This is a genomic window from Neobacillus sp. MER 74, from assembly GCF_023714155.1.
Map to the genome: position 1 here is coordinate 1 of NZ_JAMAUV010000009.1, position 183,913 is coordinate 183,913.

Here is a 183,913-nt window from a genome sequence, read left to right on the forward strand (position 1 = left end):
ATTAGGTGTTCGGTGTGGTAACCTCACTTTTAACCTAATTTCACGGGGGTGGCAAGTTTTTTGCATTTAAATCCCTTTAAATCAAGGATTATTAACTTTTTTAATATAAAAGTTTTGACAATACGTTGAAAAGGAAGGTGAAGGAGGATATGGAAATATTAATTGAGGGAATTGCGAATGAATTAATTAATGCAGAAAGTCATCAATATTCTGTCTCACCACTATTGGAGCGCTATTCGGAACTAACAGTAGGTGATGCCTATCAAATCCAACTCGCAGTCATCGATAAAAAGGTAAAAGAAGGACATAAAGTAATTGGGAAAAAGGTTGGGCTAACCAGTATTGCAATGCAGCAAATGCTAGGCGTGGAGGAGCCTGATTATGGCCACCTGTTAGATACTATGAAAATAGCAGATGAAGAAACAGTAAAAATTGCTGATTTTATCAGTCCGAAGGTTGAAGCGGAAATTGGTTTTATTTTGGAACATGACTTGGTTGGGCCAAATGTGAATTATTTAGATGTGTTAATGGCTACCAAATATGTAGTACCTACCATCGAAATTATTGACAGCCGTATTTCTGACTGGAAAATCAAGTTGGTTGATACAGTAGCAGATAATGGCTCGTCTGCGAGAGTAGTAGTTGGAAAAAAAATGAGTCCTATAGATGGCATTGATTTGCGAACCCAAGGAATGGTACTTTATAAAAATGATGAGCTTGTGGCTACAGGATCAGGAGCGGCCGCTCTTGGACACCCTGCTCAAGCAGTCGCATGGTTAGCCAATAAATTACATGAATTTGGGATTACTCTTAAAGCGGGTGAGTTAATTCTTCCCGGTGCACTTTCTGGTGCCATTGCAGTAAATCAAGGTGACATAATTGGTGCAGATTTTGGTTCATTAGGAACTGTATCCGTAACATTTAAGTAAGTGAGTCTATCTCGCATAAATATATTAAAAGTGGAGGTTCTATTATGTCCCTGTTGCAAGGAACAGAACAAGAAATCGTAAACTACCTATTAGCTGCAGAAAAGAACAGGCTGGAAGTTGAAAAAATTACCACTAATTATCCAACACTATCCTTTAAGCAAGCCTATGAAATACAACAAAAATTAATCGAGCAAAAAGAACAAGTAGGGCTTCGCCGAATTGGTGTAAAACTAGGTTTAACAAGTAAAGCAAAGCAGGAGATGATGGGTGTCCATGAAGCTATCTACGGATATTTAATGGATGATATGCTTGTGCCTGAATGGGAACCCGTTCCATTTAGCAGTTTTATTCATCCTAAGGCAGAACCCGAAATTGCTTTCTTGATTAATGAAGATATCCAAGGAACTAGTGTTACAGCTGAGGATATTCTAAAGGTGACGAAATATGTAGCACCAGCAATCGAGATTATTGATAGCCGTTATTTAGATTTCAAGTTTACACTAGTAGACGTCATTGCGGATAACTGTTCTTCCGCGAAATTTATTGTAGGCAGCAAATGGGTATCTCCGGATGCTTTAAACCTGAAAGAAATTGGTGTGTATATGTCTAAGAATTCACAAGTTGAAACAACGGGAAGCAGTGCTGCTGTATTAGGAGATCCAGCTGCTGCCGTTGCTTGGGCTGTAAATAAGCTCGGCGAAACTGATCGGGGATTAAAGAAAGGCGATATCGTTCTTAGTGGCGCTATAACAGAAGCCATTAGCTTTCAACCAGGTGATACCATTTTGGCACAATTTGCGGAACTAGGCAGTGTTTCTTTTACTAGTAAATAATCGGACTGCTTCATAATTTATATAACATGGTGTGGAAGATTGGAGGAGATACATATGCATATAACTTTAGAATATGCAAAACAATTAGACAGAGAAGATAGCCTTAATAGATTTAGAGAAGAATTTTACATAAAACCGAATTCCATCTATATGGATGGGAATTCATTGGGCCTTCTATCGAAAAGAGCAGAGCAGACGCTGTTGGAGTCTTTAAATGATTGGAAAGAGCATGGGATTGACGGCTGGACAAATGGGAAACACCCTTGGTTTTTTTTATCGGAAAAACTAGGAGAGATGCTTGCTCCATTAGTAGGTGCTTCAGCTAATGAAGTAATTGTAACAGGTTCCACAACGGTCAATTTGCATCAGTTAGTTGCTACTTTTTATAAGCCAGAAGGTACAAGGACAAAAATTTTGGCTGATGAATTAACTTTTCCTTCAGATATCTATGCGCTGCAAAGCCAACTTCGCATTCATGGGTTGGATCCAGAGACACATCTTGTACGTGTAAAAAGCCGTGATGGACGCTTTTTAGAGGAAGAAGATATTATTAATGCAATGACAGATGAGATTGCACTGATCATTCTTCCGACAGTCCTATATCGAAGCGGCCAAATATTAGATATGAAACGTCTAACAGCAGAGGCCAATAAGAGAGGAATACTAATTGGTTTTGATGGGTGTCATTCGATTGGAGCGATTCCGCATTTGTTTAGTGATTGGGGCGTTGATTTTGCCTATTGGTGCAATTACAAACATTTAAATGGCGGTCCTGGAAGTGTAGGCGGTTTATATGTGAATTCTAAACATTTTGGTACAGCCCCAGGTTTGGCTGGCTGGTTCGGTTCGAAAAAAGAGAAACAATTTGATATGGAGCACACACTTACACCGGCTGATTCCGCAGGAGCCTATCAAATTGGGACACCACATGTATTGAGTCTTGCTCCGTTACTAGGCGCATTGGAGATTTTTGCAGAAGCAGGAATTGAAAATATTCGTGCTAAGTCATTAAAGATTAATCAATTTTTAATGGACCTACTGGATCAAGAGGCAGCAGGCATGGGATTTACAATTGGAAACCCAGTTGAGGATTTCCGCCGTGGGGGTCATGTAAGCTTAGAGCATATCGAGGCAGCGCGAATTTGTAAAGCGTTGAAAGAAAATGGGATCATTCCAGATTTCCGTGCTCCAAACATCATTCGTCTTGCTCCTGTCGCGCTTTATACCTCATATACGGATGTTTGGGAAGTTGTCCAGATTCTTAAGAAGATTATGAATGAAAAGCAATATGAAAAGTTTAAAAATGAACGTGAAGTCGTTGCTTAACTAAAGGGTCGAGGAGGAAATATATGGCGAATAATAATTTTAATAACGGAAATGGATCAGGATTAAAGCGTGAATTAAAAACCAGTCAACTGACTATGATTGCGATGGGTTGTGCGATTGGAACAGGTCTTTTCCTTGGAAGCGGTCTTGCGATCAGCACTGCTGGCCCGAGTGTATTAATTAGTTACGCGGTTGGAGCCTTCATTGTTTTACTTTTAATGGGATGTTTATCAGAAATGACGGTGGCCCATCCAACTTCTGGGTCATTTGGAACTATATCTGATAAGTATATTAGCCCGTTCGCAGGATATCTGGTCCGCTATTCGTATTGGATTGCAAATGTTCTTGCTGTTGGAGTAGAAGTAAGTGCCATTGCAGTATATATGAAATATTGGTTTCCAGGTGTCCCTGGGTTTGTCTGGATTTTATTGTTCGCCGCTGTCCTAATTTATGTAAATGCAACAAGTGTCAATACTTTTGCAACATTTGAATATTGGTTTTCTATGATCAAAATTAGTGCCATCGTTGGATTCATTCTCCTTGGAGCATATGTTTTCATAGGAGGGTCGGCTAAGCCGGAAATGGGACCTGAGAACTTCGTTAATGAAGGTGGTTTCTTACCGTTCGGCATGTGGGGAATGTGGGTCGCAATCTTTATTTCTCTATTTAGCTTTTTAGGTACGGAATTGATCGCCGTTACTGCTGGAGAAGCCAAGGATCCAGATGTTGCGGTACCAAAAGCTTTGAAAGCAACCGTCTTTCGTTTGTCGACATTTTATATTATTACTATTGGCATTATGTTAATGATTGTTCCGTGGAAATCAGCCGGAGTGGAGGAAAGTCCTTTCGTAAAAGTGATGGAACTCTTAAATATTCCAGGGGCAAGTGGAATTATGAATTTTATTATTTTAACAGCGGCTCTCTCGGCCATGAATAGTCAGCTATATGCTTCGACACGAATGATGTTTTCTCTATCACGAGGAAATTATGCACCTGCCTTTTTAGGTAAATTAAGCAAAAAAGGAGTACCGTTAAGTGCTCTTGCCATTTCTACATTGGGGATTTTTCTTGCGGCAGCGGTAAACGCATTATTACCTGACTCGTCGTACGCCTTTATGATGGGTATTTCCATGTTTGGTGCTATCTTCACATGGTTTATGGTGTTTGTTTCCCACTTGTTTTTCAGAAAAAAGTGGGAGAAGTCAGGTGGCCGGAAATTGCCAGTTAAAATGCCCGGATTTCCTTACTTGACGCTATTAGGAGCGGGCCTTCTGCTCAGTTTAATGATTACCACTTGGTTTACAGGTTTTAAAATCATGCTTCAATTCGGTGTTCCATGGTTGTTATTTTTAACTGCTGCCTATTTTATTTTTAATAAAAGAAAAAACAAACCTGAAAAGAACGAGGCTGATGCAATTCTTAATAAAAAGGTAAATTAACCTATAAATACTCACAAATAACTTAACTAAATTAGAATGCTGGAGGACTAATACCATGAACTCACAAGAAAAAAACACGAACAATGGTCTAGAGGAAACGATTCAAACTGATTTTCAAAAATCCATGTCGTATGGAGATTATCTTCAACTTGATAAAATCTTAACTAGTCAGCACCGGGTATCCGATCACCATGATGAAATGTTATTTATTGTTATCCATCAAGCTAGTGAATTATGGATGAAATTAATCATTCATGAATTGACAGCCGCAATTGAATATATACAAAACAATGATTTAGAACCTTCATTCAAGATCCTGTCACGAGTTTCGAGGATACAGCAGCAATTGATCCAGTCATGGAGTGTTCTTTCGACGCTGACACCTTCAGAATACTTGGAGTTTAGGGATAAATTGGGTCAATCATCAGGATTCCAATCTTATCAGAATCGTTTGATTGAATTTGCTTTAGGAAACAAAAATGCTCATACACTAGCAGTCTATCAACATCAAACAGAGCTATATGAAAAAATGCAAGCGGCCCTGCATCAGCCAAGTATTTATGATGCTGCGATAAATGCCCTAGTTGCACGTGGACTACCTATTGACCATGAGGTTCGACATCGGGATTTGTCAAAAAACTATGAACCAAATGCGAGTGTAGAAGAAGCATGGCTAACTGTCTATCGAAATGTGGATCAATACTGGGATTTATACGAATTGGCAGAGAAATTAGTCGATATCGGCAATCAACAGCAATTATGGCGATTTAATCATATGAGTACCGTGGAAAGAATCATTGGTCATAAGCAGGGGACTGGCGGGTCTTCGGGTGTGACCTATTTAAAAAGAGTCCTAGATCAACAATTTTTCCCCGAGCTGTGGAGTTTACGGACAAAGTTATAAAATAGATGGTAATGATGGAAAAGACCGCGAAACCTTACTTTATGAGGTATGCGGTTTTTTTTATGTATTTAAAATGCTGAGGTGCATATTACATAAATTAGTGTATTTTGGTAAATATATAACAATCCGAGATAAGAGGAGGAAGTGAGAATACCTATGTGGAAAAAAGCTAGTCTAAAACCGCAAAAAAGCTCAGGGAATACTACTTCCTCCGATGATCTTTTAAACAAAAATTTAATTGAGAATGTAGGACAAATTAAAGAGGATTTAGGCGATTGCTCCGATTTGATTGTTCGTATGATCAAGCATAAAGAAAATCCGTTTGCCTTTGCAGTCATTCATATTGATGGGATTTCAAATACACCTAAAATTGACGAGCATGTCATAGAACCTATATTATCAAACAAGTTTGATCCAGCTTCTAGAACAATAAAAGATGAATTACAACAGGTAATCGCAGTTACAAATATTAAGGAAAAAAACACATTTAAAGATATCCTCTTAGCGATTGTCTCTGGTGGCACCGTGATTTTAATAGATGGTGATACGAGTGCACTGATCCTTGATACTAAAGAAATTGAATCACGTGGAATTGTGGAACCAACCACACAAACTGTCATTCGCGGACCAAAAGACAGTTTTACAGAAAACCTTAGAACCAACACCTCACTCGTCAGATCCCGTATCCAAAGTCCCAATTTACGACTGGACTCGATGGTAATTGGTGATGTGACACAAACTGCAGTTGAAATCATGTACATCAAGGGGATTGCTGACGAGGCTATTGTGAAAGAAGTGAAGAATCGTCTTCAAAAAATAAAAGTAGATGGTATTTTAGAATCAGCGTATATTGAAGGCTTTATTGAAGATGACCCGCAATCTCCTTTTCCAACGGTTCAAAATACAGAACGCCCGGATGCAGTGGTTGGAAATTTACTTGAAGGACGCGTGGCCATTTTTATGACTGGCACTCCTTACGTTCTGATTGTCCCAGTAACCTTTACCCAACTTTTCCAATCTCCAGAGGATTATTATCAGAATCAATATATAGGCAGTGTTTTAAGGATTTTACGATTGGGGGCATTTTTCTTAGCCTTATATGCACCGGCTGTATACGTAGCGATGATTACACACCATCAGGCCCTTGTTCCTACTGTATTACTTGTCAGTATTGCTGCCCAACGAGAAGCTATTCCATTTCCTGCCATTGTAGAAGCTTTTATTATGGAGATTACCTTTGAAGTTCTAAGAGAAGCAGGCATTAGAATGCCTAGAGCAGTTGGATCAGCTCTTTCGATTGTAGGAGCTCTTATCCTTGGACAAGCTGCTGTAGATGCAGGCTTTGTATCTGCAGCAATGGTTATTATCGTTTCTGTAACAGCCATCGCTAGTTTTGCACTGCCAAACTACAATCTTGGAATCGCTGCTCGCTCTCTTCGTTTTTTATTATTGATCGTTGCCTCATACGCCGGGCTTTATGGTGTGTTAGCTGCCTCCCTTATTATAGGGATGCATTTGTGTTCGATACGCTCATTTGGAGTTCCATATCTATCTCCTATAGCTCCATTCAATCTAAAGGAACAAAAGGATGTCCTATTTCGTTTTGCATTACCAAACCTAATAAACAGACCAACACCTGCAAATAAAAAAAATAAAGTAAGGATAGGGAAAAGGAATGAGGGAGAATAGAATGAGAACTAAAATATCGTTCTTGATTATTTTCTTATTAGTCGGACTCACCGGGTGTTCAAATTATACGGAATTAAATGAAATAGCAATTGTGCTTGGATTAGGGATTGATTATATCCCTGAAAAAGATGTATATGAAATCACCTACCAAGTAGTTAATCCAAGTGAAAATGCTGCAAGAGGGACGGGTTCCGGCGGTACGCCAGTAGTTAACTACCAAAGCCGAGGTAAAACACTTTCTGAAGCGGCGGGTAATGCCTCAAATATTTTTCCCCGGAAAAATATTTATTCGCATATTCAGTTAGTTCTCATTAGTGAGCAACTGGCAAAAAAGGAGAGTTTGAACTTTATTTTTGATGTATTTGAGCGGGATGCAGGAGTACGTGTCAACGTTCCTGTTTTAATTACCCGTAATGCTGACATAAAAACGACAATGGATATACTTTCTTCTGTTGATAAAATTCCTGTTCGGACACTTGTAGGTAAGGTAAAAAATGCTTCAAAAGTCCTAGGGGAATATGGTGAGATTAAAATTTACGATATTATTGAAAATTTAACTAACGCAGGTTCAGAACCAACAATAAGTGGGATATCCATAACAGGTAATCCAAAAACTGGAGCCAGCAAGAAAAACATTGAAAGTATGCAAAAGACCTTCGTATTTCTCAATGGAATTGCTGTATTTAGAAAAGGAAAACTAGTTGGATGGATCGATGGAAAAAAGCAAAAGTCGCTTCAAATTATCAAAAATAATATACAAATTAGCAGTTTGAGAATTCATTGTGACGAAAAGCGCTATAACAATTTACTCGTGAATCACTTGAAAAGTAAGTCTAAAGTCGATATGCAAAACAGTCAAGCAGTCATTACAATTCAGGTGAATGGTTTCGGTACTCTATCTGAATTGCTATGTAACAAGGATATAAGTAAACGTGAAGTAATAAAAGAATACGAGCGTAGAAGTGAACGAGAACTGGAAAAAGAGATAAAGGATGGAATTATTGTGGCACAGAAATTGGAGAGTGATGTGTTCGGTTTTGGGGAAATATTACGCGACACTCATCCAAAAAAATGGAGAAAATCCAAGCAGCAGTGGAATAAGTTATTTTCACAGGCGAAAGTCCATATCCAGGTGAATTTGAATATTGAAGGGACAGGAATGCGAATTAAGCCATATCCTTATTGATCTAGGAGGGAAAAGAGATGGAACAAGTAAAGGTCAATGGGTTTCAGTTGTTCAGTGTCATCTTTTTATTTGAATTAGGAAGCGCAATTCTAGTAGGGATAGCTGGTGAAGCAAAGCAAGATTCTTGGATTACGATTCTATTTGGAATTGCTTCAGGCTGCGTTCTTTATCTTATTTTCACAAAATTATATACTATGTATCCGACTTTACCATTGACCAGTTATCTCCAAAAAATTCTGGGGCGTTATTTAGGCTGGCTATTTGGGCTAATGTATGTAACATATTTTATTTACATCGCTTCTAGGGTTTTGCGTGATTTCGAAGAATTATTAGTTATCGCAGCATATCGATCAGCAACACTTCTGACGCTTGGGATCATTATGATAGTATGTGTAATGTATGCAGTTTTCAAAGGGATTGAAGTATTTATTCGCATATCGGAGCTTTGCCTTTTCATCATCGTGTTCATGCTTCTCCTGATTATATTATTTGAAATGGCTAGTGGAATCATAAAATTACATAATCTCCGTCCATTATTAGAACATGGTTGGCATCCATTAATTAAATCCTTTCCGACTACTATAACTTTCCCTTTCGGGGAAATGATTACGTTCACCATGCTTCTTCCATACTTAAATAAACAAGAAAAGGCTAAAAAAGTGGGTATTTTAGCCATAGTATTGAGTGGTCTATGCCTTCTATCATTTAGCCTTTTGAATATCGCCATTACCGGAGCAGATATTGCTTCCCGGTCTGCCTTTCCTATCCTTACGGCTGTAAGTTACATTAACATTGCAGAATTTGTTCAAAGGCTCGATACAGTGGTGATCATTAGTATGGTCCTTTTAGGATTTGTCAAAATAACTGTTTTTTTCTTCTGTGCATATATTGGGACAATAGATTTGTTTAAGGTCAAACAGCAAAAAAAATTAATCTATCCCATGGGAATCATTATTTTGGTTAGCTCAGTCGTTATGGCACCAAATTATATAGCGCACATTGACGAAGGATTAAAAATTGTACCGTACTATTTTCATATTCCTATGCAAATAGTAATTCCAGTATTTTTATTGATAATTGCCTTAATTAAAAGAAAGATAAAGCCAGTTACTGCCTAATATTAAGCATTTTTATTATTACTAGATCTGTTGATCTTTGTAAAAACAAGTGGCAAGAAGGATAAAATAATCAGAATAACTTCTTCACCCGTCATCTTTTGTTTTATTTTTTTAAACGAATTTAACGTCTCATATATACTAAGACCTTGAAGCAGATCAATTATGATACTAACTCCCATAACAAGGGAAAATAAAAGTAAGATTATTAATAATAATTTTTTCAAGCATATCACCCCGAATTTTTTCCTTATTATTTGTAAATATAGTAAGTTTAGCCTAATTTGTAATATTTTTAACAAAGTTGTAATGTAGACAAGCCTTTCCGACATAGGATACACGGATTAGTATTTATGTCGTATAGGAGGGGTTAGGTTGCCCAGAAAGTGGTTAGTATTTTTTGTGTTTGCTTTTTTTATGTTTTCTAGTTTTTTTGTGGGGGTTCCGACAAGTTCAGCAGCTTCTAGTGGAAAATTGATTATTATTAACAAGAGTACCAATCGGCTCGCGTACTTTGAGAACGGTGTGTTTAAGAAGCAGTTTAAAGTTGGAACTGGGAGAAAGAAATCGTATACACCTGAAGGAAAGTTCAAGATTGTAGTTAAGATTAAGTATCGGCCATACTATAAGGGTCATATTCCAGGTGGCGACCCTCGTAATCCGCTAGGTAACCGATGGCTTGGTTTAAATGCCCGCGGAACATGGGGTACAACCTATGCGATTCATGGAAACAACAACCCCAGCTCTATTGGAGGGTATGTTAGCAGTGGGTGTATCCGTATGTACGATAACGAAGTCGAATGGCTGTATAGTCAAGTCCCAACTGGCACCCCAGTAATCATTACCTCTTCTGGAAAATCATTCAATGCGATTGCATCTGCCAATGGATATAAAGTGAAGGGTGGGTCTAGTGCACCATCTGTTCCTGTTAGTACCACTGGAGAAATCCTTAAGAAAGGTAGTCGGGGTCCAGCTGTTCAAGAACTTCAGCGTAAGTTGACGTCCCTTGGATATAGTACAAAGGGTGTAGATGGTGTCTTTGGAGCAAACACCGATACTGCCGTGCGCAAATTTCAAAAAGCGCGTAAATTAACAGCGGATGGGATTGTTGGTCCTGCAACCAAAAAAGCACTCGGAATGAAATAATAATAAAGAATTGTTCATGAAGTTGCTCAAAAAATTGAGCAACCTTTTTTTTGAATTGATACAGTTTTTTCCGGAAAGTTTACATAAATTCACACAAATTATATGAACATAGAGTATAACCGTAATTTGCTGGAGGTAATGGTATGAGTCGACTGGACAGGCTCAAGATGGAAAAAGTGGAACCAAAACATTGGCGTCAGTTCAATGAATTATTACGTTATGTTTTTCAAGTAACTAAAAAAGACCTACAGACTGTGGGCTGGGAGGAACGTGAAATTGCATTAGCAAAACTCCCTGTTTTGGAGCAGGCTGATGTGTTAGGCTGGTTTGATGGTGAAAAACTAATCTCCCAAGTTGCTATTTATCCCTTTCAAGTAAACATATATGGTCGAACCTTTGAGATGGGCGGATTAACTGGGGTTGGCACCTATCCAGAATATGCGAATTTAGGATTGATGAATAAGTTAATTTGGCAGGCACTGGCTGATATGAAAGAAAGAAAACAATCAATTTGTTATTTATATCCCTATTCATTGCCTTTTTATCGTAAAAAGGGTTGGGAGATTATTTCTGATAAAATGACCTTTGAAATCAAAGACTATCAATTACCGAAAGTTAAGAAAGTTTCAGGCTACGTCGATCGGCTAAATACTGAGCATTCAGATGTCAAAACTGTTTATCAGCTTTTTTCAAGAAGAAGGCATGTAGCCATGATTCGAAACAATTTAGCTTGGGAAGAATTCTGGAGATGGGAACTCGATGAATTAACTGCTGCCGTATATTATGATCGTTCTCATCAGCCACAAGGGTATTTACTTTACTGGATTTCTCAAGATGTACTGCATGTCAAAGAAATGATCTATATGAATGAAGAAGCGCGAAACGGTCTTTGGAACTTTATCAGTGCCCATTTCTCCATGGTGACGAAAGTTGTCGGGAATATTTTCACCAATGATCCATTGGCTTTCTGGTTGGAAGACGGGGATATTAAAGAAACCATCGCTCCCTATTTTATGGCACGTATTGTTGATGTCAAACAGTTTATCGAACAATTCCCATTTAGAGCGCCAGGCACTGACATTCACATCACGATGCAAGTGGATGATCCAATTCTAGAGTGGAATCAAGGGATATATACACTTCAAGTTTCTGCAGTTGGTCAAGGTCAACTGGTGCCAAGCGAAGAACAGCCAGATGTTATTGTTACGATTCAGACATTAACAACGATGCTGCTCGGATACAAACGTCCGTCCTATTTGGCAGCAATTGGCCGCCTTTCATGTAATGAACTAACGGTGGAGATATTAGAGAATTTAATCGAACGAGAGACACCATATTTCTCCGATTATTTTTGAAATTTAGTTATTTTCCTCTTTCTAAATCGGAAGAGGAATTTTTAAATTATTAGAAGTTTAAAATAAATATATCATTAAGGAGTAAATTTAGTTTATTATTATGGAATAATATTTTTTGCGAAGGAGTTTATAAATGAATTTTTCAGTGAAACAAATTGTCTTTATTAGTTTTATGCTATTTTCTATGTTTTTTGGGGCTGGAAACTTAATCTTCCCACCATTTTTAGGGCAGTCAGCGGGGGATCATCTTTGGACAGCTCTTGCAGGTTTTATTTTTTCAGCAGTTGGGTTGCCGATTTTAGGGGTCGTTGCAGTGGCTAAGTCAGGAAGCTTTGACGAACTTAATCAGCGAGTCCATCCAATTTTTGCTTTTATCTTTCCGTTTCTCATTTATATCGCAATAGGCCCTGGATTGGCGATACCCAGGGCAGGTAGTCTGGCATTCGAAATGGGATTATCTCCTTTTTTATCAGAAAATCTGGTCGAAAATCCAATGTCATTGTTGCTATATAGCATTGTTTTCTTTGGATTAGTCGCATGGTTATGTATGTATCCTTCTAAGCTGATTGACCTTTTCGGGAAGTTATTAACTCCAATCCTACTGGTTCTAATCACCATTATTTTTATAAAAAGCTTAATTGACCCAATCGGTTCATTTGCAACGCCAAAAGATAATTATATTTCCAATCCTGTCTTTCAAGGTTTTTTAGATGGTTATTTAACAATGGATGCATTAGCCGCTTTAGCATTTGGTATTGTCATTGCCAATACGTTAAAATCCCAAGGTGTCGTGGAACATAAAAAAAGATCGTTATATATGATGTACGCCGGATTAGGAGCAGGGTTACTTTTAACGGTAATCTATCTTATCTTAGGATATTTAGGTGCTGCTAGCTCATCCTTGGGAAAAACGGAAAATGGAGCACAAATATTGGCGAATGTAATGACACACTTGTTTGGTCAAAGTGGGACCTTAATTTTAGGGTTAGTTTTTACCATTGCCTGCTTTTGCGTATCGATTGGTTTAGTCACTTCCTGCAGTCAGTTTTTCGCAAATGCTATTCCAAGAATAAATTATAAAACATGGGTTATGATTTTAGCAGTTCTTAGTACTGCCATTGCTAACTTAGGATTAACTCAAATCTTAAAGATCTCGGTTCCGATACTAGGCATGATCTACCCGATTGCCATCGTGATTATTTTATTAGGTCTTTTTGATGATTTAATTAAGAAATCCCGTTGGATTTATATCACGGCTGTTAGCTTTGTTGCTCTTTTTAGTATTATTGATACAATTAATAAAACGTTTCTTTCCAATAAATGGAGTGGGGCATTTGATATCCTTCCTTTCTATTCCGAAGGGATGGGATGGATAATTCCAGCCCTAATCGGTTTAATACTTGGATATTTACTTGGATTATTTACTAAAGAACCAATGGAAGCTTAACTGCAAATAAAAAACACGGCTAAATTCAGTCGTGTTTTTTTAATATAATTAAATCTTAGATAACTAGGATTGTTTCTTGTCTGTTTTTTTCTCAGTAAGGGCACGATAAATTTGGGTATATAAACTGCCTTGAACAATATTTTGGAGAAAAAAGTCACCTATCAGTTTTAAGTATTCTTCATCCTCAAACATCTTTTTGTTTTGTAATTCCATCTCAGCCAGGCCTTCATATTTGCTAAGAAGGGCGTATGTATGATCTTCACCGGAAACAGGTGTTAAAATATCAACATTATGATCATAATTTTCATTTCGGAAAGTCTTAATTTCTTTTAAATTTTCAATACCTTCTTTAAATTTATCTTGTTTAATCTCAAATGTCTGATAAACAAAAATTGCCATTAACAGCATCCCCTAATTATGATTTACAAACGTAAATTTAAATTTCCCTTAACGGACTAAAGTTATACTTAATCACCTAGAGTGGTTGTTCCATGTTTTAAATGGAAATATTTCATGCCACTTAAAAATCTTCTCTGGAGAATAATATCAATAGTAAAAACTTAGCTTTGAAAGGATTAGGTGAATAAATGACTTCATATCAACCAGGACAGGTCGTCTATATTATCATTCGGAATCCACATGCTCAAGATGTGGCAAATGTTCAACAAGCAGCGGTTGTTCAGAATCCTGAGAACCCGGATGAACTTTCACTGTTTGTTTACGAAACGTATTATCCTCTAACAGAGGAAGTGGCGGTTTATTCATCTGCGGAGGAAGCTGAATATGCCTATCAAGATGCGTTTGGATTAACAGAGATGGAGGGGTATTATGGTTAAACCCTTTGTTCCGCAGCTCGTCTATGTTGAGCCAAGCGCACTTGAGTACCCGCTTGGCAAAGAATTAATAGCAAAATTTGAGAATATGGGGATTGAAATTAGGGAAACAACATCACATAATCAAATTCGAAATTTACCTGGTGATAATGATTTTCAAAAATATCGGACCGCAAAATCGACGCTCGTGGTAGGAGTTCGTAAAACGTTAAAGTTTGATACGTCTAAACCTTCTGCAGAATACGCAATTCCATTTGTAACCGGCTGTATGGGACATTGTCATTATTGTTACTTACAGACAACCATGGGAAGTAAACCCTATATTCGAACCTATGTGAATCTGGAAGATATCTTCGAAGCTGCTGATAATTATATGAAAGAACGTGCGCCAGAACCTACTAGGTTCGAAGCATCCTGTACATCAGATATTGTTGGTGTAGACCATCTTACTCATACATTAAAAAAAGCCATTGAGTTTTTTGGACAATCGGAATATGGTAAACTTCGTTTTGTAACTAAATTCGCCCATGTAGATCATTTACTTGATGCAAAGCATAATGGGAAAACCCGCTTTCGCTTTAGTGTAAACGATGATTATATCATTAAGAATTTTGAACCGGGTACATCGAGACTACCAGAACGAATCGAAGCTGCAGGAAAGATTGCCGGAGCCGGGTTTCCGTTAGGCTTCATTATAGCTCCGATTTATCTGCATGAAGGGTGGAAAGAAGGGTATAAAGAAATGTTAGAAAAGCTGGAAGCTGAATTGCCGGAGTCTGCTAAAAAAGATTTAACCTTTGAAATGATTCAGCATCGGTTTACAAAACCAGCGAAGCGTGTCATTCAAAAAAATTATCCGATGACAAAACTAGAACTTGATGAGACAAAGAGGAAATGGAAATGGGGGCGTTACGGTATCGGTAAATTTGTCTATACCAATGAAGAACAAGAAGATATAAAGGATACATTAGGTGGATATATTAACACCTATTTCCCGCAGGCAAAAATAGAATATTTCACATAGAAAAGAGGGATTCCGGGGAATCCCTCTTATTATTATGGATTTTTATGATTCCGTTGGGTCTGGTTTAAACGATGAGATTGATTGTTCACTACCATCTGTTAATTCGTTATCCCTTTTAATCCGACCTTTGCCAACTGCCAATGCTACAAAGACTCCAATTGCTATAAAGACTAGTCCTGTCAAGAAAACCGTAGAAAAAGAATCGGACCAAGCAATTTGAATTCCATGAATTACGCTATTTTGAATGTCTTTTGGCATTTTTAATAGGCTCGGATTGAGCAGCAAACTGAATAATGAATCTGTTTTTTCAGAAAGGGCTGTTAATGCTTTATGTGTAATTGGATTTTCAGCATCATTAGCAACACTTACCATTTCACCTTTCAGTGTATGGTTCATGATTGAATTTAAAATCGTAATTCCAATTGTACCACCTATTGATCGGAAGAAGGTGGAGGCGGATGTTACAGTTCCAAGTTGGGATTTTGGAAATTCATTTTGGATTGCAATCATTAATGTTGGCATAACTAAGCCCATTCCTAAGCCAAGAACTACCATGTAGGCATAGGCAGTGTATTCGTTTGAATCGATACCCATTGTACTCATTAAAAAGAATCCTAAAGCACCAAGAAGCATGCCTGCTGTTAGTACAGAACGGAAGCTAAATCTAAGTAATAATTGCCCGCCAACTATACTTGCCGCAATCATCGCAATCATCATAGGAGTCATGGTGGATCCAGCCTGTGTTGGTGATACACCAAGAATTCCTTGCATGTACATTGGAACGAACATAATCGCTCCAAACATGCCTAAACCCAGCAAAAATCCTAGCGCATTCATCGTTGCAAACGTTCGATTTTTAAAGAATGAAAGATCCAAAATCGGTTCTACTGCTTTTCTCTCAATTAAGCCGAAAACGATAAGAAGCAAAATCGAACCTCCGAAAATAAGGAAAGAAATAGGTGAGGTCCATTCAAATTTATCCCCGCCATATGTTAAGCCAAGTAATAATAAGACAATGGCAGGAATTAATGTGATAATTCCCCAATAATCAATATTCACTTTTCCTTTAACTGCGGTAGTTTCATGCTTTAATCCCATAAAGATTAAAATTGCAGAAAGTAGCCCGAAAGGTACGTTAATCAAGAAAATCCAGTGCCAGCTAATACTATCAACAATTATTCCACCTAAGAAAGGGCCAATGACTGAACTTAACCCAAAGAGTCCGCCAAAAATACCTTGCCATTTAGCTCGTTGCTCAGCTGTAAAGATGTCCCCAATAATGGTTTGAGACAGTGGCATAATCATCCCGCCGCCAATCCCTTGAAGCCCTCGATAGATTACTAACTGTTCCATAGATGTGGCAGTTGCACACAATCCAGAACCAACAATAAAGATGATTGTTCCAAGTAAATAAAGGAATCTTCTCCCATACAAGTCGGACAGTTTTCCAACAATGGGTACAATTGTTGTCGATGTAATCATATAGGCCGTCGTAACCCATGCAAAAATAGTAAAGCCATTTAATTCTGAAATAATCGTCGGCATGGCCGTTCCGACAATTGTTTGTTCTAATGCACTGAAAAACATCCCGATAATTAAACCGGTTATAACTAATCTGGTATTAATCCGTTTATCTTCTATTGCCATATTTTTCTCCTATCTAGATGTTATTAAAAAAGTTCCGTCATAAAATATACAATATTACTGTCCGGTCAGTCAATATTTACGTAGAAAAGGAAAGCTACTAAAGATTTCCTTTATAATTCAAATCCATAAAAATCAGCCATTTCCTTAGTGAATGGGTCTAGTGTTTCTATTCCTTTAAAATTGGAAAGCATTCCTTTGATGACTGGAATACGAGGACTTTTTTTGTGTACTTCCTCTTCAAGAACGTCTAATGAGATTTCTAATACTTCTCTATTTTCCATCAGATTAATTTTTTTTCTTAAGTTTTTGATAATATTATTTACATTGGCGGATTCGAAAAATTGTTTCGAATTTTTTATAATATTCCCCATCTTTTCTTCGGTCAAGAAGGGTTCATCACTTGAAATGTCTTTTACGATACTATCCATCCTTTTCATTAAATAATGGGATAGTTTCTCAATCTCAAACTCAGCAGGCTCAAGCATCATTAATCCCACATATGTTTGAAACAATCCTTCTAGAATCAGGGCTAAATCAATCGAATAAGGCTCAATCTTTTGACCATACATTGAAACTAATCCTTTGCGATGTAATAAATGAGAGTCAAAACGTTTTTTGAAAAAAAGTTTTTTGATTTCTTCATTCCTTGGGATTGCTTGTTCTTTGGAGAGCATTATCATAAATTCTTTATGACCAATAAATGTTCTGAAAAATGCAGTGATTTGTTTGATGAATTTTTCTCGCGGGGATATATCCTGGTTTTCAAAAACTAACCTGCTAGATTCTATTGTCTCAAAAATATATTCCAGTATCGAGAGTAATAAATCATCTTTTGACTTAAAATGTAAATAGAAAGCCCCTTTAGAAATATTACTTTCAGTAGCAATCTCTTGGATCGATGTCGATGAAAAACCTTTTTGAGCAAAAAGCTTCATCCCTGATTGAATAATTACTTTCTCCTTTTCTGTCAAAAAAAACCCTCCATTAATAGCTGTTCCTAAGTAGGAACGTATAATTCTTGACTTATGACTGGCCGGTCAGTATGATTAAATTTGTTATGACCGCATAGTCAATCCTATTCGAATCAAATTGAAATGTCAACATGGTATAAGAAGGAGAGAAAAATGAAGAAAATCATTCAGTTTTCATTGAAGAACAAGTTTGCTGTATGGCTATTAACCATTATTATTACAATTGCTGGATTGTATTCAGGAATGAACATGAAACTAGAAACCATTCCAAATATTAATACACCGCTTGTTTCAGTTTTGGCAGTGTATCCTGGGGCGACACCCGAGCAGGTAGCTGAGAAAGTTACGGAACCGATTGAAAAACGAGTCGAAAATTTAGATGGGGTTTCGGTTGTTAGTTCCTCTTCCTTTCAAAACGCTTCGTCTATCCAAATAGAATATAATTTTGATAAGGATATGGAAAAGGCTCAAAATGAAATAAAGGAAGCCTTAAGCAATCTTGAACTTCCTGAAGGGGTAGAGGAGCCAGAAGTCTCACGATTGAGTTTTTCTGCCTTCCCGGTTATGTCATTAAGTATTACAAATACTAAACAATCTTTGGCAGAATTAACTAAAACAGCCGAAGAGGATATTATTCCAGAACTTGAAGGCATTGAAGGAGTATCAACCGTTCAAATTTCAGGGCAGCAGGTTGACGAAGTTCAATTGAAATTTAATGAGTCTAAATTAAAGCAATATAACTTATCAGAAGATACGGTAAAGAATATAATCAAAGCATCGGATGTTACCATTCCACTAGGATTGTACACATTTAAAGATACGCAAAAGTCCGTTGTCATTGATGGGAATGTTTCTACAATAAAAGACTTAAAAGCGATCAAAATTCCCGTTATCTCATCAGCAGGCACAGCGCAGCAAGGTACAGCAGCCAGCCAACAAAACCAGGGCCAACAAACAGGTATTCCTGCTGGCCAAGCCACCCAATCGGCTCAAGCTTCTCCTGCGATTCCTAGTGTTGAACTAAAAGATATTGCCACCATTAAGATAGTAGGGAAGGCAGAATCAATTTCAAGAACAAATGGCAAAGAGTCCATCGGAGTACAGATTACAAGCACACAGGACGCAAATACAGTGGATGTGGTGAACGCTGTTAAAGATAAATTAGGTGATTTTGAAGATAAGATTGATGGGTTAAATGTTACTACGATTTTTGATCAGGGCAAGCCAATCGAAGAATCCGTTGCAACCATGCTGAATAAAGCCATTTTCGGTGCAATATTTGCCATGATTATCATCTTGCTTTTCTTAAGAAATTTCCGGACTACCATCATATCGGTTATTTCTATCCCATTATCCATATTAATTGCGATGTTACTTTTAAAACAAATGAATATTACTCTTAATATGATGACCCTTGGCGCAATGACTGTTGCAATAGGCCGTGTAATTGATGATTCGATTGTTGTCATCGAAAACATCTTTAGAAGGATGTCTCTTAATAATGAAACCTTAAGTGGGAAAGACTTAATTGTTGCTGCCACAAGAGAAATGTTCATGCCGATTTTTTCATCCACTGTGGTAACGATTGCTGTGTTTCTTCCATTAGGTTTAGTTAAAGGACCAGTAGGCGAGATGTTTCTACCATTCGCATTAACCATTGTTTTTGCTTTATTAGCATCTCTTTTAGTAGCGATTACTATTGTTCCAATGATGGCTCACTCTTTATTTAAAAAAGGCGTATCAGTTAAGCAAACACATGTTGAAAATAAACCAGGCAGATTAGCTTCAGGCTATAAAAAGCTTCTTAACTGGTCTTTGAACCATAAAATCATTACCTTTGGATTAGCGATTTTATTATTAGTTGGCAGTTTGTTCCTAGTACCGGTGATTGGGGTAAGTTTCCTTCCATCTGATGAACAAAAAATGGTTGTGGCCACTTATAAACCAGCACCAGGAGAAACCTTGGATGAAGTGGAACGGATTGCAACCGATGCGGAAGAATTTTTTGGGAACAGAGACGGAGTAAAAACTATTCAGTTTTCCGTGGGCGGAGAAAACCCAATGAATCCAGGACAAAGCAATTCGGCCATGTTTTTTGTTGAATATGATAAAGACACCAAAAACTTCTCAAAAGAAACTGAAAATGTAATTAACGATCTAAACCAACGAAATGACAAGGGAGAATGGGCAAGTCAGGACTTTTCAGGTATGGGATCATCAAATGCACTTTCATTTAATGTGTATGGTGACAATATGGATGAAATTGAACCTGTTATAAATAAGATAGAGAAAATTTTTAAAAGTAAAGACACTCTTAAAAATGTGAAAACTAGTATTGCTGATACCTATGAAGAGTATACCCTTGTCGCTGATCAGAAAAAGTTAAGCCAACTCGGACTTACCGCAGCGCAACTAGGGATGGAACTTGCAGGTAATGGCCAGCGTCAAGTATTGACAACCATTCAAAATGATGGCAGAGAATTGAATGTCTATTTAGATGTAGAAAAAGATGATTTTGAAAATATTAATGATTTAACCGATAAAACGATTCAATCTCAGATGGGTATGGCAGTCCCAATAAAGGATGTTATTGATATTAAGAAGGGGCATACATCGGATACGATCACCAGACGTGATGGCCGTATTTATGCAAGTGTAAGTGCTGAAATTACGACAAAAGATGTTTCAAAAGTTTCTGCCGCGGTTCAAAAGAAGGTAGATAAACTAAAACTTCCTTCAACGGTAGATGTTTCGATTGGCGGGGTATCAGAGGATATTGCAGAATCCTTTACACAGTTAGGATTAGCCATGCTTGCAGCGATTGCGATAGTTTATTTAGTACTTGTTATTACATTTGGAGGAGGATTAGCTCCATTAGCGATCCTATTCTCATTACCGTTTACCATCATCGGAGGATTATTAGGTTTGTTGATCTCTGGTGAAACATTAAGTGTATCTGCAATGATCGGTGCGTTGATGTTAATTGGTATTGTTGTAACGAACGCGATTGTATTAATTGACCGTGTCATTCATAAAGAGAATGATGGGTTATCTACAAGAGAAGCGATTCTTGAGGCGGCTGGGACACGCCTGCGTCCTATTCTAATGACAGCCATTGCGACCATTGGTGCACTTATTCCATTAGCTTTCGGAATGGAAGGAAGCGGGCTTATTTCAAAAGGATTAGGTGTGACAGTCATCGGTGGATTAACAAGTTCGACGCTGCTTACCTTAGTTATTGTACCGATTGTTTATGAAACGCTTATGAAAATGAAGCGAAAAGAGAGTAACCTAGAAGAGAAAGCAGTATAACGGAACGAAAATAAACAGCAGCTGATTCTATGTTAAAATAACATTCAGCTGCTGTTATTTTTTTTAGAACCTTGACATTTCAAAAAAAGAGAGTATAGTAATGTTCTTGTGCTGGTCATTTTTTTTTTTTTTATTAAATGTTCATGGATTGTTCATATTTAGCTGTTAACATAGATACTGGATCATTGAGGGCAGTAGTCCTTCATTAATATAAAAATAATAATTAAAAGTTTATAATCATAGATAACAAGGTAGGTGCTTTATGATTAACTTATTGCAAAGAGGTCAAAGTATTTTTAATAAATATGTTGGCTTTTTCTTTTTGACAGTATTTTTCTTATGGATAAAAACGTATATCGTTCAATTAACGCAATTTGACTTAGGAATTGAAAATTCTCTTCAGAAGTTTCTATTATTTATCAATCCGCTCGGATCTGCTTTACTATTCTTGGGCGTATCATTCTTTTTAAAGGGTAGAAAAAAGTATATAGGGCTAATGGTTATAGATTTTCTCTTATCATTCCTTTTATATGCAAATGTTTTATTTTACCGATTCTTTAGTGATTTTATTACCTTGCCAACCTTAACGCAGACTCAAAACTTTGGCGATGTAAGCGGCAGTGTCACTTCCTTATTGAAGCCATACGATTTATTATTCTTTCTTGATGTCATTGTGTTATTTGGTTTACTTGTTTTCCGATTTGTGAAAATAGAAGTCAAGGATATGAATCGCGGGAAAGTTGCAGCACTATTTTCAATGGCACTTGCGATTTCAAGTGTGAACTTAGCTTTAGCTGAAACAGACCGTCCTCAATTACTTACAAGAGGATTCGATAGAAACTATATCGTAAAATATTTAGGAATGTACAATTACACTATTTATGATGCTGTTCAAAGTACGAAAGCATCCGCTCAAAGAGTTATGGCCAGCAGCGATGATACTACTGAAGTTGTAAACTATACAAAGTCTAATTATGCAGAGCCAAATCCAGCTTACTTTGGGGCTGGAAAAGGAATGAATGTAATTTATTTACATCTTGAATCAACGCAAAATTTCTTAATTAATTATAAGTTGCACGGGGAAGAAGTCACTCCATTTTTAAATTCTTTAACGAAGGATCAAAATACCCTTTACTTTGATAACTTCTTCCATCAAACAGGACAAGGTAAAACATCGGATGCTGAATTTATGTTAGAAAATTCATTATATGGATTATCACAAGGTTCAGCTTATACAACAAAAGGGCTAAATACCTATGAGGCAGCTCCTGCCATTTTAGGTCAGCAAGGTTACACTTCTGCGGTGTTCCATGGGAATTCAGGAAGCTTCTGGAATCGTAATGAAATTTATAAATCATTTGGCTACAACAAGTTCTTTGATTCAAACTATTATCAAATCAATTCTAAAGATCTAGCTGAGTACGGGCTAATGGATAAACCATTTTATGAACAATCGATTCCACTTTTGGAATCATTACCAGAGCCATTCTATACAAAATTTATTACTGTATCGAATCATTATCCGTATCCAATTAATCAAGAGGATGCTACGATTGCACCAGGTACAACAGGTGATAAATCTGTCGATGGATATTTTCAAACCGCACGATATGCGGACGAAGCCTTGAAGCAATTCTTTGATTATCTCAAAAAATCAGGTTTATATGATCGTTCGATCATTGTTATGTATGGTGACCATTATGGAATTTCTGAAAATCATAATAAAGCTATGGAGCAGGTAATTGGAAAGGAAATCACCCCATTTGAAAGTACTGGTTTACAGCGTGTACCATTATTCATTCGTGTCCCTGGAATGGAAGGTGGAGTAAACCACGAATATGGCGGCCAAATCGATCTTCTTCCAACCCTACTTCACTTGCTAGGTACAGACACAAAAGAGTATGTCCAATTTGGAACCGACTTATTATCTAAACAGCATGATGATTTAGTGCCGTTCAGAAATGGTGATTTTGTAAGTTCAACCATCACTTCTATTGATGGAAAGTTCTATGATTCTAAAACGGGTCTGAAATTGGATGAAACAAAAACGGAAGAAGCCAAAAAAGATCAAAAGATCGTCGAATATAAATTAAAGCTTTCAGATAAAGTCGTAAATGGAGATTTATTACGTTTTTACAAACCTGCAAACTTTACTACAGTCGACCGATCACAATATAACTATAATAAAGATGAAAATGTCGTTTCTAAATAGTAAACTGCCTGAGGAAATCCTCAGGCGGTTTTTTTGTTCTTCTCGACAAACACATTCCGCTTGCATCATTATTTTCAAAAGGTGAAAAGATATAGGCAGCAGGAAGTCTATATAGGGGGGATTATGATCGGGAAGGTTTGGCGCATATATAAAACTGATTGGAAAAATATCTTTCGCGTGCCTACTGTAGTGTTGTTAATAGGTGCACTTATCGTTCTGCCGTCGGCTTATGCTTGGGTGAACATAAAGTCAATGTGGGACCCGTATAGTAATACATCTGGGATTCGTGTGGCTGTTAGTAACGAAGATGAAGGAACCGAAATACGCGGGAAAAAAATAAATGTCGGTAACGATACCGTCAAGAATCTTAAAAAGAATCATCAACTTGGCTGGGTCTTTGTTAATCGCACTGAAGCAGAAAGTGGAGTGGAGAGGGGACTTTATTATGCCTATCTCATCATTCCTAAGGATTTTTCGAGAAAGTTATCCAGTATTTTAGAGGTAAATCCCCAAAAACCAGAAATCGAGTTTACGGTAAATGAAAAAATAAATGCTGTAGCTCCGAAAATCGTAAGTTCAGGAGCCTCAAGTGTAACCGCTCAAATTAGCCAAGCTTTTATAAAAATAGTAAGTGAAGCTATTTTCAAGGGGTTTTATAGAGCCGGAATTGAATTGGAGCAAGAATTGCCATCCATACATAATGTGGAAAAGCAGATCTTTGCATTAGAAAAAGCGTTGCCTGAAATAGAAAAGGTGGGGAAAGCGGCGATTGAACTAGAAAAGAAGTTACCAGAAATCCAAGCAAAGGGACAGAAAGTAATTGAATTGGAGCAGAGGATCCCAGAGATAGAAAAGGCAGCAGACAGTATTTTAAAGATTGAGGACCGGTTACCGCTTATCAAAGAAACAGGAGCTAAAGTGATTACCCTTCAAGAGAAAATTTCTAGTTTACAGAGAGCAAAGGAACTCATTACTGATACTGCAACCAATCTATCAGAAATAGAAAACATGCTTCTACAATCACTTGAACAAATGAAGGGAGCTTCTGTATCGCAGACTGAGTCCAAAGGAGAACAAGAAGAGGTTAACAGAATTTACAAAGAACTTGTAAAAATTCATGGAAATATAGTGGAAACACAGGCAGAGCTGCTTGAGAAAGTTGATAAATTGACAAAAGCAACTAATACAGCTGCTAATTTTTTTAAAAGTGATTTTGCGAATAGTGAGCAAAAAATCCATCGCGCTGCTGATTTTGTGCGAACGGATTTACCATCTTTAGAGAATGACATTCGAAAAGCGGCTGATTTATTTAGAACGAGGTTTTATGCCTTTGTGAAGTATGTCCACAAAGCAGCGGACTTAGCACGCAACGATTTACCGGGATTTGAGTCAAGCATAAGGAATGCTGCCGATAAAATTAGAAGCTTTGAAAGCAGTGTAAATATGTATGACTTAATCGAATTTCTAAAGCATGATCCGCAAAAAGAAAGTAATTTCCTTTCGAATCCGATCTTATTAAAAACAAAGCGGCTTTTTCCAATTCCAAACTATGGATCGGCGATGACACCATTTTATACGATGCTAGCTCTTTGGGTTGGTGCGACATTATTAATTGCCTCACTAAAAGTAGATGTTGATAATCCTGGCCCTAGCTTTAAAGGGTACCAGCTTTTTTTAGGAAGGCTTATTACCTTTCTTACTATCGGAATCTTCCAGGCTGTGATTGTGTCCCTTGGCGACTTGTTTTTCATTCATACATATGCGGTTGACAAACTCTGGTTTGTGGTATTTTGTATGTTTATCAGCATGGTATTTGTTACAATCACTTATTCCTTATGTTCGGTGTTTGGCAATATTGGAAAAGGATTAGCGATTATTTTCTTGGTTCTGCAAATCTCAAGTTCTGGTGCAACATTTCCTGTGAGCTTGACCTCATCATTTTTTCAAACGATCAACCCTTATATGCCATTTACCTATGCCGTGAGTATGCTTCGTGAAACAGTAGGCGGCATGATTGTCGAGGTCGTGATAAAAGATTTGTTCGCGCTTGTTATCTTTATTGCGTTGAGCTTACTTTTAGCATTGATGTTAAAGAAACCTTTAAGTAAACAGATTCAAAAAACAGCTGAAAAGGCAAGGACAACGAGGATTATTCCATAGGGGGTTTCTAGGAAATAAGTAGGATTTCGCAGACATGTAATCATGTCTGCTTTGTTTATTTATCGAGTAAACAAATGTATCCCTTAGCCTTCGTTAATACTTTTTAAAATATTGTAATAAATCAACTTGACAATTCCTATGCGTATGGTAGGATTAAATTTAAATAATAAATACAAGGACATTTTAAGCTCATACTCGATCCATTAAAATATGGATCTATTACTCTAGTAATTCAACAAGGAGGTCCACAGGAATGACAAAAGCAGTGACATATGAAAACTGGAATCAAATTTCGGATACTTTTTCCGTAGAGGACCAGACAAAGGGTGCACGTGCTGTTTTAGAATGGGCATACAGCCAGTATCCTGAAGAAAAAATTGTCTATGCCTCCAGTTTTGGTGCCGAAGCCATTGTATTAATTGATTTAATTTATCAAGTTAAAAAAGATGCGCACATCGTTTTTTTAGATACAGGACTTCACTTTCCAGAGACGTATGAGGTAATCGATAAAATAGAAGCACGTTTTCCGGAGCTTCAAATTGAGCGGAAAACTCCTAAATTGAGTTTAGATGAACAAGCAGCGGAATACGGTTCTGCCTTATGGAAAAGGGAACCTAATCAATGCTGCCAAATCAGAAAGGTTATTCCTTTACGTGAGGCGCTAACCCCAAGAGAGGCATGGATTTCAGGTCTGCGCAGGGAGCAGTCTCCAACAAGAAAGGATACTCAATTCTTAAATAAGGATGAAAAATTCCAAAATATTAAAATTTGCCCGCTCATTCATTGGACCTGGGATGAGGTTTGGGAGTACATCAAGGAAAAGGACCTCCCTTATAACCAATTGCATGACCAAAACTATCCAAGTATTGGCTGCTTCCCTTGCACCCAAGCGGTAGGAACCAATGGTGATTCTCGTGCTGGACGTTGGTCAGGCAGCAGTAAAACCGAGTGTGGATTGCACTCGTAATAAAGAGAGCCACTTCCCATTACCTGAGATCATTGGGGAGGAATGGGAAATCATCTTCAAGTTAATCGATACTAACATGAATCTAAAACTTTAATGAAAGGTTGATTAAAAATGTCATACTTACCAAAACCTCATGGAGGAAAACTTATTCAAGCGTTTGACCCTAATTACGATCTAACTTCAGTAATAAAAGAATTAGAAATTGATGCGATTGCCTTAAGTGACCTCGAATTAATCGGAATTGGTTTATTTAGTCCTTTAAAAGGTTTTCTAGGAAAAGCGGATTATGAATCTGTTGTTAACAATATGCGTTTAGCAGACAATACCATATGGTCCATCCCTGTTACACTTCCAGTTTCTTACGAGGTAGCTGGATCACTCGTTGTAGGTGAGGAATTCAAACTTACTTATAATAACGAAGTTTATGGAGTGATTAAGGTTTCAGAATGGTATGAACCTGACCTAGATAAAGAAGCAGTTGAAGTATATAAAACGGGAGAAACTGCCCACCCAGGTGTGAAACGCCTTTATGAAAGAGGTCCAGTCTATGTGGCAGGTGAAATCGTCTTAGTTAAGAAATCAGAAAAAGGTGTATTTGGTGACGTATGGTTTGAACCAAAGGAAACACGTGCTATTTTCGAAGAAAAAGGCTGGAAGACAGTTGTAGGATTCCAAACTAGAAATCCGATTCATCGCGCCCATGAATACATTCAAAAAGCGGCTCTTGAGACTGTTGATGGATTGTTTGTAAACCCTCTAGTTGGTGAAACGAAGTCAGATGACGTCCCAGCAGATGTTCGTCTAAAAAGCTACCGCGTGTTACTAGATAATTATTATCCTAAGGAGCGCGCACAGTTAGGTGTGTACCCAGCAGCAATGAGATATGCAGGTCCAAGGGAAGCTATTTTCCATGCACTTGCTCGTAAGAATTTTGGCTGCACTCACTTTATTGTTGGCCGTGACCATGCTGGTGTTGGTAACTATTACGGAACATACGATGCCCAACACATTTTTAGTAATTTTACAGAAGAAGAGCTTGGTATTAAGCCATTGTTCTTTGAACATAGCTTCTATTGCAACAAATGTGAAGGAATGGCTTCTGATAAAACTTGCCCGCATAGCAAGGAAGACAGAGTAATCCTTTCCGGAACAAAAGTAAGAGAGATGCTTCGCGCAGGCGTATTGCCACCATCAACCTTTAGCCGTAAAGAGGTTGTTGAAGTACTGATTGAAGGAATGAAAGAAACAGCTACCGTGTAAGGAGGAATTAAATCTATGGCTAAACCAACAAATATTACATGGCATGAAACATCTATTTCAAAAGAAAATCGACGTGAAAGAAATGGGCATGGAAGTTGTGCTCTTTGGTTTACTGGACTCTCAGGGTCTGGGAAATCAACAATCGCTAATGCGGTATCTAACGAATTATTCCGCCAGGGAATCAGTGAATATGTTCTAGATGGAGATAATATTCGCCACGGATTAAATAAAGATCTTGGCTTTTCCGATTTTGATCGTACTGAAAATATAAGAAGAATTGGCGAAGTGGCCAAATTGTTTGTCGACAGTGGCAAAGTAGTGACAACTGCTTTTATTTCTCCATTCCGTTCTGATCGTGACCAAGTCCGTGCTTTGTTCGAAGACGGTGAATTTATTGAAGTCTTTGTGCAATGCCCGATTGAAGAATGTGAACGTAGAGATCCAAAGCAGCTGTATGCGAAAGCGCGCCGCGGGGAGATTAAGGATTTCACCGGAATTGACTCACCGTACGAAGCACCAGAACAACCAGAGATTACTCTTCATTCAGATCAAGTAACAGTTGAAGAAGCGGTGGAACAAGTATTTGCTTATCTAAAAGAGAAGAACATTCTCTAAAAGATTCGGTGGTTCCTTCTCTCGTTTAAGAGGTAAGTATGGTAATGTCTTAAATGGTAAAGGATAGTAAGGGAAGCAAGGAAGGAGCAGTGAGGGTGAAAGCAATTCTATACATTGGCCATGGTACACGTTCAAAAGAGGGAGCTGAAGAAGCTAAATCTTTTATTCATAGAGTGATGGAACGAATAAATGTTGAAATTCAGGAAGTCTGTTTTCTCGAGTTGACCAAGCCAGGTATTGAAGAGGGCTTTCTGCACTGTGTAGAAAGGGGAGCGACAGAGATAACTGTCGTTCCCTTATTTTTATTGGCTGCTGGTCATATTAAAGAAGATATTCCACAAGCTCTTTCTTCTCTTATCGAGCGCTATCCTACCATCAATGTAAAGATAAGAGATCCATTTGGGGTTCAAGGAAAAATTCTCGATGGGATTGCTGAGATGGTTAAGGAAACGGTCACCGATCTAACACCTAAAGATTCGATTCTAATTGTCGGTAGGGGAAGTAGTGACAAGAGTATTCACACAGCCTTTGCCGACATTGCTAGAGGGATTAGTAAACGACTTGGAATAGAGAATATTCAAGTTTGTTATTTAGCAGCAACTGAGCCGAGACTTCCAGAAGGTCTTGAGACCATTTCAAAAAATGCGACTGGAAAAATCATTGTGATTCCTTATTTATTATTTTCCGGCCTTCTTTTAAAGGAAGTGGACCAAATGGTATCGATGAAACGTAAATTAGGTCAGCAGATCATTCACACCGGTCAACTAAGTAAACATCGTGTCATTGAAGATATTATCACTGAACGTGCAACAGAAGGGGCATAAATTTATTTACTTTTGCTAAAATCTTAGGATTTTAGCTATTTTTTTGGAAAAAAAGGGTAGATTAACAAAGTAAATTATTAAAAGATGAACTTGAGTTCATCTTTTGGTGAAAAAGTGATATAATTAACCAATAAATATAGATTTTTCACATTTTATTGAAATAATTACTGGAAAATTTTTATGAAAAGATGTGATGATGTGACAGAACTTATACAAGAAAAAGTTCAACACCGAAAGTTACCTTTAAGGAAAATTGTACTCCGAGCAATCGCCATCACCATAGGAGCAATCTTAATGGCAACAGGGTTAGAAATATTTCTAGTTCCAAACCATGTTATTGATGGTGGAATTACAGGTATTTCTATTATGCTTGCGCATATCACAGGATGGAAACTAGGGATTTTCCTCCTCATCTTAAACCTGCCATTTGTTTATATGGGATATAAGCAGATGGGAAAAACCTTCGCTATATCAACCGTGTATGGAATTATTGTTTTATCAATTTTCACTTCATTTTTTCATCCCATTCCGGCATTTACAGATGACATTCTCCTCGCCACCGTTTTTGGCGGTATGATTCTTGGGACAGGGGTAGGGGTCGTCATCCGCAATGGTGGGGCCTTAGATGGAACGGAAATACTGGCACTTTTGATTACCAAAAAAGTTCCATTTTCTGTTGGGCAAATTATCATGTTTATTAATATTTTTATATTAGGTGCAGCAGGTTTTGTGTTTAGTTGGGACCGTGCCATGTATTCCTTGCTAGCTTATGTAATTGCGTCCAAAGCTATTGATACCGTTGTAGCCGGTCTGGAAGAATCCAAATCAGTGTGGATTATCAGTGACGATGCAGAAGAAATTGGAAATGCAATCAATGCAAGACTTGGAAGGGGAGTAACCTATATTAATGGGCAAGGTGCTTTCACTGGTGATAGTAAGAAGGTCATCTTCAGTATTATTACGAGGTTGGAAGAGTCAAAATTAAATACGATTGTTCAGGATATTGACCCGAACGCATTTTTAGCGATTGGTGACATTTCAGAAGTTCGTGGAGGCCGATTTAAGAAAAAAGATATTCACTAATGAAAATAAGGATCTGCGATTCTTTCACAGATCCTTTTATATATTAATGGCCAATTCCGATATTATCTACATGATTAATATGTTTTTTATTAGCCCAAATAAATAGGACCGAAACAACCACAAACCCGCCTCCAACTATAAATGGTACACTTGGGTTATAGATTTCGGAAAGTTTACCTGCCGTAAATGGGGCTATCGCACCTCCAATAAATCGAAGGAAGCTATAGGCAGCAGAAGCCGTTGATCGTTCAACTGGAGCGGCATTCATTACGGCTGTGGTAATTAGAGTATTGTTATTACCTAATAAGGCGCCGGCTAAAATAACAGCTGCAATGATGACCCATTGAGTGGATGTCCATATTCCCATAACCACCAAAAGCAGGGCGAATAATATTAACATCAAACACATTGATTTTATGGTTCCAAACCATTCAGTCATTTTTGGAGCCATAAAAACTGATGTAATAGCTAGTAAAACTCCCCAGCCAAGGAAGACAAATCCTAATCCGTGCTCATCCAAGCCCATAACAAATGGTGCATATGCAAGCAAAGTGAAGAAGCCGAAGTTATAAAGTGCCGCTGCAATACCGAAGACTAAAAGTGAACGATGTTTTAAGGCGCGGAATGGATCCATTAACGAAGAACGTGATTTTACGCCAGTTGGTGTGGTAGACTTTGGCATTAAAATAAAGAGACCAAAAAAGGCAATAATCATTAATGCGGCTACTCCAAGAAATGGGCCTCGCCAAGATATTCCACCAAGCCATCCGCCAAGTAAGGGGCCAACAGAAATACCAAGACCGATTGCTGCTTCATATAAGATAATCGCTTTTGCAGTTCCACTATTTGATAGTGAAACAATGGCTGATAAAGCTGTTGCTACAAAAAGTGCATTTCCGAGTCCCCATCCGCCTCGAAGTCCAACCAGGGTCCAAATCCCGTTTGAAAATCCTCCGAGTGCTGAAAAGACTGCAATGATCACAATTCCTGACAATAACGTCCATTTGATGCCCAGCCTTGTAGAAATCACCCCAGTAATAAGCATGGCAACCGCCATAACTGCATTATAACTAGTGAACAGCAAGGTAACTTCACTATGTGAGGCATGAAGTTGTTCGGCAATTGCCGGCAAAATAGGATCAACTAAACCCAACCCCATGAACGCTATAATGCTTGCAAAAAAAACGGCCCAAACTGCTTTTGGCTGGCTAAGTAAACCTGCCTTTTCATTGGGTTTAAACTGTCTTTGTTGAGGTGGTGCGGTATTAGTTTTTGGTGATGATGCCATTAAATTTCCCCCTATGTGATTCTTTCCATCTTCTTGAATTAGTTGTATGATGAAAGTATATGATTGTATTATACAATCAATTTCCACTACGTCAATAGTGCTTTTGCCATATCAGTTAAATAGTGTTTCCTTACAAATGAGAATGTGAGTATGTTATCATAATTTATATGAGGAAATAACAGTGAGGTAGAAAAGTAAATGCATGGACATTCTTTAGAATTAATCGAGCTTGAATTAGCCATTCTGATCCGCCGAACCACGTCAATTTCAAGTAATAAGAAATTGGGGAATCTTGATCGATCGGCCTATTTAATCCTACGAAGAATTAATGAAAAGGGTGCTGTCGGAGTAAAAGTATTAGCAGATGAATTTAATCTGGATATTTCTACAGTCAGTAGACAGGCAGCCGCTCTAGAACATAAAGAATATTTATATCGAATTCCCGATCCATTGGATGGTCGAGCTTATTCTCTTCAATTAACTGAACTGGGTGCAACGGAATTATTTGATTATCAACAGGCACGCTTGAAGAGAGTTGCTGAACTACTAGAAGATTGGTCGGATGAGGAACGTGAATTATTCGGGGTACTTTTGGAAAAATTCAATCGGTCTTTTAAATAATAGTTATTTCGAGTTAATTGAAAAAAGAGGTTGATCTCAAAAGTTATGATAGACTTTTTTTGATCAACCTCTTTTTTTTACGGATATTTTTATATTAACAGAGTAATTACAGTGAAAAGAGAGACAAAGGTTGTTTTAACTGTTATTATTTTGGTGTGAGTAACACTTACACATCAAGAGTTTTTTATAAAGGGTGGGAGAGGTAATCATGGAAACTACAAGAACCGAAAAAGACTTCTTAGGAGAAAAGGAAATACCAGTAAATGCTTACTACGGTATTCAGACACTAAGGGCAGTTGAAAATTTTCCAATCACAGGTTATCGAATTCATGAAGAATTAATTATTGCTCTTGCGATGATTAAAAAAGCTGCAGCGATTGCAAACACGAGAACGAAGCGTTTGTATAGTGGACTTGGGGATGTAATTTGCCAAGCAGCAGATGAAATTATTGCAGGGAAATGGAACAATCAGTTCATTGTAGACCCAATCCAAGGTGGGGCTGGGACCTCCATGAATATGAATGCAAACGAAGTGATTGCCAACCGTGGACTTGAGTTGCTTGGATATGAAAAAGGTGCTTATTTGCATTTAAGTCCCAATACGCATGTCAATATGTCGCAATCCACAAATGATGTTTTTCCAACTGCCATTCATATTGCCACACTAAGAGTATTAGAAAAGTTAATTATGACGATGAAAGATATGCATAAGGTATTTAAAGAAAAAGCAAAGCATTTTGAAACGGTAATTAAAATGGGTCGTACCCATCTCCAAGATGCTGTTCCTATTCGCCTTGGCCAAGAGTTTGAAGCATATTCCCGTGTGCTAGAACGGGATATAAAGCGAATTAACCAATCCCGTGAAAATTTGTATGAAGTGAACATGGGAGCTACTGCGGTTGGAACAGGTTTAAATGCAGACCCTCAATATATCGAAGATGTTGTTAAAGAACTGGCGGACATTAGTGGGCTTCCATTGGTCAATGCTGAACATTTAGTTGACGCCACGCAGAATACGGATGCATATACTGAAGTTTCAGCTGCCCTTAAAGTATGTATGATGAATATGTCAAAAATCGCCAATGACCTCCGGTTAATGGCTTCGGGTCCCCGTGCTGGCTTAGGTGAGATCTCACTGCCCGCACGTCAGCCAGGTTCATCGATTATGCCAGGAAAAGTGAATCCTGTCATGCCAGAGTTAATTAATCAGATTGCCTTCCAAGTGATTGGGAATGACCATACCATTTGTCTTGCGTCAGAAGCAGGGCAACTTGAATTGAACGTAATGGAACCGGTATTGGTATTTAATTTACTTCAATCAATTAGCATTATGAACAACGGCTTTCGTTCATTTACCGACCATTGTTTAGTAGGTATCGAGGCTAATGAGGCACGCTTAAGAGAGAATGTCGAAAAGAGTGTCGGCATAATAACGGCAGTAAACCCGCATCTCGGCTATGAAGTTGCAGCAAGAATCGCCAGAGAGGCAACTGTAACTGGGAAATCGGTTCGTGAACTATGCTTAAAATATGATGTCCTTACTGAAGAAGAATTAGATCTGATTTTAAACATATATGAAATGACCAAGCCTGGAATATCTGGGGCAGCCCTCCTAGATAGAGATTAATATTTAGATTTAAATCTATTTGGTGCCTGACACCCATTGGGGTGTCAGGCACCATTTTTTATTTTAATAGAACGCTTAAAGGGACGAGTTGGTAGCCTTGGGCCTTTAGCCATGGAATGACTTGGTCGACGGCTTCCGGTGTATTTATTCCTCCGATATGCATAAGGACGATATCACCGTTGCTTGCTCCACTTTTTATACGGGAAATGATGACTTCAGTGGCTGGCTGTTTCCAATCAATTGTATCAAGTGACCACTGGATGCTAAAGGGATATCCCGCTGCACCAACAGTTTTGAGAGCGGTAGAATTGTACGACCCGAAAGGAAAACGAAAATAGGGCTGTGGAGATTTTCCTGTTGCCTCCATAATAGCTTCCTCTGCTTTGATGATATCCTGTTTTAACGCATTGGCAGTTGTTTTTACGGCATCAGGATGAGAGTAGGAATGGTTACCAATTTCATGTCCTTCTTCGACAATTTTCTTGGCAAGGCTAGGATACTTCTCAACCCACTTACCTGTAAGGAAGAACGTAGCTTTGACCTTATACTTTTTAAGGACATCCAATATTCTTATCCCTGCGGCATCACTCCCAGCATCAAAGGTAAATGAGATCTGTTTTTGCTGAGGGCTTCCCTCTGAAATAATAACAGAGGAAGCTGTTGTCGGTGGAGGGTCCTGCTTAGGTGGAGCCGGCTCCACATTCTTTCCATAAAGCTTTAAGATTTGATCTACAAAGATGGCATCGGAGGATAGATTATTCCATTGCTTTATTTTTTCCACCGTCACTTCGGCCCTAGTGGCAATGGAAAATAAAGTATCTCCCTTAACCACTTTGTATTCAACTATTTCATTATCACCCAGAATAATTTGTTCAGGAGTAGTGGGTTGAGGGTCATTTGGTTCTTCTTCCTCAGGCTCCACGGATGGGGAGTGTTCCTCATCAGCAGGGTCCTTACCATCATTATTTTGTCCAGGCCATATAGGTGACTCCGTTTTAGGGGGATCGACAGGTTCACCACTCCAAAGGCCAGCAATGTTCCAGTTTTGAAAAAACAATAAGAAAAAAACGCATACTAGACAGATTGTGGCTAGAGAATAATAAATTCCTTTTCCGCTTTTTCGATGGACCTGAGATACTAAGCCTAAAACTAGAGATACAGCAAATAATAAAATGCTAATTAAAATTAAGATTTCTCTCATGGTATGTCCCCCTTAATTTCCATTATGGCTAGGGAGCAGAATCATTTTGTTTGCAAGGAATCATTTGATGGAGTAAATTGAGGACTAAAGGAGTATTGATATTAAATTAATTTCTGCTTTAATAATACCATATGAGAATTTGGGCTTAGTTGCTACGTACCTTTTAAAAAAAGCTTAACAAATCCCGAACATCAATTTAATCTCCTTTTTTATATAAGGATTTCCAATTTTTTAGCAGGACATTGGCATAAAAAATGGAATAGAATAGGAGAGTCATATGAAACATATCCCCTTGAATATCGTCTAACAATATAAAAGGGCATAAGGCTATACAAAAAGGAGTAAAGTGGGAGAAAATGGCGAAGCGTAATTGGGTAATATCACTATTGGCAGCGGTGTGTTTAATTGGCGCTGGGTGTTCTGGACAAACCGCAAAAGTAAAAGAGGCAAAGGCAGCGGAAAAGCAACAACAAATTGAAAAAGAGAAGAAGTTACAAGAAGAAAAGAAGCTGGCTGAAGCAAAGAAACGGGAAGAAGAACGAAAAAGGGAAGAAGCAAGACCTGTATATGTAAATATTGTGGATCCAAACACAAAAGACATCGTAAAAACTTTTAATACAAAGGATTTAGAATACATAACGAATCCTGACAATTATAAAGTCGAAATATCAAAATTGACAAGAGAACTAGCTCGAGGAACCCAATCAAAGCCTGGCTACGACAAACGAATGATTCTTGATAAACTTGATGAAGAAGGGAATATCATCAAAGGGACCCCTCAACAAATTCTTGATGAAGAAGAATTGGCGGATAAGATCATGTTGGTTTCAGAAAAAGGCGGCAATGTGGAATTGCCATTATATGTGAATGCAAGCGGGTATCAGGCTGATGAGGCTTCCCAATTAGATGACGTAGTAGTCGCCTCATATACGACCCATTTTAATAGTGGGACGGTGGGACGAACTAAAAATATTAAACTCTCAGCAGAGGCAATAAATAACGTCATCCTTGGGACTAATGATTCTTTTTCATATAATACAACAGTTGGCCCGAGTGATGCTGAACACGGTTACCAAAAAGCACCGGAAATAAATTACGGTAAGTTGGTTGAAGGGTATGGCGGGGGCATATGTCAAACTTCTTCTACTTTATATAATGCGATCGATCAATTAGCCGTCCAGTACATCGAAAAACACCACCATTCTTTAACGGTAGGTTACGTGCCAAAAGGAAGAGATGCGACAGTTTCATATGGGGGTAAAGATTTTAGATTTAAAAATACTACGGGTGTGCCTTTAATTTTAAAAGCGACCGTAAATGGAGGTTCACTAACTGTTGAAGTTAGGACGTCAAAAACGTATCAAAGTCAACTTAAGAAACGAATCTAAGTAGCCAAATGATAAAGGTATGAAATCAAAAAAATCCCTTCATTAATCCATACGGAATTAATGGAGGGATTTGTATTTATTCTCAATTTACTGCATTTCTTCCCAATCAGTATATTGACCTGTACCTTGGCAGCCTGGGCATTCAAATGAATTAAAGTAAGCAAATTCATTATAAGGATATACGGTATAGCCACGGCCGTGACAGTCAGGACATTTGCCTTGCTCTTTCATATTTGAGACATGATTTTGATATTTAGTCTCTTTCCATTGGTTAAACGAGTTGAGTAGTCCCATTTTATTCACCTCATCTTTTCTTCTTAGTATGGAGAATAAATGGAATATTTATGCTTGTATTAGTTTATTGCCTATAGGGAATTAAGTGGAATAAAGATTCCATTTATCAAACTAATTTACTTTTCTATAATAATTTTATGTGAAAAAAGGTAGTTTTGTGCTGGATCAGCATAAAAAAAGCGGAAAGCATCATAGCTTTCCGACGTATTTAATAGTTTGTGTTAAACTAGTCTGTTGATTTCCGCTCCAGGCACTTCGCTTTCCGCGGGCGGTCCGGGGAGTCTGCTCGTCGCTGCGCTCCTGCGGGGTCTCCCCTGCCCCGTACTCCCGCAGGAGTCTTCGTGCCTTCTGCTCCAATCAACAGAGTGCCAAAATCAGCATTAACCTTTAACACAGCAATTAATAAAATCTCATTTTCCTGTAATATTTAATTTCTTCATCCGATACTGCAGGCTTTGGCGGCTTAGTCCGAGAAGGTTAGCAGTCCGGGATATATTAAAATCATTTTTGGATAATACATGATCAATATAAGATTTTTCAAATAGCTCCATTTGATATTTTAGTGGTACTGCTGCATCTGAATGTTCCTTAATAAAGGTGTCCACCGTGGAAAGGGGAATCATTCTCTCTTTCATCTGCATTTTGCTTCGATATTGGTAGGGTAAATGAGAGTAGGAAATCCATTCCTCATCAATCATAATGTTCATCGCAGCTTCAATGATATGCTCAAGTTCGCGGACATTCCCCAGCCATTCATACTCGAAAAATGACTGTTTAACTTCCTCTGATAAACCTTTTACATTCATTTGAAACAGTTCATTGTATTTTTGAATAAAACTCTCCACTAATAATGGAATATCCTCTTTTCGCTCCTTTAACGCAGGGATAAAAATAGTGACAACTCCCAGACGATAATATAAGTCTTTGCGCATCCGATTATTAGCAATCGCATCAATCGGATCTTCATTCATATTGGCAATGACTCGAACATCCACAGGCGTATCCTTCGTATCCCCAATTCGCCTTATCGTTTTTTCCTGTAAAACACGTAGTAATTTTGCCTGCAAATTTAGATTCAATGAGTTAATCTCATCGAGTAACAGGGTACCTCCATTGGCTTGTTCGAATAACCCAGGGGTGTCGACCGCCCCCGTGAAGGCGCCGCGTTTTGTTCCAAACAGAAGACTTTCGATTAGATTATCAGGCAGGGCAGCGCAGTTTTGTGAAATGAACGGGCCAGATAGCCGAGTGCTCCCATTGTGGATGCTCTGAGCAAAAAGTTCCTTCCCTGTACCAGTATCTCCAACAATTAAAACATAGGAAGAGGTCCTAGTTGCACGTTTGGCAGATTCAATAACTTCTTTAATAGCTGGACTGTTTCCAATGATTTTATCAAAAGTGTATCTGGTCTGCCCTTTATTTAGGTTGCCTTTAATGAGACGTTCCAGCTTTGTTACATCCTTGGCGATTTCGACAGCACCCTGTAGTTTTTCGTTGTTAAAAATAGGAATGGTATTGTTAATGGTCGTAATTTCGCTGCCTTTATTATTAAAATAAGTTTGTTTGACGTTTCTTGTTTCTTTGCCCTCCTGGAGTGCTTTTACTAGTGTACTAGATTGGTCGTCTTTAAACATAAATACATCAAGCAGGTTTTTGTCTATAACATCTTGAAGGTCCATGGACTCCATTTGCATCATTTTTTTATTATAAATAATTGTTTTCCCCGTTTCATCTACTGCATGGACACCCACATCTACCTCGTCTAAGATCCGTTTATAAATCCGATTTAGGTAATGCAAATAATTGACGGTATGATTATTTTTCTCCATTTAGATTCATTCCCTTTGATTAATCCTTTATGCACTATTTAATCAAATAAAACTTAATAATGCAAAATAGTTTTGCAGTTTTATTGAAAAAGTGTTAAATTTGCAAAGAATATTGGCATTAGTTAGGTATTTCCTTTATTTTTCCCTATTTGTAGATAAATGGTTTTCCTTTTTAGTGGAAAAATTATTTTTGCAGCATAAGTGCAAAATTTTTATTGAGATGCAAAAATATTTTGCTTGTCTGTTCAAAGAATATACACATTTTAGATGATTTTAATTTTGGCACAAAATTTGCATTCTAAATTTATAAAAATATAGTGATAATTTAGAAATTATTATCTGTTGTTAATAGACTACTATTTCTCTATAATTTCTAATGGTAAAGGTTTAATTATTGCCTTTAGCAAAAAATTATCCTACTTTTTGGATATTGAGAGTTGGAAGCGTATTCTTTTGTTTGGGGAGAAGGGGGAAATTTAATGAATTTGCAGGAAAACAATTCGAATCATGAATTAAAACGGACGATGAAGACGAGACATTTATTTATGATCTCTTTGGGTGGGGTAATCGGTTCAGGTTTATTCTTGGGTTCTGGCTACACAATCAGTCAGGCTGGCCCAATAGGTGCCATCCTCGCCTATATAGTTGGCGGTTTTATCATGTTTCTAACCATGCTTTGTCTCGGAGAATTGTCTGTAGCCATGCCTGTTTCAGGCTCGTTTCAAACGTACACGACAAAATTTATTGGACCAGGAACAGGATTTGCGCTCGGCTGGCTATACTGGTTAGGCTGGTCCGTTACAGTTGCCTTAGAGTTTCTATCTGCTGGTCAACTTATGCAAAGATGGTTTCCTGATGTTCAAGTATGGATTTGGAGTGGTATTTTTGCGGTCATTTTATTCTTACTGAATGCTCTATCTGCAAGAGCATTTGGTGAAGCAGAATTTTGGTTTTCAAGTATAAAAATCTTAGCAATTATTCTGTTTATCGCATTAGGCGGCGCTGCCATGTTTGGATTAATTGACATGAATGGCGGTCAAGCTGCACCATATTTATCTAATTTTACTGCACACGGTCTTTTACCTAACGGATTTTCAGCACTAATTGTTACCATGATCGCGGTTAATTTTTCTTTCCAAGGAACAGAATTGATTGGGATAGCTGCAGGGGAAAGCGAAAATCCAGAAAAGACCATCCCAAAATCAATTAAACAAACTGTATGGCGTACCCTTGTGTTCTTTGTATTAGCTATATTTGTTGTATCTAGTTTAATTCCAATGGACAAAGCAGGGGTTGTTGAAAGTCCATTTGTTGTCGTATTTGATAGTATTGGTATTCCTTACGCTGCAGATATTATGAATTTTGTTATCCTTACAGCACTGCTTTCTGTTGGAAACTCTGGATTATATGCGGGAACCCGGATGTTGTATGCGATGTCAAAAGAAAAAATGGCGAGTCCTATTCTCACAAAAGTAAATAAACGAGGCGTACCGATTAACGCACTACTTTTCACAATTGGTATTGCTTTATTATCATTACTTTCAGGTTTCTTTGCAGAAGAAACGGTATTTATGTGGCTTCTTTCCGTCGCTGGTTTGGGTGCTCAAGTTGGCTGGATTTCCATTACTGCTTCACAAATTGCCTTCCGCAGAAGATTTATCCGCGAAGGTGGAAAAGTCGCAGACCTTAAGTTCAAAACACCACTTTACCCGGTTTTACCACTAATCGCCTTAGTATTAAACGTTTCGGTTTTAGTAAGTTTAGCATTTGACCCAGCACAACGCTTAGCTCTATATTTAGGAGTTCCATTTGTGGGTGCATGTTACTTGATTTACCATTTTAAAATTAAAAAGCTTCGAGAACAGGATATGATTGATGAACACGAAATTGAACTGATCGAAAATAAAAAAATGGTGATCTAATTCCATTGAAAAACGCTTGGAAAAATCCAAGCGTTTTGTTTTTTTGCATAGGATAATCCCAAACTTTAAATACTATGTATCGAGGTGATAGTAATGGGAGATTGGAATGAACAAGCGGCGCCAAATAATAATTTGCCACCAAGGACTATCAAGCATGGTGAAGTAGTTGGAGCCGAAGCGAAACACGAGTTTTCAGAGGAATTATCTGATGGAGGCGAGCGTGACCAAAACATTAAGGTGCTTAGAAATAACGGGAGAGCAAAATAAGCAAAGTGTAGTGACGATGAAAGCATCGTCACTTTTTTTTAAGCTATTTACATTTAGAAGGATTCAATATAGAATATCTATGTACCTAAAATATCTAGGTAGGTGAGAAGATGTTTAACCGCGAATTAGTAAAGGGCAGTACTTCCTTAATCCTGCTTCAGCTATTAAACGAACGAGATATGTATGGCTATGAACTCGTGAAAGAGCTGGAACAACGAAGTGATAATGATCTGAGTGTAAAAGAGGGAACCTTGTATCCTGCACTACATAAACTTGAGAAGCAAGAGTACATTGAATGTTACTGGCAGGAACAGGAAAAGGGGCCGGCACGGAAGTACTACAAGATCACAAAAGCAGGAAAAGAATTATTGGGTGAAAAAACACGTGAATGGCAGGACTTTGTTAAAGTGATGAACAAGGTGATAGGGAGATCGAAGCATGGAACGGCCGAAGAATAGGTTTTTGAATGAATTGGCAAAGGGATTAGGAGACCATTTAGATAAAGAAGAAATTCTCCGTGAATATGAGTCACATATCGATGAAATTCTGTTTGAATTAGGAGTTCAGGATGTGGATATAGTTTATGATTTAATTGTATCCCGCCTAGGCACTCCAGAGGAAATTATCCAAATTTGGAGAGATGAGTTTTCTGTTACTCCCAGCAATATGAAGTGGCTGTTTATCCTTTTAAATGTACTTTTTTTCGGAGGGGGGGGTTTACTTACCCTTGCTCACAATGTCTATCAATGGAAATGGATCACAGCTGCTTGGAACCACCTGACAGCGATTCCCGCCTTGATTGCTATTTTGTATCTATTTTTTTGGGCCTTATTAGGATACGAAATAGGAAAGGGGTTTGGCCATAATGGAAGGGTGCTTCTAAATAAAACGTTTTTACTTTCTCTTATTCCAAATTTAATTCTAATGATCCTTACTGTGTTTCAAATTATTCCGCATTCATGGTTTGCCCCATTGTTAACGAAAACGTTTATTTTTGCTTGTATCCTTTTTACCATCATCTTATATCCAATCAGTTGGATTGGATATCAGTGGGGAAGAAAAGCTTCGGTATAAGCATTTTTTTTGGATACATACCTAGTAAAACTATATATATAGAAAATCTATACAAAATGAGGGATGAAGATGGAAACGAAAATAGAAACAAAAATAGGTAAGCCTGCTTGGATCTTCTTATTATTATGTTTATTGCTTGGTATTTTAGCAGAAGAAGCATTTTTTCGCAGTGAGATAGGGATTTCCTACTTCGTGTTTATTTCCGCATTTTATTCAGTGTTTCTTTGGCGGTACCGACGCTATCAATTTTCCCATCAACGGTTAGGATACTTAATTCTTTGTTGTGTTTGGCTGATGTCGGCCAACTACTTCCTAACTAATAACTTTCTCTTTTATGGCTTAAATATCTTGGTGATCCCTGGGCTGGTAATCTTTCATTTGGTGTTAATAACTAGTCCGAAAAATTTTCAATGGAATAAACCTGCTTTTATTACGTTGATATTTATACGCTTAATCCAATCAGTAAAATTTAATATCGGTTTTGTATCATTGATTGGGAAGATCTTAAAACAAAGCGGTCATGATGACAAACTAATAGTATGGAAAAAGGTATTTCTCGGGATTGCGATCTCACTGCCAATCTTATTTGTTGTATTGAACTTACTAATATCGGCAGATTCACAATTCGAACAATTGATTGGCGACATCCCCCAATGGTTTCAAGTCATCAATGGGGAACGAATCTTTAGACTTATAGTGATTTTAATTTGCACGTTTGCCTTCTTTGGTTTCATGCAAATCCTTTATACCCGACGTATTAATGTAATGAGACAGCCAACAAATGAGAACCCCCTTAAACTAGATGGGATAATCACCATTACAGTTCTTGTGATCATTAATTTAGTGTATCTTTTGTTTATACTCGTTCAATTTCGGTATTTCTTCAGCGGGTCTTTATCGGAAGACTTTACCTATGCAGAATACGCTCGAAAGGGTTTTTTTGAGCTCCTGTTTGTTACACTGATCAATTTATCAATAACAGTCATCGTAGTAACGTACGTAAAGAGGGCAGCAGGTTTTTTGCAAAGAGCCACACAAATAATGTTAACCATCCTTGTCCTCGCGAGCTCTGTTATGCTTACTTCTGCCTATATGCGGTTAAGTATGTATGAAGATGCGTATGGATTTACGTTCACAAGGGTTCTTGTCCATTCGTTTATGATTTATCTTGTTATTATTTTTACGTATACACTTGTGAAAATATGGGTGGATAAGCTATCATTATTTCATTTTTACTTTATTTCATCATTAATCTATTACACGGCTATTACAATGATTGATTTAGATAAAATTGTCGTGAGTGAGAATCTGAATCGGTACGAGTTCAGCGGGAAAATTGATGTTCACTACCTCAATAACCTATCTTTTACAGGAGTTTTAGGATTAATCGAACTCTATGAAAAAGACCAGGATTTTCCGGAATTAAAAACAGTTCTCTTAGAACGAAAACAGGATGTCCTTGCTGAAGACCTCCCCTGGCAGTCGTATAATCTAAAACGAGAGCAGCTAGAATCTGAACTTAGGAAGTTAGATATCCAATGAATAAAAAGACGTTTCGGAGGGAGGGACGAAGCGTCTTTTTATTAAAATAAATTAGGAATATTGCAAAAATACTAATAAAATGGTAAAAAGGAAAGGGACTGTAATTTTTTAACAAAAATAGTAGGGTGGGATAAAATGAAGCGATTTTTCCGGGGACTTGTCAGAATTGTATTAATAATAGGAGGATTTCTTTTTATTTTTAATCTTCCCTCATTATTAGGGATTGGAAAGGATCATATAGAAGTTAACTTTGAAAGTTTTTGGGTTAATCTTAAATCCGATTTTCAATTGTTACTTCAAGCAAATCAAGATAAATACATAGAAATTCTTAAAAAATTACATATTGCTGAGAGCTATCAGTATACGATGACAATTCTATTATGCAGTCTTTTATTTATCATTTTCCTTGCAATGATTTCGGCTTTATTGATTTTCCTCTCACCAGAAAAAGTAAAAAATAAATTGAAAAATGGACTTAATTTCTTCGAAGGTATTCCGGATTTACTCATTATTTTATTATTCCAGTTTTTTGTTATCACCCTATATAAATCAACAGGATTAAAATTTTTACAACTGTATGGATTATTTGGTCATAAGCCTTATTTTGTTCCAATTATGACCGTTTCTTTTCTACCATTTTTCTTATTACTACAATTTCTTATTAAGATTATTGATGAGGAACAAGAACAACAATATGTTCTCTATGCGAAGGCAAAGGGAATGGACAGAGTTTGGACATTACTAGTCCATATGCTGAGAAACATTTTTCCACTTTTAATATTGCAGTTAAGAACAATCGTATGGATATTACTATCCAATATTTATTTGGTCGAAATTTTATTTAATATTAGCGGGTTTAATCAACAATTGTTTAAAATCATTTTTATGGATGGAGAATTTTTTATCCTTGTTATGTGTTTGCTTATGTTATCCATTCCATTGGTTATAATCGAAACTGCAGGCTGGTTTATTTCTAAGTTAATCAAAGGGAAGGGGGCGGTTAGTATATGAGAAAATACAAAAAGACGATTATTGGATCAACCTTACTGCTTCTTCTATTGATCATGAGTCTCTTATATCCTTATTATGGGCCAAAGGATTTTAATAATCAGGTGCTTGTTAAAAATGAACAGGGTGATATCATCGGAAGGGCGCCATTTCCACCTTCTGAACAACATTTATTAGGAACGAACCGAAATGGTGAAGACATGGATTGGTTATTACTATATGGTGCAAAATTCACCTTAATTTCAGCTTTTGTAGTTGCATTATTAAGAGTTTTTCTCGGGGGGATTTTCGGTATTTTTCTATCCATGTGGGCTCCATTCTTAAAAGGTTATGTGAAAGACTTTTTCCTAACTTTCCGTTACATCCCATCAATTCTCATTGCGATACTGTTGATGATTCCGATTGTGGGCGATTTTAATGATGTTGCTATTTCATCAATCGTAACCTATCAAATTATTATTCTTGTATTTATCGGATTTCCATCAGTCACTATTTTCGCCTCTGATGTAACGGATCAATTATTACAAACTTCATTTGTACAAAGCTCAAAGTTGATGGGGGCTGGGAAATTACATATTGTCAGAAAACAGTTGATGCCATATATCCGTTCTTACGGAATTCTGTTTTCAGTCCAGCAATTTATAAGTACCCTCCATATTACCATGCAACTTGGTCTGTTTGGAATGTTTCTTGGAGGAAGAAATAGGGCAGGTGTCATGGGGTATGAGGAACCAGAGAAGCCAGCAACCATAACAAATGAATGGGCAGGTTTGATCGGTCAAAATTTTAGTGAATTTGTACGTGCGCCATGGGCCATCTTAACTCCAGTATTCGGATTTTTTATAGTGATCGTTATCGTAAATATGATGAAGAATGAACTAGAAGGTAATTTAAATGGTGTAAAGTTGGTTAAGAGGAAAAAGAAAAAAGATCTAAGTTCAAAAGTTGCCGCTTATTCTGCTGAACAATTTGAGTTTGTTCAAAAATAGCCATTCGTAAAAATCAAGGATCATGGGATATGATCGGGATTTTGATTAATAGATTTTTCTATGGAAACCGGGCGGATGCTCGGTTTTTATAGTATAAAAAAAGCAGGACCCATTGGTCCCGCTCTCTTAAATCAGTCACCATTAAACATATCGAAAATGCCCCGTGCAATACTTCCTTCATCCTTTGCACCGCCGCGTGAAGGGGCTGCCGCAAATACCCGGCTTGCCAGACGGCTGAATGGCAAGGATTGAATCCATACCGAACCTGGGCCTCTTAGGGTAGCAAAAAACAACCCTTCACCACCAAACAACGCTGTTTTAACCCCTTTTACAAATTCAATATCATAATTAACGCTGCTGGTCATTGCCACTAAACAACCAGTATCTACTCTTAATGACTGGCCAGGCAAAAGGTCTTTTTTAATAATTGTTCCGCCCGCATGGACAAAAGCGAGCCCGTCGCCTTCTAACTTTTGCATGATAAACCCTTCACCGCCAAAGAAACCAGCCCCGATTTTACGTTGGAATTCAATCCCAACTTGAACTCCTTTAGCTGCAGCAAGGAAAGCATCTTTTTGGCAGATAATTTTCCCTCCCAGTTGGCTTAAGTCCATTGGAATGATCTTTCCAGGGTACGGAGAAGCAAACGAAACGTGCTTTTTGCCCATGCCATTATTGGTAAAGGTTGTCATAAATAAGCTTTCACCAGTAAGGACGCGTTTTCCGGCACTAAATAATTTTCCCATGAGGCCACTTCCACCCCCAGAGGCACTGCCATCACCAAAAATAGTCTCCATATGTATGTCATCATCCATCATCATAAAACTGCCTGCTTCAGCAACTACAGTCTCTTGCGGATCTAGCTCAACCTCAACAAATTGCATGTCATCTCCAAAGATTTTAAAATCAATTTCGTGGTTATTCATACTATTCCCTCCACTTTTTAAAATGGCAAATCTATTTATATTATAAGGAATTTAGGAATAAAGTGCTAATTTTAGCCAATAAAAAAGGACGCCTGTTTACACAGACGTCCTTCGCGTATTGAGGCGAAAAACCACACTCCACATAGTGCGTTCCATAAAGGAATGTTTCTCGACTTACACAACTCAGCTCATCGCTTAGCTATTATACCATGGCAATGTCAGTCAAACAAGTAATTTCTTAAAAAATAAATTTTTAACGGAAATACTTGAAACTGGAGATAAATTATCATATATTCAAATAATCAGATATACAAAAATAAGAGGATAAGAAGGGTTAATATGTTAATTGATAAAAGATTCCATAATTATTCCATAAGGAGTGTGCCAAAGGATCTCCTGTCTGGATTGATTGTCGGGGTAATCGCGATTCCACTGGGGATGGCGTTTGCTATTGCTTCGGGTGTGAAACCAGAGTATGGAATCTATACGACTATTGTTGCAGGGATTCTTATCTCCTTATGTGGCGGATCGAAATATCAAATAGGCGGCCCTACCGGTGCGTTTATTCCAATTTTATTTGGTATTGTAATGACCTACGGTTATGAAAATCTCCTCATCGCTGGGTTTCTAGCAGGGTTTATTCTCATGTTAATGGGCATTTTTAAACTTGGATCTTTAATAAAGTATATTCCTAGACCTGTAACGATTGGATTCACCACAGGAATCGCCGTGACAATATTTACTGGTCAAGTTGCTAGTTTCCTAGGTTTGGAGGGTATAAAGAAACACGAGGAATTTATTAGAAATGTCCAAGAAATTCTTGTTCATTTAGGCACTATTAATATGTTTAGTCTATTAACGGCTGCAATTTGTTTATCCACGGTCATTCTAACACCAAAAATAGCGCCAAGAGTTCCTGGTCCGCTGATTGGCTTAGTGGTTTCTTCGGTCATTGCAACATTGTTCTACCCAACACAAATTGCGACGATTGGAACTTCCTATGGACAAATTCCAAGTACTTTACCTGAACTCCATATTCCGGATCTGAACATTGAGACGATTGTTAAGATGCTAAAGCCAGCCTTCATCATTGCGATGCTCGGTGGGATAGAATCATTGTTATCAGCCGTGGTGGCAGATGGAATGACGAATAGCAGACACAACAGCAATAAAGAGTTAATCGGACAAGGAATTGCCAATATGATTACGCCTTTATTTGGCGGGATCCCAGCAACAGGGGCAATTGCACGGACTGCAACAAATATAAAGAATGGAGCAATTTCACCGTTTTCTGGAATGATTCATGGGGTAGTTGTCTTGTTGGTCTTATTGTTTTTTGCACCTTATGCATCGTATATCCCGTTAGCGAGTATGGCGCCAATTTTGATGGTCGTGGCGTGGAATATGAGTGAAAGAAAAGTTTTCTCCTATATATTAAAAACAAAATCGACAGATTCACTAGTTTTATTGGTTACTTTTTTATTAACGGTTTTTGTAAATTTAACCACGGCAGTAGAGGTGGGCTTAGTTATGTCTGCCATCCTTTTTGCCAAACGAATGAGCGACGTCATGGTTACGGCGAAAGCATTACCGAACCGGAAACACAAGCATGAAAAAGTTGAAACGGGTATTGTCTCTGATACAAATGATTGTCCGCAAATTAGTATTTTTAATGTGGAAGGGCCATTATTTTTCGGGGCGGCGGAAACTTTTGAGAAAACAATCATGAGCACCATCAATTATCGTCCGAAGATTCTTTTGTTGCGCATGAGTAGGGTTCCATTAATGGATACAACCGGTGAAGCGACTTTATCTAGTATTGTTCGCCATTTTTCAAAAAGTGGTATAATCATGATATCGGGCTTAAATCCGCAGCCGGAAAGTGTTTTGATAAAGACAGGATTATATCAAATCATCGGTGAGGAACATTTCTTTGAACATACTGGAGAAGCCATTCAATATGCCCTTGAGCATATTAACAAAAATAAATGCCTCGGCTGTAAGCATTTTGCGTTTAGGGAATGTAAAAAACTATCAGCAGCAGAGGCTGCAGAGGGAAGCAGAACAAAGCTTACTGCTACTTTCTAAAATTGCATGGGAGTGGACGAATTGAATCTTGAAATGCAGCAATTTAAAGCGGAGTTTTTCAAAGCACTAGCACATCCATTGAGAATCCGCATTTTAGAGCTTTTAGCTGAAGGGGATAAGAATGTCAATGAAATTCAAACCCTAGTAGGTAGTGAAGGGTCGGCAGTTTCACAGCAACTAACTGTCCTAAGAGCAAAAAATATTGTTTCTGGAACAAAGGAAGGGAACAAGGTCATTTACACACTAAAGGACCCGATGATTATCGAATTGTTAGCAGTTGCAAGACAAATCTTTAACAACCATCTTGTCGATACCATCACAATTCTAGATAAATTTAAAGATGATGAAGAGGAACCAGCGGTGCCGAAGAACTAAATTCTTCGGTTTTTTCTTTATTGAGAAAGATACACTAAAAGGGTAATCCAACTTTGGACTAGGAAGAGCCAGGAAAGTAAGAGCGTGTCCGAAGTAGATCCAACTTCGGACAAGTGAGGGCTAAATAATGTGAGCAAGTGTCCGAAGTCGAGGGGACTTCGGACAAGGGAGAGGAAAATAAGTAAGCGAGTGTCCGAAGTCGAGGGGACTTTGGACAGGGGAGAGGAAAATAAGTAAGCAAGTGTCCGAAGTCGAGGGGACTTCGGACAAGGAAGGGCCAAATAAGCAAGCGAGTGTCCGAAGTCGAGGGGACTTCGGACAAGGGAGAGGAAAATAAGCAAGCAAGTGTCCGAAGCCGAGGGGACTTCGGACAAGGAATGGCCAAATAAGCAAGCGAGTGTCCAAAGCCGAGCCAACTTCGGACAAGGAAGGGCCAAATAAGCAAGCGAGTGTCCAAAGCCGAGGGGACTTCGGACAAGGAATGGCCAAATAAGCAAGCGAGTGTCCAAAGCCGAGCCAACTTCGGACAAGGAATGGCCAAATAAGCAAGCAAGTGTCCGAAGCCGAGGGGACTTCGGACAAGGAAGGGCCAAATAAGCAAGCGAGTGTCCAAAGCCGAGGGGACTTCGGACAAGGAAGGGCCAAATAAGCAAGCGAGTGTCCAAAGCCGAGCCAACTTCGGACAAGAGAGAACCAAATAAGCAAGCGAGTGTCCGAAGAGCGAGCCGACTTCGGACGGATTCATCATGCTATATGTCATCCTTGAGGTTAAACATAGCTATATATCTTTATCCAAGAATTAAGAAAAAAGTCGAAAAAATTTATCGACATAATCACAAAATAACAATAGCTAACTAATCGTTCGTTTTTTTATGAAAACACTTTCATTTTCTGAAAGATGGTTTTTGTAAGCGATGTCGAAATGACTCGAATTCTACTAGAAAACAGTTGAGAAATGTAGAAAACTGTAGGTGTATATTGGTTTGTCCTATGTTGACATATAGACTACTAGAATGCTAAAATTTAGTCAGCCGTTGCACGAGATTAGATTTATGTTACACAGCTTGTTCAAAGTTTTAACCGATGTTTGGATGAGGAAATGAAGGTAAAGCTATCACGTTGTAATTTGGTGAATTTACACATGGCTTACGTGTATAAGCCAATAGGAGGATTTTTTTTCATGAAAAACGGTAAAGTAAAATGGTTTAACTCAGAAAAAGGTTTTGGATTCATCGAAGCTGAAGACGGTAACGACGTATTCGTTCATTACTCTGCTATCCAAACAGAAGGTTTCAAAACTTTAGAAGAAGGCCAAGAAGTTTCTTTCGAAGTTGTTGAAGGAGCTCGTGGACCACAAGCTGCTAACGTAACTAAAAAATAATTTGTTATCTACTATAACAGCCCGGACTAGATCCGGGCTGTTTTTTGTATTTCCAAGTTTATAATTGCTGCCTAGTATAAAATACCCAATATTCCAGTAATCAGCTTGCATTTCCAACCTCATTTCCATTTGTATTTTGCTATAATAGTAGTATTGGAAAGATGCAGAATAATAAATTGGGGTGAGTAGATGAAATTTATCCATACAGCTGATTGGCATTTAGGCAAACTCGTTCATGGGGTCTATATGACAGAGAATCAGCGTGAAGTACTTGAGCAATTTGTGGCCATTGTTGCGGAAGAAAAGCCGGATGCTGTTGTTATCGCAGGAGATTTATATGATCGCTCGGTCCCACCAACTGATGCTGTAGAATTACTTGATGAAATTCTCTTTAAAATTAATGTTGAATTAGAAACACCGGTTGTGGCGATTGCTGGGAACCATGATAGCGCAGAAAGACTTTCATTTGGAAGTTCCTGGTATAAACACAGCCAATTTTATTTATCAGGAAAATTAACAAACAGCTTTACTCCTGTCCGAGTTAACGGTGTTAATTTTTATTTAGTACCCTATGCTGAGCCTGGAGTAGTCCGTCAATTACTCGGGGATGATTCCATCCATTCCCATCAAGAGGCAATGAAAGCACTGGTAGGAAAAATGGAAGAAAATCTTAATCCGAATGAGCCTAATGTTTTGGTTGGACATGCCTTTGTATTAGGAGGTCAAACATCTGATTCAGAACGAATCTTGTCTGTAGGAGGTTCTGGTTGTGTTGGGGCTGAATTGTTCGAACCATTTTCCTATACAGCTCTTGGTCACTTGCACAGTCCTGATGCCATTAACCACAATAAAGTGAAATATTCAGGTTCCCTTTTAAAATATTCTTTCTCGGAAGCTAAACAGAAAAAGTCGATTTCGATTATTGAAATGGATGATAAAGGTAACTTTACGCACCGTTACCGCTCGCTGACACCAAAACATGATATGCGGGAAATAGAAGGGCATCTGGAAGAATTACTTGATCCATGTTTTTATGAAAAAGAAGCGATCCATGATTATTTAAAAATCACTCTCCTTGATGAAGGTGCCTTAATTGACCCGATTAATAAATTACGTCAAGTGTATCCCAACGTCCTCCATCTTGAACGAAAATTAGATTTAACTGACTTAAAGAAAAAACAATCATTCACCTCGATTCGAAGTGAAAAAAAATCAGAAATTGAGTTGTTTGAACAATTTTACACAGAAATGACAACCTCCGAATTTTCGCTTGATAAAAAAACGGCGATGATAGAAGTCATTGAAAAAGTGTTAAAGGAGGAGGGATTGAAATGAAGCCATTAAAACTGACGATGCAAGCTTTCGGCCCTTATGCTGGCTTTGAAGAAATTGACTTTACCGCACTAGGTAATCGGACAATGTTTGTTATTTCCGGAAAAACCGGCGCCGGAAAAACAACCATTTTTGATGCCATTAGTTATGCGATCTATGGAAAAGCAAGTGGGGAGGACCGCAATGGTCCTGAACTCCGCAGCCAGTTTGCCAATGACGAGTTATTAACCGAGGTTTCACTAGATTTTTCTCTTCGTAACAAAGCATATTCGATTACGAGGTCACCTCAGCAATTGAAGAAGAAAGATAAAGGCGACGGCTATACACAAGTAGGTGCTAAAGCAGAGTTATATATATGGACAGAACATGGTGAAAAGAAACTGCTCGCTTCGAAAATTAATGATGTTGAAGAAAAAATTAAGGAAATAATGTTGATTGATGCCAATCAGTTCCGGCAGATTTTAATGATTCCGCAAGGTGAATTCCGTAAACTTCTCACCTCAGACAGTAAGGATAAAGAAGTTATTTTACAGCGGTTGTTCCATACCCAATTATATAAAATGGTGGAAGAGAAACTAAAGGTTGAAGCAACTGAACTAAAAAAGTCGGTTGAGGACCAAGTCCTAGCAAGAAATGAGCAGATTCGACGAATACAAGCTGTAACCAATCAAGAACTCCGTGAATATTTGGATGCAGACAGTGTGAACGATACAATCATCATGCCGCTTTTACTAACAGAAATTGCTGGTATGGCTGAAGTGTTAGAACAATTGAATCTCCAATTAAAAGAAAAAGCCCAGAAACAGGACAATCTGAAGGGGCAGTTGATTGAAGCAGAGGGAGTATTAAAGAAGCTTCAATTAAAAGAGGAGTTAAAGGGGCAAAAGGCAAGACTTGATTCTCAGGAAGAAGTGTATAACGGGAAAGAAAAGCAGGTGCAGCTTGCCCATAAGGCCGCCGTTTTAGCGAAGCAAGAAGAACTATGCCACCGCTTAAAGCGCGAAGTGGATCAACTTGATGGGAATCTGAAATCCATTCAGATGGAAATCGAGAAATTGGAAGGACTTTTAAAACAGCATGAACAACATTTACAAAACGAACTGGAACGAGAAGGAGAACGCCAGGCCGCCCTTGATGAGGTAAATCGATTAGACAATATGAGGGAGGATGTCTATTCGTTTGCAACATTACTTAAAGAAACACAAAACAAGGATGCTGAATTAAAAGCTGCGCAACAAAAGCTTAATCAAACAGAACAATTTCTCGAACAACTAGAAGTGAAACAAGTGAATCTACAACGTCAAAAGGAAGAAATTGAAAAAGGGAAACTTATCTATCTAGAAAATACAGGCAGAATCGATAAACTGAATTTAGAAATTGATCGCTTAGACAAATACGAAATGTTGCTTGCCCGCCATCAAAAAGCTGAGCAAAATTTACGGTCGATCACTGCGAGATATGAAAATACTACTGCTAGATATACAGATTCAAAAGCATTGGTGGAACAACTAGAGAGTAAATGGATGCACGGCCAGGCCGCAATATTAGCAGTAAAACTTCAAACAGGTGAAGCCTGTCCAGTTTGCGGCTCGGAGCACCATCCATCACCAGCGATACAAAATAGTGGTAGTATTCCGACAGAAGAGGAAATGAAGGCAGCTAAGGCTCAAAGTGCCAACTGGGAAGAAGCAAAGTCTGCAGATGAAGCAGCCTTTTACCAGAGTCAGTCAGCTGAGGCAGCGCAAAGGGAAGCTGTAGCAGAAATAATGAACGAAATTCGTTCCATCCGAGCAGATTTTACTGCTGATCTTTTAGAGGATGCAAAAATGGAGGTATTGACGGCGAAGAACCAGCTGGTTCAGAAGCAAGGAAAGCTTGCGGAACAGATAAAAAATCTTGATAAAGTGAAGAGGGAATTAGAAACCATAGAAGTTGAAAAAGTAGATATGCAAAACAAACTACAGCAGGTTTCAGCTTTAATCAATGAGTTAACCGTTCAATTCACTGAAAAGAAGACTACCATTTCTCGGATGATGAAAGTCGTTCCAGAGAATCTACGCTCGGAAGTGGAATACGAAAAAGCACTTACGGTTTCTAAAAACCGGCAGCAAATGTTAGTAAAACAGTTGGAAGAGGCACAGCAGCGCCTGCAGCAAGTGAGAGAAAAACTTTCAAATGAAACAGCAAGATTATTAGATGCTAAAAAGCATCATGAGAGTAAAAAACAGGAGCTGGACTCCGAACGAGAAATCTTTATTAACAAACTCTCCGAGCAGGGCTTTGAAAAATACGGTACTTATGCTGAAGCAAAACGCACGGAAGCAGAAATTCGTAGTCTTGAAACTGAAATCCGTAGTTATCGAGAAGAATTACGTTCAGTTTCTGACCGGTTGAAAGAATTAACCGATGAGTTAATGAATGTAAAAACACCAGATGTCGATGGATTGAAGCACGGAATTGCGAACATCACAAGTGAAATCGAGGCTCTTACTCAGCAGCAAACCAATCTATTTGTTAAAAAGAGGGATAACGAAGAAATACACAACCGTGTGGAAAAATTGAATGAACAAATGAAAGTTCTTGAAGAACGTTATAAGTTAATTGGTCATCTTTTTGAGATTGCTAAAGGCCAGAATAACTTCCGGATTACCTTCGAAAGGTATGTACTGGCTTCATTCTTGGATGATATTTTACGTGAAGCAAATGGCCGCTTACGAAAAATGACTTCCGGGCGTTTTCAATTGCTGAGGAAAACCGACCGTTCCAAAGGGAATGCTCAAAGCGGATTGGAATTGCTTGTGTTTGACCAGTACACAGGTCAGGAACGACATGTCAAAACATTATCGGGCGGGGAAAGTTTTAAAGCTTCCTTATCACTTGCACTCGGTCTGGCAGACGTAGTGCAAAATTATGCCGGCGGGGTTTCTTTAGAAACGATGTTCATTGATGAAGGTTTTGGTACGCTTGATCCTGAATCCCTGGATCAGGCTATCGAAGCATTAATGGATATTCAAAGCAGCGGCCGTTTAGTTGGTATTATCTCGCATGTTCCGGAACTCAAAGAACGAATTGACGTCAGACTCGAAGTTAGGGCCGATCAGACAGGAAGTAGAACGGAGTTTGTGTTTACAAATTAATGTTAATCTAAACTAAAAGCAGTGGATTCAATTAAATCTCACTGCTTTTAGTGTTGGTTAGAATTTATTTAATTCATTAGTACATAACTTATAAAGGCTTAAAATTAGGAAACGGATGCTGAGCTTCAGCAAGCGTGGAAAGACTCGTTAATTCGGATAGTTCACCAATTTTATTCCAAACTGCCATGACTTTAGAAGATTGGTGTGCTTTTTCAATGGCCTCTGTTGATCGCCATTCTGCGATTTCAATGATCGTCCCATCCTCTGCTTGTAGGGTTAATAATTCTCGACTAGTAATCAACTCTTCCTCGCGGAGTGTTGGGATATGTACTTTAAGGAGTTCTTTTAATTCCTCCTCTTTTCCTGGGTTCGGACGATAGAGCGCCATGAACACTAATGAAGACATATTAAATTCTCACCTCCTTTAATAACGTCATCATACTTATGATAATTCTTTAGAAATGGCGCGTCCAGCTTGCCTCCCTGAAAACAAACAGCCACCGAGAAACGTTCCTTCCAACGAGCGATAACCATGAATGCCGCCTCCGCCAAAACCTGAAACTTCGCCCGCTGCGTATAGACCGGGCACAGGTTTTCCAGTTACATCAAGGACTCTGCCGGATAAATCGGTCTGGAGACCGCCTAGTGTTTTTCGGCTGACAATGTTTAAACGTACTGCAATTAATGGACCCATTTTGGGATCGAGAATTCGATGAAGGGGTGCCACTCTGATCAGTTTGTCCCCAAGATAAATTCTGGCTCCACGCATGGCCGTAATTTGAAGATCTTTGGTAAATTTATTTTCAATCTCCCGGTCTCTAGCAAGAATCTGTCGCTCAATCTCTTCGAGAGACAACAAGTTATCACCGGAAAGTTTATTCATCCCGGCTACAAGTTCAGACAGGGTATTCGCAATCACAAAGTCTTCTCCCTTATCCATAAATGCCTTTACGGGTGCAGTAGGTCCTGGGAGGACACGAGCTAACACTTTTTTGATACTTTTCCCAGTCAAATCAGGATTTTGCTCAGACCCAGATAGGGCAAATTCTTTTTCAATAATTTTCTGGGTTAAGATGAACCAGGAGTAGTCGTAGCCTGATTTCATAATGGCTTCGAGTGTTCCCAAGGTATCAAAACCAGGAAAGTTCGGCGCAGGGAAACGCTTCCCCTTGGCATCAAGCCAAAGCGAGGATGGACCCGGCAGGATCCGAATGCCATGGTTCGGCCAGACTGGGGCCCAGTTTTGAATTCCTTCGGTATAATGCCACATTCGGTCACGATTGACAATTCGTCCGCCGGCATTTTCCGTAATGCCAAGCATTCTTCCATCCACATGTTCCGGAACACCTGAGATCATTTTTTGTGGAGCTTTACCGAGCCTTTCGGGCCAATTTTTTCGAATGAGTTCATGGTTACCGCCAATCCCTCCGCTTGTAACCGCAACAAATGAAGAATGAAACTCAAAATCCCCAATTACCTCTCGGGAGCTAGCCTCCCCGCGAGCAGCATTACTTGGAACCAAAATGTCACCCCTAACACCGGTGATGACACCATTTTCTTTCATTAATTCATTCACACGATGGCGTGGGCGATAATCGACAATTCCGTTCCTCATTGCTTGTCTGACTCGATTCTCGAATGGCTTAACGAGACCCGGACCTGTTCCCCAGACAATGTGGAAGCGTGGGACTGAGTTGCCATGGCCTTCAGCCGTGTATCCACCTCGCTCTGCCCAACCGACAACCGGGAAAAAACGAACCCCCATTCCTGTCAGCCATTCTCTTTTTTCGCTGGCTGCAAAGTCAACATACGCTTCAGCCCACTTTTTCCCCCAATAATCCTCATCTACTTCTCTGTCAAAACCTGCAGCCCCTAACCAGTCCTGCCAAGCAAGTTCCTTGGAGTCCTTGATCCCCATTCTTCTTTGTTCGGGAGAATCGATAAGAAATAAACCTCCAAATGACCACCAAGCCTGGTCGCCAAGAGAGGCTTCGGGTTCTTGATCCAAAAGCAGTACTCTTTTTCCTGCATCTGCAAGTTCAGCCGTTGCCGCCAAACCTGCTAGGCCTGCACCCACCACAATCACATCAAATTTCAAATAAATCCCCCCGGATACTTTCAACTAGGGTAAACCCTCCGAATTTGTTAATTTCTCATAAAGAAAGTTTGACAAAGTGCTATCATTTTCCTTCATTTTAACTATTTTTTGAAATATTTAATGTGAAAAAATTTCTATTTTTAATTAAATATGGAAATGACTAGGGTGTTAGGTATAAAGCTGAAATTTGAAGAGGAGATTTCATGGTATTTACATTTTATTTTGTCTTAAGTTGGATGATGATGGGCTTATTTATCTTTAATCGTCAGGAGAACCGAGGGTCGAGAAAGGAGCTATTATTTCTTGTTCTGCTAACCTGTCTTATTAACACTCATACCTATTTAGGTTTATTTGAAACATTTAAATGGATGAAAACCACAACCACTCCGAAATTATATTTGGCATTTCTTCTATTTCGAAGTGTCTTCAGCCCATTATTTGTTTCTTATCTCATTATGTATATAAATAATAGTACTTTAATAAAACAGTTTTTACTCCTTTTACTATACTGTCTAATAATCCTTGGGATTGATAAAGTAAATTTAAGCAGTGAGTTATATACCTTTAAAAAGTGGAATCATATTTTTACCGTTATTTATTATCTGCTTTATTTGTTTTTTGCCATGTATGCATTTAATTGGTTTAAAGGACTGCAAGAGCAGGAGGTGAAATGCAAGGATGATGTTGGTAGAACATAAATTTGGTCAGAATGATTATTTTGTTATTTGTGCGGTTTTAGTATCCTGGGGCATTTTTTTCTTTTTGCCAAAAGTGTTTTCAAATCAATTAACCATTCTCATCTTCCTTTATAGCTTAACAGCTGCAGGTCTTTTCGATAATTCATTTGGATCTGAGCCGTTTGACTTTTATGATATCATGGATGGTCCTGCATACACAGTTATGGATATAGTAGTTTATTTCCTCTATCCACCATTTTCCTATCTTTTTCTATACATTTATAAAAAATTTCAAATAAAGGATCGCTACTTAGTGTTTTTTATTTTAAGTTTTACTGCGGCCGCTATTGGGGTAGAGTGGGTTTACCATAGCATGGGTGTTTTTCATTATAAAAATGGAAACAGTATTATTTACTCTGTTTGTGCTTATTTATTCATTCAATCGCTATTAATTGTCTTTTATCGTTTTCTCCGACCAAATGAACAGGTGAAATAAAAAAATCAGATGAATCTGGTTTTTCGTAGTTTAAAGTGTTTTTCTGAAGGATGGACTAGATGAATGTGGAGATTTCTTGAAAAGCGAAGACAAAGATGTCGTAAAATCTACCCTTGAACAATAGAGCCATAATCGATACATTAGAAGGGAAGAACGATAAAGTAGGTGGCATCCTTGGAAAAAAGATATTTTACAATTGGTATGGCAGGGCACATCGACCACGGGAAAACGTCTTTAACCAAAGCGTTAACCAATGTAGATACAGATAGATTAAAAGAAGAAAAGGAACGTCAAATTTCCATTGAGCTTGGCTTTGCACCATTATATGAAGATGATGAAATCCAAATTTCAGTGATTGATGTGCCAGGACACGAACGGTTTATCCGGCAAATGATCGCTGGAGTTGCAGGGATTGATTTGGTCGTGCTCGTTGTTGCAGCAGACGAAGGTGTGATGCCGCAAACGAGAGAGCACTTAGACATCTTGAAATTCTTAGGGGTAAAAAATGGTTTGGTGGCCATATCAAAAATTGATCGAGTGGATGAAGAATTTTTCGAACTTGTTAAAGATGATATTTTAGAGGAACTTTCTGGAACTGTATTTGAGGATGCACCGTTTGTTTTGGTAGACAGTCTTTCCAAAAAAGGCATCGATGAGATGAAAGCATTAATTATCCAAAAATTAAAAGAACAAGAAATGCGTGATGCGAAAGGGGCATTCCGTCTCCCGATTGATCAGGTATTTACAATAAAGGGCCAAGGTACTGTAGTTCGAGGAACGGTGTATGAAGGAACAGTAGTCGAAGGACAAATCCTGAAAATTATGCCCAAAGGGCTTGGGGTTAGAGCACGTCAGATTCAAGTCCACCATTCACCGGCTGAAAGGGCGTTCGCAGGACAACGCACGGCTATTAACCTATCAGGTGTCTCTAAGGAAGATGTTGAGAGGGGAGATGTGCTTGTCTCCTCTGAACATTTCCTTGTCACGAAGACACTGGATGTAGCGATTCGTGTCGTTGAAGACCTTGAGCACATGGTCAAACAGCGAATGCCGATTAAGCTTCATATCGGAACCGCGGAGGTAATGGGCCGGATAGTCTTTTTTGATCGGAATGAAATCAAGGAGGAAAATGGCGAAATCCTTTGTCAACTGAGACTTGAGGAGGAAATTTTAACAAAACGCGGGGATCGCTTTATCTTACGTCGTCCGAGTCCGCAAGAAACGATAGGCGGGGGCTGGGTGATTGATCCACGTGGTGACAAATATCGTTTTGGTAACCAGACGATTGAAGAACTGGAAAAGAAAAAGGTCGGTTCACCGAAAGAGCGGATTACTACTGCTTTAATGGAAGCAAAGTGCCTGCCCCTGGCTGAGTTAATCAAACGGACCTCTTTAGACGAATTCACAGTAACTGAAAAATTAAATGAGAAAGAATTTGTCTTTTTTGACGGGAAAGAATATACGCTCCAATTGTTGATTAATTCAATTGAGGAAGATATTTTTGATAGATTACAGGATTATCATCTTCTTTATTCGATGAAAATAGGGATAAATAAAGCTGTGCTGTTGCAAACCCTTGAAAAAAGAGTTCCAAAACATTTGCTGGATTTTGTTATCGAGAATGGAATTACCAATCATATCTTTAATAGAAGAGGGCAGTTTGTTTCGATAGCCAGTTTTGTGCCTCATGTGCCCAAAAATTGGGCAAAGCGGACTGAAAATCTGGTTGCCGAATTAAAAAAGGATGGATTAAAAGTTCGTTCTCTAAAAGAGTATTTTTCTGATGCCGGAATCCCTGGCACTCTGGAGGCAGATTTAAGACGCTTTTTAGAAGAGGAAGAAGTACTGGTCCTGTTGGATGCCCAGTTTGCATATCATGGAGATGTGTTTCAACAAGCAGTGGCTAAATTGCGCAGTCAAACAGGAGCAGAATTTGATGTCGGAGCGGCGAAAGATGTTCTAGAACTTTCACGGAAATATATGATTCCATTTTTAGAAAAATTAGATTCAATGGGTCTAACCAAGCGTTTGGAAAATAAGAGAATTTGGAACAAGTAACAAAAAAGCCTCTATTCCGAGTTGGAATGGAGGCTTTCGTCGGTTAAGATAAAAACTCTGCAGGGTTAAGTCCAAGTTCACGGCAGATATCGCTAACCATTTGCTTTTCATTGTTGTCAAAATTTCCATCAGCATAGCCAATGGCGATGCAATACCGGGCGACAAGACGAGCAATTTCGGGTTTGGTTCTAATTTTTCCAAGAGCACGGAAGGCTTCCGCACGACCCATCATCCGGTCATTTTCTATTCTAGAAACAAACAAGTTAAATTTTTGGATGACCTTCGTCGTATCAAAAACACGTAATTCTTCACTTTGATGGACGAACTCAATCATTTTTTGACGTTCAGAAGCATCCAAGTACCCATCTGCCATGGCCACTAAAGCACAGGCAGCAACCACTGCTTCAAGGACATCCTGACTTTTGTAGCGATTAAAAAGTTCCTGTGCCTTTCTCTTCGAATTGTTTGCCCATTCAGCGTAATCAGTTTGCGATGGGGACCAGGAATTTCCACAGCTATTACATGAAAATTTTAATTGATTTTTCCCGATGAATCCACCAAGGAGACCGACAGGACCAAGGATGAGTCCGCCAATGGCTGCTTTACCCAGACCGAATCCTTTCTTTCCTGTCCTCACATTTGACGAGTGACAGCGCGGACAAATGATCTCATCTCCACCATATGTTTGGTGAGAATTGACTGTCGCAGGATACGACTGTGCCGGAAATCCGTAGGCAGGCTGTTGATAGGATGATTCAGGCTGAAGATGGGTGCGCTGCTGATTTGGATTTGTATAATTTTGCTGGTATGGACTATTCTGCTGGAACAGATTAGGGCTTGATTGGCTTTGTTGGTACGAATTAGGATTTTGTTGGTAACTTGGCGGTGTTGGGACACTCGAAGGTGGATCATCAACAGCAATTCCAAAGTTCCGGCAAAGTGCTGCAAGGCCACCTTGGAAACCACTGGCTATCGCATTAAACTTCCATTCGCCATTATGCCGGTACAATTCAGCAGCGACAATGGCTGTTTCTACCGTGAAGTCTCTGCCCAAGTTAAATCTTAATAATTCCTCATGCGTTTGCTCATTAAAGATGCGCACATAAGAATCTGATATTTGTCCAAAATTTTGCCCTTTTATTTGAGCATCATGGATAGTAATGGTGAAGGCAACCCGATGAATGTGGGAAGGTACCCTAGCTAAATCAATCCTGATTTGCTCATCATCGTGTGCTCCTGCACCAGTACGATTGTCACCGCTGTAGATGATGGATCCGTTTGCACCGTTTGGATTATTATAAAACACAAAATCCTGATCACTGTTCACTTTTCCAGATTCACCTAATAAAAAGGCAGATGCATCTAAATCAAAGTTTGAACCCTGTTGATTAATATTCCATCCTAGCCCGACCACGACATTTTGCAGGCCAGGGTGAGATTTGGTTAAATCCACTTTTTGTCCCTTGCTAAGTGTAACACCCAATTTATTTCACTCCTCAACGATTTTGTTCCTATGTACATTATAATGTATTTTTAAAAAAAGGGAAAAATTTCTAGATATTCCAACTTCCTATCCTAGTTATATGTACGAAATAATGATGAAAAAGTTTCAAAATAAATGAAAGAAACAAATTTGCCTGTTTTCTTTAAAAAAGAACGCTGATCCATTGGACCAGCGTAGTTAAATTATTCAATAAGATTGGAATTATCTTTATTCTTTATAAAAGGCCACCAGTTGGCTTCTCCAAATGTTTTTACCATTACAGGGACAAACAATGGAAGTACAACAAGGGAGTACAAGGCCAATCCGATTAATAGTATCGTTGCAATTTCCAACAAGGATAAAACACCTGATGGCATCATTGCGGCAAATGTACCGCCTAAGATAACCGCTGCTGAAATAATAACAGTCCCCATCTTCTTCATAGACAGTAGAATGGCTTTTTCAACGGGCATGTTTCGATATTCGTTGAAGCGATCCATTAAGAAAATACTGTAATCGATTCCTAAGGCTACTAATATCACAAAGGCAAAGAATGGCACCGCCCAGCTTATTCCAGAGTAACCCAATAAATTAACAAAGATTTTTTCTGAAATGGCCATCGAAGTATAGTAGGTTAGGACGAGTGAGCCAATTAGATAAAGCGGCATAATGAGTGAACGAAGCAAAATCACTAAGATTATACTAATCCCAACAAGCATGAGAACAACGGTTCTTGAATAATCAGCTTTTGAAATAGAATCAAGGTCATTATGCATACTGGATACACCGCCAATTGCCACTTTAGCATTTTCGAGTTTGGTATCCTTAATCACGCGTTTGACTGCTTGCTTTATTTCTGGAACGCGGTCAATCGCTTCATTAGAATATGGATTTTTACTGAAGATCACATCAATCGTCATTACTTTTCGATCTTTTGACAAGTAAGCGTCGAGTGCTTGCTCAAAGTCTTTACTATCTAGCACGTCCTGAGGAATATAAAATCCATTTTGTTTCTGATTGGATACTTCAGATAAGTAATCTTGAGCCGAATTCAGTCCGTCCGACACTTTATTTAAACCATCAGCACTTTGAGTTAAGCCATCTGAAAGCTGTGTGATCTGATTTCCCATATCTTGAAATCCTGTTAGAAGCTGTTTTTGCCCATTATTGATTCCGGAGAGTCCACCGGTAAATTGGGGAAGTCCTGCAATGACTTTGCCTTGTCCTGCAGCCATTTTGTCAAGTCCAGTTTCAAGATCGGAAATCCCTTTTAACAGGCCTTCCATTCCAGTAATTAGGGCTTTCTGGCCAACAGTAATTTCTGTGAATTTACTGTTGGCAAATTCTATACCTTCTTGTGCACCTTTAAGCCCAGTATTTAATTGCTGTAACCCTCCAGCTAATTCTTTTGTTGCGGTTTGCGAGCCCTGAACAGTCATTTTAATAGCTTGATAGTTTTGATTTTGACCGATATCACTGTATTGTTGTTCCAGATTTGAAAAATATTGATTTGTAGCCGTTAGAGTTTTGTTCAAGGAACCTAATCCTGTTGCTACTTTCTCATATTGCCCATGGAGGGCAGCTAATCCTGTACTTGCCTTTTTATAGCCAGCGAGTAATTGTTTGCTTCCGGCTAGAACCTCTTTTGATTTTTCTTTAACCTGGGTTAAACCATCTTTTATCTGTGCAGAGCCGGCGGAACCAGATCTAATTCCTTTCTCAATAACGGTCAGCCCGCTTTGGATGTCGCCCATCCCTGTTTTTAGTTTATTCGTTCCATTTATTAACTCGCTGATTCCGTCGGTGGCTTCCTTCATTTTCGGCTGATTGGCTGCCATCTGGCTGCCAGCTTCCTCCAGGCCATCGCTGATTTTTTTAATTCCATCGTTACCTTGCTCGAGGCCTTCCCCGAGACTCGCCACCTGTTTGGATAGATATAAATCATCAATTGTTTCCCCGGTTGGACGGGTTGCGGAACGGACGGAATTCACATCGCTGACACGTGCGAGCTCTTGACTTATTTTTTCAGTGATAGCCATATATTCGGAAGTGTTCATTTGGTCATCGTTTTTAATGACGATTTGGGTAGGCATAGACTCGCCTGGTCCAAATGATTCAGAAATAATATTAAAACCATTTATTGATGGAAAATCATCACTGATTTCCTCAAGTGAATTAAACGATAATTGATCCTTATACGTGAATAAGAAGGGGATAGAGATGACCCCGACGATAATAAAGGCAATCAATGGACGTGCGAGTGCAAACCTGCCCACAAATCCCCAAAATTTACTTTCATTGTGCTCCAGTTTGCCCTTGGATGGCCAAAATAACTTTTTGCCAAGCACAGCCATGAAGAAGGGGACAATTGTAACAAGGGCGATTAATAGGATTGCTACACCTACGGCAACCGCCGCTGCTGATTGATAGAGCTTAAAGGTCGAAAAGCCAATCGAAGCAAACCCAATCATAACGGCAACCCCGCTAAATAAAACTGTTTTTCCTGCGGTACGATAGGTTTCCACAATCGATTCTGTTACACTATCATTCTTTGCCATTTCTTCTTTAAAACGGCTAAGCAGTAAAATACAATAGTCTGTTCCAATACCAAAAAGGACAGCAACTAAGAAAATCTGTGTAAAGGTTGAGAGTGGAAAGTTAACTTTATCCACTAATAAAGAAACAATCGATTGAGCCGTAAGATAACTGAACCCCACCGTAACCAATGGAATAATTGGTGCTATTGCCGATCGAAACACCAGTAGAAGCACAATTAGAATAAATCCTACAGTAATTCCTTCTGTTTTTTTCAATCCTTCTTGCGAGTTGGTGACAAGGTCATCGCTGATTACCCAGTTACCTGTGTAGTAATGCTCCAGTTTTACATCATCAATTTCTTTATATAGGTCATCTGCAATTTCTTTGGCTTCACGGCCATTTACATCCACCTTTACGGAAACAAGAATGGTTTTTCCATCCTCAGATACCAGTTGGTCTTTTAATTCGGCTTGCTTAAAGTGGGTTAAAATTTCGGAAATCCCTAGGTTTTCCTTGTTTTTTTCAAGCTGATTTACGGCTTTTTCCGCACTTTCGAAATCGGCCTTGGTTAACTTTTTATTACTATGAAAAACCAACGCCGTTTGTAGATTACTGCCACTGTTTTCACTTGATTGAACATCTTTGAGGATTTTTTCGGCAATAGTTGAGGAGTATCCTTCTGGAACAGTAATTTGCCCTTTCTCCCGAACTAACGTTTCCATATTTGGTGCCACCATAAATAGGGCGGTGATAACGAGGATCCACGCGAGTAATATAAACCATTTTCCTTTTATTATCGCTCTCACTATTTATTCCCCCAGTTCTTCGTTTTTCTTGTTGACTAAAATTTTTGCCAATTTTTCATACGTATTTATAAAGGTAGTAATTTCCGATTCTTCAAATTGGGTAATGATGGATTCAACAAGGAATTGAACTTTTTCTTGGCAATCCTCGTAGAGGGTGTAACCTTTCTTTGTTAGGGTTAAGTAAACCACTCTCCGGTCGCTTTCATCACGTGTTCTTTGGATTAGACCGCGATCGACCATTCGATTAATGATGGCGGTAATGGCGCTTTTATTTACTTCGAAAGCATCTGCTAGCTCCGTAGAAGTGCATTCCTTTGCTTGATGAATATATCTTAGTATGTAATGCTGATCGTTTGTGAGTTCGTCGCCAATTTGCCCCTTAATTAAATATTCTGCTTTTTTGTGGACTTGAAAGGATACGGACACATACCGATCGATTAACTCTTGAATGACATTTTTATCCATGATTGTTTTCACCTCTTTATAAGGCTGTGATAAGGTTAATGTTGATTTTGGCACTCTGTTGATTGGAGTGGAAGGTGCGAAGACTCCTGCGGGAGTACGGGGCAGGAGAGACCCCGCAGGCGCTAAAAGCGCCGAGGAGGCTCCCCGCAACGCCCGCGGAAAGCGAAGCACCTGGAACGGAAATCAACAGACAAGTTTAACACAGCCATTCGTTAAAATAGTTCAACTATTTAACTATTCACTTGTTAAACTATATAATAACCCACTAATTTCTGTCAATCGAAAATAAATCTTGTTCAAATCAATGATTCCCCGCAAATCTTTAGACCTTTTAAGGAAAAGTTAAGGAATAAACATAATACTGAGTGTAAGTTAGAAATTTTGGCATCCTGGGCGGAATTCAGGAACACAAAAAGGAGTAAGTTAAGATGAAAAAATGGATAGTAATTGCAGGTAGCGTCCTAGTTATTGGATTTGTCGGATATCAATGGAAACCATTATCGCTGAGTTCACAAACTGTGTCCGCACAAGTGAGAACGGCAGTGGTTCAAAAAGGTACATTAAACGTCAACATCAGTGGTTCGGGAACCGTTCAAGCGGTAACCAGCGAAGATATTAAATCTAAGTTTGATAATAGTCAAATAGACGAAGTGCTTGTAGAGGTTGGCGAGAAAGTAAACAAAGGTGATGAATTAATTACCTTTTCGGATGGAAGTGACCCTATAACATCATCAGCTACTGGAGTTATTACGAGCCTTGCAGTATCCGCAGGTGAGCGTGTTACAAATGGACAAGTTGTTGCACATGTAACCAATTACAACGAATTACAAACCGTGGTCCAAATCGATGAACTGGATATTTCCAAAATAAAAAAGAAACAGTCAGTTGACTTAACAGTTAATGCGTTTCCTGATCAAACATTTACTGGTAAAGTTTCAGCCATTTCTGAAGAGGGGACATCCTCAAGTGGAGTTTCCACTTTCGCTGTTACCATTCATATTGACAAACCAGATCAACTTAAAGTTGGGATGAGCACAGAAGCACGAATTTTAACAGTAAGTAAGAAAGATGCCCTTTATGTTCCGCTTGATGCTGTATATACATCAAACAAGGAGAAATATGTCATTATCAATTCAAAGAGCACTGATCATAATAACTCTGAAACTAAGAAAAAAACCATTCAAACCGGTTTAGCAAATGAAGATTATGTGGAAATAACAAAAGGGTTGTCAGAAGGTGAAACAATTAAGTTACCTCAATTAGCAAAAGCTAGCTCGTCTAAAACTTCAACGACGAATACACAAGGTAGTGTTTTTGGTGGTTTAGGCAATGCGGGAGGGATGAACCGTAGCTTTGGAGGCAGGGGTGGAAATTAAGTGGACGGTAATTTCCTCGTTATTAGTGAATGGTGAACAATAATCAGCTAGTATGTTGGGAGTGCTGTGTTTGCTATAATTATTTTTATACGATGCTTAGGAGAGAAAGAGAATGCGCTTATTAGTTGTAGAAGATAATCTACCTTTATTAGAATCCATCGTACAGCTTTTATCCGATGAGTTTGAAGTTGATCAAGCTTCGAATGGTGAGGATGCATTGTTTTTGGCAATGCAGAATATTCATGATGTGATTGTATTGGATGTAATGATCCCCGAGATTGATGGGTTTGAAGTGTTACGGACTATTAGGAAGGAAGGCTTAAATATACCAGTCCTTTTCCTAACTGCAAGAGATTCGCTTGAAGATCGTGTTCAGGGACTTGACAGCGGCGGGGATGACTATTTGGTTAAGCCTTTCCAAGCTGCTGAATTAAAGGCGAGAATCCGTGCCTTGTTAAGAAGAAGCGGCAGCTTAACAACCAATCAAACGATTCAGTATCACGGGATTGAATTGTTAGGAAAGGAAAGAGACATTGTTGTCGATGGGAAACAGATCAAACTGACAGCAAAGCAATACGAACTGTTAGAATATTTAATTCAAAACAAGGGAGCCATTCTCACAAAAGAACAAATCTATGACCGGGTGTGGGGGTTTGATTCAGATACAACCATCGCAATTGTGGAGGTATTTATGCATCATCTCCGTAAAAAATTAGAACCATCAGGCTATCATAGTGATATTAAAACGATTCGCGGCGTTGGCTATATGTTGAATGAAGAATAGGAGCTCACATGTTTCGGCAAACACTTATTAAATTAACCTTTCTAAATTCATTAGTATTTATCGTTCTTATAAGTATACTAGGGACCGTCATTTATTTTTATACAAGTAATAAATTATATAAAGATGTCAACCAATCCCTGCTTGAATCGATAGAACATTTACAACAGCAGCCGGATGGACCAGGTGGAATTCGAGAAGGTAATGTGGGGATTGGAGGGCAATTTCCAAAATTTATTAGGCGGGACCCACGGATATTAACCCTGATCTGGGATGAAGACAACCAGTTGTTGTTGGGACAAAATCGGGATGCGGACATTTTTGAAGGTAATGAGAAGTTAATCAAGCCTACAGAATTTAATACTTTAACAGATGTGGATGTTGAGGATTTTTCATTTAGGTATATTGCCTTAAAGGTGGAACATCCCCAATTAGGAAGAATAACCGTTCAATTCATTCGCAATGTGAATTCTGAACAAGAATTATTGAATAGACTTTTGTTAATAATGTTAATTGGGATGGGGGTTGGAATTATTTGTGCCGTTGCGTCAGGTTATTTTTTAGCGGGAAAGGCATTAGTCCCAATTAAAAAAGCTTGGCAGAAGCAGACAGAATTTGTATCTGATGCCTCGCACGAGCTAAGAACCCCATTAGCGGTTATCCAGGCAAAAACGGAAGTCCTATTTCGGGCTCCAAAAGCAACTATTCAGGATCGGATTCTTGATATATCAACGATTTCCAATGAATCAAGACGGCTTTCTAAATTAGTGACCAACTTATTAACTCTTGCTAGATCGGACTCTGATCAAATTGAGGTCAAAAAGGAACAATTCCAACTCGATGATTTGTTAAAAGAAATTCTTCAACAATATGAAGAAATTGCATTGTATCAAGAAAAGTCGCTTTATTTACAAGAAACGGAACCTGTGCGATTTTTTGCTGATAAAGCAAGAATTCATCAATTAATCGTCATATTATTAGACAATGCCATGAAATATACAAATGAAGGCGGGGAAATACAGCTTTCATGTTCACAGAATCATTCCTCCATTTTTCTTAAAATAAAGGATACCGGGATTGGTATTCCAGAAAAAGATATTCCGAAAATCTTTGACCGTTTCTATCAAAGTGACAAGGCGAGGACGGCTGCTGAAGGAACAGGACTCGGTTTATCGATTGCAAAATGGATTATTGAGAAACATCATGGTAAGACAAAGGTGCAAAGCACGCCAGGTAAAGGAACGACAATTGAAATCATTTTCCCAAAAACCCAAAAAAATTAAATTTTTGGGTTTTTTTATTCAAAAAAATCAAGGTAGATCTATTTCTTAAGAAAAACTTAAGGAACCCCCTTCATAATGTGTTTGATATTATTCAGGCAAAGATTTTTACATGGAAAACTGAAGGGAGGAGTCTTAACATGAAGAGTACGAGAAAGGCACATCTATGGATAGGCTTAATTGCTTCCATTTTCATCTTTATCGAGTCCTTAACAGGATTGTTAATGAATGAACCTTGGTTAATCGGTCAAACACAGTTTGAAGGTGGAAAGGGGAATTTCCAACCAGGTCAATTTAACCAAGGCGAACGTCCCCAAGGAATGAATGGCGGTTTTGAACAAGGAAATCAACAAAATTCAGGACCTCAGGGCGGCGGCCTATTTCAAGGACAAGCTAATGGTCAGAATGGAAACGGTCAGTTCCAAGGGCAACGCGACTTTAGGGGAAATGGAAACCTGCCGGAGGGAATTCGTGGACAAAGACCGGGGCAAGGGTCGATTATGTCAATCATCCGGGGCCTTCATGAAGGTAGAATTGGCAATACAAATGTGAAATGGTTAATAGATTTAACCGCCGTTGCCTTAATGATTCTAACAGGGACAGGAATCTATCTTTCTATGAAAGTTATCGCTGCAGAAAATAAGCGAAAGAAGCGGCAGGCAGAAAGCTTATTTGAATAGTTTAATAATGTAAAAGCACACGATAGAAATTCGTGTGCTTTTTGTCCAGTCTATTCTACAATAATTGTCCCTTTAAACATTTGCATTCCACAGCTAAAGGTGTATGTGCCTGAATGATCAGGAGTAAAGGTTAGTTTTGTAGTACCCGTTTTTAAGTTGACATTGTTAATATTAAATTCAGGAATCATAAAGGTGGAGATACAATTCGTACTATCAAGCGGGTTGTTTATTTCTAGTTCAACCGGAACACCTTTTTTGACACGAATGACATTTGGGGTATACCCCTGGGTGGTGACCTCCATCTTAACAAGCGGCTTGCTTTCCCTTGTTACATCCACTTCCGTTTTGGGAACTTCTTGACTTTCAGCGGCATGGGCAGTTTCTGTTTGGTTTGATTTACTTTGACCCGGAATTTCTACCAAATCACTGCTATACATAAACAGAAATAACGATACCAGCACAATTCCTCCAGCGATAATCGCAAATGGCGAAAGTTCCTGTGGATCAAGGGATAATTTATTATTGGATTCTACGAAAATATACATAATCACGAATCCAATAATCAGGATATAGAATCCTAACAAGATTCCTAATAGAATTGTTGGATTAATAAATTGAATAAATGCACCAAGGATGGCGCCGATAATTCCGCCTATTAGACCCGAAATAGAGCCCATTAAGATAGCTAAAATCCCGATTGGGTGGCCTGCTAAGAAGCCTATGACAAATCCGATAATCATACTGACTCCGACTACTAGAAAAATCTCACCTGAAATGATGCCAATGATACTGCCGGTCAGTAAACCGGTAATCACTGCAATAACCATACTAATCATTGTTCCAGAGGTAGTAGCTAGTTTATTTTTATGGCGGTAGACAGAATAGATGGAATATCCGGTTCCAGTGGCAACTATAATTGCCGTAATGATCGCAAATATATTCATTTTTGGTCCCCTCTTACGTGTGATTGATTAACAACATAAGAGTATTATAAATGCAAATAAACCGTTTAAATTTGTATATTCAGTGATTAATATGAACGTTTTATGAATATTGTTGAGGGAAGATAAGTCATGTGTAGTTTTTGGGAGATGTATTTATTCCTTTTTTTCTTTATCAAGGGTATTTTTATAAATCCGTTTCATTGCCTCATTTTGCATCCTGATATATTCTAGCAAAAATTCTTTCTCTTCTTCCTCTTGTCGGAGATCATCTTTTTCTTTATCCATGGAAACCACCACCCCAATTTTTATAATTACTAGCATTTTAACCGATTTATACACATGTTTAAAGTCAATGAGAAGGTAATTTGTTGACATCAGAAAAATATTCCATAAAAAAATTGACTTTTTTCATTTTGAAATATATAATTTTCAAAAATACTATTGAAACTATGACGGGGATTAGTAAAGTGAAAGGGTCTTACCAAGAGAGGAAACCATTGGTGTGAGGTTTCTTAAGACGGTCATTTGAACCTGCCACCCGAGTTCTGTATCGAATTTAAAGATACATGCGGATCATGTCCGTTATCAAGGAAAGTGTATAGAGCAATTTTGCTTTATGAATTTAGGGTGGTACCGCCAGGCCTTGGTCCCTTTTTAGGATCAAGGTCTTTTTGTGCAGAAAAGCGGATACGCCCATATCTTTATTTTAAAAAAATAATGAGGTGTCAAACATGGCAAAAGAATTTGTAAAAGATGTTACGGCAATGGACGATGATTTCGCCCAGTGGTATACAGATGTCGTCACTAAGGCTGATTTAATTGATTATTCAAGTGTGCGTGGTTCAATGATTATCCGCCCGTATGGCTATGCTTTATGGGATAATATAAAAAATGAGCTGGATCGACGAATAAAGGAAACAGGGCATGAGAATGTTTATATGCCATTGTTCATTCCTGAAAGCTTGCTTCAAAAAGAAAAAGATCATGTCGAAGGTTTTGCACCTGAAGTGGCATGGGTTACACATGGCGGGTCTGAACCATTAGCAGAACGATTGGTTGTGCGACCAACATCTGAAGTTCTTTTCTGTGAGCATTATAGCAACATTATTCATTCTTACCGGGATCTGCCTAAGCTCTATAACCAATGGGCAAACGTTGTACGTTGGGAAAAAACCACTCGTCCGTTCCTGCGGACATTAGAGTTTTTATGGCAGGAAGGTCATACTGCCCATGCGACAGACGAAGATGCAATGGAAGAAACCATTAAAATGCTAAATGTATATGCCGCTGTTTGTGAAGAAATCCTTGCAATTCCGGTTGTAAAAGGACAAAAAACAGAAAAAGAAAAGTTTGCCGGTGCAAAAGCGACTTTTACCATTGAAAGCTTAATGCACGATGGAAAAGCATTACAGTCAGGTACTTCTCACCACTTTGGTACAGGATTTGCAGAGGCTTTTAACATTCAGTACACTGACAAAGAAGGAAAGCTTCAGTACGTGCATCAAACGTCATGGGGCTTTACAACAAGAATTATCGGTGCTCTAATCATGGTTCACGGCGACGACCGTGGTCTCGTAATTCCACCAAAAGCAGCGCCAACTCAAGTGATGATTGTGCCGATTGCGCAGCATAAAGAAGGCGTCCTTGATTTTGCTTATGATTTGAAAACGTCCCTTGGTAAAGTTGCTCGTGTTGATATTGATGCCAGCGATAAAAAACCAGGTTGGAAGTTCAATGAATATGAGATGAAGGGTATTCCAGTCCGCCTAGAAGTTGGACCTAAAGATATCGAAAACAAGCAAGTGGTTTTAGTAAGACGCGATACTTTAGAAAAAGTGTTCGTGCCACTAGATCAATTAGAAGCAAAGCTTGTTGAGTTATTAGATGAAATCCAAACAAATCTTTATAATAAGGCTCTAAATCACCGTGAAGAAAGAACCTCAGTTGCTTTAACACTAGGTGAATTAAAAGAGTCACTTGAAGCTAAACCTGGTTTCATTAAGGCGATGTGGTGCGGCGAATTAGCCTGCGAGGAAAAAATCAAAGAAGATACTGGAGCAACATCAAGATGTATTCCATTTGAGCAAGAACAAGTATCGGAAAAATGTGTCTGCTGTGGAAAAGATGCTGACAAGATGGTTTATTGGGCAAAAGCATACTAAAAACAGCAATTTTGGGCTCTTCCTTGTATGGGAAGAGTCTTTTTTAGTGCCGTATTGAGGCGATATTTGGGTAATGAGTGAATTTTTAGAATCGATGAGCGAATTTTTCAATTCAATGAGCGAATATGATGGTCTTATGAGCGAATTTCACAGTTAAATGAGCGAATTTTTTTCTGCTGTTAATCAGCGGATTTTCCTATCAGCGAATTTAATGATTCTATCAGCGAATCTTCCTAATTAATCAGCGATTTTTCTCATCCAATCAGCGAATCCATTCCAAGGTCATTTTTTTTGAAAAAGGAATTACAAAATCACGCAACGAATATTTTAAATTCACAAGGAGGGCAAAATTATGAAACCAATACTATTAGATTTTTCAGAAGAGTTTTACACAGAGAGATTACTAATACGCAATCCTTTACCCGGAGATGGTAAAGCTGTTTACCAAGCCATGCAGGCATCCTTAACCGAACTAAAAGACTGGATGCCTTGGGCCCATCAAGAGCAAACAGAGGACGATGTTGAAATTAATATTCGTGATGCACATACCAAGTTTCTAACCCGTGAGGATTTGAGGTTACATATTTTTAATCGGGAAACAGGGGAATTCATAGGTTCATCAGGTTTGCACAGAATCAACTGGAGTATTCCAAAGTTTGAGATTGGCTACTGGATTGATTCTCGCTATAGCGGGAAAGGGTATATTACCGAAGCAACCGAAGCAATTACTAAATTTGCCTTTACCGAACTTAAAGCAAATCGGGTGGAAATCCGCTGCGACTCCCAAAATATCAAGAGCAGGGCCATTCCTGAACGCCTAGGATTTAACTTAGAGGGGATTTTACAAAATGATGGACTTTCTGCCGATGGTAAAGGATTACGAGATACATGTATTTATGCAAAAACAACCAAAGATTAATAACAAAAGAGTACTGAATCACAGTACTCTTTTGTTTATAAAATTAGTCAAGGATATATCTCTTTAAATAAAATTTTGTAATGGCTAAATATTCACGTGAATAGGATTTTGGCACGGCAATCCATGGAGTTTCTGCTGGAAGTCCCTGCACCTCTAGTCCGTAGTCTCGAGCAATGGAGACGGCACGGTAGATATGAAAATTATTTGTCACCACCAGACCAAGCCTTTCACCCTTAGGAATAAGCCTTTTAGAAAAGTTAATATTTTCATACGTATCAGTCGATTGATCCTCTAAAATAATCCGAGCATCGCTTATGCCCTGCTCGACCAGTTCTCTTCTAATCGATTCCGCTTCAGAGATATCTTCACTAGGTCCCTTTCCACCAGATGCGATGACAATTGTATTTTTATTTTTCTTTAAATAATCTGCTGCCGCATTAATTCTACTCGCAAATGCAAGGGAAGGGACGGTGCCCTTCACCCTTGCCCCGAGAACAATCAAATAGTCTGCATTTTTAGGAACGTCTTTATGACTATATTGACTAATTTTAAATTGTAAAAATCCAATATAAATCAAACCTAAAGTAACAAGAACACCTAACAATACAAACACTCTTTTCTTATTTTTCATCATTTCAAACCCATTTCATGTTATTTTTAAACTTCTTATATAAATAATAGATTAAAGTGGAGGAAAACTCTAACATATTTTTGAAATAGAGTATAATAATAGAAGAATTAATTGCATTTAGTGCCTACAACATTAAATAATGGGAGGTTTTTAAAATGTCATCAATTAGTCTATTGAAAAAAAAAGCCGGGATTGTATTAGAAAAGAAAAAGCTAACAAAAGTGGTCTCTAGAGTTGGTCTAGTATTGGATATCTCAGGTTCTATGAGAAACTTATACAAAAATGGTACGGTTCAAAAAGTTGTGGAGCGTATTCTTGCAGTAGCAAGCCAATTTGATGATGATGGATTATTGGATATTTGGGTATATGATAATGAATTTTCTCGTTTGAAATCAGTTTCTGAACAGGATTTTAGCAACTATGTAGAAGAGTATATTTTAGCTAACGATTTAATACATAAATTCGGAAGAAATGATGAACCGCCTGTTATGGAGGATGTCATTCAGAAATACACGGTAGAATCTCGGGCCAAGGAACCCGCTTTTATTGTTTTTATTAATGATGGGGGCTGTAAAAGAACAATTAAGAAACCAGTAGTTGAATCATCAACAAAACCGATTTTTTGGCAGTTTGTTGGTATTGGTGACTCAAGCTTTGAAGTTTTAGAAAAATTGGACACTATGGAAGGTAGATTCATTGATAATGCTAACTTTTTTCACATTAAAGACATCGAAAAAACTACGGATGAGGAATTGTATAATCAGTTGTTAAATGAATTTCCTTCTTGGTTAAATGAAGCCAGAGCTAAAGGGATCTTACCAGGCGGGAAAAATTAGATTGAAATTAATTGTTACCGTTTTCAATTAATGCTCGTGAAAAGGGGCACGAATCGAGTCCAATTGTTCCCGTAATCATCTCTTTTTCGATGTAACGGGCACAAATAACTTCTAACGTTACAACATGTAGAATCTCTTGCAACCGAATAATAGAAAAAAGGACTGAATTTCATCAGTCCTTTTTCGATTATTCGCAAACCCACGAAAGTCCTAGAGTTCCAACCCCCGTATGCACTCCGGCAACAGTAATTAGCATCATTATTTCCGTTTCAATTTCCGGAAATGTTTCGTTGACTAATTTCTCTAACGCAGTTGCCCGTTCGATATCGTTAGCATGGACAATAGCTGCTTTCCTAACAGTTTTTGTTTCCAAATCGGTTTTTAAATTATTAATTAACCATGCAATGGATTTTTTTTCCGTTCTAACTTTATCTTTTATCTTAGCGCCTCCATCTTCAATTGCTAAAATAGGCTTGATATTAAATAGGGAGGCTAGGATGGCTTGGCCTCCGGATACTCTGCCGCTTTTTTTGAGTTGGTCCAAATTTGATGGGACTAAATATAAACGAGTGTGCTCGCGTAATCCATTAAGTTTGGCCTCCACTTCACTGATTTCATAGCCTTGTTCTACTAGTTCAATCCCTTTTTTTATTAAAAATGAGAGTGGGTAGGAGCCGGTCATGGAATCGATAGGTACCAATTTAAAATCAGCCATTTCCGCTGCCATCACAGAGGTTTGAAATGTTCCGGATAGTAAGCTGGAGGCATGGATAGCGATTCCAAAATCATAGTTTTCCTTTAACTTTGTATAAAGTTCCACAAAATCACCAAGACCTGGCTGAGAGGTTTGAAATTTCGAGTCTTCCTTTTTCATTCGCTCGTAAAACTCTTTTTGAGTGATATCTATTGTTTCCTTGTAGGACTCTTGGTTAATGACAATATTTAGTGGAACCACATGAATATTATTTTGCTCAATAAATTCTTTGCTGAGAGAAGCCGTGGTGTCAGTGATCCACGCAATTTTTGCTTTGTTCATCTTAATCCTCTTCCTCGGGTAAATATCCCTAACTTAAGTATCTAAACCGCAAAAGTGCGGCCGAAAGTTTGTGTATTTTTGATATATTATGATAACTAGAATCAACATTACAAGAATACATATTTTACGACAAGTTATATTTGTCATATTCAAAAGTGAACATTTTGTGACTAATGTACCTAGTTCGAATTATTCAAAAATAGCGATGTGTGATTTGAATCACTTAATACGCGTATGAAATTTCATATAATCACTATGAGAATAGTAATTACAAAATTACATAGGGAGTGTTATTCATGTTAGATCAAAAAACAATTGGAATTATTAAATCTACTGTACCTGTATTAGAAAAACATGGTGAAGCCATTACCACTCGGTTTTACCAATTGATGTTTGCTAACCATCCTGAATTATTAAATATCTTTAATCATGCCAATCAAAAACAAGGTAGACAACAAAAGGCATTGGCTGGAACGGTCTATGCCGCTGCCATGTATATTGATAATCTGGAGGCAATTCTTCCGGTTGTTAAACAAATAGCGGAAAAGCATAGAAGTCTTGGAATTTTGCCAGAGCATTATCCGATTGTTGGCAAACATCTTTTACTAGCCATTAAGGATGTACTAGGTGATGCAGCAACAGATGAAATTATTGATGCATGGGCGGCAGCATATAATGTCATTGCCGATGTTTTTATCAGTGTTGAGGCAGAATTATATGATGAAACAGTAAATAAACAAGGAGGCTGGAGTGGATTCCGCAATTTCATTGTTGATCGAAAAGTAGTGGAAAGTGAAGTGATTACCTCGTTTTACTTAACACCTGAAGATCATAAGGCAATTGCAGATTTTACCCCTGGACAATATATTAGTATCAAATTAGAAATAGCTGGTGAAAAATTTACTCATATTCGTCAATACAGCCTATCAGATGCTCCGGGTAAGGGTTATTACAGAATCAGCGTGAAACGTGAGGCGGGAACTGAAAATCCAGATGGTATGGTGTCCAACTATTTACATGATGGTGTGAATCAAGGTGATATTTTAAAAGTTAGTGCTCCAGCAGGCGACTTTGTTTTAAATACTGAAAAAAATACTCCTGTCGTGTTACTTAGTGGGGGGGTTGGTTTAACACCAATGATGAGTATGTTAAAGACAGTTGTAGAGGTTCAGCCAGAACGGAAAGTCACTTTTGTTCATGCCGCTGCCAATGGAAATGTCCATGCTTTAAGAGCTGAAGTAGAGGAATTATCGAAATTAGACAATGTCAATTCATATTTCTTCTATGATTCACCAACTGAAGAAGACCGCAAAAATAATCGATTTGATGTGGAAGGATATGTAACTCGCGATTGGCTGCAAGAAAAAGTCAATTCAAAGGATGCGGATTTTTATTTCTGTGGACCGGTACCATTTATGAAAGCAATTAATCGATCATTAAAGGAAATTGGTGTAACTGAAGATCGAATTCACTTTGAATTTTTTGGACCAATGGGGAATCTAGAAGAATAGTAAAAAAGCCGATTTCTGCTGGAAATCGGCTTTTTTAATGCTTTTGCAAACACTATTTTTAAAATACCAATAAATTGATGGAAAGCGATACTATATTAGAGAAGAATGGATAAAATACCAATATTGATTAATGAAAATTAATTGATATAAATCCAAAAAGAGAAAGGAGCTTTCCATCATTGCAATATTTAACCACAATTATGAACGAGTATGGATATCTTGTTCTTTTTCTTTCGATTGCGCTAGGAATATTGGCGCTTCCAATCCCGATGGAAGCAGTGCTGGCATATGCAGGTTTTCTATCCTTTCTTGAACAACTCAATTGGTTCGGTAGTATTCTCTCATCAGCATTAGGATGTACCTTAGGTATGCTGCTCTCCTATTGGGTGGGATTTAAACTCGGTATGCAATTTTTTGAAAAGCATGGCAAACGGATTCATATAGAGTCAGAGCGTTTAGAGGCCATTTCAAATTGGATAAGAAAATATGGAAATAAACTGTTACTCATATCATTATTCATCCCCGTATTTAGACATTTCATTGGTTACTTTTCTGGGATTACTCGTGTTCCAATTAAGGTTTATACTTTATATACGGGAATTGGATCGACCCTTTGGGTTTCGAGTTTTATTTTTATTGGAAAAAGCCTTGGACCACAATGGGATATATTTTTTGAAGCCATTAAGAAATACGTGTTTCTAACAATTATCGTCCTTTTTATTCTAATTGGCGCCATATATTTGTTTAAGAAAATTAGGAATGTTGTTATGGAAACAGGAACCAAATAAATGAACAAAACAAAGGAATTCTCTTTGAGGTTCCTTTATTTTTATTGTGTAAGTAATGATTAATGATAATGATCATCGCCACCATGGAATTTTTCAGTAATTACAAGTATTGAAAGTTTGATTCATATCGCAACTATGATTAAATGAAAGAAAGAAATGGCCAGAAAGGATGTTATTTGCATTGAATAAGAATGTCATTCGTTCGATTACAGGCATAGCTGTGTTGTTTTGCCTCCTCTGGCTGGTCGGGCTTGGCTGGGCAGTAGGCGAGTATTATGCGGGAAAACCGGAGAAGGTTCCGGAAGTAAAGCGTGTTTCCAGGGTAGAAAATAAAAAAGAATTAAACATCGTGGCCCTAGGTGACTCCTTAACTCGAGGAACGGGAGATGAGACTGGAAAGGGGTATGTCGGTGTTTTGGCAGATGAAATCAAGGAAAAAACAAAACGTCCCGTTCAACTTACCAATCTCGGCATTAATGGACAAAGGTCTGATTCACTAAGGAAACAAGTCCAAGAAACCGAAGTAGGCCGCCAAATCGGGAAAGCTGATATGGTGCTGGTCACGATTGGCGGGAACGACTTGTTCCGAGGGGGCCAAGCATTAATGGACTTTGAAACAGAAGATATTGCTTCCATTGAAAAGAAGTACTTGGACAATTTAAAATTTGTTTTAAAACAAATACGCAATAACAATCCAAATGCCAATGTGTTTTTCATTGGATTGTATAATCCGTTTATTGATTTAGATCAAGGAAAAGAAATGTCAAAGGTGGTACGCCATTGGAATTATGACAGTGCTGAAGTTAGTGCTTCTTTTCCGAAAATTGTATTTGTTCCAACCTTCGACTTGTTTGAGTTAAAGGTAAATGATTATCTATATTCAGATAAGTTTCATCCAAACTCAAAAGGGTATCGTTTAATTGCCGAACGAGTTGCCTCACTGCTCACCTGGTAAGGAGGGGAAATCGATGGAGAAAAAAATTACATTATCCGTTAAAGATTTAAAAAAAGTGATTGGAAAAAAAGAAATTATTAAGGGACTTACTTTTGATCTTTGTGAAGGAGAGGTATTTGGATTTTTAGGGCCAAATGGAGCAGGTAAGACAACTACTATCCGCATGCTTGTCGGATTAATCAAACCAACATCAGGCAGTATTCTTATTTGTGGTTCTAATATTGAGGGAAATTTCCAAAAAGCAATGACAAACCTAGGCTGTATTGTGGAAAATCCAGAATTATATCCCTATTTGTCAGGCTATAATAACCTTCTTCATTTTGCCAGAATGATCGAAGGAATCGGTGAAGAACGGATTAAAGAAGTGACTGAACTTGTCGGTCTAACAGAAAGAATTCATGATAAGGTAAAAACTTATTCCCTAGGGATGAGACAGCGTCTTGGGATTGCTCAAGCATTATTGGGAAACCCAAAAGTGTTAATCCTTGATGAGCCAACAAACGGCTTGGATCCGGCAGGGATTCGGGAAATGCGCCAATTTATTCGTTATCTTGCAGAGGAAGAAGGTTTAAGTGTTCTAGTTTCAAGCCATCTTTTAAGTGAGATCCAGCTTTTATGTGATCGAGTCGCGATCATATCCAAAGGGACAATCATCCGAACCGATACGGTCCAACAATTGCTTTCCAATCGAGAACGAGTGGTTTGGCATATACAACCACTTGATCGAGGAAGGGAAGTATTACGTTCTCTAACAAACATTGAAGAAACAGATGAAGGTACTATTTTGACGGAATTTAATGAAAAAAAGATTCCTCTATGGAATAAGCAATTGGTTGAAGCCGGTGTTTCCGTGATGGAAATGAATCGAAAAATGCCAGTCCTGGAAGATTTATTCCTCGAGCTAACCGGGGGTGACATGATTGAATAAGTTAATTCAGAATGAAATGATGAAACTGATTGCTAAGAAACGGCTCATTGTTATTGCTATCATTATTGGCGTTCTTGTCATGCTATTTACATATGCACAATTTAAACAAGTACAAACACAACGTGAAAAACTAGGAACCAGTGATTGGCGAACAATATTACAACAGCAGATTGTTGATACGACGAATCGTTTAAGCAGCAGTCGAATAACAGATGAATGGAAAAAACAGCTGCAAATCTCTCTCCAGCAGCAACAATATTATCTCGATCATGATATCAATCCATCTGAGCCGGGTGCCCCAACGTTTATGAGAATTTTTCTAGAAAACTCGATTGATCTGTTTATTCCCTTAATGGTTATGGTGATAGCAAGTGATCTGGTCTCTTCTGAACATAGCTTAGGATCGATCAAGCTGCTGTTGACCAGGCCTGTCAAGAGGTGGAAGGTGCTCTTGAGTAAATATTTTACCCTGTGTTTAGCGATTTCCTTAATCATTGCGATTGCAGGGGTTCTTTCCTATTTAATTTCCGGTCTGGTCTTTGGTTACAAGGGGTGGGGTGCCCCAATATTGACAGGATTTAATGTGACTGAGACTGGATTAAATACGTCTGAAGTCAAGTTGATGGGTCAGTGGAAATTTTTGTTAATGGACTTTGGACTAGTCTGGTTTGTATCCATTGTTGTTGGTACCCTTTCCTTTATGCTGTCAGTATTGATTCGAAGTACAGCAGCTGGTATGGGTGTAATGCTTGCCTCATTAATCTCAGGAGCCATTTTAACAAACATGGTATCCTCATGGGAATCCGCCAAGTACCTTTTTATGGTCAATTTGCGGTTAACTGATTATATGAAAGGAACAGCACCACCGATCGAAGGAATGAACCTTTCATTCTCAATCCTAGTACTCTTCGTTTGGTGGGCAGTAGCCATCTTTGTTTCATTCTTTGTCTTTACTAAAAGAGATGTATATTAAACCAAAGAAATTTTGAACTTGAAAGAAAATTATAAAATTATTAAAATATAAGAGAGGAGAATTGACAAATGGAGGAGTGTTTATGTCATTTGCTATAAAAAAGATCGATCATATCCAACTTGCTGCCCCTAAGGGATGTGAAGAAGCCGCGAGGGAATTTTTTGGTGGAATCCTCGGATTAATCGAAGTAGAGAAACCTGCAGAATTAAAGAAACGAGGCGGTGTTTGGTTCGAATTTGGGACCTTTCAACTTCACATCGGTGTAGAAGAACCGTTTTCACCAGCAAAAAAAGCACATCCTGCCTTAGTTGTTGAGAAGATCGAAGAATTAAAAGTTCATCTACGTGAAAAGAGAGTGGCATTTACAGAAGATGAACTTCTTCCAGGAGCAAATAGAATTCACCTCCATGACCCCTTCGGCAATCGTCTTGAGATTTTAGAATGGGAATAGGAAAATGCCTTTAATAAATAAAAAACAGCCCCATTCCTATTGGAATGGGGATTTGCCTTTAATTGGGGGATTGAAGGCCATATTAGAATGAGAAATCTTTTGTATTGTGAAATACTTCACATATCTTCTATTCATAGAATACTCCACTTCAAATAATTCCACAAGAGTATTTTTACTAAAAATTTGTCAAATTGGTAAATTTTTTTTCAATTACTGGGAATGATAATTTCGTACCAGAGATGAAATTTACTAAATACGTTTGTGGAAGGAGATACTTATGAAGTTTAAATTGTTACTTTTATCATTAGGCATATTAATGTCAGTGCCTGGAATGGCCGCCGCCGCCCCAGCCACACCAGATACCTCCAATGGTGAACAGAGGGAAAAAGCCCCTTGTAATTGTGAAGAAAAAGGGCATCGCAACATGATGCATAAAGATTGGCAAGCAAAGATGGAAGAAAGACAGAAAATGCTTCTTTCCTGGGTAGATCAGTATACACCAGAGAAAAAAGCAGAATGGACGACAGTCCTGGCCGAGAAGAAAACCCTAATGGACAAATGGATGAGTCCTGAAAATGCTGCTAAACGTGAAAAATGGAAAAAGGAAAAAATGGCGAAAATTGTAGAATTAAAAAAACAATTGGATGCTGGAAAGATAACAAAAGAAGAGTTTTTCAAACAAGCACACGGTGGAAAAGAAATGTCCCATTGGAAAACATTCCATGAACTAAAGATGTCAGTTGAAAAGAAGGATAACAAACAAGCAACATTACTATTAAATCAATTGTTAGAACAAAGTAAACAACATAATCAAAAAATTAAGGAATTACTTAAAAAATAATAAGTTTTAGCCAAAAAAACTAATTCAAACAGGAGAATTAGTTTTTTTATTTTCTAATAGTAAATAATTACATGTTAAAAGGACGTGATTAAGGGAACATTTAAGAGTGACAAACATAGAGGAGGCTTCAAAATGAAGAGAAAAAATCTAATGATGACAACTGTTGCTCTAGGTGCGGCATATTTACTCCGTAATCCAAAATCCCGGAAAAAATTAATGAATCAAGTTCAATCGTTTACGAGAAAATAGTATCCAGAAAACATCCCCTTCAAGTGATTGAAGGGGATGTTTATTGGAGTTGAGAATTACTTCTTTAAATTAATTGTACCTTGTTGTGTTTCTTTGATATCTTCTTTTATTTCTTCCCTTATATCTTCCGCAATTCCATCAGTGGCTTTTTTAAATTCACGAATCGAACGGCCAAAGGCACGGCCAATTTCAGGGAGTTTGTTTGGACCAAAGATGACTAAAGCTACGATTAAAATCAAAATTAATCCTGGTACACCAATATTTGAAAACATATTTTCATCTCCTACTGGATTAAATCCGCCTGCACGTAATGATACAGTAGTTTTGCAGTATTTTCAATGGAAGTTTCATGTGTTCGCTCGAATGCATGGGATGAATCGATACCAGGACCGATTAAGCCATGGACGATATCATGACCTGAGCGGATTGCAGCTGACGCATCTGAACCGTAGAAAGGATATATATCTAATTTATAATCGATGTTATTCTCTTCCGCAAGTCGCACTAAGTTCTTTCTCAATTCAAAATGATACGGTCCACTTGCATCCTTCACACAGATGGAAACAGTATATTCATCAGTTGATTGTCCGTCGCCCATTGCCCCCATATCTACTGCTAAATATTCGACAGTTTCGGGAGTAATATTTGAGTTTCCACCGTATCCGATTTCTTCATTATTGGAAATTAAGAAATGCGTTGTATGGGGCAGGGGAATATTTTCCGACTTAATTTGTTTTATTAATTGTAGAAGAATTCCCACACTTGCTTTATCATCCAAATGACGCGATTTTATATAACCACTTGGTGTGATTTCTACGCGGGGGTCAAATGAAACAAAATCACCCACTTCAATTCCAAGTGCACGAACTTCTTCAGCATTATGTACCTTTTCATCAATTCTTATCTCAATATTGTCCTGATTGCGCTCCGCTTTTCCTGCATCTTTATAGACATGGACAGAAGTTTGGTGCATTAATATGGTGCCCGTAATTCTTTTTCCGCTGTTTGTTTCAATTTGACAATATTCGCCTTCAATGGAGTTGTACTTAAACCCGCCAATTAGATCGATCTTTAAGCGTCCATTAGATTTCACTTCTTTTACCATTGCCCCAAGTGTATCCACATGTGCTGTCAGCATCCGATGTTTACTTGAATCCTTTCCTGCAATTGTTGCGATTAGCCCTCCTTTACGGTTTCGATAGGTTTGAATTTGTAATTCAGCTAGGAATTTTTCAACATAGGTAATCACTTCATTCGTATTGCCGGATGGACTTGGAATGGTTACTAAATCAGCTATTAATTTCATTGTTTCTTTGGTATTTGTGTTTACCACAGCAACTGCTCCTTTCTAAATACTCTTACATACTATTATACATAATTATGACTTTCATGTGTTTATTCGCAATTGTGGTTAACTATTACAATGACAATGCATAACTTACCAAGTGTTAATTTTTTTCAAATGGATTAAAAAAATTTGGTTTGGGCATTAATGAAGTATTCGAACTATTTGGACAAAATTATATTGCGTCAGACACAATTGGAGGATAAAAAATTGACCAGAACTGAACTATACCATCCCAAACCGAAACATTCCTTCATAAAAAGTTTATTTATTTTAATAATCATGTGCTTTGTAGTAACTGTCGGATTCTTTGTATTTCGGCACTATTATCAAAACACAATTAAAATTGAAGCTCCGATTGAAAACCCAGGACCAAAGGTGGTAATTCATCTGCCAAATGGGCAAAAGGTATATACCTATGAAAATTTACTTTTCGAAAAAGATGGAAAAACCTATTATAAAGGCGAGCGGAATACGATTGATTTAACAGGTGGTATTGTTGACTATGAAGAGTGGAAATAAACAGCGACTTGGGAAAAGAAAGGACTAGCGGCAGGAGCTAGTCCTTATTTCATGCCTGTCGCACCTGATCAGATGCATTTGCTTTTATTATTTAAACCATCCTTTTTTCTTAAACCAAAGAGACATGCCCATCGCAACTAAAATCATTAGAATCAGCGTAGAAATAAAACCAAATTTCGACGATAGCCCAGGCATATAGCGAAAATTCATTCCGTACAATCCAGCGATGAAAGTGAGGGGCATGAAAATCGTGGTGATCACGGTTAAAACCTTCATGACATGATTGGTTTGATGTGAGTTAAGTGAAATATAGCTGTCACGGATATCTGTGGTAAGTTCACGGTTTGCCTCAATCATTTCTGTTAACTTCAGTAAATGGTCATGAATATCAGAATAGTATTCCCTTTTTCCATGGATGAATGTAAGTCGCTGTGAATTTAGGACTCTGTATATAAGATCGCGCATCGGTGAAATGGTGTGCCTCAATGATAGTAGATGGTGCCTTGTATCAAATAAATCCTCCAGCAATGCCTCCATGGATCTTCCTCTAGGATTCTCGTCAATCTCAGTTAATCGTTCTTCGATTTTAAAGACTTGTGGGAAATAACTATCAACCATTTTATCAAGTACAAGGTATAGTACATGTGTTGGCTCCCACTTTTCAATGTTAGTGGACTCAGTAAATCGTTTCCATACCGCCTCAATTTCAGTTGAAGGGCTAAGGTGAAAGGAAACGATAAAGTTTTCACCTAAGAAAAAATCAATCTCGTCTCTTTTAAGTGTTTGGTGATTTAGGGATTGTGTAATAAAAAAAGTGTGGTCCTCGTAATAATCCAACTTAGGTCTTTGTAAATGATTAATACAATCTTCGATCGCCAATGGATGGAAATGAAAAGGATCTCGTAGATATTCGATTTCCTCATCAGTTGGCAGATGAAAATCAACCCAATACCATTTATATTCCCCTTTAAGCAAATCATCGATTGCGATATCGTTAACCAATTCATAATTTTTATTTACAGCAATTGTCTTAATCATAATAACTCCTTATCTTGATTGACCATCCTCTTTTATAGGATGGTATAATTTAGGAGAAAAATACCTTCTAATGAGGAGTATATTAAGAAAGAAGTTGTTAAGAGGTAAAAAAATATACATTGTAGATAAGGGGCAAATGAATAAAAAAGAAGCATTCTAAAAGTAGAATACCTCTTAATTTTATCTTTAAATATTACACACTAGGTGAAGTTTCTTTATTCCTCATCGCTTGTGGTATGTAAACACAGAAGGGTTCACTCTCCATATAGTCCCCAGTAACTGCATAGGTACGCGAACGAGAGCCGCCGCACATTTTGTTATATTCACAGATGCCGCATTTTCCTTTGTAGTGATCTGGCTTGCGTAGTTCTTTAAATACTTTGGCCTCTCGGTAAATTTCAGCGAGCGGGGTATCACGGATGTTTCCACCAACGATTGGAAGTAATCCACTTGGCATGACATCACCAATATGAGAGACAAATGCAAAGCCGTTGCCATCATTTACACCTTTAGGTGCACGCTTTAAACCATCATGCATAGAAGCAAAATCAGTTGTAATGGAATCTTCGTAATGAATTTCGCCTTTTTCAATCAATTGTTCTCGTGTTTTTTGTTGCAATACAACTCTACGGCAATGCTGGGCTGCCGTTGTTTTGATATCATAGGGAGCCGTTTTGCTCAATTCATATAACCAACGGAACACTTTTTCATGTTCAGCAGGAGAGATACAAGCGTCCATTTGTCCTCTGCCTGTAGGAACTAGCAAAAAGATATACCACATGACTGCGCCAAGTTCGCCGACAAGCTTAGCCATCTGTTCAAGCGAATCATAATTATAACGAGAAATGACGGTATTGATTTGCAGCGGCATATCTAATTCGTTTAAGTACTTAATTTTTTCAACGGTTAGATCAAATGACCCTGGAGTCCCACGGAAGTGGTCATGTATTCCTGGGGTTGGACCATCTAAGCTAAAGCCCCAGCGAGAAAGTCCGACATCCTTGAACATTTTCATTTTTTCTTTGGTAACATTAGCAGTAGCACTTGGTGTCATCGAAACACGCATGCCTTTTTTGATCGCATAATCAGCAAGCGCATAAAGGTCTACTCTCATCATACAATCCCCGCCTGTAAATACGAGCATTGGATTGTCCATTTCATAGATTTGATCGATTAAATTAATTCCTTCATCATGTGTTAGTTCGCGTGGGTCTGGAGTAAGCTGCGCATCAGCACGGCAATGAACACACTTAAGTTGACAAGCTCTTGTGACTTCCCAAATAACAATAAATGGATTCTTGTCATAATCAATTACATTTCGCATTCCATGAGGATGCCCCATAGCATGAGGATGTCCTTTCCCTAATCCTTGCATCATCATCACCCAAATCATTATGATTTATAAAACTATATAGATTGTTTCTATAGGTTTATTATAGGTTTAACAGACTAGAGTGCATGGTAGGATTGTTACAATATTTCTACATTACTCGTATGAATAATCAGATTTCTATTAATCCCTTAATCATCTTTTTTATTACATTTATGTTACAAAAATATTATTAAAAATAAAATTCTTATGCAAATCGTTACATAAATAGGATTGAGGAACAGTCTGTTTGTAATATTAAAGGTCTTCCTTTCCAATACTATTATTTTTTACCAAGTAAGCCATATCTTTGGGGATTCAAACAACCCTTAAAATTCGTTTATGATGGTATTACAAAAACGAAATGAAGGGGTTCAACGATGAAAAAACATCTATTATCTATCGCAGCAACGGCGGGGATCCTGTTTTCTACATATGCTGGAACGGCAAGTGCACACGAAAACATTTATACCGTACAGTCAGGAGACACACTTTGGAAAATTTCACAAGCTAATAAGGTCACTGTAGCAGATTTGAAAATTTGGAATCACTTAACATCTGATTCTCTTAATGTAAATCAAAAGCTGACCTTATTAGCACCACACAGCCATGAAACGGCAACGATATCCTATACCGTTCAAAAAGGGGATACATTATACCTAATCGCTTCTCGTAATAAATTATCCGTTGCACAGCTTAAATCACTGAATAATCTTACAACTGATACGATTTATGTTGGACAAGTCTTGAAACTTACTACAAGTGGGATTTCAACACCAGTGCCTGCTCCAACGGTATCAAAGGCGCAAATGGTAATGGATGAAGCCAAAAAATACATTGGGACACCGTATTTATGGGGCGGAAATACACCTGCTGGTTTTGATTGCAGTGGATTAACGAGTTACGTGTTTAATAAGGTAGGAGTATCAATTCCTCGGACAGCGGCCACTCAATGGTCAGGAATGAAGTCTGTCAGCACCCCAAAACCCGGAGATTTAGTATTCTTTGAAACATATGCTCCAGGTCCTACCCATGTAGGGATTTATTTAGGCAACAACCAATTCATTCAAGCGGGTTCAAAAGGTGTATCCATCGCAGATATGACAAATTCCTATTGGAAACCAAAATACCTTGGTGCGAGAACAGCATTTTAATAGATAAGCAGGAGAGGGCCTTTTCAACACGAAGGGCTCTTTTATTTTTCCAAAATTAAAAATATAGTATGATAGGATTAATCAAAAAATGAAGTGAATGGAGTTGTCGGATGTTTAAAAGAGTATTAAGTATAGGGATTCTACTGTTAATCATAGCAATAGGTTTATTTCAAAAAGATGAATTACTTCAGCTTTTGAAACAAGGGGGAGCCCTATCTATTTTGATTAGTATGTTATTAGTAGCAATTTGTGTTTTTTTTTCTGTCATTCCATTTCCAGTTCTAGCAGGAACAATTGGTGCGGTATTTGGAACTTCTCAAGGGGTGATTGTATCCTTAACAGGAGCCATGGTAGGAACAATGGCATTCTTTTTCCTATCTAGGTATGGTTTTCGTGATTATGCTCAGCAAAAACTAATGAAATATCCGAAGGTTCAAGAATACGATGAGTTTTTAAACAAGAATTCCTTTGTGGCAATCTTAACCTGTCGATTAATTCCAATCATACCGGCACCGGTTGTAAATATCGTGTGTGGTTTAAGTCATGTCAAATGGCTAACTTTTTTTACGGCATCATTCATTGGGAAAATACCAAATATTCTTCTATTATCGTATGCTGGTGCATTATTTAGTAACAACAAGCTCTATTCTTTTGGAATATATGGAGTATATTTGATTATTATTTTTATCATTAACTTTATAATTATTTATCGAAAACAAGCAAATAAATCAATGGATTAAACGACTTCTCGAATGTTTAAATCATTTTGTTTTTCAACTGAGATGACTTTCTTGAAAAAGCTTTTTAAGATAAGCCATTTAGCTGGATAACTGTAAATGAAATCTTCCATCACCTGTGAGGAATAGTATAAAAAACAATCGATGCTTACTTTTTCCTTTTTTAAGTCGTAAAGAAGCGCATGTGGAATGGTGTAATAGTCATTCAATTGATAAGGATTGAATTTTACGACTTGAATTTTTTGCTCATTGATAAAATTTTTTAAAGATTGTTCTTGAATGGCTATACTTTCTTCCTTGTTAAGTCCATCCAAACAAATACGATCATTGATAAAATAAATACCCTGCATCACATAACACCCCGATTTTTTTTCTTAATTGGTATTGTTATTGACAGGGTTTAGAGGAAGTATACTTCCTTTTGAAAATACATATGGAGAGATAAAAAATGATAAGTGCTGCAATACATGGATTTATTCTAGCTTTTGGGCTCATTCTGCCACTTGGAGTCCAAAATGTGTTTATTTTTAATCAAGGGGCGATGCAGTCGCGTTGGATTTATGTCCTACCAGTCGTTTTGACGGCTTCCATTTGTGATACACTACTTATTTCATTAGCTGTTTTTGGTGTCTCGGCAGTTGTTTTAGGGATTACTTGGATTAAAATGACGTTAGTGCTTGGGGGAATTCTTTTCTTACTATACATGGGGTATTCTACGTGGAAAAGTAAACCTAAAGACGAGAAAATAACAGGTGATACATTTTCACCCCGAAAACAGATTATGTTTGCTGCTTCAGTTTCTTTATTAAACCCTCATGCAATCATGGATACCATTGGAGTAATTGGTACTAGTTCTTTATCCTATTCGGGCTCAGCCAAAATTACCTTCATGGTGGTATGTATTTTGGTTTCCTGGCTTTGGTTCATTGGCCTGTCGATCGTAGGGAGATTGGTAGGTAGGATAGATTCTTCAGGGAGATTTATTCTTATTTTAAATAAAATTTCCGCCCTAATTATGTGGGGAACGGCGATTTATCTTATGATTTCTTTTTAACGAAATAGGTATTCTTATTATTATTTGGAAGATATATTTGCGAATGCTATCGATGGTTTATGTAGAATCTATTCTTGGGTTGAAAATTCAATCCTAATTTTCCACGATAAATGGTTTTCACATCCAAAATATTGGAGGTAACGCACACATGCAAACCATTCAACATTCGATTACACACATTAATCAATGCCGTCAACTCGCTCAGCAATTAATCCAACAGACACAACAAGCAAATCATCAATACCAACAAATGCTTCAAAATGAACAACAAAATACACAGATGCTAGAGCAAATGATGCAAAAGGAAAGAATGGCAGTTCAAACCATTCAGCAAAGCCTTCAAGGGCATGAGTTAGCAATCCAAAGATGCCAAGAGGTAATTGCGCAGTGTAATCAAATGGAGAGAGAACTATCTGGACAAGCGGGATCAGTTGGATTTCAAACCCAAACGTATATGAACCCTGTTTTCCAAGCACAGCCGTTTCAAAACTATCAGAACCCTTCTTTCCGTCAATAACGAAAGTCTAAACAGCAACAAAAGCACGCATTTAAGAATGAATGCGTGCTTTTTCCATAAGAAAAAAATTACCCAGCTATTGGCTGGGTATGCAAAACTAATCTATATTTTAAGGGGGCGGAGGTTTAAGGTTCTTCCGTGAACCTATTTATAGGATAAGGGATAAATATTAATAAATTATGAACGAAAGATTAATAGTATAAGAAAAGGTGATAAAATGAGAGATTTTCATTGTTGCGCGACATGCAGGCATTTTAAAGCAGAGAAAAGGGCAGAGGGAATGCACTATTTTTGTAGTCGTTTAGGCTTTGAAACAAAAACGACCTACAAATTTAATTGCTGGAATCCGAAAGAAAACATTAAGAAAATAATTGATAATAATAGGAAGGATATTGATACTCAAGGATGAGTTACACTTTTTTCTATATTTAATGACAAATATACATTGTCCTCCTGTCATTATCATGTTACTTTCATCAATATTAATTAAGGGGTAGGGAGAGAATTCTAATGGCTGCAACACATGTTTTTTCAAAGAAAGAAGAACTAGCGAATTCAATCACACACGGAATAGGAGTAATGCTTAGTATTGCTGCCTTAATTATATTGATTATATATGCTTCCCTGTACGGGAACGTCTGGCATATCGTAAGTTTTACAATCTTTGGTGTAACAATGTTTATTCTTTATATGTCTTCAACATTGCTCCATAGCTTCCCGGAAGGAAAGGTAAAGGATCTTTTTGAGATTTTTGATCATTCCTCTATTTACTTCTTTATTGCCGGTACCTATACACCATTTCTATTAATTGTAATTAAAGGAGCCCTGGGCTGGACACTGTTTGGAGTTGTTTGGGGACTGGCGATTGCTGGCACCGTCTTTAAATGCTTTTTTGTGAAAAAGTACCTTTTTACCTCTACGCTTCTCTATGTAGTCATGGGGTGGTTAATTGTTTTTGCATGGAAACCTTTAGTAAATAATCTCTCTCCACAGGGTATGACCTATTTAATTATTGGCGGTGCCCTTTATACCCTAGGTGCCATATTCTATGTTTGGAGAGGGTTTAAGTATCACCACGCGGTTTGGCACGTGTTTGTGTTGGCCGCAAGTGCAGCCCACTTTTTTTGTGTGTTATTTTATGTTTTGCCAATAAATTAAAAGAAACAGCTCTGACACGAGGCTGTTTCTTTTTACATATATTTTTGCTATTATACATGCCGTATTTTTCTAAAATTCAACGTCTCTCGTGAAAACCATAAGCTCATTAAAAAGCTGATGATTCCAATAACCAGTAAAACCTCCCCGATGATTTTCATACTTTCCGCAGTTATGTGTTCTCCAAAAATTAACCCTAAAATGATTGATGCCAAAATTGAACCTAAGTATCGGCAAGTTTGAAATAGGCCGGAGGTTGTCCCAATGATCGCATTTGGACTTTCCTTAACCATCGCTACTTGAAGTACAACATTTCCAATACCATAACTTAAGCCCATGATTGATAATATAATCCCGATACCAAGATAAGAGGATTGAACAAAAAACAACCTAAAAGACAGCGCACCTAAGATTGATAGAGATGCCCCTACCATAATCGGCTGGTTTACACCTGAACGATCGATCCATTTTCCAGTGACAGATGAAATAATTATGCTAACACCGGACATAAATAACATTAACATACCGCTCAATTCAACACTTAAACCCAAACCTTCTTGAAAATAACTAGGCAAACCGAAAAATAAACAATAGAAAAAAATATTCAAAAAGATAAACTGGATATACACCATTGAAAGCTTAGGATGTTTTCTGAAAATGCGAATGTCGATAAATGGTTCTGTAACCCTTAATTCTCTCCGAACAAATAATCCGAAAAAGATGATTCCAACAATTCCGGAAAGATAATGTATATTCGCATCAAAAGATAACAAGAACCATAAAAAGAAGACCATACCTGCAGCAAAATAACCTATTCCAAGAAAATCAAGATGAGAAAGTAATCTCTTGATATGAGACTTATCCTGTTTCATATCTTTAGGAAACATAAACCAACCTAATATTAAACTGAGGAGAATAAATGGAAAATTGACCCAAAAGATAGCTGGCCAATTCCCTAACACAATTAAGAAACCACCGATCGTCGGCCCAAGTGCGACCATCGCAGAGGCAAATATTGATAAAACGGCAAGGGCTGAAGCTTGCCTTTCTTTAATATGGTCGCGAATTAACGCCATTCCGGACGGGTAAATGGCACTAGATCCAATTGATTGAAGCAGCCTCATTGCAAGTAACATCAGAAAGGAGGATGCAAGCGGGGCACCGAGCGCGGACATGGCAACTACAATAAGTCCTGTTAAGAAGGTTTTTTTTCGGCCAAAGATATCACCGAGCTTTCCCGTTACTGGCTGTGCTACTGCACTAGCTAAATAGAAACTGGATATTAGCCAGGAAACCGTTGAAAAGGAAAGGTGAAAATCTTTCTGAATGCTGTGTAATGCTAATGCAATCATAGATGAGTTAAGCGGATTTAACATCGTTCCTGTGGCAACCGCTGTTAGAAATAATGTTCGATTTTTCTTCATGACGTCTTCCTTTACTAAAAATAGAATTAATATACTTTTTGCAATATCTGTAACATCATACCAATTAATAGTATATTTCAATAGAATAAAAAAAGAAATTGTTTGAATTTGATGAAATGTACATTAAATATGATTGATGTTAGGTTTTACACAAACTGGATATTTACTCATTCTAGGAATAGCCCCCAATAAATATAAATAGGATAGATATCCACATATATGTGGGGGAGGGATGGAATTGGAGGTTATTGGGAAAAGCGTCATTCGCAAAGAGGCTCTTGATAAGGTGTCAGGGCGGGCAAAATATACACATGATTATCATTTCCATCCGATGTTATCTGGCAAAATGGTCATTAGTCCTTATGGCCACGCGAAGATAGTGGAGATTGATACATCCGAAGCTTGGAAGATTAATGGGGTTAGGGCCATCCTTGCTGGAAAGGAATACCCATTAACAGGGGAAGCCATCCGGGACCGGCCCCCTATTGCATATGATAAGGTTCGCTACCATGGTGAAACGGTTGCACTTGTTGTAGCTGATTCACCAACACAGGCTAAAATGGCTGCTGACCTGATTAAAGTCCAATACGAATTGTTGCCAGTCGTAAACTCGCCGTCCCAAGCATTTGAAAAAGGAGCCCCCTTAGTCCATGAAGACTTAAGTAAATATAAAAAAGAGGATGACTCGCATCCGGTGCCTGACACCAACATTGCTTCCCATATAAAAATTCGTAAAGGTAATATGGAAAAAGGGTGGGCGGAGACTAACACAGTGGTAGAAGCAAGTTATTCTTTTTCTCCTTCTGACCATGCGGCAATGGAAACAAGGTGTGCCACTGCCGAGATATTGCCTGATGGAAATATTATGATTACTACTTCTTCTCAAGCTCCATTTATGGTGAAAAGACTGATTGCTGATTATTTTGGTGAGGATATGGGGAAGATTATTGTCCACACACCGCTTGTAGGTGGTGCCTATGGGGGGAAAGCTGCCGTTCAGCTGGAAGTTCTGGCCTATCTAGCCTCAAAAGCTGTTGGCGGTAAACCTGTAGAGATCTTCAATTCGAGAGAAGAAGATATCTTAACTTCTCCTTGTCACATTGGTTTAGATGCAAGGATTAAGCTTGGAGCAGACAGCAGCGGTAAAATTAGAGCAGCAGAAATACGTTTTTTATGGGATGGAGGAGCCTATTCCGATAAAGCGGTAGATCTTACAAGGGCAGGTGCTGCCGATTGTACCGGACCATATAACATACCAAATGTCTGGTGTGATTCCTATTGCATGTATACAAACCACCCATATGCAGCACCCTTTAGAGGCTTTAGCCATTCCGAACTTTCCTTTGCCATTGAACGAACCTTGGATTTACTTGCACAAAAATTAAAAATGGATCCGCTTGAACTTCGGTATATAAATGCGATTAAACCTGGACACACCACCCCGACAAGGGTTCGATTAAATAAAAGTAATGTCGGTAACTTACAACAGTGTATTGAGAGAGTAAGAGATTTAATCAAATGGGATGAAGGTAAAGTTAAAGATGTAAACGAGCGATTTGTGAGAGTAAAGGGCGTCAGCTGCAGCTGGAAAACATCGACGATTGATCCCAATGCTCCTTCAGGAGTGATATTAACATTTAACCGAGATGGAAGTATCAATTTACTTTCTGGTGTAATTGAAATTGGAACCGGAACGAAGACTGTCCTTGCTCAGATGCTTGCAGAAAGGCTGAAGATGAGTGTGGATAAGATACATGTTCGGATGGAAGTGGATACGCAAACAACACCAGAGCATTGGAAAACTGTCGCTAGCAGAGGAACATTTATGGCGGGAAGGGCACTTCTCGAAGCTGCGGATGATGTGATCAAGCAATTAAAGGGAATTGCTTCGACCGTATTAAGAGCACCGACAGAAGATCTTGTGGTAGCTAACAGTCGAGTCTTTTTGAGGGATGATCCATCCATCGGAATTCCGATTAAAGACATCTGCTATGGTTATCAATATCCAAATGGAAATTCAATCGGCGGACAAATTATTGGCAGAGGGAATTATATCCTGCGTCATCTTACCCATTTGGATCCTGAGACAGGAGCTGGTAAGCCGGGACCTGAGTGGACAGTTGCGGCCTATGGTGTAGAAATTGAATTTGATAAAAGGGATAATACCTATCGGCTACTGAAAGCTTGTACCGTGGTCGACCTTGGGAAAGTTTTAAATGAAAAAGCGGCATTGGGCCAGGTAATGGGTGCGATGAGCATGGGATTGGCTTTTGCTGGCAGGGAAACATTTTATTTTGACGAACTCGGCAGGGTTCTTAATCCCCAGCTCCGAACGTATCGCCCACTTCGCTATGGTGAAAATCCAGAATATTTAGTGGGATTTGTAGAAACACCCCAATTAGATGGTCCGTATGGGGCTCGAGGTGTGGGAGAGCATGGATTAATGGGCATGCCTGCTGCACTCGGCAATGCTTTGTCTACAGCTGCAGGGGTTTCACTTCATCATCTGCCGCTTATTCCTGAATTAATTTGGAAGGCAAAGGAGGCGCAAAAAAATGCTTCCCTTTGAGTTTGATTATTTTAAACCTGCCACATTAAAAGAAGCAGTCGATTTATATCAGTATTTAGATAAAGGTGGAAAGAAACCAATGTTTTTTTCAGGGGGGACGGAATTAATCACTCTTGGAAGAATCGAACTAGCGTATACCGAGGCGGTTATTGACATAAAGGATATCCCTGAATCCAAGGTTATGCGGGTAAGCGCTGATCATTTGCTGCTAGGCAGTACTCTTTCACTAACCAAGATCGAAGAGGCAAATCTTTTTCCATTATTAACGAAAACAGCAAGTGAAGTTGCGGACCATACAGCACGGGGGAAAATTACTTTAGGTGGGAATATATGTGCACGAATTTTTTACCGAGAAGCTGTTTTACCATTTTTACTAGCGGACAGCAAAGTATTAATTGTCGGCCCCGAAGGAAAAAAAGTGGTGCCAATTAATGACATCTTTCAAGAGCAGCTTCAATTAAAAAAAGGAGAATTTCTTGTCCAATTAGCAACAGAATCCCAGTTTATTGCTGCGCCATTTATTAGTATTAAACGCCGTCAACAATGGGATACGGGCTATCCATTAATTACAGTAGCCGCATTAAAATTGGGGCAGGAGATACGTGTCGCAATCAGCGGCTTGTGCCCATTTCCGTTTCGGTCAAAGGAGTTGGAATCTTCTCTAAATAATAAAGAACTTCCGTTGACTCAAAGAATTACTGATGCCCTAGCTAAGTTACCGAAGCCAATTTTAGATGATGTTGAAGGGTCTGCTGAATACAGACTTTTTGTATTACGGAATGTTTTGTCAGATGTTTGTTCTGCATTGGTTCCTGTTGGTTCTTGAGAATGATAGATTAATTGCAGAAAGGAGGGGGATCGGTGAAATCGCACACGATTATATTAGACATAAACGGAGAAAAGCGCAGCATCATGGTACGTTCTGCCGACACACTTTTATTTGCAATTCGAGGTAAACTTGGACTTACAGGCGCAAAGCCTGGGTGTTTGAACGGGGATTGCGGTGCTTGTACAGTCAATATTGATGGATGGCCGATGAAATCATGTCTAATGTTAGCTGTTGAAGCGGAAGGTAAGAAGATAACAACGATTGAGGGGTTAGAAAATATACCCATTCAGCAGGCATTTGTCGATAATTTTGCCTTCCAATGCGGCTACTGCACTCCGGGATTTATTATGAACTGTCATTCGTTAATAAAGCAGCATCCAGATGCAGATGATAACATGATTAAGGAATGGCTGGAGTCAAATATCTGTCGCTGCACCGGTTATGCAGAAATTGAAAGGGCAGTGAAATCAGTTCTAAGGAAAAATATGTAAGTGGATAAATGGAACAAAAAAAGGATGCCATTCATTGGCACCCTAAGAATGATTATCTTTTTTCATCTGAAAATAAGTGTCTAAAACACGGCGTCCAATTTTCAGATTCGCCCGATTGTCTTTTTTGCCTTGGTAAGCCCATGGTACAATTACTGCCATTGCAATTTCTGGATTCGAACTAGGAGCATAACTTACCAAGCTAAGGTTCATCACTGGGGGTGGTTCTTTCCCAAATCGGTACCGTTCAGGACCGTCGTAAAACGCTTCTGCTGTTCCTGTTTTACCAGCAGGAGAGTAGGGGGCATTGCCGAAATACTTATAAGCTGTTCCGCCCCTTTCTTGCATAACCTTTTTAAAACCTAATTTGACGCGATACAGCCAATCTGATTTCATATCAATTGTATTTAGGACCGTGGGGGTGATTTCTTTTACAACATGACCAAGCTCTCGTGTTCCCTCCTTTGGTTCGAGCATTTGTTTGGCGACATGAGGCTGCATTCGGTAACCGCCATTTGCGATGGTGGAAACATATTGTGCTAACTGCATGGCTGAATAGGTATCATATTGTCCAATCACAAGGTCTAGCAAATATCCCGGGAGATAACTCTGACCCTTAAATCCAGATTGCTCATTCGGTAAATCAATCCCGGTTCTGGTTCCGAGACCGAACGAAGCAAATGAGTCTCGAATGGAATCGAAAGCCTCTGAACTTATATTTAAAGGTTGATCGTACTCATAATGTCCTTTTCCAATTCGTATTGCTGTATGGAACATGTAAACGTTGGAAGATAATTTTAGGGCATTAATTTCATTTAATCTTCCTAAGTAGGCATAGGATTTTTTTAAAGGAGTGGCCCGGATTTTTAAACCAGCATCATCAAACACTGTACCTGGAGCAATAGCCCCTGTTTTATAGCCAGTCAAAATAGTAGCTCCTTTGACAGTAGAACCAACGTTATAGGTGGTAGTAAATGTACCGAGAGCGTCATCTTCCATTTCCACTCTGCCTGTTTGATTATTTCTAACTATTTTTTTGCCAGACATGGCTAGAACTTCGCCAGTTTTTGGGTTCATTAAAACCACGTATGCTCGGTCAGTTAGATAGGTTCCCGGATATCTTTTCGCCGCCCAAAGTTCTTCTTCAATGATGCGGTCAATCTTCCTTTGCAAATCCATATCAATACTTAAGACAAGGTCTTTTCCTTTCTTACCATTTGATACGGGGTGGTTTTCAATCACATTTCCTGTTTTATCGGTTACATTTTTTATTTTTGATTTGTATCCATGTAAAACATTTTCATATTGCCACTCAAGTTGACTTTTTCCCACTCTGTCATTTCGACTGTAATCTCTTGCTAAAAAATACTCCAACTGCTCTGCAGGCAATCCTTCATCAGATTTAGTAACTTTTCCTAACACAGATTTTAAGGTTCCATTGAAAGCATAGCATCTTTCCCAGTCCGTGGTTGTATCCACACCAGGAAGTGATTGCAGATTCTCGCTAACAACGGCCAATTCTTGCGCAGTAACATCCTCATTTTTTATGATTTGGGTTGTAAACTTATAGCCGCTGTTAAACTCTTTAAATAGTGCAATAACCTCAAGTTTTTCTTTAGTCAATTCCTTTAATTCATCAGGTGTGATGCGCTCTAATTTATATTTATAAATATCATTATCTGTTAATTTCTTTGCATAATATAGGTCCATTTCTTTTTTCGAGATTTTAGCATTCGCGCGTTCTGGATTCGTCATAATCCAGAAATCACGTTTATCCCTTTCTGTCACCTTGTTTGTTTTTTTCGAAATCAGTTTTGCTAATTTTTCAGCTGTTTCGAGCATAACTTCTTGGCTAAATCCTTCATTGGTGTAGGAAATGGCACTTTTAGGGACATTATCAACGATTATTCTGTAATCTCGGTCAAGGATTCGTCCTCTTGGAACAGGACTACTAATTGTGATATCTTCTTTTCTGGCTAAATCTCTTTTGAAATTTTCGCCATAAACAATTTGCACAAAACCAAGCCGGAGGATTAGTACGGAAAATAAGAAAAAAACACTAAAAAATAGTATATTCAAACGAATAGGGAAGTGGGACTTATTTTTTTTCTGCTTTTCCAATTTCCTGCACATCCTTTTTACATAACCAATATAAATTACATATATATACTACCCATTTGTATATAGCAGTATGATAATTATTCCAATTCATTCTGAAGTGTAAATAAAATACGACATGTTTCTGGAATAGTGAATTTTTTGTCAATAAATAATATTCTAATTTTTGCCCAAATTTTTAATTTTACTTTATAATCAAAAAGGGATGTTGTTGATTCTTAAACAAACATCTTTAGAAACGAGAGATTGATAGGAGGTCTAGTTTATGGAACAGAAAGTCATTGATCCAGTTGTACTTAGGGCATTAGGGCAATTTAAGGCTTTGGATGAAAAAATTACTCATTTTTCAAGTATCATTGGTTTAGCAGACTGGGATCAAAAAGTCATGGCACCAAAAAAAGGGAGAAGTATGTTTGCCAAGGCGACGGGGACCCTTCGGACCGAAATTTTTAAGCTTTCTGTTTCTGAGGAAATGGGAGAACTGCTAGCGGAGCTAACACTTCCTGATAACTTGGCATTTTTAGATGAAGTGACAAGAGCGAAAGTTAGAGAATATAAAGAGTACTACCAAAAATCAAAGAGCATTCCTGCCGACCTATTTCAGGAATATAGCATCTTAACGGCTCAAGCAAATGATGCTTGGGAAGAGGCAAGGGAAAATAACGATTTTGCCCGCTTCCTTCCGTACTTAGAAAAAATAGTTGATTATAAGCGAAAATTCGCGGATATCTATGGGTATGAGGACCATCCATATGATGCTCTCTTGGATGAGTTTGAACCTGGTTTAACGGTGAAAAAACTCGATCCGCTGTTCGCAAAATTAAGAGATACTAGTGTTAAACTACTGGAACGCATTCAACAAAATGGAAAGCGGACACAGGCAGAAATTTTTGAACAGTCGTTTTCCATTGAAAAGCAAAAAGAATTTAACCGCTATATTTTGCCTATAATAGGCTTTGACCTTGAAGCGGGTAGATTGGATGAAACGGCACTTCTTATAGACAGTAATATAAAACGTTGATATAATAGGATTTGTCAAGGGGTGCAGATTTTTTTTATTATGAACGGAAAGATGGAATGACAAATGACATATTTGAATTTAAAACAGCAAAAAATTGAAGCGATTAAAAAAGTTGCTATTTATTTAAGGATTTCCGATGAAAAGAAGGTGAGGGGCAAGCGTGTTTCTGAAGAAGAAACGCTTCAAAATCACTATGAACGATGCACAAAGTTTTGTGCAGAAAAAGGATATGAATATGAAGTTTTTAAAGAAGTTGTGTCAGGTGGAAATTCTTTAGAGGAAAGACCGGAATTAAATAAAATGTTAAAACGGATAATTGAATTTGATGCAATTGTTGTCGCTGAAGATTCACGACTTTCAAGAAATGATTTAGTTTCAGCGCAAATTGCTGATAAGGTTGAAAAATTTGATAAGCTGATTATGACACCGGAACATGTTTATTATTTAAGGGATGAAAACGACCGATTTGTTTTTAATGTTAGTGCTTCAATGAATAGTAATGAAAGAATGAAGATTGCAAAGCGTGTTAGATTTGGAAAGCTTGAAATGGCAAGAAGGGGCTTAAATGCTTCAGGTTCCGTTCCACTTGGATATAAAAGAAATCCGGAAACTAAAAAGCTTGAAATCGATGAAGCAACGGCGCATATTCCGGCAACAGCATTTTATTTAAACAGTTTGGGATATGGTTCTTTGAAAATAAGAGATATTTTAAATGATATGGGATTCAAAACAGCAAACGGCGCTTTATGGACAAATACGACCGTTAAGGACTTATTGAAAAAAGAAACATACAAAGGATTTACTGTTTATAATGACTATGAAAATTATATGACGATTGATAAAAACGGCGAAGAAAAAATGAAAAAAAGAAAAAAAGATACAATCAGTACTCCTAACACGCATCCGGCAATTATTGCACCTGAAAAATTTGATATGCTTCAGCAGCAAAGGGCAAAAAGGGGCGCAGCATATGGGCAAAATAAAAGCCGTGAAAGAGCGCACACCAAAACAGAACCTTCAATTTTAAAGGATTTGATTTATTGCGCATCTTGTGGAAGAAAGAAAAGAATAAGCTATGAAGGTAAAAAAAATCAATGGCTTATAAGAAATTGCGGAACCGATGCAACTTTATCTGATGGAACAAGATGCTTTGACAATGGATTTAAAGCAAAGACACTTGAAGAAAAAGTTATTGCTGATGTTTTTGAATATAAAGCAAAGCTTGAAAAAGAAATTGAAATGCTGCTGAATGAAAATCATGAAGAAATTGATGCACAAAATGAACAACAAAAACAGCAGCTTGAAAAACAAATAAACGACTTAAATGTAGAAGCAAAGAAATTGGCAAGAGTTAAAATTCAGCTAATGAAAGAAGGGGATGATTTGGAAAAGGAAATCATCCAAGAAGAAATTGATGAAAACAAACATGCATTAATCAAACTTCAACAGCAGCTTGAAAAATTAAATCAAATAATGAAAGAACCAAAAGCAGAAGAAGAAATTAAAAAGCGTTTAAGCGTGATTGATGTAATAAACAATATGGAAAATGAAACCGATACTTTGAAAATCAATAATTTCTTAAAACGATTTATTTATAAAATCCATTATTCAAGAAAGATTCCTGAAGAAATTGCAAAGCTTGGAACAAAGCATCCAAAAAGGGATGAAGTAGAACCGGTAATTAAATTTGAATATATACGATAGGCAGCCTAATAAAAAGCTGCCTTTTTTTATTTAGAAAATACTTTGACTTTGACTATCTTTGACTAATTCGATATTTTAAAGTATTTTTACTTCTTTTTTATGGTATTTTTAAAAAAAATATAGGTATTTTTATGTATTTTTTAGGTTTTATTTGTGAATGATAAAAAGTTTGTGCTTTGTATAAAAGAACATATAAAGGTTATTAATATTCTAGAAGAGTTAAAGGAGGTGAAAACCATATGCGTATGCAAGCAATCGAAAGAATGACATTGACAGTTGCAGAAGCAGCGGAATTATTAGGTGTTTGCCAAATGACAATTTATCGTTTGTGTAAGAAAAAACAGATTCCATATCATATGATTGGTACTAAGATTGTTTTTAATCGAGAAAATTTAATGGTTTGGTTCCAAGAAAGGGAAGTAAAAATGAATTAAAGAAACGGAGAACTTCAACATGAAAGCAAGCGAAGCAGCAGCGTATGTCGAATATTTAGACGGTGAAAAATATGCGACAAAAAACGCAGATATAGCAGATACTCCTGATTTTTTTAAGGATGCCGGAAAAAAGTTGCGTGATGATGAAGTAGTAGTTGATATTGACAAATTACCAAAAGACGTTATTAAGAAAATGATTTCCTTTTTTAATATTAAAACTGAAATATGTTGGACAGATAGAGGGATTCACATGTGGTTTAAGAAACCTAAAGGATATAAGCATAAGGCAGAAGGCATATGTGCTTTAGGTTTTGAAGTGGAATGGAAAGTATCCAAAAAGACTGAAAGCGTAACAGTAAAGCGAAATGGCGTTCTTAGACCGGTTGAAAATAAAGATGAAAGAGAAGAATTACCGGATTTTCTTACTTATTTTAAAAAAGCAGAAAATTTATTGGGCTTACAAGAGCATGATGGGCGAGATAATAAGCTTTTTGCCCATACATCTAAAGTGCTGCATTTAAAGGATTCCAAGAAAATTTTACGCTTTATCAATGATTATGTTTTTGCTGAACCATTAGAAGAAAAAGACTTTGATAGGATTACCCGAGATAGGAAGGTTGAACCGGAAAAGGGTAATGAATTTGAAATAGCAAGATATTTAATCAAGAAATTAAAAGTAACCAAGTTTGGCGGAAATTTATATATTTTTGATGGTCAAAAATTCATATCAATCAATGATGATGATTTTATTCCAATCGTTACACAAGAGGTTTTAGGACAAACAACTCGATATATTGATGAAGTTATTAAACAAATGAAATACCAATTGTTTAATAAAAATACGCCTGAAAATGGTTGGCATATAAAATTTCAAAATGGCTTTTTAAAAAAAGGGCGATTTTGGGAATTAGATTCTCAAGAATTTACACCCTATTTTATTAATCTTAAATATGACAAAAATGCGGAACCTGTTCCTATTGTTGACGAATATCTTGATTTTTTAACAGAAGGCGATGAATCTTATAAAAATTTAATTATGGAAGCATTGGCTCATATTTTAATCACAGACCCAGATTTAAAACGGATGCTTGCCAAATTTTTTATCATCATTGGCAACGGTGGAAACGGCAAAGGAACATTATTGACCGTTATTCGAAAAATTATTGGTACAGAAAATTGTTCATCTCTTTCTATTGAAGATATGACAAAAGAACAATATTTTTTTTCTATGCAAGGCAAGCTTGTCAATCTTGGGGATGACATTCATGATGTACCAATTAATCATAAGCAAATGAAGGTTTTGAAGAATACCAGTACTTGTGACTTTCAAGCCACAAGGCAATTATTCAAACATTCGAAAGATACAGTTATAACAACATCCTTAATTTTTACATCTAATCATCAGTTAAAAAGCTTTGAAAAAACTGAAGCGTATAAGCGCCGTGTCAGTTGGTGTCCAATATTCGGTGTTCCTACAAAACCCGACCCTAAATTAATTGCTAAATTAACAACAAAAGAAGCGAAGGAATATTGGCTTAAGCTGATTATCGAAGCCTATATACGATTATATGAAAATTGTGATTTTACCGAATGTAAAAAAGTGCAGGAGTACAATGAAGAATACCATGAAATGAATAACAGTTGTCTGATATATGTTAGCAGTCTTACTAAAGATGATTTCATTATGATGCACCCTAAAGAAGCATATGACAAATATAAAATTTGGTCAGATATAAATTATGGCGAAGATTCGGCACAAAGTACTCGTGTTTTTCAAGAAACAGTTAAAAAAGAATTTGATTTAGAGATAATAGTTAAACGAAAACAAATTGGCACTAGCAAGGAACCTACAAGAGTATATGTGACTAAAAAAGAAGCAGAAGCCATAAAGAAGAAAAAAGAAGAGAAGAAAAAAGAAGAGGATTAATTTGTTACGTTACATTTTAAAATGTAACAAAACGTAACAAAAAACGTAACACCCTTAAACCCTTGGTACTACAAGGTTTTTATTAAAAATGTTACATGTTACATTTTATATTTAAAATTTTAAATATGTTTTTATAAATGTACTTTGCTTAAAAGAAAGATGAATACATACAAAAACAAAATAGAATTTGAAAAAAAAACGTAACATGTAACATTTTCGTTCAAACCCTTGGGAGAGTAAGGAAGAAGGGCGTTACACTTCTGTTACGAATCATGTAACAAAAAAATAAAACGTAACAAAAATATAGAAATAGCGATAATTTAATTATTTACCATGAACTTTTGTAAACGGGAAAATCATTTTTCATAGCGAATAGTTAAGGGGGAACGTAAAAATAAGGAGGAATGATGATAATGACAGCAGCAAAAGAAAAGAATGAGATAGCATTGGTTCAGACACCTGAAGAACCTGAAGGTAAGGGCTATTTATATAAGCCTGATAGACCCTTTACAGAACGTACATACAGCCCTTATGAATACATTGATATTAAGACTAATGGTTATGAGATAGATGAATCGATAACACACTTTACTTTATCAATAACAGAAGTGAAGGGATTGCCGAGGTATCGTTTGGTATATCAAGATATAAACCTTGAACCGATTGAAACATTTTATTTTGAATCATTTATTGATTTGAATCATTTCTTAACCGTAAATTCTTTTTATCAATTCATAAATCAAAAATAATTTATCCCCGCCCCTTTTTGTGGGCAATTTCCCTGTTTGGGAGAACCGGCGCCAAGGGAGGAATTTCCGACCAAGCGCCTTTTTTGAGATAATTTTTTGAGCCAAGAAAGAAGGACAGGAAATGAACATGATTGTAACACTTAAACGTATCAATAATGGCTTTTTTAAAGTGGAAATCAAGCCGGCAATAGGCGAAAAGTATTTTCGTGAATTTACGGCTGAAGCATTGCAGCAATATATTTTGGATGCTGAAGCTTTTTGTGAATGGAAGAACTATAATTTTTTGTTTGTGGTTCCTGATGCTTTCAAAAAGGCTGCTGCAAGATGGCTTGGAAGTTTAGCAGCTTCAATAATTGCAGATACTAATTAATGCAAAATTTGCTTGCAGCTAATGACCTAAATCAATCTTTCAACAGGTACACTCCAATTATTGAAAAGCTTTCTTGTGGGCAGCAAGAAGGCTTTTTAATTTGGGGATTTTAATATTTTGTGCTGCTGCCAATCCTAAAAGAATGAGATTCTAAAAATCAAAGGAGCGAATTTGATGCAAATTGAAAATGCTTTGTTAGATGAAACAGAATCATATTTAAAGAGCGCAAAAGACCAAATGCCAAGCAGCATTTTTAATTATCTGATTGAAGTTGTGAAGCAAGACCGGCAATATATCAAAATGGTGCAGCAATGGAGCCAAGAAAAGAAAAATTTGAAGGTGCCGTGAACCGTGCAGCCGTATTAAAAAGGCAAAAACAGCCAACAATAATAATGTCACGGCTTGCTTAATTCGCTTGTTTGAATGTTCATTATGTGTTATCACCAATTCTTCCAATTGGTAAACTTCTTTCTCTTGTTTGGTTAATTTGGTTAAAAGCCTTTTGAATCAAGGTTGCTTAAACATATTTAAAAATCATACTCCATTAAAACCTCTGCTTACTCCAATCAGCAGGGGTTTTTAATTTATTAAAACCGTATTACGGTTTAAGGGGCAACCGTGAGGTGCAGGGAGGTGTGAAAAATGGTTGTGGACAAATACGGTTCAAAATATCTTGATTTTCAATGGCAGCAAATTAATAAAAAGGCTGCTGAAGCCAAAGCCAAAAAAGCAGAAGCTGCAAAAGTGCAGCAGGAAGAAAAATAAAAAATGTGGGTGCAGCCAAGCAAACGGCAGCGCCTTTTTTGTTTTATCAGGAGCCTTGAAAAGCCTAGAAAATCAACGTTTTGGGGAAACTATTAACACTAATCCAAACCCAAAAAACAAACCTTAAAACCAAACCCAAAAAAATTGAAATAGTATCGAAATCCAAACAGAAGGGAGGAAGATATTTTGCAGATTGAAGTGAGGAACGGCAGCGTTTTTATCACCGGTTATATTAATGCAACCGGCAAAGAATCACATTTCCTACCTTCACCAAAGGGTAAGTTTAAAGAGATTATCCAAGAAGGTGCATTTAATCGAGCCTTGCAGCGTGCAAAAGATGTATTGCTGCTTTTTAATCACCAAGAATCCAGAAAGTTGGGAAGCTTGAAAGCTGGAAACATGGAATTACAGGAAGATTCCATAGGCTTAAAAATCCGTGCTGAATTGACTGATTCAGAAATTGTGCAGAATGCCAAGCAATCCGGCTTTTTAAAAGGTTGGTCCTTTGGATTCCAAGATTTGAAATCAAGATTCGATAGTTCGGCAGGCTATGAGCGCCGGTTCATTGAAGATTTGGACCTTTACGAAGTTTCATTGCTTGGTGGTATGTCAAAACCGGCATATCCGGCAACCTCAATTGTGGAAGTTCGGAACCAAGAGAGCATTTTTTTAGAACGGCGCTATTCAGATTTTGAACAATTAAAAAATCCTGAAATGGATTTTTCAAGATATGAAAAATTAATTCGATATTACAAACTGAAAGGATGAAAATTAATGTTAAAACAATTACAAGAAGCTAGACTGTTAAAACGTGCTGAAGAACGTGAAAAGCACCTAGAAGAAATGAACACGATTTTAGAAGGTGCAAAGAAAGAAAAAAGAAGCTTAACGGATGCTGAAAATTCTACTTTTGAAAAGCTTGAAAAACAGGTGCAGCAAATTGATTCAGAACTTGAAAAGCATTCCACAAGCTTAGAAGATTTAATGAACAAGATGGAAGAACGTGATTTAAAAATCGAGAAAACCAAGAAGGCGGATAAGAAGCAAAGCAAAGAAGAAGAAATTGAAATCCGTCAATTTGTGGAGTATGTACGGACAGGGCAAACACGGGATTTGGCAAGTGCCAACAATGGCAGCGTAATTCCAACAACGATTGCACAAAAGATTGTAAGCCGTGTTTATGAAATTTCACCTTTAATTCAAGAAGCAACAACATATGAGGTTGGCGAAAATCTTAATTTACCGGTGTATGATGATACGGCACATGTAACAAGCTTCATTACAGAATTTCAAGAAATCGTTACTTCAAACGGAACTTTCAGCAGCATTCCTTTAAAATCACAGATTATCGGAACAATGGCGAAAATCGGAAAAAGCCTTTTAAACCGTACAGATTTAGAGGTTTTACCTTTCATTGTGGATGCTTGTGCAAAGAGTGTTGCAAAATTCCTTGAAAATGAAATCATTAATAACACCAATGCAAGATTTGCTTCAACATTGGCGAATGGTGTTACTCAAACACAAACAGCAGCAACAGCAGGAACCATTGCACCGGCTGAAGTTGTGGAAATGAAAAATTCTATTCCTTCAATGATGCTGCCAAATGCAAAATGGTTAATGCACAAAGATACTTTAACCTATTTACAATCTTTAACGGATGCAAACGGAAACTTTGTTTTTGGTAACAGCCTTTCAGAGAATAACGGAAATGTGCTGCTTGGGTATCCGGTTATGTTATCGGATGCAATGCCAAGAATGGGAGCAGGAGCAAGAGAAATTTATTTTGGTGATTTCAGAGAAGGGCTTGCAATCAAAATTGGCGCTCAATCGGCTGAAGTTTACCGTGAATTATATGCTTCACAATATGCTGTTGGTGTAGGGCATTTCATGGAATGTGATGTTTCAGCTTCACATTCAACACAATCTATTTCAGTATTGGTGGGTGCATAATGATGAAAGTAAAAGCGCTAATCAGATTTAACGCATATAATTTTCAGGCTGAAGCCGGTGATGTGATTGAATTTGAAAGGGAACAAGATGCAGAACATCTTTTAAAAATGGGATGGGTTGAAACTACCGGCAGCAGCAAAGCAAAGGCATCAAAGAAAAACGCACCGGAAGTTTAAAACAAAAGGCAGGGGCAACCCTGCTTTTTTTTGTTGGAGTAAAAGAAGAAAGCAGCCCTGAAGCAGGGGGCTGCTTTTCCCTTTTGCAACAGAAACCAAAAACTTTATCGAATCAGGTTTGGTCAATGTTTCTTCTTAATCGAATATTCGACTAGTTGGGCTTTTGACCATTCTTAATATGCCCAAAATAAAAAGAACCTGTATGCCAACCAATACAGGCTCTTTATATGCCCTCCTACAGGCACTTACAATCCCCTGCTTAGAAAGGTGGACTTAAAGAACAGGGGTTTATTACAACATGTATTTAATATTATTCCTAAATATTACCAAATAATGCTATATTTTTTTGTTTTTTATAAAGAATTTTTAGTTCGTTATTGTTCGCTAATTGCTTTCTAAAAACGGTATTTGTAAGCCTAAGAATGATATTTTTATGTTTTTTAACGGTATTTTAGGTATTTTTAAGAATAAATAGGTGCATAATGTTAGGTTGCCATTGACGTTTAACATTTTTTATTTCAGCCCAAAATGATTTTAAACGCAAATTTATTAGTACAGGCGGGTTTAATCAATGGATAAGAAAAAAAAACGAACCTTTGCTGAAATGGCTGAAGCAGGGAAAAAGGTAAAAGGTATCAAAGTTGAATACATAAATGAACCAAATATAAAATTAATTGCTGAAGCTGCTATAAATCTTTACCATGATAACTTTTGATGCTGCTATAATGAAATAGCAGCATTTTTATATGCAATTATTTTACTGTTTATAAAAAGTCTGGATGAAACGGTCCATCCTTTTGCACAAACCGTTAATACAGGTGACGTACGATTAACAACTCGTTACCTAGAAGGAAATGTCCGTTCTGCATTATTTGGTACCATCCATGAGGCAGGACATGGGATCTATGAGCAGCACGTCAATCCACAGTTTGAGGAATCAGTTCTTCAAAGTGGAGCATCCTTCGGGATCCATGAATCTCAATCAAGATTTTTGGAAAATATGGTCGGCCGCAGTAAGCAGTTCTGGAAGTATTTCTACCCGAAACTTCAAGAGTATTTTCCAAAGCAGCTCGAAAATATTACTGTTGACGAATTTTATCGTGCTGTAAATTCGGTGCAGCCATCATTTATCCGTGTTGAGGCCGATGAATTAACCTATAATTTGCATATCATGCTTCGGTATGAAATTGAAAAAGCCTTAATTAGCGGAGAGGTTGAAGCTAAGGATCTACCTGTAGTCTGGAATCAAAAAATGCAAGATTATCTCGGTGTAACACCTAGTTCGGACACGGTTGGCGTATTACAGGATGTTCATTGGTCATTTGGGGGAATCGGTTATTTTCCGTCCTATTCATTAGGGAATCTCTATGCAGCTCAAATTCTCCGTACGATTCAAAAAGACCTTCCAGATTTTTATAAACATATTGAAAATGGACGTTTTGATCTTATCCAAGAATGGTTAAAAGGAAAAATCCATCAATACGGGAAGCTGTATAGACCGAACGAATTGATTGTAAAGGTTACTGGGGAAGAATTAAACGCGGAATATCTTGTTGAATATCTTGAAAAAAAATACACTGAAGTTTACGGATTGTAAACTGTAAAGCTGTGTGATATTTAGCTATTAAACTCTAAAACATTGACATTTTCCTTGCATTATAATAAACTATTAGTAATTAAATATTTCCTTTTTAAAGGGGAGTAGCTGCTACAATAGAGTCGTCATTCCGAGTATTTATTACTCCGGCTTTATTGGCAACATTTACGTTGTTAGCAAGACCTTTACTTTACTGTAAAGGTCTTTTTGTGTTCTTTTAGGCCTTTACTGTAATCGGTAAAGGCCTATTTTTATGGCGTAAGGGAGTATTTTTTGAAAAAAATCAACTTTAAGGAGGAAATATTCATGGATTTAGCTCTTTTACTGGAATACGGCTGGGTGTTAATAATCTTGGTGGCATTAGAAGGTCTCTTAGCCGCAGATAACGCGCTAGTGCTCGCGATTATGGTGAAACAATTACCTGAAGATAAACGTAAGAAGGCATTATTTTACGGTTTGGCAGGTGCCTTTGTGTTCCGCTTTGCTTCCTTATTTGTGATTTCGTTTCTTGTGGATGTGTGGCAAGTTCAAGCCATTGGAGCTCTATATTTGCTGTTCATGGCAGGTAATCATATTTTCCGCAAGGTGGTCATTAAAGGGAAGGAGGAAGATAAAGAGGAGAGGGCAGGGGCAAAAAAGAGCAACTTTTGGGTGACTGTATTAAAAGTTGAAGTGGCCGACATTGCGTTTGCCGTTGATTCGATCCTTGCTGCTGTCGCAATGGCCGTTGCCCTGCCAAACACACCGCTTCCAAATATCGGTGGTCTGGATGGTGGTAAATTTTTAGTAATCTTTGCTGGAGGGGTAATTGGTTTAATTATTATGCGCTTTGCAGCGAATCAGTTTGTGAATTTATTGGAAAAAAGACCAGGTTTAGAAATTGCTGCTTTTACAATTGTGGGCTGGGTTGGAGTGAAGCTTGCCGTCTACACGTTATCACATCCTATGTTAGCGATTTTAAGTGAAGATTTTGCGCATTCAACAGTTTGGAAAGTAACCTTTTATGTTGTATTAGTAGGTATCGCCGCAGCCGGCTGGTTTTTCTCAAAAGATAAAAGCGTAGAACCAGTGCGAGAAGAACCCAAGACACTATAATTACTTTTCACCCTCATAAGAAAGGCAGCCTCAACCAAATTTGCCTTTCTTATGTCTTTTTTACATACCATTGTAAGGTTAAAAGTTGTAGAAGTTGAAACAATGAGCAACCTATAAAGTATAATCAAAAATCCAATTTTCTAGAGAGGTTTGTATTGATGAAATTAAAAACATATCTTATAATCGCCTTTAGCCTGAGTGTTGTTTCCATTATTGGCTTTAGTTTGATATCCTTATTAATAAGTGACCAAAAAATCATTCATTTTGATCGAACTATAATCGATGCTGTTCAAGGAATGGAAACACCATTTCTTACATCTGTAATGAAATTCTTTACGTTTATTGGTTCGGCTCCCTTTGTCATTGTTCTTAGCCTTTTTCTTTTACTTTTTCTCTATAAAGTGCTCCATCATCGCTTAGAATTAATCTTATTTGTAGCGGCCATTGTGGGTTCAGCGATATTAAATGGAATTTTAAAGAATTTTTTTCAACGCGTACGCCCTGAGTTCCATCGCTTAATTGAAATTGAAGGTTATAGTTTCCCAAGCGGTCATGCAATGAATGCTTTTACGGTCTATGGAATTATTACCTTCTTATTATGGCGGCATATTACAAGTTCGTTAGGTAGATGGGCACTAATCTTTGTAAGCATGGTGATGATTATAGCCATTGGCATCAGTCGAATCTATTTAGGTGTCCATTATCCCAGTGATATCATAGGTGGATATTTTGCAAGCGCCTTTTGGATTACAACAGCTATTATATTTTTCCAGTATTATCAGGTTCAGCGTTATAATAAAAGACAACGACGTGAAAAGAATATTGCCTAAATTTCCTATCTAGTATGGAGTGATACATATTATCAGAAACAGTATTCCTAATTTATTTACCATTTCTAATTTGTTTTTCGGATATTTATCCATTATGTATTCCGCCCAGGGGGATTACAAAAATGCTGCCATTTTAATATTAATAGGGATGATGCTCGACAGTATGGATGGCAGGATTGCACGAATGTTACGAGTGGATAGTGAGTTGGGGAAAGAGTTAGATTCGTTAGCAGATGTGGTAACTTTTGGTGTTGCACCGGCAATGATGGCTTATTATTCCTATTTCTCAGAGTTTGGTGTGGCAGGGATGGCCATTTCAGGATTATTTCCTTTATTCGGAGCCTACCGATTAGCCCGGTTTAATATTAATGCTGTTAAATCTTCAAATCATTATTTTACCGGTGTTCCCATCACTGCTGGGGGAGGATTACTAACACTGCTTACCTTATTCCAAGGTAAAATGCCAGAGTTCATTTTGCCCATTGCCTTTTTTATCATCTGTTATTTAATGGTGAGCACGATAAAAATTCCAAGCTTGAAAGATGTCCCATTACCCAAATACGGAATTATCGTCACACTTTTCCTAGGGTATGCGATATACCTCGTCTTCAAAAAAGAGCAGCATCGCTTTCCGTATTTCATCTATGTGGCAATCCCGCTGTACATAGCTTTTATCATTTTCCAATTAGTAAGGAGAAAGAGAAAAAGTAATGGTGGAATAAACAAATAAGAACAAAAAAAGGGTGTCAGGTACCATGTGAAGAATTCACACGGTGCCTGACACCTTTTTATTTACATTCCGAAAGACATAACCCAGATTGAACCAGCAACGGTTACGAAGGCGATGAAGAATCCGTAAGCGACGTTGATGATTTGGGATTTGCCGTCTTCTCCTTCGTTCATATGCATGAACATATATAGCTGAAGGGCAGCCTGGATTACAGCTAAAGAGCCGATAATCCAGAGTATTGTTTTAAAAGGAAGATTAGTTTTCAGTGCTACACCAAGTGCGGCGAAGGTTAGTACTAATGACATAATAAAACCTAACACATGTGTAAGTGGAAATCCTTTTGTATTTTTAGCCATTTATGCCACCATCCTTGCTAAATACACAAATGTGAAAATGAAAATCCAGACAACATCTAAAAAGTGCCAATATAGACCGATGATAAAAGTTTTACGAGCAGTAACAGGTGTTAACCCTCGTTTTAGTATTTGGATAATAACCATAGTCGCCCAGCCAATACCCATACTCACGTGCAGTCCGTGTGTTCCAAGTAATACAAAGAAGCTGGAAAGGAAAGCACTTGTTTGCATGGTAGCTCCTTCATGAACATAATGGATAAATTCTGTGATCTCCATGAACACGAACCCAGCACCAAGGAGAAGGGTAATGATAAACCATAACAATAATCCATTCCGGTTATGACGGCGCATCTCATAAATGGCAAGACCGCAAGTAAAACTACTAGTTAATAAAAGGATCGTTTCGACCATAACATCTTTTATTTCAAAAAGGTCCTTTGGAGTTGGACCTCCAGCATATCTCGCACTAAGGACAGAAAATACGGCAAAGAGAGTCCCAAAGAGAATAATCTCCGCTCCTAGGAAAATCCAGAAACCGAGAATATTCATTCGGTTCTGTTCTGTTTGATATTCGAGTGGTAAGGCAGTGTTTACATTAGCTGACATGGCTGTTCCCCCCTTTATCGACGTTACGCCATGCTTTTTCCGTTTCCTTTATTTCGTCAACATGAACATGGAAACCATCGTTGTAATCGAATGAACGAATGATTAACCCAATAAGTATTCCAACAGTGGCTACAAGAGCCGCAATTTTCCATTCAAAGACTAGGAAGAAACCAGCAATGCCAAAGATTACGCCCATATAGATTGGTAAGCCGGAATTACTTGGCATATGGATTTCTTCAATTTCTTCGTCTTTCAACGTCAATCCTTCGTTATTCTTTTTCATATACCAGAAGCTATCAACAGATTTCACTTCAGGCAATTTCGCAAAATTATAGAATGGAGGCGGTGAAGCAGTTGCCCACTCTAGCGTTCTTGCATCCCATGGATCGTTTGAAATATTACGGTCTGCATAGCGTGCACTCCAATAAATGTTATAGCAAAGTGCGCCAAAGCCGATTGCTAAGATAACTGCACCAATAGTAGATAATAGGAATAATGGTGCATAGCCAGATTCAGCAGAATAAGTGTACGAACGACGCACCGCACCATCTAATCCTAGGAAGAACATTGGCATAAACGTTAAGTTAAATCCAATGGTAAAGAACCAAAAATGTATTTTACCAATTTTCTCATTGAGCATATGGCCGAACATTTTTGGCCACCAGTAATAAAGTCCAGCAAATACCGCAAACACAACACCAGGAATTAACACATAATGGAAGTGAGCGACAAGGAATAGGGTGTTGTGGTATTGGTAATCGGCCGCGCCCATTGCGAGCATAACGCCAGTTACACCACCGATGATAAAGCATGGAATGAATGCAAGTGCCCAAAGCATCGCAGTGGAAAACTCAATTCGACCTTTTCTCATCGTGAATAACCAGTTAAACATTTTGACACCCGTTGGAATAGCAATCATCATCGTCGTAATGGAGAAAACGGAGTTAACTCCTGGTCCAGCTCCCATTGTAAAGAAGTGGTGGACCCAAACGAGCATACTTAAAAACGCAATACCAACAATCGAGAAAACCATAGATTTATAACCAAAAAGCATTTTTCTTGAAAATGTTGAAATAACTTCAGAAAACATTCCAAATGCGGGTAGGACAACGATATATACCTCAGGGTGACCCCATAACCAGAAAAGGTTAGCCCACATCATATCCATACCGCCACCCGCTAAGGTGAAGAAATGGGTTCCAAAGATCCGGTCAAACGTCATTAATGCAAGTGCAACCGTGAAAATTGGGAATGAAGCAACAATAATCACCGAAGCAATGAATGAAGTCCAAGTAAACATTGGCATTCTCATCAGTGTCATGCCTTTTGTTCTCATTTTTAAGATAGTAACAATAAAATTTATACCCGTCATCAGGGTACCAATCCCAGCAATTTGCAGGGCAATCGCATAATAGTTATTCCCGATTCCAGGAGTAAATTCTTTACCTGCAAGAGGGAAGTATGCAGTCCAACCAGCATCTGGAGAACCACCGACAACAAACGAAATATTAAACAGCATCGCACCACTAAAGAACAGCCAGAAGCTTAACGCGTTAAGTTGTGGGAATGCGACGTCACGAGCACCGATTTGCAGTGGGATTACTACGTTCATTAAGCCAATTAATAATGGCATTGCTGCAAACAAAATCATAATGACACCGTGTGTAGTGAAAATTTCATTGTAATGTTGTGCATCTAAAAATTTCATTTCTGGACGTGAGGTTTGAGCCTTCATTAAGAGGCCGTCAACACCGCCACGGAAAAACATTAATACACCAGAGAGGATATACATAATCCCAATTCGTTTATGATCAACGGTTGTTAACCATTCTCTCCAGAGCCATTTCCATTTTTTTAAATAGGTAACTCCAGCCACAATTCCGATCATTGTTAAGAGAATAGCAATCTGGGAACCTAGTATTAATGGGTTGCCAACAATAAAAAAGTCATGCCAATTAATGTTCATTGTGCTCACCTCCATCTGATTTCTCACTCTTGTCCATGCTTTCCATACCTTCCATGTCCATAGAATGACTATTTGTTTCTTTTTCTTTGAAAATCTTTCCTTTTACGCCATGTACTTCGTACAATTCAGGATTTGTATAAGTTTTAGAATTCATATCCGCATGGTTTACCCAGGCAAGATGTGTTCCAATAAATGTTTCACGTCCTAAGTGTGTAGGCTTAAGAAGTTGATTGTATTTCTTTTCTGTTAACTTAGGAGCAGTTTCTTTAACTTCTTTTACCCATTTTTCAAAGGCTTGGGGGGATTTTGCTTCAACCGTAAATTCCATTTCAGCATAGCCCTTACCATTAAAGTTTGTATTTCTTCCTAAAAATTCACCAGGCTTGTCAGCTGTAAGGTACAGCTCTGTCTCCATCTTGTTCATGGTATACTTTTGACCGCCTAAAGCAGGAACCCAGAATGACTGCATTGTACCTGCAGAAGTTAACTTAAACTGCACAGGCGTGCCAGCAGGAATATTCACGTAGTTCACAGTTTCAATCCCTTGTTCAGGGTAGCTAAAAATCCACTTCCAATCGGCAGAAGTCACATTAATGGTAATTGGTTTTTTATTTTCATATCCAGCAGGTACTTTTTCTAACTTATAGATTGTATTAACAGTAGGAATCGTTAAAGCAATAACAATAAGAATAGGAATGACAGTCCAAATTATTTCTAATTTTGTGCTGCCATGTTCTTCAGGTGGTTCGTAATCTGCATTTTCAGGCTTAGCCCGATATTTCCAGATAATATATCCAAATAAACCAAAAACAACGACAACCACTAGCAACATAAAAATAAGTGACCAGTTAATTAAATCTAGAATGTCACGTGCGGCAGGTCCTTTTGGATCAAAGACGACCATATTCGTACATCCGCTTAAAAGCATAGTTGGTACTAAAGCTAACAGTGGAATTAAGTAGCTTTTTTTAAACATGAATTTTTCTCCCTTCCAAATGTTCACTTTTACGATTATAATCGTGAAACCTTTCACAAACAAGACTGAATTACTTCTTTTTTTGCTTCCATGCACTGATTAAGCCTAATTTAAATTAGTTATTATTTAATAGTAATTAGTCCGTTAGTCTTTTCTAAAACCTATATTAACAATAATGCTGTGATGTTTATACACGTTTTTCGATTAATTTGTGACAAATTTGTTAAGGTTTTAAAATTCCTATCGAGGAAAAGAATGTATGTAAATTTTTACCTGGTAAATTAAGTATTTTTAGTTCAAAACTAATCATTGTCTATTTTTGCAAAAAAGTGGGATAATACGTAGGAATACATAGATGAGGAGAGCCAAAAATGAAGGTAAAAGTGAATCGTAATGCAGCAAAAGCTTTGAAAAAAATGTTAGAACAAGAAGAAGCACAAGGAAAACTTTTTCGTGTGCATGTCACAAGTATTCATGGTGACCATGCCCATTATGATTTAAAGCTTGATACACCAACAGAAAATGATGTTGTCGTCACAAGCGATAAAGAAATTGATTTCATTATTGATAAAAATGACTCAAACCTAAATAGTATTTGGATTCAATATTTCCAATTCCCGAAAGATGAGTGGCTGATTACTAACCCAACCATGGGCGTCCATCACCATCATTAATAGCACCACATTAAAACGCTTGTTTTTGACAGGCGTTTTTTTATTATTGTTATTTTCTTAAAACTTGAAATAATTAGTAATTATTTCATATAATCCCATTACCATGAACAATCGTAAGTAATTTCATACTAATAAAAGGAGTGTGCATATGATTTAATCACAAAACAAGTTTACCCTTCTACAATCATAGAAGGGAAATCTTTTGCAATAAGTCTTTATGATATAGGAGATAAACACTTTAGTCAGTTCTTATTTCGAGGGTAAGATAAATGAAGTAGTCCATTATTAATTTGTGAATGTATTAAATGAGCCTGTGTTGGTTCAGGTAGGTCAATTACTCGTTCAAAATCACCATATTCGCGTTCTCTCTTCATTTCCATTTCTAATGGTAGAACAGGTTTTATTCTGCCATTAATTTTTAAATGATTATTTGAAATTAAGCTAAGCGAAACATCTTCTGGATTTACCCCAGGTATTTCAAAAATAATAAAGTTATAATAATCATTTTGGTATAAGTCAAATTTTGGATTTAGCGATACTTCTCTAAAAAATTCATCTGGTTGTTTTTGCTTTAGTACGCTAGACCAAAAATTGCTCTCTCTATACTCGTTAGTAATCTCTAGCCATTTTCTCATTTTTTCTATATCCATATTGCTGCTCCTTTAAATTTGATTAGCTATAGGCATAGATGGGTTAGCTATTTGATCCTGATCACTAATATCTGTATCTATATTGCCTGAGTACATTAAAGAAGTAGCTGGTGATAAATCACCTAAAGTGAAATTTGCTCCAACAAATTTACTATTTGCAGTATGGCTGTTATGCACAGTAGGACCGATATCAACATTCCCGTTTTGGGTGGCTCCATTTATCTTGAAATTTAAAATATTTATTTGATATGGCATATCAGATAACTCCTATAATTTTAGATTGGTGGTACAGGTTGAATTGGTGTATTGACATTAGTAGAATCAGTAGTTCCAATAGAGGTTTGATCATTAACGTCTGGATCATTTAACAGGTTTTCCATCATTGCCTCAGTTGGTGAAGTATCTCCATATGAAGCATTAATTCCTTGTAATTTACTATTGGCTGTGGGACTGTTATGAGATGCTTCCCCTATAGTTATGGAGCCATTGCCCGAAATACTGTTTATTTTTAGATAATATAAATTGATAACAACCGATGGCATCATTAAACACCTTTCTATTCTTGGCTTATGGGTACTATATGCAATAGAGCGCCTATAGGTTACTTATTAAAGGATTATAAGAAAATTGCAAGATACTTGTCAGAGTATTTATTATAACTATATTATGTAAACTTAATGTTTGATTAGTTTTTAGAAATGATGTTATCTTATTATAGGAAAAGTATGGAAGGGAGCTTGATATACATATGGATAATTTTAATAATGACATTGAAGTCAAACTAGTTGCACTCGATATGGATGGTACGCTTTTAAATAATAAAGGACAGGTATCGGAAGCAAATCGTGAAGCCATCAAAGCTGCTAAGGAAAAAGGAATCTATGTGGTTCTTAGTACAGGCCGTTCACTTTTGACGAGCAGAGAGCATGCTGATTCATTGGAGCTTGATTCTTATTTAGTCACCGTTAATGGTAGTGAAATATGGGATGATCAACGTCAATTAGTAGAGAGGAACTTGGTAAAGTCTGAACTTGTTGAGTGGATGTGGAGGTTATCGCTGCAACATAAGACTAAGTTTTGGGCGATTAGCACGGAACGCAATTGGCATAATGAAATGCCGGAGGACTTGCATACTTTAGAATGGATGAAATTTGGCTTTAATATCGATGATGATGAAACCAGAGAGATAATCATGAAAGAATTACAGGCAAAAGGTGAATTTGAACTTAGTAATTCTACGTTGAAAAATATTGAAGTGAATTCGGCCGGTATTAATAAAGCGAAGGGTCTGGAGATTGTTTGTAACAGGCTGGGATTGGATATGAAAAATGTAATGGCCGTAGGTGATAGTCTTAATGATTTGGCGATGATCAAGGCAGCTGGCATGGGAGTTGCAATGGGAAATGCACAAGATCTTGTGAAAGAAGCTGCGGATTGGGTAACTACCACAAATGAGGAAGACGGAGTTGCAAAAGCAATCCACAAATGGGTTTTATAAAGATTTTATATCCAATTAAAATTTTTAAAATTGTTATGGTATAGGTAAAAAGGAAATGGGTAAAAATAATTATGCAATCAATTTGCAATTTACATGTAATAGTTACATGCTAGGAGGCTACAAAGAATGGAATCAGGTAAAGTAAAATGGTTTAACAGTGAAAAAGGTTTTGGATTCATTGAGCGTGAAGGTGGAGAAGATGTATTTGTTCACTTTTCTGCTATTCAAGGCGAAGGATACAAAACATTAGACGAAGGTCAAGAGGTAACGTTTGAAATTGAAAGTGGCCAACGTGGACCACAAGCAGTAAACGTCCGTAAATCATAATGACCCGCCAATAAACAGACCCAAGCCTTTTGGGTCTGTTTTTTTATAATATTGCGATGTGCTCCATTTACCGTTAAGAAGAGAATATAATACGAAAGGTAAATGAAAGGGCACTCCATTTACCATGAAGAGGAAAAAACCGTTGACACGGTAAATGAAAGTGAGTTCCATTTACCATGAAAAGGAAAAAACCGTTGACACGGTAAATGAAAGTGAGCTCCATTTACCATGAAGAAGAAAAAAACGTTGACACGGTAAATGAAAGTGAGTTCCATTTACCATGAAGAGGAAAAAGCCGTTCACACGGTATATGAAAGGTCACTTCATTTACCATGACATGTTAAAAAGAATCTACACGGTTAAAGAAATCAACTAGTAAAACCCCCTCTGCAATAGTACGCAAAGGGGGGTTAACTTTCTAAACTAATTATTTATTTCCTTAACTCTGCCAACTTGTCCATCCGTAAGCCTGACTTTTATGCCATGAGGATGAAAACTGGACTTGGTTAATATATCCTTGACGGTCCCCTCTGTTAGTTTCCCACTTCGTTGATCCGCTTTTAGGACTATTTTGACGAATGCACCTGGGAAAATATCTACTCGATTTTGCCCACTAGACACCCATTTTTCTCCGTGAATTACTTACTTTTTTCGTCTGCTGGCTTTGCAGCTTTTTAGTTGCCATCGAGTTGTTTGAACTTGAAGTTCCTCCGGCAGATTTGTTCTTCTTATTTTGCAGTTGTTGTTTCATCGCTTCTTGTAGACTTATTTTCTTCTTGGGTTCTTCCTGTGGATTTGTTTGATTTTCATTACTCATAAAAAATCCTCCTATTAATGTGCTAAGTCCATTATATGCTATTTTCATCCAAATAATAAAATTTACGACATCATTTAAAAAAAGATAGTTAAAAAAATTTGGACGTTATTTCTCATTTTTGGAATAACGTCCGTTAATTTTAATACCTATACATGTGTGGACGATTTGGAATGAATTTAGTCGAATTATTTTTGCAGGAGTTTAAGAGTGACGGTGAGAATTATATTAATATGATAATTCAAAAGGGGGATTAGCATGAGTATCCAAGTAATAGAAAAAGAAGAAATGAAGGTTGTTGGAATTTCATGGAACGGAACTTATTCACAAATCAGTACACTCCCAGGTCTATTTAAAAAGATGATAGATCGGCTAGAAGAAGTATCATATCAAACCAAAGACCCTGTTTTGATCGCACCTTTTCACAGCAGAGAAACAGAATTTACTTATTATGTTACAACTCCAGTTGAAAAAATTGAGGAAATCCCAGATGGTATGGTTGGTTTTACGATTCCAAGTAAAAATTATGTATTTGCTACACATCAAGGAAGTCATGAAACAGTGGAAAGTACATATAAACAAATCTATGCCTGGATGGAAGAATATGGATATGAACATGATCACAATGCCCTAAGTTTGGAAGTGTATAAAGAAGAGCATAAACATCAAAATGAGACTGGTGAATTACATTTTGATATTTATTTACCTGTAAAGACTTATAAACAATAAATAAGTTGGTAAAATTATGACGGTAAGCTAAGTTCTGGTTATTAATTGTGTTTTTAGTGCAATATAGTTAAGCTAATAGCTTTACTATTAGAATGAAATGTCATAACATATAAGTATATATTTAAATAATTTCCTTCGGGGTCAGGTGAAATTCCTAACCGGCGGTGATGAAGCTATGCTTCTTAGTCCGTGACCCGGTTAACATTAATATGTTAAGCGGTGGATCTGGTGAAACTCCAGGGCCGACAGTTAAAGTCTGGATGGGAGAAGGAAAAGACAGGATTAACAATAGGGTGAAGTGTACCTATTTTTAAGCCTTTATTTTCTATTGTCTTTTTTTCAAGACCCTGATGACAAACTGTCTTTAGGGTCTTTTTTAATTTTTTGGGCAGAATCAAAGGGAAACATAGTAAGGAGTTTGGACAATATGTTTACTGGAATTATTGAAGAAATTGGCGTAGTCGCAAACATCCAGCGGACTGGCGAGTCGTTTGTATTGAACATAGAAGCGAATAAAATACTAAACGATGTCCATCTTGGGGACAGTATTGCGGTTAATGGGGTTTGTCTGACGGTTACATCCTTTACGGGTAAACTGTTCACAGTAGATGTGATGCCGGAAACGGTCAGAGCTAGCAGTTTAAGTATGGTAAAACGAGGGTCCAAAGTAAATCTTGAGCGGGCTATGGCAGCGGGTGGAAGGTTTGGCGGTCATTTCGTTTCAGGACATATTGACGGAACAGGTGTAATAAAAAGTAAACAATCACTTGAAAATGCGATTTACTATGAGATTGAAGCCGAAGAGGAATTATTGCGATATGTAATCTTAAGAGGGTCGATAGCGGTGGATGGGACAAGCTTAACCGTATTTGCTGTTTCGGAGAATAGTTTTACATTATCCATTATCCCGCATACATTGTCAGAATCGATTCTTGGACAGAAGGGTTCAGGGGATATTGTAAACTTAGAATGCGATATGATAGGAAAATATGTTGGTCATTTTATAACTAATTTTTCTAATCAACCTCCGCAAAAAAGCAGCAAGGGGATAACCGCTAATTTTTTAGAAGAGCATGGATTTTTTTAAATAAAATTGAAAGGGGAGGTAACTGTGTTTAATACAATTGATGAAGCATTATCGGACCTAAAGGAAGGTAAGGTTATCATTGTCTGTGATGACGAGGACAGGGAAAATGAAGGGGACTTTATTTCCCTTGCTGAAAAAGCTACACCTGAGGTCATAAATCTTATGGCCACTCACGGTCGAGGCCTAATTTGTGTGCCTATTGACGAGGATTTAGCTAATAAGCTTGACTTACATCCAATGGTTACCAACAACACAGATCCGAAACGAACTGCCTTTACTGTCAGTATCGATCATAAATTCTCTACCACTGGCATTTCTGCTTTTGAAAGATCCGCAACAGTTTTGAGTATGGTTGACCCCGAATCAGAAGCCGGTGATTTCTTAAGACCAGGACATATTTTTCCACTCGTTGCTAAACAAGGTGGAGTTCTGAATAGAAATGGGCATACAGAAGCAGCTGTTGATCTTGCCAAATTATGCGGTGCGAAGCCTGCAGGGGTTATTTGTGAAATTATGAATGAGGATGGAACGATGGCCCGCGTTCCTGATCTTTTCAAAATTGCAGAGAGAATGAACCTTAAAATGATTACGATTAAAGATCTAGTTGAATATAGAATGAAAAATGAACGAATGGTTAAGCGGGAAGCATAGATTACCGCTCTAAAGCTCAACTACACAAAACAATTGATGGAGGCATACACATGGGAAATATTTTTGAAGGAAATTTAGTTGGTTCTGGGTTAAAAATTGGAATAGTTGTTGGACGTTTCAATGAATTTATTACTAGTAAATTATTAAGCGGTGCACAGGATGCACTTAAAAGACATGGAGTTAGCGAGTCAGATGTGGACCTTGCGTGGGTTCCGGGGGCATTTGAGATTTCATTAATCGCTCAAAAAATGGCCAATAGTAATAAATACGATGCAGTTATTACACTTGGAACTGTCATTCGCGGTTCAACTCCACATTTTGACTATGTTTGTAATGAAGTAGCAAAGGGTGTTTCTGCGATCAATTTGAAAAGTGGCATTCCTGTTATTTTTGGAGTGTTAACAACGGATTCAATCGAACAAGCCATTGAACGAGCTGGTACAAAGGCAGGAAATAAAGGTTGGGATGCAGCAACGGCTGCAATTGAAATGGCAAATTTATGCAGAAGTATTGAGCAATAACTTGTTGTAAAAAATCATATACAAATCTTTTCTCATTTTCTATAATAAAAATAACAAAAAAATATTATTTTAAATTTAGGTGCTAAAATCTTCTCAGATGATTTTAAGCTTAAAAGGGAAGTTGGTATAAGCCAACGCGGTCCCGCCACTGTAAATGGGAGCAACCTATATTGTGTCACTGTCGTATACGATGGGAAGGCATAGGAAGCGATGATCATGAGCCAGGAAACCTGCCTAATTCTTGTGCGCCAATAACCTACGAGGATAGGAAGGTGTTGAAGGCTAGACTCTATTTACTTATGCTAGTAACCTGAATCTATCATACCAACATCTCCATTTCATTTTGGAGATGTTTTTTGTTGTTATCCCGTATTTTGTTTAGCACAAGAAAAAATTTATTTTTTGTTACATACATGATACTTTTCAAAGAAAGCAGGGAGAAAAATGAAGAAGTTGTATTCATTGCTGTTAGTAGTATTATTGACAGTAGGAGTGTTAGCGGGTTGTGCTGAAAAGAAAGACCAGGTAAAGGAAGATTCAAATACTAGTGTAGAGAAGAAAACAGCGGAAGTTACCTATCCACTTACGATTAAAGATGCAACCAAGGCGGAAGTTACTATTGAAAAGAAACCAGAAAGCATTGTTTCTCTGATCCCAAGTAATACTGAAATTGTTTTTGCCTTAGGTCTTGATAAGGAAGTAGTGGGAGTAACCGATTTCGACAATTATCCAGAAGCGGCAACCAAAAAGGAGAAAGTTGGCGGCCAAGAAATAAACTTAGAAAAAATTATTTCCTTAAAGCCAGATTTAGTGTTAGCACATGCCTCTTGGGCTTCTAGTTCTGAAGCTGGGCTTCAGCAGTTAAAAGATGCAGGGATTCCTGTTTTAGTCGTTAATGACGCGCAAAACTTTGATCAAGTCTTTGATTCTATAGATTTGATTGGGAAAGCCACTGGTGAAACAGCAAAAGCTAATGAAATCATCACTGGGATGAAAGATAAATTAGCAGAAATTAAAGCAAAGGCTGGAGAGATAAAAGAAAAGAAAAAGGTATTGGTTGAGGTTTCACCAGCTCCAGAAATTTATACATCTGGAAAGAATACGTTTATGGGTCAAATGCTTAGTGTAATAAATGCTGAAAACATCGCTAATGATCAAGAAGGCTGGATTAAAATTGACCAAGAAGCAATGATTAAACGCAATCCTGATGTCATTGTCACTACCTATGGATTCTATGTCAAGAATCCTGTGGATCAAGTTTTAACTAGAAAGGGCTGGGAAACGGTCAACGCCGTAAAGAATAAACATGTAGTTGATGTGGATTCTGATCGTGTGACTCGCTCAGGCCCAAGGATTGTTGAAGGAGTAGAAGATCTTGCGAAGGCTGTCTATCCTGAAGTTTTTAAATAATAAGTATTTAGCCTATTGTATAGCTGGGATCTTCCTGATTCTTTCTATATTAATAGGTATTTCGATAGGAACGGTTTCGGTTCCAATCTTAACTATCATAAAGATTATTAGTGCAAAGTTATTCGGGCTCATTTCCTTGGAGAAATTTGACCCAATGTATACGAGTATTGTCTTAAATATTCGGTTGCCTAGAGTAATCTTATCAGGTCTTGTTGGAGCTTCCCTTGCTATTGCAGGGGCAGCCTTTCAAGGGCTGCTTAGAAATCCGTTAGCAGATCCTTATACATTAGGTGTATCCTCTGGAGCGTCTGTGGGGGCGGTGTTGACCCTGTTTTTTCAGCTTTCCATTCCCTTCATAGGATCCTTTACATTACCATTGTTAAGTATCTTATTCTCTTTTTTTACAATCTTCCTAGTTCTCATGTTTGCAAGTAAAATCGAACAATCGATGCGAGTGGAAACCATTATATTAACAGGTATTATTTTCAGTTCCTTTTTAGGAGCCATAATTTCGCTTATGATTGCACTAACTGGGGATGAACTCCGGCAGATTATAGGCTGGCTTTTGGGAAGTGTTTCAATGAGAGGCTGGGATTACATAAAAATTATTTTACCATTTTTCATCATTGGCTCATGTTTATTGCTTTTTAATGCCAAGGAGCTAAATGCGATGTCATTTGGGGAAGAACGGGCACAACATATTGGTGTTAATGTACATAAAAGAAAGCTCTTAATCTTGACTGCAGGCTCGATATTAACAGGGGCAGCCGTTGCGGTGTCAGGCACCATTGGTTTTGTTGGTCTGGTCATTCCACATTTGTCGAGATTATTATGGGGTCCTGATCATCGTCAGCTTCTTCCTTTGTCTATCATATCGGGGGCAGGTTTTTTAATTTTAGCCGACTTGATTTCAAGAATGATCATTTCTCCAACAGAATTACCCATTGGTGTTATCACTGCTTTAATTGGGGCTCCGGTATTTGCAATAATCCTGCTACAAAGAAAAAGGAGAGAAAGAAGTGGTTAATGGATGCTAAGCGTTCAACAGGTTTCTGGCGGATACACGAGCGAAGCAGTACTGGAGGAGATTTCTTTTGAAGTGGAAAAGGGAGAACTTTTTGGAATCCTCGGACCGAATGGAAGTGGGAAGACAACCCTTTTAAAAATGCTAAGCGGTATTTTACCAATCCAAAAAGGTGAAATCATTATCAACGGAAAACGGCTCCAGCATTACAAGGCAAAACAATTGGCCAAAATAATTGCTGTTCTGTCCCAACATTCCTCACAATCTTTCTCTTATACGGTGAAAGAGACCGTTTCACTCGGGCGTTATGCCCATCAAAAGGGTTTGTTTCAATCATGGGGTTCCGTCGATGAAGAAGTTGTTCAAAGAGTAATGAAGCAAATTGGTGTTTCAAGATTCCAAAATAAAAATATTCAGGAGTTATCAGGAGGGGAAAAACAAAGAGTTTTTCTTGCACAAGCTTTAGCCCAGGAGCCTGAAATTCTTTTATTAGATGAACCAACAAATCATTTAGATTTATCCTATCAAAAAGAATTGTTAGATTTCTTAAAACAATGGACATCAGAAAATCGTTTAACGGTCATCTCTATTTTTCATGATTTAAACCTTGCGGGGCTTTATTGTGACCGGCTGCTCCTCCTTGAAAACGGACGGATTAATATCAATCACATTCCGAATGAGGTCCTTCGTGAAGAACGAATCAGAGACGTCTACCATACCGACATTCAAAAACACCCTCATCCTAGAGTCGCTGCGCCACAGATGGCATTATTGCCAAAAGTAAATCACAACAATATCATGTTTACAATTGATGAGTCGAGGTTACAGATGTCAGAAGAATGGATTGAATTAACTTCTCCCATGCCGTTAAGAACCATGTCCTCAGGAGTAATTGGTTCGGGGACTGGATGGCATCAGTCGTTTGTGAATCGACATGTCAATAAGGATTACGAATGTAGTGACCATCGCAGAGAGATGGCCTTATTTCTAAAATCAAAAGGGTTTGAACCGTCGGAAACAGTGGGCATGATGACAGCAGTAATTTTGGAAGATGTTGTTTACAAAAGATATACGGGTACTGGCTTCTCGATATTTGTAGTGGTAACAGCAGGGGTTGGAAATGCGATTGATGCTTCCAAGAGTGAACTACATTCATTTGATATGGTACCTGGAACCATTAATACATGGATATTTATCGAAGGGGAGTTAACTGAAGAAGCCTTTATTCAAAGCATCATGACTGCCACTGAAACAAAGGTTAAGGCAATGAATGATCTAAAAGTAATGGATGAAGTGACCGGAACCTTCGCGACTGGAACCTCGACCGATAGTATATTAATTGCTGCTACCCAATCTGGCGAGGTGCTGGAATATGCAGGAACGATAACCCCATTAGGAAAGCTCATTAGCAAAGCTGTTTATCAATGCACGACAGAAGCGATTCAAAAATCAAGCAAAAGGAAACGAACATGTTAGTTTATCATTTAGCCGCGATAACCATTGCGTACATTATCGATATGTTTATTGGCGATCCACCCAACTGGCCTCATCCTGTTAAATGGATTGGTACAATGATTTCATTTCTTGAAAAACGATTAAATAAGGGAAAGTTTAAAAAATGGAAAGGGGTGGGAATGCTCCTTTTTATTTTACTCTTTGTTTATTCACTTGTATTCGTTGTAATTTTGGCAAGTTATCGTGTTCACCCATTTGTTGGGATACTAATAGAAAGTATCATTATATCAACAACTATTGCTCAAAAGAGTTTAAAGGGAGCGGCACTAGAAGTCTATCGACCATTAAGTGCAGGGGAACTTTCTGAAGCGAGGAAAAAACTTTCTTATATTGTTGGCCGTGATACAGAAAACCTTGATGAGGGTGAAATTGCTCGGGGGGCAATTGAGACGGTGGCTGAAAATACATGTGATGGGGTGACTGCCCCCATGTTTTGGGCACTCATTGGCGGGGCACCACTGGCGATGGTTTATCGAGCCACAAATACATGTGATTCAATGGTGGGCCACATGAACGATAGATATAAAGAATTTGGCTGGGCTTCTGCAAAATGGGATGATGTGATGAATTGGATTCCCAGTCGATTAACAGGCATGACCATGCTGATTGGAAGTCGACCAGAAAAGACAGGTTTTAGGCAGGCATGGATGATTTTGTTCCGTGATGCGAAAAAGCACCCAAGCCCAAACAGCGGCTGGGGAGAGGCGGCTGTTGCAGCTATTTTAGGGATCCAGCTAGGTGGTATCAACTATTACAAAGGAAACTTATCTAACCGCGCAAAAATGGGTGACCCGTTTCAAATAATCCAAGCATCACAGATCCTTGGCGCCAATTCTATTCTTAGCAGGACGGTTTTTCTGTTTTTACTACTATTATGGATAGGGGGAATACTCATTGAGTTGGCCATCACATGGATCGAATCCGCAATATTTATATAAAGCTATGGGGTTAGCGCTCCCAAAGAAGTTTATTGATTTTAGCGCAAATATAAATCCACTTGGTCCACCACCTTCACTAAAGGAAAAGTGGGTGGATTTTTTTCGAGAAATTCATGTGTACCCAGATCCGTTTGCCATAAAGCTTACGGACATGATTTCAAAAGCAGAACAGACCGAGAGGGATACTATTTTAATTGGCAATGGTGGAGCAGAATTGATTACGCTGCTTGGTCGAATGCTTGCTCGCAAAAGAGTCCTTCTCGTCGAGCCGACTTTTTCAGAATATGAAGAAGTATGTCGGGTCAATCAATGTGAAATTGTTTATCATCAATTAATTGAGCCAGACTTTACATTGAATCTTAGTGATTTACGCTCTAGTCTAGTAGATGTGGATGCTTTGTTTTTGTGCAATCCTAATAACCCAACCGGTATTCACTATCCATTGTCAACAATAATCTCGATTATAGAAGAGTGTGAAAAACGAGATTGCCTTGTCATCTTAGATGAAGCATTTTTTGATTTTTTAATCGAATATGAATCAGTTGTCCCATACATAAACAAGTTTTCAAATTTAATCATTATTCGCTCATTGACAAAGATGTTTGCGATACCAGGTATCCGCTTGGGATACTTAGTCGCACAACCAGCAATAGTTTCAGTTCTGAGCAAGCTCCAATCTCATTGGAGCACTAATACCATTGCGTTATTAGCTGGGGAGCTTTGTCTTCAAAACGAAGCTTTTATTAAAGAAACACAGGAATATATTGATTGTGAGAGAAAGAGGCTTTTTTCTTTTTTTTATCACAATAACTATATTGCTTCGTCATCTGATGTAAATTTTTACTTACTACAGGACCCGCATTTACAGGATCAGTTCACATTATTTGAGTTTCTTCTTCATCAGGGCATCATTCCCCGCCATACTTTTAATTTTCCAGGCTTGGATGGAAGATGGCTGCGTTTTGCTATAAAAGGTCATGAAGAAAATAATCAATTAATGGAGGTGTTAGCTAAATGGCGGAATCAACATTCATCTTCATAACGGGTGGTGTGAGGAGCGGGAAGAGCAGTTTTGCAGAGAAGCAAGCAATAAAATTGGCAAGTAAAACTGGTGGTCGACTTTGTTATCTTGCTACGGGTGTTGCTTCTGATCCAGAAATGCAGGAACGAATTGGAAAACACCAACGGGATCGCTTAACAGGGGGCTATCAGTGGAAAACATATGAACAGTCCGTTCAAATAGGAAAGATAGCAAATGATTTTAAAGCCGAGGATGTGGTTTTACTAGATTGTCTTACCACACTATTAAATAATGAACTTTTTTCTTCGGAGCAAAAGTGGGATGAACGATTTTTAACCACCGTTAAAGATACGATCCTCACCGGGATTACTTCTATAAAAGAACGTGTGGGAACGATGTTAATCGTGAGTAATGAGGTTTTAAATGAGTCCCTCTTTGGCAATGAGATGGTGTTCACTTATGGGCGCTTACTTGGACAAGTCCATCAGTACTTAGTCAAGGAGGCGGACCAAGTGTTTTTAGTTGAAGCTGGAATTCCGATCGTTATCAAGGGGGCTATATCATGAAAGGACTCATGATTCAGGGGACAGCTTCAGATGTGGGCAAAAGTTTAATTGTCACTGCCCTGTGCCGAATCCTATCTAACGAGGGGGTAAGTGTTACCCCATTTAAATCGCAGAACATGTCTAATAACTCATATGTAACGAGAGAAGGTAAGGAGATTGGAAGAGCTCAAGGAATTCAAGCAGAGGCTGCTAGAACAGAGCCATCGGTATGGATGAATCCGATTCTATTAAAGCCCCGTTCCGCACAGGATGCTGAAATTGTTTACCTGGGGAAAGCGATTGAGACCCTTTCAGGGCGCGGGTATCGGGATCACTTTTATGAAAAGGGATTAGCAGTGATTAAGGAATCCCTACAGCATCTTGCTGATAAATATGATGTAGTGGTAATCGAAGGAGCCGGCAGTCCAGTTGAAATTAATTTAAAGGACCGCGAACTTGTTAATATGAAGGTGGCCGAATTGGCGGATATACCAGTTGTCCTAGTTGCTGATATTGATCGGGGCGGAGTGTTTGCAAGTATTGTTGGCACGCTTGAATTACTGGAACCTAATGAAAGGGAAAGAATCGTCGGTGTGATTATTAATAAATTTTGCGGTGATCTCAGCTTATTTGAGGACGGAGTTCAGTGGATTGAAGAGAAAACAGGTGTGCCTGTATTAGGTGTATTGCCGTTTGTGGAAAATCATATGATTGATGGCGAGGACTCATTATCGATTAGGACCCAATTTGCCTATCCGAAAAAAGGGACACTAGATATTGCTGTCATCCACCTCCCGTTTATTTCAAATTATAGTGACTTGGAGCCATTTTTATTTGAAGAAGATGTGACAATTCGCTGGGTCAAATATGCAAGTGAATTCGGACAACCTGATGCAATTATTATACCTGGTACAAAAAGTACCATCAGTGATCTGCAAAATTTAAAAGATAAACAGTTAGATATTTTAATCAAAAAACATGTGGCAAATGGTGGTTTTATTTTAGGAATCTGTGGTGGGTATCAAATCCTTGGCGAAGAATTGATTGATAAATCTGGCAGCGACACAAATATTCCTAACTTTCATGCTAAAGGATTAAGTTTGATCCCAGCGACGACTACTTTTTATCAAGATAAAGAAACTAATCCTGTCAATGCCCAGTATCATCAAGCTACTGGATTGCCTGCACATCAACGGTTAGAGGGCTATGAAATCCATTTAGGAAAGACTACCTTTTCTAATGAGGCTAAACCATTTTTAACCTTAGCCAACGGGGATGATGAGGGGTATTTCGGAAATGACGGTCAAATCATTGGTACATATCTTCACCATCTTTTTCATAATGATGAGTGGAGAAATCAATGGTTAAATATGATCCGGAAAAAGAAAGCACTGCCAGTCCAAGGGGTCAAATCTATTAGCGAGTATAAAGATAAACGATTTGATATTTTGGCAAATGAGATGAAAAGTCACTTTAAATGGGATCTGATGAAAAAGCTCATCCATCAATGGGGTACAAAATGATGAAGTTCTGGAAAGGTTTTTTAATCGATATTCAATTTTTTACGGCAATCCCGATCAAATTAGAATTGCCAATGGATCAGGAACATCTTAAAAAGGCAGTGCAAGCATTTCCGCTGGTAGGATTACTACAAGGGATCATTTATTCAGCATTCTTCTATTTTTGTTCGGAATTCACTCCATTTAGCCATCTTGCTTCAGCCTTCTTGCTATGGCTGGCAACAATTTTCTTGACGGGAGGAATCCATCTCGATGGCTGGATGGATGCGAGTGATGCTTTTTTTTCCTATCAGGATCAAGAGAAAAGGCTTGAAATCATGAAGGATCCTAGGACAGGTGCATTCGGAGTTCTATCCATTTTAGTTTTATTAAGTTGTCGGTTTCTTTTTATTTATGAAAGTACAGTGAATGTTGAAAACACATTTTATATCATTATTGCAATGATTCCATTTTTAAGTAAAAGTGTTATGGGAGTACTGTTGTTAACCGTGAGGGCAGCCAAAAATGAAGGTCTCGGAGCGTTGTTCCAAAAAGCAGCGAAACCGCAGTCACTTTGGCCGTATCCTTTTTACCTAGTCTGTCTACTGATTTTAGTTAGTTTTTTTAGTAAAGAATTCTTCATTATAGGTATATTAATTCTGGCTTCAGCCTGTTGTACATTTCTTTTTCGCCGAAAAGCTATGAAATGGTTTGGGGGTATTACCGGGGATGTTTTAGGTGCTGCGGTGGAAGGGATTGAGTTACTATTATGGATGACCGTGTGGTTATTGCACTATTTCGTCATGGAGTAACCGAAGAAAATAAACGAAAAGCCTATTTGGGCTGGAATGATTCCCCCTTATCACCTGAAACAAAGGATCGGGTCAGTTCAAAAAATTATGAGCATTATTATTCTAGTGATTTGCAAAGATGTGTTAAGACAGGAGAAAGATTATTTTCAAATGCTAGTATAAAACTTATCAAAGAATTACGAGAAATGAATTTCGGTCAATGGGAAGGGAAAACGTACGAAGAATTAAAAGAAAATGTTCACTATCGCAACTGGCTGAAAGCTCCTAATTTACATATTCCGCCAAAAGGTGAATCGTATCAGGAATTTACCCAGAGGGTAGACTCTGGCTGGACAAAAATTACCGACGAGGTTCTTAGATCAAACCTAAATAGCTGTGCGGTAATTACTCATGGTGGAGTTATTCGTTATCTGTTATCTAGGTTTGCACCGGACCGAAAAGAATTTTGGGCCTGGCAAGTAAATCATGATCAAGGGTACGAACTCATTTTTGAAAGAGAAGCACTAAGGAGAGGTGAACGATGCATTTTATTATTGGAGGTGCCTTTAACGGCAAAAGGGCATGGGTAAAGAACACCTATAGCCGTTATGAGAATAAACATTGGGTTTCAGCCTATGATGGCCACTCTATCCCGAAAAATCTAATTGATTTCGACCAAAGAGTTATCATACTTGAAGGGGTAGAAATTTGGCTAAAAGATTTAACTGCGAGATTCGATGCCGATAAGTGTCGGGAATTCTGGGCAAATTGTTTGGAGGAATGGGACACTTGGGAAAATACAGCCGAGCCGCGTAAGTTAATTGTGATTGGAACTGATATTTCCAAAGGAATTGTTCCAATGGAGGCAGAAAATAGACGATGGCGGGATGTAACTGGTTGGGCTTATCAAGATATCGCCTCCAAAGCAGAAAAAGTTGACGTCATATGGTATGGATTAAACCAAACAATAAAGTAAAGGGGAATGGAGAAGATGAGAATTTACACAAGAACAGGTGATAAAGGAAAAACGAGCATCATCGGTGGAAGAGTAGATAAAGATGATACCCGCGTTGAAGCATACGGTACAGTGGACGAAGTGAATTGCTTTGTCGGTCAGGCTATTCAAGAGCTAGACCCCCATTTATTTAAGGACGTGCTGGCCGATCTTGAAAAAATTCAACATGAATTATTTGATTGTGGCGGGGACCTTGCAAATGTGACGGCAAAGCGAGAATTAAAACTTCACCAAGAATCTATTGATTACCTTGAAAAGAAAATCGATGAGTTCATTGAAGAAGCGCCTGAGTTAGAGCGATTTATTTTACCAGGAGGAACCAAACCATCAGCAACCATTCATATCGCTAGGACAGTGACTAGACGTGCAGAACGATTAGTTGTTAAGTTAGTAAAAGCTGATCTGAAAACATCTGAAGTTGCGTTGATGTATCTAAACCGTCTATCAGATTATTTCTTTGCGCTGGCAAGAGTAATCAACTTCCGATTAAAGGTCAGTGATGTGGAATATGTTCGCAGTGCCAATGTGTTTAGAGATGGAAAGCGGAAGGAGGAAAAGTAAATGAAAGGAAAATGGGTTAGCGGTCTGGCCATGTTAACGGCATTGTCTGTGGTCGGAGCTATGATTAAGATTCCAGCGATAGTCGGGAGCGTCGCACTGGATGCATTCCCTGCACTTTTGGCATCAGTTTTGTTTGGGGCAGGGGCAGGTGCAATAGTGGGGGCATTTGGGCATCTAATATCGGCATTAATTGGTGGGTTCCCATTAGGTCCCTTGCACTTTTTAATTGCTGGCGAAATGGCCCTGTTGGTTTGGGTTTTTGGGGTCATGTATAAAAATAATAAATTTTTAGCATGTGTTGTTTTCATCATTGGAAATTCCTTGGTTGCTCCGTTACCATTTATTTATTTAATGAATGTAGGATTTTATTTGGGGATTATTCCTTCCTTGCTCATTGGTTCCGTCATTAATACGGTCATCGCAATGGTTGCAATTCCCCGTCTCAATTCACTTGTATCTCATAGATTGCACAATCAGGATGTTAAACAATGAGGGATATCGTAACCATTCCTTTTAGTGAGGGGGACTCCCTTATTATTGCATGTGATAATAGCGGAGCCATTGGAATGAAGGCGCAGGACCATGTTCATGTCTCCTATGATACGGTCGCTTATTACGCATTCAGAGTTGCCGTAATGGAATGTATTGCAGCAGGAGGAGAACCTGTTTCAGTGCTGCTCCATAATTTTTGCGGTAATGAACCATGGGATCAGTTAGTTAGTGGAATAGAAAAGGGACTGTCTGAACTAAAGTTATCAGATGTAAGGATAACTGGAAGTTCAGAAAGTAACTTTCAACTTCTGCAATCTGCGATAGGGTTAATGGTCTTGGGAAAGAAGTCGTCTGCTAAAATAACTGATCTTGCTTTCACTAAACACTTGAAAATAGCTGTTATTGGTTTGCCGCTAGTTGGCAACGAAGTGATCGAACTAAACGACCAGGTTGCACCGCTAGCTATTTTTCATGAGGTGAGTTTGATTAAGGGAGCAATGCTGTGGCCGGTAGGTTCTAAAGGGATCCTGTATGAACTCAATCAAATGTACCCAAATGAAATGATAACACAAGAACGGGTGGTTACTACTGTTGATATCATTAAATCAGCTGGCCCATCCACCTGTTTCATTGTGTGTTTTCAACCCGATCAAGAAGAAATTATCCGAAAAATCACAGGGGAATTGTTATATACCATAGAAATAAGAAAATAGCACCGTCAGGGGTGCTATTTTCTATTACTGCTGAATTCTTTCAATGAGAGAATTAACTCCCTTGCCAACCTTATATAATACTTGATCCAATTTTTCTTTCCAACCTGGAGCATTTTCTTTGATCTTTTGCCCGATTTTTTGAGCATTTTCATTTAATTCTTTGCTTATTTTCTTTGCCTGTTCATTGATACTCTCCATTGAAGTGCTTTTTCCTGCGAGTTGGTCATTGATTGAAACAACATCAAAACGCTCTTTAGGAAGATGTTGAACGGATTTCTTCATAATCTCCTTAAAGATAGGCACCACATTAGCCGAGCTAGGACTTGGCAAGTAATGTTCCCGATCGGTTTGGTCAAACCCTATCCAGATGGCGCCAACCAGATTTGGCGTATATCCCACCATCCATTGGTCCTTCGTTCCATTAATATTATTAAAAGGCAGCTGGGTTGACCCTGTCTTTCCGGCTATTTGGACATCAGGGATACGAGCTCGCCTTGCAGTTCCTGTTTCTACTACATTTAAGAGCATCGCTGTCATTTCATCTGTGACTTCTTTTGATGTTACTTTTGTGGTTTTTGCTTCATGCTCCGCAATCACATTTCCAGTTGGACCAACTATCTTAGTAATTAAATGACTGTCTTCTCGTTTTCCGCCATTTGGGAAAGTTGAAAAGGCGTTAGCCATTTGTAAGGGGGAGACCCCTGTACTCATTCCGCCCAGTGCAATGGCGAGGTTCTTATCTGCTTTTTCGACAGGGATACCGAACTTTTTCAATGAATCGATTCCCTTATTTAAACCAATCTCATTTAACAGCCAAACTGCAGGGATATTCAGTGACTTTTCAAGCGCCTTGTACATTTCAACCTTTCCTTCGTAGGTTTTTGAAAAATTCTCTGGTTTATAATTTCCGAACTTGATGGGTTTGTCGACGAGCTCGGATGAGTACTTGTAGCCTTCTTCAAGGGCAGGTGTATATACTGCCAGTGGTTTGATTGATGAGCCAGGCTGTGCTCGTAATTGTGTTGCCCTATTAAAGCCTCGGAATATATGCTCACCACGTCCTCCAACTAGGGCACTCACTCCGCCTGTTGCAGGGTCCATTAGAACAGAGCCACTTTGAACAAGTTTTCCCCCTCTACTGCGCGGGAACAAATAGTCTTCACTATACACTTTTTCAAGATCAGTCTGAAGATTTTGATCCATCGCTGTGTAAATTCGATAGCCTCTAGTTAGGATTTCTTCTTGGGTTAAACCATATTTATTGATTGCCTCATTCAGGACTGCATCCACATAATATGGATATTTTCTTTCCACATTGCTTCCGCCGCCATCCTTAAGACGGATTTTTTCTTTTTTCGCTTTGTTATATTGTGAACTAGTTATCATCCCTTGTTCTTTCATTTTACTTAATACAGTATTTCTTCTTATCATAGCTAAATCGTAGTTGTTATATGGATCTAGGTAATTCGGTGAATGCAGCAATCCGGCTAGCATTGCGGCCTCACTGACAGAAACGTCTTTAATATTTTTATCAAAATATTTTTTTGAAGCGTTACTGATACCCCAGGATCCGCTCCCGAAATAAACCTGATTAAGGTACATCTGTAAAATCTCGTTTTTTGTATAAACTTTTTCAATTTTTACGGCTAAAAATAATTCCTCTGCTTTTCGCTTATAGGTTCGTTCAGGAGATAGGAGGGCATTCTTTGTTAACTGCTGGGTTAACGTACTTCCGCCGCCCGTGATCCTGCCCGCAAACAAGTTACTGAAAAAGGCGCGAGCAATACCCTTAATATCAAAGCCGCCATGCTCATAGAATCGTTCATCTTCGATTGCCACAACCGCATTTGGGATATACTTTGGGAGCTCCTCGATATTTACACCCTTGGTCCGATTAGTGGCAACATTACTTGCTATTTTCCCTTTTTTATCATAGATAACGGTCGGTTGACTGAGCCCTTGCTTTAGTGATTCTACATTTGCTCTCATCGCAATCCAACCGAAGTAAAGAATGGTTGATAAAACAACGACTAGGATTAGTAATAATGATATTTGTGTTAAATGTTTGTTCTTCCAGAAACGAACAATCTTTTCCCAATATGGATGCAATTTCTCCATGTGATCTCCTTACTTTCAAAATGTAATTTTCATTCATTATAAATATTATCAATCAAAAAGACTAGTAAAAGCCCATATAGCAAGTAATATTCCCATATGTAACCAAAAAAACTTAAGTGAATCCAACCAGTTATAAAAAATTTTATTAACTTTGTAGGGGTTAAGTGAGTAGGCTTCGTCTATTAGGGTGAAGCGATTGGGAAACAGGAGGAAATTATGATTACAATTAATAATTTAAGTCATGACTTTGTAATTGGAAAGAAAGGACAGCAAACGGTTATTCCAGTACTGAGAGATATTTCTTTTAGTGTAGAAAAGGGTGAAATCGTCACTATTGTCGGGAGAAGCGGTTCTGGAAAATCGACGCTCCTTAACTTGATTAGTGGTTTTATTCATCCGAAAGAGGGTGAAATTTGGATTAGCGGGGAAAAGGTTTCGGAATTAAATGAATCAAGATTCGCGGATTTCCGAATTAATCATCTAGGATTTATTTTTCAAAGCTTTCAATTGATACCGAGCATGACCGCTTTTCAAAACGTAGAATTGCCGTTGATTTTAAAAGGTGTAAATGAAAAGGAAAGAAAAGTGCAAACCGAAAGTATGCTGCAAAAAGTGGGATTGCTAGATTACCAGGATCATTATCCTGGAGAGCTGTCAGGCGGGCAGCAGCAGCGGGTAAGTATCGCTCGTGCCTTAATTGTCAATCCCCCGATTATTCTTGCCGATGAACCAACAGGCAGCCTTGATAGTGAAACAGAGGAAGAGTTATTGAAATTCATTAAAGAATTAAACAGAGATTTGGGAATCACCTTTTTGATTATCACTCATGATGACAAAGTGGCTGAGATCGGGAAACGCAAGATTGAGTTAATAGATGGCCGCATGGTTGAGGAGGTGCTGGTATGAAACTAAGAGATCAATTTCGCTTCGTCCGCCAGAATATGAAGAAAAATAGAACAAGAGTATTTATGACGATTCTTGCCACAGCGATGGGTTGTGCCTTCTTAATTGTACTCGCTTCAGTAGGGTTTGGATTACAGAAATCGGTGGTAAAGGAAATCACCGAACGAAGGGTCATAACCCAAATTGATGTTCATGGTAAGGAAACAAAAGATGAAGGGGTTTATCGCGCATTAAATGATAAAGATGTCCAATTGTTTGAAAAGATAAACGATGTAAAAGCGGTGACAAGAAGGAAAATGTTACAGCAGGAGGGTGTTTTTTCAATTGGAAAATATCAAGAATCGGCACCAACCTTTGTGGCGAATTTTCCAGCTGAATTAAAAGCTGGTTTTGAATTATCGGAAGGGCATTTGCCAAAAGGGAAAAATGAAGTGGTCATTGGCTATAATTTCTTAACTAATCTTGCTGACAAGGATGCGGGCGAAGATTTGTATAATGAAAAAGGACAGATTAAAGGTGAGTATCTCTATAAAGGAGAGTTACTTGGAAAGGACATTGTATTAACTGTCCAACAGTTTAAAGAGGGAAAACAAATAGAAAAAAAGATCCCATTAAAAATAGTGGGTATCTCTAAAAAGCCAACAAAAGAATGGGCACAGGATAGTAGTGTCTTTATTTCTGATGAGATGTTAACTGAAATTGAGAGGTTTACGGGGACACCCAAAGGATACATGTTGGATATTAATACAAAAGAGATACCGGAAGATCTTGTAAACAATAAAAATATGTATGATGAAGTAAAGATTTATGCAAAAAACATGGAAGCAGTCCAAAGTATCTCTGACCAATTAAAAGAAAAGAATTATGCAACATATTCTGTTGTCAATGAATTAAAAGAGGTCAATATGGTGTTTATGATTGCAAAGGCTGGCCTTATATTTATTGGTACAATTGCTATTCTCATTGCTTCCATTGGTATTTACAATACGATGACGATGGCGGTGACTGAGCGGGCCCCTGATATTGGCATCATGAAAGCAATCGGTGCCAACCCGAAAACCATTAAACGAATCTTTCTGCTTGAAAGCAGTTATATTGGGCTAATCGGTGCTCTTATTGGGACGATCGTTTCGTATGGAATTAGCTATACGGTAAATTTTGCCATTCCATTAATTATCAAACAGGCGTTTGGCCAAGAAACAGAATTAGACCTAATTTTTAGTGATATTCCGCTTGTTTTACCGATTATCTGTGTGGTAATTTGTTACGCTGTAACTATCATTTCAGGATTACGCCCAGCACAGCGCGCAACAAAGGTTGATGTCTTAAAAGCTATGAGAAGAGAAGTGTAATGTAATGAATAAAGATTAAAACCTTTGATACTTGCGGACAACCATTTCCTCATCCAAGCATATGTTAATAGAAAGATTGTTAACTATAAAGGGAGAGGATGGGGAAGATGATTAACTGGAAAGTCCGATTAAGAAACAAGAACTGGGTAATCGCATTTGTATCCCAAATTATGATTGTGGCTCAGATGCTGCTAGAGTGTTTAAATTCCTTTGGAATCATTGATTTTCAGCTGACTGATTCGATACAGAATAGTGTGTTAACTTTTGTTAATGCCGTCTTTGTTGTGTTGTCGTTGTTAGGAATAGTACAGGATCCAACCACAAAGGGATATAAGGATAGTGAACGAGCGTTAACATACAAGGATCCAAACTAGTGTAATATAGTCAGTTCCATAATCGGGACTGGCTTTTTTGTTCTTAGAACAGTGAGAAAATTCTTTACATTAGTCATACAAATTGATTTACTAGATATTGACTAAAAAAAATTCTGAGAGGCAGTACATATATATGGTAAAAGTAAAAAACTATATCAGGCAATTTCATCCAATCGTCTGGGTGTTATTAATAGGAACCGTTTTATCACGAGGCGCTTCTTTTATGACTCTTCCTTTCCTATCTATCTACTTATCCAGGCATATGGATCTGTCGCCAATCGTCATCGGCTTAACCGTAGGGATGAGTCCATTAATGGCAACAGTTGGTGGTTTTATTGGCGGTCATTTATCAGATCGGTTTGGACGTAAACCTGTCATGCTCATCTCATTATTTACGGTCGCCCTTGTTTATTATGGATTTACGGTTGCAAATAGTGAGGGCTGGTTTATCCTTTTAAACGCATTAAACGGACTGTCCAACTCATTTTTTGAGCCAACCGCTCAAGCCCTTATGGCGGATTTAACCGATAAAGAAAAGCGGATGAAGGTATATTCATTACGATATACAGCCATGAATATTGGAGCATCGGTAGGTCCGTTAGTTGGAGCATACTTAGCCAGTACATCCGCAAAGCTATCCTTTGCAATAACTGGAACCACTTATTTAATGTATGCAATGGTGCTAGTGTACCTGATGAAGAGACTAGTCCTAACTCAGCCTGGACAAAACAAAAAGGGTGTCTCTTTCGGTGATGCATTTAAAATTATTAGAACGGATAAAGCATTAAGGTATCTAATCATTGGTATTATTTTGGTCAATATGGGCTATGTACAAATTGATTCCAACTTGCCGCAAATACTTGAAGGTACAGTCGAAAATGGCATTGTCATTTTTTCAACACTGATTACAATAAATGCGGTAATGGTTGTTTTCCTGCAAATGCCCATTAGTCATATTGCTGAGAAGTTCCGGTTAATGCAGGTAATGGTTGTCGGTGCTGTATTTATGGCAACCGGATTAGTTGTCTTTAGTTTTGTGAACGGCTGGATATCTGCCATCCTAGCCATTGTGTTCCTAACCATAGGTGAAATTTTAATTTTCCCTTCCAACAGCATGATGATTGATCAATTGGCACCCGAACATTTGCGTGGAACTTATTTCGGGGCAGCACAATTTCGGAAGATTGGAAATTTTTTAGGGCCAATTATTGGCGGCTTTCTACTTAGTCAGTTTCAAGGCCAAATCATGTTTTGGGTTCTCACGATCACAACCCTGGGGAGTGTGGTTTTCTTCTTAGCAGGAAATAAATTTTACAGAATTAACGAAAAAACTCCAAACCTTGAGAAAACAATTTGAGTAAAAAATGCCTCTGGAAAGAAAACCGGAGGCATCATCTTTATCTATCTAAGGATATCTTCAATTCTTGCCAGAGTTTCATCGTTAAGCTTAACACCCGACGCTTTAACATTTTCCTCCAATTGCTCAGGACGGCTTGCACCGACAAGTGCACTGGCTACATTCTCTTGCCGCAAGATCCAAGCAAGGGCAAGATTAGCGAGGGAAAGTTCATTGTCTTGGGCTACCTCTTTTAAAAGTTCTACTTTATCAAGGTTCTCATCCGTTAATAAGCCAAAAAGATTGCTGTATTTTTCCTGTGAAGCCCTGCTCCCGGTTGGAGCTTGTTGGCCTTTTTTATACTTGCCAGTAAGGACACCCTGGGCGAGCGGAGACCAGACAACCTGCCCAATTCCATGCTTTTCACTTACAGGCAGGACTTCTTTTTCAATATAACGTTGCAGCATGCTGTATTGCGGCTGATTTACTACTATACGGTCAAGCAGCTTTTTGTCGGCAAGATGAACAGCTTCGGTAATTTGTTCAGCCGTCCACTCACTTACTCCAACATATAAGACTTTTCCTTGACGGACTAAATCATCAAGTGCACGTAAAGTTTCGTCGAGCGGTGTATGAGGGTCATAACGATGGCAATAATATACGTCTACATAATCAGTGTTAAGACGTTTAAGACTAGCATGGCATTGTTCAATTACATGCTTACGAGATAATCCTTTATCATTCGGACCATCACCCATTGGCCAGAATACTTTAGTAGCCAATACAAAAGAATCACGTACATATTTTTTTAGGGCCTTTCCTACTACGATTTCAGCTTCCCCACGCATATAAACATTGGCCGTATCAAAAAAGTTGATCCCTAATTCGTAGGCTTTATCAATTGAAGCGGCTGCATTTTGTTCCTCTACATAGCCTCCGTATGTAAGCCAGCTTCCTAAGCTTATTTCACTTACCTTTAAGCCAGTGTTTCCTAATCGACGATATTCCATTTTATTAATTCCCTCCTGAAAAATTTCGTTACTCAAAATAAAAATACAACAAAATTTACCTAAAAGTCCACAATTTAGTGAGTTTTTGCTAAAATAAGAATATACAGATATTTACAAAGTAAATTATACGAAAATTTGTGATAGCTTTTCTATTAGGTTTTTTCGAATAAGATTTATTATCTATTTGAAAAGGAGTTCTTACAATGTGGTTTTGGATCATTATTTCATCACTATTGTTTGTCCTATTGCTGATAGTTGAGGAATTTACCTATTATTTTTGGAATCGGTATGTGTATGGGCCAAATATAAAAGGTAAAAGGAGATGGTTAAGTAGACTAGTACTAGGTACGGTTGTATTAATTAAAAGGTTGTTCCGCAAAAGAGAAAAAGAATTACCAAAAACGAAGACAGATAAGGGCCTTCCATTATAAGGGAGGCTCTTATTCATTTTAATTCGTGGGATTTTGTTTTTTCTTTTTCTTATTTAAATAACCGCCAAAGGTATCGATGATGAAAAACAATAGAAATAAAAAAATTATTACATATTCAGCGGGTTCCATTACTTTAAAAGGGTTTACCGCCTTCCAAATAATTCCTGAAAAACTTATACCCATTAAAAGATCTAGTGAAACAATTAGGATTATACTAAAAGTCGCCAATAAGCCTGATACAAAAAATATTTTCAACCTCATCACACCTTTTGGGGTCATATATCTTTATTGTTTAATTCTTTGCTGTTCCTTATTCCAGTTTAAAAATGTTTATCATGCTTGTTTTAACCGTTTTCAATGGGATAAAGTGGTAACCTTTGGGCAATCTATCCAATAATGGGTAAAAAGATATAAATAATCGTAAGTGAGGCGGGTATTGTGTCGATTTTGTCTAAAATGCTCAAAACTAAACAAAAAAAGAGACAGGACGATAATTATAAGCAAAAACAAGATCCGCAAAAACCAGAGGATTTGCCTATTTTTAGAGATTATCAAGAAAATATCGCTCGTATAAAAGAGGAAACTGGCAATAGCAGCGATGTGAACATTCGCGAGTTTAAGATTGGTTCCCATAAAGGCGGCCTTGTTTTTATTGATGGATTGGCTAGTGATCAAGCCATTGCCGACTATATTCTAGAATCAGTGATAGAAATAGAAGTACCCGGAGGACCAATCGATATTTTTCAATTCATGATGGATGAAGCCATGGCACTGGGCAATGTGAAGACTATTGAAGATTGGAATCAAGTATTTGATTCATTATTTTCTGGAAATACCGTCATCTTTTTACAAGGTTGTAACAAAGCAATTAGCGGTGAAACCAAAGGATGGGAAAAACGGGCCATTTCAGAGCCCTCAACCCAATTGTCGATTCGAGGTCCAAAAGATTCGTTTACGGAGACACTCAGGACGAATACAGCTTTGATCCGCCGTCGTATAAAGAGTCCTAACTTAAGGGTAGATTCCATGAAAATAGGTACTGTTTCCCAAACGGATATCGCCATCTTATATATTGATGGAATTGCCAATGACAAAATTGTTGGAGAAGTTAAAGAAAGGCTTCAACGAATCAATATCGATTCAATCCTCGGTTCTGGTTATGTAGAGCAATTAATTGAGGATCAAACTTGGACAACATTCCCAACAACGTACCATTCAGAACGACCCGATGTCGTAACATCTCATTTATTGGAGGGAAGAATTGCGATCATTTGTGATGGCACCCCATTTGTTGTGACAGTTCCAGCTATCTTTATTCAATTTTTCCAAGCACCAGATGATTATTATTCACGATTTGACATTTCAACTGGTATACGAATATTAAGAATTCTAGCCTTCCTTATTGCCGTAATTGGACCATCCGTTTATATTGCCGCGACTACCTTTCATCAAGAAATGATTCCGACAACCATGGCAATCGCTATTGCGGCCCAACGTGAAAGTGTTCCATTTCCAGCCTTTGTTGAGGCATTAATTATGGAAGTAACGTTTGAAATATTAAGGGAAGCGGGTTTAAGACTTCCAAGGGCTGTTGGCCAAGCCGTTTCGATAGTAGGGGCCCTGGTTATTGGGCAGGCCGCAGTACAGGCTGGGTTCGTTTCGCCAGTAATGGTTATTGTGGTTTCGATTACCGCCATCGCAAATTTTTCCACTCCCGTTTTTGCTATGGCGATTGCAGCAAGATTAGTTCGCTTTGTTTTAATGGGATTAGCGACAGTATTAGGATTTTATGGAATCATGTTAGGGCTAATGTTCATGACGATCCATTTATGTTCACTTCGTTCATTTGGAATTCCGTACATGATGCCGCTGGCACCTTTTAACCTTCATAATCAACAAGATGCATTTGTTCGTTTTCCTGTCTGGGCTATGAAAAATAGGCCTATGTTTATTAGTAAAGGGAACATGAAAAGAACCGGGGAAAACCAAAAGCCTGAACCTCCAAAGCAATCGGAAAATCAATCTAAAAATGGTGAAGAATAATGAAAAAATTCTTGCTTGTGATGTTGGTATTAATAATGTTTATACCAATCCTCAGTGCATGTTGGAATCAGAAAGAACTCACAGACTTGGCCTTTGTGATGGCACTGGGTATTGATCGGGGAGACGATAATTTGTACCATGTCTCCTTTCAGCTTGTTAATCCTGCGAATGTTTCAGCAGGACAAACTGGAGGAGGTCAAGGTCTGCCGATTGCCGTTTATAAAAGCAAGGGGAGGACGATTACAGAAGCAGCGAGAAATGCAACGAAAAAGGTCTCTCGCCGTTTATATTATGCGCACACCAATTTAGTGGTTGTCAGTGAAGAAGTAGCTAAAGATAGAACATTGATGCTTAATTTATTAGACGCCTTCGCAAGGGACCCAGAGTTTAGAACTACAACAGAGATCGTTATTTCAAGAGATGCTAGCGCAGAGGAAATCGTCACTACTCTGACTATTCTTGATAAACTTCCAGTAACCAAAATTACTAAAGAGTTAAAATTTACAGAGGCAATGAAAGGCGAGAATATGAGTATAAGTATTGATGATTTGATTGACGGAATCGTCGGAAACGGGAAAGAACCAATTATAAATGGGTATAAACTAATTGGTATGAAAGAAGAAGCCAACAAGGCAATCAACTTGCAAAAAACGACAACCGACGCTTTTCTCGCGGCAGATGGGCTGGCAGTTATGAAAGATGGAGCATTGATAGATTGGATTGAAAATAAAAAGTCTCGTGGGGTCATATGGATTTTAAATAAAGCAAAAAGTACCGATATTACGCTTAAATGGAATGGGAAGAAAAATGCCCTTAGTGTGGCTCCTATTCGGTCAAAAACCAAGGTTTCAACGGCATTTAAAAATGGAAAACCCGTTATCAATATAAAGATTGAGAATGAGGGCTGGTTAAGTGAAGCAAATACAGCTATTGACTTGATGGATCCAAAAACAATCGGGAAAATTGAAAAGTTAACAGAGAAATCGATTAAGAAGGAAGTACAGTCAACTGTGAAGGAGGCAAAGCGGCTAAAGTGCGACATCTTCGGGTTTGGTGATGTGGTTCATAAAGCCAACCCGAACCTATGGAAAAAGCTAAAAGGAGATTGGAACAATTATTTTGCAAACCTTGAGGTGAATGTTAAGGTGGATTCTTACGTCCGGCGTGAAGGGGTTCGAACGAATCCATTTTGGTCAGATATCAATAAATAATGAAAGAGATGAATGTGTGGGGGGCACTTTTAAATGGAAAAGGCAAAAATAAGTGGATTCCAATTGTTCGTGCTCATTGTATTGTTTCGAAATGGGCAGCGCACTTCTACTTGGTCCTGGATCTGATGTGAAACAGGACGCCTGGATCGCTATCTTGTTCGGATTAGCTGGCGGAATCAATATTTAACCCTTTTTAAGGGGGGGAACTTACGTACATGGAAAAAGCAAAAATTAGTACAACCCAATTATTTGTCCTAGTTGTATTGTTTGAAATGGGCAGTGCAATTCTGGTGGGGATTGCAGCAGGTGCCAAACAGGATGCATGGATTGCTGTATTGATGGGTTTAATCGGTGGATTAATGGTCTTTTATGTTTATTATCGATTATTTGTGTACTATCCTGACCTGCCCTTAACTAGTTATCTTCAAAAAATAATTGGGAAATGGTTTGGCCGGTTAATTGGAGTATTATATGTTGTTTATTTTTTATATTGTGCATCAAGAGTTTTACGGGATTTTGGAGAGTTATTATCTTCGACCATTTATAACAGTACGCCTTTATTTGTCATTAATTCCTTAATGATTCTTACGATAATTTATGCTATCCATAAAGGATTTGAAGTAATATCAAGGGTTGGAGAAATTTTCTTTGGAGTTGTCTATGTGACAGCGATATTAGGAATGCTCTTAATTGTATTTTCTGGTTTGATCCATTTAGGAAATTTAAAACCAATTTTAGAAAACGGGATGAAACCTGTCATAAAAACATTTCTAACGCAAACCATTACCTTTCCCTTTGGAGAAATGGTCGTATTTACGATGCTGCTTCCATTCTTAAGGGATAAAAAGAAGGCTAAGATTGTTTGTTTGAGTGGGATGATCTTAAGTGGGATAAATATTACCATAACAGTAATCGTAAATATTTCTGTATTAGGAGTGGCTCTTTTTTATCGATCTACTTTCCCACTTTTAACCACTGTTGGCCGAATTCAAATTGCTGATTTTATTGAACGTTTAGACGTATTATTTATGCTCTATCTAATTATTGGCGGTTTTTTCAAAATTGCAATTTACTTTTATGCAGCAGTAGCTGGTGCAGCGGATATCTTTCGAATTCCTAATCAACGCAAAATTGGCTTCCCTTTAGGTCTAATCGTTTTATTTGCATCAGTTACCATTGCTTCCAATTATGCAGAACATATAAAGGAAGGGTTGGTTTTGGTCCCACTTTATTTGCATTGGCCATTTCAAATAATCATCCCGTCTTCCCTACTAATTATTGCCTTTTTCCGGAATAAGAAGAAAAAGAAAAGCCCGGCATGATAGCTCGGGCTTAAATTATTTATTATATTTTTTCATTGGCCAATCGGTGAGTATTTTGCTTAACAGGCAGGGATATCTGGACAGATGTCCCTTGATACTTTTGACTGTTGAAATGTATCGTGCCTTGGTGTGATTCAACAATCTTGAAACTTACCGTTAATCCGAGCCCTGTTCCTTTTTCTTTTGAAGAATAAAATGGTTCGCCAATTTTCTCTAATCTTTCTTTTGAAATTCCACAGCCAGTGTCATTAATATTGATTACTACTTTATTTTCTTCTAACTGTTCTAAATGAATTGAAACAGTTCCACCCTTTGGTGAAGCTTCAATCGAATTCTTAATAAGATTGATAAATAATTGTTTGAGTTGGTTGGGTTCACACTCAATCAAAATTTCATTCTCTGGAAAGGAGGATTCGATTTGGACATTGTATAAACTGGCTTCGGTGCTCAACAATGAAATGACATCCTTCAATATCTTTTGAAGGACTGCTTGGGTATATTTTAATATTTGCGGTTTGGCTAATAATAAAAGTTCTCCAACAATATGATTGATTCGGTTTAATTCGTCTAACATAATTTGATAATAGTAATCGTGCTTACTATCTTCTATTTGTAAAAGCTGAACAAACCCTTTTAAAGATGTCAGTGGATTCCTAATTTCATGAGCAACACTTGCAGATAATTCACCTACAATCGATAACTTTTCCGTCCTTCTAAGACGTTCTTCAGTTTCTCTTAATTTGGTGACATCACTGCCATAGCCAATAATTCCAGCAATCTTCCCATTTATAATAATTGGGAGGGAGGTACATTGTAAGATGATCCGATTCCCGTTTGCATGTGGAATGTTGATCTCATACAAGACTGGTTTAATTTCTTCAACAACCGTGGATATAAATTCAGGCAGATATCTGATATACCTTTTCGGTAATAAATTTATTATATTTTTTCCAATCATTTCTTCTCGTTTAAAACCGGTAATGACATCATATTGTGAATTTAAATTGGTAACAGTTCCACTCAAATCCATCATATAAACAATATCTGGACTGTATTCAAACAGTGATTTATATTGTTGCTGACTTTCTGCCAATTTTAACGCCATTTCCTTTTTCTCGGTAATATCACGACCGATGATTACCAAGCCTTGCCGACTGCCATCACTATTAAATAAAGGCACTTTAATCGTGTCAAAGATTTTTACTGACCCGTCTGGGACAGGAAGGACTTCTTCAATCCGAGTAATGGACCGATTATTCCATGCTTCTTCATCAGAAATTTCACAATATCTGAGTGCATCACCATAAAAGTCAGTATAATTGGCTAATTCAGAGTCCTTTTTCCCTCGATAATCCACATTCTCAAGTTGAAACAAATGTAACCCAAATTCATTGGCTTCGATCCATCGTCCTTGTCCATCCTTAAAGTTAACAAAATCAACCATTGAATTAATTAGTGTAGATAACCGTTTTTGATCCTCCTGGGAAGCAGATAATTCCTCTTTTTTACTAATAAAAAAATAAAGAAATCCTCCGGTCACCAATATATATAAAATCTCTTTTGCCCTTTCAAATGCATAAACTATTGAAGAGGGTATAAACTTTTCAATTAAATAATTGGACCCAAAGATCCAAATAATACTTGTAATTAAGTAAAACAGGATCAGCCTTTTTTTATTCATGGAAATCTCCAGTTCTGTTCAATAAATATGGTACATAGTCTATAGTACTAGAAAATCCATTATATTGGAATAATACAATGGTAGAAATTGTAGAATCCCTTTAATTATTGGATTCTTTTCCCAAGAATAAGTAAATCTCTCTCAACGCCATCTAGTTCAGCTATATTTGGAAGATGGGCCCATTTCTCAAAACCAAATCCTTTAAAAAGCTTGATACTAGGTTCGTTATGACCAAAAATAAAGCCAAGCAGTGATTTGATGTTTAAGCCTGGACAAGCATCTATTGCCTTTTGAATTAAAAATTTACCTAGTTTTCTCCCTCGAAAGTCTGGATGAATATAAATACTGATTTCCGCCGTTGGATTATAAGCTTTGCGCCCGTAAAAGGATTGGAAGCTTACCCATGCGCAAATTACACCTTTGTCTTCCACAACCCATAATGGGCGAAAAGCAGGTGAATGTTCATGAAACCATTGTAACCGATTCTCCACTGAAATTGGTTCTAAATCGGCTGTAACCATCCTGCTTGCTATGGTTGTATTGTAAATATCAATAATGGCTGCCAAATCACTCAAATTTGCATCTCTAATCGTAAAGTCATCAAACATGTCAATTACCACTCCAGTTTTTTATGGTCTAATAGATTTTATATTATCTTTTGGAACTAACATTATCAATATCGACGTACGATGATTATTGAAAAAAGAAAAACCTTTTCTCGAAATTGTTCTCCGAGAAAAGGCCTTTTCATTTTATGACAATTTATTTCTAAACTGCCATAACTCGTTTCTTGGCCAAACCCTTACCAGCGATGGGCTTTGGCATTACTCCTTAGAATGATCTGGTTTTGAGACATTTTTGTTTGTCCATTAACCTGTGCTTTGGTATGCTTCGCTCTCGTTGTACCATAATGAAAAAGCTCAGAGTGCGGATCTAATTGATCTTTATAGCTCATCAAATCACCTCATTAAAGGATTTGAAACGAAGATATTCTATTGAATATCATATTTATCATTTGTAAAAAAACAGGAAAATAGTCATTGAAACTGAAATTATTAAATGTAAATAAACACTTGTGATATCTGAAAGTTCAGAATAAAATAGAGTTACATACCAACCGGTAGGTATGCTTTAGCATGGTTAAGCATACGATAGTTTAATGGAATTAACTGGTAATTTTCGAATAAGAATGATACCGGAGGAGAAAAAAAAATGACAGGAAGATTTGCTGGAAAAGTAGCTTTTGTAACGGGTGGAAGCCGTGGAATTGGAAAAGGAATCGTTGAGCTTTTTGCCAAAGAAGGGGCTAAGGTTGCATTAATTGATTTAAATGAAGAGGCGTTAAGTGAAACAACCATTGCATTGAAAGAAAAAGGTGTGGACGTGTATTCGAAAGTTGCAAATGTCGTGGATGCGGAGCAAGTTGAAACCGTGATGAAAGAGGTTTATGAAGCTTTCGGATCAATTGATATCTTAGTTAATAATGCGGGTGTAATCCGTGACAATCTATTATTTAAAATGACAGATTCAGACTGGCAAATGGTCATGGATGTGCACTTAAAAGGGTCATTCAATGCAGCCCGTGCTGCACAAAAATATATGGTCGAAAATAAATATGGCCGTATAATCAATATTTCATCAACTTCTGCACTTGGAAATCGCGGTCAGGCCAATTATGCTGCCGCCAAGGCGGGGTTGCAGGGCTTTACAAAAACACTCGCAATCGAGTTAGGGAAATACGGGATTACTGCCAACTCGGTAGCCCCTGGATTTATTGAAACAGAGATGACCAAAGAAACTGCTGCTAGAATCGGGATTCCATTTGAACAGCTCATTCAAGCGAGTGTGGCAAGTATCCCAGTTGGCAGAAGTGGAAAGCCAGCAGATATTGCCAATGCAGTTGCCTTTTTTGCGGATGAAAATTCATCGTTCGTTAATGGTCAAGTGATTTATGTTGCTGGCGGACCAAAATGCTAAATAGATGAGGTGAGGGTGAATTGTTTAAAGAACTGATAGGTAATCAATCGAGCAGGGTTAAAAATGTTGTTGAAAGAGGAGCTGTTAAGAGATTTGCAGAAGCTATTGGGGACCTCTATCCAATTTATTTTGATGAGGAAACGGGAAGAAAGTCTAAATATCAATCCAATATTGCCCCGCCAACCTTTCCAATGACATTTGATTATGGTGACATTGCAGGATTAAACCTGCCAAATGAAGGCTTAATCCATGGTGAACAAACCTTTCACTATGAACGTCCCCTAAGGGTTGGTGAGGAGATTATTTGCTATTCCAGAGTGAAGAATTATTTTGAGAAAAAAGGGAACTTCGGAGAAATGGGATTTCTGATTCTTGAAAGCTTTGGGGAGGATACAGAAAGTGGATTAATATTTCGTTCAACCTCTACGGTGGTCATATCAGAAGCTGTGAGGAAGGTGTTGGCTAAATGAGTACACTCACACAGTTACAGGTCGGAGAGTCTCTTAAAGAAATTCAACTGGAGCCTGTTTCAAGGATGGACCTTATTAAATATTCAGGTGCATCTGGAGACTTTAACCCAATCCATACCATTGATGATGAGGCAAAAAAGGCCGGATTACCAGGAATCATTGCTCACGGAATGTGGACGATGGGGAATCTTGCCAAGCTTTTTACTGCGTATTATGATGAAGGCTTTATGAAGGATTACTCTATTCGCTTCAAAGGGATGGTATTTTTAAATGACGTAATCACATTAAAAGCAACATTGAAAGAAAAGCAGGATAGAATCCTGAGCTTTACGGTGCAGGCTGTGAATCAACATGGGAATGAAGTGTTAAAAGGGAAAGTTTTGTATCAACAATATGAAGCATGAATGAATTCTGACCCAGCACCAAGAGATCTCTTTTGGGTGCTGGGTTTATTGTTATCTAATGAAACGGAATAGGGGGAACGATGGATGAATGTGAAAGAGTTATTTGATTTAACAGGAAAAGTAGCTATTGTTACTGGCGGAGGAAGAGGATTGGGGCAGCAGATCGCTGAAGGCTTTGCTGAAGCTGGCGCAAATGTAGTGGTTTGTTCAAGAAAATTGGAAGCATGTGTGGAAATTAGTGAAGGGTTAAAAAGAGTGGGTGTAGAGAGTTTGGCTTTAAAATGTGATGTCACAAAACCAGAGGATATTAAGAATGTCGTCGACAAAACAGTGGAGCGATTTGGGCGAATTGATATTCTCGTTAACAATAGTGGGGCAACCTGGGGTGCACCGGTCGAAGAAATGCCGCTCGAAGCATGGAAAAAGGTAATGGATATTAATGTTACAGGTACTTTCTTAATGTCTCAAGCGGTTGGTAAGGTCATGCTTCAACAAAAATCCGGAAAAATAATTAATATTGCATCAGTAGCGGGTTTAAAGGGCAGTAATCCCAAATATATGAATGCCATTGGCTATAACTCTAGCAAAGGGGCAGTGATTACTTTTACGAAGGATTTGGCAGTTAAATGGGGGCCAAGTGGTATTTATGTAAATGCGATCGCCCCAGGATTTTTCCCGACGAAAATGTCTAAGGGATTGCTTGATCATGGGGGAGAGGCAATTCTTGAAGGTACACCATTAAGAAAGTTTGGTTCTGAAAATGATCTTAAAGGTGTTGCCCTATTTCTAGCTGCACCAGCATCCGATTTTGTAACAGGTGATGTCCTGGTGGTCGATGGGGGCGCACATGCGATGTAAAGGATTCATTCATTGAAGTGGAGGATTCTCTATAATACTGCTGATTCGCTCATTAAATTGAGGGAATTTCCCAGTGAACGGGGATAGTCTAGTATTTTTTAGCAATTCGCTGATATAACCGGAGAATTCGCCGATAGAGTCAAGAGAATTCGCTGATAGAGTCGAAAAATTCGCCGATAGAATAGAGCTGCTAGAAACAAATTTTGCTAAATACATAGAAATTGTCATCAAACCGTAAAGGAAAAAAAGAGGAGAAATTAGGTGGAAAAAAGAACCATATTAACAGCTAGCAGTCAAGGTTTGCTTTAAGAAGATTTATAGATTTTCAGAAGTTAGTTGAGAGTACTTTAAGGCGGAATAGGAGGAATTACGATGACGGTAAAGGTAGATGTCCAAACATTTCCCCACTTTATTAACGGAAAATGGGTACCTGCAAGCAGTCATGAAACGTTTGATGTGTTTAACCCGGCAAATGGTGAACTAGTTGCAAGGGTAGCGAAAGGGACGAAGGAAGATGTAGACCTCGCTGTAAATGCAGCACGCGCGGCGTTTGACCAAGGTGACTGGAGAAACATGAAACCAAAAGACCGTGCCAAAGTACTTTATGCTATTTCCTATAAAATTGCTGAACATGCCGAAGAACTGGCATACCTGGAAGCAATAAGTTCTGGCGGAACGGTACGCCGAATTGGCAATAGTGATGTTCTGCAAATGGTAGACTTGTTCCAAACATTAGCCAACTTTACGGTAGACTACTCCTTCTCAGAAACACTTCCTGTTCCGCCATTCCCGGGACCTGCCCACAATTTTATTTGGCGTGAGCCAATCGGAGTATGTACGGCCATCACTCCATGGAACCTTCCGATGGTGATAGCGACCTGGAAGATTGCTCCCGCACTAGCGATGGGGAATACGATGGTCATCAAGCCTGCCAGCTATACACCTCTATCGACTCTAAAACTAGCAGAAATTATTTCAGCCGTGGTCCCTTCAGGTGTAATCAATGTGGTTTCAGGTCCGGGTGCGGAAATCGGTGAATCCTTAGTTAACCATCCAAAGGTTGATAAAGTGGCCTTTACTGGTTCGACAGAGGTTGGCAGACGTATTATGGGACTTGCAGCTGGCACAATTAAGAAAACCACATTGGAATTAGGTGGTAAATCACCAAATATCCTTTTAGATGATGCCGATCTTAATATTGCTCTGCCTGGAAGTCTGTTTGGAGTATTTCTCCATTCCGGACAGCTTTGTGAATCAGGGACACGGCTTTTTGTCCCGGATAAGCTTTATGACCAAGTCGTTGCAGGGTTAGTCTCCCTCACTAGGAGATTAAAACTCGGCAATCCACTTGATGCTGCCACCGATGTTGGTCCAGTAATCTCAAAAAAGCAAAAGGAAATGATCCTTTCTTATATTGAAACAGGTAAACAAGAAGGGGCTACCCTTCTTTGTGGAGGCAAGGAAATAAAGGTAGCTGGCTGTGAACAAGGTCATTTTATCGAACCAACGATTTTTACGAATGTCACCAATGATATGATAATTGCCCAAGAAGAGATTTTCGGACCAGTCCTCTGTGTGATTCGCTATTCTGACCTGGATGATGCGATTCGAATGGCGAATGACACCATTTATGGTTTAGCCGCAGGAGTCTGGACACGCGATGTTAATAAAGCGTACGCAGTCGCTAGAAAATTGCAAGCGGGTGTCGTCTGGATAAATGATTGGCATATGCTCCGTAGTGATGCCCCGTTTGGCGGGTACAAACAAAGCGGAATTGGCCGTGAAATGGGACTGCAATCACTCGATGCCTATACCCAGGTAAAGCATGTACACACATCGATGTCACCGGAGTTAGAGCGACGTAATTGGTATGGAATTCTGTTTGGACAAAACTAATGAAGAGGTGATGATGAATATGAAAACAACCTTAACACAGTTTATGTTACGTACGGGAATATATAGCGGTTCAAATTCAAGAGCGATGGTCCCAAGTCTTTTTGCAGGCCTGGGCGCTAAACGCATACTTCTCTTAAGTGACAGAGGCTTAGAGGCAGCAGGCATTGTTGAAAAAGTAGCCGAAATTTTTACGCTGACAGGTCTTGGCTCTGGACCTGAATTGGTGGGGCAATTTTTAGATATTAAGCAGGATGCCGAAAGCCAATGTATCAATGAAGCCGTCCGCTACGCACGAGAAATCGGAGCCGATTCCCTACTAGCCGTTGGCGGGGGCAGTGTTCTTGATACTGTAAAAGGGGTAAAATACGCTCTCCACAAAGGATTGACAGATATAAAAGAGGCGATTCCAGGCGGCTTATTGTATGAGTCCTTTCCGAAAGCCAACTACATGCCAATTCCACATATAGCTATCCCGACAACAGCGGGTACCGGATCAGAAGTTTCACCGATTGCCGTTATTTTTAATGAAGATATCCAAATGAAGACGAATATCATCAATCCATTTATTAATGCCGATATGGCGATCTTGGATCCGGATTTAACCGTCGGACTTCCACCAATGATTACAGCATTTACAGGATTTGATGCCTTAACACATGCCATTGAGGCCCTCGCATCGCCAACAGCAACGGGCCTAACTGACGCCTATGCTCTCCACGCCATTCGCCTGATTGAAAAAAATCTGCCGATTGCCGTTGCAGATGGTTCGAACCTTGATGTCCGAATGGATTTATTACAAGCAAGCTTGATGGGGATTACCGCTTTTAGTTTTGCCTTAAACGCAATTCCTGTCCATAATATGGCACACGCCTATGGGGCCTTGTTCCGGATACCGCATGGACTCGCAAATGCCGTCTTTTTACCGGTGGTCATGGAGCTGGTTCCTGATTTATATCTTCCTAAAGCTGCTGAACTAGCCCAGGCCTTGAATGTAGACGTAAAGGGGGACACTCCACAAACAGCATTAGCCAAAGTGATTGGAAAAATTAAATTGCTTCAGTATAAGGTAGGATTACCGGCAGATTTCAAGCAATTCAATATCACCGAAGAGGCGCTACAACTTGCGATTCCAGCTGTCATGAAGGATCCAGCCGCATTGAGCTTTCCTATGCCAAAAGAATTAATTGCAGCGATTGGACAAAAGGTGGTTCCGTTGACAGTAAAATAGGATAACAGTAAAAACCATTATGGATGTGTTGTAAATCATAATGGTTTTTCAATGATTATTTTGGGAGGACCTGTTATTTTATGGATATAAGACATAGATATAGGTGGGGAAATTAGTGAGTGAAATAAGAAAATTGAATCTAAGGGAATTAAGAGATTACATAGAAATCGTTACAAACGCATATCCAGGGATTATGAAGCCGTCAACTGAAATGAAAGAAGAAACCCTAAAAAGGTTTATTGAACGGCAAACCAATGATGACACGCTTGATTATTATGGGTTATTTCGAAATAACAAATTAATAGGCGGTATGAGGCTTCATTTTCATAGAATGAATCTTTTTTCGAAGATTATACCGGTTGGAGGGGTCGGTCTCGTCGCCATTGATCTCTTACATAAAAAGGAAAAAGGTGCGAAAGAACTAATCGAATTTTTTATGAAAATCTTTTTGGAAAAGGGAGTAAACATGGTGCTGCTTTATCCGTTCCGACCAGATTTCTATAAGAAGATGGGCTTCGGGTATGGGCCGAAAATGCATCAGTATCGTATCAGACCCGAAAGTTTTCCAAAGGGGCACGGTAAATTACATCTTAGGTTTTTAGGTTCCGAGGACAAAGAAAAAGTGAATGAGTGTTATACCAGAATAGCAAAGGGAACCAATGGGTTGTTTTTGAAAACAACTGCTGAATTAGATGGGATGTTTAGTAATCTTGAAAATAGAATGATAGGGTTCGATGATGGGAAGAAAATCAAAGGATATCTATTATTCTCATTTGAAAAAAGGAGTCAAACGAATTTCGTCTTCAATGACTTGGTCATCAAAGAATTTATTTACGATTCACCAGAGGCGCTCTTAGAAATGAGTACATTCCTTCATAGTCAAACTGATCAAGTCGATCGAATAGTATGGAATACACAAGAAGAAAATGTCCACTTTTTGATTGATGACCCACGGAATGGATCCGATAATCTTTTACCAAGTGTCTATCATGAAAGTAATATTTCAGGCGTGGGTTTAATGTATCGAATTATAGATACCAGAGGAATTTTTAAAGATTTAAAGGACCATAATTTCAATTCTATCACTGCAAAAGTTAAGGTGGAGATTACTGACACCATGCTGCCCCAGAACGATGGTGAACTGATTCTTCATTTTACCGAAGGATGGGTTCGAGTGTTGGAGAATGGTGATTATGATGTAGAAATTTCCTTAGATGTTTCAGACTTTTCATCACTATTAATGGGTGTGGTTACATTTAAAGAATTGTATCAATTTGGAAAAGCAAAGCTGTCAAATCCAACTTATTTAAACACAGTAAATAGTTTATTTTTTACCACAGAAAAGCCAAAATGTATATCTGCATTTTAGAGGGGGAGAACCATATGAATTGTACAGTTAAAAAATTAACAGAATGTACCATCCAAGATACAATAACGGCTTGGAATCGAGGGTTTGAAGGCTATTTTGTGCAATTAGAAATGACACCTGAATTATTCTATAACCGGTTGGTAAATGAAGGCTTATCGTTAGAACATTCATTGGTAGCTTTTGACGAAAAAAAACCAGTAGCGATTGTTTTAAATGGTTTTCGCGTCATCGACGGACAAAAAACAGCCTGGAATGGGGGAACAGGAATTGCTACTGAATACCGGGGGAAGGGTATTTCCAAGTTGTTAATGGAGGCAGCCTTAAACGTGTATGCTGAAGAGGAAGTCAAAGTTGCCACACTTGAAGCCATAAAGGAAAATGAAAGGGCCATACGATTGTATCAACGATTTGGCTATGAAATTACTGATTCCCTTGTTTATCTTAGTGGTACAGTAGACTTGAAGGCCGCATCGATTTCACACGAATCGATTCAGCCCGAACAGCTCCAAACTTACCATTTTTACAAAGAAAATCTTCCTTGGCAGTGTCAGTGGCAGAGTGTTAAGTCAGGGGAAGCGCAGATTTATTATGACGAAAATCAGAATCCAATAGGCTACTCTTTATTCAAAAGGGTTTGGAATCAAGAAGGGCAGTTGGAGAAGGTAGTGCTCTATCAGCTTGAAATATTCGCTGAGTTGAAAGAGGAATCGATTAAGTCAATATTGAGTACGATCACAAGAGAAAATAAGAATCCCATTAATTTCATGATCATAAATGCGTCATTATCTAATCCTGTCATTTTAATATTGCAGGATTTAGGCTTTGTAAAAACAACAGAGCAAGTCCAAATGGTCAAAAAAATGAATCAATAAAAATTTTTTGAATCCTTAATCATATTATTATATAATTTTCGTTAGGGCCAATCTCAGGTCGATTGGGCTTGACCTACATAAAATAATAGGACTAGGAGAAATACAAATGGAAAAAGTACTTATTTTCGGTCACAAAAATCCTGACACCGATACAATTTGTTCTGCGATTGCCTATGCAGACTTAAAAAAACAATTAGGGATGGATGTTGAACCTGTCCGTTTAGGACAAATTAACGGGGAAACACAATTTGCGCTTAACCAATTCAATGCAGAGGTTCCACGTTTGGTTGAAGCGGTAGCTAGTGAAGTGAATTCAGTTATTTTAGTCGATCACAACGAGCGCCAGCAAAGTGCCAATGATATCGCGGATGTTCGTGTCCTAGAAGTTATTGACCACCACCGTATTGCGAACTTCGAAACGAGCGATCCATTGTATTACCGCTGCGAGCCTGTAGGCTGTACTGCAACGATCTTAAATAAAATGTATAAAGAAAACAATAAAGAAATCAGTAAACCAATTGCAGGTTTGATGCTTTCTGCGATTATTTCTGACTCTTTATTATTTAAGTCTCCAACTTGTACGCCAGAGGATGTGGCAGCAGCACGCGAGTTAGCTGAAATTGCTGGAGTAGACGCTGATACTTATGGACTTGAAATGCTCAAAGCTGGGGCAGATGTTCGCGATAAATCCATTTCTGAACTCTTAAGTCTAGACGCAAAAGGATTTGAAATGGGTTCAAGTAAAGTAGAAATTGCTCAAGTGAATGTCGTTGATACTGCCGATGTTCTTGCTCGCCAAGAGGAATTAGAAGCAGCGATCACTACCATTATCGAAGAAAAGAACTTAGACTTATTCTTGTTCGTGGTAACAGATATTTTAACAAATGATTCAGTTGGTTTAGCGTTAGGAAGTAAAACAACTGCCGTTGAAAAAGCCTATAATGTAACACTAGCGGATAACACGGCTACATTAAAAGGTGTTGTTTCTCGTAAAAAGCAAATTGTACCAGTTTTAACTGATATTTTTACTAAAGGTGAATAGTAAAATAGACCGTTCATGGAGATTTCCATGGACGGTTTTTTCAGTTAGCATACTAGACAAATAAATTCCTTCTTTCCTTCGACAATCTTTTGTTGTAATCTATTAAATATTTAGAAAACCGAAATTATCTTAAAATTCAACAAGAGGAAGGAAAATTCGCATGCTGTTTTTGTCATTAATCAGTTCTTTTTTTAATGCACTAAATGCGCTTTATGCCAAGAAGATTGTTGGAGAAATGAAGGATAATAATAGTTTCATTGTTACTTCATTTGCCTACATTGGTGTGTTTCTTGGTTTAACATTGCCATGGCTTTATTTATTCAAAGCAAACGCGATCTCGATTTCGTTATTAATTTTGGTTGTCCTGCTGGATATGCTCGGAAATTTGCTTTTCTTTAAAGCAATGAACAAAATCGAGGTATCTGTCCTTTCAGTTTACATGGCTTTAACTCCATTGTTCACGTTTATACCAAACTCTATTCTGTATGGTTTCCATCCATTTGTGCTCGTGTCTGTTTTGTTTATTATGGTGGGCGTCTATTTCTTAAATTTAAAAGGCCGCAACCCGCTGACCCCATTTCTTGAGCTTCGGAAACCAGGGAATTTATTAGGGATTGCTTCAGCGATTGTTTTTGGTGTGAGTATGGTCCCTTCTCAGCAATTACTTGTTCATGGCTGGGTTAATCCAGTGACACTTTATTTTTACCGGGCTTGTGGGATTGCTTTGATTACTTATCTGATTTATCGTCCAAAAGTATGGTTTCCGAGCCTGCATAAACATCTAAGTTTACGAGGACTCACCGTCATCATCCAATGGGTCTGCCTGTTTACAGCCTTAAAGTTTGCTGATGGAACACTGGTTGTCTCCTTGGCTTTCACTTCACCATTATTTGCTGTATTCTTGGCGTGGTATTATTTTAAGGAGCGTATCACTCCTGCGAAGCTAACGGCATGTGTGATTACTATTTTAGGAATTATTATTACGGTGGTTTAAGGAAGTAATATAAAAAGGAGGAATGTGCAGTTGAGCCGAAAGTACTCGACCACCATGTTCATGGCCGGTCTACAATGGTTATTTTTCATGTTTGCAAATACTGTGGTCATCCCGTTAACGATTGGAGATGCCTTTAATTTATCAGCAGGGGAAGTAGCAAGTTCGATGCAAAGAGCATTTATTTATACAGGGACAGCCTGTATCTTGCAAGCATTGTTTGGGCATAAGTATCCCTTGATGGAGGGGCAATCAGGCTTGTGGTGGGGGGCCATCTTAAGTCTTTGTGCATCGGCTTCTTCCGCTGGCATTAGTTTGGAAGAATTAGGGGGTGGACTTGCGCTCGGGATTATTGGTTCAGGAGTTCTAGTTATGATCCTTGGTGTGTTAGGGATGGGAACAGTATTAAAGCGTTTATTCACACCCGTTGTGATGAGTACGGTCCTTTTTCTCCTTGCTAGCCAACTGATTGTCATTTTTACCAAAGGAATGCTTGGCTTAGGTAATGGCGAACAGATTGATATTCCAACCGCAGGATTATCAATCCTGTTAATCATCCTTGTTGTCTGGATTAATTTGAAGGGGCCTGGTGTGATTCGGAACTTTTCCATCCTCATTGGGATTGTAACAGGGTGGGTGATTCACGCTTTATTTTTCCCAACAACAACTGAGAATGTGAGTACGTCTACGGAATTTTTTCATTTATTTCCTTGGGGGAAACCTAGTTTTAGCTTGGGTCTCATTATTATGACGGTGATCACTGGTTTAGTTAATACAACGAATACCATGGCGTCGATAAGAGGGGTTGAGCCCATCTTAAAGACTTCAACAACAGATAACCAATACCGACGCTCATTTGTGCTAACCGGGATAAATTCGATTGTTTCGGGGCTGTTTGGGATGGTTCCATATGCGCCATATATTTCTTCGCTCGGATTTTTACAGTCTACTCTTATATTTGAGCGGGCACCTATCATCATTGGTGGAGCTTTGTTTATTGTCCTTGGCTTGGTCCCTGCATTAAGCAACCTGTTTTCATCATTACCAATTAGTGTAGGCGATGCAGTTTTATTTGTCGCTTATTTACAACTTTTCAGCGGTGCACTTACCAATCTGAATGGCATTCTTTTTAACCAGCGAACGATCTATCGTATTGCGGCTCCAGTGCTGCTGGGAATTGCCATCATGAATATTCCGTCTGAAATGTTTTCCTCGCTGCCAATGTTGGTTCAACCACTGCTATCTAGCGGCTTACTCGTAGGAATTTTGCTAGCGATTGTCCTAGAAAATACTATAGATTGGACTAAACTAGAGAACCCTATGCAAAGTTCAGAAAGAAAAATTAGTTAAAGAGTAGTGAAAGGCGCCCCTAAAAAAATAGGGGCGCCTAGTTATTTGATATCAATATTACACCTGTTGTGTCAGCTTATCTTTTAAAAAAGGATAGAGACTGACGGCAAGATGAATATTTAAAAATTGTTGACTATCAGATAAATCAGTAGAAAGAATCTCTTCAATCCGTTTTAAGCGATACATCAGAGTGTTAGTATGAACATGGATGGATTCTGCTGCTTCCTTCGCATTTTGATTGTGTTCAAGATAGGCGAATAACGAAGGGAGGAGTTCTCCTTTTCGAGATTGATCGTATTCAAATAGCGGTCCTAGCACTTCGATAATAAAATCGATGAGTTCCTCCTCAGTATTTTGGAGGAGAAGTCGTTGAACCCCAAGTTCCTTATAACTGATGACCTGATTTCTTCCTCCAAAGCTTTGTAGGAATTGTAAGCATTTCGCTGCTTCCTGCATGGATTTCGTAACCTTTAATAAACTGGAATGGATTCTGCCGATCCCGATAGAAACCGTTGTTCCCCAATTTTTTATCTGGATTTCCTGCTGAAATTTTGAAACAAGTTCCTTCACGCGCTGATGTGTATAGGCGGAGGGAGCTTTTTGTTGAAAAGTTAGCAAAACAACAATTTGATCGTGATTCCGTACGGCCATTCCTTTTAACGGATTTTTTAAAAATACCCGGTTGGCCATTTGGACAAGATGGCGGATGATACTGTTCTTTTTAGGAGTATTGTCCATTTCATCAAGTCGAATCATCACAGCTAAATAATCCCCTAATGGGTCGAAATCCAGCTGTTTTACTTTTTGAAGGATGTTGCCATCCATTTTACCGGAAAATAGAACATCAATGAGTTCTCCATTGATTGTTTCCTGTGCCTCAAAAATAGCTTGCTCCTTTACTAATTCAAGTGAGATGACCGTACAAGCATGCTCTAAGGCAGCAATTTCTACATCACGCATCTTTTCAGGGGAAACGATAATAAGTGAACCAAAAAGAGTCGGCTTTGCTCCAATGGGAAGAATGGTAATACAATGCCTTTCCTTATCTATGTTTGTTTCAAGCAATGAACGGACGTTACCAGGTGTTCGAATCGAGTCCTGTGCTAAATCTCGAATGGCATATAATTCATCGTCGGTCAGTTTGCTTTTAAAAGCGGAAGAGATCAACTCACCAAGGTCATCAAATAATAAGACCGTGTTCCCGGATGTATCGTGCAGATAGGTGATTATTGAATCGAGACCTTCGCCATGCAATACAAGTGCAGCTAATCGATTATGGATATCAACGGAGCGGGATAACATCTCGTTTTGTTTTGAAATCGTATTATTTAAATCTTCCAACTGTCTTACGGCTTTTTCTTGCTCACTATAAAGGTTTGCTTTCTCAAGTGCTACAGCTGCTTGATGGGCAATCGCTGTTAGAAGGTGTATATCTTCTGGAATAAAGTGAAGCGACGAATCAAAGGAGTCAAGCGTAATCACACCAATACATGCTCCTTTTGATAAGATTGGAGCACAAATGGTTGAATAAGGCAGCGTGGGAATCGATTGATCCATGAGTGCATGATTCCTCTCCGATAATGTGGCAGTTGCCTTTTCAACTTCTGTCCGGTTGTGAAATATTAAGCATTTTTGCGCGGAAAAAGCTAAGCCTGTCATCGATTCACCTGGTTTCAATCTTACCCTTGTAATTTCAGATGTAAAGTTGCTGTCTGACTTTGGAATGAGCAGATCTTGACCAGGGTCATATAGGAATAGAACCCCCCCGTGCGCTGCATCGATAACTGACACTGTTTGAACCATAATGGAATCAATAATCGTATCAATATCTAGTGATGAATTTAACACATTGGAAACATGGATTAATGATTGCAACTGACGATGGCTAAGTGTTTCTTTCATCATGCACCTCACAATTTAATGATCTTAGAATAATATGAAAAATTTAATATCTTTTGTTTATTGTAACAAACTCTATAATAAAATGTGTGGTTTTTGTTAGGAATTATAAGGAGTTAGGATGGTATTTGTTATTTATTTGTGTTTTTACACAAATTGTTTGTTAAGAATTTTGTGAAAAATAACATAACAAATATTCTGATAAGTTCTATAATTATAAATACATTAATAATACACGCCATTCTATTAAAGCGTTAAACAAGTAGGAATGTGGCAGAAAGGATGGAAGCAGTGATTAACGAAGAGAGATTATGGGGTCGTTTGCAACTTCTCAGTGAAATTGGAAAAACCGAATCTGATGGTGTCACTCGTTTGTCTTTCACTCCAGAAGAACGAGCAGCTAAAGATCTTGTAGCTGCATTTATGAGAGAAGCTGGTTTGCAAGTACGTGAGGATGAAGTTGGAAACCTAATAGGCAGGAAGGAAGGGGTAAACCCTGACGCGCCAGTGGTATTAACAGGTTCACATATCGATTCAGTATTTAATGGCGGGAATTTTGATGGACCGCTTGGTGTTCTATCGGCTGTTGAAGCCCTTCAAGTCATGAATGAGCAAGGGATTGAGACAGAACATCCAATTGAAGTCATTGCTTTTACCGATGAAGAAGGGGCAAGATTCAGTTTTGGAATGATTGGCAGCAGGGGGATCGCTGGGACACTTACACAAGAAGAATTACTTAATAAAGATAAACAGGGGATCTCAATTGCTGATGCATTCGTCGCAAATGGTCTCGAGCCGGAAGCGATCGGTAAAGCAGCCCGCAAGCCTGAAGAAGTGAAGGCGTATGTCGAACTTCACATTGAACAAGGGAAAGTACTTGAAGGACAAAATCTCTCAGCCGGGATTGTTTCAGGATTAGCTGGTCCATTATGGCTTAAGTTTATTTTAGAAGGGGAAGTTGGTCATGCAGGAGCCACACCGATGTCGATCAGACATGATGCATTGACAACTGCAGCAAGAATTATGCTCGTGATTGAGGAAGAAGCGGCAAAGACTGGAACCACCGTTGGCACTGTTGGACAAGTTCAGGTGCAGCCAGGTGGAATCAACATTATTCCAGGTCGGGTTGAATTCTCTTTAGATCTTCGTGATATTAGTGAAGTCGTTCGCGATGAGGTAGAGGCAAAGATTAGAGTACAGGCCGAGCAAATTTGTAGGAATCAAGGTGTTAAGTTAACGATTGAAGATCTACAGCGGGTTGCACCGGCTCCATGTTCTAATATCGTAAAGAATGCAGCAAAAGACGCCTTTGATACATTAGGCTTAGAAAGTAATTATCTTCCAAGCGGCGCAGGTCATGACGGGATGCAATTAATGGACCTATGTCCAATGGGGATGATCTTCATCCGTTCCAAGAATGGAATTAGTCATGACCCAGCAGAATGGAGTTCAAAAGAAGACTGCAGAGACGGAGCAAATATTCTATATCATACAGTTCTAAGTCTAGCGGTCCAAAAAGTGAATATAACAACAAACTAATAGGAGATGTCGAGCATGAGTATCACTACAACAGTCAATCTTAATCAACTAGCAGAAGAAACAAAAGAACAAGTCATTGCCTGGAGAAGGCATTTACATCAAAATCCTGAATTATCATTCCAAGAGGAAAAAACCTCGCAATTCATCTATGATACTTTACAATCGTTTGGAAACTTGGAGATTTCCCGCCCGACTAAAACAAGTGTGGTGGCTCGCTTAATCGGTGCTGAACCAGGTAAAACACTTGCAATTCGTGCGGATATGGACGCCCTGCCAATTCAAGAGGAGAACACTTTTGAATTTGCTTCCCAAACTCCAGGTGTAATGCATGCATGCGGCCATGACGGTCATACCGCGATGCTGCTTGGTACCGCAAAAATTCTTTCAGGATTAAAGGATCATATTAAAGGTGAAGTTCGTTTCTTGTTCCAGCATGCGGAAGAGTTATTCCCAGGTGGAGCGGAAGAAATGGTTCAAGCAGGAGTCATGGACGGAGTGGACCTAGTAATTGGGACACATTTATGGTCACCAATTGAAAAAGGCAAAGTTGGAGTTGTGTACGGTCCGATGATGGCTTCACCCGATACGTTCTGGATTACAGTGAATGGTAAAGGCGGGCATGCCGCACTTCCACATCAAACAATTGATTCCATTGCTGTCGCAGCGCAAGTAGTGACCAACCTTCAGCATATCGTCTCAAGGAATACGGATCCACTAGATAGTTTAGTTATTTCAGTAACCCAATTTCTTGCAGGAACAACTCATAATGTTATTCCTGGCTCTGTAAAACTTTGGGGTACTGTACGAAGCTTTGATTCAACACTTCGCGAATCGATTCCAGCTAAAATGGAACGCGTGGTCAAGGGTATTACTGAAGCACATGAAGCATCTTACGAATTCAAATATGAGTTTGGCTATCGCCCTGTCATCAATGATAACGAAGTGACTGCAGTCATTGAAGAAACCGTACGAGAAGTATTTGGTGAAGAGGCACTTGATATGATGAGGCCAAATATGGGTGGAGAAGATTTCTCTGCATTTATGGAAAAAGCTCCAGGCTGTTACTTTTATGTTGGAGCAGGTAATGAGGAGAAAGGTATTACTTATCCACATCACCACGAACGTTTTACAATCGATGAAGACGCACTAGAAATTGGAGTAAAAACGTTCCTGCATGCGACCTTTAAATTTTTAGCTTAAAAAATACGCAATTTAGTTCCTTCGTGGAATTTATATAGAAAAAAGGTTCCACGAAGGTCCGCCTATATAAATAGAAAGAAGGCATCAATATAAACTAATATTGGGGGTTTATCTATGAAATTACATCAACTTCTTGCAATCATACCATTTATTGGATTACTTGGCGGAGTTCCTTTCGTCAATAAGGTCACTCCCTACGTGTTCGGAATGCCTTTTGTTCTCTTTTACATTGTTCTTTGGGTAGTTATTACTTCAGGAATTATGGCGCTTGTGTTTAAAATGGACCCAGCAAATAAGGAGGAGGAGATCTAATGAATACGGCATTAATTATCATTTTCGGATTTTTAGCGTTATCCATCTTCCTCGGAGTTCAAGCTCAAAAAGGGAAGGATATGAGTCTTGAACAATGGTCTGTTGGGGGCCGCGGCTTCGGCACCATCTTTGTCTTCTTATTAATGGCAGGGGAAATTTACACTACGTTTACTTTCTTAGGCGGAAGCGGCTGGGCTTATGGTAAAGGAGGCCCAACTTATTATATTCTAGGATACGGCTGTTTAGCCTATATTATGTCCTATTGGTTGCTTCCTGCAATTTGGAAATATGCAAAAGATAACAATTTAATGTCTCAATCTGATTTTTTTGTTAGTAAATACAAAAGCCCGTTACTTGGTGTTTTTGTCTCGCTAGTTGGCGTAGTAGCGCTTATTCCATATCTTGTCCTTCAATTAAAAGGTTTAGGGATTATCGTTGCTGAAGCTTCAGGTGGTTCGATCTCATCCACTGCAGCGATTTGGATTGGTGTTATTGCTGTAACGGTTTACGTAATGATCTCAGGAATCCATGGTTCTGCATGGACAGCCGTTATTAAGGATATCATGATTTTGGGGATTGTTTTATTCTTAGGGATTTATCTGCCAATTCATTACTATGGCGGTTTCCAACCAATGTTTGAAGCAATTGAAGCTGCAAAACCGGGATTCCTTGCTATGCCTGAAACTGGTTTAAGTGTTTCCTGGTTCATATCAACTGTATTATTAACGGCACTTGGTTTCTATATGTGGCCGCACACTTTCGGTTCCATTTATTCTGCACAAAGTTCAAAGGTTTTCCGTAAGAATGCGATTATCATGCCGTTATATCAGTTAGTGTTATTATTTGTCTTCTTCGTTGGTTTTGCTGCCATCCTACAGGTGAAAGGGTTAGAAGGGGCAGACGGTGACCTTGCCTTATTAAAACTTTCAATGCAGACGTTTGATCCTTGGGTAGTTGGGTTAATTGGTGCAGCTGGTCTATTAACAGCAATTGTTCCAGGTTCGATGATTATGATGTCCGCATCTACTCTATTAGCGAAAAACGTCTATAAGGTCTTTGTACCAAAAGCGACAGACCTTCAAGTTTCTAAATTAGCTAAGAACTTAGTACCAGTTGTTGCAATTATCGCTTTATACTTTACATTTAAGGGCGGGGACACTTTAGTAACCTTGTTATTAATGGGTTACAGTCTTGTTACACAATTGTTCCCAGCATTGGTTTTCAGCTTAGCGAAAAACAATATAGTTACAAAAGCAGGTGCTTTCGCAGGTATCGCAGTAGGGGTCTTTACGGTTGCCTACATTACAATCAGTGCTTCAACTGTTGGGACTCTTTTCCCTGCACTACCGCAATTTGTTAAGGATCTAAATGTGGGTGTTATCGCATTAATTATCAATTTAGTAGTTACATTTGCTGTTAGTTTCGTAACAAAATCTGCAACCTCTAATAACACGAATGAGCGTGTGGCTTAATTAAAAATCAATATAAACACCTCCAATGTCGATGTGATTTGACGACTGGAGGTGTTTTATTTTGGAACATGGTTAATTGTAAAGTTAAGTGGATTCAGTCTGTTTGTGTGTGATTTTCTTCTTTCTTTTGATTCATCAACAAAAATGTTAATGGCTGCTCTGTTCCTGTCATTAATTTGTACACATAGGAAGAGGTAATTTTATAGCCATCGTCTATTTTCGCGGCTAAATAATTTGTTCGTTCAAACAAAATCGAACGAATATGATTGATTTGCCGGGAGATTTTGTCCATTAGTGCTTCTTGGTTGTCCAGGCGCAGTAAAACTCCCCCTTGAAACTTCTCTTGTTTCGTCATTTTTTCTGAAACCTCTTTTTGTATTTCCAATTGTTCATTCATTTGTTTGACAAGTTGATGATTCACAGCCTCGCTTCGTTCCAAACGATTACGTAAATCATTCAGCTGTGATTCAATATGGTTCCATTGAGTGAATTGTGTTTTTTCTTGTAACTGTGTTTGTAAGCCTATTTCAGATAACGCTTTATTAAGTGCTGTATTCGCTTTTTGCTGTTCTTGTACGAGTTCTGACAGAAAATCCTGTCTTGAAATCATCTGATTTTTTGTTTGCAGCTGTCCTTTATTTTTGTAGACCTCCGGATGATGATTTTTGTTGATGAATAATCCCATACCTCTCTCCGCCTTTTATGTTTTTGAATGTGATATTTTATGCTTAATATTCATAAGAGGGGACATGATTGGGCTAGGTCAGAGGCAATTGGTGCATTGTTTACAAAAAAACGCATGTGGTTTTGTTATAAACCACATGCGTTTGATGTATGAATTTTAATTTACACTAGCTGTACTGATTTCAACACAAACTTTTCAACGACCTTTGCCACACCATCGTTCATATTGGTGTCGGTCACATAATTAGCTTTTTCCTTAATATCGGCTGGTGCATTGCCCATGGCTACACCAAGTCCTGCAAACTCTATCATTGCTAAATCATTGTAGCTGTCTCCTATAGCAATAACTTCTTCGCGTTTAATTCCGAGTTGTCCAATCAAGTGGTTGAGACTCGTACCTTTTGTTACACCTGCTTCGGTGAATTCCAAAAAGAAAGGTTTTGAACGCATTACACTTAGTTGACCAGCTAATTCCTGTTGAAGTTTTTTCTCCACTTTGGCAAGCTTCATTTCATCTTCAAGCATTAACACCTTAACCACAGGTTCTTTCACAGAATCTACTAAGCTGTCAACCTCAAAGATTTCTAAACCAGTAATTTCACTCTCAATATCGGTATATTGATTCCCGGCTTCGGTTACAATGGTGTCGCCGACATAGGTATGTATCCAAACATTCTCACGACGACTTAAATCGTAGAGGTGATGTACGGTTTCAGGGGACAAAGTGCTGCTAAAAAGCTCTTCACCGGTTAGACAGTTTGTTATTTTTGCCCCATTAAAAGAAAGAATAAAACTTCCGTACTTCTTTAAATTCAATTCTTCAGCAATATCATACATGGCATAGGTTGGTCGCCCTGATGCTAATACGACCTTAACTCCCACTTCCTGGGCATCCATTAACGCCTTCTTTGTCCGTGGGGAAATTGTATGGTCGTCCTGTAGTAACGTATCATCGAGATCTAAAACAATCATTTTATAATTCATTCTTAGCTGAGTCCTTTCTTTACTATATATACTCTTATCTTACTATAAAAATAGGATAAAAACTTTGTTTTAGCCTCCTTTTTGCTGAGGGAGGTTTTTCTATTTGAAAAAATATGTAATACTAAAGAAACAATCAAAGGGAGTATGGGAGGAATCTTGATAATGAATCGCTGTGGTTGGGTAAATCAGGATCCATTATATATTGACTATCATGATCATGAATGGGGAGTTCCGGTCTATGATGACCGACTTTTATTTGAATACTTAAATCTTGAAGGGGCTCAGGCAGGTCTTAGCTGGTATACGATTTTAAAGAAGCGAGAGAACTATCGACAGGCCTTTGATAACTTTGAAGCTGAAAAAATTATACGCTATAACGAAAAGAAAATCGAGGAACTAATAAATAATGAAGGAATTGTCAGAAATAAACTCAAAATCAAAGCTGTTATAACCAATGCACATGCGTTTTTGAAGGTCGTCGACGAATTTGGCTCATTTAGTAAGTACATATGGTCCTTTGTTGGTGGTAAACCAATTCAAAATCACTTTAAAGAAATGAAAGATGTTCCTGCAGTCACGGAAATAAGTGATAAATTAAGTAAGGATTTAAAGAAGCGCGGGTTTAAGTTTGTTGGCTCGACTATCTGTTATGCATTTATGCAAGCGACTGGAATGGTGAATGACCATATCGAGTCCTGTGTTTGTTACCAGAAATTAAGTACTCAATGAGAAAAGCCCATCACTACCGTGGTGGGCTTCCTTACTATACAAATTACTTTATAGTTTTATCGATTGCGAATTCAGAGGCAGGCAATGTAATAACCTTACCACCAATTTGAACATGAATCGTATCGTTGAAAATGGCTTTTACAATTCCTTTTAAGGAGATGGTTGAATTAACAGAGATTTTTTTGGATTCAGATTGGTTTGCCACAATATCAACGCCTTTCGAAATGTTAGAAGCATAATTATTATTACATTAAATTATTCGGAAAAATATAATGAATTCCTGCATAGATAGAGGATTATTTAATAAAAAATCGGTCATGTTACGATCCAACTATTTTGTAAAGGGGTGTTTATACAATAATAGCAATTTAACATGAACCGTAGTTCAAGTATCGCATGGAGAGAAGGGTCTGTCAACGAAAACATGAACTGTGGTTCAAATTTTAAAAAAGTGGTATGATATAAATGAGGTGATAAAATGCCGGACAATGATGACCTATTAATTGGTGAATTCCCTTTTCTCCCAAAGCAGGAGAGGGCTCAGCAAAAAAGGAATGCATTGCTTGAAAGTGGATTGCATCTATTTATTTCTTGTGGGTACGAGCAAACGACGGCTAAGGAAATCGCAGCCCATGCCGGGGTGGCGACCGGAACCTTTTATCGGTATTTCTCTGATAAACGCCAGCTATTAATGTCGGTATTAGAAGATAAAATTGACAAGCTTCTCCCACCTGAACCGAGCTGGGTTTCAAGGGATCCGGAATCATTGTTAGCATCATTATTAGAAGCTCATAATAAACGACTAAGTGAGTTAGGTCTGCAGCGCGTCCTGCCTGAATTGATGCTGAAAGACCCTGGTCTGGCTGAATTTTTAGGTGAAGCACGAAGGAAAATTTATTCAAAAATTTTGTTCGGTTTAAAGCAAGCCGAAGAAAATGGATTAACGTGGAAGGATTTGGATTTAGAAGCTGTCGCTTGGTCAATATTAGTTTTAGTGGAGAATAGTCACGGAACCGTAATCGTTAGTGGGAAAAGTACAGACTATCGAGAGATTTCAAAAGTTATATGCCGGATGGTATTTCCACCAGATGTATTAGAGCAATTGCGTGTTTCCGATGAAGAATAGATCATAAATGATTGGAAATAATTTTTGCTTATTTTAACAGCCCTTCACAAAAGATGTGAAGGGCTTTTCTTTAGTAAAATACTAATTTACTGCTATTGCTTGGATTTACAAGATAAATGAACTATTGGACAGGCTTTTCAATCAGCAATTCAGATGCTGGAAGCGTGATAATTTTACCGCCAATCTGCACATGAACGGTATCGTTGAAAATGGCTTTGACAATTCCTTTTAATGAAATTGTTGAGTTAACAGAGATTTTTTTCACATCAGCTTTGTTTGCCAAATTAACCAACACCCTTCAAAATAGTTATGAAAATATTATATATGAAGATAAGGAAATAAAGCTAGAATAAATAATCAGAAAAGTTAAAAAATATTTCTATGGATTACAGTCAAATATTTTTATATATCATTCATATGTGAAATGAAAATAAATGGTGTATGATATAATCATCTCAAAAAGGAGGCGGAGCAATGTCAAATGAAGTCGGAAAGGAAAATGAGCTTATTGATGATCCTTGCTGCTCACTTGATGAAAGTGATCGTAAAAGTCATCATTCCGATAAAGTGAAAAATAATCTTGTCACAAGATTAAACCGTATTGAAGGTCAAATTCGCGGGATTAAAGGCTTAATTGAAAAAGATACATATTGTGATGATGTCATTAACCAGATATCGGCCACTCAGTCCGCTTTAAATAGTGTTGCCAAAATCCTGCTTGAAGGACATCTAAAGAGCTGTGTTGTTGAAAGATTACAGGAAGGTGATTTGGAAGTCTTGGATGAGGTTTTAATTACTATACAAAAATTAATGAAAAAATAATTTTTTCGACGAAGAATGTGCCTTTGGTATGTTCTTTTTTTATTCCCAGCAAATTATCGGGTTCAATTGGCGAATTTTTGAGTTTAATCAGCGAATCGCATAAACCAACTTTTTTAAAAAATAGACCTCAAAATTGAGGTCTCAGACTGTCGACAAATCCGAAGGATTTCGGGTTTTAAATCGACAGTCTTTTTTGTTTGGCTCATTAAACTAGTCTGTTGATTTCCGTTCCAGGCGGCTTCGCTTTCCGCGGGCGGTTCGGGGAGCCTCCTCGGCGCTTTCAGCGCCTGCGGGGTCTCCCCTGTCCCGTACTCCCGCAGGAGTCTTCGCCGCCTTCCACTCCAATCAACAAAGTTATAAAATCACTAATGACCTATATAACAGCCCTTTGTATAATTAAGATACAGACATATAAATGAGGTGGATGAAATGTTAACTAAAAATACACAGATGAATCGTGACCAAATAGAAATGATAGCTTTAGATCAGCTTGTACCTGCGAATCATTTGGTTCGAAAGATTGAAGCTGCTATTGATTTTTCATTTATTTACTCACTCGTTCAAGATTTGTATTCATCTGAACGGGGACGCCCGAGTATCGACCCCGTAGTATTGATTAAGATGACTTTCATCCAATATACCTTCGGTATTCGCTCCATGCGTCAAATCATTGGGGAAATTGAAACTAATATGGCATATCGTTGGTTTCTTGGCTTTGGCTTTAATGACAAGGTACCACACTTTTCAACATTCGGTAAAAACTACGAGCGGCGCTTTAAGGATACAGATTTATTTGAACAGATTTTTTATCGTATTTTGAAGGAAGCCTCTGACAAGAAATTGATTAGTAGCGAACACGTATTTATTGATTCCACACATGTTAAAGCAAGTGCGAATAAGCGTAAATTCGAGAAGAAAGTTGTCCGAAAAGAATCGAAAGCTTATGAAGCTCGTTTACAAGACGAGATTAATAAAGACCGCGAAGATCACGGAAAAAAGCCATTTCCTCCCGATAAATTTGATAAAGAGGAATTAAAAGAAATTAAAGAAAGTACGACTGACCCAGAAAGTGGTTATTACGTAAAGGACGAACGAACTAAACAATTCGCATACTCATTTCATGCAGCTTCAGATCGAAATGGTTTTGTCCTTGGCACAATTGTAACACCAGGGAATATCCATGATAGCGTCATATTCGAGCCACTACTTGAGAAAGTCATCCAAAACCAAGGGAAACCTGAAGCTGTTGCTGCTGATGCTGGATACAAAACACCTGCTATTGCTCAATTCGTTTTTGAAAATGATATGACTCCTGCATTACCGTATACACGTCCACGCACAAAGGATGGTTATATGAAAAAACATGAGTATGTTTATGATGAATACTACGATTGTTATATCTGTCCGCAAGGACAAATTCTGAAATATGCAACGACGACGAAGAATGGAAAGCGTCAATACTTTTCTAATCCTCTTGATTGTAAAAATTGCCCATTACTTTCCGAATGCACACAAAGTAAAGAACATAAAAAATTGATTGAGCGGCATGTGTGGGAACATTACATAGAAGAAGCGGACCATCTTCGTCATACACAAGAGAATAAAAGCATTTACGCAAGACGTAAAGAAACGATTGAACGTGTCTTTGCGGATGCTAAAGAAAAGCATGGTATGCGTTGGACAACCTTAAGAGGCCTAAAAAAATTGTCCATGCAAGCGATGCTTACTTTTGCTGCCATGAATTTGAAAAAGATGGCCAACTGGACATGGAAAAGTCCAGAAATTGCCTAGAAATATGCATAGGATAGGTCTAAATTTTGCTCTTACGAGCAAATTAACAAAAAAAGGCATTCGAATGAGCTCATTCGAATGCATTTTGTCTACAATCTGAAACACCGTTTGTTCTCAAACGGTGTTCTTTATGTATCAAAATTCGAGGATGATAATAAGAAATTTGAGAACAATACCAATGGAACTTATCGGCCAATCAAGCAGAAGCAGGCTGGGATATCACAAAAGGGGATGAACATATTATTATTGCTGTTATAGACACTGGCGTTGATAGTTACACAGGACAACTGTGCTCTCTATATATAAAATTATATTTTTTTAGTACTCTGTAAATCAGGTATTTTTGTTACTGATATTCAGTATTACTTACCACCAGTATTTAGTATTACCAAATAGTGTCACTTGTCAATAATATTACTAAAAGTTTTATTTAATCTTGTGTAAATATCCTAAATATGTAAAAATCTTACACAAAGTTCAAGCTTAACCTCTATAAACACTATCACATGTTCCAGGTTTTGGTTCATAAAAACAATGTTCTTTAAATTGACCAGCAAAAGGTTGATCGTACCATGTAGGAGGACACGCAGGCGCCGTTGGATTAAAATACCATAGTGCATATTTCGCCGGGAAATCTCTCCAATAATTCAAATTTTGGGTTGCTAATCTTCTTTCAGATGTTCTTGATCTTTGATAAAAAACATTTCCTTTTTGAACTGCTTCAAAAGAAAAATTTCCTCCTTGAACTTGAAATATTACATCATGAATCGATCTTACTTGTTTGAAGTCTAAACAGTCTGCTACTGCACGATTCACTATAACATTTCCAACATATAACATCCCTTGTTTTCCTTCACCTTCGGCCTCTGCTCTCATCATCCTTGCCATTTCGTCTACTTCATGACTTCTATAATTTACTCTTGGCATTTTATCACCCCAAAAATATAATATGAAAAAAAGCCTCCATTCATGTTATTGTTTATCTAATAAATCACGAGAAACCCTTGTTGGATTCAAGGTTTTTTTTTATTATCAGAATTAATATCTTGCCTGTTTGTTATAAAAAGAGTGGCTCTACCTACATGTATGTTGTTTCCACGCAAATGTTACTTTTGGTAATTTAGCCCAAATAAATAAATTTTAACGAAAACACCTACACCTAGGACAAAAGTTTTACGTAGTATAGGCTAAAGGTCTTCATGAAGATCAAATTATCATGGGGAGTTGTTTTTTGAAGGAAAACATAGAGATGTCCATTTGTTTTGAGTATTATTCCTGGAAAAGTCAGCTTTGTGGATCTAAACGATTGGTCTCGTCTTAATCGGAGATACTGCCTAAAATGCTTTCTTTATATGTTGAAAGAATAATAAATATAAATTTAACTAAGTGAGGGATATTAATGGAAAAAGAACAAAAACAATATCTTGAAAAGTTATTAGATTGGTGCAATGATACTTATTCCGATTGGGAAAGAATGAAACCGAGGTTTTCAAAACAATTTGATCTAAAAAGTTTAGAGGAATGGGAAGAATCATACAACGAATTAAAAGGAAAATTAGTGGCAGATTTAAAAGAAGACTTTGATCACTATCAGAAAGCTCAAAATCTATATAATCAGTATAAACTGTTATATAGAGAATCACAACCTTGTAAAGAAGATGATGAATCTGATGTGAGGAAGATAGGTGAGTTATCCTCTAACATTGAAATACTAGGTCAGGAAAAATGACACATTAGAAGAACTTGATAATTGAACTTATCCAAATGGCTTGTAATTTAGAAATACCCAAACAGGAATTTCACAAAAATTTCTTAGCACTACCAAGAACAGCTATTAGGACCAGGAAAGGAAATCTAAGTAGAATATGAACACACCCCATATCTAGGGAGCGAAAATTGATTTCTTAAAGGCGCTAACCAATCAATGAGTATAGAAGAAACAATCAATCCTAGAAAGCATTTGTTTACCTGGAGGGATAAGCTTTGCAATTGCCGATTTCCCTAAAATTTTCACGGCTCCATTAAACACAATATAAATAAAAATTGATTTAACTAAAATCGTAAAGAAAGTTCTCCCTTAGTCCAAAATTGGAACTAAGGGCTTTATTTATTTATCCTCAATTAAATGTATTATCCTTTTAAAATTGGAAATACTTTATCAATGGCTTCCTGTAATTTTTTACTATTTTTAGTAAACATTTCCTTAGCCTCCTTTACTTCTGTTCCAAGGGCAAACATTTCTAAATCCGCTTGACATTTTTTCAGGGTCGAAAAAATTAAAGGTCTTTCTTGAGGAGATGCCACTTGTAATTTATCATCAAAAAGATCAACCGTTAACTCCCCATAAGAATTTACCTGTCCAAGAAAAACATTTTCAATCGTTACCCCCAGCTTTTCCAATTCGATATGTAACCAAGCTCGATTTCGTCCAATTGTCGAAAGTGGTTCATCCAATATTTCGCCATCCATAATCACGTTTTGAGGCTCCTTGATTGATGCAACCGATACGTTTACATCCTTTGCTGTTAAAGGTTGATTTTCCTTTTTCAACATGACGGATAAATCACCGGTTGCTTCTAATATCGCGAATTCTACATCAAAAACCTGGTAAACATCCTTTTTTCGGAGTAATTCTAGTAATTCATCTGTTGTGTATCTTTCCTTTTTTAAGTTATCTTCCATAATTTTTCCATCTTTAATAAAGATAGTTGGTTTCCCTTCTATAAAATCACGGAATTTTTTACTTTTTAAAGCAATAAGACCACCTATATATGGTATAGCTGCCATAACTAGAATGGCTAATCCTCCTATAATGATACTATGTTTTACTTCAAGGATCACGACTGCTGCAATTCCTCCTATTGTAATACCTGTTACATATTCGAAGAAGGAAAGTTGGGATAGTTGCTTTTTGCCTAGAAGTTTTGTGATAAAAAACAGAACAATCATAAACAAAATAACTCGAAAAACAACATTCAGCCAAAGAGGCATTAGTAGACCCTCCCTTAAAATCCTTTATACTCCACGGAACCGGCTAATTTAAACATATTGCCACCAACACCTAACACATATCCTTCGGTTCGATGTTCAATGGCTGCTGATATAATGGCATTCCCAAACCCTGTAACAGGTACTGCTGTTCCAGCTCCTCCAAATTGTGCAATTCGATCATACACTCCGAAACCTGTAAGAAGCATTGCAATAAAAATTAACGTTCCCACTGTTGGATTTCCAGCCGTTTGGTCTGTAAAATCAAAATAATATATATATAAATTTTGAATAACTTGACCAATTAGACAGATAAGTCCCCCTATTAAAAATGCTTTGAAGCAATTTTTAACTACTGGCCTTTTTATTTCTCGTTGTTTTTGAATATCTTGATATTCCTGTTGAACAGGTGATAACTGTTTCTTTTGATTATTTGACATCGGTACACCCCCTATCCTCTTTACGTTTGTTCCTTCATTAGACTTTTGATTTTATTAATATCCTTTTTTAATTTTTTCATCGTCGTGTTATCTTTTTTTAATCTTTGTTCTAGTTTATCAAGTTCCCAATACATTTTTTGGTCAGTCGAAACGGTGACTTGATGATTTGGATACATTTTTTCTATGTCAGATTGTACTTCCTTTTTAATTTTCTTTAATTGAAAACGATCAAAATTGTCAACCCTTATCCCTACTAAAAGGTCTTTATCCATATTGACTGCCTTTACATCAGAAATTCCTTCCTTCATGACAATCTTTTCTTTTGTATGATTAGCGACAGATTGGTTGATTGGCTTGCTGGTATGTACTTGTGAAATACTCAAATGATCATTATCCTCAACCAACTGATTTTGAGTACTATTACAACCCGATCCAAATCCAATAACTGTAAAAATCAAGAGAAAAATTTTCAATTTTGTTATGTTATCTTTCATGAAATCACCTCTGATTTTTATCCATTATTAAAAGGCTGGCGAATACTCAACCAACCTTTTTTAACCTTATTTATTATTGTTGTTTGTATTGAGGTTCTTCTTGTTCAATTTCTTGAACACGTGGCTCAATACTGTCTACAACGGATTGAGTTTGGTTAGCGGCATCTTGGTAAAGTTGCTTTGCTTGTTGATTATCTGTACTGAGAGCAAAAGTTTCAAAGCTAGCCTGTGCACTTTTTAATCCCGCTAGAGCTGTCTTAACGTCATTAATAACTGTCATGAATATCACCTCCTATAGTTTTTTTGTTTGGAACCTTTCTTAGAATGTATGAGGATTGAGATATTTATTCATACAAAGGTTTTAAAATTTGAATTATATATTTATTAAATTTTAGGAAATAATACTCTTGGCAAATCAAGGGATGGAGGTAGTGTAAATTGGACAGTTGAACCTTTAAAAACTGATTAAAGCACAATTATTTTACAATTCGAGGGGAATTTTCCTTTTGAGAAGCATGGACTGGTATGCTTTTTTATTTTGAAATGGAGTATTGAAGCAGTTTGTATTTTTCAATAAATAATAAAAATGAGGTAGACGGAGTATGCATAAGGACTATCTTGAAACTATTTTAGGACCAAAACCACGAGCAAGGTATAAACAATTTAATAGAAATATAAATCAGTATTTTTCCAATCCTATCATTCATAAGGAAATTAATGGTGATAAAGTATATGTTGCCTTGGATCTAGACAGAATCTGGAATAGGATAAATTAATATTTAGTTAAGCGACAAATACTCCCCACCTGCTGCGTATAGGTGGGTAGTATTTAATGCCTATGGTGAAACCAAAGGGAGGATATGTGCTGGAATCTACTTCCGATGAAGAAAATGCATTTGACGCCGCAAATGAACGATAGAGGTTTTCTAAACGATGCCTTAACTACGGATTCTTTAATGAATGGAACCTATCAACCGAATCCGGTCCGTCGAGTCGAAGTCCCGAAACCGAACGGGGGAGTAAGATTATTAGGTATACCTACCGTGACAGACCGTTTTATTTAGAATTTTATTGCTGTATTTCATCAAATTTCCTTTTAGACTATCTGAATAATAAAAGAATAAACGAAGAAAATAATTTAGAAAATCAAAATGGAAAGGGCGGTAAAAATGAATCTTAAGTGGTTAAGACTAGTACCAACAGTGTTTCTTTCTATGTTCCTGTTATTGGGGTGTAATAATGGAGATGAGGATAAAAATCCACCACCACCTGAAGTGGATGTAAGTCCAGGGACAGAAGAACCAATTGAAGATCCTAAAGACGCAGTAGATCCAGATAATATTGATGAAAATAATGTAAACATTGATACAGAAGAACCAATTGAAGATCCTAAAGACGCAGCAGATCTAGATAATATTGATGATAACAAAATAAACACTGATACAGAAGAACCAGTTGAAGATCCTAAAGATGTAAAAGACCCAGATAATATTGATGAATAAGTTAAAACACCGTTTGTTCTCAAACGGTGTTCTTTATGTATCAAGATTCGAGGATGATCATAAGACATTTGATGATAAGATTGATGTATTTTTTTTACTGCCTTTCTTAATGAAAGCCTTTTTTTATTTTCCACGTATTTCCTTCATTAAAATTCAAACCGTAAAACAAGCTAATAATAAAATGATTTAGAGGTGTCTTATGACAAAAATACCAAAGTCCTTATTGTTTACTGTTTCCATTTTTATTTTTTTATCCATAGGGTTACTATTCTTAGGAAAAAATACAAGAAACGAAGAGAATCAAGGAAATAAAACAGCTGCTGTCAAAAACAGATTGAATCCCTCTATAACCCGTGTTCAAAATGTTGAAAACGAAAAAAAGGTTCTTCAAATAAACAGCCTTTCCATGGGTCAAACCATAAAGAATCAATTAAGAAATGATCCTTCCGTTTTTCTAATTAAACACAATGAAAAAACGGAGAGTCATTATATTAAGAAAGAAGTAAATGTTACATTCAAGACTCTTCCACCAACAGAGGAATTAGAATCGATGGCACGGGAAATAAATGGCAAAATCATTAAAAATCTAAATTCTACGATTGTTTTTCGTTCTAATAAGCTTACGACCAAGGAACTTATTGAATATTTTAACAGACAGGCTATTGTTGAATTTGCTGAACCCAATTATCTTTATCTGCAAAATCAAATTGAACTTCCGAATGATTTGCTGTATAGAGAACAATACCAATGGAACTTATCGGCAATTCAAGCAGAAGCAGGCTGGGATATCACAAAAGGGGATGAACATATTATTATTGCTGTTATAGACACTGGCGTTGATCTGGACCATCCTGATTTGAGAAGACGATTAACAAATGGTTATAATGTACTGTTGAATAATGATTTCCCTGATGATGACAACGGGCATGGCACCCATGTATCAGGAATCATTGCATCGGAAACAAACAACCAAGAAGGCCTTGCTGGTGTCACCTGGTATAACAAAATAATGCCTATAAAAGCAATGAATGCTGAAGGGTATGGGACGACCTTTGATATAGCAAAAGGGATTTTTTGGGCAGTGGACCATGGAGCAGACGTCATTAATATGAGTTTGGGCAATTATCAGTATTCTTCACTTTTAAAAGAGGCAATCGATTATGCATACAATAAAAATGTTGTCTTGATTGCTGCAGCAGGAAATGAAAATACTATGCAACCGAGCTATCCAGCTGCTTTTCCTAAGGTTCTAAGTGTCGCCGCCGTAAGTTACACAGGACAACGTGCCCCATTCTCAAATTATGGAGATTATATCGATGTTTCAGCTCCCGGAGTCCAAATTCCGAGCACCTATTTTAACCAGCAGTATGCGTCCCTTTCAGGCACCTCTATGGCTTCACCACATGTAGCGGGACTAGCAGGTCTAATGCTTTCTGCAAACCCTAATTTAACTAACAAAGAAGTAATAGACATTATTAAGAATTCTGCTTATGATTTAGGAATCCCTGGAACGGATAACGATTTCGGTAGTGGTTTAATTAATGTAAAGAATGGATTGGAAGCAGCCCAAAATCAATAATCGGAAACTCTCACTCTGTATGGATATTCCTCCGATCTGCCACCCGCCGGAGTCATCCAATATTAATTAATATAGTTGTTCAAAAAAGCCCTTAGATTTAAATGATCTATGGGCTTTTCGTATGCATTAAAAGGGATACATCAAATTTTTACGGCTATACCGACTAAAAGAGGTACCTTGCTCCATTTACCTCTGAGAAAGAGAGGGAAGGTTCCATCTAAAGTATATTCCTCAAGTGATTGGGAAATTTAGTAAAGAATGTGAACCTGCCTGCAGCATTTTAATTATTATGAAAGAGAGGAAATTTATTGTTACAACTAAAAAAGTTATATTCAGATCTTCAAAACCAAACTGAAAAAGCAATAAAGGAAATAGAAAATTCTGATCACCCGATTGCGATTTTACTTCAAACTATTTTGAGAGAGCAACTGGAAATGATTAAAAAGCTAATGCAAGAGCTTGCAAATGATGGGGCCGAACTAAAGAACATAACAGAATTTCTGACTATTATTTATCATGATAATGAAATAGCCAACCCTACATTTCGAGCATGGAAAAGAGCGGTTGAATGGATGAGTCTTCCATACCAGGAATCAGTGAGTAATTTGGAGCCTTTGTTCCAGGAGATTAAGACCAACCTTGAACACGCAGCTGCCGAATTGGAAAGGATTTATGGGGCTGAGCAAACGAAGTATATCATTCCTTCTTTTTACATATCTGCCCTTCGCTAACAGCAAAATCCTTTATCTCACAACTAATATCCAAGGAGGAATTTCAATGTCCTGGGAAACTGAAAGAACCGATATAAATGTGTACAGCCAGGGAGATATCGATGAGTGGGTGTACAGTACTTGTAATATATGCTCAATCGGCTGCGGCTGCTATATAGCTGTGAAAGATGAGAAGATAGTTGGAATCAAGGGAAACAGTGCCCATCCCATTAACAGAGGCAGACTTGGCCCCAAAGGGGAAAATCAGTGGTATGCCAACAATAGCCCCGATCGTCTGTTAACTCCCCTGATCCGTGATTCTTCCGGAAAGTTGGTTCCTGCAACATGGGATGAGGCGATGAATTTAATAGTAAAAAAAGCGACCGATTCTCTAAAACAGAAAGGGTCAAATAGCATAGCCATCTATTCAACCGGACAAGGTCTCTTAGAGGATTACTATACAATCGCAAAGATTGGCAGGGCCGGCTTGCAAACTCATTTGCTAGATGCCAATACCCGGCTTTGTACAGCTACCACCGAATTTTGCTTACTACAATCATTTGGTGCAGATGGCAGTCCAACTTCCTTTGATGATGTAGACGAAACTGAAACGCTCATGTTGTTTGGACACAATGTAGCTGAAACGGGTACAGTGCTTTTTGAACGGATAATGGACCGTAAGAAGAAAACAGGAAAACCGTTCATTATCACTGTTGATCCTAGAAGAACACTGACAGCAAAGGCCGCGGACATCCATCTTCAGCTTTATCCTGGAACAAATGTGGCTCTTATAAACGGAATCCTTTATCTGATTTTAAAAAATGGCTGGATTGATCAAAACTTTATTGATAATCATACAATTGGGTTTCAAGAAATGGAGGAATCCGTAAAAAATTGGACCCCGGAGAAAACGTCTGAAGTAACGGGGGTACCTATCGACTTACTCCTGCTTGTGGCAGCACAGCTAGGGAAAACTCCATCACTTATCACCACCACTCTGCAAGGAATCTATCAAAGCGCTGATGCGACAACAGCTTGTGTCGCCATCAATAATTTGCATTTGATTAGAGGGTTAATTGGCAAGCCAGGCTGCGGACCATTCCATATGGCAGGACAACCAAGCTCATCCGCTAACCGGACAGCAGGCGGAGTGGGAACTTTTCCAGCACAGCGGAATTCGGCCAACCCGTCACATATACAAGAGATGGCAAGGCTATGGAATATGGATGAAGCGAAACTTCCGGTGGGGCCGGAAAAAGGGATTGAGGAACAAATTGATATGATGGAAATGGGCCAAATCGGCTTCTTTTGGAATATCGGCACCAATCCCATGGTTTCTCTTCCGAATAGACGGCGGGCCAAAGCAGCATTTGAAAAAACATTCGTTGTAGTTCAGGATCCTTTTTTAACTGAGACGGCGACCGTTGCCGATGTTGTTCTGCCAACTGCTTTATGGGGAGAAAAAGAGGGAGTGATGGAGAATACAGATCGAACGATTAATTTATTAAGAAAAGCCGTAAACCCTCCGGAAGGAGTAAGAACGGATTTTGAAATTTTGTTAGATTTTGCAAAACGTATGGGCTTAAAGGATCGTGATGGAAATCCGTTAATTGCTTACACAACAACAGAAGAGTGCTTTGAAGAGTGGAAAAATGTCTCTCGTGGCCGTCCTTGTGATATGACCGGAATAACTTACGACAAGTTAGAAAAGTATAATGGCCTTCGCTGGCCTGTAAATGAAGAGCATCCTGAAGGTACAACCAGACTATATACTGATTTTAAATTTCCTACAGAAACAGAATATACCCAAAGTTTTACGAAACATCAATTTACAGGACGGCCTTTAACAAAACAAGAATATGAAAGGAAAAATCCAAATGGCCGGGCCATCCTTTATCCAATCACCTATTTGCCACCTGCTGAACAGCCAACAAAAGAGTATCCAATGTGGCTGACAACAGGACGACTTGTTTGGCATTGGCATACCAGGACAAAGACCGCACGCTCACCTCTTTTGCATGTAGCTGCTCCCCAAGGATATGTGGAAATCAATGAGGCAGATGCGGAGTTACTTTCGCTTCTTCCCGGAGAACTTATTCGTATCTCGTCCCCACGTGGATGGATTGAGGTTCCTGCAAGAATTGGAAATGTGGTACAAAAAGGACTAGTATTTGTTCCATTTCATTTTGGCAGTTGGGAAAGACGGGAAGCTGCAAATGAGTTAACAGCGGATTTTACCGATCCATTATCCAAACAGCCAACATTTAAGCAATCAGCATGTAAAATCGAAAAGTTGCGGACCCAGCATATCGTTACGGAAGAAGATACTTTGCAATCGCTGGCTAATCAATATGGCATATCCGTTGATAATCTACAAAAAGCCAACGCATTCATTTCGCCCTACGATATTCAAATGGGAAAGATACTTGAGATACCGGCATCAACCATAAATGTACCAATACCACCGTATTTACCAGAGTTGAAGGATGGCTCGTTTTAAAAAGGGATTTTTAATGAGGAAGGGAAGCATGATTATTGCTTCTCTTTTGTTTTGATCTCGTCCATATCAGGACAACTTTCATCGTCCATTTCCGCCATCATCATTCGTCCATAACACCATCATCTTTGCATATAGAAAAACTTATTAAGGAACATGCACTAGAAAAAATATAAATCATATATAGGTGATATCCCGTTTGAATGGGTAGTGTCAAAACTTCTATGAAAAAGTGACCTGAAGTTTTTTTCTTCTCTCTTTTTTGTAGTGGAGGTACCCGCAATCGCTCTTGACAAACACACCAATGGTTTGAGGTTCCTTTAACAAGGGCGA

At 38.0% G+C, this 183,913-nt stretch carries 182 protein-coding genes, 2 pseudogenes, 2 riboswitches and 1 other annotated feature; of the genes and pseudogenes, 133 read left to right on the top strand and 51 right to left on the bottom strand.

The window, feature by feature from the left end; all coding sequences use genetic code 11:
* Positions 1 to 149 precede the first annotated feature (149 nt).
* From M3610_RS15855 to M3610_RS15890, 8 genes are all read left to right on the top strand, one after another.
* The gene (locus M3610_RS15855; protein WP_251460478.1) at positions 150 to 929 is read left to right on the top strand and encodes a 2-keto-4-pentenoate hydratase; all 780 of its coding nucleotides are present in this window, start codon (positions 150 to 152) and stop codon (positions 927 to 929) included.
* A 44-nt stretch (positions 930 to 973) separates the two neighbouring features.
* On the top strand, positions 974 to 1,762 hold the full coding sequence (locus M3610_RS15860) for a 2-keto-4-pentenoate hydratase (protein WP_251460495.1): 789 nt from the start codon (positions 974 to 976) through the stop codon (positions 1,760 to 1,762).
* Positions 1,763 to 1,816: 54 nt separating this feature from the next.
* Positions 1,817 to 3,088, top strand: coding sequence for a kynureninase (gene kynU / locus M3610_RS15865; protein WP_251460498.1), 1,272 nt, complete (start codon positions 1,817 to 1,819; stop codon positions 3,086 to 3,088).
* Positions 3,089 to 3,111: 23 nt separating this feature from the next.
* Positions 3,112 to 4,527, top strand: a complete 1,416-nt coding sequence (locus M3610_RS15870; RefSeq protein ID WP_251460501.1) for an amino acid permease — start codon at positions 3,112 to 3,114, stop codon at positions 4,525 to 4,527.
* A 55-nt stretch (positions 4,528 to 4,582) separates the two neighbouring features.
* Positions 4,583 to 5,431, top strand: coding sequence for a tryptophan 2,3-dioxygenase (gene kynA, locus M3610_RS15875; RefSeq protein ID WP_251460504.1), 849 nt, complete (start codon positions 4,583 to 4,585; stop codon positions 5,429 to 5,431).
* 156 nt (positions 5,432 to 5,587) lie between these two features.
* Complete coding sequence (locus M3610_RS15880) at positions 5,588 to 7,120, top strand: spore germination protein (RefSeq protein WP_251460506.1); 1,533 nt, start codon at positions 5,588 to 5,590, stop codon at positions 7,118 to 7,120.
* Between the two features lies 1 nt (position 7,121).
* Complete coding sequence (locus tag M3610_RS15885) at positions 7,122 to 8,306, top strand: Ger(x)C family spore germination protein (RefSeq protein WP_251460509.1); 1,185 nt, start codon at positions 7,122 to 7,124, stop codon at positions 8,304 to 8,306.
* 17 nt (positions 8,307 to 8,323) lie between these two features.
* Positions 8,324 to 9,424 (top strand): GerAB/ArcD/ProY family transporter, encoded by a 1,101-nt coding sequence (locus tag M3610_RS15890; RefSeq protein ID WP_251460512.1) that lies wholly within the window; start codon positions 8,324 to 8,326, stop codon positions 9,422 to 9,424.
* A gap of 2 nt (positions 9,425 to 9,426) precedes the next feature.
* Here M3610_RS15890 and M3610_RS28650 read toward each other — a convergent pair whose 3' ends face one another.
* Complete coding sequence (locus M3610_RS28650) at positions 9,427 to 9,753, bottom strand: YczF family membrane protein (RefSeq protein WP_483870110.1); 327 nt, start codon at positions 9,751 to 9,753, stop codon at positions 9,427 to 9,429.
* A gap of 43 nt (positions 9,754 to 9,796) precedes the next feature.
* On the opposite strand from M3610_RS28650, the gene M3610_RS15895 reads away from it, so the two are divergent.
* The 3 genes from M3610_RS15895 to brnQ all read left to right on the top strand — a co-directional run bounded on the left by M3610_RS15895 (position 9,797) and on the right by brnQ (position 13,369).
* Complete coding sequence (locus tag M3610_RS15895) at positions 9,797 to 10,567, top strand: L,D-transpeptidase family protein (RefSeq protein ID WP_311315830.1); 771 nt, start codon at positions 9,797 to 9,799, stop codon at positions 10,565 to 10,567.
* Positions 10,568 to 10,710: 143 nt separating this feature from the next.
* The gene (locus tag M3610_RS15900; RefSeq protein WP_251460515.1) at positions 10,711 to 11,922 is read left to right on the top strand and encodes a GNAT family N-acetyltransferase; all 1,212 of its coding nucleotides are present in this window, start codon (positions 10,711 to 10,713) and stop codon (positions 11,920 to 11,922) included.
* A gap of 133 nt (positions 11,923 to 12,055) precedes the next feature.
* Positions 12,056 to 13,369, top strand: coding sequence for a branched-chain amino acid transport system II carrier protein (gene brnQ, locus M3610_RS15905; protein ID WP_251460518.1), 1,314 nt, complete (start codon positions 12,056 to 12,058; stop codon positions 13,367 to 13,369).
* A gap of 63 nt (positions 13,370 to 13,432) precedes the next feature.
* Here the strand turns inward: brnQ and M3610_RS15910 are convergent, their stop codons facing one another.
* On the bottom strand, positions 13,433 to 13,768 hold the full coding sequence (locus M3610_RS15910; protein WP_251460521.1) for a hypothetical protein: 336 nt from the start codon (positions 13,766 to 13,768) through the stop codon (positions 13,433 to 13,435).
* A 188-nt stretch (positions 13,769 to 13,956) separates the two neighbouring features.
* On the opposite strand from M3610_RS15910, the gene M3610_RS15915 reads away from it, so the two are divergent.
* Both M3610_RS15915 and splB read left to right on the top strand, forming a co-directional pair.
* The gene (locus M3610_RS15915) at positions 13,957 to 14,205 is read left to right on the top strand and encodes a transcriptional regulator SplA domain-containing protein (RefSeq protein ID WP_251460523.1); all 249 of its coding nucleotides are present in this window, start codon (positions 13,957 to 13,959) and stop codon (positions 14,203 to 14,205) included.
* The gene (splB, locus tag M3610_RS15920) at positions 14,198 to 15,226 is read left to right on the top strand and encodes a spore photoproduct lyase (RefSeq protein ID WP_098575230.1); all 1,029 of its coding nucleotides are present in this window, start codon (positions 14,198 to 14,200) and stop codon (positions 15,224 to 15,226) included. The genes M3610_RS15915 and splB overlap by 8 nt, the downstream gene beginning before the upstream one ends.
* A gap of 42 nt (positions 15,227 to 15,268) precedes the next feature.
* Here the strand turns inward: splB and M3610_RS15925 are convergent, their stop codons facing one another.
* Both M3610_RS15925 and M3610_RS15930 read right to left on the bottom strand, forming a co-directional pair.
* A complete protein-coding gene (locus M3610_RS15925) occupies positions 15,269 to 16,873 on the bottom strand; it encodes an MDR family MFS transporter (protein ID WP_251460526.1) in 1,605 nt (534 codons plus the stop codon).
* 110 nt (positions 16,874 to 16,983) lie between these two features.
* Entirely contained in the window at positions 16,984 to 17,844 is an 861-nt protein-coding gene (locus tag M3610_RS15930) for a TetR/AcrR family transcriptional regulator (protein ID WP_251460527.1), read from the bottom strand.
* A gap of 153 nt (positions 17,845 to 17,997) precedes the next feature.
* Between M3610_RS15930 and M3610_RS15935 the strand changes: the two genes are divergently transcribed.
* The 9 genes from M3610_RS15935 (at position 17,998) to M3610_RS15970 (ending at position 30,277) form a co-directional block, all read left to right on the top strand.
* Positions 17,998 to 21,156 carry an efflux RND transporter permease subunit gene (locus tag M3610_RS15935; protein ID WP_251460530.1) on the top strand — a complete coding sequence of 1,053 codons (3,159 nt, stop codon included), beginning with the start codon at positions 17,998 to 18,000 and terminating at the stop codon, positions 21,154 to 21,156.
* A gap of 262 nt (positions 21,157 to 21,418) precedes the next feature.
* Positions 21,419 to 23,368 carry a lipoteichoic acid synthase gene (ltaS, locus tag M3610_RS15940; RefSeq protein ID WP_251460533.1) on the top strand — a complete coding sequence of 650 codons (1,950 nt, stop codon included), beginning with the start codon at positions 21,419 to 21,421 and terminating at the stop codon, positions 23,366 to 23,368.
* 123 nt (positions 23,369 to 23,491) lie between these two features.
* Positions 23,492 to 25,528, top strand: a complete 2,037-nt coding sequence (locus tag M3610_RS15945; protein ID WP_251460536.1) for a YhgE/Pip domain-containing protein — start codon at positions 23,492 to 23,494, stop codon at positions 25,526 to 25,528.
* Between the two features lie 191 nt (positions 25,529 to 25,719).
* Positions 25,720 to 25,785: a DUF2292 domain-containing protein gene (locus M3610_RS28515; RefSeq protein ID WP_373561726.1), complete on the top strand. Its 66-nt coding sequence runs from the start codon at positions 25,720 to 25,722 to the stop codon at positions 25,783 to 25,785.
* A complete protein-coding gene (locus M3610_RS15950) occupies positions 25,782 to 26,495 on the top strand; it encodes a phosphoadenylyl-sulfate reductase (protein ID WP_251460538.1) in 714 nt (237 codons plus the stop codon). The genes M3610_RS28515 and M3610_RS15950 overlap by 4 nt, the downstream gene beginning before the upstream one ends.
* Before the next feature lie 111 nt (positions 26,496 to 26,606).
* Positions 26,607 to 27,755, top strand: a complete 1,149-nt coding sequence (sat, locus tag M3610_RS15955; RefSeq protein ID WP_251460540.1) for a sulfate adenylyltransferase — start codon at positions 26,607 to 26,609, stop codon at positions 27,753 to 27,755.
* A 15-nt stretch (positions 27,756 to 27,770) separates the two neighbouring features.
* Positions 27,771 to 28,370: an adenylyl-sulfate kinase gene (cysC, locus tag M3610_RS15960; protein ID WP_251460543.1), complete on the top strand. Its 600-nt coding sequence runs from the start codon at positions 27,771 to 27,773 to the stop codon at positions 28,368 to 28,370.
* 95 nt (positions 28,371 to 28,465) lie between these two features.
* Entirely contained in the window at positions 28,466 to 29,194 is a 729-nt protein-coding gene (locus M3610_RS15965) for a sirohydrochlorin chelatase (protein ID WP_251460546.1), read from the top strand.
* A gap of 198 nt (positions 29,195 to 29,392) precedes the next feature.
* Positions 29,393 to 30,277: a YitT family protein gene (locus M3610_RS15970; protein ID WP_098575502.1), complete on the top strand. Its 885-nt coding sequence runs from the start codon at positions 29,393 to 29,395 to the stop codon at positions 30,275 to 30,277.
* 43 nt (positions 30,278 to 30,320) lie between these two features.
* Here the strand turns inward: M3610_RS15970 and M3610_RS15975 are convergent, their stop codons facing one another.
* The gene (locus tag M3610_RS15975; RefSeq protein WP_251460549.1) at positions 30,321 to 31,565 is read right to left on the bottom strand and encodes an MFS transporter; all 1,245 of its coding nucleotides are present in this window, start codon (positions 31,563 to 31,565) and stop codon (positions 30,321 to 30,323) included.
* A gap of 198 nt (positions 31,566 to 31,763) precedes the next feature.
* Between M3610_RS15975 and M3610_RS15980 the strand changes: the two genes are divergently transcribed.
* Both M3610_RS15980 and aspA read left to right on the top strand, forming a co-directional pair.
* The gene (locus tag M3610_RS15980; RefSeq protein WP_098575240.1) at positions 31,764 to 32,186 is read left to right on the top strand and encodes a MarR family winged helix-turn-helix transcriptional regulator; all 423 of its coding nucleotides are present in this window, start codon (positions 31,764 to 31,766) and stop codon (positions 32,184 to 32,186) included.
* A gap of 208 nt (positions 32,187 to 32,394) precedes the next feature.
* The gene (aspA, locus tag M3610_RS15985; RefSeq protein ID WP_251460550.1) at positions 32,395 to 33,813 is read left to right on the top strand and encodes an aspartate ammonia-lyase; all 1,419 of its coding nucleotides are present in this window, start codon (positions 32,395 to 32,397) and stop codon (positions 33,811 to 33,813) included.
* A 58-nt stretch (positions 33,814 to 33,871) separates the two neighbouring features.
* Here the strand turns inward: aspA and M3610_RS15990 are convergent, their stop codons facing one another.
* Positions 33,872 to 35,014 (bottom strand): polysaccharide deacetylase family protein, encoded by a 1,143-nt coding sequence (locus tag M3610_RS15990; RefSeq protein WP_251460553.1) that lies wholly within the window; start codon positions 35,012 to 35,014, stop codon positions 33,872 to 33,874.
* 356 nt (positions 35,015 to 35,370) lie between these two features.
* On the opposite strand from M3610_RS15990, the gene M3610_RS15995 reads away from it, so the two are divergent.
* Positions 35,371 to 36,402, top strand: coding sequence for a VanW family protein (locus M3610_RS15995; protein ID WP_251460555.1), 1,032 nt, complete (start codon positions 35,371 to 35,373; stop codon positions 36,400 to 36,402).
* A gap of 87 nt (positions 36,403 to 36,489) precedes the next feature.
* On the opposite strand, the gene M3610_RS16000 is transcribed toward M3610_RS15995, so the two are convergent.
* The 3 genes from M3610_RS16000 to M3610_RS16010 all read right to left on the bottom strand — a co-directional run bounded on the left by M3610_RS16000 (position 36,490) and on the right by M3610_RS16010 (position 38,525).
* Positions 36,490 to 36,696 carry a DnaJ-like cysteine-rich domain-containing protein gene (locus tag M3610_RS16000; RefSeq protein WP_098575244.1) on the bottom strand — a complete coding sequence of 69 codons (207 nt, stop codon included), beginning with the start codon at positions 36,694 to 36,696 and terminating at the stop codon, positions 36,490 to 36,492.
* Positions 36,697 to 36,922: 226 nt separating this feature from the next.
* Entirely contained in the window at positions 36,923 to 37,090 is a 168-nt protein-coding gene (locus tag M3610_RS16005) for a hypothetical protein (protein WP_251460557.1), read from the bottom strand.
* 16 nt (positions 37,091 to 37,106) lie between these two features.
* Positions 37,107 to 38,525 (bottom strand): sigma-54 interaction domain-containing protein, encoded by a 1,419-nt coding sequence (locus tag M3610_RS16010; RefSeq protein WP_251460558.1) that lies wholly within the window; start codon positions 38,523 to 38,525, stop codon positions 37,107 to 37,109.
* A gap of 479 nt (positions 38,526 to 39,004) precedes the next feature.
* Here M3610_RS16010 and M3610_RS16015 point away from each other — a divergent pair, with 479 nt between their 5' ends.
* The 7 genes from M3610_RS16015 to M3610_RS16045 all read left to right on the top strand — a co-directional run bounded on the left by M3610_RS16015 (position 39,005) and on the right by M3610_RS16045 (position 45,327).
* Positions 39,005 to 40,447, top strand: coding sequence for an amino acid permease (locus M3610_RS16015; protein ID WP_251460570.1), 1,443 nt, complete (start codon positions 39,005 to 39,007; stop codon positions 40,445 to 40,447).
* Positions 40,448 to 40,540: 93 nt separating this feature from the next.
* Positions 40,541 to 40,714 carry a hypothetical protein gene (locus M3610_RS16020; protein WP_251460573.1) on the top strand — a complete coding sequence of 58 codons (174 nt, stop codon included), beginning with the start codon at positions 40,541 to 40,543 and terminating at the stop codon, positions 40,712 to 40,714.
* 110 nt (positions 40,715 to 40,824) lie between these two features.
* Positions 40,825 to 41,172, top strand: a complete 348-nt coding sequence (locus M3610_RS16025) for a PadR family transcriptional regulator (protein ID WP_026566891.1) — start codon at positions 40,825 to 40,827, stop codon at positions 41,170 to 41,172.
* Positions 41,153 to 41,788 (top strand): HAAS signaling domain-containing protein, encoded by a 636-nt coding sequence (locus tag M3610_RS16030; protein ID WP_251460576.1) that lies wholly within the window; start codon positions 41,153 to 41,155, stop codon positions 41,786 to 41,788. Before M3610_RS16025 ends, M3610_RS16030 begins: the two co-directional genes overlap by 20 nt.
* Positions 41,789 to 41,857: 69 nt before the next feature.
* Complete coding sequence (locus M3610_RS16035) at positions 41,858 to 43,330, top strand: DUF4153 domain-containing protein (RefSeq protein WP_251460579.1); 1,473 nt, start codon at positions 41,858 to 41,860, stop codon at positions 43,328 to 43,330.
* Positions 43,331 to 43,465: 135 nt separating this feature from the next.
* A complete protein-coding gene (locus M3610_RS16040) occupies positions 43,466 to 44,341 on the top strand; it encodes an ABC transporter permease subunit (protein ID WP_251460582.1) in 876 nt (291 codons plus the stop codon).
* A complete protein-coding gene (locus M3610_RS16045) occupies positions 44,338 to 45,327 on the top strand; it encodes an ABC transporter permease subunit (protein WP_251460585.1) in 990 nt (329 codons plus the stop codon). The genes M3610_RS16040 and M3610_RS16045 overlap by 4 nt, the downstream gene beginning before the upstream one ends.
* 131 nt (positions 45,328 to 45,458) lie before the next feature.
* Here the strand turns inward: M3610_RS16045 and M3610_RS16050 are convergent, their stop codons facing one another.
* Complete coding sequence (locus tag M3610_RS16050) at positions 45,459 to 46,253, bottom strand: TIGR00266 family protein (RefSeq protein ID WP_098575250.1); 795 nt, start codon at positions 46,251 to 46,253, stop codon at positions 45,459 to 45,461.
* Between the two features lie 339 nt (positions 46,254 to 46,592).
* Here M3610_RS16050 and M3610_RS16055 point away from each other — a divergent pair, with 339 nt between their 5' ends.
* The 5 genes from M3610_RS16055 to M3610_RS16075 all read left to right on the top strand — a co-directional run bounded on the left by M3610_RS16055 (position 46,593) and on the right by M3610_RS16075 (position 54,566).
* Positions 46,593 to 48,341, top strand: a complete 1,749-nt coding sequence (locus M3610_RS16055; protein WP_251460588.1) for a SulP family inorganic anion transporter — start codon at positions 46,593 to 46,595, stop codon at positions 48,339 to 48,341.
* Between the two features lie 21 nt (positions 48,342 to 48,362).
* On the top strand, positions 48,363 to 48,716 hold the full coding sequence (locus tag M3610_RS16060) for an ArsR/SmtB family transcription factor (protein ID WP_251460601.1): 354 nt from the start codon (positions 48,363 to 48,365) through the stop codon (positions 48,714 to 48,716).
* A gap of 1,180 nt (positions 48,717 to 49,896) precedes the next feature.
* Positions 49,897 to 50,097: a cold-shock protein gene (locus M3610_RS16065; RefSeq protein ID WP_007083969.1), complete on the top strand. Its 201-nt coding sequence runs from the start codon at positions 49,897 to 49,899 to the stop codon at positions 50,095 to 50,097.
* Positions 50,098 to 50,286: 189 nt separating this feature from the next.
* Positions 50,287 to 51,432 (top strand): exonuclease SbcCD subunit D, encoded by a 1,146-nt coding sequence (locus M3610_RS16070; RefSeq protein WP_251460603.1) that lies wholly within the window; start codon positions 50,287 to 50,289, stop codon positions 51,430 to 51,432.
* Positions 51,429 to 54,566, top strand: a complete 3,138-nt coding sequence (locus tag M3610_RS16075) for an SbcC/MukB-like Walker B domain-containing protein (protein ID WP_251460604.1) — start codon at positions 51,429 to 51,431, stop codon at positions 54,564 to 54,566. Before M3610_RS16070 ends, M3610_RS16075 begins: the two co-directional genes overlap by 4 nt.
* Positions 54,567 to 54,654: 88 nt before the next feature.
* On the opposite strand, the gene M3610_RS16080 is transcribed toward M3610_RS16075, so the two are convergent.
* The gene (locus tag M3610_RS16080) at positions 54,655 to 54,972 is read right to left on the bottom strand and encodes an antibiotic biosynthesis monooxygenase (RefSeq protein WP_251460606.1); all 318 of its coding nucleotides are present in this window, start codon (positions 54,970 to 54,972) and stop codon (positions 54,655 to 54,657) included.
* 36 nt (positions 54,973 to 55,008) lie between these two features.
* Positions 55,009 to 56,664 (bottom strand): FAD-binding dehydrogenase, encoded by a 1,656-nt coding sequence (locus tag M3610_RS16085; protein WP_251460608.1) that lies wholly within the window; start codon positions 56,662 to 56,664, stop codon positions 55,009 to 55,011.
* Positions 56,665 to 56,867: 203 nt separating this feature from the next.
* Here M3610_RS16085 and M3610_RS16090 point away from each other — a divergent pair, with 203 nt between their 5' ends.
* The 3 genes from M3610_RS16090 (at position 56,868) to selB (ending at position 59,895) form a co-directional block, all read left to right on the top strand.
* The gene (locus tag M3610_RS16090) at positions 56,868 to 57,362 is read left to right on the top strand and encodes a hypothetical protein (protein ID WP_098575257.1); all 495 of its coding nucleotides are present in this window, start codon (positions 56,868 to 56,870) and stop codon (positions 57,360 to 57,362) included.
* The gene (locus tag M3610_RS16095; RefSeq protein ID WP_251460610.1) at positions 57,343 to 57,837 is read left to right on the top strand and encodes a hypothetical protein; all 495 of its coding nucleotides are present in this window, start codon (positions 57,343 to 57,345) and stop codon (positions 57,835 to 57,837) included. Before M3610_RS16090 ends, M3610_RS16095 begins: the two co-directional genes overlap by 20 nt.
* A gap of 174 nt (positions 57,838 to 58,011) precedes the next feature.
* Complete coding sequence (gene selB / locus M3610_RS16100; protein WP_285851275.1) at positions 58,012 to 59,895, top strand: selenocysteine-specific translation elongation factor; 1,884 nt, start codon at positions 58,012 to 58,014, stop codon at positions 59,893 to 59,895.
* Between the two features lie 43 nt (positions 59,896 to 59,938).
* Here selB and M3610_RS28020 read toward each other — a convergent pair whose 3' ends face one another.
* From M3610_RS28020 to M3610_RS16120, 3 genes are all read right to left on the bottom strand, one after another.
* On the bottom strand, positions 59,939 to 61,378 hold the full coding sequence (locus M3610_RS28020; RefSeq protein ID WP_098575260.1) for a TerD family protein: 1,440 nt from the start codon (positions 61,376 to 61,378) through the stop codon (positions 59,939 to 59,941).
* A gap of 203 nt (positions 61,379 to 61,581) precedes the next feature.
* Entirely contained in the window at positions 61,582 to 64,722 is a 3,141-nt protein-coding gene (locus tag M3610_RS16115; protein WP_251460612.1) for an MMPL family transporter, read from the bottom strand.
* A 3-nt stretch (positions 64,723 to 64,725) separates the two neighbouring features.
* Positions 64,726 to 65,187 carry a MarR family winged helix-turn-helix transcriptional regulator gene (locus tag M3610_RS16120; RefSeq protein ID WP_251460614.1) on the bottom strand — a complete coding sequence of 154 codons (462 nt, stop codon included), beginning with the start codon at positions 65,185 to 65,187 and terminating at the stop codon, positions 64,726 to 64,728.
* Between the two features lie 428 nt (positions 65,188 to 65,615).
* Between M3610_RS16120 and M3610_RS16125 the strand changes: the two genes are divergently transcribed.
* The 4 genes from M3610_RS16125 (at position 65,616) to M3610_RS16140 (ending at position 69,304) form a co-directional block, all read left to right on the top strand.
* A complete protein-coding gene (locus M3610_RS16125; RefSeq protein WP_251460615.1) occupies positions 65,616 to 66,563 on the top strand; it encodes an efflux RND transporter periplasmic adaptor subunit in 948 nt (315 codons plus the stop codon).
* Between the two features lie 112 nt (positions 66,564 to 66,675).
* Positions 66,676 to 67,347 carry a response regulator transcription factor gene (locus M3610_RS16130; RefSeq protein ID WP_251460616.1) on the top strand — a complete coding sequence of 224 codons (672 nt, stop codon included), beginning with the start codon at positions 66,676 to 66,678 and terminating at the stop codon, positions 67,345 to 67,347.
* 8 nt (positions 67,348 to 67,355) lie between these two features.
* Positions 67,356 to 68,627 (top strand): sensor histidine kinase, encoded by a 1,272-nt coding sequence (locus M3610_RS16135; RefSeq protein ID WP_251460617.1) that lies wholly within the window; start codon positions 67,356 to 67,358, stop codon positions 68,625 to 68,627.
* 137 nt (positions 68,628 to 68,764) lie between these two features.
* Positions 68,765 to 69,304, top strand: coding sequence for a PepSY-associated TM helix domain-containing protein (locus M3610_RS16140; RefSeq protein ID WP_251460618.1), 540 nt, complete (start codon positions 68,765 to 68,767; stop codon positions 69,302 to 69,304).
* Positions 69,305 to 69,354: 50 nt separating this feature from the next.
* On the opposite strand, the gene M3610_RS16145 is transcribed toward M3610_RS16140, so the two are convergent.
* The gene (locus M3610_RS16145) at positions 69,355 to 70,248 is read right to left on the bottom strand and encodes a cupredoxin domain-containing protein (RefSeq protein ID WP_251460619.1); all 894 of its coding nucleotides are present in this window, start codon (positions 70,246 to 70,248) and stop codon (positions 69,355 to 69,357) included.
* A 153-nt stretch (positions 70,249 to 70,401) separates the two neighbouring features.
* Entirely contained in the window at positions 70,402 to 70,533 is a 132-nt protein-coding gene (locus tag M3610_RS28025; RefSeq protein ID WP_285851280.1) for a hypothetical protein, read from the bottom strand.
* Between the two features lie 155 nt (positions 70,534 to 70,688).
* Positions 70,689 to 70,903, top strand: a binding site (T-box leader).
* 67 nt (positions 70,904 to 70,970) lie between these two features.
* Here M3610_RS28025 and proS point away from each other — a divergent pair.
* Both proS and M3610_RS16155 read left to right on the top strand, forming a co-directional pair.
* A complete protein-coding gene (gene proS / locus M3610_RS16150) occupies positions 70,971 to 72,410 on the top strand; it encodes a proline--tRNA ligase (protein ID WP_373561717.1) in 1,440 nt (479 codons plus the stop codon).
* A 352-nt stretch (positions 72,411 to 72,762) separates the two neighbouring features.
* Entirely contained in the window at positions 72,763 to 73,329 is a 567-nt protein-coding gene (locus M3610_RS16155; RefSeq protein WP_251460620.1) for a GNAT family N-acetyltransferase, read from the top strand.
* Positions 73,330 to 73,372: 43 nt separating this feature from the next.
* On the opposite strand, the gene M3610_RS16160 is transcribed toward M3610_RS16155, so the two are convergent.
* Entirely contained in the window at positions 73,373 to 73,963 is a 591-nt protein-coding gene (locus M3610_RS16160) for a YdcF family protein (protein WP_251460621.1), read from the bottom strand.
* A 152-nt stretch (positions 73,964 to 74,115) separates the two neighbouring features.
* On the opposite strand from M3610_RS16160, the gene M3610_RS16165 reads away from it, so the two are divergent.
* Entirely contained in the window at positions 74,116 to 74,796 is a 681-nt protein-coding gene (locus tag M3610_RS16165) for a vWA domain-containing protein (protein WP_251460623.1), read from the top strand.
* A 187-nt stretch (positions 74,797 to 74,983) separates the two neighbouring features.
* On the opposite strand, the gene M3610_RS16170 is transcribed toward M3610_RS16165, so the two are convergent.
* A complete protein-coding gene (locus tag M3610_RS16170; protein WP_098575273.1) occupies positions 74,984 to 75,832 on the bottom strand; it encodes a DegV family protein in 849 nt (282 codons plus the stop codon).
* Between the two features lie 296 nt (positions 75,833 to 76,128).
* Between M3610_RS16170 and hmpA the strand changes: the two genes are divergently transcribed.
* The 7 genes from hmpA to M3610_RS16205 all read left to right on the top strand — a co-directional run bounded on the left by hmpA (position 76,129) and on the right by M3610_RS16205 (position 82,279).
* Positions 76,129 to 77,343, top strand: a complete 1,215-nt coding sequence (gene hmpA, locus M3610_RS16175; RefSeq protein WP_098575274.1) for an NO-inducible flavohemoprotein — start codon at positions 76,129 to 76,131, stop codon at positions 77,341 to 77,343.
* A 179-nt stretch (positions 77,344 to 77,522) separates the two neighbouring features.
* Positions 77,523 to 78,131: a DedA family protein gene (locus M3610_RS16180; protein WP_251460625.1), complete on the top strand. Its 609-nt coding sequence runs from the start codon at positions 77,523 to 77,525 to the stop codon at positions 78,129 to 78,131.
* A gap of 181 nt (positions 78,132 to 78,312) precedes the next feature.
* Positions 78,313 to 79,086, top strand: coding sequence for an SGNH/GDSL hydrolase family protein (locus tag M3610_RS16185; RefSeq protein WP_251460627.1), 774 nt, complete (start codon positions 78,313 to 78,315; stop codon positions 79,084 to 79,086).
* A gap of 13 nt (positions 79,087 to 79,099) precedes the next feature.
* Entirely contained in the window at positions 79,100 to 80,014 is a 915-nt protein-coding gene (locus M3610_RS16190; protein ID WP_251460629.1) for an ABC transporter ATP-binding protein, read from the top strand.
* A complete protein-coding gene (locus tag M3610_RS16195) occupies positions 80,007 to 80,987 on the top strand; it encodes an ABC transporter permease subunit (protein ID WP_251460631.1) in 981 nt (326 codons plus the stop codon). The genes M3610_RS16190 and M3610_RS16195 overlap by 8 nt, the downstream gene beginning before the upstream one ends.
* Positions 80,988 to 81,069: 82 nt before the next feature.
* Entirely contained in the window at positions 81,070 to 81,438 is a 369-nt protein-coding gene (locus tag M3610_RS16200) for a VOC family protein (protein WP_098575279.1), read from the top strand.
* Positions 81,439 to 81,715: 277 nt separating this feature from the next.
* Positions 81,716 to 82,279: a hypothetical protein gene (locus M3610_RS16205; protein ID WP_251460633.1), complete on the top strand. Its 564-nt coding sequence runs from the start codon at positions 81,716 to 81,718 to the stop codon at positions 82,277 to 82,279.
* A gap of 305 nt (positions 82,280 to 82,584) precedes the next feature.
* Here the strand turns inward: M3610_RS16205 and M3610_RS16210 are convergent, their stop codons facing one another.
* Together M3610_RS16210 and M3610_RS16215 are read right to left on the bottom strand one after the other, a co-directional pair.
* Positions 82,585 to 82,800 carry a twin-arginine translocase TatA/TatE family subunit gene (locus M3610_RS16210; RefSeq protein ID WP_098575281.1) on the bottom strand — a complete coding sequence of 72 codons (216 nt, stop codon included), beginning with the start codon at positions 82,798 to 82,800 and terminating at the stop codon, positions 82,585 to 82,587.
* An 11-nt stretch (positions 82,801 to 82,811) separates the two neighbouring features.
* Complete coding sequence (locus M3610_RS16215) at positions 82,812 to 83,834, bottom strand: M42 family metallopeptidase (protein ID WP_180230190.1); 1,023 nt, start codon at positions 83,832 to 83,834, stop codon at positions 82,812 to 82,814.
* Positions 83,835 to 84,083: 249 nt separating this feature from the next.
* Here M3610_RS16215 and M3610_RS16220 point away from each other — a divergent pair, with 249 nt between their 5' ends.
* Positions 84,084 to 84,395, top strand: coding sequence for a hypothetical protein (locus M3610_RS16220; RefSeq protein WP_098575283.1), 312 nt, complete (start codon positions 84,084 to 84,086; stop codon positions 84,393 to 84,395).
* A gap of 87 nt (positions 84,396 to 84,482) precedes the next feature.
* Here the strand turns inward: M3610_RS16220 and corA are convergent, their stop codons facing one another.
* Positions 84,483 to 85,433 (bottom strand): magnesium/cobalt transporter CorA, encoded by a 951-nt coding sequence (gene corA, locus M3610_RS16225; protein WP_251460635.1) that lies wholly within the window; start codon positions 85,431 to 85,433, stop codon positions 84,483 to 84,485.
* Positions 85,434 to 85,626: 193 nt separating this feature from the next.
* Positions 85,627 to 86,757 carry a TIGR04053 family radical SAM/SPASM domain-containing protein gene (locus M3610_RS16230; RefSeq protein WP_251460636.1) on the bottom strand — a complete coding sequence of 377 codons (1,131 nt, stop codon included), beginning with the start codon at positions 86,755 to 86,757 and terminating at the stop codon, positions 85,627 to 85,629.
* Positions 86,758 to 87,182: 425 nt separating this feature from the next.
* On the opposite strand from M3610_RS16230, the gene M3610_RS16235 reads away from it, so the two are divergent.
* Positions 87,183 to 87,956 carry a C40 family peptidase gene (locus M3610_RS16235; RefSeq protein ID WP_098575286.1) on the top strand — a complete coding sequence of 258 codons (774 nt, stop codon included), beginning with the start codon at positions 87,183 to 87,185 and terminating at the stop codon, positions 87,954 to 87,956.
* Positions 87,957 to 88,066: 110 nt separating this feature from the next.
* Positions 88,067 to 88,696, top strand: a complete 630-nt coding sequence (locus tag M3610_RS16240) for a TVP38/TMEM64 family protein (protein WP_251460638.1) — start codon at positions 88,067 to 88,069, stop codon at positions 88,694 to 88,696.
* On the opposite strand, the gene M3610_RS16245 is transcribed toward M3610_RS16240, so the two are convergent.
* On the bottom strand, positions 88,693 to 89,043 hold the full coding sequence (locus M3610_RS16245; RefSeq protein ID WP_251460640.1) for a hypothetical protein: 351 nt from the start codon (positions 89,041 to 89,043) through the stop codon (positions 88,693 to 88,695). The genes M3610_RS16240 and M3610_RS16245 overlap by 4 nt on opposite strands.
* 98 nt (positions 89,044 to 89,141) lie before the next feature.
* Between M3610_RS16245 and M3610_RS16250 the strand changes: the two genes are divergently transcribed.
* The 3 genes from M3610_RS16250 to trhA all read left to right on the top strand — a co-directional run bounded on the left by M3610_RS16250 (position 89,142) and on the right by trhA (position 91,422).
* A complete protein-coding gene (locus M3610_RS16250; protein ID WP_098575289.1) occupies positions 89,142 to 89,747 on the top strand; it encodes a LysE/ArgO family amino acid transporter in 606 nt (201 codons plus the stop codon).
* Between the two features lie 148 nt (positions 89,748 to 89,895).
* Positions 89,896 to 90,264, top strand: a complete 369-nt coding sequence (locus M3610_RS16255) for a hypothetical protein (protein WP_098575290.1) — start codon at positions 89,896 to 89,898, stop codon at positions 90,262 to 90,264.
* A 510-nt stretch (positions 90,265 to 90,774) separates the two neighbouring features.
* Positions 90,775 to 91,422: a PAQR family membrane homeostasis protein TrhA gene (trhA, locus tag M3610_RS16265; protein ID WP_251460642.1), complete on the top strand. Its 648-nt coding sequence runs from the start codon at positions 90,775 to 90,777 to the stop codon at positions 91,420 to 91,422.
* A 50-nt stretch (positions 91,423 to 91,472) separates the two neighbouring features.
* Here trhA and M3610_RS16270 read toward each other — a convergent pair whose 3' ends face one another.
* A complete protein-coding gene (locus M3610_RS16270; protein ID WP_285851290.1) occupies positions 91,473 to 92,924 on the bottom strand; it encodes an MFS transporter in 1,452 nt (483 codons plus the stop codon).
* A gap of 157 nt (positions 92,925 to 93,081) precedes the next feature.
* Here M3610_RS16270 and M3610_RS16275 point away from each other — a divergent pair, with 157 nt between their 5' ends.
* The 3 genes from M3610_RS16275 to M3610_RS16285 are packed head-to-tail and all read left to right on the top strand — an operon-like array spanning position 93,082 to position 96,732.
* Positions 93,082 to 95,412: a xanthine dehydrogenase family protein molybdopterin-binding subunit gene (locus tag M3610_RS16275; RefSeq protein WP_251460644.1), complete on the top strand. Its 2,331-nt coding sequence runs from the start codon at positions 93,082 to 93,084 to the stop codon at positions 95,410 to 95,412.
* Positions 95,399 to 96,238: an FAD binding domain-containing protein gene (locus tag M3610_RS16280; RefSeq protein ID WP_251460646.1), complete on the top strand. Its 840-nt coding sequence runs from the start codon at positions 95,399 to 95,401 to the stop codon at positions 96,236 to 96,238. The genes M3610_RS16275 and M3610_RS16280 overlap by 14 nt, the downstream gene beginning before the upstream one ends.
* 35 nt (positions 96,239 to 96,273) lie before the next feature.
* Positions 96,274 to 96,732 carry a (2Fe-2S)-binding protein gene (locus M3610_RS16285; protein WP_311315831.1) on the top strand — a complete coding sequence of 153 codons (459 nt, stop codon included), beginning with the start codon at positions 96,274 to 96,276 and terminating at the stop codon, positions 96,730 to 96,732.
* Positions 96,733 to 96,774: 42 nt separating this feature from the next.
* On the opposite strand, the gene M3610_RS16290 is transcribed toward M3610_RS16285, so the two are convergent.
* Positions 96,775 to 98,850: a peptidoglycan D,D-transpeptidase FtsI family protein gene (locus M3610_RS16290; RefSeq protein ID WP_251460648.1), complete on the bottom strand. Its 2,076-nt coding sequence runs from the start codon at positions 98,848 to 98,850 to the stop codon at positions 96,775 to 96,777.
* A 262-nt stretch (positions 98,851 to 99,112) separates the two neighbouring features.
* Here M3610_RS16290 and M3610_RS16295 point away from each other — a divergent pair, with 262 nt between their 5' ends.
* The 16 genes from M3610_RS16295 to pssA all read left to right on the top strand — a co-directional run bounded on the left by M3610_RS16295 (position 99,113) and on the right by pssA (position 112,195).
* Positions 99,113 to 99,868: a gluzincin family metallopeptidase gene (locus M3610_RS16295; protein ID WP_251460650.1), complete on the top strand. Its 756-nt coding sequence runs from the start codon at positions 99,113 to 99,115 to the stop codon at positions 99,866 to 99,868.
* Positions 99,869 to 99,940: 72 nt separating this feature from the next.
* Positions 99,941 to 101,572 (top strand): recombinase family protein, encoded by a 1,632-nt coding sequence (locus M3610_RS16300; RefSeq protein ID WP_251460653.1) that lies wholly within the window; start codon positions 99,941 to 99,943, stop codon positions 101,570 to 101,572.
* 239 nt (positions 101,573 to 101,811) lie between these two features.
* On the top strand, positions 101,812 to 102,006 hold the full coding sequence (locus M3610_RS16305) for a helix-turn-helix domain-containing protein (protein ID WP_251460655.1): 195 nt from the start codon (positions 101,812 to 101,814) through the stop codon (positions 102,004 to 102,006).
* A 19-nt stretch (positions 102,007 to 102,025) separates the two neighbouring features.
* On the top strand, positions 102,026 to 103,933 hold the full coding sequence (locus M3610_RS16310) for a DUF5906 domain-containing protein (RefSeq protein WP_251460657.1): 1,908 nt from the start codon (positions 102,026 to 102,028) through the stop codon (positions 103,931 to 103,933).
* Between the two features lie 413 nt (positions 103,934 to 104,346).
* The gene (locus M3610_RS16315; RefSeq protein ID WP_251460658.1) at positions 104,347 to 104,682 is read left to right on the top strand and encodes a hypothetical protein; all 336 of its coding nucleotides are present in this window, start codon (positions 104,347 to 104,349) and stop codon (positions 104,680 to 104,682) included.
* 121 nt (positions 104,683 to 104,803) lie between these two features.
* Complete coding sequence (locus tag M3610_RS16320) at positions 104,804 to 105,052, top strand: hypothetical protein (RefSeq protein WP_251460660.1); 249 nt, start codon at positions 104,804 to 104,806, stop codon at positions 105,050 to 105,052.
* A 174-nt stretch (positions 105,053 to 105,226) separates the two neighbouring features.
* Complete coding sequence (locus tag M3610_RS16325) at positions 105,227 to 105,400, top strand: hypothetical protein (RefSeq protein WP_251460662.1); 174 nt, start codon at positions 105,227 to 105,229, stop codon at positions 105,398 to 105,400.
* Positions 105,401 to 105,694: 294 nt separating this feature from the next.
* Complete coding sequence (locus tag M3610_RS28030; protein WP_285851291.1) at positions 105,695 to 105,817, top strand: hypothetical protein; 123 nt, start codon at positions 105,695 to 105,697, stop codon at positions 105,815 to 105,817.
* A gap of 186 nt (positions 105,818 to 106,003) precedes the next feature.
* The gene (locus M3610_RS16330) at positions 106,004 to 106,585 is read left to right on the top strand and encodes an HK97 family phage prohead protease (protein ID WP_251460664.1); all 582 of its coding nucleotides are present in this window, start codon (positions 106,004 to 106,006) and stop codon (positions 106,583 to 106,585) included.
* 6 nt (positions 106,586 to 106,591) lie between these two features.
* Entirely contained in the window at positions 106,592 to 107,767 is a 1,176-nt protein-coding gene (locus M3610_RS16335; RefSeq protein WP_251460666.1) for a phage major capsid protein, read from the top strand.
* Positions 107,767 to 107,943 (top strand): hypothetical protein, encoded by a 177-nt coding sequence (locus M3610_RS16340; RefSeq protein ID WP_251460668.1) that lies wholly within the window; start codon positions 107,767 to 107,769, stop codon positions 107,941 to 107,943. Before M3610_RS16335 ends, M3610_RS16340 begins: the two co-directional genes overlap by 1 nt.
* Before the next feature lie 571 nt (positions 107,944 to 108,514).
* The gene (locus M3610_RS16345; protein ID WP_251460670.1) at positions 108,515 to 108,658 is read left to right on the top strand and encodes a hypothetical protein; all 144 of its coding nucleotides are present in this window, start codon (positions 108,515 to 108,517) and stop codon (positions 108,656 to 108,658) included.
* 60 nt (positions 108,659 to 108,718) lie between these two features.
* Positions 108,719 to 109,540 carry a carboxypeptidase M32 gene (locus tag M3610_RS16350; RefSeq protein WP_251460778.1) on the top strand — a complete coding sequence of 274 codons (822 nt, stop codon included), beginning with the start codon at positions 108,719 to 108,721 and terminating at the stop codon, positions 109,538 to 109,540.
* Positions 109,541 to 109,846: 306 nt separating this feature from the next.
* On the top strand, positions 109,847 to 110,635 hold the full coding sequence (locus M3610_RS16355; protein ID WP_098575298.1) for a TerC family protein: 789 nt from the start codon (positions 109,847 to 109,849) through the stop codon (positions 110,633 to 110,635).
* 158 nt (positions 110,636 to 110,793) lie between these two features.
* Entirely contained in the window at positions 110,794 to 111,465 is a 672-nt protein-coding gene (locus M3610_RS16360; protein ID WP_251460672.1) for a phosphatase PAP2 family protein, read from the top strand.
* A 19-nt stretch (positions 111,466 to 111,484) separates the two neighbouring features.
* Positions 111,485 to 112,195: a CDP-diacylglycerol--serine O-phosphatidyltransferase gene (gene pssA, locus M3610_RS16365; protein WP_311315832.1), complete on the top strand. Its 711-nt coding sequence runs from the start codon at positions 111,485 to 111,487 to the stop codon at positions 112,193 to 112,195.
* Between the two features lie 62 nt (positions 112,196 to 112,257).
* Here the strand turns inward: pssA and qoxD are convergent, their stop codons facing one another.
* From qoxD to qoxA, 4 genes are read right to left on the bottom strand one after another with little or no spacing between them, the layout of a single operon-like run.
* Positions 112,258 to 112,551 carry a cytochrome aa3 quinol oxidase subunit IV gene (gene qoxD, locus M3610_RS16370; protein WP_098575300.1) on the bottom strand — a complete coding sequence of 98 codons (294 nt, stop codon included), beginning with the start codon at positions 112,549 to 112,551 and terminating at the stop codon, positions 112,258 to 112,260.
* On the bottom strand, positions 112,552 to 113,157 hold the full coding sequence (gene qoxC / locus M3610_RS16375) for a cytochrome aa3 quinol oxidase subunit III (RefSeq protein ID WP_026566947.1): 606 nt from the start codon (positions 113,155 to 113,157) through the stop codon (positions 112,552 to 112,554).
* Entirely contained in the window at positions 113,147 to 115,123 is a 1,977-nt protein-coding gene (gene qoxB, locus M3610_RS16380; protein WP_098575301.1) for a cytochrome aa3 quinol oxidase subunit I, read from the bottom strand. Before qoxB ends, qoxC begins: the two co-directional genes overlap by 11 nt.
* On the bottom strand, positions 115,113 to 116,099 hold the full coding sequence (qoxA, locus tag M3610_RS16385) for a cytochrome aa3 quinol oxidase subunit II (protein WP_098575507.1): 987 nt from the start codon (positions 116,097 to 116,099) through the stop codon (positions 115,113 to 115,115). The genes qoxB and qoxA overlap by 11 nt, the downstream gene beginning before the upstream one ends.
* A gap of 371 nt (positions 116,100 to 116,470) precedes the next feature.
* On the opposite strand from qoxA, the gene M3610_RS16390 reads away from it, so the two are divergent.
* On the top strand, positions 116,471 to 116,773 hold the full coding sequence (locus tag M3610_RS16390) for an iron-sulfur cluster assembly accessory protein (protein ID WP_251460674.1): 303 nt from the start codon (positions 116,471 to 116,473) through the stop codon (positions 116,771 to 116,773).
* Positions 116,774 to 117,015: 242 nt separating this feature from the next.
* Here the strand turns inward: M3610_RS16390 and M3610_RS16395 are convergent, their stop codons facing one another.
* The 3 genes from M3610_RS16395 to M3610_RS16405 are packed head-to-tail and all read right to left on the bottom strand — an operon-like array spanning position 117,016 to position 117,965.
* Positions 117,016 to 117,423: an Hsp20/alpha crystallin family protein gene (locus tag M3610_RS16395; RefSeq protein ID WP_251460675.1), complete on the bottom strand. Its 408-nt coding sequence runs from the start codon at positions 117,421 to 117,423 to the stop codon at positions 117,016 to 117,018.
* A gap of 12 nt (positions 117,424 to 117,435) precedes the next feature.
* Positions 117,436 to 117,678, bottom strand: a complete 243-nt coding sequence (locus M3610_RS16400) for a spore germination protein (protein ID WP_251460676.1) — start codon at positions 117,676 to 117,678, stop codon at positions 117,436 to 117,438.
* A 20-nt stretch (positions 117,679 to 117,698) separates the two neighbouring features.
* Positions 117,699 to 117,965, bottom strand: coding sequence for a spore germination protein (locus M3610_RS16405; protein WP_098575305.1), 267 nt, complete (start codon positions 117,963 to 117,965; stop codon positions 117,699 to 117,701).
* Positions 117,966 to 118,171: 206 nt separating this feature from the next.
* On the opposite strand from M3610_RS16405, the gene M3610_RS16410 reads away from it, so the two are divergent.
* Entirely contained in the window at positions 118,172 to 118,921 is a 750-nt protein-coding gene (locus M3610_RS16410; RefSeq protein WP_251460677.1) for a Cof-type HAD-IIB family hydrolase, read from the top strand.
* A gap of 126 nt (positions 118,922 to 119,047) precedes the next feature.
* A complete protein-coding gene (locus M3610_RS16415) occupies positions 119,048 to 119,248 on the top strand; it encodes a cold-shock protein (RefSeq protein ID WP_026566955.1) in 201 nt (66 codons plus the stop codon).
* A gap of 423 nt (positions 119,249 to 119,671) precedes the next feature.
* Here M3610_RS16415 and M3610_RS16420 read toward each other — a convergent pair whose 3' ends face one another.
* Positions 119,672 to 119,869 (bottom strand): YwbE family protein, encoded by a 198-nt coding sequence (locus M3610_RS16420; RefSeq protein ID WP_251460678.1) that lies wholly within the window; start codon positions 119,867 to 119,869, stop codon positions 119,672 to 119,674.
* Positions 119,862 to 120,065 (bottom strand): hypothetical protein, encoded by a 204-nt coding sequence (locus tag M3610_RS16425; RefSeq protein WP_098575308.1) that lies wholly within the window; start codon positions 120,063 to 120,065, stop codon positions 119,862 to 119,864. The genes M3610_RS16420 and M3610_RS16425 overlap by 8 nt, the downstream gene beginning before the upstream one ends.
* A 255-nt stretch (positions 120,066 to 120,320) precedes the next feature.
* On the opposite strand from M3610_RS16425, the gene M3610_RS16430 reads away from it, so the two are divergent.
* The 17 genes and pseudogenes from M3610_RS16430 to M3610_RS16510 all read left to right on the top strand — a co-directional run bounded on the left by M3610_RS16430 (position 120,321) and on the right by M3610_RS16510 (position 134,574).
* Complete coding sequence (locus M3610_RS16430; protein ID WP_251460679.1) at positions 120,321 to 120,791, top strand: GyrI-like domain-containing protein; 471 nt, start codon at positions 120,321 to 120,323, stop codon at positions 120,789 to 120,791.
* Positions 120,792 to 120,918: 127 nt separating this feature from the next.
* Positions 120,919 to 121,067, top strand: a riboswitch (FMN riboswitch).
* Positions 121,068 to 121,218: 151 nt separating this feature from the next.
* A complete protein-coding gene (ribE, locus tag M3610_RS16435; protein ID WP_098575310.1) occupies positions 121,219 to 121,878 on the top strand; it encodes a riboflavin synthase in 660 nt (219 codons plus the stop codon).
* 24 nt (positions 121,879 to 121,902) lie between these two features.
* A pseudogene (gene ribB, locus M3610_RS16440) lies at positions 121,903 to 122,523 on the top strand (3,4-dihydroxy-2-butanone-4-phosphate synthase); the annotation flags it as partial.
* 56 nt (positions 122,524 to 122,579) lie between these two features.
* Positions 122,580 to 123,050, top strand: a complete 471-nt coding sequence (ribH, locus tag M3610_RS16445) for a 6,7-dimethyl-8-ribityllumazine synthase (protein ID WP_251460681.1) — start codon at positions 122,580 to 122,582, stop codon at positions 123,048 to 123,050.
* Positions 123,051 to 123,110: 60 nt separating this feature from the next.
* Positions 123,111 to 123,302, top strand: a riboswitch (cobalamin riboswitch).
* A gap of 192 nt (positions 123,303 to 123,494) precedes the next feature.
* On the top strand, positions 123,495 to 124,460 hold the full coding sequence (locus M3610_RS16450) for an ABC transporter substrate-binding protein (protein ID WP_251460683.1): 966 nt from the start codon (positions 123,495 to 123,497) through the stop codon (positions 124,458 to 124,460).
* A complete protein-coding gene (locus tag M3610_RS16455) occupies positions 124,426 to 125,487 on the top strand; it encodes a FecCD family ABC transporter permease (RefSeq protein ID WP_251460685.1) in 1,062 nt (353 codons plus the stop codon). The genes M3610_RS16450 and M3610_RS16455 overlap by 35 nt, the downstream gene beginning before the upstream one ends.
* Before the next feature lie 3 nt (positions 125,488 to 125,490).
* Positions 125,491 to 126,960 carry an adenosylcobinamide amidohydrolase gene (locus M3610_RS16460; protein ID WP_251460687.1) on the top strand — a complete coding sequence of 490 codons (1,470 nt, stop codon included), beginning with the start codon at positions 125,491 to 125,493 and terminating at the stop codon, positions 126,958 to 126,960.
* Positions 126,954 to 127,937 carry an adenosylcobinamide-phosphate synthase CbiB gene (gene cbiB / locus M3610_RS16465; RefSeq protein WP_251460689.1) on the top strand — a complete coding sequence of 328 codons (984 nt, stop codon included), beginning with the start codon at positions 126,954 to 126,956 and terminating at the stop codon, positions 127,935 to 127,937. The genes M3610_RS16460 and cbiB overlap by 7 nt, the downstream gene beginning before the upstream one ends.
* Positions 127,894 to 128,979, top strand: a complete 1,086-nt coding sequence (cobD, locus tag M3610_RS16470) for a threonine-phosphate decarboxylase CobD (protein ID WP_251460691.1) — start codon at positions 127,894 to 127,896, stop codon at positions 128,977 to 128,979. Before cbiB ends, cobD begins: the two co-directional genes overlap by 44 nt.
* Entirely contained in the window at positions 128,952 to 129,524 is a 573-nt protein-coding gene (locus tag M3610_RS16475) for a bifunctional adenosylcobinamide kinase/adenosylcobinamide-phosphate guanylyltransferase (protein ID WP_251460693.1), read from the top strand. Before cobD ends, M3610_RS16475 begins: the two co-directional genes overlap by 28 nt.
* A complete protein-coding gene (locus M3610_RS16480; RefSeq protein WP_251460695.1) occupies positions 129,521 to 131,026 on the top strand; it encodes a cobyric acid synthase in 1,506 nt (501 codons plus the stop codon). Before M3610_RS16475 ends, M3610_RS16480 begins: the two co-directional genes overlap by 4 nt.
* A complete protein-coding gene (gene cobS, locus M3610_RS16485; RefSeq protein WP_311315833.1) occupies positions 131,023 to 131,814 on the top strand; it encodes an adenosylcobinamide-GDP ribazoletransferase in 792 nt (263 codons plus the stop codon). Before M3610_RS16480 ends, cobS begins: the two co-directional genes overlap by 4 nt.
* Positions 131,772 to 132,383: a histidine phosphatase family protein gene (locus M3610_RS16490; protein WP_251460697.1), complete on the top strand. Its 612-nt coding sequence runs from the start codon at positions 131,772 to 131,774 to the stop codon at positions 132,381 to 132,383. Before cobS ends, M3610_RS16490 begins: the two co-directional genes overlap by 43 nt.
* Complete coding sequence (locus M3610_RS16495) at positions 132,335 to 132,769, top strand: bifunctional adenosylcobinamide kinase/adenosylcobinamide-phosphate guanylyltransferase (RefSeq protein ID WP_251460699.1); 435 nt, start codon at positions 132,335 to 132,337, stop codon at positions 132,767 to 132,769. Before M3610_RS16490 ends, M3610_RS16495 begins: the two co-directional genes overlap by 49 nt.
* Before the next feature lie 15 nt (positions 132,770 to 132,784).
* On the top strand, positions 132,785 to 133,369 hold the full coding sequence (locus M3610_RS16500; protein ID WP_251460701.1) for a cob(I)yrinic acid a,c-diamide adenosyltransferase: 585 nt from the start codon (positions 132,785 to 132,787) through the stop codon (positions 133,367 to 133,369).
* Positions 133,370 to 133,861 carry an ECF transporter S component gene (locus M3610_RS16505; protein ID WP_098575324.1) on the top strand — a complete coding sequence of 164 codons (492 nt, stop codon included), beginning with the start codon at positions 133,370 to 133,372 and terminating at the stop codon, positions 133,859 to 133,861. It begins immediately after the preceding gene.
* Complete coding sequence (locus tag M3610_RS16510) at positions 133,858 to 134,574, top strand: ATP-binding protein (RefSeq protein ID WP_251460703.1); 717 nt, start codon at positions 133,858 to 133,860, stop codon at positions 134,572 to 134,574. Before M3610_RS16505 ends, M3610_RS16510 begins: the two co-directional genes overlap by 4 nt.
* Before the next feature lie 24 nt (positions 134,575 to 134,598).
* Here the strand turns inward: M3610_RS16510 and M3610_RS16515 are convergent, their stop codons facing one another.
* On the bottom strand, positions 134,599 to 136,692 hold the full coding sequence (locus M3610_RS16515; RefSeq protein ID WP_251460705.1) for a transglycosylase domain-containing protein: 2,094 nt from the start codon (positions 136,690 to 136,692) through the stop codon (positions 134,599 to 134,601).
* Positions 136,693 to 136,908: 216 nt separating this feature from the next.
* Here M3610_RS16515 and M3610_RS16520 point away from each other — a divergent pair, with 216 nt between their 5' ends.
* From M3610_RS16520 to M3610_RS16535, 4 genes are all read left to right on the top strand, one after another.
* Positions 136,909 to 137,598, top strand: coding sequence for an ABC transporter ATP-binding protein (locus M3610_RS16520; protein WP_251460707.1), 690 nt, complete (start codon positions 136,909 to 136,911; stop codon positions 137,596 to 137,598).
* Entirely contained in the window at positions 137,595 to 138,947 is a 1,353-nt protein-coding gene (locus M3610_RS16525; RefSeq protein ID WP_098575328.1) for an ABC transporter permease, read from the top strand. Before M3610_RS16520 ends, M3610_RS16525 begins: the two co-directional genes overlap by 4 nt.
* A gap of 107 nt (positions 138,948 to 139,054) precedes the next feature.
* Complete coding sequence (locus M3610_RS16530; RefSeq protein ID WP_098575329.1) at positions 139,055 to 139,321, top strand: phage holin; 267 nt, start codon at positions 139,055 to 139,057, stop codon at positions 139,319 to 139,321.
* A gap of 133 nt (positions 139,322 to 139,454) precedes the next feature.
* A complete protein-coding gene (locus M3610_RS16535) occupies positions 139,455 to 140,678 on the top strand; it encodes an MDR family MFS transporter (protein WP_251460709.1) in 1,224 nt (407 codons plus the stop codon).
* 44 nt (positions 140,679 to 140,722) lie between these two features.
* Here the strand turns inward: M3610_RS16535 and M3610_RS16540 are convergent, their stop codons facing one another.
* Positions 140,723 to 141,667 carry an aldo/keto reductase family protein gene (locus M3610_RS16540; protein ID WP_251460711.1) on the bottom strand — a complete coding sequence of 315 codons (945 nt, stop codon included), beginning with the start codon at positions 141,665 to 141,667 and terminating at the stop codon, positions 140,723 to 140,725.
* A 203-nt stretch (positions 141,668 to 141,870) separates the two neighbouring features.
* Between M3610_RS16540 and M3610_RS16545 the strand changes: the two genes are divergently transcribed.
* Positions 141,871 to 142,098 (top strand): hypothetical protein, encoded by a 228-nt coding sequence (locus M3610_RS16545; protein WP_251460712.1) that lies wholly within the window; start codon positions 141,871 to 141,873, stop codon positions 142,096 to 142,098.
* Positions 142,099 to 142,116: 18 nt separating this feature from the next.
* On the opposite strand, the gene M3610_RS28655 is transcribed toward M3610_RS16545, so the two are convergent.
* Positions 142,117 to 142,377, bottom strand: coding sequence for a YczF family membrane protein (locus M3610_RS28655; RefSeq protein WP_483870111.1), 261 nt, complete (start codon positions 142,375 to 142,377; stop codon positions 142,117 to 142,119).
* 177 nt (positions 142,378 to 142,554) lie between these two features.
* Here M3610_RS28655 and M3610_RS16550 point away from each other — a divergent pair, with 177 nt between their 5' ends.
* The 4 genes and pseudogenes from M3610_RS16550 to M3610_RS16565 all read left to right on the top strand — a co-directional run bounded on the left by M3610_RS16550 (position 142,555) and on the right by M3610_RS16565 (position 146,674).
* Positions 142,555 to 144,141 (top strand): spore germination protein, encoded by a 1,587-nt coding sequence (locus M3610_RS16550; RefSeq protein ID WP_251460782.1) that lies wholly within the window; start codon positions 142,555 to 142,557, stop codon positions 144,139 to 144,141.
* On the top strand, positions 144,141 to 145,352 hold the full coding sequence (locus M3610_RS16555) for a Ger(x)C family spore germination protein (RefSeq protein WP_251460714.1): 1,212 nt from the start codon (positions 144,141 to 144,143) through the stop codon (positions 145,350 to 145,352). The genes M3610_RS16550 and M3610_RS16555 overlap by 1 nt, the downstream gene beginning before the upstream one ends.
* 33 nt (positions 145,353 to 145,385) lie before the next feature.
* Positions 145,386 to 145,527 (top strand): annotated as a pseudogene (locus M3610_RS28660) (GerAB/ArcD/ProY family transporter); the annotation flags it as partial.
* A 40-nt stretch (positions 145,528 to 145,567) separates the two neighbouring features.
* A complete protein-coding gene (locus M3610_RS16565; RefSeq protein ID WP_251460716.1) occupies positions 145,568 to 146,674 on the top strand; it encodes a GerAB/ArcD/ProY family transporter in 1,107 nt (368 codons plus the stop codon).
* 22 nt (positions 146,675 to 146,696) lie between these two features.
* Here M3610_RS16565 and M3610_RS16570 read toward each other — a convergent pair whose 3' ends face one another.
* The 3 genes from M3610_RS16570 to M3610_RS16580 all read right to left on the bottom strand — a co-directional run bounded on the left by M3610_RS16570 (position 146,697) and on the right by M3610_RS16580 (position 149,310).
* Positions 146,697 to 148,355 (bottom strand): PAS domain-containing sensor histidine kinase, encoded by a 1,659-nt coding sequence (locus M3610_RS16570; protein ID WP_251460718.1) that lies wholly within the window; start codon positions 148,353 to 148,355, stop codon positions 146,697 to 146,699.
* 104 nt (positions 148,356 to 148,459) lie between these two features.
* Positions 148,460 to 148,963: a GNAT family N-acetyltransferase gene (locus M3610_RS16575; protein WP_251460720.1), complete on the bottom strand. Its 504-nt coding sequence runs from the start codon at positions 148,961 to 148,963 to the stop codon at positions 148,460 to 148,462.
* Between the two features lie 194 nt (positions 148,964 to 149,157).
* Positions 149,158 to 149,310: a YpzG family protein gene (locus tag M3610_RS16580; RefSeq protein WP_098575339.1), complete on the bottom strand. Its 153-nt coding sequence runs from the start codon at positions 149,308 to 149,310 to the stop codon at positions 149,158 to 149,160.
* A gap of 257 nt (positions 149,311 to 149,567) precedes the next feature.
* Here M3610_RS16580 and fabG point away from each other — a divergent pair, with 257 nt between their 5' ends.
* From fabG to M3610_RS16635, 11 genes are all read left to right on the top strand, one after another.
* Entirely contained in the window at positions 149,568 to 150,332 is a 765-nt protein-coding gene (fabG, locus tag M3610_RS16585) for a 3-oxoacyl-ACP reductase FabG (RefSeq protein ID WP_098575340.1), read from the top strand.
* 20 nt (positions 150,333 to 150,352) lie between these two features.
* Positions 150,353 to 150,802 carry a MaoC family dehydratase N-terminal domain-containing protein gene (locus M3610_RS16590; RefSeq protein ID WP_251460722.1) on the top strand — a complete coding sequence of 150 codons (450 nt, stop codon included), beginning with the start codon at positions 150,353 to 150,355 and terminating at the stop codon, positions 150,800 to 150,802.
* Positions 150,799 to 151,206, top strand: a complete 408-nt coding sequence (locus tag M3610_RS16595) for a MaoC family dehydratase (protein WP_098575342.1) — start codon at positions 150,799 to 150,801, stop codon at positions 151,204 to 151,206. The genes M3610_RS16590 and M3610_RS16595 overlap by 4 nt, the downstream gene beginning before the upstream one ends.
* Before the next feature lie 84 nt (positions 151,207 to 151,290).
* Positions 151,291 to 152,064 carry an SDR family oxidoreductase gene (locus M3610_RS16600; RefSeq protein ID WP_251460724.1) on the top strand — a complete coding sequence of 258 codons (774 nt, stop codon included), beginning with the start codon at positions 151,291 to 151,293 and terminating at the stop codon, positions 152,062 to 152,064.
* Between the two features lie 372 nt (positions 152,065 to 152,436).
* A complete protein-coding gene (locus M3610_RS16605; protein ID WP_251460726.1) occupies positions 152,437 to 153,960 on the top strand; it encodes an aldehyde dehydrogenase family protein in 1,524 nt (507 codons plus the stop codon).
* Between the two features lie 19 nt (positions 153,961 to 153,979).
* Entirely contained in the window at positions 153,980 to 155,188 is a 1,209-nt protein-coding gene (locus M3610_RS16610) for an iron-containing alcohol dehydrogenase (protein ID WP_251460728.1), read from the top strand.
* 115 nt (positions 155,189 to 155,303) lie between these two features.
* Positions 155,304 to 156,557, top strand: a complete 1,254-nt coding sequence (locus M3610_RS16615) for a GNAT family N-acetyltransferase (RefSeq protein ID WP_251460730.1) — start codon at positions 155,304 to 155,306, stop codon at positions 156,555 to 156,557.
* Between the two features lie 14 nt (positions 156,558 to 156,571).
* Complete coding sequence (locus M3610_RS16620) at positions 156,572 to 157,429, top strand: GNAT family N-acetyltransferase (protein WP_251460732.1); 858 nt, start codon at positions 156,572 to 156,574, stop codon at positions 157,427 to 157,429.
* Between the two features lie 106 nt (positions 157,430 to 157,535).
* Positions 157,536 to 158,471: a manganese-dependent inorganic pyrophosphatase gene (locus tag M3610_RS16625; protein ID WP_251460734.1), complete on the top strand. Its 936-nt coding sequence runs from the start codon at positions 157,536 to 157,538 to the stop codon at positions 158,469 to 158,471.
* A gap of 160 nt (positions 158,472 to 158,631) precedes the next feature.
* Positions 158,632 to 159,465, top strand: a complete 834-nt coding sequence (locus tag M3610_RS16630) for a DMT family transporter (RefSeq protein ID WP_098575347.1) — start codon at positions 158,632 to 158,634, stop codon at positions 159,463 to 159,465.
* A gap of 24 nt (positions 159,466 to 159,489) precedes the next feature.
* Positions 159,490 to 160,812, top strand: coding sequence for a uracil/xanthine transporter (locus tag M3610_RS16635; protein WP_396953653.1), 1,323 nt, complete (start codon positions 159,490 to 159,492; stop codon positions 160,810 to 160,812).
* 57 nt (positions 160,813 to 160,869) lie between these two features.
* Here the strand turns inward: M3610_RS16635 and M3610_RS16640 are convergent, their stop codons facing one another.
* Positions 160,870 to 162,717 carry a helix-turn-helix domain-containing protein gene (locus M3610_RS16640; RefSeq protein ID WP_251460738.1) on the bottom strand — a complete coding sequence of 616 codons (1,848 nt, stop codon included), beginning with the start codon at positions 162,715 to 162,717 and terminating at the stop codon, positions 160,870 to 160,872.
* 285 nt (positions 162,718 to 163,002) lie between these two features.
* Here M3610_RS16640 and M3610_RS16645 point away from each other — a divergent pair, with 285 nt between their 5' ends.
* The 4 genes from M3610_RS16645 (at position 163,003) to M3610_RS16660 (ending at position 167,234) form a co-directional block, all read left to right on the top strand.
* On the top strand, positions 163,003 to 164,250 hold the full coding sequence (locus M3610_RS16645; protein ID WP_251460789.1) for a Zn-dependent hydrolase: 1,248 nt from the start codon (positions 163,003 to 163,005) through the stop codon (positions 164,248 to 164,250).
* 15 nt (positions 164,251 to 164,265) lie between these two features.
* Positions 164,266 to 165,450 carry a M20 family metallopeptidase gene (locus tag M3610_RS16650; protein ID WP_098575350.1) on the top strand — a complete coding sequence of 395 codons (1,185 nt, stop codon included), beginning with the start codon at positions 164,266 to 164,268 and terminating at the stop codon, positions 165,448 to 165,450.
* A gap of 114 nt (positions 165,451 to 165,564) precedes the next feature.
* Positions 165,565 to 165,762 (top strand): DUF3311 domain-containing protein, encoded by a 198-nt coding sequence (locus M3610_RS16655; RefSeq protein ID WP_098575351.1) that lies wholly within the window; start codon positions 165,565 to 165,567, stop codon positions 165,760 to 165,762.
* Positions 165,762 to 167,234, top strand: a complete 1,473-nt coding sequence (locus tag M3610_RS16660; RefSeq protein ID WP_251460740.1) for a sodium:solute symporter family protein — start codon at positions 165,762 to 165,764, stop codon at positions 167,232 to 167,234. Before M3610_RS16655 ends, M3610_RS16660 begins: the two co-directional genes overlap by 1 nt.
* Positions 167,235 to 167,328: 94 nt before the next feature.
* Here the strand turns inward: M3610_RS16660 and M3610_RS16665 are convergent, their stop codons facing one another.
* Together M3610_RS16665 and M3610_RS16670 are read right to left on the bottom strand one after the other, a co-directional pair.
* The gene (locus M3610_RS16665) at positions 167,329 to 167,919 is read right to left on the bottom strand and encodes a hypothetical protein (RefSeq protein WP_251460742.1); all 591 of its coding nucleotides are present in this window, start codon (positions 167,917 to 167,919) and stop codon (positions 167,329 to 167,331) included.
* A 161-nt stretch (positions 167,920 to 168,080) separates the two neighbouring features.
* On the bottom strand, positions 168,081 to 168,902 hold the full coding sequence (locus M3610_RS16670) for a Cof-type HAD-IIB family hydrolase (protein WP_251460744.1): 822 nt from the start codon (positions 168,900 to 168,902) through the stop codon (positions 168,081 to 168,083).
* A gap of 162 nt (positions 168,903 to 169,064) precedes the next feature.
* Between M3610_RS16670 and M3610_RS16675 the strand changes: the two genes are divergently transcribed.
* Positions 169,065 to 169,631 (top strand): DNA-3-methyladenine glycosylase I, encoded by a 567-nt coding sequence (locus tag M3610_RS16675; protein ID WP_251460746.1) that lies wholly within the window; start codon positions 169,065 to 169,067, stop codon positions 169,629 to 169,631.
* A gap of 43 nt (positions 169,632 to 169,674) precedes the next feature.
* On the opposite strand, the gene M3610_RS16680 is transcribed toward M3610_RS16675, so the two are convergent.
* The gene (locus tag M3610_RS16680) at positions 169,675 to 169,836 is read right to left on the bottom strand and encodes a hypothetical protein (RefSeq protein WP_180230178.1); all 162 of its coding nucleotides are present in this window, start codon (positions 169,834 to 169,836) and stop codon (positions 169,675 to 169,677) included.
* A gap of 273 nt (positions 169,837 to 170,109) precedes the next feature.
* Here M3610_RS16680 and M3610_RS16685 point away from each other — a divergent pair, with 273 nt between their 5' ends.
* Positions 170,110 to 170,757 carry a TetR/AcrR family transcriptional regulator gene (locus M3610_RS16685; RefSeq protein WP_251460748.1) on the top strand — a complete coding sequence of 216 codons (648 nt, stop codon included), beginning with the start codon at positions 170,110 to 170,112 and terminating at the stop codon, positions 170,755 to 170,757.
* A 121-nt stretch (positions 170,758 to 170,878) separates the two neighbouring features.
* Here the strand turns inward: M3610_RS16685 and M3610_RS16690 are convergent, their stop codons facing one another.
* Positions 170,879 to 171,040, bottom strand: a complete 162-nt coding sequence (locus M3610_RS16690) for a hypothetical protein (protein WP_180230179.1) — start codon at positions 171,038 to 171,040, stop codon at positions 170,879 to 170,881.
* A gap of 191 nt (positions 171,041 to 171,231) precedes the next feature.
* On the opposite strand from M3610_RS16690, the gene M3610_RS16695 reads away from it, so the two are divergent.
* Positions 171,232 to 171,579 carry a metal-sensitive transcriptional regulator gene (locus M3610_RS16695; protein WP_251460750.1) on the top strand — a complete coding sequence of 116 codons (348 nt, stop codon included), beginning with the start codon at positions 171,232 to 171,234 and terminating at the stop codon, positions 171,577 to 171,579.
* A 429-nt stretch (positions 171,580 to 172,008) separates the two neighbouring features.
* Positions 172,009 to 173,370 carry an IS1182 family transposase gene (locus M3610_RS16700; RefSeq protein WP_251460752.1) on the top strand — a complete coding sequence of 454 codons (1,362 nt, stop codon included), beginning with the start codon at positions 172,009 to 172,011 and terminating at the stop codon, positions 173,368 to 173,370.
* A gap of 483 nt (positions 173,371 to 173,853) precedes the next feature.
* On the opposite strand, the gene M3610_RS16705 is transcribed toward M3610_RS16700, so the two are convergent.
* Complete coding sequence (locus M3610_RS16705; RefSeq protein WP_098576327.1) at positions 173,854 to 174,297, bottom strand: cell wall hydrolase; 444 nt, start codon at positions 174,295 to 174,297, stop codon at positions 173,854 to 173,856.
* Positions 174,298 to 174,769: 472 nt separating this feature from the next.
* On the opposite strand from M3610_RS16705, the gene M3610_RS16710 reads away from it, so the two are divergent.
* Complete coding sequence (locus M3610_RS16710) at positions 174,770 to 175,099, top strand: hypothetical protein (RefSeq protein WP_098576326.1); 330 nt, start codon at positions 174,770 to 174,772, stop codon at positions 175,097 to 175,099.
* 401 nt (positions 175,100 to 175,500) lie between these two features.
* Here the strand turns inward: M3610_RS16710 and M3610_RS16715 are convergent, their stop codons facing one another.
* The 4 genes from M3610_RS16715 to M3610_RS16730 all read right to left on the bottom strand — a co-directional run bounded on the left by M3610_RS16715 (position 175,501) and on the right by M3610_RS16730 (position 177,572).
* The gene (locus M3610_RS16715; RefSeq protein WP_251460754.1) at positions 175,501 to 176,361 is read right to left on the bottom strand and encodes a DUF421 domain-containing protein; all 861 of its coding nucleotides are present in this window, start codon (positions 176,359 to 176,361) and stop codon (positions 175,501 to 175,503) included.
* A gap of 14 nt (positions 176,362 to 176,375) precedes the next feature.
* Entirely contained in the window at positions 176,376 to 176,798 is a 423-nt protein-coding gene (spoVAC, locus tag M3610_RS16720; RefSeq protein ID WP_098576325.1) for a stage V sporulation protein AC, read from the bottom strand.
* Between the two features lie 20 nt (positions 176,799 to 176,818).
* A complete protein-coding gene (locus M3610_RS16725) occupies positions 176,819 to 177,292 on the bottom strand; it encodes a YhcN/YlaJ family sporulation lipoprotein (RefSeq protein WP_251460756.1) in 474 nt (157 codons plus the stop codon).
* Positions 177,293 to 177,365: 73 nt separating this feature from the next.
* The gene (locus tag M3610_RS16730) at positions 177,366 to 177,572 is read right to left on the bottom strand and encodes a DUF1657 domain-containing protein (protein ID WP_098576323.1); all 207 of its coding nucleotides are present in this window, start codon (positions 177,570 to 177,572) and stop codon (positions 177,366 to 177,368) included.
* Between the two features lie 580 nt (positions 177,573 to 178,152).
* On the opposite strand from M3610_RS16730, the gene M3610_RS16735 reads away from it, so the two are divergent.
* The 5 genes from M3610_RS16735 (at position 178,153) to M3610_RS16755 (ending at position 183,583) form a co-directional block, all read left to right on the top strand.
* Positions 178,153 to 178,356: a hypothetical protein gene (locus M3610_RS16735; RefSeq protein WP_180230234.1), complete on the top strand. Its 204-nt coding sequence runs from the start codon at positions 178,153 to 178,155 to the stop codon at positions 178,354 to 178,356.
* Between the two features lie 105 nt (positions 178,357 to 178,461).
* Complete coding sequence (locus tag M3610_RS16740) at positions 178,462 to 178,794, top strand: hypothetical protein (protein ID WP_098576321.1); 333 nt, start codon at positions 178,462 to 178,464, stop codon at positions 178,792 to 178,794.
* 199 nt (positions 178,795 to 178,993) lie between these two features.
* Positions 178,994 to 180,373 (top strand): S8 family peptidase, encoded by a 1,380-nt coding sequence (locus tag M3610_RS16745; protein ID WP_251460758.1) that lies wholly within the window; start codon positions 178,994 to 178,996, stop codon positions 180,371 to 180,373.
* Between the two features lie 308 nt (positions 180,374 to 180,681).
* On the top strand, positions 180,682 to 181,104 hold the full coding sequence (locus tag M3610_RS16750) for a hypothetical protein (protein ID WP_098576677.1): 423 nt from the start codon (positions 180,682 to 180,684) through the stop codon (positions 181,102 to 181,104).
* Positions 181,105 to 181,150: 46 nt separating this feature from the next.
* Positions 181,151 to 183,583, top strand: coding sequence for a molybdopterin-dependent oxidoreductase (locus M3610_RS16755; RefSeq protein WP_251460760.1), 2,433 nt, complete (start codon positions 181,151 to 181,153; stop codon positions 183,581 to 183,583).
* The last annotated feature ends 330 nt before the right edge of the window (positions 183,584 to 183,913 follow it).

Coding starts and splice junctions, on each gene's coding strand:
- M3610_RS16050 (WP_098575250.1), bottom strand. CDS start 46,253: ATGAATAACCACGAAATTGATTTTAAAATCTTTGGAGATGACATGCAA.
- M3610_RS16565 (WP_251460716.1), top strand. CDS start 145,568: ATGGAAAAAGCAAAAATTAGTACAACCCAATTATTTGTCCTAGTTGTA.
- cbiB (WP_251460689.1), top strand. CDS start 126,954: ATGTTAGTTTATCATTTAGCCGCGATAACCATTGCGTACATTATCGAT.
- M3610_RS15980 (WP_098575240.1), top strand. CDS start 31,764: ATGCATGGACATTCTTTAGAATTAATCGAGCTTGAATTAGCCATTCTG.
- M3610_RS15925 (WP_251460526.1), bottom strand. CDS start 16,873: ATGGCAATAGAAGATAAACGGATTAATACCAGATTAGTTATAACCGGT.
- M3610_RS16555 (WP_251460714.1), top strand. CDS start 144,141: ATGAAAAAATTCTTGCTTGTGATGTTGGTATTAATAATGTTTATACCA.
- M3610_RS16520 (WP_251460707.1), top strand. CDS start 136,909: ATGATTACAATTAATAATTTAAGTCATGACTTTGTAATTGGAAAGAAA.
- splB (WP_098575230.1), top strand. CDS start 14,198: ATGGTTAAACCCTTTGTTCCGCAGCTCGTCTATGTTGAGCCAAGCGCA.
- M3610_RS16625 (WP_251460734.1), top strand. CDS start 157,536: ATGGAAAAAGTACTTATTTTCGGTCACAAAAATCCTGACACCGATACA.
- M3610_RS16550 (WP_251460782.1), top strand. CDS start 142,555: ATGCTCAAAACTAAACAAAAAAAGAGACAGGACGATAATTATAAGCAA.
- M3610_RS16395 (WP_251460675.1), bottom strand. CDS start 117,423: ATGGATATAGAAAAAATGAGAAAATGGCTAGAGATTACTAACGAGTAT.
- M3610_RS16735 (WP_180230234.1), top strand. CDS start 178,153: ATGTGCTGGAATCTACTTCCGATGAAGAAAATGCATTTGACGCCGCAA.
- ltaS (WP_251460533.1), top strand. CDS start 21,419: ATGATTAACTTATTGCAAAGAGGTCAAAGTATTTTTAATAAATATGTT.
- M3610_RS16065 (WP_007083969.1), top strand. CDS start 49,897: ATGAAAAACGGTAAAGTAAAATGGTTTAACTCAGAAAAAGGTTTTGGA.
- M3610_RS15870 (WP_251460501.1), top strand. CDS start 3,112: ATGGCGAATAATAATTTTAATAACGGAAATGGATCAGGATTAAAGCGT.
- M3610_RS16245 (WP_251460640.1), bottom strand. CDS start 89,043: ATGCAGGGTATTTATTTTATCAATGATCGTATTTGTTTGGATGGACTT.
- M3610_RS15890 (WP_251460512.1), top strand. CDS start 8,324: ATGGAACAAGTAAAGGTCAATGGGTTTCAGTTGTTCAGTGTCATCTTT.
- M3610_RS16360 (WP_251460672.1), top strand. CDS start 110,794: ATGAAATTAAAAACATATCTTATAATCGCCTTTAGCCTGAGTGTTGTT.
- M3610_RS16215 (WP_180230190.1), bottom strand. CDS start 83,834: ATGAAATTAATAGCTGATTTAGTAACCATTCCAAGTCCATCCGGCAAT.
- M3610_RS16095 (WP_251460610.1), top strand. CDS start 57,343: ATGATGTTGGTAGAACATAAATTTGGTCAGAATGATTATTTTGTTATT.
- M3610_RS16165 (WP_251460623.1), top strand. CDS start 74,116: ATGTCATCAATTAGTCTATTGAAAAAAAAAGCCGGGATTGTATTAGAA.
- sat (WP_251460540.1), top strand. CDS start 26,607: ATGTCATACTTACCAAAACCTCATGGAGGAAAACTTATTCAAGCGTTT.
- M3610_RS16745 (WP_251460758.1), top strand. CDS start 178,994: ATGACAAAAATACCAAAGTCCTTATTGTTTACTGTTTCCATTTTTATT.
- M3610_RS28650 (WP_483870110.1), bottom strand. CDS start 9,753: ATGTCGGAAAGGCTTGTCTACATTACAACTTTGTTAAAAATATTACAA.
- M3610_RS16045 (WP_251460585.1), top strand. CDS start 44,338: ATGAGAAAATACAAAAAGACGATTATTGGATCAACCTTACTGCTTCTT.
- M3610_RS16120 (WP_251460614.1), bottom strand. CDS start 65,187: ATGGATAAAAATGTCATTCAAGAGTTAATCGATCGGTATGTGTCCGTA.
- M3610_RS16630 (WP_098575347.1), top strand. CDS start 158,632: ATGCTGTTTTTGTCATTAATCAGTTCTTTTTTTAATGCACTAAATGCG.
- spoVAC (WP_098576325.1), bottom strand. CDS start 176,798: ATGTCAAATAATCAAAAGAAACAGTTATCACCTGTTCAACAGGAATAT.
- M3610_RS16310 (WP_251460657.1), top strand. CDS start 102,026: ATGAAAGCAAGCGAAGCAGCAGCGTATGTCGAATATTTAGACGGTGAA.
- M3610_RS16230 (WP_251460636.1), bottom strand. CDS start 86,757: ATGCGAAATGTAATTGATTATGACAAGAATCCATTTATTGTTATTTGG.
- M3610_RS16710 (WP_098576326.1), top strand. CDS start 174,770: ATGGAAAAAGAACAAAAACAATATCTTGAAAAGTTATTAGATTGGTGC.
- M3610_RS28655 (WP_483870111.1), bottom strand. CDS start 142,377: ATGACCCCAAAAGGTGTGATGAGGTTGAAAATATTTTTTGTATCAGGC.
- M3610_RS16755 (WP_251460760.1), top strand. CDS start 181,151: ATGTCCTGGGAAACTGAAAGAACCGATATAAATGTGTACAGCCAGGGA.
- M3610_RS16480 (WP_251460695.1), top strand. CDS start 129,521: ATGAAAGGACTCATGATTCAGGGGACAGCTTCAGATGTGGGCAAAAGT.
- M3610_RS16425 (WP_098575308.1), bottom strand. CDS start 120,065: ATGAGTAATGAAAATCAAACAAATCCACAGGAAGAACCCAAGAAGAAA.
- M3610_RS16535 (WP_251460709.1), top strand. CDS start 139,455: ATGGTAAAAGTAAAAAACTATATCAGGCAATTTCATCCAATCGTCTGG.
- M3610_RS16545 (WP_251460712.1), top strand. CDS start 141,871: ATGTGGTTTTGGATCATTATTTCATCACTATTGTTTGTCCTATTGCTG.
- M3610_RS16240 (WP_251460638.1), top strand. CDS start 88,067: ATGTTTAAAAGAGTATTAAGTATAGGGATTCTACTGTTAATCATAGCA.
- qoxD (WP_098575300.1), bottom strand. CDS start 112,551: ATGGCTAAAAATACAAAAGGATTTCCACTTACACATGTGTTAGGTTTT.
- kynA (WP_251460504.1), top strand. CDS start 4,583: ATGAACTCACAAGAAAAAAACACGAACAATGGTCTAGAGGAAACGATT.
- kynU (WP_251460498.1), top strand. CDS start 1,817: ATGCATATAACTTTAGAATATGCAAAACAATTAGACAGAGAAGATAGC.
- M3610_RS16685 (WP_251460748.1), top strand. CDS start 170,110: ATGCCGGACAATGATGACCTATTAATTGGTGAATTCCCTTTTCTCCCA.
- M3610_RS15910 (WP_251460521.1), bottom strand. CDS start 13,768: ATGGCAATTTTTGTTTATCAGACATTTGAGATTAAACAAGATAAATTT.
- M3610_RS16155 (WP_251460620.1), top strand. CDS start 72,763: ATGAAACCAATACTATTAGATTTTTCAGAAGAGTTTTACACAGAGAGA.
- M3610_RS28025 (WP_285851280.1), bottom strand. CDS start 70,533: ATGGATAAAGAAAAAGATGATCTCCGACAAGAGGAAGAAGAGAAAGAA.
- M3610_RS16305 (WP_251460655.1), top strand. CDS start 101,812: ATGCGTATGCAAGCAATCGAAAGAATGACATTGACAGTTGCAGAAGCA.
- M3610_RS16315 (WP_251460658.1), top strand. CDS start 104,347: ATGACAGCAGCAAAAGAAAAGAATGAGATAGCATTGGTTCAGACACCT.
- M3610_RS16400 (WP_251460676.1), bottom strand. CDS start 117,678: ATGCCATATCAAATAAATATTTTAAATTTCAAGATAAATGGAGCCACC.
- M3610_RS15885 (WP_251460509.1), top strand. CDS start 7,122: ATGAGAACTAAAATATCGTTCTTGATTATTTTCTTATTAGTCGGACTC.
- M3610_RS16515 (WP_251460705.1), bottom strand. CDS start 136,692: ATGGAGAAATTGCATCCATATTGGGAAAAGATTGTTCGTTTCTGGAAG.
- hmpA (WP_098575274.1), top strand. CDS start 76,129: ATGTTAGATCAAAAAACAATTGGAATTATTAAATCTACTGTACCTGTA.
- M3610_RS16055 (WP_251460588.1), top strand. CDS start 46,593: ATGTTAATTGATAAAAGATTCCATAATTATTCCATAAGGAGTGTGCCA.
- M3610_RS15880 (WP_251460506.1), top strand. CDS start 5,588: ATGTGGAAAAAAGCTAGTCTAAAACCGCAAAAAAGCTCAGGGAATACT.
- M3610_RS16025 (WP_026566891.1), top strand. CDS start 40,825: ATGTTTAACCGCGAATTAGTAAAGGGCAGTACTTCCTTAATCCTGCTT.
- M3610_RS15935 (WP_251460530.1), top strand. CDS start 17,998: ATGAAGAAAATCATTCAGTTTTCATTGAAGAACAAGTTTGCTGTATGG.
- M3610_RS16320 (WP_251460660.1), top strand. CDS start 104,804: ATGAACATGATTGTAACACTTAAACGTATCAATAATGGCTTTTTTAAA.
- M3610_RS16430 (WP_251460679.1), top strand. CDS start 120,321: ATGAGTATCCAAGTAATAGAAAAAGAAGAAATGAAGGTTGTTGGAATT.
- M3610_RS16660 (WP_251460740.1), top strand. CDS start 165,762: ATGAATACGGCATTAATTATCATTTTCGGATTTTTAGCGTTATCCATC.
- M3610_RS16205 (WP_251460633.1), top strand. CDS start 81,716: ATGAAGTTTAAATTGTTACTTTTATCATTAGGCATATTAATGTCAGTG.
- M3610_RS16600 (WP_251460724.1), top strand. CDS start 151,291: ATGAATGTGAAAGAGTTATTTGATTTAACAGGAAAAGTAGCTATTGTT.
- M3610_RS16530 (WP_098575329.1), top strand. CDS start 139,055: ATGATTAACTGGAAAGTCCGATTAAGAAACAAGAACTGGGTAATCGCA.
- M3610_RS16415 (WP_026566955.1), top strand. CDS start 119,048: ATGGAATCAGGTAAAGTAAAATGGTTTAACAGTGAAAAAGGTTTTGGA.
- M3610_RS16235 (WP_098575286.1), top strand. CDS start 87,183: ATGAAAAAACATCTATTATCTATCGCAGCAACGGCGGGGATCCTGTTT.
- M3610_RS15855 (WP_251460478.1), top strand. CDS start 150: ATGGAAATATTAATTGAGGGAATTGCGAATGAATTAATTAATGCAGAA.
- M3610_RS16570 (WP_251460718.1), bottom strand. CDS start 148,355: ATGAATAAAAAAAGGCTGATCCTGTTTTACTTAATTACAAGTATTATT.
- M3610_RS16255 (WP_098575290.1), top strand. CDS start 89,896: ATGCAAACCATTCAACATTCGATTACACACATTAATCAATGCCGTCAA.
- M3610_RS16125 (WP_251460615.1), top strand. CDS start 65,616: ATGAAAAAATGGATAGTAATTGCAGGTAGCGTCCTAGTTATTGGATTT.
- M3610_RS16410 (WP_251460677.1), top strand. CDS start 118,172: ATGGATAATTTTAATAATGACATTGAAGTCAAACTAGTTGCACTCGAT.
- M3610_RS16130 (WP_251460616.1), top strand. CDS start 66,676: ATGCGCTTATTAGTTGTAGAAGATAATCTACCTTTATTAGAATCCATC.
- M3610_RS16210 (WP_098575281.1), bottom strand. CDS start 82,800: ATGTTTTCAAATATTGGTGTACCAGGATTAATTTTGATTTTAATCGTA.
- M3610_RS16670 (WP_251460744.1), bottom strand. CDS start 168,902: ATGAATTATAAAATGATTGTTTTAGATCTCGATGATACGTTACTACAG.
- M3610_RS16575 (WP_251460720.1), bottom strand. CDS start 148,963: ATGTTTGATGACTTTACGATTAGAGATGCAAATTTGAGTGATTTGGCA.
- M3610_RS16500 (WP_251460701.1), top strand. CDS start 132,785: ATGAGAATTTACACAAGAACAGGTGATAAAGGAAAAACGAGCATCATC.
- M3610_RS16405 (WP_098575305.1), bottom strand. CDS start 117,965: ATGCCATCGGTTGTTATCAATTTATATTATCTAAAAATAAACAGTATT.
- M3610_RS16170 (WP_098575273.1), bottom strand. CDS start 75,832: ATGAACAAAGCAAAAATTGCGTGGATCACTGACACCACGGCTTCTCTC.
- M3610_RS15860 (WP_251460495.1), top strand. CDS start 974: ATGTCCCTGTTGCAAGGAACAGAACAAGAAATCGTAAACTACCTATTA.
- M3610_RS16450 (WP_251460683.1), top strand. CDS start 123,495: ATGAAGAAGTTGTATTCATTGCTGTTAGTAGTATTATTGACAGTAGGA.
- M3610_RS15945 (WP_251460536.1), top strand. CDS start 23,492: ATGATCGGGAAGGTTTGGCGCATATATAAAACTGATTGGAAAAATATC.
- M3610_RS15900 (WP_251460515.1), top strand. CDS start 10,711: ATGAGTCGACTGGACAGGCTCAAGATGGAAAAAGTGGAACCAAAACAT.
- M3610_RS15915 (WP_251460523.1), top strand. CDS start 13,957: ATGACTTCATATCAACCAGGACAGGTCGTCTATATTATCATTCGGAAT.
- M3610_RS15950 (WP_251460538.1), top strand. CDS start 25,782: ATGACAAAAGCAGTGACATATGAAAACTGGAATCAAATTTCGGATACT.
- M3610_RS16135 (WP_251460617.1), top strand. CDS start 67,356: ATGTTTCGGCAAACACTTATTAAATTAACCTTTCTAAATTCATTAGTA.
- M3610_RS16725 (WP_251460756.1), bottom strand. CDS start 177,292: ATGAAAGATAACATAACAAAATTGAAAATTTTTCTCTTGATTTTTACA.
- M3610_RS16070 (WP_251460603.1), top strand. CDS start 50,287: ATGAAATTTATCCATACAGCTGATTGGCATTTAGGCAAACTCGTTCAT.
- M3610_RS16030 (WP_251460576.1), top strand. CDS start 41,153: ATGGAACGGCCGAAGAATAGGTTTTTGAATGAATTGGCAAAGGGATTA.
- aspA (WP_251460550.1), top strand. CDS start 32,395: ATGGAAACTACAAGAACCGAAAAAGACTTCTTAGGAGAAAAGGAAATA.
- M3610_RS16705 (WP_098576327.1), bottom strand. CDS start 174,297: ATGCCAAGAGTAAATTATAGAAGTCATGAAGTAGACGAAATGGCAAGG.
- M3610_RS16140 (WP_251460618.1), top strand. CDS start 68,765: ATGAAGAGTACGAGAAAGGCACATCTATGGATAGGCTTAATTGCTTCC.
- M3610_RS16675 (WP_251460746.1), top strand. CDS start 169,065: ATGAATCGCTGTGGTTGGGTAAATCAGGATCCATTATATATTGACTAT.
- M3610_RS16035 (WP_251460579.1), top strand. CDS start 41,858: ATGGAAACGAAAATAGAAACAAAAATAGGTAAGCCTGCTTGGATCTTC.
- M3610_RS16010 (WP_251460558.1), bottom strand. CDS start 38,525: ATGGAGAAAAATAATCATACCGTCAATTATTTGCATTACCTAAATCGG.
- M3610_RS16200 (WP_098575279.1), top strand. CDS start 81,070: ATGTCATTTGCTATAAAAAAGATCGATCATATCCAACTTGCTGCCCCT.
- M3610_RS16250 (WP_098575289.1), top strand. CDS start 89,142: ATGATAAGTGCTGCAATACATGGATTTATTCTAGCTTTTGGGCTCATT.
- M3610_RS15990 (WP_251460553.1), bottom strand. CDS start 35,014: ATGAGAGAAATCTTAATTTTAATTAGCATTTTATTATTTGCTGTATCT.
- corA (WP_251460635.1), bottom strand. CDS start 85,433: ATGATTAAGACAATTGCTGTAAATAAAAATTATGAATTGGTTAACGAT.
- M3610_RS16715 (WP_251460754.1), bottom strand. CDS start 176,361: ATGCCTCTTTGGCTGAATGTTGTTTTTCGAGTTATTTTGTTTATGATT.
- M3610_RS16490 (WP_251460697.1), top strand. CDS start 131,772: ATGGATGACCGTGTGGTTATTGCACTATTTCGTCATGGAGTAACCGAA.
- M3610_RS16145 (WP_251460619.1), bottom strand. CDS start 70,248: ATGAATATATTTGCGATCATTACGGCAATTATAGTTGCCACTGGAACC.
- M3610_RS16700 (WP_251460752.1), top strand. CDS start 172,009: ATGTTAACTAAAAATACACAGATGAATCGTGACCAAATAGAAATGATA.
- M3610_RS16605 (WP_251460726.1), top strand. CDS start 152,437: ATGACGGTAAAGGTAGATGTCCAAACATTTCCCCACTTTATTAACGGA.
- M3610_RS16655 (WP_098575351.1), top strand. CDS start 165,565: ATGAAATTACATCAACTTCTTGCAATCATACCATTTATTGGATTACTT.
- M3610_RS16040 (WP_251460582.1), top strand. CDS start 43,466: ATGAAGCGATTTTTCCGGGGACTTGTCAGAATTGTATTAATAATAGGA.
- M3610_RS16510 (WP_251460703.1), top strand. CDS start 133,858: ATGAGGGATATCGTAACCATTCCTTTTAGTGAGGGGGACTCCCTTATT.
- M3610_RS15975 (WP_251460549.1), bottom strand. CDS start 31,565: ATGGCATCATCACCAAAAACTAATACCGCACCACCTCAACAAAGACAG.
- M3610_RS16160 (WP_251460621.1), bottom strand. CDS start 73,963: ATGATGAAAAATAAGAAAAGAGTGTTTGTATTGTTAGGTGTTCTTGTT.
- qoxB (WP_098575301.1), bottom strand. CDS start 115,123: ATGAACATTAATTGGCATGACTTTTTTATTGTTGGCAACCCATTAATA.
- M3610_RS16595 (WP_098575342.1), top strand. CDS start 150,799: ATGAGTACACTCACACAGTTACAGGTCGGAGAGTCTCTTAAAGAAATT.
- M3610_RS16620 (WP_251460732.1), top strand. CDS start 156,572: ATGAATTGTACAGTTAAAAAATTAACAGAATGTACCATCCAAGATACA.
- M3610_RS16650 (WP_098575350.1), top strand. CDS start 164,266: ATGAGTATCACTACAACAGTCAATCTTAATCAACTAGCAGAAGAAACA.
- M3610_RS16355 (WP_098575298.1), top strand. CDS start 109,847: ATGGATTTAGCTCTTTTACTGGAATACGGCTGGGTGTTAATAATCTTG.
- M3610_RS16525 (WP_098575328.1), top strand. CDS start 137,595: ATGAAACTAAGAGATCAATTTCGCTTCGTCCGCCAGAATATGAAGAAA.
- M3610_RS16090 (WP_098575257.1), top strand. CDS start 56,868: ATGGTATTTACATTTTATTTTGTCTTAAGTTGGATGATGATGGGCTTA.
- M3610_RS16335 (WP_251460666.1), top strand. CDS start 106,592: ATGTTAAAACAATTACAAGAAGCTAGACTGTTAAAACGTGCTGAAGAA.
- M3610_RS16495 (WP_251460699.1), top strand. CDS start 132,335: ATGCATTTTATTATTGGAGGTGCCTTTAACGGCAAAAGGGCATGGGTA.
- qoxC (WP_026566947.1), bottom strand. CDS start 113,157: ATGTCAGCTAATGTAAACACTGCCTTACCACTCGAATATCAAACAGAA.
- M3610_RS16020 (WP_251460573.1), top strand. CDS start 40,541: ATGGGAGATTGGAATGAACAAGCGGCGCCAAATAATAATTTGCCACCA.
- M3610_RS16345 (WP_251460670.1), top strand. CDS start 108,515: ATGGATAAGAAAAAAAAACGAACCTTTGCTGAAATGGCTGAAGCAGGG.
- M3610_RS16665 (WP_251460742.1), bottom strand. CDS start 167,919: ATGGGATTATTCATCAACAAAAATCATCATCCGGAGGTCTACAAAAAT.
- M3610_RS16610 (WP_251460728.1), top strand. CDS start 153,980: ATGAAAACAACCTTAACACAGTTTATGTTACGTACGGGAATATATAGC.
- ribE (WP_098575310.1), top strand. CDS start 121,219: ATGTTTACTGGAATTATTGAAGAAATTGGCGTAGTCGCAAACATCCAG.
- ribH (WP_251460681.1), top strand. CDS start 122,580: ATGGGAAATATTTTTGAAGGAAATTTAGTTGGTTCTGGGTTAAAAATT.
- M3610_RS16015 (WP_251460570.1), top strand. CDS start 39,005: ATGAATTTGCAGGAAAACAATTCGAATCATGAATTAAAACGGACGATG.
- M3610_RS16325 (WP_251460662.1), top strand. CDS start 105,227: ATGCAAATTGAAAATGCTTTGTTAGATGAAACAGAATCATATTTAAAG.
- M3610_RS16075 (WP_251460604.1), top strand. CDS start 51,429: ATGAAGCCATTAAAACTGACGATGCAAGCTTTCGGCCCTTATGCTGGC.
- fabG (WP_098575340.1), top strand. CDS start 149,568: ATGACAGGAAGATTTGCTGGAAAAGTAGCTTTTGTAACGGGTGGAAGC.
- M3610_RS16740 (WP_098576321.1), top strand. CDS start 178,462: ATGAATCTTAAGTGGTTAAGACTAGTACCAACAGTGTTTCTTTCTATG.
- M3610_RS16640 (WP_251460738.1), bottom strand. CDS start 162,717: ATGATGAAAGAAACACTTAGCCATCGTCAGTTGCAATCATTAATCCAT.
- M3610_RS16295 (WP_251460650.1), top strand. CDS start 99,113: ATGGAACAGAAAGTCATTGATCCAGTTGTACTTAGGGCATTAGGGCAA.
- M3610_RS16080 (WP_251460606.1), bottom strand. CDS start 54,972: ATGTCTTCATTAGTGTTCATGGCGCTCTATCGTCCGAACCCAGGAAAA.
- M3610_RS16000 (WP_098575244.1), bottom strand. CDS start 36,696: ATGGGACTACTCAACTCGTTTAACCAATGGAAAGAGACTAAATATCAA.
- qoxA (WP_098575507.1), bottom strand. CDS start 116,099: ATGTTTAAAAAAAGCTACTTAATTCCACTGTTAGCTTTAGTACCAACT.
- cysC (WP_251460543.1), top strand. CDS start 27,771: ATGGCTAAACCAACAAATATTACATGGCATGAAACATCTATTTCAAAA.
- M3610_RS16190 (WP_251460629.1), top strand. CDS start 79,100: ATGGAGAAAAAAATTACATTATCCGTTAAAGATTTAAAAAAAGTGATT.
- M3610_RS16475 (WP_251460693.1), top strand. CDS start 128,952: ATGGCGGAATCAACATTCATCTTCATAACGGGTGGTGTGAGGAGCGGG.
- M3610_RS16390 (WP_251460674.1), top strand. CDS start 116,471: ATGAAGGTAAAAGTGAATCGTAATGCAGCAAAAGCTTTGAAAAAAATG.
- cobS (WP_311315833.1), top strand. CDS start 131,023: ATGATGAAGTTCTGGAAAGGTTTTTTAATCGATATTCAATTTTTTACG.
- M3610_RS16505 (WP_098575324.1), top strand. CDS start 133,370: ATGAAAGGAAAATGGGTTAGCGGTCTGGCCATGTTAACGGCATTGTCT.
- M3610_RS16730 (WP_098576323.1), bottom strand. CDS start 177,572: ATGACAGTTATTAATGACGTTAAGACAGCTCTAGCGGGATTAAAAAGT.
- M3610_RS16540 (WP_251460711.1), bottom strand. CDS start 141,667: ATGGAATATCGTCGATTAGGAAACACTGGCTTAAAGGTAAGTGAAATA.
- M3610_RS16280 (WP_251460646.1), top strand. CDS start 95,399: ATGCTTCCCTTTGAGTTTGATTATTTTAAACCTGCCACATTAAAAGAA.
- brnQ (WP_251460518.1), top strand. CDS start 12,056: ATGAATTTTTCAGTGAAACAAATTGTCTTTATTAGTTTTATGCTATTT.
- trhA (WP_251460642.1), top strand. CDS start 90,775: ATGGCTGCAACACATGTTTTTTCAAAGAAAGAAGAACTAGCGAATTCA.
- M3610_RS28030 (WP_285851291.1), top strand. CDS start 105,695: ATGGTTGTGGACAAATACGGTTCAAAATATCTTGATTTTCAATGGCAG.
- M3610_RS16580 (WP_098575339.1), bottom strand. CDS start 149,310: ATGAGCTATAAAGATCAATTAGATCCGCACTCTGAGCTTTTTCATTAT.
- M3610_RS15995 (WP_251460555.1), top strand. CDS start 35,371: ATGGCGAAGCGTAATTGGGTAATATCACTATTGGCAGCGGTGTGTTTA.
- M3610_RS16460 (WP_251460687.1), top strand. CDS start 125,491: ATGCTAAGCGTTCAACAGGTTTCTGGCGGATACACGAGCGAAGCAGTA.
- M3610_RS16340 (WP_251460668.1), top strand. CDS start 107,767: ATGATGAAAGTAAAAGCGCTAATCAGATTTAACGCATATAATTTTCAG.
- M3610_RS16695 (WP_251460750.1), top strand. CDS start 171,232: ATGTCAAATGAAGTCGGAAAGGAAAATGAGCTTATTGATGATCCTTGC.